The 230686-nt window shown below is 32.6% G+C and carries 213 protein-coding genes, 1 tRNA gene, 1 other RNA gene and 1 pseudogene (2 of these 216 only partly in view); 109 read left to right on the top strand and 107 right to left on the bottom strand.

What is annotated here, in order from left to right; translation table 11 throughout:
• The 4 genes from lptB to HM981_RS07280 form a co-directional block, all read right to left on the bottom strand.
• A protein-coding gene (lptB, locus tag HM981_RS07295) for an LPS export ABC transporter ATP-binding protein (RefSeq protein WP_179337996.1) crosses the window boundary here: on the bottom strand, positions 1-662 show its 5' portion. 79 nt of this gene lie to the left of the window's left edge; only the first 662 of its 741 coding nucleotides appear in the window; its start codon is at positions 660-662; its stop codon lies beyond the left edge, outside the window.
• An 85-nt stretch (positions 663-747) separates the two neighbouring features.
• Positions 748-1110, bottom strand: coding sequence for a carboxymuconolactone decarboxylase family protein (locus HM981_RS07290; protein WP_179337994.1), 363 nt, complete (start codon positions 1108-1110; stop codon positions 748-750).
• Positions 1111-1113: 3 nt separating this feature from the next.
• Positions 1114-1962, bottom strand: coding sequence for a twin-arginine translocase subunit TatC (gene tatC / locus HM981_RS07285; RefSeq protein WP_179337992.1), 849 nt, complete (start codon positions 1960-1962; stop codon positions 1114-1116).
• Entirely contained in the window at positions 1962-2927 is a 966-nt protein-coding gene (locus HM981_RS07280) for a KpsF/GutQ family sugar-phosphate isomerase (protein WP_179337990.1), read from the bottom strand. The genes tatC and HM981_RS07280 overlap by 1 nt, the downstream gene beginning before the upstream one ends.
• Before the next feature lie 88 nt (positions 2928-3015).
• Here HM981_RS07280 and HM981_RS07275 point away from each other — a divergent pair, with 88 nt between their 5' ends.
• Positions 3016-5217 carry a RecQ family ATP-dependent DNA helicase gene (locus HM981_RS07275; protein WP_179337988.1) on the top strand — a complete coding sequence of 734 codons (2202 nt, stop codon included), beginning with the start codon at positions 3016-3018 and terminating at the stop codon, positions 5215-5217.
• A 17-nt stretch (positions 5218-5234) separates the two neighbouring features.
• Entirely contained in the window at positions 5235-5576 is a 342-nt protein-coding gene (locus HM981_RS07270; RefSeq protein WP_179337986.1) for a hypothetical protein, read from the top strand.
• A gap of 9 nt (positions 5577-5585) precedes the next feature.
• Here the strand turns inward: HM981_RS07270 and HM981_RS07265 are convergent, their stop codons facing one another.
• The gene (locus HM981_RS07265; RefSeq protein WP_179337984.1) at positions 5586-6035 is read right to left on the bottom strand and encodes a hypothetical protein; all 450 of its coding nucleotides are present in this window, start codon (positions 6033-6035) and stop codon (positions 5586-5588) included.
• Positions 6036-6178: 143 nt separating this feature from the next.
• On the opposite strand from HM981_RS07265, the gene HM981_RS07260 reads away from it, so the two are divergent.
• Both HM981_RS07260 and HM981_RS07255 read left to right on the top strand, forming a co-directional pair.
• A complete protein-coding gene (locus HM981_RS07260; RefSeq protein ID WP_179337982.1) occupies positions 6179-7111 on the top strand; it encodes a peptidylprolyl isomerase in 933 nt (310 codons plus the stop codon).
• 188 nt (positions 7112-7299) lie between these two features.
• Positions 7300-7737, top strand: a complete 438-nt coding sequence (locus HM981_RS07255; protein ID WP_179337980.1) for a hypothetical protein — start codon at positions 7300-7302, stop codon at positions 7735-7737.
• Between the two features lie 128 nt (positions 7738-7865).
• On the opposite strand, the gene HM981_RS07250 is transcribed toward HM981_RS07255, so the two are convergent.
• From HM981_RS07250 to recF, 5 genes are all read right to left on the bottom strand, one after another.
• The gene (locus tag HM981_RS07250) at positions 7866-8222 is read right to left on the bottom strand and encodes a hypothetical protein (protein ID WP_179337978.1); all 357 of its coding nucleotides are present in this window, start codon (positions 8220-8222) and stop codon (positions 7866-7868) included.
• Positions 8222-10633 (bottom strand): penicillin acylase family protein, encoded by a 2412-nt coding sequence (locus HM981_RS07245; RefSeq protein ID WP_179337976.1) that lies wholly within the window; start codon positions 10631-10633, stop codon positions 8222-8224. Before HM981_RS07245 ends, HM981_RS07250 begins: the two co-directional genes overlap by 1 nt.
• 195 nt (positions 10634-10828) lie before the next feature.
• Positions 10829-11125: a DUF721 domain-containing protein gene (locus HM981_RS07240; RefSeq protein WP_179337974.1), complete on the bottom strand. Its 297-nt coding sequence runs from the start codon at positions 11123-11125 to the stop codon at positions 10829-10831.
• A 32-nt stretch (positions 11126-11157) separates the two neighbouring features.
• Positions 11158-11655: a lipocalin family protein gene (locus HM981_RS07235; RefSeq protein ID WP_246286176.1), complete on the bottom strand. Its 498-nt coding sequence runs from the start codon at positions 11653-11655 to the stop codon at positions 11158-11160.
• 3 nt (positions 11656-11658) lie between these two features.
• Positions 11659-12738 (bottom strand): DNA replication/repair protein RecF, encoded by a 1080-nt coding sequence (recF, locus tag HM981_RS07230; RefSeq protein WP_179337972.1) that lies wholly within the window; start codon positions 12736-12738, stop codon positions 11659-11661.
• Positions 12739-12878: 140 nt separating this feature from the next.
• On the opposite strand from recF, the gene HM981_RS07225 reads away from it, so the two are divergent.
• From HM981_RS07225 to HM981_RS07195, 7 genes are all read left to right on the top strand, one after another.
• Positions 12879-13643, top strand: coding sequence for a tetratricopeptide repeat protein (locus HM981_RS07225; RefSeq protein WP_179337970.1), 765 nt, complete (start codon positions 12879-12881; stop codon positions 13641-13643).
• A 3-nt stretch (positions 13644-13646) separates the two neighbouring features.
• Positions 13647-14153: a 6,7-dimethyl-8-ribityllumazine synthase gene (ribH, locus tag HM981_RS07220; protein WP_179337968.1), complete on the top strand. Its 507-nt coding sequence runs from the start codon at positions 13647-13649 to the stop codon at positions 14151-14153.
• 413 nt (positions 14154-14566) lie between these two features.
• Positions 14567-14851 (top strand): riboflavin synthase subunit beta, encoded by a 285-nt coding sequence (locus tag HM981_RS07215; RefSeq protein ID WP_179337967.1) that lies wholly within the window; start codon positions 14567-14569, stop codon positions 14849-14851.
• Complete coding sequence (gene mutL / locus HM981_RS07210) at positions 14851-16710, top strand: DNA mismatch repair endonuclease MutL (RefSeq protein WP_179337964.1); 1860 nt, start codon at positions 14851-14853, stop codon at positions 16708-16710. The genes HM981_RS07215 and mutL overlap by 1 nt, the downstream gene beginning before the upstream one ends.
• A gap of 89 nt (positions 16711-16799) precedes the next feature.
• Positions 16800-17552: a rhomboid family intramembrane serine protease gene (locus HM981_RS07205; RefSeq protein WP_179337962.1), complete on the top strand. Its 753-nt coding sequence runs from the start codon at positions 16800-16802 to the stop codon at positions 17550-17552.
• Positions 17553-17554: 2 nt separating this feature from the next.
• A complete protein-coding gene (locus HM981_RS07200; protein WP_179337960.1) occupies positions 17555-18430 on the top strand; it encodes a rhomboid family intramembrane serine protease in 876 nt (291 codons plus the stop codon).
• A gap of 206 nt (positions 18431-18636) precedes the next feature.
• A complete protein-coding gene (locus HM981_RS07195) occupies positions 18637-19458 on the top strand; it encodes an endonuclease/exonuclease/phosphatase family protein (protein WP_246286175.1) in 822 nt (273 codons plus the stop codon).
• Between the two features lie 6 nt (positions 19459-19464).
• Here the strand turns inward: HM981_RS07195 and HM981_RS07190 are convergent, their stop codons facing one another.
• From HM981_RS07190 to HM981_RS07120, 15 genes are all read right to left on the bottom strand, one after another.
• The gene (locus tag HM981_RS07190) at positions 19465-19773 is read right to left on the bottom strand and encodes a DUF6122 family protein (protein WP_179337957.1); all 309 of its coding nucleotides are present in this window, start codon (positions 19771-19773) and stop codon (positions 19465-19467) included.
• Between the two features lie 59 nt (positions 19774-19832).
• Entirely contained in the window at positions 19833-20444 is a 612-nt protein-coding gene (locus HM981_RS07185) for a WbqC family protein (RefSeq protein WP_179337955.1), read from the bottom strand.
• Between the two features lie 3 nt (positions 20445-20447).
• Positions 20448-22052, bottom strand: coding sequence for a signal peptidase I (lepB, locus tag HM981_RS07180; RefSeq protein WP_179337953.1), 1605 nt, complete (start codon positions 22050-22052; stop codon positions 20448-20450).
• A 62-nt stretch (positions 22053-22114) separates the two neighbouring features.
• Complete coding sequence (gene dapB / locus HM981_RS07175) at positions 22115-22816, bottom strand: 4-hydroxy-tetrahydrodipicolinate reductase (protein WP_179337951.1); 702 nt, start codon at positions 22814-22816, stop codon at positions 22115-22117.
• Positions 22817-22908: 92 nt separating this feature from the next.
• On the bottom strand, positions 22909-23496 hold the full coding sequence (locus HM981_RS07170; protein WP_179337949.1) for a DUF5683 domain-containing protein: 588 nt from the start codon (positions 23494-23496) through the stop codon (positions 22909-22911).
• Complete coding sequence (locus HM981_RS07165) at positions 23486-24388, bottom strand: ParB/RepB/Spo0J family partition protein (protein ID WP_179337948.1); 903 nt, start codon at positions 24386-24388, stop codon at positions 23486-23488. The genes HM981_RS07170 and HM981_RS07165 overlap by 11 nt, the downstream gene beginning before the upstream one ends.
• Entirely contained in the window at positions 24388-25155 is a 768-nt protein-coding gene (locus HM981_RS07160) for a ParA family protein (protein WP_179337946.1), read from the bottom strand. Before HM981_RS07160 ends, HM981_RS07165 begins: the two co-directional genes overlap by 1 nt.
• A 295-nt stretch (positions 25156-25450) precedes the next feature.
• Positions 25451-28294 (bottom strand): M16 family metallopeptidase, encoded by a 2844-nt coding sequence (locus HM981_RS07155; protein ID WP_179337944.1) that lies wholly within the window; start codon positions 28292-28294, stop codon positions 25451-25453.
• A gap of 101 nt (positions 28295-28395) precedes the next feature.
• The gene (locus tag HM981_RS07150) at positions 28396-29334 is read right to left on the bottom strand and encodes an alpha/beta hydrolase (protein ID WP_179337942.1); all 939 of its coding nucleotides are present in this window, start codon (positions 29332-29334) and stop codon (positions 28396-28398) included.
• 39 nt (positions 29335-29373) lie between these two features.
• Positions 29374-31503, bottom strand: coding sequence for a methylmalonyl-CoA mutase (gene scpA / locus HM981_RS07145; RefSeq protein ID WP_179337940.1), 2130 nt, complete (start codon positions 31501-31503; stop codon positions 29374-29376).
• Between the two features lie 54 nt (positions 31504-31557).
• Positions 31558-32952: a methylmalonyl-CoA mutase subunit beta gene (locus HM981_RS07140; RefSeq protein WP_179337938.1), complete on the bottom strand. Its 1395-nt coding sequence runs from the start codon at positions 32950-32952 to the stop codon at positions 31558-31560.
• Entirely contained in the window at positions 32945-33271 is a 327-nt protein-coding gene (locus HM981_RS07135) for an FtsB family cell division protein (RefSeq protein ID WP_179337936.1), read from the bottom strand. Before HM981_RS07135 ends, HM981_RS07140 begins: the two co-directional genes overlap by 8 nt.
• Positions 33271-33876 carry a uridine kinase gene (udk, locus tag HM981_RS07130; protein ID WP_179337934.1) on the bottom strand — a complete coding sequence of 202 codons (606 nt, stop codon included), beginning with the start codon at positions 33874-33876 and terminating at the stop codon, positions 33271-33273. Before udk ends, HM981_RS07135 begins: the two co-directional genes overlap by 1 nt.
• A gap of 58 nt (positions 33877-33934) precedes the next feature.
• Positions 33935-34378: a c-type cytochrome gene (locus HM981_RS07125; protein ID WP_179337932.1), complete on the bottom strand. Its 444-nt coding sequence runs from the start codon at positions 34376-34378 to the stop codon at positions 33935-33937.
• On the bottom strand, positions 34375-35475 hold the full coding sequence (locus tag HM981_RS07120; RefSeq protein ID WP_179337931.1) for a PQQ-dependent sugar dehydrogenase: 1101 nt from the start codon (positions 35473-35475) through the stop codon (positions 34375-34377). Before HM981_RS07120 ends, HM981_RS07125 begins: the two co-directional genes overlap by 4 nt.
• A 104-nt stretch (positions 35476-35579) precedes the next feature.
• Between HM981_RS07120 and HM981_RS07115 the strand changes: the two genes are divergently transcribed.
• Positions 35580-35654, top strand: a tRNA-Pro gene (locus HM981_RS07115).
• Positions 35655-35886: 232 nt separating this feature from the next.
• On the opposite strand, the gene HM981_RS07110 is transcribed toward HM981_RS07115, so the two are convergent.
• The 5 genes from HM981_RS07110 to HM981_RS07090 all read right to left on the bottom strand — a co-directional run bounded on the left by HM981_RS07110 (position 35887) and on the right by HM981_RS07090 (position 40570).
• Positions 35887-36369 (bottom strand): DUF4625 domain-containing protein, encoded by a 483-nt coding sequence (locus HM981_RS07110; protein ID WP_179337929.1) that lies wholly within the window; start codon positions 36367-36369, stop codon positions 35887-35889.
• Between the two features lie 57 nt (positions 36370-36426).
• Entirely contained in the window at positions 36427-37236 is an 810-nt protein-coding gene (locus HM981_RS07105) for a DUF4625 domain-containing protein (protein ID WP_246286173.1), read from the bottom strand.
• A gap of 25 nt (positions 37237-37261) precedes the next feature.
• Positions 37262-39631: a TonB-dependent receptor gene (locus HM981_RS07100; protein ID WP_179337927.1), complete on the bottom strand. Its 2370-nt coding sequence runs from the start codon at positions 39629-39631 to the stop codon at positions 37262-37264.
• Between the two features lie 188 nt (positions 39632-39819).
• On the bottom strand, positions 39820-40113 hold the full coding sequence (locus tag HM981_RS07095) for a hypothetical protein (protein ID WP_179337925.1): 294 nt from the start codon (positions 40111-40113) through the stop codon (positions 39820-39822).
• Between the two features lie 67 nt (positions 40114-40180).
• The gene (locus HM981_RS07090; RefSeq protein WP_179337923.1) at positions 40181-40570 is read right to left on the bottom strand and encodes a MerC domain-containing protein; all 390 of its coding nucleotides are present in this window, start codon (positions 40568-40570) and stop codon (positions 40181-40183) included.
• A 135-nt stretch (positions 40571-40705) separates the two neighbouring features.
• Here HM981_RS07090 and HM981_RS07085 point away from each other — a divergent pair, with 135 nt between their 5' ends.
• Positions 40706-41080, top strand: a complete 375-nt coding sequence (locus tag HM981_RS07085) for a Fur family transcriptional regulator (RefSeq protein WP_173586784.1) — start codon at positions 40706-40708, stop codon at positions 41078-41080.
• On the opposite strand, the gene HM981_RS07080 is transcribed toward HM981_RS07085, so the two are convergent.
• From HM981_RS07080 to HM981_RS07055, 6 genes are all read right to left on the bottom strand, one after another.
• Positions 41077-42102 carry a cytochrome-c peroxidase gene (locus tag HM981_RS07080; RefSeq protein WP_179337921.1) on the bottom strand — a complete coding sequence of 342 codons (1026 nt, stop codon included), beginning with the start codon at positions 42100-42102 and terminating at the stop codon, positions 41077-41079. The two genes, HM981_RS07085 and HM981_RS07080, sit on opposite strands and share 4 nt — an antisense overlap.
• A gap of 79 nt (positions 42103-42181) precedes the next feature.
• The gene (locus tag HM981_RS07075; RefSeq protein WP_179337919.1) at positions 42182-43048 is read right to left on the bottom strand and encodes an MbnP family protein; all 867 of its coding nucleotides are present in this window, start codon (positions 43046-43048) and stop codon (positions 42182-42184) included.
• A gap of 58 nt (positions 43049-43106) precedes the next feature.
• Positions 43107-43475 carry a hypothetical protein gene (locus HM981_RS07070; protein ID WP_179337917.1) on the bottom strand — a complete coding sequence of 123 codons (369 nt, stop codon included), beginning with the start codon at positions 43473-43475 and terminating at the stop codon, positions 43107-43109.
• A gap of 5 nt (positions 43476-43480) precedes the next feature.
• Positions 43481-45469 (bottom strand): TonB-dependent receptor plug domain-containing protein, encoded by a 1989-nt coding sequence (locus HM981_RS07065; protein WP_179337915.1) that lies wholly within the window; start codon positions 45467-45469, stop codon positions 43481-43483.
• 2 nt (positions 45470-45471) lie between these two features.
• Positions 45472-46395: a hypothetical protein gene (locus tag HM981_RS07060; RefSeq protein ID WP_179337913.1), complete on the bottom strand. Its 924-nt coding sequence runs from the start codon at positions 46393-46395 to the stop codon at positions 45472-45474.
• A 308-nt stretch (positions 46396-46703) separates the two neighbouring features.
• Positions 46704-47069, bottom strand: a complete 366-nt coding sequence (locus HM981_RS07055) for a hypothetical protein (RefSeq protein ID WP_179337911.1) — start codon at positions 47067-47069, stop codon at positions 46704-46706.
• A gap of 170 nt (positions 47070-47239) precedes the next feature.
• Here HM981_RS07055 and HM981_RS07050 point away from each other — a divergent pair, with 170 nt between their 5' ends.
• Entirely contained in the window at positions 47240-48211 is a 972-nt protein-coding gene (locus tag HM981_RS07050) for a bile acid:sodium symporter family protein (protein WP_179337909.1), read from the top strand.
• A gap of 18 nt (positions 48212-48229) precedes the next feature.
• Here the strand turns inward: HM981_RS07050 and HM981_RS07045 are convergent, their stop codons facing one another.
• Positions 48230-48382, bottom strand: a complete 153-nt coding sequence (locus tag HM981_RS07045) for a hypothetical protein (RefSeq protein WP_179337907.1) — start codon at positions 48380-48382, stop codon at positions 48230-48232.
• Positions 48383-48394: 12 nt separating this feature from the next.
• Positions 48395-49759: an NAD-dependent succinate-semialdehyde dehydrogenase gene (locus HM981_RS07040; RefSeq protein WP_179337905.1), complete on the bottom strand. Its 1365-nt coding sequence runs from the start codon at positions 49757-49759 to the stop codon at positions 48395-48397.
• 194 nt (positions 49760-49953) lie between these two features.
• Here HM981_RS07040 and HM981_RS07035 point away from each other — a divergent pair, with 194 nt between their 5' ends.
• Genes HM981_RS07035 through HM981_RS07025 form a run of 3 tightly spaced genes read left to right on the top strand, consistent with a single transcriptional unit; the run spans position 49954 to position 50845 of the window.
• Positions 49954-50286, top strand: a complete 333-nt coding sequence (locus HM981_RS07035; protein ID WP_179337903.1) for a YtxH domain-containing protein — start codon at positions 49954-49956, stop codon at positions 50284-50286.
• A gap of 3 nt (positions 50287-50289) precedes the next feature.
• Complete coding sequence (locus HM981_RS07030; RefSeq protein ID WP_179337901.1) at positions 50290-50637, top strand: hypothetical protein; 348 nt, start codon at positions 50290-50292, stop codon at positions 50635-50637.
• A gap of 1 nt (position 50638) precedes the next feature.
• Positions 50639-50845, top strand: coding sequence for a DUF6327 family protein (locus tag HM981_RS07025; RefSeq protein WP_179337899.1), 207 nt, complete (start codon positions 50639-50641; stop codon positions 50843-50845).
• Position 50846: 1 nt separating this feature from the next.
• Here HM981_RS07025 and HM981_RS07020 read toward each other — a convergent pair whose 3' ends face one another.
• On the bottom strand, positions 50847-51878 hold the full coding sequence (locus tag HM981_RS07020) for a helix-turn-helix domain-containing protein (RefSeq protein WP_179337897.1): 1032 nt from the start codon (positions 51876-51878) through the stop codon (positions 50847-50849).
• Between the two features lie 320 nt (positions 51879-52198).
• Between HM981_RS07020 and HM981_RS07015 the strand changes: the two genes are divergently transcribed.
• Both HM981_RS07015 and HM981_RS07010 read left to right on the top strand, forming a co-directional pair.
• Complete coding sequence (locus tag HM981_RS07015; protein ID WP_179337895.1) at positions 52199-52633, top strand: hemerythrin domain-containing protein; 435 nt, start codon at positions 52199-52201, stop codon at positions 52631-52633.
• Between the two features lie 203 nt (positions 52634-52836).
• Positions 52837-52998 (top strand): DUF1328 family protein, encoded by a 162-nt coding sequence (locus HM981_RS07010; protein ID WP_179337893.1) that lies wholly within the window; start codon positions 52837-52839, stop codon positions 52996-52998.
• A gap of 106 nt (positions 52999-53104) precedes the next feature.
• On the opposite strand, the gene HM981_RS07005 is transcribed toward HM981_RS07010, so the two are convergent.
• On the bottom strand, positions 53105-53584 hold the full coding sequence (locus tag HM981_RS07005) for a hypothetical protein (protein WP_179337892.1): 480 nt from the start codon (positions 53582-53584) through the stop codon (positions 53105-53107).
• Positions 53585-53790: 206 nt separating this feature from the next.
• Between HM981_RS07005 and trxB the strand changes: the two genes are divergently transcribed.
• From trxB to HM981_RS06985, 4 genes are all read left to right on the top strand, one after another.
• Positions 53791-54774: a thioredoxin-disulfide reductase gene (gene trxB / locus HM981_RS07000; RefSeq protein ID WP_179337891.1), complete on the top strand. Its 984-nt coding sequence runs from the start codon at positions 53791-53793 to the stop codon at positions 54772-54774.
• Positions 54775-54949: 175 nt separating this feature from the next.
• On the top strand, positions 54950-55540 hold the full coding sequence (locus HM981_RS06995; RefSeq protein ID WP_179337890.1) for a YceI family protein: 591 nt from the start codon (positions 54950-54952) through the stop codon (positions 55538-55540).
• Between the two features lie 36 nt (positions 55541-55576).
• On the top strand, positions 55577-56854 hold the full coding sequence (locus tag HM981_RS06990) for a hypothetical protein (RefSeq protein WP_179337889.1): 1278 nt from the start codon (positions 55577-55579) through the stop codon (positions 56852-56854).
• A gap of 72 nt (positions 56855-56926) precedes the next feature.
• Positions 56927-57529, top strand: coding sequence for a YceI family protein (locus HM981_RS06985; RefSeq protein ID WP_179337888.1), 603 nt, complete (start codon positions 56927-56929; stop codon positions 57527-57529).
• Here the strand turns inward: HM981_RS06985 and HM981_RS06980 are convergent.
• The 5 genes from HM981_RS06980 to HM981_RS06960 form a co-directional block, all read right to left on the bottom strand.
• Positions 57526-58362 (bottom strand): GIN domain-containing protein, encoded by an 837-nt coding sequence (locus HM981_RS06980; protein ID WP_218846329.1) that lies wholly within the window; start codon positions 58360-58362, stop codon positions 57526-57528. The two genes, HM981_RS06985 and HM981_RS06980, sit on opposite strands and share 4 nt — an antisense overlap.
• Before the next feature lie 246 nt (positions 58363-58608).
• Positions 58609-59337, bottom strand: coding sequence for a head GIN domain-containing protein (locus tag HM981_RS06975; RefSeq protein ID WP_179337887.1), 729 nt, complete (start codon positions 59335-59337; stop codon positions 58609-58611).
• 101 nt (positions 59338-59438) lie between these two features.
• On the bottom strand, positions 59439-61247 hold the full coding sequence (locus HM981_RS06970) for a PspC domain-containing protein (RefSeq protein WP_179337886.1): 1809 nt from the start codon (positions 61245-61247) through the stop codon (positions 59439-59441).
• On the bottom strand, positions 61244-61585 hold the full coding sequence (locus HM981_RS06965) for a PadR family transcriptional regulator (RefSeq protein ID WP_179337885.1): 342 nt from the start codon (positions 61583-61585) through the stop codon (positions 61244-61246). Before HM981_RS06965 ends, HM981_RS06970 begins: the two co-directional genes overlap by 4 nt.
• Before the next feature lie 93 nt (positions 61586-61678).
• Positions 61679-62125 (bottom strand): DUF4870 domain-containing protein, encoded by a 447-nt coding sequence (locus HM981_RS06960; protein WP_179337884.1) that lies wholly within the window; start codon positions 62123-62125, stop codon positions 61679-61681.
• A 147-nt stretch (positions 62126-62272) separates the two neighbouring features.
• Between HM981_RS06960 and HM981_RS06955 the strand changes: the two genes are divergently transcribed.
• From HM981_RS06955 to HM981_RS06945, 3 genes are all read left to right on the top strand, one after another.
• On the top strand, positions 62273-62728 hold the full coding sequence (locus tag HM981_RS06955; RefSeq protein ID WP_179337883.1) for a DUF4442 domain-containing protein: 456 nt from the start codon (positions 62273-62275) through the stop codon (positions 62726-62728).
• Between the two features lie 154 nt (positions 62729-62882).
• On the top strand, positions 62883-63680 hold the full coding sequence (locus HM981_RS06950) for a TIGR00266 family protein (RefSeq protein WP_179337882.1): 798 nt from the start codon (positions 62883-62885) through the stop codon (positions 63678-63680).
• A gap of 323 nt (positions 63681-64003) precedes the next feature.
• Positions 64004-64204, top strand: a complete 201-nt coding sequence (locus HM981_RS06945; protein WP_179337881.1) for a hypothetical protein — start codon at positions 64004-64006, stop codon at positions 64202-64204.
• Between the two features lie 128 nt (positions 64205-64332).
• Here HM981_RS06945 and HM981_RS06940 read toward each other — a convergent pair whose 3' ends face one another.
• Together HM981_RS06940 and HM981_RS06935 are read right to left on the bottom strand one after the other, a co-directional pair.
• Positions 64333-66048 carry a T9SS type A sorting domain-containing protein gene (locus HM981_RS06940; protein ID WP_179337880.1) on the bottom strand — a complete coding sequence of 572 codons (1716 nt, stop codon included), beginning with the start codon at positions 66046-66048 and terminating at the stop codon, positions 64333-64335.
• A 321-nt stretch (positions 66049-66369) separates the two neighbouring features.
• Positions 66370-67308: a LysR substrate-binding domain-containing protein gene (locus HM981_RS06935; RefSeq protein ID WP_179337879.1), complete on the bottom strand. Its 939-nt coding sequence runs from the start codon at positions 67306-67308 to the stop codon at positions 66370-66372.
• Between the two features lie 102 nt (positions 67309-67410).
• Here HM981_RS06935 and HM981_RS06930 point away from each other — a divergent pair, with 102 nt between their 5' ends.
• On the top strand, positions 67411-67890 hold the full coding sequence (locus HM981_RS06930) for a Dps family protein (RefSeq protein ID WP_179337878.1): 480 nt from the start codon (positions 67411-67413) through the stop codon (positions 67888-67890).
• A gap of 75 nt (positions 67891-67965) precedes the next feature.
• Here the strand turns inward: HM981_RS06930 and HM981_RS06925 are convergent, their stop codons facing one another.
• The 7 genes from HM981_RS06925 to HM981_RS06895 all read right to left on the bottom strand — a co-directional run bounded on the left by HM981_RS06925 (position 67966) and on the right by HM981_RS06895 (position 74799).
• A complete protein-coding gene (locus HM981_RS06925; protein WP_317167169.1) occupies positions 67966-68385 on the bottom strand; it encodes a DUF2141 domain-containing protein in 420 nt (139 codons plus the stop codon).
• 158 nt (positions 68386-68543) lie between these two features.
• A complete protein-coding gene (locus HM981_RS06920; RefSeq protein ID WP_179337877.1) occupies positions 68544-69875 on the bottom strand; it encodes a DUF58 domain-containing protein in 1332 nt (443 codons plus the stop codon).
• Positions 69876-69967: 92 nt separating this feature from the next.
• Positions 69968-70966, bottom strand: coding sequence for an AAA family ATPase (locus HM981_RS06915; RefSeq protein ID WP_179337876.1), 999 nt, complete (start codon positions 70964-70966; stop codon positions 69968-69970).
• The gene (locus tag HM981_RS06910; protein ID WP_246286171.1) at positions 70945-72102 is read right to left on the bottom strand and encodes a DUF4350 domain-containing protein; all 1158 of its coding nucleotides are present in this window, start codon (positions 72100-72102) and stop codon (positions 70945-70947) included. Before HM981_RS06910 ends, HM981_RS06915 begins: the two co-directional genes overlap by 22 nt.
• A gap of 61 nt (positions 72103-72163) precedes the next feature.
• Complete coding sequence (locus tag HM981_RS06905; protein WP_179337874.1) at positions 72164-72901, bottom strand: DUF4129 domain-containing protein; 738 nt, start codon at positions 72899-72901, stop codon at positions 72164-72166.
• On the bottom strand, positions 72902-73789 hold the full coding sequence (locus tag HM981_RS06900) for a hypothetical protein (protein ID WP_179337873.1): 888 nt from the start codon (positions 73787-73789) through the stop codon (positions 72902-72904).
• A gap of 2 nt (positions 73790-73791) precedes the next feature.
• Positions 73792-74799, bottom strand: a complete 1008-nt coding sequence (locus HM981_RS06895; RefSeq protein WP_179337872.1) for a stage II sporulation protein M — start codon at positions 74797-74799, stop codon at positions 73792-73794.
• A gap of 35 nt (positions 74800-74834) precedes the next feature.
• Between HM981_RS06895 and HM981_RS06890 the strand changes: the two genes are divergently transcribed.
• On the top strand, positions 74835-75551 hold the full coding sequence (locus HM981_RS06890; protein WP_179337871.1) for an RDD family protein: 717 nt from the start codon (positions 74835-74837) through the stop codon (positions 75549-75551).
• A gap of 143 nt (positions 75552-75694) precedes the next feature.
• Positions 75695-76306 (top strand): trimeric intracellular cation channel family protein, encoded by a 612-nt coding sequence (locus tag HM981_RS06885; protein ID WP_179337870.1) that lies wholly within the window; start codon positions 75695-75697, stop codon positions 76304-76306.
• Between the two features lie 361 nt (positions 76307-76667).
• Here the strand turns inward: HM981_RS06885 and HM981_RS06880 are convergent, their stop codons facing one another.
• From HM981_RS06880 to HM981_RS06845, 8 genes are all read right to left on the bottom strand, one after another.
• Positions 76668-77120, bottom strand: a complete 453-nt coding sequence (locus tag HM981_RS06880; RefSeq protein ID WP_179337869.1) for a DUF1569 domain-containing protein — start codon at positions 77118-77120, stop codon at positions 76668-76670.
• Positions 77121-77268: 148 nt separating this feature from the next.
• On the bottom strand, positions 77269-78711 hold the full coding sequence (locus HM981_RS06875; protein WP_179338345.1) for a TolC family protein: 1443 nt from the start codon (positions 78709-78711) through the stop codon (positions 77269-77271).
• Positions 78704-81952, bottom strand: coding sequence for an efflux RND transporter permease subunit (locus HM981_RS06870; protein WP_179337868.1), 3249 nt, complete (start codon positions 81950-81952; stop codon positions 78704-78706). Before HM981_RS06870 ends, HM981_RS06875 begins: the two co-directional genes overlap by 8 nt.
• A 23-nt stretch (positions 81953-81975) precedes the next feature.
• Positions 81976-83058 (bottom strand): efflux RND transporter periplasmic adaptor subunit, encoded by a 1083-nt coding sequence (locus HM981_RS06865; protein ID WP_179338344.1) that lies wholly within the window; start codon positions 83056-83058, stop codon positions 81976-81978.
• 137 nt (positions 83059-83195) lie between these two features.
• Positions 83196-83624 (bottom strand): hypothetical protein, encoded by a 429-nt coding sequence (locus HM981_RS06860; RefSeq protein ID WP_179337867.1) that lies wholly within the window; start codon positions 83622-83624, stop codon positions 83196-83198.
• A 152-nt stretch (positions 83625-83776) separates the two neighbouring features.
• Positions 83777-84205 (bottom strand): DUF4268 domain-containing protein, encoded by a 429-nt coding sequence (locus HM981_RS06855; protein WP_179337866.1) that lies wholly within the window; start codon positions 84203-84205, stop codon positions 83777-83779.
• A complete protein-coding gene (locus HM981_RS06850; protein WP_179337865.1) occupies positions 84205-84879 on the bottom strand; it encodes a ZIP family metal transporter in 675 nt (224 codons plus the stop codon). The genes HM981_RS06855 and HM981_RS06850 overlap by 1 nt, the downstream gene beginning before the upstream one ends.
• A gap of 7 nt (positions 84880-84886) precedes the next feature.
• Entirely contained in the window at positions 84887-85618 is a 732-nt protein-coding gene (locus tag HM981_RS06845) for a class I SAM-dependent methyltransferase (RefSeq protein ID WP_179337864.1), read from the bottom strand.
• 215 nt (positions 85619-85833) lie between these two features.
• Between HM981_RS06845 and HM981_RS06840 the strand changes: the two genes are divergently transcribed.
• Complete coding sequence (locus HM981_RS06840) at positions 85834-86994, top strand: THUMP domain-containing class I SAM-dependent RNA methyltransferase (RefSeq protein WP_179337863.1); 1161 nt, start codon at positions 85834-85836, stop codon at positions 86992-86994.
• Between the two features lie 4 nt (positions 86995-86998).
• Here the strand turns inward: HM981_RS06840 and HM981_RS06835 are convergent, their stop codons facing one another.
• The 10 genes from HM981_RS06835 to HM981_RS06790 form a co-directional block, all read right to left on the bottom strand.
• Complete coding sequence (locus tag HM981_RS06835; RefSeq protein WP_179337862.1) at positions 86999-87475, bottom strand: hypothetical protein; 477 nt, start codon at positions 87473-87475, stop codon at positions 86999-87001.
• 73 nt (positions 87476-87548) lie between these two features.
• Complete coding sequence (locus tag HM981_RS06830) at positions 87549-88979, bottom strand: hypothetical protein (protein ID WP_179337861.1); 1431 nt, start codon at positions 88977-88979, stop codon at positions 87549-87551.
• 186 nt (positions 88980-89165) lie between these two features.
• Complete coding sequence (locus HM981_RS06825; protein WP_179337860.1) at positions 89166-91577, bottom strand: alpha-ketoacid dehydrogenase subunit alpha/beta; 2412 nt, start codon at positions 91575-91577, stop codon at positions 89166-89168.
• Between the two features lie 153 nt (positions 91578-91730).
• Positions 91731-94571: a gluzincin family metallopeptidase gene (locus HM981_RS06820; RefSeq protein WP_179337859.1), complete on the bottom strand. Its 2841-nt coding sequence runs from the start codon at positions 94569-94571 to the stop codon at positions 91731-91733.
• Entirely contained in the window at positions 94568-95761 is a 1194-nt protein-coding gene (locus tag HM981_RS06815) for a hypothetical protein (protein WP_179337858.1), read from the bottom strand. Before HM981_RS06815 ends, HM981_RS06820 begins: the two co-directional genes overlap by 4 nt.
• Before the next feature lie 266 nt (positions 95762-96027).
• The gene (locus tag HM981_RS06810; protein ID WP_179337857.1) at positions 96028-96714 is read right to left on the bottom strand and encodes an LOG family protein; all 687 of its coding nucleotides are present in this window, start codon (positions 96712-96714) and stop codon (positions 96028-96030) included.
• A 172-nt stretch (positions 96715-96886) separates the two neighbouring features.
• A complete protein-coding gene (locus HM981_RS06805) occupies positions 96887-97054 on the bottom strand; it encodes a lmo0937 family membrane protein (protein WP_179337856.1) in 168 nt (55 codons plus the stop codon).
• 124 nt (positions 97055-97178) lie between these two features.
• Positions 97179-100007: an excinuclease ABC subunit UvrA gene (gene uvrA / locus HM981_RS06800; RefSeq protein WP_179337855.1), complete on the bottom strand. Its 2829-nt coding sequence runs from the start codon at positions 100005-100007 to the stop codon at positions 97179-97181.
• 126 nt (positions 100008-100133) lie between these two features.
• On the bottom strand, positions 100134-103013 hold the full coding sequence (locus HM981_RS06795) for an AsmA family protein (RefSeq protein ID WP_179337854.1): 2880 nt from the start codon (positions 103011-103013) through the stop codon (positions 100134-100136).
• A gap of 98 nt (positions 103014-103111) precedes the next feature.
• Positions 103112-103999 carry a phospholipase A gene (locus HM981_RS06790; protein ID WP_218846327.1) on the bottom strand — a complete coding sequence of 296 codons (888 nt, stop codon included), beginning with the start codon at positions 103997-103999 and terminating at the stop codon, positions 103112-103114.
• A gap of 219 nt (positions 104000-104218) precedes the next feature.
• Here HM981_RS06790 and HM981_RS06785 point away from each other — a divergent pair, with 219 nt between their 5' ends.
• Positions 104219-104833: a fumarylacetoacetate hydrolase family protein gene (locus HM981_RS06785; protein WP_179337853.1), complete on the top strand. Its 615-nt coding sequence runs from the start codon at positions 104219-104221 to the stop codon at positions 104831-104833.
• A gap of 186 nt (positions 104834-105019) precedes the next feature.
• Here HM981_RS06785 and HM981_RS06780 read toward each other — a convergent pair whose 3' ends face one another.
• Positions 105020-105169: a hypothetical protein gene (locus tag HM981_RS06780; RefSeq protein ID WP_246286167.1), complete on the bottom strand. Its 150-nt coding sequence runs from the start codon at positions 105167-105169 to the stop codon at positions 105020-105022.
• Positions 105170-105312: 143 nt separating this feature from the next.
• Between HM981_RS06780 and HM981_RS06775 the strand changes: the two genes are divergently transcribed.
• The 4 genes from HM981_RS06775 to HM981_RS17575 all read left to right on the top strand — a co-directional run bounded on the left by HM981_RS06775 (position 105313) and on the right by HM981_RS17575 (position 107685).
• Positions 105313-105741 (top strand): DUF2452 domain-containing protein, encoded by a 429-nt coding sequence (locus HM981_RS06775; protein ID WP_179337851.1) that lies wholly within the window; start codon positions 105313-105315, stop codon positions 105739-105741.
• A gap of 170 nt (positions 105742-105911) precedes the next feature.
• A complete protein-coding gene (locus HM981_RS06770; protein ID WP_179337850.1) occupies positions 105912-106058 on the top strand; it encodes a hypothetical protein in 147 nt (48 codons plus the stop codon).
• 404 nt (positions 106059-106462) lie between these two features.
• A complete protein-coding gene (locus HM981_RS06765; RefSeq protein WP_179337849.1) occupies positions 106463-107224 on the top strand; it encodes an NYN domain-containing protein in 762 nt (253 codons plus the stop codon).
• A 134-nt stretch (positions 107225-107358) separates the two neighbouring features.
• Complete coding sequence (locus tag HM981_RS17575; RefSeq protein ID WP_179338342.1) at positions 107359-107685, top strand: T9SS type A sorting domain-containing protein; 327 nt, start codon at positions 107359-107361, stop codon at positions 107683-107685.
• A 175-nt stretch (positions 107686-107860) separates the two neighbouring features.
• Here HM981_RS17575 and HM981_RS06755 read toward each other — a convergent pair whose 3' ends face one another.
• The 3 genes from HM981_RS06755 to HM981_RS06745 form a co-directional block, all read right to left on the bottom strand.
• Complete coding sequence (locus HM981_RS06755; RefSeq protein WP_179337848.1) at positions 107861-108211, bottom strand: hypothetical protein; 351 nt, start codon at positions 108209-108211, stop codon at positions 107861-107863.
• Between the two features lie 301 nt (positions 108212-108512).
• Positions 108513-109244 (bottom strand): hypothetical protein, encoded by a 732-nt coding sequence (locus HM981_RS06750; protein ID WP_179337847.1) that lies wholly within the window; start codon positions 109242-109244, stop codon positions 108513-108515.
• Between the two features lie 92 nt (positions 109245-109336).
• Positions 109337-109939 (bottom strand): acyl carrier protein phosphodiesterase, encoded by a 603-nt coding sequence (locus tag HM981_RS06745; RefSeq protein WP_179337846.1) that lies wholly within the window; start codon positions 109937-109939, stop codon positions 109337-109339.
• Between the two features lie 228 nt (positions 109940-110167).
• On the opposite strand from HM981_RS06745, the gene glmM reads away from it, so the two are divergent.
• Together glmM and HM981_RS06735 are read left to right on the top strand one after the other, a co-directional pair.
• Complete coding sequence (gene glmM, locus HM981_RS06740; RefSeq protein WP_179337845.1) at positions 110168-111556, top strand: phosphoglucosamine mutase; 1389 nt, start codon at positions 110168-110170, stop codon at positions 111554-111556.
• 95 nt (positions 111557-111651) lie between these two features.
• Positions 111652-113154 carry an aminotransferase class V-fold PLP-dependent enzyme gene (locus HM981_RS06735; protein WP_179337844.1) on the top strand — a complete coding sequence of 501 codons (1503 nt, stop codon included), beginning with the start codon at positions 111652-111654 and terminating at the stop codon, positions 113152-113154.
• Between the two features lie 68 nt (positions 113155-113222).
• Here HM981_RS06735 and HM981_RS06730 read toward each other — a convergent pair whose 3' ends face one another.
• Positions 113223-114113, bottom strand: a complete 891-nt coding sequence (locus tag HM981_RS06730; RefSeq protein WP_179337843.1) for a lysophospholipid acyltransferase family protein — start codon at positions 114111-114113, stop codon at positions 113223-113225.
• Between the two features lie 61 nt (positions 114114-114174).
• Between HM981_RS06730 and HM981_RS06725 the strand changes: the two genes are divergently transcribed.
• Positions 114175-114834, top strand: coding sequence for a rhomboid family intramembrane serine protease (locus HM981_RS06725; protein ID WP_179337842.1), 660 nt, complete (start codon positions 114175-114177; stop codon positions 114832-114834).
• Between the two features lie 12 nt (positions 114835-114846).
• Here HM981_RS06725 and HM981_RS06720 read toward each other — a convergent pair whose 3' ends face one another.
• The gene (locus HM981_RS06720; RefSeq protein WP_179337841.1) at positions 114847-116001 is read right to left on the bottom strand and encodes a TlpA disulfide reductase family protein; all 1155 of its coding nucleotides are present in this window, start codon (positions 115999-116001) and stop codon (positions 114847-114849) included.
• A 167-nt stretch (positions 116002-116168) separates the two neighbouring features.
• Here HM981_RS06720 and mnmE point away from each other — a divergent pair, with 167 nt between their 5' ends.
• Positions 116169-117575: a tRNA uridine-5-carboxymethylaminomethyl(34) synthesis GTPase MnmE gene (gene mnmE / locus HM981_RS06715; protein WP_179337840.1), complete on the top strand. Its 1407-nt coding sequence runs from the start codon at positions 116169-116171 to the stop codon at positions 117573-117575.
• Positions 117576-117619: 44 nt separating this feature from the next.
• Here the strand turns inward: mnmE and HM981_RS06710 are convergent, their stop codons facing one another.
• A complete protein-coding gene (locus tag HM981_RS06710) occupies positions 117620-118108 on the bottom strand; it encodes a YqiA/YcfP family alpha/beta fold hydrolase (RefSeq protein ID WP_179337839.1) in 489 nt (162 codons plus the stop codon).
• A gap of 810 nt (positions 118109-118918) precedes the next feature.
• Here HM981_RS06710 and HM981_RS06705 point away from each other — a divergent pair.
• The 9 genes from HM981_RS06705 to HM981_RS06650 all read left to right on the top strand — a co-directional run bounded on the left by HM981_RS06705 (position 118919) and on the right by HM981_RS06650 (position 132636).
• Positions 118919-121963, top strand: a complete 3045-nt coding sequence (locus HM981_RS06705; protein ID WP_179337838.1) for a PAS domain S-box protein — start codon at positions 118919-118921, stop codon at positions 121961-121963.
• A gap of 82 nt (positions 121964-122045) precedes the next feature.
• Positions 122046-122426, top strand: a complete 381-nt coding sequence (locus HM981_RS06700) for a response regulator (protein ID WP_179337837.1) — start codon at positions 122046-122048, stop codon at positions 122424-122426.
• Positions 122423-126901, top strand: coding sequence for a PAS domain S-box protein (locus HM981_RS17485; protein ID WP_246286165.1), 4479 nt, complete (start codon positions 122423-122425; stop codon positions 126899-126901). Before HM981_RS06700 ends, HM981_RS17485 begins: the two co-directional genes overlap by 4 nt.
• Positions 126902-127086: 185 nt before the next feature.
• Entirely contained in the window at positions 127087-127509 is a 423-nt protein-coding gene (locus HM981_RS06675) for a phosphatidylinositol phosphate kinase family protein (protein WP_179337836.1), read from the top strand.
• 11 nt (positions 127510-127520) lie between these two features.
• The gene (locus HM981_RS06670) at positions 127521-127937 is read left to right on the top strand and encodes a DUF7793 family protein (RefSeq protein ID WP_179337835.1); all 417 of its coding nucleotides are present in this window, start codon (positions 127521-127523) and stop codon (positions 127935-127937) included.
• 158 nt (positions 127938-128095) lie between these two features.
• Positions 128096-129160, top strand: a complete 1065-nt coding sequence (locus tag HM981_RS06665) for a hypothetical protein (protein ID WP_179337834.1) — start codon at positions 128096-128098, stop codon at positions 129158-129160.
• Positions 129157-130203 carry an endonuclease gene (locus HM981_RS06660; protein WP_179337833.1) on the top strand — a complete coding sequence of 349 codons (1047 nt, stop codon included), beginning with the start codon at positions 129157-129159 and terminating at the stop codon, positions 130201-130203. The genes HM981_RS06665 and HM981_RS06660 overlap by 4 nt, the downstream gene beginning before the upstream one ends.
• A gap of 353 nt (positions 130204-130556) precedes the next feature.
• Positions 130557-131501, top strand: coding sequence for a sterol desaturase family protein (locus HM981_RS06655; RefSeq protein WP_179337832.1), 945 nt, complete (start codon positions 130557-130559; stop codon positions 131499-131501).
• Between the two features lie 271 nt (positions 131502-131772).
• Entirely contained in the window at positions 131773-132636 is an 864-nt protein-coding gene (locus tag HM981_RS06650) for a phospholipase A (RefSeq protein ID WP_246286163.1), read from the top strand.
• 32 nt (positions 132637-132668) lie between these two features.
• Here HM981_RS06650 and HM981_RS06645 read toward each other — a convergent pair whose 3' ends face one another.
• On the bottom strand, positions 132669-133667 hold the full coding sequence (locus HM981_RS06645) for a metal-dependent hydrolase (protein ID WP_179338339.1): 999 nt from the start codon (positions 133665-133667) through the stop codon (positions 132669-132671).
• Between the two features lie 415 nt (positions 133668-134082).
• On the opposite strand from HM981_RS06645, the gene HM981_RS06640 reads away from it, so the two are divergent.
• The 10 genes from HM981_RS06640 to HM981_RS06595 all read left to right on the top strand — a co-directional run bounded on the left by HM981_RS06640 (position 134083) and on the right by HM981_RS06595 (position 151746).
• Positions 134083-134898: a hypothetical protein gene (locus HM981_RS06640; protein WP_179337831.1), complete on the top strand. Its 816-nt coding sequence runs from the start codon at positions 134083-134085 to the stop codon at positions 134896-134898.
• Between the two features lie 16 nt (positions 134899-134914).
• On the top strand, positions 134915-135766 hold the full coding sequence (locus HM981_RS06635; protein ID WP_179337830.1) for a class I SAM-dependent methyltransferase: 852 nt from the start codon (positions 134915-134917) through the stop codon (positions 135764-135766).
• Between the two features lie 651 nt (positions 135767-136417).
• A complete protein-coding gene (locus HM981_RS06630; RefSeq protein ID WP_179337829.1) occupies positions 136418-136855 on the top strand; it encodes a GNAT family N-acetyltransferase in 438 nt (145 codons plus the stop codon).
• 92 nt (positions 136856-136947) lie between these two features.
• Positions 136948-138027: an alanine racemase gene (locus HM981_RS06625; protein WP_179337828.1), complete on the top strand. Its 1080-nt coding sequence runs from the start codon at positions 136948-136950 to the stop codon at positions 138025-138027.
• A 323-nt stretch (positions 138028-138350) separates the two neighbouring features.
• Positions 138351-145025 (top strand): polyketide synthase, encoded by a 6675-nt coding sequence (locus tag HM981_RS06620; RefSeq protein ID WP_179337827.1) that lies wholly within the window; start codon positions 138351-138353, stop codon positions 145023-145025.
• A gap of 52 nt (positions 145026-145077) precedes the next feature.
• The gene (locus HM981_RS06615) at positions 145078-149073 is read left to right on the top strand and encodes a non-ribosomal peptide synthetase (RefSeq protein WP_179337826.1); all 3996 of its coding nucleotides are present in this window, start codon (positions 145078-145080) and stop codon (positions 149071-149073) included.
• The gene (locus tag HM981_RS06610) at positions 149066-149836 is read left to right on the top strand and encodes a 4'-phosphopantetheinyl transferase family protein (RefSeq protein ID WP_179337825.1); all 771 of its coding nucleotides are present in this window, start codon (positions 149066-149068) and stop codon (positions 149834-149836) included. Before HM981_RS06615 ends, HM981_RS06610 begins: the two co-directional genes overlap by 8 nt.
• A gap of 289 nt (positions 149837-150125) precedes the next feature.
• Complete coding sequence (locus HM981_RS06605; protein WP_179337824.1) at positions 150126-151139, top strand: c-type heme family protein; 1014 nt, start codon at positions 150126-150128, stop codon at positions 151137-151139.
• A gap of 13 nt (positions 151140-151152) precedes the next feature.
• A complete protein-coding gene (gene trxA / locus HM981_RS06600) occupies positions 151153-151446 on the top strand; it encodes a thioredoxin (RefSeq protein WP_179337823.1) in 294 nt (97 codons plus the stop codon).
• A gap of 102 nt (positions 151447-151548) precedes the next feature.
• Entirely contained in the window at positions 151549-151746 is a 198-nt protein-coding gene (locus tag HM981_RS06595; RefSeq protein ID WP_179337822.1) for a hypothetical protein, read from the top strand.
• Between the two features lie 267 nt (positions 151747-152013).
• Here HM981_RS06595 and HM981_RS06590 read toward each other — a convergent pair whose 3' ends face one another.
• Positions 152014-152220 (bottom strand): hypothetical protein, encoded by a 207-nt coding sequence (locus HM981_RS06590; protein WP_179337821.1) that lies wholly within the window; start codon positions 152218-152220, stop codon positions 152014-152016.
• 191 nt (positions 152221-152411) lie between these two features.
• On the opposite strand from HM981_RS06590, the gene HM981_RS06585 reads away from it, so the two are divergent.
• The 18 genes and pseudogenes from HM981_RS06585 to HM981_RS06500 all read left to right on the top strand — a co-directional run bounded on the left by HM981_RS06585 (position 152412) and on the right by HM981_RS06500 (position 169525).
• A complete protein-coding gene (locus HM981_RS06585) occupies positions 152412-153137 on the top strand; it encodes a peroxiredoxin (RefSeq protein WP_179337820.1) in 726 nt (241 codons plus the stop codon).
• Positions 153138-153318: 181 nt separating this feature from the next.
• Positions 153319-154668 carry an MBL fold metallo-hydrolase gene (locus HM981_RS06580; protein WP_179337819.1) on the top strand — a complete coding sequence of 450 codons (1350 nt, stop codon included), beginning with the start codon at positions 153319-153321 and terminating at the stop codon, positions 154666-154668.
• Between the two features lie 14 nt (positions 154669-154682).
• Positions 154683-155138 (top strand): methyltransferase family protein, encoded by a 456-nt coding sequence (locus HM981_RS06575; RefSeq protein WP_179337818.1) that lies wholly within the window; start codon positions 154683-154685, stop codon positions 155136-155138.
• 9 nt (positions 155139-155147) lie between these two features.
• Positions 155148-155756 (top strand): class I SAM-dependent methyltransferase, encoded by a 609-nt coding sequence (locus HM981_RS06570; RefSeq protein WP_179337817.1) that lies wholly within the window; start codon positions 155148-155150, stop codon positions 155754-155756.
• 67 nt (positions 155757-155823) lie between these two features.
• Positions 155824-157160, top strand: a pseudogene (locus tag HM981_RS06565) (cytochrome ubiquinol oxidase subunit I).
• Positions 157161-157162: 2 nt separating this feature from the next.
• On the top strand, positions 157163-158236 hold the full coding sequence (cydB, locus tag HM981_RS06560) for a cytochrome d ubiquinol oxidase subunit II (RefSeq protein WP_179337816.1): 1074 nt from the start codon (positions 157163-157165) through the stop codon (positions 158234-158236).
• 15 nt (positions 158237-158251) lie between these two features.
• Positions 158252-158548 (top strand): hypothetical protein, encoded by a 297-nt coding sequence (locus tag HM981_RS06555; protein ID WP_179337815.1) that lies wholly within the window; start codon positions 158252-158254, stop codon positions 158546-158548.
• A gap of 78 nt (positions 158549-158626) precedes the next feature.
• Complete coding sequence (locus HM981_RS06550) at positions 158627-159241, top strand: TetR/AcrR family transcriptional regulator (RefSeq protein WP_179337814.1); 615 nt, start codon at positions 158627-158629, stop codon at positions 159239-159241.
• A gap of 1 nt (position 159242) precedes the next feature.
• On the top strand, positions 159243-160493 hold the full coding sequence (locus HM981_RS06545; protein ID WP_179337813.1) for a TolC family protein: 1251 nt from the start codon (positions 159243-159245) through the stop codon (positions 160491-160493).
• 45 nt (positions 160494-160538) lie between these two features.
• A complete protein-coding gene (locus HM981_RS06540; RefSeq protein WP_179337812.1) occupies positions 160539-161435 on the top strand; it encodes an HlyD family secretion protein in 897 nt (298 codons plus the stop codon).
• Entirely contained in the window at positions 161432-162334 is a 903-nt protein-coding gene (locus HM981_RS06535) for an ABC transporter ATP-binding protein (RefSeq protein ID WP_179337811.1), read from the top strand. The genes HM981_RS06540 and HM981_RS06535 overlap by 4 nt, the downstream gene beginning before the upstream one ends.
• 70 nt (positions 162335-162404) lie before the next feature.
• Entirely contained in the window at positions 162405-163133 is a 729-nt protein-coding gene (locus tag HM981_RS06530) for an ABC transporter ATP-binding protein (RefSeq protein ID WP_179337810.1), read from the top strand.
• Between the two features lie 106 nt (positions 163134-163239).
• Positions 163240-163626, top strand: a complete 387-nt coding sequence (locus HM981_RS06525; protein WP_179337809.1) for a GxxExxY protein — start codon at positions 163240-163242, stop codon at positions 163624-163626.
• A 172-nt stretch (positions 163627-163798) separates the two neighbouring features.
• Positions 163799-164905 (top strand): ABC transporter permease, encoded by a 1107-nt coding sequence (locus HM981_RS06520; protein ID WP_179337808.1) that lies wholly within the window; start codon positions 163799-163801, stop codon positions 164903-164905.
• A gap of 200 nt (positions 164906-165105) precedes the next feature.
• On the top strand, positions 165106-166227 hold the full coding sequence (locus HM981_RS06515; protein ID WP_179337807.1) for an ABC transporter permease: 1122 nt from the start codon (positions 165106-165108) through the stop codon (positions 166225-166227).
• Between the two features lie 68 nt (positions 166228-166295).
• On the top strand, positions 166296-167366 hold the full coding sequence (locus HM981_RS06510) for a hypothetical protein (protein ID WP_179337806.1): 1071 nt from the start codon (positions 166296-166298) through the stop codon (positions 167364-167366).
• Positions 167363-167905, top strand: coding sequence for a T9SS type A sorting domain-containing protein (locus tag HM981_RS06505; protein WP_179337805.1), 543 nt, complete (start codon positions 167363-167365; stop codon positions 167903-167905). The genes HM981_RS06510 and HM981_RS06505 overlap by 4 nt, the downstream gene beginning before the upstream one ends.
• Before the next feature lie 162 nt (positions 167906-168067).
• The gene (locus HM981_RS06500; protein ID WP_179337804.1) at positions 168068-169525 is read left to right on the top strand and encodes an NAD(P)/FAD-dependent oxidoreductase; all 1458 of its coding nucleotides are present in this window, start codon (positions 168068-168070) and stop codon (positions 169523-169525) included.
• A gap of 255 nt (positions 169526-169780) precedes the next feature.
• Here the strand turns inward: HM981_RS06500 and pncA are convergent, their stop codons facing one another.
• Both pncA and HM981_RS06490 read right to left on the bottom strand, forming a co-directional pair.
• Entirely contained in the window at positions 169781-170389 is a 609-nt protein-coding gene (gene pncA, locus HM981_RS06495) for a bifunctional nicotinamidase/pyrazinamidase (RefSeq protein ID WP_179337803.1), read from the bottom strand.
• Positions 170390-170427: 38 nt separating this feature from the next.
• Positions 170428-171825 (bottom strand): nicotinate phosphoribosyltransferase, encoded by a 1398-nt coding sequence (locus HM981_RS06490; protein ID WP_179337802.1) that lies wholly within the window; start codon positions 171823-171825, stop codon positions 170428-170430.
• Positions 171826-172123: 298 nt separating this feature from the next.
• Here HM981_RS06490 and HM981_RS06485 point away from each other — a divergent pair, with 298 nt between their 5' ends.
• From HM981_RS06485 to HM981_RS06445, 9 genes are all read left to right on the top strand, one after another.
• Positions 172124-172264, top strand: a complete 141-nt coding sequence (locus HM981_RS06485; protein ID WP_179337801.1) for a hypothetical protein — start codon at positions 172124-172126, stop codon at positions 172262-172264.
• Positions 172265-172268: 4 nt separating this feature from the next.
• The gene (locus tag HM981_RS06480) at positions 172269-172739 is read left to right on the top strand and encodes a cytochrome C (protein WP_179337800.1); all 471 of its coding nucleotides are present in this window, start codon (positions 172269-172271) and stop codon (positions 172737-172739) included.
• Between the two features lie 254 nt (positions 172740-172993).
• Positions 172994-173470 carry a DUF4405 domain-containing protein gene (locus HM981_RS06475; RefSeq protein WP_179337799.1) on the top strand — a complete coding sequence of 159 codons (477 nt, stop codon included), beginning with the start codon at positions 172994-172996 and terminating at the stop codon, positions 173468-173470.
• 6 nt (positions 173471-173476) lie between these two features.
• A complete protein-coding gene (locus HM981_RS06470; protein WP_179337798.1) occupies positions 173477-174784 on the top strand; it encodes a TolC family protein in 1308 nt (435 codons plus the stop codon).
• Between the two features lie 54 nt (positions 174785-174838).
• Positions 174839-175915, top strand: a complete 1077-nt coding sequence (locus tag HM981_RS06465) for an efflux RND transporter periplasmic adaptor subunit (RefSeq protein ID WP_179337797.1) — start codon at positions 174839-174841, stop codon at positions 175913-175915.
• A gap of 187 nt (positions 175916-176102) precedes the next feature.
• Positions 176103-179297: an efflux RND transporter permease subunit gene (locus tag HM981_RS06460; RefSeq protein WP_179337796.1), complete on the top strand. Its 3195-nt coding sequence runs from the start codon at positions 176103-176105 to the stop codon at positions 179295-179297.
• Positions 179298-179388: 91 nt separating this feature from the next.
• Entirely contained in the window at positions 179389-179694 is a 306-nt protein-coding gene (locus tag HM981_RS06455) for a hypothetical protein (RefSeq protein ID WP_179337795.1), read from the top strand.
• Between the two features lie 18 nt (positions 179695-179712).
• Positions 179713-179922 carry a YgaP family membrane protein gene (locus tag HM981_RS06450; RefSeq protein WP_179337794.1) on the top strand — a complete coding sequence of 70 codons (210 nt, stop codon included), beginning with the start codon at positions 179713-179715 and terminating at the stop codon, positions 179920-179922.
• 63 nt (positions 179923-179985) lie between these two features.
• Positions 179986-180348, top strand: coding sequence for a DUF4870 domain-containing protein (locus tag HM981_RS06445; RefSeq protein ID WP_179337793.1), 363 nt, complete (start codon positions 179986-179988; stop codon positions 180346-180348).
• Between the two features lie 172 nt (positions 180349-180520).
• Here the strand turns inward: HM981_RS06445 and dnaN are convergent, their stop codons facing one another.
• The 6 genes from dnaN to HM981_RS06415 form a co-directional block, all read right to left on the bottom strand.
• Entirely contained in the window at positions 180521-181639 is a 1119-nt protein-coding gene (gene dnaN, locus HM981_RS06440; protein ID WP_179337792.1) for a DNA polymerase III subunit beta, read from the bottom strand.
• A 263-nt stretch (positions 181640-181902) separates the two neighbouring features.
• Positions 181903-183573, bottom strand: a complete 1671-nt coding sequence (gene gldG / locus HM981_RS06435) for a gliding motility-associated ABC transporter substrate-binding protein GldG (RefSeq protein ID WP_179337791.1) — start codon at positions 183571-183573, stop codon at positions 181903-181905.
• The gene (locus tag HM981_RS06430) at positions 183560-184057 is read right to left on the bottom strand and encodes a hypothetical protein (RefSeq protein WP_179337790.1); all 498 of its coding nucleotides are present in this window, start codon (positions 184055-184057) and stop codon (positions 183560-183562) included. The genes gldG and HM981_RS06430 overlap by 14 nt, the downstream gene beginning before the upstream one ends.
• A 4-nt stretch (positions 184058-184061) precedes the next feature.
• Positions 184062-184781 (bottom strand): gliding motility-associated ABC transporter permease subunit GldF, encoded by a 720-nt coding sequence (gldF, locus tag HM981_RS06425; RefSeq protein WP_179337789.1) that lies wholly within the window; start codon positions 184779-184781, stop codon positions 184062-184064.
• Positions 184782-184839: 58 nt separating this feature from the next.
• A complete protein-coding gene (locus HM981_RS06420; RefSeq protein ID WP_179337788.1) occupies positions 184840-185136 on the bottom strand; it encodes a putative quinol monooxygenase in 297 nt (98 codons plus the stop codon).
• 3 nt (positions 185137-185139) lie between these two features.
• Positions 185140-185976: an SAM hydrolase/SAM-dependent halogenase family protein gene (locus tag HM981_RS06415; RefSeq protein WP_179337787.1), complete on the bottom strand. Its 837-nt coding sequence runs from the start codon at positions 185974-185976 to the stop codon at positions 185140-185142.
• A gap of 185 nt (positions 185977-186161) precedes the next feature.
• On the opposite strand from HM981_RS06415, the gene HM981_RS06410 reads away from it, so the two are divergent.
• Entirely contained in the window at positions 186162-187115 is a 954-nt protein-coding gene (locus tag HM981_RS06410) for a PhoH family protein (RefSeq protein WP_179337786.1), read from the top strand.
• Positions 187116-187344: 229 nt separating this feature from the next.
• The gene (locus HM981_RS06405; RefSeq protein WP_179337785.1) at positions 187345-188292 is read left to right on the top strand and encodes a phosphoribosylaminoimidazolesuccinocarboxamide synthase; all 948 of its coding nucleotides are present in this window, start codon (positions 187345-187347) and stop codon (positions 188290-188292) included.
• A 132-nt stretch (positions 188293-188424) separates the two neighbouring features.
• Here the strand turns inward: HM981_RS06405 and HM981_RS06400 are convergent, their stop codons facing one another.
• The 5 genes from HM981_RS06400 to HM981_RS06380 all read right to left on the bottom strand — a co-directional run bounded on the left by HM981_RS06400 (position 188425) and on the right by HM981_RS06380 (position 193130).
• Positions 188425-188952, bottom strand: a complete 528-nt coding sequence (locus HM981_RS06400; RefSeq protein WP_179337784.1) for a DinB family protein — start codon at positions 188950-188952, stop codon at positions 188425-188427.
• 87 nt (positions 188953-189039) lie between these two features.
• Complete coding sequence (locus HM981_RS06395) at positions 189040-189798, bottom strand: DUF6048 family protein (RefSeq protein WP_246286161.1); 759 nt, start codon at positions 189796-189798, stop codon at positions 189040-189042.
• Complete coding sequence (locus HM981_RS06390; RefSeq protein WP_179337783.1) at positions 189764-190366, bottom strand: DUF6452 family protein; 603 nt, start codon at positions 190364-190366, stop codon at positions 189764-189766. Before HM981_RS06390 ends, HM981_RS06395 begins: the two co-directional genes overlap by 35 nt.
• Positions 190367-191821 (bottom strand): 23S rRNA (uracil(1939)-C(5))-methyltransferase RlmD, encoded by a 1455-nt coding sequence (rlmD, locus tag HM981_RS06385; RefSeq protein ID WP_179337782.1) that lies wholly within the window; start codon positions 191819-191821, stop codon positions 190367-190369.
• 142 nt (positions 191822-191963) lie between these two features.
• Complete coding sequence (locus tag HM981_RS06380; RefSeq protein WP_179337781.1) at positions 191964-193130, bottom strand: mechanosensitive ion channel; 1167 nt, start codon at positions 193128-193130, stop codon at positions 191964-191966.
• A 415-nt stretch (positions 193131-193545) separates the two neighbouring features.
• Between HM981_RS06380 and rocD the strand changes: the two genes are divergently transcribed.
• Entirely contained in the window at positions 193546-194826 is a 1281-nt protein-coding gene (gene rocD, locus HM981_RS06375) for an ornithine--oxo-acid transaminase (RefSeq protein WP_179337780.1), read from the top strand.
• 74 nt (positions 194827-194900) lie between these two features.
• On the opposite strand, the gene HM981_RS06370 is transcribed toward rocD, so the two are convergent.
• Entirely contained in the window at positions 194901-195236 is a 336-nt protein-coding gene (locus tag HM981_RS06370) for a CCC motif membrane protein (protein WP_179337779.1), read from the bottom strand.
• Positions 195237-195249: 13 nt separating this feature from the next.
• Entirely contained in the window at positions 195250-195465 is a 216-nt protein-coding gene (locus HM981_RS06365; protein WP_394351704.1) for a DUF2752 domain-containing protein, read from the bottom strand.
• Positions 195466-195642: 177 nt separating this feature from the next.
• Between HM981_RS06365 and HM981_RS06360 the strand changes: the two genes are divergently transcribed.
• Together HM981_RS06360 and HM981_RS06355 are read left to right on the top strand one after the other, a co-directional pair.
• Positions 195643-195858: a hypothetical protein gene (locus tag HM981_RS06360; protein ID WP_179337778.1), complete on the top strand. Its 216-nt coding sequence runs from the start codon at positions 195643-195645 to the stop codon at positions 195856-195858.
• The gene (locus HM981_RS06355; protein ID WP_179337777.1) at positions 195848-196405 is read left to right on the top strand and encodes a Smr/MutS family protein; all 558 of its coding nucleotides are present in this window, start codon (positions 195848-195850) and stop codon (positions 196403-196405) included. Before HM981_RS06360 ends, HM981_RS06355 begins: the two co-directional genes overlap by 11 nt.
• A gap of 4 nt (positions 196406-196409) precedes the next feature.
• Here the strand turns inward: HM981_RS06355 and HM981_RS06350 are convergent, their stop codons facing one another.
• Positions 196410-197381 (bottom strand): hypothetical protein, encoded by a 972-nt coding sequence (locus HM981_RS06350; RefSeq protein ID WP_179337776.1) that lies wholly within the window; start codon positions 197379-197381, stop codon positions 196410-196412.
• A 168-nt stretch (positions 197382-197549) separates the two neighbouring features.
• Here HM981_RS06350 and HM981_RS06345 point away from each other — a divergent pair, with 168 nt between their 5' ends.
• Positions 197550-198701: a cysteine desulfurase family protein gene (locus HM981_RS06345; protein ID WP_179337775.1), complete on the top strand. Its 1152-nt coding sequence runs from the start codon at positions 197550-197552 to the stop codon at positions 198699-198701.
• 36 nt (positions 198702-198737) lie between these two features.
• On the opposite strand, the gene HM981_RS06340 is transcribed toward HM981_RS06345, so the two are convergent.
• The 3 genes from HM981_RS06340 to HM981_RS06330 all read right to left on the bottom strand — a co-directional run bounded on the left by HM981_RS06340 (position 198738) and on the right by HM981_RS06330 (position 205004).
• Complete coding sequence (locus HM981_RS06340; RefSeq protein WP_179337774.1) at positions 198738-200555, bottom strand: T9SS type A sorting domain-containing protein; 1818 nt, start codon at positions 200553-200555, stop codon at positions 198738-198740.
• 137 nt (positions 200556-200692) lie between these two features.
• Positions 200693-203161, bottom strand: a complete 2469-nt coding sequence (locus HM981_RS06335; RefSeq protein WP_179337773.1) for a TonB-dependent receptor — start codon at positions 203159-203161, stop codon at positions 200693-200695.
• A 154-nt stretch (positions 203162-203315) separates the two neighbouring features.
• A complete protein-coding gene (locus HM981_RS06330) occupies positions 203316-205004 on the bottom strand; it encodes a M23 family metallopeptidase (RefSeq protein WP_179337772.1) in 1689 nt (562 codons plus the stop codon).
• 182 nt (positions 205005-205186) lie between these two features.
• On the opposite strand from HM981_RS06330, the gene HM981_RS06325 reads away from it, so the two are divergent.
• The 4 genes from HM981_RS06325 to rny all read left to right on the top strand — a co-directional run bounded on the left by HM981_RS06325 (position 205187) and on the right by rny (position 207606).
• Positions 205187-205477: a hypothetical protein gene (locus HM981_RS06325; RefSeq protein WP_179337771.1), complete on the top strand. Its 291-nt coding sequence runs from the start codon at positions 205187-205189 to the stop codon at positions 205475-205477.
• A gap of 20 nt (positions 205478-205497) precedes the next feature.
• A complete protein-coding gene (locus HM981_RS06320; protein ID WP_179337770.1) occupies positions 205498-205785 on the top strand; it encodes a cell division protein ZapA in 288 nt (95 codons plus the stop codon).
• A gap of 59 nt (positions 205786-205844) precedes the next feature.
• Positions 205845-205975, top strand: a non-coding RNA gene (gene ssrS, locus HM981_RS06315) — 6S RNA.
• A gap of 56 nt (positions 205976-206031) precedes the next feature.
• Positions 206032-207606 carry a ribonuclease Y gene (rny, locus tag HM981_RS06310; protein ID WP_179337769.1) on the top strand — a complete coding sequence of 525 codons (1575 nt, stop codon included), beginning with the start codon at positions 206032-206034 and terminating at the stop codon, positions 207604-207606.
• A gap of 40 nt (positions 207607-207646) precedes the next feature.
• Here the strand turns inward: rny and HM981_RS06305 are convergent, their stop codons facing one another.
• The 3 genes from HM981_RS06305 to HM981_RS06295 all read right to left on the bottom strand — a co-directional run bounded on the left by HM981_RS06305 (position 207647) and on the right by HM981_RS06295 (position 210272).
• Entirely contained in the window at positions 207647-208828 is a 1182-nt protein-coding gene (locus tag HM981_RS06305) for a sensor histidine kinase (protein WP_179337768.1), read from the bottom strand.
• A gap of 69 nt (positions 208829-208897) precedes the next feature.
• The gene (gene xerA / locus HM981_RS06300; RefSeq protein ID WP_179337767.1) at positions 208898-209806 is read right to left on the bottom strand and encodes a site-specific tyrosine recombinase/integron integrase; all 909 of its coding nucleotides are present in this window, start codon (positions 209804-209806) and stop codon (positions 208898-208900) included.
• Positions 209807-209903: 97 nt separating this feature from the next.
• Complete coding sequence (locus HM981_RS06295; RefSeq protein WP_179337766.1) at positions 209904-210272, bottom strand: TM2 domain-containing protein; 369 nt, start codon at positions 210270-210272, stop codon at positions 209904-209906.
• Between the two features lie 41 nt (positions 210273-210313).
• Here HM981_RS06295 and HM981_RS06290 point away from each other — a divergent pair, with 41 nt between their 5' ends.
• The 5 genes from HM981_RS06290 to HM981_RS06270 all read left to right on the top strand — a co-directional run bounded on the left by HM981_RS06290 (position 210314) and on the right by HM981_RS06270 (position 214027).
• Complete coding sequence (locus HM981_RS06290) at positions 210314-211195, top strand: hypothetical protein (RefSeq protein ID WP_179337765.1); 882 nt, start codon at positions 210314-210316, stop codon at positions 211193-211195.
• A gap of 405 nt (positions 211196-211600) precedes the next feature.
• Positions 211601-212227, top strand: a complete 627-nt coding sequence (locus tag HM981_RS06285; RefSeq protein WP_179337764.1) for an outer membrane beta-barrel protein — start codon at positions 211601-211603, stop codon at positions 212225-212227.
• Between the two features lie 80 nt (positions 212228-212307).
• The gene (gene aroQ, locus HM981_RS06280; RefSeq protein ID WP_179337763.1) at positions 212308-212730 is read left to right on the top strand and encodes a type II 3-dehydroquinate dehydratase; all 423 of its coding nucleotides are present in this window, start codon (positions 212308-212310) and stop codon (positions 212728-212730) included.
• A gap of 3 nt (positions 212731-212733) precedes the next feature.
• Positions 212734-213210, top strand: coding sequence for an outer membrane beta-barrel protein (locus HM981_RS06275; RefSeq protein WP_179337762.1), 477 nt, complete (start codon positions 212734-212736; stop codon positions 213208-213210).
• Between the two features lie 181 nt (positions 213211-213391).
• The gene (locus tag HM981_RS06270; protein WP_179337761.1) at positions 213392-214027 is read left to right on the top strand and encodes a porin family protein; all 636 of its coding nucleotides are present in this window, start codon (positions 213392-213394) and stop codon (positions 214025-214027) included.
• Between the two features lie 185 nt (positions 214028-214212).
• Here the strand turns inward: HM981_RS06270 and HM981_RS06265 are convergent, their stop codons facing one another.
• The 4 genes from HM981_RS06265 to msrB all read right to left on the bottom strand — a co-directional run bounded on the left by HM981_RS06265 (position 214213) and on the right by msrB (position 218163).
• A complete protein-coding gene (locus HM981_RS06265; protein WP_179337760.1) occupies positions 214213-215310 on the bottom strand; it encodes an acyltransferase family protein in 1098 nt (365 codons plus the stop codon).
• Positions 215311-215423: 113 nt separating this feature from the next.
• On the bottom strand, positions 215424-216800 hold the full coding sequence (gene lpdA / locus HM981_RS06260) for a dihydrolipoyl dehydrogenase (protein WP_179337759.1): 1377 nt from the start codon (positions 216798-216800) through the stop codon (positions 215424-215426).
• 154 nt (positions 216801-216954) lie between these two features.
• Complete coding sequence (locus HM981_RS06255; RefSeq protein WP_179337758.1) at positions 216955-217509, bottom strand: DUF1572 family protein; 555 nt, start codon at positions 217507-217509, stop codon at positions 216955-216957.
• Positions 217510-217677: 168 nt separating this feature from the next.
• Positions 217678-218163, bottom strand: a complete 486-nt coding sequence (msrB, locus tag HM981_RS06250) for a peptide-methionine (R)-S-oxide reductase MsrB (protein ID WP_179337757.1) — start codon at positions 218161-218163, stop codon at positions 217678-217680.
• Between the two features lie 265 nt (positions 218164-218428).
• Here msrB and glgA point away from each other — a divergent pair, with 265 nt between their 5' ends.
• The 9 genes from glgA to HM981_RS06205 all read left to right on the top strand — a co-directional run.
• Entirely contained in the window at positions 218429-219640 is a 1212-nt protein-coding gene (glgA, locus tag HM981_RS06245) for a glycogen synthase (RefSeq protein WP_179337756.1), read from the top strand.
• Entirely contained in the window at positions 219637-220905 is a 1269-nt protein-coding gene (locus HM981_RS06240; protein ID WP_179337755.1) for a glucose-1-phosphate adenylyltransferase, read from the top strand. Before glgA ends, HM981_RS06240 begins: the two co-directional genes overlap by 4 nt.
• A 114-nt stretch (positions 220906-221019) precedes the next feature.
• The gene (locus HM981_RS06235; RefSeq protein ID WP_179337754.1) at positions 221020-222957 is read left to right on the top strand and encodes an alpha-1,4-glucan--maltose-1-phosphate maltosyltransferase; all 1938 of its coding nucleotides are present in this window, start codon (positions 221020-221022) and stop codon (positions 222955-222957) included.
• Between the two features lie 13 nt (positions 222958-222970).
• Positions 222971-224590 carry a maltokinase N-terminal cap-like domain-containing protein gene (locus HM981_RS06230; protein WP_179337753.1) on the top strand — a complete coding sequence of 540 codons (1620 nt, stop codon included), beginning with the start codon at positions 222971-222973 and terminating at the stop codon, positions 224588-224590.
• Positions 224591-224593: 3 nt separating this feature from the next.
• Positions 224594-226633 (top strand): 1,4-alpha-glucan branching protein GlgB, encoded by a 2040-nt coding sequence (glgB, locus tag HM981_RS06225; protein WP_179337752.1) that lies wholly within the window; start codon positions 224594-224596, stop codon positions 226631-226633.
• 95 nt (positions 226634-226728) lie between these two features.
• A complete protein-coding gene (locus HM981_RS06220; RefSeq protein ID WP_179337751.1) occupies positions 226729-227139 on the top strand; it encodes a hypothetical protein in 411 nt (136 codons plus the stop codon).
• 93 nt (positions 227140-227232) lie between these two features.
• On the top strand, positions 227233-227640 hold the full coding sequence (locus HM981_RS06215; protein ID WP_179337750.1) for a hypothetical protein: 408 nt from the start codon (positions 227233-227235) through the stop codon (positions 227638-227640).
• Positions 227637-228491, top strand: coding sequence for a hypothetical protein (locus HM981_RS06210; protein ID WP_179337749.1), 855 nt, complete (start codon positions 227637-227639; stop codon positions 228489-228491). The genes HM981_RS06215 and HM981_RS06210 overlap by 4 nt, the downstream gene beginning before the upstream one ends.
• A 206-nt stretch (positions 228492-228697) precedes the next feature.
• Positions 228698-230686 carry the 5' portion of a glycoside hydrolase family 31 protein gene (locus HM981_RS06205; protein WP_179337748.1) on the top strand. It continues 429 nt past the right edge of the window, so 1989 of the gene's 2418 nt are visible here — the first part of the coding sequence; its start codon is at positions 228698-228700; its stop codon lies beyond the right edge, outside the window.

Below are 230686 nucleotides of genomic sequence, written 5' to 3'. Positions count from 1 at the left end.
TCTTCAGGTTTTCCAGCTTTTAAAATTGTTCCTTCAAACATTAAATAGGTTCTATCTGTAATTGCTAAAGTTTCTTGAACGTTGTGGTCTGTAATAAGAATACCAATATTCTTTTTGGTTAATTTAGCAATAATACGCTGAATATCTTCTACAGCAACGGGATCTACACCTGCAAATGGTTCATCTAATAAAATAAAATTAGGATCTGTTGCTAAGGCTCTTGCTATTTCGGTTCTACGGCGTTCTCCTCCAGATAATAAATCTCCACGACTTTTTCTAATGTGACCCAGACCAAACTCTTCAATAAGTGATTCCATTTTATTGAGTTGCTCTTTCTTACTTAATTTAGTAAGCTGTAAAACACTAAGAATATTATCTTCGATACTTAATTTTCTAAAAACAGACGGTTCTTGAGCCAAATAACCAATACCGTTTTGAGCACGTTTGTACATTGGGTATTTAGTAATGTTAGTATCATCTAAAAAAATGTTTCCACCGTTAGGTTTAATAATACCAACAATCATGTAAAACGATGTGGTTTTACCAGCACCATTAGGACCCAATAAACCAACAATCTCTCCTTGGTTAACTTCTAATGAGACATCTTTTACTACTTTTCGTCCACCGTAGGACTTCATTAAATGTTCTGCTCGTAACTTCATATATCGTCTAATAACGCTAAATTTAACAAAATCATATACATTCTATTCTGTTTAGCAATCATTTATTAAAAGTTTAACCTTGTAATTATAAGTCTGGATTTGTATTGTGCTCTTCTATAGCATCCCAATATTCATGTGCGCGACGCAAATGCGGAATCACAATAGTACCACCAACTAGAGTAGCAATACCAAGAGCTTCACTTATTTCTTCTTTAGTTATACCTTCGTTATAAGAGGCTTCTAAATGGTATTTAACACAATCATCGCAACGTAAAACCGTTGAAGCCACTAAGCCTAAAAGTTCTTTCGTTTTTTTGTCTAAAGCTCCTGCTTGAAAAGCGTTAGTATCGAGATTAAAAATACGCTTAACCACTTTATTATTATCAGCTAAAATTTTACCATTCATTTTAACGCGATAATCATTAAATTCTTTTACACTATCAGACATAATTTAGGACTTGTTTGTTGATTTTTTATTTTCCCTTGTAGTTTTTCGAGTCTGATTTCTAACCACAACGGCAGAAATATAAATACTCACTTGGTACAATAATAGTATAGGTATAGCTACAATAACCTGACTCGCAATATCTGGTGGTGTAATAATCGCAGATAAAATAAGAACGATAACTAAGGCGAATTTTCTATACTTTTTAAGAAATTGAGGAGTTACTAAGCCTACTTTGGTTAGAAAGTAAACGATGATAGGTAATTCAAACACGAAGCCAGAAGCAATTGAAGACGTTCGGACAAGTGCAATAACATCACTAATATCAAATTCATTTAAAATTTGATCACTAATCTGATAATTAGCCAAGAAATTTAAGGATAATGGTGTTACTATATAATAGCCAAACAACACACCTATAAAGAATAATAATGATGCAATAATAATGAAACCTCTAGAGTTTTTGCGTTCACTAGCTTTTAATCCAGGACTTATAAAACTCCATAATTGATAAAGAACATATGGAAAAGATATTATAAAACCAGCATAAATAGACGTCCATATATGTGCCGAAAACTGACCAGCAACCGTTCTGTTCTGAATTATAAATGGAAATTCTTGTGCACAAAATGTGGTGTCAGACATGCCTAAAAATTGCGACATTTTACAAAGACCTTCGTAAGTTGGGAAGGTCATATGTGTTGGGCCAAAAATGATAACATCAAAAATAAATCTCTTAAAAATAAAGGCTAAAGTGGCTGCGATTGCAATACTAATTGTTGCTCTAACTAAATGCCATCTTAATACTTCGAGATGATCTAAAAAAGACATCTCATCCAATTGCTTATTTGCCATTATATTATACCTTCTTTTATTAAATCGTGAAGATGAACCACTCCAGAATATTTACCATCATGCTCTACTAATAATTGAGAAATACCAAACTCTTCCATAAGTTCTTTTGCCTCAACAGCCATGGCTTCTTCAGAAATACGTCTAGGGTTTTTACTCATGATGTCTTTTGCTTTCAAACTCATAAAGTCGTCACTTTTACTTAGCATACGCCTTAAATCCCCATCTGTAATAATACCTACAATTTGGTCATTATCCACAACAGCAGTAACTCCTAACATCTTTTCCGTAATTTCTACAATAACTTCTTTTAAAGATGTTTCTAAAGCAACTTGAGGTTTCTGGTTTTGAGAAGATAAATCATTCACTCGTAAATAAAGTCGCTTACCAAGCGCACCTCCTGGATGATATTTTGCAAAATCTTTGCTCGAAAACCCACGTAATTCTAATAAACAAACCGCCAAAGCATCTCCCATAACTAATTGTGCCGTGGTACTTGTTGTTGGTGCTAAATTATTAGGACACGCTTCATGAGTTACAAAAGTGTTCAAAATAAAATCGGCTTGTTGCCCTAAAAACGATTCTATATTACCCGTTATAGCAATCATTTTATTATTTGCATTCTTAATAAGTGGTACTAAAACTTTTATTTCTGGTGTATTTCCGCTTTTAGAAATGCATATTACAACATCGTCTTCAAGCATTAATCCAAGGTCTCCATGGATGGCATCTGCGGCATGCATAAAAACTGCAGGAGTACCTGTAGAATTTAAAGTGGCAACGATTTTGTTAGCAATAATGGCACTTTTGCCTATTCCTGTGATTATAACACGACCTTTAGAATTGTAAATTAATTCTACGGCATCAGCAAAATCATCAGTAAGTAATTCCGATAAATGAGCTATCGCTTTACTTTCTAATTTTATGGTAGATGTAGCAGTTTTTAAAATTGATTGCTTACTGTTCAAAACTTATTTTTTATTAGGTTTTCTAGGTATAAAGATTTTGTTATCTTTAAACTTGTTGCAAATGTATATAAAATACCAATAGGGATTAATGAGTATTGCAGAAATTGACTTACACTCCGCATTAAAAAAGCACTTTGGATTTTCAGAATTCAAGGGGCTTCAAGAAGAAGTAATAAAGAACGTCGTAGCTGGTAATAACACTTTTGTTATTATGCCAACTGGTGGTGGAAAATCTTTATGTTATCAACTACCAGCTTTAATTAAAGAAGGTACTGCTATTGTAGTATCTCCACTTATTGCTTTGATGAAAAATCAAGTAGATGCCATAAGAGCCGTATCCGATTACGAAGGTGTTGCACACGTTTTAAATTCTTCTTTAAATAAAACAGAAGTAAAACGTGTTAAAGATGATATTACTAATGGTGTTACAAAACTATTATATGTAGCTCCTGAATCTTTAACTAAAGAAGAATATGTAGACTTTCTAAGAACAGTCAAAATTTCCTTTATGGCTGTAGATGAAGCCCATTGTATCAGTGAATGGGGACATGACTTTAGACCAGAGTACAGAAATCTTAAAACGATTATAAAACGTATAGGAGACGATATTCCTATTGTTGGATTAACAGCAACAGCAACTCCAAAAGTTCAGGAAGATATCCTGAAAAGTTTGGGAATGCCAAAAGCAGTGACATTTAAGGATTCTTTTAATAGACCTAATCTATATTATGAAGTACGCCCAAAAACTAAAAATGTAGATGCAGATATTATTCGTTTTGTAAAACAGAACGATGGAAAATCAGGTATTATATATTGTTTAAGTAGAAAACGTGTGGAGTCTTTAGCACAAGTCCTTCAAGTAAATGGTATAAAAGCAGTGCCTTATCATGCAGGTTTAGATGCGAAAACCCGAGTAAAACATCAAGATATGTTCTTAATGGAAGATACAGATGTTGTGGTGGCAACTATTGCCTTTGGTATGGGAATAGATAAACCCGATGTGCGATTTGTAATTCATCATGACATTCCTAAAAGTATAGAAAGTTATTACCAAGAAACGGGTCGTGCGGGTCGAGATGGAGGAGAAGGGCATTGTTTAGCCTATTATGCTTATAAAGATATAGAGAAGCTTGAGAAGTTTATGGCAGGAAAGCCTGTAGCAGAGCAAGAAATTGGTCATGCTTTACTTCAAGAGGTCGTTGCTTTTTCTGAAACTTCTGTATCTAGACGTAAATTTATTCTTCATTATTTTGGAGAAGAATTTGACAACGAAACTGGTGATGGTGGCGATATGGATGATAATGTTAGGCATCCTAAAAAACAAGTTGAAGCGCAAGAGGATGTTAAAATTCTTTTAGAAACAGTTAGAAAGACGAATGAAAAATATAAAGCAAAAGATTTAGTACAAGTACTTGTAGGAAACTCTAATGCACTGATTTCGTCACATAAAACAGACTTACAAGACCACTTTGGAGTAGGTAAAGACAAAGATCCGAGATATTGGATGGCGTTAATCCGTCAAGTTCTAGTTGCACGTTACTTAAAGAAGGATATTGAAACTTACGGAGTTTTAAGATTAAGTGACAGTGGTGCAGATTTTATAAGTAAACCATCATCTTTTATGATGGCAGAAGATCATGTTTTTGATGAGGATTCTAACGATAGTATTATAACCAATGCTAAAGGAGGAGGCGCCGTTGCAGATGAAAAATTAATGGGAATGCTTAAAGATTTGCGTAAACGCAATGCTAAAAAACTTGGTGTCCCTCCATTTGTAATTTTTCAAGACCCTTCATTAGAAGATATGTCTTTAAAATATCCTGTTTCTATTGAAGAATTATCTAATGTACATGGAGTAGGTGAAAGTAAAGCTAAAAAATATGGTAAAGATTTTATTGGATTAATCGCAGACTATGTAGAGGATAACGATATTTTACGACCAGAGGATATGATTGTAAAATCTACAGGAACAAACTCTGCCATAAAATTATACATCATTCAAAATGTAGATAGAAAATTACCTTTAACTGATATTGCTTCTTCTAAAGGCATGGAGATGCCAGCCTTTATAAAGGAAATGGAATCTATTGTGTTTTCAGGTACGAAGCTAAATATTAATTATTGGATAGATGATCTTTTGGATGAAGACCAACAAGAAGAAATACATGATTACTTTATGGAGTCTGAAAGTGATAAAATAGACGAAGCTATCGAAGAATTTGATGGAGACTATGATGACGAAGAGTTGCGTTTATATCGAATTAAATTTATGAGTGAAGTAGCGAATTAGTATTTATAAACAGTCAATTGAGTTTATTTATAATAGTTCTGTTAATTATATTATTGCCTTTTTATATTTGGGTAATAGGATTCATAAATGCCGCGTTTTTTATTCCGTTTTTTAAAGCAGATGAAGCTAATGATTTTTTAGAAGCTTATGGCTATGAGTTTGTAAAGTTTGAGGAAATAAAAAATGACGGTCGTTACAGATTAGAGGAAAACTTTTTCAATAAATGGTATTCCTCTAAGACGTATTATGAGATTACTGCAGTGTCTATTTTAGATCATTCAGAGAAAAAAATTAGACTAATTCTAAAGAAAACATATATTCCATTGCTTTCTAAGCGAACGTTATATTTTTTTGAATAGTTGCAGAATTTATTCCTCTTCATCAGAAGCATCAATAATATTATACTTGCTAAATAATAGATCGTGTTTCTTCACTTTAATTTGAACACTTTTAAGTGTCGCACTCTCTAATAATTTCACATCACTTTCTTCAATTTGAAAATCAATCTTAGTAATATGTCTTCCTTTTATATCTGAGCTATCAGATTCAAATTCGGGCATATCAGATTCTAATTTTAATTTAAAATTATCACCATTAAAGAAAAGTTGTGCTCCATTTTTAGATTTCACATTGAGCTCACCCACAATAACAGTTTGGAAAAAGTGGTAACCACCTAATTCATTTAAACCAGCAAAAAGCACATTGGTTTCAGAAACACCATAAGGTTTGTTTTCAACATCAGTAATAATAGCCTCAACAGAGTCGCCAGATTTATTCCCTGAAGTTTTTGAGCCAAAGAGTTTTGATAAAAATGCCATGTAATTTTTTTTCAAAACTAACCTTATTAATTTAAAACTCAAATTTTTTAATTTCAGTAAGTGGTTAATAATAAACACTTCGTTTCAATTTTAACTTCAATGGAACTTTCTTATCTTTGCACCTTCAAACAAAAGAAAACACAATGCAAGACGGTTTATACGCAAAATTTAACACCTCAAAAGGTGAAATATTAGTAAACTTAGAGTTCGAGAAAACTCCGGGAACAGTTGGTAACTTCGTAGCTTTAGCAGAAGGAAATCTAGAAAATTCGGTGAAGCCTCAAGGTACTCCTTATTATAATGGATTAAAATTTCATAGAGTTATTCCAGATTTTATGATCCAAGGTGGTTGTCCACAAGGTACAGGAACTGGAGATCCTGGATACAAATTTGACGATGAATTTCATCCTGATTTAAAACATGACGGTCCTGGTGTATTAGCTATGGCAAATTCTGGTCCTGGATCTAATGGAAGTCAGTTTTACATTACACACATTGCAACAGATTGGTTAGATAATAAGCACACTGTCTTTGGAAAAGTTGTAAAAGGACAAGATATTGTAGATGCTATTGCTCAAGGTGATACTATTGAAAGTTTAGAAATAGTAAGACAGGGTGATGCTGCAGAAAAATTTAATGCTGTTGAAGCTTTTAGAACATTCGAAGGATCTCGTGAAAAGCGTATCGCTGCAGAACGTGATGCTGCAAGAGCAGAATTAGATAAATTAGCTGTTGGTTTTGAAGAAACTGCCTCTGGTTTACGTTACCAAATTATCCAAAAAGGTGAAGGTAAAAAAGCAGAAAAAGGAAATACAGTATCAGTACACTACAAAGGTCAATTGGCAGACGGAACTGTTTTTGATTCGTCTTACAAAAGAAATTCTCCTTTAGATTTTCAAGTTGGAGTAGGTCAAGTAATTTCTGGATGGGATGAAGGTATTTGTTTACTTAACGTTGGTGATAAAGCACGTTTAGTTATACCTAGCGATTTAGGATACGGATCTGCAGGTGCAGGTGGCGTAATCCCGCCAAATGCAACACTGATATTTGATGTTGAATTAATGGATGTAAAATAATTAGACCACTCAATTTTAATACAATAGTAAAAGAAAGTCTCACTTAATTGTGGGATTTTTTTTTGCTTTATATTTTTAGAATATTATTTTTATTTAGAATCTTTCTATTCTTTTAAGTTATGATAATTGTCATGAGATAATTTGTTAATATTTTATTACTTTGTAATACAATTGATTAAACCTACTTAATGCTTAGTATAAAAAACACCGAATTAAATAATGAAGTGCTCAAAGAAATAAATTACAGTTTTGGTAATATTTTTATATTTGATGGTTTTGTTGTTTCAGAAATAAATGAAGGTGTTAGTTTTTCATGGGAAGAGCACGCTAAAAAAATTACTGAGGATGTCTCTGAATTTGCAAAGTCTAAAGGAGATGACTTGGTATTGATATCGCATCGAATTCATTCTTATTCTGTAAAACCTACAGGTTGGCTTCAGTTTTTTAGAAGTCGGTTAAACTTAAAAGGTTATTGTATTGTTTGTTATACTGGTGCAGGTTTAGCAAATACAGTTATTGAAAAACTCTTTTTTAAGAAGAGAATAAGACACTTTTCTACTATTGAAAGTGCTGTGCAATGGGCAACTAGTTTCGAGTTAGTTGAGGTTGAAGGTGAGCTAAATTAAAAATATGAATTTATAGCTACTGCACATTATTTTTAATATTATTAGGTAATTACACTTCCCTTAATTATTCAACTTATGTATTTTTACTCCTGTAACTATGATCTTTTGATCATAAAAGAAAGGTGATTTTAAGCTTTCTTAAGCGCAACACTTAATTGCTTTCCAAAGATAGCTGTAATACCAGCAGCCAAACCACCAACAATGGCACTCACTAACATTAATACATAAGGATTGCCACTTAAAGGTAGAAGCACAGCAATACGTTTGGCTAAAGTAAAATCGTTTGCACTACTTAAAAAATAACTAAGTACAAACCAAAATATAACAATAGCTAAAAAAGGAACAAAAAATACTGCTGCTTTTTTTAGCGAAATAAATAATGATGTGGCTAAAGCGGCAGTCATCACAGACCACCAAGGTAGAAATAATGAGAGTACATATGCTAAAACAATTGTGGCTATAAAATTGATGATATTTTTAGTCATTACTTACTTGGTGTTAAGATTTGTGTTCCAATAATAGCTTCGGTTGCAGTATTGCTTTGTAAAAAATTAAGCTCGTGGTATTCGCTTGCAGCCCAATCATCTATGAAATTATCGTAATATTTACTTCCAGGATTTCCAGATTGTCCTCCGGGATAAATACCTAAAGCTGTTGGAGGTGAAGTCATTTCTACAATCATTCGCCAAGAAGGACCCCAGTTTTCTGATGTCGCATTCACAATATTTTTTCCTCCTCCAATAGGAATATCAAACCGAGAAAAAGCAGGTAAGGCTTGTAATAAATGGCCTGCATATGTAGCTTTATAGTTCACCCAATTAAGGTTGCCATTTGTTGTTTTCCATGCGTTCAGTTTTAGAACTGCTTTACTAAAACTCAACTTAAATAAATCTTTTGCGGTTTCTTTTTCGGGTGTGTCAATGATATCCATAAAATCATCGTCGCCATTATTTTTCAAAAGATAGATGGTTTGATATGTGAAAGGTGCATCAATAGCTGTGTCTTTAACATCAAATTCATCCCAAACCAAATCATATAAAATACCATACCAAGCGCTCCATAAACTTGGACCAATTTCTTCCATATCATTATTGTATTGCCATGCTTTAGCGATGTTGTAAAGTTCTTTTTCCTCAGAGGTTAAGTTAGAAATATCCATAGTTTCTAACATATATGGCATTAATTCTGATGCTTTAAGGTTAAAATTGTTATTATGTAAATCCTTAAAATCTTGAACGCTAAATTTCTCTTTAGAATTAAAGAATTCATTTATTACGCGGTTTCTGTAAGTTTCATAACCATCATTAAATACGTAGTACGGATAAGCTTCGTCAACCGGAGTTTGATTTGCAGAACTTACAAAACCACGTTCAGGGTTTAAAGTATGTGCATTATAAGCTTGTGGAATAAAACTTTGCCAATCGTTTTCAGATTTGCTGCCATCCATTACAAATTTTCCTTGACCTTCCCATTTATTAGGAAACAAGCCTTGAATCCATATGGCAATATCTCCTTCAGTTGAGGCAAACACAAAATTTTGAGCAGGTGCTACCCAATTCTTTAACGCTGCAGTATAATCATTGTAATTTTTGGCTTTATTCATTTCGGTAAATGTTTTTTGACCATTACCAGGAATATGACCTGTCCATTGCATGGCATAACCTGCTAATTCTTGATCCGACTTAAAGTTTTTGTCGTAAACAACAGGACCATGATGTGTATAAAGCACCGAATCTATATATGTTTCTTTACCTTTTATTTTTATCTCTTCAATTCTTATGGATACATTTTTCCATTGGTTATCAAATTTATATTGCGTTCTATCAGTATTAAATTCAACTTTATACCAGTCAATCACATCTCTTGTGGCATTTGTTTCTCCCCAAGAAATATGTTGGTTAAAACCAGAAATAACGGCTAAAGCTCCAGGTAAGGTGGCGCCAAATGCATTATGATTTGGTGTACTTAATTGCATTACAAACCAAATAGAAGGTAAGTTGAGTCCTAAATGCGGATCGTTTGCAAGAATAGGATGTCCTGAGGTTGATTTTTCACCAGAAACAGCCCAGTTATTACTGCCATAATTAGGGTCTGGTTTATCGATAGTTTCAGAAATAGAATCTAAAACGGGCTGACTATTTGGTGTTGGAGTTTGTGGTACATCAATATAACTCCAATCGTTATTTTTTGGGATGATTGGATCTGTAATATCGAAGAAATCGGGAAATAATAAATCGAAACGGTCTTTTCCAAATAAACGTAAAGCATTGGTGTTTTCTATGTCTTCGTCACCACCAGCTAACATTTTGGTCATATACATTAATAGTAAGGCTGTTTTTTTAATGGTCCATGCTTCGGGTTTATAGTCTAGTAATTTATACTCAACAGGATAATCTTTAGGATCTAATTGATTAATATAACTGTTAACACCATCTGCGTAAGCTTGAGCAATAGCCGTTGTTTCTTTATCTTCAGACATTTTTTTAACGGTTTGTTCTGCTCCATAACCCATGCCTCGACGGCGTTCTTGTCTGTCGTAACTTAAGGCTGCTTCTCCTATAATTTCAGAAAGTCGTCCTGCTGCTGCAAAAGTCTGAAATTCCATTTGCCAAAGTCTGTGCTTTGCAGTGATGTAGCCTTGTGCTCGATAAAGATCTAAATCGTTTTGAGCAAATACATGCGGAATTAACTCTGCATCATAATGAACTGTAACTTTGTCTTTTAATCCTGGAATTGTGATATCTCCTTTAATTGATTCGTCAGTTTCATTTTGCCAGACGCCAGAATAAGGATTTAAAAATTTTCCGATTGGAGGAATAGATCCAAATTTGGTGTTAAGAGCGTAGAAAATACCTACAGTTAGTATAAAGGATAGTATCAGTTTGAAATACTTCATAAAGTAGAATTATAAGATGTCTTAAAAATACCGAATTATATGTGGAAGTTGAAAACGAATGTCACTAATTCTTTGCATCTTTCGGTGTTATCAAGAAAAATTCACAGATGTAAAAATAAAGAATACCTTAAAAATAAAGCATTAAAATGGTATTTTAGGACTAAATACTGAGTAAAACAACGAATTTTATAAAAACTACCGCAGCACTAATTTTTTTACCACTTCTTTTCTAAGCGATTCATTTAGCATTTTTATAATTTTTTCTATACCATAACTTAATTCTTCACGCAGTACACTAGAGCTAAGTTGTACATAAAGGGTGTCGTGTTTTAACTCAATAGCAGTGGTATAATTATTCACGCCATTTCCCATTAAATTTGCCCAAGCTTCTCTAACATCTACTTTATCTAAGCCAGATTGTAGATTGTTTTTTTGTACAAATTCTTTTAAAATATCTTGTATAGGTTGATTGTCGTTATTTCGTTTTGCCATGGTAGTTGCCGCTAAAACGGTATTTTTTTAAATTATTCTAAATCAATTTTTATTGATGTATAGCGTTTGTAAAGATAAATGTTATCGCTCTCATTAATAATACGAAGTTGATTTTCTGTAGCCTCTAAAACAGTTTCTTTCCAATTTGCGTATGGTGTAGAATAGTAGATGTTTAACTGGTTATCTTCAATTTTTAATTCAAGCGCTTCAGCATCTCCAGTTGAAAAATAGGTGTCGTTAAGACCTGGTTTTAGTTTTTTTCTAAAGCCTTTTAAGCTATCATTTATACCTATATAATCTACGATTTCATTGATTTTGTATTCTTTTTTACTGCCATCTGCCATAGTTACTTCTTCAATTTCCCAATAACCGTCTAAATGTTTAATGTAGGTTTCAGGATTCTTAGAGCAGCTCACCATACTAAATAGTAATAAAGCGAAAATAACCGATTTTAACTTTGAAAGATGACCACGACTGCCAGAAAAAGGGAGTCTTGCAATACTATTATTATTTATATATGTTGTTTTCATGTCTTATAATTTGAAAATCTTATACGATTGATGAATTTGTTTAATCACATCTTCAGTACGCTCGGCGTGTGTGTCGCTAATAAAAATTTGTCCAAAATGTTCATCATCAACCAAATTAATAATCTGCGAGACTCTATTTTCATCTAATTTATCAAAAATATCATCCAAGAGTAAAATAGGAGACACTCCGCTTTGCTGTTTTATAAAATCGAATTGTGCCAATTTTAAAGCCACTAAAAATGATTTTTGCTGACCTTGACTACCAAATTTTTTAATTGGGAAGTTGTCAATCAGAAACACTAAATCATCTTTGTGTGTACCAACAGTAGTATATTGTATGGCTTTGTCTTTGTTAATAGTCTTCTTTAATAAATCTATCAATTCATTATCAAACAAATCACTTTTATATTGTAAGTCTATAACTTCTTTGCTCTGGCTTATAGCTTCATAACGTGCTTTAAAAATAGGAATAAAAGCCTTTAAAAAAGCATCCCGTTTTTTAAATATATCACTGCCATACGTGTGAAGTTGCTCGTTATATATCGCTAATGTATCTGCATTAAACGTATTGTTTAGGGCAAAATACTTTAATAAAGCATTACGTTGCGTCAATACTTTATTGTAACTAATTAATTCAGTTAAATAAGTTTTGTCACTTTGTGAGATTACACTGTCTATAAATTTACGACGTGTATCACTACCTTCAATAATTAAATCACGATCTGCTGGCGAAATAATAACTAAAGGAATAAAGCCAATATGCTCACTAAACTTTTCGTAAGCTTTACTGTTTCGTTTAATAACTTTTTTCTGTCCACGCTTTAGAGAGACGATTATCTTTTCAGCACGCTCATTTTTAGTAAAATTACCATCAACAACAAAGAATTCGGCATTATGATTTATATTTTGAACAGCAATAGGATTAAAGTAACTTTTACCGAATGCTAAATGATAAATAGCATCAAGTGCATTTGTTTTTCCAATACCATTGGCACCAACAAAACAATTGATTTTGACGTCGAAATCGAAAACCTGACTTTCAAAATTTTTATAATTAACTAAAGATAGCGTATTTAGATTCATGGAAATATAACGTTATGCCCGATTTTACTGATGTAGCCAAGCATTATGGTCTGTTATTTAATAATTCAAAAATAACAAATAAATAGGCTTTTAAATCCCAATAAAAATTTTATTTTTGCGCACGCACAAAATGACAATTTATGGCAACGTATAAGAAAAGAGGCTACAAACCTAAGACAGTAAAAGAGAAGGAAGAGGTTTTTGAAGAAGAATCAACAACAGCAGAAGTGTTTAACACTTTAGATGAAGGTGCTTCCAGAACTGAAGAATGGGCTGTTAAGAATCAAAAATATATTTTAGGTATTGTTGGAGCTATCGCTTTACTAGTATTATGTTATTTAGGATATAACAAATTAGTATCAGAACCTAAGGAGAAAGATGCTATGAACGAAATGTACACAGCTAAAAAGTATTTTGATGATGCTGTTAGTGGTGTGTCTTCAGATTCACTTTACAAAATGTCCTTAGATGGTGGTGAAGGTAAATATGGTATGTTAGATATTATTAACGAGTATGGTGGAAGTCCAGCTGCCAATTTAGCCAATTATTATGCTGGTATGGCATACTTAAACTTAAGAGACTACCAAAATGCTGTAACGTATTTAAGTGATTTTTCTAGTGATGACAAAATGTTGAATCCTATCGCTAAAGGTGGTATTGGTGATGCATTTGTTCAATTAGAACAAAAATCTGATGCTTTAGAGTATTATGAAAAAGCATTTAAGGCTAACGTTAATACTTTTACAACTCCATTATACTTAATGAAAGCAGCACGTGTTGCTATTGAATTAGGAGAGAATGATAAAGCTTTAGGATATTTAAAGCGTATTAAATCTGAGTTTTCTACTTCAACTGAAGCAGCAGCAGCAGATATATTAATAGGAAAAGTAGAAGCAAGCTTATAATACATGGCAACTGCAAATCATAATTTATCGGAATACGATAAAACAACAATCCCAAGCGCGAAAGATTTTCGGTTTGGGATTGTTGTTTCAGAATGGAATGACATTATTACTAACGGTTTATGGCAAGGTGCTTTTGATGCGCTTATAGATTGTGGTGCAATTAAGGAGAATATTGTGCGTTGGAATGTTCCTGGTGCTTTTGAGTTAACCTACGGAGCCGCTAGAATGAGCAAAAGTATTTATGCAGATTCTGGAATGTTAGATGCCATTATTGTTATTGGTTGTGTAATTCAAGGAGAAACAAAACATTTTGATTTTGTTTGCGAAGGCGTTACTCAAGGTATTAAAGACCTTAATGTAAAAGGAGATATTCCTGTTATATTTTGTGTGCTTACAGATAATAATCAGCAACAATCCCTTGATCGCTCAGGCGGAATACACGGTAATAAAGGAACTGAAGCGGCTATCGCTGCTATAAAAATGGCTGCTTTACGTAAAGATTCTGAGTAAATCAGAAATTATAAAATACATTTAAAATAATCCACATCAATTAAACTATTGATGTGGATTATTTAATTTTACAGAAGTATATGGCATACTGCCATGCAACTCTTGGCATCCTTTTTGTTAATAATTTTAAGGAATTCTTAAGTGTTGTTTCCTTGTATTTTCAGTACTTTTGAGATAAATCACAAGTCATTTGTTTCAACAAAGAAAAAATAAACGTTTTACATATAAACCTCGACTTCAGGATTCCGATACAACAAAGTCGAAAGACGACTTCAAAGCAAAATGGAATGATGTTAAAGGCAATGATAAACGGAAAGGTAAAATGCTTTCTTCGTTACCAGCTTTAATGATCTTGCTCGTTTTGATTTTTGTTTTAATTTATGTCCTAGAAGGATATATAAAATAAGGATGTTATGGGATTAATGAAATTGAAAAAAAACAAAAAGTATAATTACAAGCCGCAATATTATAAAGGCGATGGTAGCCCTTTTGAGGTTAAACATAAGTTTGACGACCAAAGAACAACGGTAAATCCTGCTAAAGGAATCAAAGGGAAATTTAATGCGGCTATTGACGATTATAGACACAATCATGATGATAGTGTTAATAAACGTGTCTTTATTATAGTAGCAGTATTAGTGTTATTATTTTTATTCATCATTGGTTTCGACCTGTCTATTTTCTTGCCCAAAAGCTAATGTCAGATATTATTCAACTTTTACCAGACCATGTTGCTAATCAAATTGCAGCAGGTGAGGTCGTTCAGCGTCCTGCTTCAGTAGTTAAAGAACTATTGGAAAATGCTATAGATGCAAATGCTTCGGAGATTAAACTTATTATTAAAGATGCTGGCAAAACGCTAGTCCAAGTTATTGATAACGGCAAAGGGATGAGCGTTACAGATGCTAGACTTAGTTTTGAGCGTCATGCCACTTCAAAAATTAAAGCTGCTGAAGATTTATTTCAACTAAATACCAAAGGTTTTAGAGGAGAAGCTTTAGCAAGTATTGCGGCAATTGCTCATGTTGAGCTAAAAACAAAACAAGACGAAGAAGATTTAGGAACCTCGATTATTATTGCAGGTAGCGAAATTAAATCGCAAGAGGTTTCTGTGACACCAACAGGTACTTCAGTTTCGGTAAAGAATTTGTTTTTTAATATTCCTGCAAGACGAAATTTTTTAAAGTCAGACACAGTAGAGTTAAGACACATCACAGATGAGTTTCATCGTGTCGCTTTAGCACATCCTAATATTGCATTTGCATTTTATCACAATGGAAGTGATATGTTTAATGTGCCTCAGGAAAACTACAGACAACGTGTAGTTCATATTTTTGGAACTAAAACGAATGAAAAATTAGTACCAGTTGAAGAAGAAACAGAAGTTTTAAAAATTTCAGGATTTGTTGGTAAACCTGAATTTTCTAAGAAAACAAAATCAGAACAATTCTTTTTTGTGAATCAACGTTTTATAAAGAGTCCTTATTTGAATCATGCTATTAAATCGGCATTTGAAGGCTTATTGAAAGATGGTTATCATCCAAGTTATTTTCTGAATCTTACTGTCGATCCAAAATCTATAGATATCAATATTCATCCAACAAAAACCGAAATTAAGTTTGATGATGAGCACACGCTATATGCCATTCTGCGTTCAGCTGTAAAACATAGTTTAGGACAATTTAATATTGCTCCGGTTTTAGATTTTGAACATCAGAGCAGTTTAAATACGCCTTATGATTATAGAGATAAAAAAGCATCCACTCCAGCTATTGAAGTAGATCGCAGTTTTAATCCTTTTTCAGATGATTCGCCTGCAAGACAAAAAACAACGAGTCATAATACAGGATTTAAATCTGCACCGACAGAATCTTGGGAAAGTTTGTATGTAGGTTTAGAATCTAAAGGTAATAACTCACAATCCGATTTTAGTCAAGTCACCTTTGAAAGTGAATCTAAAAACGAATCTATTTTTAGTGATTCTTCTATCGAAACTAAAAAAAGTACTTTTCAATTACAGCAAAAGTATATTGTAAGCACTTTAAAATCTGGTATGTTGGTTATTGATCAGAATAGAGCACACCAACGTATTTTGTACGAGAATTTTTTAAGACATATAACAATAAAGGAAGCAACAAGTCAGCAATTATTGTTTCCTTTACAATTGCATTATACACCCAACGAAACAATTATTATAGAAGATTTAAAAGCAGATTTAGAACACACGGGTTTTGTGTTTTCTGAGTTAAGTGCAAAAGAAATCACGATTACAGGAGTACCAGTAGGAGTTCCAGAAAGTGAGGTGTCTATTATATTTGAGCAATTAATTAGTGATGTAGAGAATGATGTGCCAGATGCTAATTTTAGTACAGCAGATTTACTAGCAAAATCAATGGCAAAGAGTTTAGCTATCAAAAATGGGCAATCTTTAAATAGTACAGAACAAGAACACATGGTAAATAGTTTATTTGCCTGCAAGGAACCAAATGTATCACCAACCAATAGACCAACGTTTATTACGATGGCAGTAGATGATATTGAGAAAAAATTTATGTAGCATATGAAATGAGCCATAATAAAACTTCATTTTTACAGAGGGGACTAATGGCGAATTACATGTGACAAAAAAAATAATAATAGAAACACATGAGACAAGGCATAACAGATGCGGTTAAGCATTTATTGATTATAAATGTGGTAATGTTCATTGGGACTTTAACCATTGGTAATGGAGAAGCCTTTTATCAGTGGTTTGCGCTTTATTTTCCTCAGAATCCAAATTTTCAACCTTGGCAGATTTTAACGCATATGTTTATGCATGGAAATTTCATGCATATTGCCTTTAATATGTTTGCCTTATGGATGTTTGGTACTGCAGTTGAACAGATTTTTGGATGGAAGAAATTTGTAATATTCTATTTGTTATCAGGTTTTGGAGCCGCTTTAATACAACTTGCGTTTTTATATTTTCAGTACAATACAGGGTTAACAACGTTAATAGATTCTGGTGTTTCGCAGGCAGAAGTCGTTAGTGTTTTAAGTGAGGGTAAATACAGTACCGCTTGGTTACCAATTTTAGGTGATCATTTTGATAGCTTTGTTGGAGCATTTAATGGAACTATGGTTGGTGCATCTGGCGCTATTATGGGAGTTTTAGTTGCTTTTGGAATGCTATTTCCTGAAAATAAATTAATGCTTATTTTCTTACCAATACCAATTAAAGCAAAATATTTTATTCCAGCGATTATTGCTTTAGACTTATTCTCTGGTTTAACAGGGCAATCAATTTTTAGCCCAAGTAATACGGCTTATATGGCTCACGTCGGTGGCGCACTTACAGGATTCCTTTTAATGTATTTCTGGAAGAAAAATGAAAAGGATAAATACCGTTGGAATTAATTATGAGTACAATTCAAGATTTAAAATATAAGTTTAGTAATCTCGATGTTTTTGGTAAAATCATTGCCATTAATGTGGTGGTGTTTATTATTGGTTTAATATTTCAATCCTTATTACGAATTGATGTATTTAACTATTTTGAATTACCATCAGGGATCATGGATTTTATAGTGCAACCATGGTCATTAATTACCTATGGTTTTTTGCACAATGGCTTATTGCATTTGGTATTTAATATGTTGTTTCTGTATTACTTATCGCGATTGATAACAAATTTGTTTCGTCAAAAAATGGTTCTTAATATTTATTTCTTAGGAATTATTTGTGGTGGATTAGCCTATTTAGGCTATACAAATCTTACACCAGATTCTTTTTTTAAAGGAAATGGAGTATTGGTAGGCGCTTCTGCAGGAGTTAGTGCATTATTGCTTTTTGTTGCAGCCTATATGCCCAATACCGAAATTAGACTGTTCAATTCCTTTAATGTAAAATGGAAACATGTTGCTATGGTTATTGTAGGCTTAGATTTGTTTAGAATGTTTTTTGGAATAAATCAAGGTGGTTATGTGGCACATTTTGGTGGTTATCTTTTAGGTTACTTTTATGCAACCCAATTATTAAAGGGGTCAGATATAGGAACCGGTTTTGAGCGTACTATGGATCGTGTTGTTAGTTGGTTTAAACCAAAATCGAATCTTAAAACGGTTCATAGAAAAACGGCCAAAAAAACAGCAACATCCAGTAAGACTAAAACAACGTCTAATGCGTTAAATAAACAGAAGGAGATAGACGCCATTCTCGATAAAATCAGTAAAAGTGGTTATGAGAGTTTAACTTCAGATGAGAAAGCATTTCTTTTTAACGCAGGTAAAGACTAATACAATTGAAAGGACTAGGATTCGGTAGTAAAATTATGTTTGTAATCAATTCTTTGATTGCATTTTTATTGCTTGTCTCTTATTTATTACCCTATATTTCTCCCAAGGATTTTGCGTCATTATCAGTATTAAGTCTCGGTATGCCTTTGCTTATTTTATTTAACTTAATCTTTTTTATTTATTGGTTGCTTCGTGTAAAAAAGCAAATGGTTTTATCTTTAATTGTATTGTTGTTAGGATGGAATCATATTAATGCAATGTATCGGTTTTCGTCTTCATCACAGATTGAAGATGATGCCAACTTATCAGTAATGTCTTATAACGTTCGGTTTTTTAATAGATTTGGATGGTTACCAAAAGAGACAATTAAAGAAGATATCTTAAAGTTTATAGACAACGAAGATCCAGATGTATTGTGTCTTCAAGAATATAGAACAGGAGACCCAATTTCCTTAAAAGGTTATTCTAACTTTAATGCCACACCAATAAAAGGTGTAAAAGGAGGACAAACCATTTTTTCTAAATTTCCTATCATAAACTCAGGTTCACTAGAATTTCCAGATACGTACAACAATGCTATTTTTATAGATATAGTTAAACAGAAGGATACAATTAGAGTTTATACGCTGCATCTGCAGTCTTCAGGTATTGAAACTGATGTCGAAAAATTAAAAAATGAAACCTCGAGTCATTTATTTAAACAAGTAGGTTCAACATTTAAAGCACAACAAGATCAAGTTGAATTGTTTTTAGCACATAAAGCCAAGTCTCATTATAAAACAATTGTTACAGGCGATTTTAATAATACAGCCTATTCTTACATTTATAGAAAGGTAAAAGGTGAAGATTTAAAAGATACATTTGAAGAAGCAGGTAATGGTTTCGGTAGAACTTACGATTTTAAATTCTTCCCAATGCGTATTGATTTTATTTTGGCCGATAAGGATTTTACAGTCAATGAATTTAAAACGTTTGATGTTAAACTCTCAGATCACTATCCTATAAAAGCCAATTTAAAATTGAATTAATACTATTTACATTAACCAGCAATCTGCTGTATCTGCAATAATGTGAATCGTTAATCCTAAACCAATAAGTCGCGTCTTTTTAGGAATTAATAACAATACATAACATACAATAGCAAAATAGGAGTGAAGCGGATGAAAATTGATGCTGCAACGGTTGGGATCAAAAATAGGATTTGCCAATAAGTGATCTAAATCTATGAGCATGCCTAAAATCATAATTCCATAAGCTTTTAGCCAATAGGATTTAAAAAACAGAACAGCAATAATGAGCGGAAGCCCAAAGTGTATGCCATAATGTACAAATGATTGAAGCATGATCGTTTTAATTGTTTGGGCTTAACAGTTTCAAGTCCTTTATGAAGGTGTTTTTAAGCTTATAGAGCTTGTCTTTTTAAGTACAACTCTGAATTGGGACCTTCATTAAATAATAAATCTAAAATACTCAGATTAGGGATAAAACCATGTTTCTCAGTAAAAACTTGAGTGTAAGGTTGAAGTGTTTGTACTTCAGCATTTCGTTTTACTAAAGTTCTGAAGTCTACTTTTTCTGATGGTATTTTTTCAAAAGTAGACGTGTGTTTTGGTACTTTATGAAGTAGAAGACACTCAGCAAGTAAATCGAAACATTTTAAATTAAAATCTAAGATATAATCAAACTGATTTTTAAAAAGAGGCATTAAGTCATCAATATAAAACTCAAAAAAAGGAGACATACTATATGCAGAGAGCAATGACTTTAAATAATGTTGTTGCCATTGTTCTTCGTTAGCAATTTTAACATCTTTATAAAGTTGTCTGTTTTTTTGAGTATAACTCACCGGAACAGTTAATGCTAATTTACCATTGGCACCATAAATTTCGGTTCGGTTTCTGTACGATTGCTTTTGGTAATTGTCAGAGACTTCAAAATATACGGAATCAGCATTTACAACAGCACAAAAGTGTGCAATGTTCGGAAAAGCGGTTGGATAAATGAGACTGTTCAAAACTTACTGCTTAGCTTTCTTCTTTTTTCTCCATTTATTGAAAAACGTAATCCCTAAAACAAGAATAATAAATGGAATTAAAAAAGAGGTACGTTCGTTTCCACCACTTACAGTCGTAAAAATTCTATCCCAACGGAAACTCCAATTCTTTACACCATCATTTATACCATCGATACTCATCCAGATAAATACAGGTTTTCCAAAGATATGATCGTTAGGTACAAATCCCCAATAGCGACTATCAATAGAATTGTGTCTGTTATCTCCCATCATCCAATAATAATCCTGTTTAAAGGTGTAAGATGTTGCAGGTTGATCGTCAATAAAAACCTGATTACCTCGTGTTATAACTTTATGACCTTCGTATTCTCCAATTGCTCGTTTATATAACGAAATATTTTCAGTAGTTAAATTAACTGTTGCGCCAGCTTTAGGGATCCAAAGTGGTCCAAAGTTATCAACGTTCCAATTGTAGTTAGGATCTCTAGGGAAGATATCGTCTCTTTCGCCTGGAGTTCTTTTAACGGGAACAATTGAAGCCACTTCAGGGTGCACTCTTAGTTGTTCTACAGCTTCATCTGTTGCTGCAGGTATTCCATAAGAACCTTCTGTAGATCCATAGCGTAAACCGTCTGTAATATCATATTTTTTTAATATATCGTATATTCTTGCAGGTTGTAAATCGCGCTTAAAAGTAATGTCGTAAGAGAATTGAAGATGTGATCTTGGTGGTAGTTTATTTTGTTTCCCATTTATAAAAACATAACCATTTCTAATTTCTAATGTATCTCCAGCAACACCAACACAACGTTTAACTAAGTTTGTTTTTTTGTCTATTGGTTTGTAGTAATTACGATCAGGATTAAAATCGTTCATATTAAGCAATGTATCTGCTGGCTGATTAAAGACAACGATATCATTACGTTCAACATTTTCAAACCCTGGTAATCTTAAAAACGGAAGTTGTAATTTATTAATCCAAGAGGTTTTTCGCTCTTCAAAATTATCGTCATATAAATACGATTTTTTACCTATTACAGGAATGGTGTCATGTACCATTGGAGCACCAACGGTTGTCATAGGCACTCTTGGACCATAATGTAATTTACTAACAATAAGAAAGTCTCCGACCAATAATGATTTTTCTAATGAAGACGAAGGGATCACAAATGGCTGAAAGAAATAGGTGTGTACAATAGTAGCAGCTACAATTGCGAATAGGATAGAGGTTATCCATTCTCCTGATGATGTTTTTGGTGTTAGTTTTCTGTTTTCTATGTAGCTTACATCTGCGGCATAATTTAGATAGTATAAATAAAAACCTAAAGTAACGATGCATAAAAGCGCATCTAGTTTACTGTCTTTTCCAAATGAGCGCGCTGTTTCTATCCAAACAGCAGGAATCATAACAAGATTTACTATAGGTAAGAACATTAAAATTACCCACCACCAAGGACGAGAAATAATTTTTAGTAAAATGACAGCATTGTAAACAGGAACAAAGGCTTCCCAAGCTTGTCTGCCTGCTTTAACGTAAAGTTTCCATGTGCCTAAGCCATGGATAATTTGTAAAATGAGTAAAAAGATAAACCACTGTGTCCAGCTCATAACAATATATTTTGTCTGTATAGGTTGAAAATTATTCTAATTGGTTACAATAAGTTGGCAAATTAACCAATGTTTAACACATCTTTCATACTAAAAATGCCTTTTTTATTTTTAATCCATTCTGCGGCTATTACAGCTCCCATTGCAAAACCTTGTCTACTATGTGCTGTATGTTTAATACTTATAGCATCTATTTCAGAATTATAAGTAATCTCGTGGGTGCCAGGAATCCCTTCAATACGCTTAGCTTCGATATGTATTTCTTTAGGTTCTGCAGTATCTAAAGTCCAATTCTTATAGTCGGTGTGCTCAATTATTTGTTCAGCCAATGTAATTGCCGTTCCGCTAGGTGCATCTAATTTTTGCGTATGATGAATTTCTTCGATTTCTGTAGTGTATTCAGAAAAGCCAGACATTAACTCACTTAGTTTTTTGTTGAGTTCAAAAAATATATTAACACCTAAACTAAAGTTTGAAGCATAAAGAAACGTTCCGTTTTTGGTATTACAATAGTCAATGATTTCATTGTAATTGTCTAGCCAACCTGTTGTTCCGGAAATCACAGGAATTCCCGCATCTAAAGCCTTTTTTATGTTAGTAACTGCAGCAGATGGAATGCTAAAATCTATAGCAACGTCTGCATCCGAAAAATCGAAATTAGAGGTTGTGTCTGATACTTTTAGTACAATAGTATGACTACGATTCACAGCAATAGCCTCTATACTTTTCCCCATTCTGCCATAACCTAGTAAAGCTATTTTCATGTGTATATTTTTATTGTTTTTTAATAGTCACAGGCTGTTCGCTATTCATCATTGTTATTGCGTGATAAAATTTTGAACTTGCTCGTTTTATATTAAAATTTAAAATTAAGCGTTAAACCTAAGTCAGATGTGTTTTCCATCTCATTGTATTGATAATGTGGACTTAAGCTAAGATTCTCATCAACATTAAACTGAAGTAGGTGAGCGTCTATATTAGCATCAATAATGTTAAGTGCGTACAACCCAAAGGTTACCAATAATGATATTTCTTTATTTCTACTAAACTGTTCTTGCGCTCTAATAAGTCCGTCGTCTGAAATTAATCCATAAAATTCATCATCTGTAAAACCAGCTAATCGATTTTTGTAGGCATCTCTATAACGATTGTACTGCGTATCGTTTCTGGTATAGAAATAAACACCTGTACCTATGGCTCCCAAAACTATGGGGATTTTCCAATATTTTTTATTGTAAGCTTGGCCTAAACCTGGAAGTATAGCAGAATAAAACGCTGCTTTTGCAGGTCTTAAGGGATCAATTTCTTTTTTTACTAATGTTTCATTAGCAATAATGGGACTTTGATCGATGGCAATACTTGTACTATCTTTTTCTTTTTGGGAAAATGAAAACAGGACTGAAAACAAGCACAGTAAAAGACAATAGTATCCTTTATTTGTCACGTTTCACTAATTTTTTAATTCGGTTGAAGTCTTCTTCAGAATGAAATGGGATGGTTATTTTACCACTTCCGTTTTTAGCGATTCTAACATCAATTTTGTGACCAAAGTATTCTGAAAATTCTTTGACGCCTTTTTTGATATGTTTAGGCACCTCTGGTAGAATTTCTTCAACGGTATTAGGTTCACTAGAATTTAAATCTTTCACCAACTTTTCAGTGGCTCTAACGGATAACCTATTCGTAATTATTTTTTCGTAAATCTCTAATTGATCAACTTGGCTTTCAATATTAACCATCGCTCTTCCGTGCCCCATACTTATAAAACCATCACGTATGCCAGTTTGAATAATTGGATCTAATTTTAATAAGCGTAAATAATTTGCAATCGTAGATCTTTTTTTACCAACACGCTCACTCATTTGTTCTTGCGTTAATTGTATCTCGTCAATTAAACGTTGGTAAGATAATGCAACTTCTATAGGATCTAAATCTTGACGTTGAATATTCTCAACTAAAGCCATTTCTAACGACTCTTGGTCATTAGCGATTCTAATATATGCAGGAATAGCTTCTAAGCCAATTAATTTTGACGCTCTAAAACGACGTTCTCCAGATACCAATTGGTATTTGTTAAAGGCTAATTTTCGAACTGTTATAGGTTGAATAACTCCCAATTCTCTAATAGAAGAGGCGAGTTCTCTTAAGGTTTCTTCGTTAAAATTGGTTCTTGGTTGAAATGGATTGACCTCAATACTTTCAAGATCAAGTTCTACAATATTACCAACCACTTTATCTGCATTTCTATCTTCTGTAGAATTGATATCGTTTTCAGGGTCTTTTAAAAGAGCCGAAAGTCCGCGTCCTAATGCTTGTTTTTTAGTTGCTTTCGCCATTATAATTCATTTTTCTTAATCAGCTCCTTAGCTAAGCTTAAATAATTAGCAGCACCTTTACTGCTTACGTCGTAATTAATAATACTCTCACCAAAACTTGGTGCTTCGCCTAAACGTACGTTACGTTGTATTATAGTGTCAAAAACCATATTACTAAAGTGCTTTTGTACCTCTTCTACTACTTGGTTAGACAAACGTAAACGCGAATCAAACATGGTTAATAGTAAGCCTTCAATATCTAACGTTTCATTATGTATTTTTTGTACACTTTTAATAGTATTTAACAGTTTCCCTAAACCTTCTAATGCAAAATATTCGCATTGAATAGGGATAATTACAGAATCTGCAGCCGTTAAAGCATTCAGTGTTAGTAAGCCTAAAGATGGCGCGCAATCAATTAAAATATAATCGTATTCTAATTTTAAGTCATCTATAGCTTTTTTAAGCATGTACTCCCGTTCAGCTTTATCAACGAGCTCAATTTCTATAGCAACCAGATCAATGTGTGCAGGTAATACATCTACATTAGGTGCATTTGAAGACACAATTGCATCTTTTGCAGAAGCGGTATGTTCTATAACTTGATATGAGCCTATTTCAACCGTATCTACATTAATTCCTAAACCAGAACTTGCATTTGCTTGCGGATCTGCATCTATAAGTAGAACCTTCTTCTCAAGAACACCTAAAGAAGCGGCTAGATTTACTGAGGTTGTTGTTTTACCAACACCTCCTTTTTGATTTGCTATTGCAATGATTTTACCCATTTATTGATTTGGTTTATTATAAACACATATTTATTATGGTTTTTTAAAGCCTGTAAAGTAGCGCTTTAAGGTTGCGTGTTTAGCTGTTGTTCTGCTGAAACTCAAAAAAAAGCTTTCGCCAAAAAAGCAAAAGCTACGCTTTCGGGTATTAAAAAATACCACAATAAATTCATTGTAAAAATACGATTATTTACGACTATAAAAAATTGAAGTTGTTAACACTTATATAAAAAAAGACAGCCTTCAAAATGCTATTGAGAAGACTGTATTTTATATAATGATAATGAGATGTGTTTTATTTCTCTGGGTTATGAATACCAGTGATATGGCCTTGTGTTAAATATTTCTTGGCTGCTTTGTGCAGATCGTCAACCGTTAAGCTATTTACTCCTTCTTCGAATTCTAGGATTTCATGAGCGTCTTTTTTCAGATAATCTGCATTTTTTAGTTGCCCTAACCAAAATCTATTGGTTTTTAGATCTTCTTTGTAGTCTAAAATCTGTGCTTTTTTTACTTTTTCTAAATCTTTTTCTGTAGGACCATCAGTTACAAGCAGGTCTACTTCTTTTTGTGTTGCTATTATTAACTTATCAACATTTTCTGGTCCACATGGGAAACTTATATTAAATCGATACCAATCATAAGGCATCTTACTAATACTAGCATTTGCACCAGCTCCATAAACGCCTCCTTCTTCTTCACGAAGTTTTTCTATAAGCTTAATCGTTAAAACTTCAGCTAAGCTAGTAAGGGCATGAGCTTCTTTTGCGTTATACTCTGTTGGTCCATGATAAGTCATTCTTACTGCACTTTTTTGATCTTCACCTTTTTCTATGATTTTTTTATGCGAACCAGTTAGTGGTCTAAAGTCGCTTACACTGTAGGTTTCGTTACTTCCTGTACCAGGTAGACTAGCTAAATAAGTTTCACAATAGTCTACCAATTTTTTTTCGTCAATATTGCCAACAAAGTAGAAGTGGAAATCTCCAGCGTCTGCAAAACGTTCTTTGTATTTTTCATAAGCTAAATTATAATCGGCATTATCCATATCTTCTGCTGTAGGAAACCCTGTGTATCTTGGGTTTTTTCCATAAACAAACTCAGAGAATTTATTTTGAAAGTAGAATTGTGGACTCGATAAAAGATTGCCTAAGAAGGCCTTTTGTTTATCTGCATAGCTTTTAAACGCTTTTTCATCTTTATTTAAAGCTGTAAAGTGAAGATTTGTGAGTTGAAATAAGGTTTCTAGATCTTTTGGTGTTGTATTTCCGGATAAGCCTTCGCTGTAAGTGCCTATTGATAATCTAACATTGGCAATTTTACCAGACATCATTTTTCCTAATTCAACTTTATTAAAGCCATTGATTCCTGCTTCTGTTAATCCGCGATTTGCATTAATAGTAGCTTTATAGTCTTCATCAGAATAAAGCGATGTACCTCCGTAGCTAAAAGCATCAAATAGAATTTCATCATTTTTAAAATCTGTGACTTTGTAAGTTACTGTAGCTCCATTGCTCAGTAGCAAGGTTGTTGTACCAAGAACATCATCGTTTTTGTATTCTTTTATGCTTCCTTTTGTTGGCATTTTTGTCATTAGTGAAGATGCAACTACTTTGTCATCATAAGGTTTTAGTTCCATTTTCTTTACAGAGTCGAGCAATGCTAATACTTCTGATTCTTTAACTTTTTCTAAACCTTCTTTTTCTGGTCCAGTAAGTATAACAACACGGTTATCTTCTTTTATGTAAGAGTTTATAAGTGCGTTTACTTCGGCTAAAGTTATGGTTGGTAATTGCGAATTCATAAAATCGAATTGCCAATCCATGCTAGGAATCGGTTGTTGTTCTAGAAAATTATTGATGTAGCGTCCTACAATTCTTTCGGATTCCATTTTATCCTTGTCTTTGTGTGCTTTTTCCATTCTAGCAACGAGGTCTTTTTTTGCGCGATTAAACTCGCCTTCAAAAAAACCATGCTTACGTACACGCTCGTTTTCAACTAAAAGTGTTTTTAAAGCATTTAACTGTCCTTCTGGACTTGTCATTGCAAAGGATTGAAATGCGTTTTTAGTACGAGCATAAGTGCCACCATAATAAGAATAGCCGTAAACAAATGGTGGGTTGTCACCGTTTCTAATTTCGTCTAAACGATTATTAATCATCTGAGCAAAGAGGTTTTCGATCATAGATTTTCTGCGGTCTGCAGCAGTAATATCCGGTTTAGAATTAATCCTGTCTTTAAACATAACTTGTACGTTAGAAAAAGGAGCTTCTTTGTCAGATTCAATAGCTACAAAGGTTTCTTTGTGGTTTGGCAAATCAAAAGTAGGTCTAGGTCTTGGTTTTTTAGGATTTTTAATGTGTTCAAAATGTGATTTTATTTTTGCTTCGAGCGTGGCAACATCAATATCTCCAACGGCAATAACAGCCATTAAATCGGGTCTGTACCAGTCGTTGTAAAAGCGTTTTAAACTTTCATATTTAAAAGTTTCTAGGTTTTCTTTTGTTCCAATAGGTAGTCGTTCTGCGTATTTTGAACCATACATTACTTTTGGTAAGTATTTTTGCATCATACGCTCATCAGCACCTTTTCCTAAACGGTATTCTTCTAGAACAACACCGCGTTCGTTATCAATTTCTTCATCTGTTAATAGAGCATTGTGCGCCCAATCTTCAATTATTTGAAAGCCTTGCTCTAATTTTTCAGGATCGTCACTTGGAATAGGTAGAATATAAACTGTTTGATCAAAGCTAGTGTATGCATTTAGGTGAGCTCCAAATTTCACTCCAATACCTTGTAGGTAATCTACTAATTCGTTTTTCTTGAAGTTTTTTGTGCCATTAAAACACATGTGCTCCATGAAATGCGCAAGGCCTAATTGGTCTTCATCTTCTAGAATTGATCCAGCGTTAATTACAAGTCTCAACTCGACTTTATTTTCTGGTTTGGGATTGTTTTGAATGTAATAGGTGAGTCCGTTGCTTAGTTTTCCTGTTTTTACATTCGGATCAGTAGGAATTGGATTCGTAGAATTGTAATTTACTTTCGAATCTGTCTGTGTAGTAGCCATTTGGGCATTTAATGGGAATGCGATGGTTAAACACAAGACTAGTAATGTGCCAAAAATTGATTTTCTCATTGATTGATGGATTAAATGGATTAATGTTTTATAAGAATATGCTTCTAATTTAAACATAAAATCTTGATAATTAAAGAGAAGGCTTATTTTTAACTAATTACTTAGTTGGTTTTTAGGGCGTGTTTGTTAAGAAATTCTAAGACGTAATTAAAATAATTTTCTCCACCTATTTCCCAAATATCAGAGTGACCAGCAGATTCTATTTTTAAGAATTTTTTATCCTTGCTTTTAATGTTAGTAAAGTTGGCTTTGCCTTCTTCTATAGGGATTGGGAGGTCTTGTGCGCCATGTACAACAAGAATGGGTTGTGTGATCTCTTTACTATATTTTAAAGGGTTGGCTTCGTCTGGATCGAAATCTGCAATGGTAGCGGCTCTATTGGTTATGTAGTTGCTTAAAGGGTTAATGCTAAATCCTAAATGACGTTGAAAAAAATGTTGAATATTAGTTTTTAGGTCTGTATACGAGCTTTCTGCTATTCCGTATTTTACGCGTTTGTCTAATCCCATGGTTTGTAGTGTGAATGCTCCTCCAATAGATTGTCCCCAAAGTCCTATATTGTCTAAGTCTTCTACATTAATTAGTTCTGTAATTAAGGCTTGAATATCTTTAGTTTCTTTGGCTCCAAAAGTAGTGAATTGACCTTCGCTTTCTCCAAAACCTCTAGAGTCTAGTGCGACTGAGTTAAATCCGTTTAAAGATAGAAACTCACTTAAATCATGAAAATGCTCTTTGGTATTGCTGCTGCCATGCAATAATATGATGGTGCCTTTAGTATCTGCTAAATTAGAATAGGTTAATAAGGCAGAAAGTTTAAGGTTGTCGAATGTTGTAATCGTTATTTTTTTACGTTTAAATTGAGGGTTTTGATGTTTTTTAGGTATTGTATTTATTACTTTTTTTGTTTTAAACGATTCTAAAATGGGATTTCTTACTTCTGTTATGAATCGAGGGAATATAAAATGCACACTAAGTAGTCCAATAATTATTGACGCAAGGATGATGCGTTTTGAAATTTTGGTCAAACTTTTTCTTGTCATTAATACATCGTATTTAATTGCCTTACTTTAGAATAGGTGTTATTCTTCGTTAATTAAAATTTCTAAAATATGTATCGCAGCTTCGCTTATTTTGGTACCTGGACCAAAAATAGCAACGGCTCCAGCATCCAATAAATATTGGTAGTCTTGCTTAGGAATTACACCTCCAATGATCACCATAATATCTTCACGACCATAGTTTTTCAGTGCTTGTACAACTTGAGGTAGTAATGTTTTATGTCCTGCTGCTAAGGAGGATACTCCTAAAATATGAACATCATTCTCTATAGCTTGTTTTGCGGCTTCTTTTGGGGTTTGAAAAAGTGGACCAATATCGACATCGAAGCCTACATCTGCGTAACTTGTGGCGATTACCTTTGCTCCTCGGTCATGACCATCTTGTCCCATTTTTGCAATCATTATTCGAGGTCTTCGGCCGTCTTGTTCTGCAAATTGATTCGCTAATTCTTTTGCTTTTTGAAAGCTTTCGTCGTCTTTTATTTCTTTACTATAGACTCCGGAAAAGGATTTTATTTGTGCTTTATATCTACCAAATTCAGCTTCTAGAGCATCGCTTATTTCTCCTAAAGTCGCACGTTTTCTAGCTGCATCTACTGCTAAAGCTAGTAAGTTTCCTTCGCTTGTTTTTGCTGATTGTGTTAGTTTTAGTAATGCCTCATTGATATCTTCACTGTTACGACTCGTTTTTATGGAGTCTAAGCGTTTAATTTGTTGTAATCTAACTGTTTGGTTGTCTACTTCTAAAGTGGAAATAGGATCTTCTTGCTCTAAGCGGTATTTGTTAACTCCAACAATTACATCTTGATTAGAGTCAATTCGGGCTTGTTTACGAGCTGCAGCTTCTTCAATTCTTAATTTTGGGATACCAGCTTCAATAGCTTTAGTCATGCCACCTAATTCTTCAACTTCTTGTATGAGCTTCCAAGCTTCTTGAGTGATATCGTTTGTTAGTTTTTCTACATAATAACTTCCTGCCCAGGGATCTACTGTTTTTGTAATGTGTGTTTCTTCTTGTAAATAGATTTGTGTGTTTCTGGCAATACGTGCAGAGAAGTCGGTAGGTAAAGCAATCGCTTCATCAAGTGCATTGGTGTGTAAACTTTGAGTACCACCAAAGGCTGCAGCAGAAGCTTCAACGCAGGTTCTGGCGACATTATTAAAGGGGTCTTGTTCTGTTAAACTCCAGCCAGAGGTTTGGCAATGTGTTCTTAAGGCTAATGATTTTTGATTTTTTGGGTTGAATTGCTTTACTAATTTTGCCCATAGCATTCGTGCCGCTCGCATTTTGGCAATTTCCATAAAATGATTCATTCCAATGGCCCAAAAGAAGGAAAGTCGAGGAGCAAAGGTGTCAATATCCATACCTGCAGCTAGACCTTTTCTAATGTATTCAAGTCCATCGGCTAAGGTGTATGCTAACTCTATATCGCAAGTGGCTCCGGCTTCTTGCATATGATATCCAGAAATACTAATACTATTGAATTTTGGCATATTATTACTCGTGTATTCAAATATATCTGAGATAATTTTCATGGATGGAGTAGGAGGGTAAATGTAGGTATTTCGTACCATGAACTCTTTCAGGATGTCGTTTTGAATCGTTCCTGAAAGTTGTTCTGGCTTTACTCCTTGCTCTTCAGCTGCTACAATATAAAACGCCATGATGGGTAATACAGCTCCGTTCATAGTCATTGAAACCGACATTTTATCGAGCGGAATTTGATTGAAGAGAATTTTCATGTCTTCAACAGAGTCAATAGCGACTCCGGCTTTGCCTACATCTCCGGTTACGCGTTCGTGATCAGAATCATAACCTCTGTGTGTGGCTAAATCAAAAGCGACTGATAATCCTTTTTGTCCTGCTGCAAGATTTCGTCTGTAAAATGCATTGCTTTCTTCTGCTGTAGAAAAGCCTGCATATTGTCTAATGGTCCATGGTCTACGAACATACATTGTAGAATATGGTCCTCTGAGATTTGGAGCGATTCCTGCAACAAAATTTAGGTGCTCTAAATGGGTAATATCGTCTTTTGAGTAGGTTGATTTTATATGGATTTTTTCAGCTGTTAAGAACTCTTTTTCTTCCTTGTTTGTTGTGTTCTGAGTTGGCTTATTTAGTGTTATGTGTTGAAGGTTTTTTCTTGACATGAGTATTCGTTTTTGTAATTAAAAACACATCATAGGTTTTAGCTATAGTGGGTTTTACTCTGTATTCAATCGTTTGACTTCCAGTTTTTCAGATAGTCTCTTCTCAATAATGGGTTCAATTAGTGTTTTTCTCTTTTTGATTTTTAAGAAAGGACTAATTTCTAAATTATTTTTCATTTTATCTGCTTCGTTAGGATGCTTGTTTGTTCCTAGTAAGACTAAATTTCCGTTGTCAAAATCAGCTTGCTCTTTAGCTGAGCTCTCTTTGATTTTTCTTTGGATTGTACCTTCTTTTAGTTGATTTAAAAAGCCACCATTTGCTTCAATACCTTTAAATAGATCTAGTGCTTTTTCAGCAAGTTGTTCTGTTAAGCTTTCAATATAATAAGCTCCATCTGCAGGGTTATTTACTTTGTCTAAATAGCTTTCATTCTTTAAAACTAAGAGTTGATTTCTGGCAATACGATCTCCAAATTCGTTTGGATTATGAAAAAGTGAATCATAAGATAAGTTGCAAATTGTGTCTGCTCCTCCTAAAATAGCACTCATACATTCTGTTGTGGTACGGAGCATATTAACGTTATAATCGTAAATTGTTTTATTACGCTTACTTGGTGTTGCTAATATTCTGCACTTGGTGTTTACATCGTATTCAGAAGCTAGTGTAAACCACAATTGGCGTAGCGCTCTTGCTTTTGCTATCTCGAAGAAGTAGTTTGGCCCTATTGAAACATTAAAGGTCATTAAAAGCGATTCTTTAGCTTTGCTATCAATGATGTTGTCTAGTTTGTTTAGGTACTCGTTGCTATGTGCTAAGCCATAAGCTAATTGCTGTATCATGGTTGCACCAGCGTTTTGATATAAGTCTAAATTGATACTGACCTGATTCGTCGTTTTTAAAATGGCTTCAAATTGCGAATAATCTGCTTTTAGGTTGCTATACCAGTTTCCTGTTTTAGCTAGATGGCCAATAATATCTGTGTGTATGTATATGCGAGATTCTTTTTTTGACTGTGTAGTTATAGGTAGAGTAGTCTTAATTGCGCCTTGAACGTAGTCTTTTGAGAGGAATTGGCATTTAATATCTATAGCAATTGTTTCTAAATCAATATCTTGAATTAGGTGTACTATAGAAATAGCGTCTTGTTTAATATTGAATATGATGCTTTCTGCACCACGATTAATGGCATCTAAAGCCTTTATGTTAGCCGTTTTGGCATTAGTGACATCTATGGCTTGGCATATTTTCCAATTTTTGGCTTTACTATCTGATATATCTGGTAATGTTTTAAATTCATCTGCATGGTAAAATGGTTTTACATGGATGTCTTCATTCGTTTTCCAAATTAATGTATCGTTATAGTCGGCACCCTTGAGGTCTACTTGTATTTTTTGTTTCCATGCTTTAGACGAAACGGCTTCAAAGTCTTTGAATAATGATTCACTCATCTTTTGTTTGTTTGGAGATACTGTCTTCGTATTCAATAATGAATATATCTTCGTTAGGCTTTTTCATGTAATAGGTTTCTCTCGCTGTCCGCTCAACCCCTTCATCTGTGCTGAGTTCTTTAATGGCTTTATTGTCTTTAGCCATTTCATTTTTGTAGTGTTCTTTTTGGTACTCTAATTCGTCAATATCGTTATTTAGTTCATGATGGAAAAGCCATGAATGCGCATCAAAAAATAACATCCAAACCACGAAAAATATCAAAACAATGACATAGATGTTTTTAAATGGTTTGAGATATTTAGTGTTGAATTTAGACATTACAGACGCTCGTTAATTATAGTTTTAACAATATCTACAGCTACAGTGTTGTATTTATTGTTTGGTATAATAATATCTGCATATTCTTTCATAGGCTCTATAAATTGCTGATGCATGGGTTTAAGCGTCGATTGGTATCTTTGAAGCACTTCGTTTATATCTCTGCCGCGTTCTGTAATATCACGTTTTAAACGTCTAATTAAACGCTCGTCAGAATCTGCATGAACAAATATTTTAATATCGAAAAGCTCTCGGATTTCAGGATGAGATAGTATCAAGATACCTTCAACAATCATTACTTTTCTAGGTTTTGTAACAATAACATCGCCTGTTCTATTGTGTTTTACAAAAGAGTACACAGGTTGGTTAATGGATTTTCCTTCTTTTAAATCTTTAAGGTGTTCTTCTAATAATTCAAAATCGATAGATCTTGGGTGATCAAAATTAATTTTAACACGTTGTTCAAAATTTAAATGTGTTGTGTCTTTGTAATATGAATCTTGGGAGAGTACACCAACTTCTCCTTCTGGTAATTCTTTTAAAATGGTATTAACAACTGTTGTTTTTCCGCAGCCTGTACCACCTGCAATTCCTATAATAAGCATATTTAGTTTTCGTTTGTTTTAGTGGTGCAAATTTAATTATTTAAGTAGAAAGGTACATTTATAATTCGGAAACTTTCTCAGGTGTAAGGAAGTTGTCAATAGAATTTTCCCAACTGTTATTGATATAGTTCATGACATCTGCAACTTCGTCGTCTGAAAGTCCTAGTGGTGGCATTGTATTTCTGTAGGTTGTTCCGTTGACAATTATTTTGCTTGACATACCATATTTTACTGCTTTGATACTCTCGTTTTGATTTTCCCTTAAATAATCTGAATCCGTTAAAGGCGGAAAAGCTTTGGGTACACCTTTGCCATTTGGTAGGTGACAGACAGCACACATGTCGCTGTAAACAGCTTCTCCTCGTTTTATGCTTAACTTAAGTTGAGATTGGTCTTTGGTAAATGTGTTTTCGCTCTGTGCCGTGAGATCTGATTTTTTAGTTTTTGAATTGCATGATAAAATGGTTACTAAAGTGATTAAGGTGATAAGTGTTTGTTTCATTTTCTAATCAATTTTACAATTCCTAAATTTTCTATTCCAACGTAAATATAACCATCAGGACCTTGCTCTACGCATCTTACGCGACCTAATCCGTTGAGTAATCGTTCTTCTTTTATAACTTTATTGTCTTTTAAAGTGCACAGATCTAAATATTGAAATTTTAAAGATCCAACGAGAAGATTGCCATTCCAATTGCCATATTTATTACTGTTTATAAAAGCCATTCCGCTGGGAGCAATTGATGGATCCCAATAATGCAAAGGCTCTTCCATACCATCCTTTTTTGTGAGATCTGTAAATGATGTGCCGCTGTAATTGACTCCATAACTAATAATTGGCCAACCGTAATTTTTCCCTTTTTTAATAATATTAATTTCATCTCCACCTTTTGGTCCGTGCTCATGTGTCCAAATGTCTTTTGTGTTTGGATGAAGCGTCATGCCCTGTGGATTTCTATGACCATAAGAATAAATGGCTGTTTTAGCGTTGGCTTTATTTACAAATGGATTATCTTCTGGAATAGAGCCATCGTCATTAAGGCGGTAAATTTTCCCACCGTCTCTGGTAATATCTTGAGGATTTTCGTCTCTATTTCCGCGTTCTCCAATGGAAAAGAATAGATAACCATTTTCGTCGAAAACTAATCGCGACCCAAAATGTTGCCCTTTTGTGGTATTTGGAGTGGCCTTGTATAATAATTGTAATTCAGTTAGGCTATTATTTTTGATTTTAGCTCTAGAGATTGCTGTGTTTCCACCAGAATCGTTTCCTTTAGGTGAAGCGTAAGAAAAATAAATCCATCCATTAGTCTTGTAATTGGGATGTAAAACAATATCTAACAAACCTCCTTGGCCTCGAACATAAATTTCTGGCAATCCTGAAATGTTTGTCTTTTTGCCATCTTTAAAATGAATAAGGTTGCCAGATTTCTCTGTAATTAACATGGATTCATCTGGTAGAAAGGTAAAACCCCATGGGATATCAAGATCTGAAACAATAATTTCGTGAGTATTTTCTGTATTTGTTGGATTCTTATCTTGGGCACAAGCTATTGTACTACTAATGATTAGAGTCAAAACGATGCTTCTTAAATTCATAATATAATTATTTAAAAAAGAATTAGTTTTTAAAGTTAGACAAATGTTGTTGGATTCTAAAGAAAAAGTATATATTTGCAGTCCGAAATCGGGAAACCAAAATTCGGGGTGTAGCGTAGCCCGGTTATCGCGCCACGTTTGGGACGTGGAGGCCGCAGGTTCGAATCCTGCCACCCCGACTTAATAAAAAGAGCTCAGCATATGCTGAGCTCTTTTTTTGTTTAATTTTTTTTCAATTCAGCTTACCTCTGAATTTTGAAATCTTTTTATGCTTGTCGCATATAGTTTTTTTGGAAGATAAGTTATGGTCTTAAAAAAAAACAGTGCAAGTTTGTGATATCTTGCACTGCCAATAATCATTAAAAGTCTAACTCAATTTTAATGTTTTTTAAGGTTCTTGGATTGAATTATCTATTCAATAATCTTTATATCAATAGAGGTTCTACTTTGCCAACCAGTTACGTCTGTTACGGAATAAGCACAATGGTAATCTCCGGTGTCAATATCATTAGGAATAGTTATGCTGATATCAATTTCATAAGTGGTTAATCCTTCTTCAATATTAAAATTCTCCATATATATGAAAGGATTTACAGCTACTTTTATAGGTTCTAAATCACATGTTTCACCTTGGTCATCGTGCGTGTGATGGTCAAAATTATGGTGAAGATCTAAACTGTAAGAAGCTAACGCTCTGTTGTCTGTTACTTGTGCTTTAAAAGTGTAAGTTTCCCCTTTTACGAGTTGTTCGCATGCCTGTGGAAAACCTTCTGTGTAGTTAATCGTAATTGTTGGTTTTTCTTCATCTATATTAATGCTATCATCACTAGAACACGATGTAATTAGTAACATTATAGAAAATACGAAGTAAAAATAAGTTGATGTTAATTTCATTTTATAGAGTATTAAACCGCATAGCATATTTAGTATACTATGCGGTATAATAATGTATTAAGACGCTGTAATATCTATGTGTGTTTCGTAAGATTTTGTGTTTCCATCTTCATCCTCAACAGTAAAAGTAACATGATATTCTCCTGCAGGTGCAGTTGCTGGTACATCAATATGCTCATGGAATTCAACGTCTGTTAGGTCATGGTAACCTTCTGAAAATACAATTTCTTCATCCCATTCTATTTCACCATCACCAACAGGAAGATCATGAGCGTGAATATCTACCGTTATATTATGGATGCCGTTTAAAGCACTTATCATAAATTCAGCATGAAAATCAGCGCCTTTAGCAGCCGTAGTATCTACAGAGTAATCACTTAATGTAATGTGATCTAAAATTTCTAAATGACCTTCAATTTCAGTGCTATTCCCTAACTCATCTATTACAGTTAATTCAATATGATATTCACCAGCTGGTATATCTGTTGGTACATCTACATGTTCGTGGAAGGTTGGGTTTATTACTAGGTAACTAGCATCTTTGTATTCTTGGAAAAAATCCCACTCAACTTCACCATCTGCAAGCGTTAAATCGTGTGCATGGATAGAAAGCGTAATGCTGCTAACTACGGCTTCAGCATTAATTTCTGCTTCTAAATGAATGTCAGAGCCTTTAAAGGCAACTTGGTCTGTTGAGTGTACGCTGCCTTCGCCGTATTCAAAGCCAGTTATTTCTGGTGCATTTAAGCTAGATGATTCGCTGTCATCATCACTGCTACATGAGTTTAAAAGGATTCCGAAAAAAGCGATAATTGCTAGAAATTTAAAATTTGATTTCATGATGTTTGTTTTAATGTTTGTTTTCATGGTTGTTAATTTATTATTGATTGTTTTAAAAGGTTTGTGTTAATGCAATTGAAATATTTCTTCCAGCTTCTGGCACATCGATTAAGCGGTAAAAGCTAGTATGATCGTAATATTTAGTATCGAAAACATTATTGAGCTTAAACTTTACATCTAATGGACGTTTTGTTTTAAAGAGCTCAATTTGTGTTAAAAGCGACATGTTTAAGACTTGATAACCATCCGTTTTTTCTTCTGGCGGAACAATTTCATTTTGTTTTGCTGTAATTCTATAATCTGCTATAAGTTGCGGTTGTTTAAAAAAAAGAAAATCTTTAAATTGGTAATTAGCAGAAAATAATCCTGATAATGGTGGTGAAAACGGAATGGTAAAGCCTTCTTTAGGACCACTAGTTTGTCTTGAGTAGACATATTCTGCAGAAGCATTTAATTGAAGATTGTTGATTATGTTGGTGCTTGCTCTTAATTCTCCTCCAGCTCTAAATACTTTGTTTTGAGTATACTCATAAATTTGTAATGTCTCGTAATAGTTAGACGTTGGATTTAAATAAATAAAGTTTTCGAAAAAATTGACAAAAGGGCTGATACCAAAGCTGTAGTTTTTTGTAGTATGATCTATGTCAATATCTAATTGATAAGATTCTTCAGGATCTAAATCTAGATTTCCTTTTTCATAACGGTACATGTGGTAATTAACACCATCAGAAGCTAATTCATTAGCTAATGGCATTCTAAAACTTTTGCCAATATTTATTTTGAAAGTTGTGTTTTTAACAAGGTAACTTAAACCTAAAGAAGCACTGATGTTTCCAAAATTCAGAGTTTTATCTTGTGCTCTTTGTAAATACACATACGATGTAGAACCGTTGGCATTGTTGATGGTTGACGGATACCAATCAAAATAAGATTTACTATTTATTTGTCCATAATCATAACGTACACCAGCTAAAAGGTGTAAGTCAGAATTGATTTCGAATTGATCAAAAGCAAAAGAACCAATGGTAAAACGGTTATATTCAGGGATTAAAAATCCCCATCCACCAATCGTATTGTTTTGATATTCTAGGTTTATACCAGCAACAATATCGTGTTGTTCATTAGGTTTAAAAGCGTCTTTAATATTTAGAGAAAATGTGTTTTTATTAAAACTTCGCTCTTTGCTATTAGAAGGTGTTGGCATGAAACCATGCGGTACAGGTTCTGAATGTTCTTCTCTAATATTATTTTGAAAGCCTAAATCAGCATGAATAGTGTGTTTGTCTAAAGCTAATGAGGTGTTATTTGTAATTTTAAAATGGTTAACTTTATGATAGGGAAGGTCAATATCTCTGTTAGAGCTATCATAGTCTATGCTAGATGTTCTAACTTCTAAACCATGTGCATTGGCAAAAAAACCGTTTTTAGCGTTAACATTACTAATCGTCGTTTCTGAGGTGAATTTATCAGTGACATAACCGAGACTTATACTAGCGTTAGCTTCTCGTCCAGCTGTATTACGTAAATTATTATCGTATAACTCAAAGATATAACTCTCGTAATTTATTTTATCTGTGGGTACTTTGTAGTCGCCATAATCTCTGTATGTAATACGTCCACGATAAAACCATTTTTCTTTTCTTGCTTGGATTCCTGCTGAAATTCCTAATAAATCATTATTACTTTCACCTAATACATTTACTTCACCACTAAAAGAATTAATAAGGGGTACTTTATTGGGTTGAATATCTACAACACCAGCAATAGCATCTGATCCGTAAACTAATGAAGCAGGTCCTTTTACAATTTGTATATTTTCAATTCCATATTGATCAATTTCTAACCCATGATCATTTCCCCATTGCTGTGCTTCGTGTTTTATACCATTTTGAACCACAGCAACTCTGTTAAAGCCTAAACCTCTAATCACAGGTTTAGATTGTCCAGAGCCAATTTTAATAGTACTGACACCTGGAATTTTACTAAGCGTTTGCATCAGGCTATTCTCTCTGTTATTAGAAAGAAATTCTTTAGTTACTAGCTGTGAAACTACAGGTGATTCATTACGTTCTCTTTTTTTTGTTTTTCCATTAATTTCAATTTTATCAAGCGCAGTGGTAGATTCTTCTAATAAAATTTTATGTGTTTCTTGATCGTTTCCTACGTTAACAGTTATAGTCTTAGAAGTAAAACCTAAATGCGATATGGTGAAAGTATAGTCGCCTTCAGAAACATTTTTTAAAGTAAAAATCCCTGTAGATGACGACGTAGAAAATGAACCTTTGCCAATAATATTAGCACCTTCAATAGGTTGTAAAGTTTTTGCGTTTGCTACAATTCCTTTTATTTGAAAAGAATCTTGCGCAAACAATATTGAGCTAAAGCTAAAGCATAGCCATAAACTCAGTGTTCTGTAAAACATAATGAAATACTATAAAATTTAATTAACTGTTCTTAAGATTGAACTTTAACAAAGCCTATATTTATTCGTATTAAATAGTTGCATCAATTACAATAATTTATAAAATCAACGTTGTTGAAATCTATAATGTAGCTTGAAGCGTTAAGTAGTTAAACGAAACTTATTTTAATAAAAAAGTATAGGATAATTTATAGTGAATAGGGTGGAGGCCGACCAAATAATTGGTTAGAAGCAATGGTATTAGAAGTTACAAAAGAGAAATGCTTTATTGTACTTCTATTAATGATTAGCTCGGTATTTTCAATTGAAAATTCTTGAGGCTCTAGTATAAAAGCAGGCGTTAAATTATGAATTGTTGCATTATCACAAACTGCACAATGTACAGCATCATCTTTATCATCTTCATGCGTTAATGCATGAAGTCCTAACAACTTAATGGATAGAAAAAGAATAATAAAGAAATATGTGATGCTGTTTTTCATTTAAGACTAGAAATATTTAAGGTTTTTGAGTTTATTACAATGGTTTAAAATGTGCTAAAGTTGTGATTTACTGTTTTTGTTTCGCTATTCTTCTTAATAAATTCCAATTAATATAATGCGCAAAAGCGATTAAAGTAGCGCCAATAGCGGTATTGCTAACTTCCCATAAATCCGTTAAGTGAAGTCTACTTATTGCTAAAAGTAAAAAACCTAATAAAGCGACTTTTAAAGGTTTAGTTTTATGGTGGGTGTTTTTATAACTAGGCCAAAGTGAAGTGAATATAAATACAAGACCTAGGCAAATAAAGGTCCACTCAATCATTGGGTTATTTAAAAAATATAAACTGCTAAAAGATGAAAACGAAAGCAATATTGGCAGAAAAGCACAATGAATAGCACAAACTAATGAGCTTGTCATTGCTATAATATCTAGAGGGTTGTTTTTTGTTCTGCTCACGTTCTTCAATTTTATTTGACTTATATTGATTTATTAAAGCGATTTTGTCGCATTAGTAAGTTTTGCAAATATATTATTTATTTATAATATTGCAATGTTGTTGCAATAAATTATTGCAAATAAATCGCATTAATAATGAAAAGAAGAAATACGCCTAGTAAAGAAGCCGTTTTAAGTGTTATAACTAAGGCAGGGAAAGCGATGAGTCAAGATGCGATTGAGGAAGAAATTGCTATTGATATCAATAGGGCAACCATCTATCGTGTTTTAAATCGATTTTGTGACGATGGTGTGCTTCATAAAGTCATGGCGGAAGATGGTAAGCAGTATTTTGCTTTGTGTGAAACTTATGACACCAAAGCCGCAACACATCAACATTTTCATTTTAAATGTACAAAATGTGATACCGTAGAGTGTCTTCCTAATCAGGTTAATTTTTCTATTCCAGATGGTTATTTGGTTGAAAGTGTAAATTGTGTTTTAACTGGGGTTTGTAAGAATTGTTCTTAATTATCAAGATTTACAAATTCAGAATCACTTAAAGTCTTCATAAAAGCTATTAGATCTATTTTTTCTTGTGCGGTAAGTGGAATTCTATTGTCATTATCTTTTAAAATAGGATCAAGATTATCGGCTTCTAAAACACCATTATTTAAATAATCGAGTACGTCTTCTAAGGTTGCAAATTGCCCAAAACTGCCGTAAGGTGATGTATATTCAATATTTCTTAAACTCGGTACACGGAAACTCATGTAATCTTCAGTACTTCCTGTAATTCTTGCTCGTCCTGCTTCTTCAGTGTCTGGGTTTATAGGAAATCCGATATTTCTATAGGTTTGATCCGTAAATAATTCTGTACTATGACAGCTGATACATTTTTCTTGAAAAACGGCAAATCCTTGAGCTTCACTTTCTGTGAATGTTTCACCTTCATTTCGTTTTACTTTATCGTATTTACTGTTTGTTGAAATAAGTGTGTATTCATATTGAGCTATACTGTTATAAATTCCATCTGCAGTAATTCCTTCACCATTAAAGGCATTCTTAAATAATTCAATATAAGATTCATCATTTTCAATTTTACCAATAACTTCTAAAATAGAAGAGTCCATTTCTTCATGTGTAATAATAGGGACTAATGGTTGATCTTCGAGTTGAAGCTTATTGCCATCCCAATTATAAACTTGCATAAAAGCCATGTTTTGAACTGGTGGTGCATTACGAAGTCCTATTCGTCCTTCAATACCTATACCTTTTGGATTATGATCTGCAAAGGCACTTTCTTGTATATGGCAACTAGAGCAAGAAATTGTATTATCTGTACTTAAACGTACATCGGTAAATAGTTTTTTACCTAACTCTACACCAAATTCGGTAGGTATATTGGTGTAAAATGAACTGTTTAGTTCAGGGAAATCACTAGGAATATTTAATGATACCTCAGGATTGTTATAAGAAACAAGCAATGAATCATCATTGCTACACGAAGACAATAACAGTACAATAAATAAGGTTCTTAATAGGTTTTTCATTTGTAAGATATATGATGAAGAATAGTTAAAAAAGAGTCGGCTTGAGTTTTTCATCAAAACCGACTCATAAAATATAGATTTAGTTTTCTACAGAAGTAATAGAAAACATTCCTGTTGTATCAGTTGTTCCGTTGCCTCCAATATTCTCTACAAACTTCATCATTTCAGTAGCTGTATGAGCACTAGGTGTAGCGTTATTAGTAATATCTTCAGTAGTAACTAATGTTATAGTATAGTTTTCTCCACTTAATAAATAATCAAAATTAGCGTTAATAGCAATTGTTGGTGCACTATTACCAACAGTAGCTGTAGTAGGAAGACTTAATGTGATATCTCTATAAGCATCAACACCTTGTGTGTAATTACCTTCTTCTCCTTCTAAAGTACTTCCAGAATGGAAAGACAATTCTTTATTATCGGTATCGTAGAAACCTTCAATTTTAGTAAAACGGTATCCTGTTCCCCATTCCCAATGCATTTGTGTTTCATTAGATCCTGCGTTATCATAAAATTCAGGGAAACTAACTTGGTCTAAATCATTTAAATCAGATTTTACACCTAAACCAAACTTTATTTCAGTGTAATCTCCAACTGGGATATCACTTAATACATAGCTTAGTGTTTCAGTATTTGCTTGGTTTATTACTGTTGCACCATTGTCTAAATCATTTACATTATAAGGAATTTCGGTTCCATCAGCTTTTATAAGACGAATGTTACTTACAACATATTTTAATTCAGAAAAATGGTGAACTTGTCCCATTTCAGAAGTGTTTTCTGTGGCATCTGCAGAAGTTGCATCTCCAAGAACAATTGTTGTATTGTTAAACGTGTTTGTAAATTCTAATGTCACATTGTTTGCAACGGCATTGTTATCATCACTACTACATGACATAAAACCGACTAATACTGCTGCTGATAAAATATAATTTTTAAGATTTTTCATTTTTGAAATTTTGTATTTATTGATATGCGTGTTTTTATTTTTAGTATGCTACAAAAAACTAAACATATATGGGTGGTGGAACTAAAATTTCTAAATAAGGTTCTTTGTGTTGGGTTTCTTGGTAAATGACTAATTCTTTTTTCTTGGTGATTTTTTTTATGTCTATATGATATTCGTAATTTGGATTGAGAACCAAATCAAAATTCTTTGTGTTAATTATTTTTTCGGAATCTTTATGTTCTGTTTTTTGTAATTCTTTATGTAAATAACACTTTCCGTTACATTGTAATTCGGGTTTATCTTGGTTAACACAGAATTGTTTGGCGATAATTTTTTGGTTGAGTTTAAAGTGCACCATAACGACTGCGCGTTGTGAAATCACAAGCAGAAACAGAAACGTTATAAGTAAACTAAAAACTCTTTTCATCTATTTTAGAAATTGAATTTTAAAGAAGTGAAAATATTACGACCCATACGTGGAATGTTTCCCCAATCTGCATACGTACTGTAATATTCATTTAATACATTCTCTGCACCAACTTGAACTACCGTTTTATAATCTTTAATTTTGAAGGTGTAATCTGCAGATAGATTCCATATAGTGTATGATGGCGTTTGGTCTTCTCCGTATTCTGGACTGTAATGAATTTGTTCTAAATCGCCATTAATAGACGTTTGAAAACTAAGTTTGTTATACTGATAGTGTAATGAGGTTTGATAACTTAATGGTCTAATGAATGGCAAATTGTTTTCATTCTCATCTTTTCCTCTCGCGTAGGTTAAAGTCCCTTTCCAATGTAAATTATCTAAAATTGAATAGCTTCCATTTAATGAAAAATTAAATAAGGTTGAATAATCTAAAGAGGTATAACCTTTTACACCAATTGATTGATAATTCATTGGACTTCCTAAACTTAAAATACGACCAATAATGTAGTTTTCAATGTAGAAGTAATTTACATTGGCTTGTAAGCTAAATTTATCATTAGCGTAGCCAGCACTTGCATTTCCTTCGTATGATATTTCATTTTCTAGATCCGGATTTCCAATATAATCGTAACGATCAAAACTATTATAGATGTAATAGCCATAACCTTCAGAAACTGATGGCGCTCGGTGTCCGTAACCACCTCCTACAGAAAAATTGAAATTATCAATGTTTAACTGATAGCCTGCGTGTAAACTAGGCAGTATTCTTGTTTTTTCTTGTGGTGTTCCTGGGTGAAAAATCCAGTTGAATTCCACATATTTAGAATGGTTATAATTGACACCTAAAGAACCACCAAAATTCAGTAAACTTTGATCCGAGATTTCCCAAGCGTTGTTTATAGATAAACCTGCAAATGTCGTTGTAACTCCAGGCCAACTGTAAGCAAACATGGTACGTTCACTTCGGTCTTGTGGATACATGCGCATTTCTGCAATAGAGTAATTGTTATAAGCATTCAGTTGAATTTCTGAACTAAAACGATTTTTTTTAATGTTAGCTTTAGATAACAAACCGTAAGTTGTACTCCAACCTGGCATATCCATATGAACCAAATTTTCAGGACGTGTGGTATCATCCATATAATGCTCAATAGCATTAAAATAGATTTTGGTATCTAAGGCTTTAAATAGTCCATTTTCAAATAATTGCTTATACGTTGCTGAGGTAATTAAGGCACGTGATAACCATAAATCCATTGGCAATGCAGGATAACCAACATCATTGGCTTGGTCATAAATTGCTTCTACTTTTAAAGAAGATAATTCACTGGTTTTATAAGCTAATCCTAATGACGCGTTGAATTTTGTAAATTGAGAGTGATTAACTTCATCGTTATTTCCATCACTATAATTTTCTGCTTTTCTGTAGGCCAAACTTCCATCGGCTACAAATTTATTACTAGAATAAGAAGCATTTGCTAAGTTAAAAAACTGCTTGTTATTAATCTCAAAACCAGTTTGGTAGGCACCTTTCCATTTTTTAGTCAAACTAAAAGGCGTGCTCCTTCGTTTTAAATCGATGCTTCCGGCAACAGTAGCACCATGCATATTACCTTCTTGTCCAGATTTTATATCAATAGCGGCTAAATTATTGCTTTCTACATAAGAGGTTATGGGATCCATTTTGTCGGTACACGCACCAAAAACATGCATGCCATCAATGGTAATGGTAGAACGTTCAGAACTCATGTTATTTAATAACGGTTCCCAAGCATAAGCGCCACGTTTTATAAAACTAATATTATCTGATGATGCTAAAAATTCATCAACTGAAACGGCCATTTTCATTTCGGTTTCAATCTTCTTTTTAATAACAGTAATGAGTTCAACTTCATCTAACGCTATAATGCTGTCTTTCTTTTTATTAGTGTCTTGTGCATTGACAAAAATATTAGAAAGTAAAAGTGTAAATATGATTAGTAATCGCTTCATTCTTAAAATAATATATCGATATGTAATTCACTTCTTGCACCTTCAATACCTGGTGTAAATTCAGTAGAAACTTCAGTTCCTTTAATGATTTCACCATATTGATTTTGCATTCTAAAGTTTAAAGTCCAGTTACCTGTCATTGTATAATTCACCACACCATAATATAAACCATCATCTTGTTGTGTGAGGTCTTCATTATTTAAAGATGAATGATTTCCCATAGAAGGTTCTGGCATTCTTGGGTCCAACAATAAGGTGTAATCAGTAACTTCTGTATATGAAAATTGAGTGGGATCAGGGAAAGTTCCGGCCTCATTTGTGGGCTGATTGTATTTATAAATACCTGCAACTAATTCGTTTTCTGCTATTGCAGGTTTCTGTGGTGCAACTAAAGCTATAAAATATTGTTCGCCATCATCTGCAGTAAAGGACGTCATGTTTAAATTCATGTTAGTTTGCTCTTCAACTGTAATAGCTTGTGTTACATAATGTGTTTCTTCATTATCAGTAAAAGTGATGTAAAGTTCCCAGTTTTCAGAATCATTACTTTCTTCAGTGAATACGGCATATCCTAAATAATAATCGTCAGCAGTATTGTAATCTAAGTTGTATTGATGTGGACAAGATGTGCTATTTCCACTATAATTAGTTATAAGTGGTAAAAATGTAACATCAGAGGTGTTTACATTTTCGTTTGTATCAGTATTAGTGATATTTAAACGGATTTCGTTATAACCTTTATAGAATGTTCCGTTTAATGCCACTATATTAATTAAATATTGATCTTTTGTGATGGAAACAACCTCTTCGTAATCAATGTATTCTGTAACTACGGTGTTTATTTCATCTTCGTAATCTGTTTTGTCTAAGGTACATGCGGTAACTGCAAATAGCATTGCAGTCATAAAAAAAGAAATCTTTTTCATAACTAATAAAGTGTTTTATTTAAAACTCTTGAAATTATAGTTGCGACTATTGATGTCTAAAATATTATTAGACATATTAGTTTTAAGGTCAATACAATGATTGTACAACCAAGCGTAACTATGGGAAATAAGGATAGAAACCTCGTGTATAGAGAACGGTGTGCAATGCTTTTGATGTGGCTATTTTATACCACATTTTAAGAGGAATGAATTATTCCTTATTAAAATAATAGATAGCATCATTTGGCGAAATGAAAAATCATTTTGCTAAATACAAGTTCTTAAAAAAAAGAGTCTCTATGTTGAAACTATACTAGTGGTGGATGAAAAATAGAATCTGTAAAATGGAATTTATAAATTCTGTTGTATGAAGTAACTATTTTAGAATTTTGTTCTTTAATAAAAGAAACAAGAGGAATTTTATAGGCATCATGAAAAAACACAACTTGGTGTTCTGAAGATGATGAGTGATTTTTGTCTTTACTATTTTCTGAATCGGAAGCTTTGGCCAATCCTTGCATTAAATGACATTTACCATTACAAGCCAATTCGGGCTTGTCTTTATTAACGCAAAGTTCGTTTTTAATATAGTCATAGAAAGCAGCGTACTCCACAAAGGGAATGGTAGGCTTCAAAAGCATAAATAATGCTAGAAAGAGAGTTGCTGTCTTCACAATGTAAAGGTCTTCTTTTTTTTAAAATTTTCCTAATTTTTTAAATCTGTTATTTTTAAAAATAAAACGTTTAAGGTTGAAAAGAATTAAGATAACGCACTTGTCTATTAAGTGATTATTTGATATTATTTTAGCGTTTTAAACTAAGACATTAGAGTCTATACCTAAATATGAAGATCGATAAATTTGTATTATCCATAATAGTTGTAATAATTATAGCTTATTTTTTTCCAGAATGGGGAATCGAGAATAGTAAAATTCCTACAAACACGATTAGTGCCATAGGAATCTCACTTATTTTCTTTTTTTATGGCTTAAAATTGAGTCCAACACAATTAAGAGCAGGGCTCAAAAACTGGAAATTGCACCTTTTAGTTCAAGGTTCTACATTTTTAATGTTTCCACTATTAGTCTTAATTCTAAGACCATTTATTCAAAATGAAGAACAAGAAACCATCTGGCTAGCTTTCTTTTTCTTAGCAGCGTTACCATCAACAGTATCTTCATCTGTTGTCATGGTATCTATGGCAAAAGGAAATATACCAGCTGCAATTTTTAATGCAAGTATTTCTGGAATTATTGGAATTGCACTGACGCCGCTTTGGATGGGCTTATTCATAGACAACTCTCAAACCGATTTTGATTTTACTGAAATTTACCTAAAATTAATAATTCAGATTATTTTACCTGTAATTTTTGGACTTTTATTACAACGCTTTTTTGGGGAATTTGCGCGTAAGCATAGTAGTAAGCTAACCTTATTTGATAAATCTATTATCTTGTTAATTATCTACAAAAGTTTTGCAGAATCTTTTTATAACAACATTTTTAGTGCTGTCTCACTTTTAGACTTGCTTTATCTCTTTATAGGTGTCGTTGTATTGTTTGGACTTGCTTTTTGGTTGACTGGTTTTATTGCTCGGAAATTACACATGAACAAAGAAGACCAAATTACAGCACAGTTTTGCGGAACTAAAAAATCGTTAGTTCATGGTACCGTTTTCTCTAAAATAATATTTGGTAACATGGCAACTATAGGTATTATGTTGTTGCCTTTAATGTTGTTTCATGCGACGCAAATATTGGTTATTAGCGTGGTAGCTTCTAAGCGAGCAAGTGATAAACAAATAGAAATTGAGTAAATCTGTTGTTCTAATTTATTAATACCATTCAAAGTGTATTCCAGACGCTACAACAGCACCTACCAAAATAATAAGTACTAGGATAATAAATTTGGCTCCAAATTTAGTTTTGGCATCTTTTTGTAAGATATAATCTCTTCTTTCTTCATCTTCTTCTTTTACAAATTTCATATTTTTTGGTTTTTATTTATTAATGTAAACTGTTTTTTTATTTATAAATGCTAACATACCTTCTTTAGATAATTCACGACCGTAACCTGAAATTTTTGTGCCTCCAAATGGTAATCGTTGATCTGATTTTACCATTTCGTTTATAAAAAAGGCTCCATCTTCAATCTCTAAAGTTCGTTTTGACGCAGATTTATAATCTGTTGTAAATACCATGGTGCCTAACCCAAATTTAGAGTTGGCTGCCATTTTATAAGCGTCATCTTCAGAATCTACTTTAATTATAGCGGCAATTGGTCCAAATGTTTCTTCTGTGAAAACAGGCATGTCTTTAGTAATATTGGTGAGTATGGTGGGTTGGTAATAAGAACCATCTCGTTTGTTTCCATGAATTAATTTTGCTCCTAGATCTAAGGATTTTTGAACTTGTTCTTCTAAAATATCAGCTAGATCTTCACGTGCAAGACAAGATATGGTTGTGTTTCTGTTGGTGGGATCTCCATATTTTAGTTCTTCAACTTTAGAGGTGAATTTTTCTACGAATTTTTCATATATAGCATCCACAACTATAAAACGTTTTGCAGCAATACAACTTTGACCAGAATTTTGCATTCTAGCTTTTACTATTGTAGATATGTGTTTGTCTAAATCGGCATCTTTTAAAATGATACAAGCGTTGTTTCCTCCTAACTCTAAAAGTGATGGTTTTAAATTTTTTCCAGCGAGTTCTGCTATTTTTCGACCAGCTTTTTCACTCCCTGTTAAGGATACTGCTTTTATAATATCGTTGGCCATAAGTTTTTCAATTTCGTCATGATTGGTCACTAATGTTTGAAAGCAACCTTGATCGAATCCTGCATCAATGAATAATTTTTCAATAGCAAGAGCGCATCCTGTAACATTAGAGGCATGCTTTAATAAGGCCACATTACCAGCCGCCAATGTAGGGATAGCAAACCTGAATACTTGCCAAAACGGGTAATTCCATGGCATAATGGCTAGTATGCAACCCATTGGGTCGTAGCTTATAAAGCTTTCTTTGGCATCGGTTTTAATAACATCGTCTCGTAAAAATTGTTCCGTATTTATAGCGTAGAAATTAATAAGACCTATACATTTTTCTATTTCGGCTTCACTTTCAGTAATCGGTTTTCCCATTTCTGATGTCATTAGAAGACTTAATTTAGATTTGTTTTTTGAAACTTCATCAGCTAGTTTGTTAAGTAGCTGCATACGTTTCTTTATTTCAACGTGTCTCCAAGTCTTAAATGTTTTGTCTGCTAATTCTAATTTATTTTTTAAAACAGCCTCAGAATCCATACTATAAGTATCTAATGGATTGCCATTATACGGATTGTATGTTTTTATTATTGATTTCATAATTTTTGAACTTTCCCAAAAATAAAGGAAATGGACGTTTTTGGTTAATGCGATAACTTAAATTTTTAACGCTAATAGTAAAATAGCATTACAGCTAATAATGCTAGGTAAAGAGTTAAGTTAAGCTTAGCAATGCGCCTACCTTTGTATCATAGCAACGTGCTATACTTTTAATTAACTTAAAAAAAAATATCATGAGTAATAACGGAAATACAGTATTAGGAATATTAGCAGGAACAGCAGTAGGAGCAGTCTTAGGAATATTATTTGCACCAGAAAAAGGGAGTGTAACGAGACAGAGAATAGCAGATGAAGCTGCAACGAAGAGAGATTTAATGGCTGAGAAAGCTGTTGAGTTAAGAGACACACTGGGAAGTACTATATCTGCACAAAAGGATAACTTAGATCATCAAGTTGAGGCCATCGTGTCTAACGCAAGTTATAAGGCAGAAGATGTTATTACAACTTTAGAGGCTAGATTAAAAGATTTGAAGGCTAAAAATAAAAATTTACAGAAAAAAGCATAATCCATGAGTGTATTTGAAGATATAAATAACACAACGGATAGAGCTTCTCAAATTGGTGAGCGTTACATTAAATCGTCTCACCAATACTTTAGATTAAAAGTTTTTCAGCAGCTAACACTTTCGTTAAGTATGATGACTAAGGTTTTAATCATTGGAAGTTTAATGTTCGCAGGTCTCGTTTTCTTATCTATAGCAGGTGCTATAGAATTAGGAAATGCGGTGAATAGCTATGCTCTTGGATGTTTATTGGTAGGTTTAATTTACATAGCGCTTGGGATTATAATGTATCTTCTTAGGTCTAAATTTAATTCTTTTGTAATTAAAAAAGTGGGAACTAATTTTTTCAATTAATATGAAAACATATACAAATTTTAAGGAAATAGATAACGATCTAAAGCTCTACAAGTTGGAACGCGATATTGCATGGGAGGAACTCAAACTTGTAAAAGGTGAGTTTAAAGAAGATTTACAACCATTAAATTGGATAAGTTCAGCTTTAAAACTAACTGGAAAATACAGCTTTATAGCGATTATTAAAAAATGGTTGTTTGGTAAGTAAGTTAGTTGACTATAATTTTGGCTACAATTTGTTTTTTGAATTCGCTTGGTGATATACTATATTTTTCTTTAAATATTTTAGAGAAATAGCTTCGACTTGTAAAACCTATTGAATATACAATTTGAGAGATATTCAAGTCGCTATTTTTTATAAAGAATCTAGCTTTTTCTAATCTAACATGACGTATAAATTCTGTAACCGTACGTTTATAAAGAAATTTAAATCCATCTTGAAGCTTAGCTTGTGATAATCCAAAGTCGATAGATAATTGATCTAACGAATACTGTTTTGAAGGCTCTTTTTGTATAATATCACAAATCTTCTTTATGGTTTTTAATTCTTGTTTTGTAAGTGAATTAGGTAACTTTTTACCAACCGTTTGTCTTTCGTGTTGTTGTATGTGTAAAGAAAGGATTTCGTAGACTTTGGCTTCAATTTTTAAAATACGCAACATACCTTTAGACTTTACCTGTCTTATAGTCTTTACATCATCTGCCATTTTTAAATTTAATTCGCCAAAATGAGCATATCTATTTTCATGATCTGTATCTACAAAAACTTCATATAATTTTTTATTAAGTGAAGCTACATTTGTAGTCCTCTTTTTCATGAATTCTTTACGTACAATCTGAATTATATTTATTTGTAGTTTCTGATTTTTAGGAAAGTGCATGTAATTAATACCTTCCGATTTATTCGTAAAAATTACAGACTGAAATTGTTCTGTTTTGTGTTCATGATTTTGCACTCCAAAACGATGTAAAAAATAACCCTGTAGGTTATAAATAAAACGTATTGGGTTAAATTGTTCTCCTTCAGTTTTTAAAATGAATTCTTTGTAAAATATGATATCAAAATCAAGCAGATTTACTCCCCAATCAAAAGGAATATAGGTGATTTTACCACGAGCATTTGCATTATCAATCGTCATTGTGTATTCTCCCCAACGTTCGTCTATGGTTCCATCAAGATGTTCGCTTATTTGAGTAAGGATATCTCTAGTGTTTGAAGGGTTTATTTCAATTTCAATCATATAAATCTACTTGTTTATAAAACTCAATGGGTTTAAATCTACGTAACTTATTTCACTTAATCACTTATCGCAATGGTTTGTGCATCACGCTTAAACTGAATAAAACATTATACCGGAAACACATGTAAACAGAGTAAACGATAATATTAGAGTGTAAAAATAGTTCTTTAACAATTGATATTTCTTAAAAATTTACAAATAAGCGTGAATAGGGTAATCATTTTTTATATCAGTTAATTTTTAACTCAATTGAGCAAAAACACACGAGCCTGTAATTATACCTTTATAAAGTACAATAAAAACATTTAATAAACACAATTATGAACATATACGAAGCCATTAGAAACGATCATGACATACAAAGAAATCTTTTAAATCAGTTAGTGGAGACTTCTGGAGATACTAAAAAACGTACATCATTATTTAAGGAGCTACGTAAAGAATTATCACTGCACGCTAATGCAGAAGAACGTCATTTCTACAAACCTTTAATTCCTACAGATATGATGCAAGAAGATGCTAGACATGGTATCGCAGAACATCACGAAATAGATGAGCTTGTAGAACAATTAGAAGACACTGAAATGGATTCTTCAGCGTGGTTAAAAATAGCTAAGGATTTAAAGCATAAAGTAGAACATCATTTAGAAGATGAAGAACACTCCTTTTTTCAATTATCCGGAAAAGTCTTCAGTGCTAAAGAAAAAGAAGATTTGGCTATAAAGTATAATGCGTATATGAAAGAACACAGATAATAAAGGTATTGGTTTGTTAAGTAGTGATTAAAGCGAATTCTCGGTTAAGGAGTTCGCTTTTTTTATGTAATAAAAAGATCTATTTAGTAGTAATGCGGTTAAAATCAGTAGTGTATGAGCAAATGGGTGTCAGTGATAATCGTGATCTTTGTAATAGAAGTTAGAGATACTAACTATTAATTATTAACTAAAAACCAAAATATATGTTACGTTGGACAATCACATTCGTTATAATAGCAATAATCGCAGCCATTTTAGGATTTGGAGGCATAGCAGGAGCTGCTGCTGGAATCGCAAAAATAATCTTCTTTATATTTATAGTGCTTTTTGTACTATCACTATTAAAAGGGGTTGTTAAGAAATAATTTAGCTGACAATAAATCCATATAATTATATAAATACCCTTGAGGACGTTAGGTTCTTGAGGGTATTTTTCTGTCTTAAACGATATTTTACTGCAACGATGTAGAGTTATTCTACACGGACATAATTTTCAGAATAAATACGGTTACCATCTTCATCTAATTCAATTTGTTGAAAACTATCGGGTTGTAATTTAAGTTGAAACTTAAACTCTTGTTGTTCCTTTATAACTTCGTTCATAAAAGCAGAACCAAAATCTAAAACTTCAGTTAAACTCCCTTCATCATAACTATAAGAACCATATCCAAAAAACTCTATAGAGTCCGTTTTTAAAAGCTTGCACCACATTACTTTATGGTCTGAATACATTTTAACCTGCCTAGCAATAGTATGGTTAGAAAACGAATCTACCACCACATTATCTTTATAGTTATAGAACCCTTTAAGTTCCCAAGTGCCATTGAGACTCATAGGTTTTTCTTTCATTTCCGTTTCTAGATCTTTATTTTTTACATCATTTTCTGGTTGGTCCTTACATGAATTTAAAAGTAACACTATCATGCACAAGGTTAAAATTTTAGATTTCATAATATGTTGTGTTTTATGGTTAAACTGCTATAAATTAATGAATTAAATTAACAAATAGCCTCTATTCTTAGTATTTATAGGAATGATATAAGCTGTTAATAACTTCTATGTAAGGTTTTGACTAAAAAACCTACTTTTGTTTTAGCGTATTTGGACTTGTTTTTAGGAATAAGTTTGGGTAGATTTTAAGAATTAAATTACAAGATATGTCAGATACAATAGAAAAAGTAAAGTGTTTAATTATAGGATCTGGACCAGCAGGTTACACAGCTGCAATTTATGCGTCTAGAGCTAATATGTTTCCTGTTTTATATCAAGGAGAGCAGCCTGGTGGACAATTAACCACAACCAATGATGTTGAGAATTTTCCTGGCTATCCAGAAGGAATTACAGGACCTGATATGATGGTTCAGTTACAAAAACAAGCAGAACGTTTTGGGACTGATATACGTCACGGTTGGATTACTAAAGTAGATTTTTCTGGAGATGTTCATAAAGCTTGGGTAAATGAAGAAAAAGAAATTCACGCAGATACTATTATTATTTCAACAGGTGCCTCTGCAAAATATTTAAACTTACCTTCTGAGCAAAAATATTTAAAACTAGGAGGTGGAGTTTCTGCCTGTGCTGTTTGTGATGGGTTCTTTTACAGAAATCAAGATGTAGTGATTGTTGGAGCGGGAGATTCTGCTTGTGAAGAAGCACATTACTTATCTAAATTATGTAAGAAAGTAACTATGTTGGTAAGACGAGACGAGTTTAGAGCGTCTAAGATTATGGCTAAACGTGTTAAGAATACAGAGAACATCGAAATCTTATTCAATACAGAAACTGATGAGGTATTAGGAGATGGACAAGTGGTTACAGGTGTTCGTGTAACTAACAATAAAACAAACGAAAAGCATGATATTGAAGCTACAGGTTTCTTTGTTGCTATAGGTCATAAACCTAATACAGATATCTTTAAAGGCTATTTAGACTTAGATGAAACAGGTTATATTATCAATGCTATACCAGGAACAAGTAAAACCAATGTAGAAGGTGTATTTGTAAGTGGTGATGCTGCAGATCATGTCTATAGACAAGCGATTACTGCTGCAGGTACAGGTTGTATGGCAGCCTTAGATGCAGAGCGTTATTTAGCAGCTATGGATTCTGATTTTGAAGTAGCAACGTCTAGTTATAACTAAATAATTTAGTACATATTTATAGGAAGCCGAAGTTCAATACTTCGGCTTTTTTGTGTTTTATAGATTGTTATAGCTTCTAAGTTTTTACTGTTTTAAGTTTTTATTAAGAAATGACTTTTGTCATAATTTAAACTGCTTTTTATGTCAATCTTTGAGGAAACATAAAAATTGAACCATGAAGCATTCAACTAAATTTCGAGTATTTTTTCTTACAGTTTTTATAAGTAGTCTATTTTCTTTTCAGGTTGCTTTATCTCAAAATTACATTTTAAATAATTCATCTTCAGTATTAGAAGTTAATGGTACATCGTCTTTACATGATTGGACTTTAGAAACAGAAAAGCAATCAGGTAATGTAGTGCTATCTAATGCTGAAACGTTAGAGATTAGTAATCTTGATTTTTCTGTTGAAGCAGAAAGTCTTAAAAGTGGAAAGTCTTCAATGGATAAAAACACTTATAAAGCGTTAAAGACAGACGATCATAAAACAATGGACTTTAGCCTTAGTGCTGTTAAACAAGTAAAAAAAATAACGGATAATTCTTTTAAAGTGTTTACGACTGGTAAAATGACTATTTCTGGTGTTACAAAAACAATTTCTCTTGATATGACAGTTAAACTAGAAGAAGGTAAACTTTTACTTGAAGGTGAAAAATCATTTAAAATGACTGATTTTGGAGTAGATCCACCTACAGCATTATTAGGAACTATTAAAACAGGAAATGAGATTACAATTGTATTCAAAACCGTATTCGACAAAAATTAAATACAACAATAGAACATCAACCTTAAATAATTAATTATGAAATCAGTATTAAAAATCGCAACATTTATCATTGCTATAACAATGGTACAATCAATATCTGCACAGAAAAAAAACCTAAGAGACTTTGATAATTATAGGCAACCAGATCAAAGAGGTGTTAATGTTTTTGAAGCAAAGAAAGACACGGTTACTTCTTTTGATGAATTATACGTTAGAATTGGAGGTTCTTTTGCGCTTCAGTATCAAGCATTAGATAATGAGAATTCAGGAGTCACACCTTTATCAGAAGTAGGTAGTAACTTTAATTTGGCAACGGCTAATTTAGATTTAGATGTCGCTCTTTACGATGGTGTAAGCATGCACTTAAGAACGTATTTATCTTCTAGACACCACCATGAACCATACGTTAAAGGTGGTTATTTCAAAATTGATAAATTAGATTTTGTTAGTAAAGGGTTTATGGAAGATCTTATGAAGCATACCACAATTAAGATTGGACATATGGAGAACAATTATGGTGATGCACACTTTAGAAGAAGTGATAATGCTCAAGCTATTCACAATCCATTTGTTGGAAACCTAATAATGGATTCGTTTACAACAGAAGTTGGTGCAGAAGTTTATTATACAACAGATATGGGACTTTTTGGAATGATTGGATTTTCTAATGGTAAATTAAACCAAAGTACTACTATGGCTGATGGATCTACAGGAGGAGCAGCGTTTTTAGCTAAATTAGGTTATGACAAGCAAATTTCAGAAGATTTAAGATTTAGATTAACAGGATCTTTATATAATACAGGATATGCACAAAATGTATATTTATACTCAGCAGATAGAGCGGGTTCTAGATATTATAACATAATGCAAGATGCTACAGCAACTAGTGATAACTTTAGATCTGGACGTTTTGATCCTGGTTTCAAAAATCAAATTACTGCTATTATGATTAACCCATTTGTAAAGTATGGTGGTTTAGAGTTCTTTGGTACTGTTGAGTTATCTTCTGGGAAAGCATTAAGTGAGACAGATAGAAGAAATGCAGATCAGTATGCAGGAGAGGTAATCTACAGATTTGGTGAAACTGAAAACGTGTTTTTAGGAGCACGTTACAATACGGTTAGTGCTGAATTAGCAAGTGGAGATGATGTAAGTGTAAATAGATTTCAATTAGGTGCAGGTTGGTTTTTAACCAAAAATGTATTAATGAAAGCGGAATATGTAACACAGGAATATAAGGATTACCCAACAGGAAACCTTCTAGAAGATGGTAAGTTTGATGGCCTTATACTTGAAGCTGTAATTAGTTTCTAAATAGTTTGTTCAAAAAAGGCTTTTGTCAATTAAGATAAAGGCCTTATTTTTATATCATTATGTTTTTAAATTATGGTACTTAAAACACTGTCATTTATCATTATATTTTTTTTAGGATCTGCTATTACTAGTTCAGAATGGAGAGAACCTATAACTAAGGAGTCAACTGTGTTTTTGGCTTCAGAAAGTTATTTGAAAATTAAAGGAAAAACTAATGTAAGCAAGTTTGAGTGTCACTTTGATATGAATACTATTTCAGAGGCCATTAGTATTAAATATAAGGATCATGATGAAACCATAAAATTTGATGATACACAATTAATACTTCCTAATGTAGAGTTTAACTGTGGAGGTAAGATTATTAATAAAGACTTTAATAATTTACTTAATACAGATCAATTTCCTGAAATAATTTTAAAATTAAAGGAGATTTCTAAGTCTCAATTAGCGGATGACTTAGTTACCGCAACTGTAGAAATTAATATCAGTAATGTTATAAAAACGTATACTATTCCTATATCTATAACTAGTAATCAAGGTTTACATGCATCAGGTCGTATGCCTTTAGATATAAATGATTTTAATCTAACAGCACCAACAAAAATGTTAGGTATGGTTAAAGTTTTACCTGAAATTGAGATTCAGTTTTCGCTTAAGATTTTAGGATTTAATTAGCGTTTCTTTTTCTGTAATTTAGCAGTATCTTCAAACTTAGTAATTGTTATAGCAGGACTTCCAAAAAGGTAAATTTCACTATCACCAGAAATTGCAATAGTAATATTATCTATTGCAGAGATGGTTAAATCACTGGTGTCTTCTAAATTAACATCTGTAGTTTTAACGTCAAATTTTGAACCATTAAAATTGGCAGATGTATCCATTTTAATTACTGAGCTATTTGCAGAGCCTTCAATAACAGCATCTGCACGTGTGTATAAATCAAAGTCTGCAACTTTACTTATAATTAAAGCATCTAATTTACTATTGTCGCTTAATTCAATTTTGGTGCTATCTGCTTTTAAATTTAATCGCGTTTTAGATTTACCTGAACTTTTATAATTGAAATTTTTAGCATTAATATTTAAATAGGCTCTTGAGTTGTCTGAAGTAATTAGAGAAACATCACCAAGCTCCATTGAAGTCAATGATCTAATTTCACCATCTCCTTTAGTTTCAATATTACTAAGATTATCACCATAATTTACGGTTATGTTTAATTTCTTTTTAGAGGTGATTCTCGTTGTTTCTGTAAAAGTTAGGATACCATCTACTACGTTAAATTGTATAATTTCGTGTAAATTATCATCGGCTTCTACATTTACAGATGGCTCACTATTATAAACGATTTCGATTGAAAAATCTCCATCCACTACAATCGAATGAAAATCATCAAGGTACGTTTGCTTTATCGTTACATTTCTATCGCCTTTAACTTTGTCAGCAGATTGAGCGGTTACAGCTGTTATAGCAGTAATTATTAAAATAAGTGTGAGTAATAATTTTTTCATATTCTAGATTTTACCGTCTTTATATAAGACACCAAAGCATAATATAAGTCACTTTTTTTAAGTTTTAAGATCCTTATGATTTTATGATTGTCAATATTAATGATTTCTGTTTAATATTGGTCAATTAAAAGATAATATACTAAGATACGCAAAAACCATCCCAAACTTCAAATGAAATTTAGGATGGCTTATAATTGATTGATTTAAAGTTTGTTATTGATTTAAAATTAATGGTTATATAACATTTTATTGTTGTTTTACACGACCAGCAGAAGTATCTGATTTAGATATTTTTTCTGGATTTCCAGAATACCTTATATCACCACCACTTGTAGCCTTAGCGGTTAACGCTTTAGAGGTATTAACAGAAATGTCTGCTCCGCTTGTAGCTCTTACGTTAGATGTTTCTGCCTGTAATTTAGAGGCATTAATGTCACTTCCGCTTGTTGCAGATGCTATAAAGGTTTTGGTAGTTCCGCTCAATTTTATATCACTGCCACTTGTAGAAGTACAATCTAAAGTTTCGGTTTTTACATCTAACTTGATATCTGCTCCACTTGTAGACGTGAGTTCTAAATTAGAAACCTCAATGGTATTTTCAGAATATACATCACTACCACTTGTTGCTTTTATAGCTGAAATGGTTTTAACACTCAACATTACTTTTTTTGAAGACGCACGTCTTATATTCTCTGTAGAATAAATTTTTAAAACACCATCCGCTACTTCAGTCTTAATAAGATCTTGAAGATTTTCGTCAGCTTCAACGATTAATGTTGTTTCATCAGATTGTGTAATGTAAAGGTCTAGTCCTTGGCTAATTTTTATTTCATCGAAGTTATTCTTTATAGGTCTATCTTCGGTTATAACATTTCCGTTGCCATCTTTACTTGAATTAAAATTCTTAGAAAAGCTGCAGGATAGCATTAATAAACTAATAATACTGGTAACTATAATTCTTGATAATGTGCTCATGGTTTCTGTTAGTTTTTTGATTGATGAATTGTTTTTTATAAATTTAAGTTGATTACGCTTAGTTCTAAATTATAATAGGATGAGTTGTAGATTACTTATCTTCAATTGTCTTTGACTTCAATTTTCACACCATCCTCGTCATTAATTTTAATGCTCACATTTGGTGTTTCTTCTTCAGACGACTTCTCATTCGTTATATCTTCAATGATTTCCGTTGCTTCTTCAGTAAATTCTGCTATTTCTTCTTCAATGTCTTCAACACAATCCAAACATTCTACATCATCTTCAATAACTTTAAGGTAATGCTCTTCCTGTCCTGTTTTTAAAATATCATTAACATAGCTATTGTTTTGATGAAATTTGTGAGTGTTTTCATCGGCATAGAATACAGTCCCTTCTGGCAAGAACACTATTACTTCAATGTTTTGATTACTAAATTTATTGATAACGTCTGTTGTTAGGTAAGCGTCTAAGCGTAGTTCATTATCTACAAAGGTGTAGTTGTAATTAATATTTTGTGCACGCTCTCTTGCCAAATCGTAGTTACTACCACTTGCAAAGCCTTTAATTTTAATGCTTGCCACAGAATCTGTAGTAGACTTAATTATTAACCTAATATCTGTATTAGAAATAACATTAGTGTTGTTTTCATTTCGACCTATTTTATACTCATGGTAATATTTATGTATATATTTATTATAGTCATCATGGCCTATCATTTTTATAGTTAAAGTATCGCTAGAAACGATATTTAAAGTCTCTTCAACTTGTGTGATATTAGTGTCATAAGCATGTTCAGTAGCTTGTTTTACTCCGGTGACTACTAAGCCAATAATTGCCATTAACCACAGACCTAATAAAGAAAATTTTGCAACGTTACCAATAGATTTTAGATTGTTTACTAATATTTTAAGTCCTAAGTAGAATACAAAAAAGAATGGGATACCAACAGCAAAAAAGATGAGCATAGACATTAACCAAATAGGAAGGTTAGCAGCATTGGAAGCGTCAATTAAATCCATACCAGGAAAGTGGATAGCATCAGTAATACCTACAGTAAAAAAGGCAATAATTAATGCTATTAAAGTACTAATCCCAACAACAATTAAGATAATGCCAATAAACTTAGCAATCACTTTTAGGAAAAATAGGATAATAGAACCTATACCATCAAAAAACTTTTGTGAGCTCGATTTTAGTTTACTTCCTTGTTTTTGAAAATCGACACCTTTTACAGTTTCAGAGATATTATCAGATACATGATCAAAACCTTCTTTTAGTTTGTCTCCATGTTTTTTTAAATCTACATTTTTTACGGTTTCTGAAACGGTATCAATACCATCTTTAATTTTTTTTTCAATGTTAGTAATGTTTACAGGATCGCCAGTCATAGTTAGCTTTTCTGCTGTAGTTTTTGCTTCAGGGATTAAAGCCCAAAGTAAAATATAAAGTAAAACACCTGTACCAGCACTAAAAAATAATATTACCCAGATTAATCTAATCCATAAGGCATCGATGCCAAAATAATGTCCAACACCAGCAGCAACACCACCAATATATGAGTTGTCTGTGTCTCTGAAGAAACGTCTTGTTGAGGTAGATTTTTGTTTCGGCCTTTGTTGAGGTTCATCTTCAAAAATTTCGTCATCGACCAAATAATCTTCAGGTTGTCCCATAATGGTAATTACATCGTCTACCAACTTAACACCAACGACTTGTTTTTCATTTTGTATACGTTCTGCAAACAATTCGGCAATACGAGCTTCAATGTCTGATATAATTTCTGAACGTCCTTGAGAATCTGTAAATGAACGTTTTATAGCCTCAAGATAGCGTTGTAGTTTTAGGTATGCATCTTCGTCTATATGGAAGAATATACCTGCTAAATTTATATTGACTGTTTTATTCATTTTTTTGGTGTTTTTGAGTTGGTTACTAGGTTAACGGCATTTTGTAAGTCACTCCAAGTGGAGTTTAGTTCATTTAAAAACAGTTTCCCTGTTTCTGTAAGTCCATAATATTTTCGTGGTGGTCCAGAAGTAGACTCTTCCCAACGGTAATTAAGCAATCCTGCGTTTTTAAGTCTTGTTAATAGTGGATATATGGTACCTTCTACAACAAGCATTTTTGCATCTTTTAGTGTGCCTAGAATTTCGGCAACGTATGCATCTTCATCTTTTAAGATAGATAATATGCAATATTCTAGAACACCTTTGCGCATTTGTGCTTTTGTGTTTTCTATTTTCATACTCGATGTGTCTTTAATTCGATTAAACTGTTCATTTTTTGATTGATTTGATTATTGATGAATATTTTAATTGCTGAAAAAAGTCAGCGGTAATTACTTTAAGAAATTAATGGTAAATGGATACTTATAAACATGTCCATCTCGTGCAGACAAACTTGCTTTAACAATAAGCGCCAATTCTATAATAAAAGCAATGATTGCTAAGGCACCTAAACCACCTCCAATGTAAAGTAGAGGAGAAGGCTCGCCAATGTTAATATGAAAATTGTTGAAACCATGAAAATCTAAAACATCCATACCTCTAAGTACTTTAAATATAAAAAAGGGAACACTTATAGTCCCTATAATTATAGCATAGAGCAAAATACTAATCTGGAAATTTATGGCTTGCTTACCATGCTGATCTATAAAATCTGATTTGTTCTTATTTGCGGCCCATAATACAATTGGACCAATGAAGTTTCCAAAAGGAATTATAAATCTTGAAAAGGTAGACAGATGAATGAATGTCGCTAAATTTTTATGATGGTTATCTAACATAATTTAAAAGTATATAATAGTTGCTTATACAAATATATGTCTTTAAAAAGGTATTATGTTACGCATAGTACTGTAAATTAACATTTCTTTAACATTAGTTAGGTTTGTAATTTTCACTTATTTTAGTAGAAATTATAACCTTACTTGATGAATATATCTCCTTCTAAACTTAATAAGTTCTTAATGTTTAAGCTACCTGCAGCGTATTTTACAGGTGTGCGAACTAAATCATTAAATGATACTACTTGTATAGTAACGGTTAAACATCGTTGGGCAAATCAAAACCCTTTTAATTCTATGTTTTGGGCAGTGCAAGGCATGGCTGCAGAGTTAACAACAGGTGCTTTAGTCATGAAAAAGATTAGAGAAAGCGGAAAGAAAGTCTCTATGTTGGTAGCCTCAAATAATGCTTCATTTACAAAAAAAGCCACAGGACGGATTACGTTTACATGTAACGAAGGCAATAAAATTGATGAAGCAATTACTAACGCTATAGAAACAGGAGAAGGACAAACCGTTTGGTTAAATTCAAAAGGAGTTAATGCAGATGGAGTAGAAGTTTCTGCGTTTAATTTTGAATGGACACTTAAAATGAAATCCTAAAGTAGTTTAACTTTAGAAATAAAGCGTGTTGCGTGTTAAGTTGGTACTATTAATTAGTAAGTGTTGGACGTTGTTATTTTTATAATTATGTAACAAATTATCAAATTGACCAACTTATAAATAAACAGTTCAACATTAAAAACAATTAATCATTATGACAGCACACGAAATAGATTATCGCATTTACGGAGAAGAAATGCAATATGTAGAAATAGAATTAGATCCGCAAGAAGGTGTAGTTGCAGAATCCGGAAGCTTTATGATGATGGATGATGGTATTAAAATGGATACTATCTTTGGTGACGGTTCACAAAAAGATACAGGTTTCCTAGGGAAAATATTAGGCGCAGGAAAACGTATTCTTACAGGAGAGAGCTTATTTATGACCGCTTTTTACAATGATCTTACAGGTAAACGAAATGTGTCGTTTGCATCTCCTTATCCAGGGAAAATAATTCCAATAGACTTAACCGAATTTGGAGGGAAATTTATCTGTCAGAAAGATGCATTTCTATGTGCAGCAAAAGGGGTTAGTATAGGTGTTGAGTTTTCTAAAAAATTAGGTCGAGGCCTTTTTGGTGGAGAAGGCTTTATCATGCAAAAACTAGAAGGAGATGGTATGGCATTTGTTCATGCTGGAGGAACAACAGCAGTAAAAACCTTAGAAGCAGGAGAAGTTTTGCGCGTAGACACAGGTTGTATCATTGGTTTTACTCAAGGAATAGATTATGACATTGAGTTTATTGGTGGTATAAAAAATTCAATTTTTGGTGGTGAAGGACTATTCTTTGCAAAGCTTCAAGGTCCTGGAAAAGTCTATATACAATCGTTGCCATTTAGTAGATTAGCAGGACGTGTTTTGGCATCTATACCAAAAGGAGGAAAGTCTAAAGGTGAAGGTAGTATTCTTGGTGGTTTAGGCGATTTGTTAGATGGTGATAATCGTTTTTAGATTTTCTGAATAAAGTTTTCAATCAAAATATAAATTACCGAAGTAATAGGAATACTCTGAAATTTGTAAAACAATAGGCTTATATATTTCGGTGTTTTATTTTTCAATTATCTGAATATCAGATTTTTATTTTTTAAGTGTTGCTGTTTAAAAGAATAGGTTTTTTATTCAGAGTTAGTCTAATTTTTAACATAATAAGCTGTTAAACTTTAAGCTTACTAAATATGAGTTCGGTTTTTTTACTATCTTTAAATCAGAATTGAAACAACAGCCTATAGATAAAAATTACTTTTTGTTAACCTAAAAACCAAAAAAAAATAACTATGGCGCGAGCAATGTACGAGTACACTAAGGTGGTACTCAACAAAGTCAGTTTTGATGCGACATTATTCTGTAAGGAAGTGCAAAAAGCAGTAAGACGCTTGTTGCCTCACGAACTTGAAGAGCTAAGAATTTATATTCAGTCTTTAATAAGTCAGAATCCAGAATTAGATCAATGTTTAATTTATTTAAAAGCATCATAAAATAAAACGTCCCGATAATTATCGGGACGTTTTTTTATTCTTAAATAGGAATAGACTAAAACCTTTGTATGGTCATTATATAGGTAAAAAGAAGCTACCATAACTAATTATTATGATAGCGACTTAATTTATTTAAGAATCAATTTTTGTGTTATTTTCTGGCTGTCATTGAAAACATTAATGATGTATATCCCTGTATTTATCCTAGAAACATCTATGGTATTTGTGCTGCTAGATAAATCTAATGTTTGATTTGAAACCAATCGACCTTGTGTATCATACAATTGAGCTGTAGTATCAGTTGTTAAAACACCTTTTATAATAATTTGATTAGGGGTTACTAAATTAATAATTTTCAAACTATTCAATTCATTATCTTTTATAGATAACGCAGCAGATGTGTATCTAAGGTAAAAACGTCCTGTACCAGTAATATTAGTATTAGCTGTAAAAACATAATCACTTGTGTTAAGTAAAGTAAATGAATTATTCATAGTATCTTCTAAATAGATATCTATTTCATCTGGCATATCACTTTCAATAATGCTAAATGTTACTTCCTGGCCTTGTACAGCATTAACACCCAAAGGAACAATAATGTCGTTCATGGCATTAGAATTTAATGATTGTACAGCAAATTTTGTACCCGAATTATTGTCTACTAAATGAGAATAAATAGATAATTCAGGAGGGTTATCATTATATAAAGCAGTATCATAACCTGCATCAAAATCTTGTGTTGCATTACTATTGAAGTAAAAATCGGTATTGAAGTTAGCATCACTAGAAGCTAAATTTAGTTTTATATGACCATAATGTGGTGTAGATGTTCTGCCTAAAATAAAATCATCAGAAGAACCTGACGTACGCATGGCTTTAGTAAAATCAATAAGTCCACCACCAGCTTTGGCTCTTACAAAAAAGGCTTGACCAGGAGCAATTAATTCTGTTATTGCAGGAGAATCAATTGTTGCTTGGTTCCACACGGTCCACCCGTTTGACGCATCTCCATCGTATCCATAAATAGCTTGGTAAGATCCGGTTTCAATTTGTGATTTATTTATTGAGAAAAAAGTATCAAAATCTATATAAGAAGGATATGGGTTCCCAATTAAATTCCAAGCATTACCAGCTGCAGCGTCTGAAATAGGTATATCCAATACATCATCAGTTCTAATAATACCTGTAAATTTTAAAGCACTTCCGTCTGTTGTTGCAGCTCTATAACCTTTTCCTGCTTCAATTAATGTTGTAGCATTAGAGAGTATATTATAATTTTGATAAGCTCCTGCAGATGTCGTATAAGGAGCGAAAGCTCTTATAAATCCTGACTCGGCTAAATTTGGATTTAACGTTGCAAAATCAGGAAAAAGTTCACCCGAAATCGGTGCAGAAATTAAATCATTTGTTCCTACTATAGCTGTATATCTATGGTATATAACGGCTCCAAGAATAGTACCATCAGATATTAAACTAGAATATTTTTGAGACGTAGAATTCAAGTTTAATGTTACTATATTAAGAGTAACACCAGAGTCTATGACTAAAGTTGCACCTGGTTTTACTGTTAGGGTATTACATATGGCATTTGCCGTGATGTTTACAATACCAGACTCTATTATAATATCATCAACAGAGGTTAATAAACCAAAAGGATTAGTTGGAAGCCATGCTCCTGCATCGTATGTGTAAATTACAGATGTTACATCTGCTCTTGCGCTAGATGTACTCGAATTTGACGTTTCAATTTTTTTATTTGAATTTAAAGTTGAATTTTCTGCTTTTGATAGATTGAAAACAGATAGGAAGGTTAAGAAAAGTAAAGTTGAGGTAAAGTTTTTCATTTTATAGGTTTTAGATCAGTGAGGTATTTTGATTTTACAAACTTATAAAATATTGACAAGCAATCGTTTAAATGTTGATTTAATCGGTTGAAAAACACAACTTTTCGATAACGGTTGATTTTTCAACGATGAAATGTGTGTTTTGTCCGATGAAGGTTGTTTTTGTTAAGTGTTCTATTTCAATACTTTAAATAAATGCTTCAAAGAGGGGAATGATGCTTTTTTTAGTGTAATAAAAAAAAGCTAATGGATATATCCCATTAGCTTTTTTTACAGTATCAGAATTATTTTTTCTACTACTTTTAAATCGAAAAGGAATTTTTATTTCGCTTTAGGACTAATAATTTCTACATTCTGAAAAGCTATTGCTCCGCGAATAATACCAGAAACCACATCATGCAAGGCATTAATGATTTGCATTTTTAATTCACTTTTATGATATATAATACTGACTTCACGTGCAGGAGAAGGTTCTTTAAAGTGTCTTAAATTAGGACTTAGTTTTTCTTTGATATCTAAAGTGTGCAGATATGGAAGAAGTGTCATTCCTAAGCCTTCATTAGATAATTTTATTAAGGTTTCTATACTGCCACTTTCCAATTGAAAGTTTTCATCTATCTGATCTTTAAAAGTTTTACAGAGGTTAATGACACCATCTCTGAAACAATGTCCATCTTCTAGTAGCAACATATCGTCAATATTTAAGTCTGAAACCTCAATGGTTTTCTTGTCTTTTAATCGATGATTTTCAGGAATGTATGCGACAAAAGGTTCGTAATATAAAACGCGTTCTTTTATATTATCACTTTCTAAAGGAGTTGCTGCAATTGCGGCATCTAAATGACCATCACTAAGTCTAGTTAAAATTTCTTCAGTGGTTAATTCTTCAATCTTTAATTTAACTTTTGGATATTTCTTAATAAAACTCTTCAGAAACATCGGTAAAAGCGTAGGCATAATGGTTGGGATTATTCCTAAGCGAAACTCACCTCCAATAAATCCTTTTTGCTGATCGACGATATCTTGAATTCTATCGGCTTCATTAACAATATTTCTTGCTTGATACACAATTTTACGTCCAACTTCAGTTAACTCTATGGGTTTTTTACTTCGGTCAAAAATAATAATATCCAATTCGTCTTCTAGCTTCTGAATCTGAGTACTTAAAGTAGGTTGTGTAACAAAGCATTTCTCTGCTGCTTTGGTAAAATTCTTATGTTCTGCTATGGCTAAAGCGTACTTTAATTGTGTAATTGTCATAGGTATTCATTTAAGCTATAAAAGTATAAAAAGTATTCATGTAAACTATGACAAATAATACTTATTTCATCCGTAAATTTGAATAACTAAAAAATCAATATTATGACATTAAATAGCATAGGTTTAGACACCATAAAAACAAAAGAATTAGCAAACGATTTAAATCAATTATTAGCTAATTTTCAATTGTACTATCAAAACTTAAGAGGTATTCACTGGAATATAAAAGGACGTGGTTTTTTTGATCTTCATGTTAAGTTTGAAGAATTATATACAGATGCAAATCTTAAAGTAGATGAAATTGCAGAACGTATTTTAACTTTAGGAGAAACTCCGTTACATACGTTTGAAGATTATACCAAAGCCGCAAAAGTTCCTGTTGGAAAAAATATATCTAAAGATGAAAAAGCAGTAGAGTTAATTGTAGATTCTTTAGGCCAATTACTAAAAATGGAACGTGCTATATTAGAAGCTGCAGGAGATGCGAATGATGAAGGTACAAATTCTATGATGAGCGATTTTATTACTGAACAAGAAAAAACAGTTTGGATGATGAAAGCTTGGTTAGGTGAGACTGTATAAGAAGACCAAAGATTTTATATGAAAAAACCTTCAGATTTATTCTGAAGGTTTTTTGTTTTATAACGGGTTACTTTATTAGAATCTAATATTTAATTCTAAATCTTTATCTGCAACTGTAAATTTAGCATCTTCGTAATTTGGTGGTCCAAAAGCCATAGAATTATTAGACATTCCGTAAGATTCTAATGGCATTCCGTTTTCCATAAAATCCATTTTTTTATTTTCATTTTCATCGTGGAAAGCTATAATTGCATAATCTCCAGGTTTAACATTTTTAAAAGTGATGGTTATTTTTCCGTCTTTTATTTCAGATATACCATTCTGAACTCCGTTGCCTTTCATAAAAGTATCTGCTGTATGTAGCGACATTTGTACGTTTCCTTTATCACTTTTTACATTGTCTATAGTTACCGTAATGGTTGTTTTAGAGTCTTGTGAAAAGCTAAATAATGTTGTTAATGCGAGTGCGAATGTTAAAAGTAATTTTTTCATCATGTAAGATTTAATAGTTAGTAAAATGGTGTACTTCTTTGTTGATGATTCAAATATCACGGAAAAGCTTCAGTTTAAATAATTGTAAATACTGAATTGTGATTTAAGTAGGATGAGTTGTGTTTTAGTTGAGAGTTGTGCGTTTAAAAATGCACTATTCACTACAAAAGTCCACGCGCTTTAATCTCCAAATATTTATTGATGGTATTAATGGTTAGATTCTCTGGTGCCGTTAGTATAGATTGAATACCATGTTTTTGAAGTTCTTTTACCATCAATCGTTTTTCGAAAGCAAATTTTTCGGCAATAGTTTTGTGGTAAATAGATTGTAGGTCTTCTGCATTTTCTTTAAGAATAGTATCTAGTTCAGTGTTTTCAAACAGAACCACAACAAGCATGTGCTTTTTAGAAATGGCTTGCAAGTATGGCATCTGACGCTTTAAGCCACTAATATGTTCAAAATTGGTATAAAGAAGCAATAAGCTTCTGTGTGTTACTTTACGCTTTAATTGCGCGTAGAGAAGCCCAAAATCACTATCTGTAAATTGCGTATCTATATTATATAAGGTTTCTAAAATACGGTTGAGATAGGTGAGTTTTTGAATTGCAGGTAAAAAACTTTCAATCTTTTTTGAGAATGAAATCATACCTACTTTATCATGCTTCTTTAAAGCGACATTACTAAAAGCTAACGTAGAATTAATCGCATAATCCAAGAGTTTTAAACCATTGAAAGGCATTTTCATTATTCTGCCAGTATCAATAATAGAGTAGATGGGTTGCGATTTTTCATCTTGATACTGATTCACCATTAACTGTCCGCGTTTCGCTGTCGCTTTCCAATTTACGGTTCTAAAATCATCACCATTAACGTATTCTTTTATTTGTTCAAATTCTGAAGTATTACCAATTCGTCTAATTTTTTTAAGACCAATTTCTGTCAATGCGTTGCTAATGGCAAGAAAATCGTATTTCTGCATTTGAATAATGGAAGGATAAACCATTACCATTTGCTGATTCTGAAACTGATATCGGCGTTTTACAATTTTAAGAATAGAAGACACAAAAACATTAAGGTGTCCAAAATAGTATTCACCACGATCTACAGGTCTTACAATATAATCAAAGTCGTGATTTTGATTCGGGTTTAAAGATGTTTGGTAAAGAAAATCGCGTTTTTGAAATTGTACAGGTAATTCATCAATAACATCAATATACGTTTTGAAACCGTATTTGTTAGTGATTGTAATTGGTACAGGGTTATTATCGCTGTTCGAAAATTTATCGGGTAAAATTCGTCGCGCTTGTATTGCATTTTGTGGTTGATAGAGTAGAAGTAGATCGATTAGTAACAAGACAACGATACTAATAGTTATCATCCAAGCTATAGCATATAAAACGGAAATCCAATAAGATAAAAGAAAGCATACCGAAGCCACAGCTATATAAATATAGAGTTGTTTGTGTATGTATAATGATTTTAGAAATTTCATACTTGCTTACTGCTTACTGCTTACTGCTTACTGCTTACTGCTTACTGCTTACTGCTTACTGCTTACTGCTTACTGATTACTGAAAACGGAAACTATCTCGGTACTTCAACCGACTGTACTATCATTTCAATGACATTTTCAGTAGTCATACCTTCCATTTCACGCTCCGGCGTTAAAATAATACGATGATTTAATACCGGATTTAATGCTTTTTTTACATCTTCAGGAATTACAAAGTCACGAGCGCTTATCGCCGCAAATGCTTTTGCAGTATTTAAAATAGCAATTGATGCTCTTGGCGAACCACCAAGATATAAATGCGGATGATTTCGAGTTTTAGAAACCACTTCGGCAATATATTTTATAATCTTTTCTTCAACAAGAATAGATTGTGTTTTGCTTTTGTAGTCTTCTAATGATGCGGTATCCAAAATCGCATTAATTAATGTTTGTGGTTTCTCACCTTTGCGTTCATGATGAGAGGCTATAATTTTAATTTCGTCTTCTAAAGAAGGATAACCAACTTTTATTTTAAAGATAAAACGATCTAATTGTGCTTCTGGTAACGCATATGTTCCTTCTTGCTCAATAGGATTTTGAGTCGCTAAAACCATAAATGGATTATCAAATTTATAAGTAGTCCCATCAATAGTTGCTTGTCGCTCTTCCATGGTTTCAAACAAAGCCGCTTGCGTTTTTGCAGGAGCTCTATTAATTTCATCAATTAAAACAATATTAGAGAAAATAGGACCTTTTTTAAATTCAAATTCCGACTCCTTCATATTTAGAATAGAAGTTCCTAAAACATCACTAGGCATTAAATCTGGAGTGAATTGAATTCTGCTAAAATCCGTTTTCAAAACCTTAGCAAACAATTTTGCGGTTACTGTTTTTGCAATTCCTGGTACACCTTCAATTAAAACATGTCCATCTGCTAATAAAGCTACGATTAGTAATTCTACAAAATTATCTTGTCCAATAATAACTTTACGTAATTCACTTTTAATACTTTCTACGGCATTTTTTAAATCTTCAAGTTGAATTCTATTATCAAAATTTAAGTCGTCGTTTACGATGTCGTTTTCTTCCATTGATTATGGGATTTAAATTGTTCTATTAAGGTGTTTAGTCTTTCTAATTCTATGCTGTTGATTTCTGTTTTTTGATCTAAAGTTGAAATAACGTTAAATAGAATTTGGGTGTCTTCAACGGTATTATTGCTTCGAGCAGCTAAGTTTTTAATGAAACTAGTATTAATTTCTGCTGTTGACAGATGCAATGTGTTTCTTATATACTCAAAGAAGTGATGTACTTTATGTTGCGAAATATCTTTATGTTTTCCGCTTTCATAATACATATTAGCAATAGTTCTTGTAAAATCTACAGTCTGATTTTGTAAAGGTGAAATAATTGGTATCGCACGTTGTTTTCGTTTGCCTTCAAAAATAATATAGATTAAGGCACCAATAAGCATCAAGTAATAAGCCCATTTTAATGACACTGTGTTTAAAAGCATGTACATTGGAGAGGTGTAAAATGTCTTTCCTGTTTTATAATAAGTATCTAAATAAATGGGGTTTGATGTGTCTATGTAAGATAAAAGTCCTGCTGTATAATCCTGATTTGGAGATTGCAACATAAAGTAATTAGTAAATGCCTGAGGAAACGTACTTAGAATAATTTCTCCATTGCCAAATGGTTGTTTAATACTACTAATCAAAGTGTCTTCAACGGGTTTGTTTTCGCCTCTGTAAGTATCAATTAATCCAATAACGGTTGTTTTTAACGTATCGATTTTGTTGAAATGATAAAAGGTTGTAGACCTATCGTATTTGTAAGATTTGGTAGCGTCTAATTTGGGATTTACAAGTTGTACTTGATATTCGTTATCAAAATTATCAATGGTGTTAACAGATGTTGTGCTTAAATTTAAAGTGTCTAATAATTTTTCTTCGAAATTTACAGCAGCAAGCATAAGTGTATTTCCATTAGAGACCCAATCTAATAAACTATTAAGTTCTTCGTTACCAAAAGCAACACCGTCATTATAGAAAACATAAGTGCCTTTAAAATCATTATTCTGTAAGTATTCAAAAGGCGGACGATCTACAGTCGTAACAGAATCTGCAACACGTTTTAATTGCGCGTTAAAAACATACGTTCCAAATGGAATTTTATGATGCGTAGCATAAGATGGAAACCAATTTATAGCCTTTGGTTTACTCATCTCTAGAGCAACAATTGCCAGCATAACTAAGGCAACAAGTATAATGTATATTTTACCTCTTTTAGTCAATGCTTTGTATTGTTTTATTTAAGTTTTCGAAAGGGATTTTTAATGCTTCAAACTTTACAACATCTACGTTAAACTCACCATACCATACGTAATCGTAGATTCTTGTGATGTTTTTAAAATCGACTTTTAAATGATTTATAGTAATCTCTTTAATATAATCTTCATTTGTTTTTTGCGGTTGCCAAGAAATACGATCTCCTTCTGTTAGATGTTTTAAAGATAACAGGTAATAATAACGAATAGCTAATCTGAAATTCTTTTGATCAATAGCATCTTTTATTAAAGCAGGAATATCTTCATTTTTAATAATTTGTTCTTCTTCTGTAAATAAAATAGAGCCTTGTTGTTTTGCTTTCGTAATAAGGTTGTTAGAATTTACTTTTAAGAAAAACCGGACTAATAAGAAAATTAAAAAGGCTAATAATAAATAGGGTAAGATTCTAAATATAAAATATATAAATCCTGAAGCTGTACCAACACCGAAGATGGATTCCCAGAATTTTCTAAGTATATTTTGAAACCAGCTATAGGCTTTATCTAAAAAATTATCTTCGGCTACAGCCTCTTTATAATTAAAGTCGTCGTTTGCTTTATAGGTCTCTAAATCATCTTCAGAAATATGTTGTTTTTCAATAGTTGTATCATCAAACTTTACAGAAGGCGTGTTTTGTTGCGCAATAGAAAATTGCCCAACAAAAACACATAGAAGTAAAAGTCTAAATACTAGCATTTAATCTTCGGTTTTTCCAATTTCGCTAATTCGATCGTAGGTGCCAGTGAAATTTGTTTTTTCATGTAAATGAAAATAAATAACAGCTCCTGCAACCATCATTATAGTATTTAGTAAAAATTGAAAGAAGGTGTTTAGCACATTTAAAACGATAACAACAGGATCTGCTGAAAAGGTATTTAAATTGGCTGGATCAATTTCACCTGAAAAAATACCTGTACTAATTAAAGCATATATAATAGATGGTATTGAAAAGACTAAGCCAAGTAAATAATAGATAATTCCTAAAACTAAAAAAGCACCAAAGGCGGTCCAAAAATCTGAATTCACTAACGTGAAACTTTGACCAAAGGCATCTGAAGTTGATCGTTTAGGTTCAAAAACATAAACACTAAATACAATAGCCATAGGTACCATAGCATAAAGGACTGGTAAAAAGCAAAGCATCATGGCAATAATTAATGTGACACCTTTTAAAAAACTAAGTCCAAAAAATGACCAGAACGATTGATAAACATTCGTTTTAATTTCAGAGCTGTCTACTTCTCCTTTATGATCTACATAAGATTTAATATAGAAAAGTACTGTAGAGGCCGTTAAAATATACGCAGCAATGGCCGAAATAAAATAACACGCAACAGCAATTATAGTCACTATGGCACTAGATGAATTTATACTAGGTTCATCTAAGCCTGTAAAGTTAAAAAGATCTCCAGCAACATAATTATAAGCGGCAAGAGAAAGCATAAAAATAACAATTGCTGGCCCTGCAATATTAAAAATAGTTTTTACAAAGGGTTTAAATTCATTTCTTATAAATCCAAAAGTATCGGTTAATATAGCGCTAAAATCACGCTGTTTTCTGAATTCTATGTAGGCTTTGTTCATTTTTAATCTGTTGATTTATTGGTTAGTGCTATGGTGTTTTTTAGTTCTGTATGTTGTTTTAATCTTTTATTTAATTGAATAGGGTAAATAACGTAGTAAAATAGGATAAGCGCAAGAGAACTTGTAATAATTACTATGGCTAGCCAATCTGGCATTTCAGTATGTCTGGTTACAAAACCTTCTAAAAATCCTGCTAGAATAAAAAATGGAATAGTACTCATTAAAATCTTTAAGCCATTAATAACTCCGCGTTTAAAAGCTTCTAGTCGTGGCAAAGTGCCTGTAAACAACATGCCATTTCCCATAACAAGACCAGCACAACCAGCAATTATAATTACAGATATCTCAATGGTACCATGGATCCAAATGGTACGAGCAGACTCCCATAGTAAGCCTTGTTCATAAAAGAAATATTGAAAACTGCCTAGCATAATGCCATTTTGCATCATAATATATAAAGTTCCTAGGCCTAATAAAATACCATAGCCAAAAGCAAGAAGTGCTACTTTTATGTTGTTAAGTGTAATACCTAAAAACATATTAAATTCACCTTGTTTTTTGTAAACAGCCATTGGGTCGCCTTTTTCTATGTTTTCAAGGGTCATATTAACGTAACCATCACCAAGAAAAGATCTTACAAAATCACCTTCATTAGCGGCAGAAAATGCTCCAACAGTTACAAAAAGGGTAAAGGTTAAGAAGGTAATTAAGAGTTCCCGATGATGCTGATAAAAGAGCGTAGGGAATTCCGTTTTAAAAAATGAAATAAGTCTGTTTTTGGGTTCTTTTTTAGTCTTATAAATACTTTGATGCGCATTAGATGCGAGTTGATTAAGGTAACGCTCTGTATTACTATTCGCATAAAATGTTTTGGCATAACTTAAATGATCTGTGACTTCAATATAAAGGTCAGAAAGTAAATCGGGATCTATTTGCGTTTTATTTGTAAGAATGTTTTCAAATTCTAACCATTTGTCTTTATTTTGCTTTACAAAAGCTGCTTCACGCATTATATTCCCTTTTAGACTTTCAAAGTAAAGAAAATATGGATGAATTTCAAATAGAAACTGCCCAAAATGTAGGGATTAATCAAAATGTTGCCAGTATTGGAGACAGAATGCTTGGTTATCTTATAGATAGCGCCATTATTCTTTTATATACGATCTGTGTTATACTCCTTTTAACGACCTTAAATTTGGATATGGGAGATTCATGGGCAATCTATCTACTTGTGTCTTTACCAGCGTTTCTATATTATGTGTTGTTAGAAACATTTACAAACGGTAAAACTGTAGGGAAAATGCTTATGAAAACTAGAGTTGTAAAGCTAGACGGCTCTAAACCTAGTTTTTCTAATTATTTTGTACGTTGGATTTTAAGAATTATAGATGTCGCTTTAACTTCTGGAGGTGTTGCTGCTTTTACTATTTTAATTAAAGGAAATGGACAGCGTATCGGTGATATTGCTGCTGGTACTACTGTAATTAGTGAAAAACAACTCTTAACTATTCATGATACACTTATTAAAGATATCCCTTTAGATTATGTACCAACATATAGTCAGGTTACCATGTTAAATGATAGTGATATGCAAACGATTAAAAATCTATATGACGATGCTATTAGAAATGGAAATCATAACATCATTGTAAATTTGCACCATCGCTTATTAAAAATAATGACGATAGAAACTAGCGAGAAGCCCGTAGATTTTGTTGCTAAAGTGATTAAGGATTATAATTATTACACTCAAAACATGTAAGCAGAGAATCAATTTTCGTTTTTTCGACAATTGTATGAATTGCTTATACTGAGCGAGGCTGAAGTATTTAATCTATAACTGCGATTATGAATTGGATGCTGCATCAAGTGCAAAATGATAACCCCAAAACCATTAAATAACCTATGTTTTTTCAAATCTTAGATATATTAGGAACCATCGCTTTCTCTATTTCTGGAGCATTAATAGCCATGAACAAACGTATGGATCCATTTGGTGTGCTCATTATTGCTTTTGTCACAGCAACAGGAGGTGGAACATTACGAGATGTTATGATTGGTATTGAACCTGTTTCTTGGATGAAAAATATGACCTTTGTTTATGTTATTATTGCTTCTGCAACCTTTGCTGTAATCTTTAGAAAACGCATTAATTACCTTCGTAAATCATTGTTTTTATTCGATACTATTGGCATTGCACTTTACACTATTGTTGGCGTAGAAATAGGTATTGTTGCTGGTTTACATCCCTTAATTTGTATTGCTTTAGGTACAATGACAGCTTGCTTTGGTGGTGTATTACGAGATATCTTATGTAATGAAATTCCCGTGGTTTTTAGGAAAGAAATTTATGCTACAGCTTGTATTTTGGGAGGTCTTACCTATTTTATATTATTACGTTTTTTTGAAGATAAAAACGTTTTGTATCTCATTGCAGGTTTAGTCGTTATAACGGTAAGGTTAATTGCAGTTAAATTTAAAATTAGCTTGCCTAGTTTGTATAAAAAGGAAGGGTAAATACAATGATTTTTAAATTAGCTTAAAATTATTTATGTCGTAGATAGATTGTTTTTTATGCTGAGTTCCTGTGATCTTTTTTAGTTAGATATTTTAGAATAAAATCTATTAAACAATTTTAAAATTCCCTAAAATTATAGAAATAAGTCGGAGTCTGAGGCCAATTGCTATAAATGCACCTTTGATGAAATCAGTTAATTATTTAAATTGAGACAATATTTGAGAAGTTGTAATAACAAACATTCTAATAGATATTAGAATTAATGGTTTTCTTCTCGTTATTTTTTATCTTATTATTTTAAAACAAGGTGTATCAACTATTTATATTGTTTTAAATAGATTAAAAGCAGTTACTCTTTGGTTACACTCCAAATTGTGACAAATGGTGATCAAGGTGTTTGTAAAACATATTGTTCCATTCTGTTTTTGATAATTTCCCGAAAGAATGACTTTCTTTCTGGTCAAAATAATCACCTCCTAAGTCTTGTGTTTTTTGAATGTAAGAGGTTAAACGGTCTTGTTCTGTAGTGAATTCTTTTTGGCTTGTTATTAAGAATTCTGAAGCGGTACGACCATTTTTTTTATAGGGCTTGTCGCTAACGACTATGCTTTTTACAAATGTTTTAAGCATCCATTTTTTGAAGCCTTTTGGTTTTGGGTGCACGTTTTCATAGAGAAACTCATAAGTAACATTGCAATGTGCTAACATTTGATCAACAGACATTTTGCCCCATTGTGGTTTCGTGGTTGTTTGAAGTTGATTAATGCGGTTAATAACTTCTTCGGTAACTTGTTTGTCGAAAATATTTTTCATGTTTTTTTGAAATTCAAATTATAGATATGATAAATGTAATCATTATTATATTCGGTTAATGTTAAGAAACAATCAAACTAATTTGAATAAATAAAAAAGCCATTCTGCAATTGTGCAAAATGGCTTTCAGATTCAGGGCACTCTTCAACTAATTCCATCCACCACCTAAGGCTTGGTAAACTTTTACGTTCGCCAAGAATTGGTCTCTTTTGGTTTCAATAATTTCAATTTTAGAATCTAAAGCTTCTCTTTGTGTGAGTAGCACTTCTGTGTATTCTGCTCTTGCAGATTTAAAAAGCTGAATAGACAACTCAATGGCTTCTGTCATGGCTTCTACTTGTTTGGCTTTTAAATCATAATTTTCTTTTAAATTATTAATATTAGAAAGCTCATTAGCCACTTCCATGTAACCATTTAAAATGGCCTTTTCATATTCGAAAATCGCTTGCAATTGTCGGCTGTTGGCATTGCTGTATTCTGCTTTAATGGCATTTCTGTTTATTAAAGGACTTACCATATCGCCAACTAACGAATACAAAACCGATTCTGGTGTGCTGGTTAAATACTTTGTTTTAAAAGCTTGCAATCCAACACCTGCTTGTATACCAATAGAAGGATAAAAATTAGCTTTGGCTATTTTAACATTTAACTTGGAAGCTGCTAATTCATATTCTGCTTGTTTAATATCTGGTCTATTAGCCAAAAGCTGTGACGGAATACCGGCTTGAATAGCATCAATAGGACTCCCAATAAAATCATCAGAATCTCTATCGATGGTCTGCGGATAGCGACCTAAAAGAAAATTGATTTTATTCTCAGTTTCTACGATGCTTTGACGGATTTCAAACTTATTACTTTGGTTTTTATAAACCTCAGCTTCAAAACGTCTAACAGCTAACTGTGTTGCTCTAGCAGCTTGTTTTTGTAGTTTTACCATTTTTAAAGCGTTTTTCTGAATATCTAAATTCTGCTCTATAATGTTTAACTGATTATCTAAAGCTAAAAGTTCGTAATACGAATTTGCAATCTCCGATACAATGTTGGTCACCATGAAATTCTTACCCTCGATAGTACTTAGATATTCTAAAACGGCCGCTTTTTTACCGTTACGTAGTTTTTTCCAAACATCGAGTTCCCATGAAACATCTAGGCCTACAGAAAAATCAGTTAAAGGCTCAGGAAATTCTTCGCCTTCACGAATATCTAAATTATGTTCTACAGCACCATCTCTAGTGTATTCTCCAACTTTTTCAACTTCAGCTCCAGCATATACATTTACAAAAGGTAAATATTCTCCTTTTCTAACCTTGACTTCATTATTAGCCATCGAAATTTTCTGTAGCATAATATTAAGCTCTTGATTATTTGCTAAAGCCGTATCAATTAAAGCGACCAATTTTTGATCAGAGAAAAACGTTTTCCATTGTACATTGGCTGTATTAGTGGAATCTGAAGTTTCATTTGTATACTGTTCAGGTACGGCTTTGTTTTCTTCTCTTATGGCCTTTTGCATTGGTACACAAGAGAAGAGTAGTAGCAAAGCGAACACACCAAATAGTTGCGATTTTCTTATCTTTTTTAAATTATTCATCATTTTTCTTTTTACCTAATTTTTTGAAAAGTTTAGTAAGCTTGCTGATTTTTTCAGCATTAGCAGCACTTTGATTTTTAGTTTCACTAACACGCATCATTTCTTCTGAAATAGGCTCACTAGCTTCATCTTTAATCAGTGTTTTGCCTTCTGCCATTTTAGCAAAAATGTAATACAAACCGGGAATAATTAAAACACCTCCAAGTGTACCAATTAACATACCACCTAAAGCCGAGCTACCAATAGTTTTATTAGCAATAGCACCTGCACCTGAAGCTATGATTAACGGAATTAATCCTGCTATAAAAGCAAACGATGTCATTAAAATTGGTCTAAACCTGGCCTTAGAACCTTCAATTGCAGCTTCTAAAATAGTAGCACCTTGCCTCTGTTTTTGTACCGCAAATTCTATAATTAACACGGCATTTTTACCGAGTAAACCAACTAGCATGATCACACCAATCTGCGCATAAACATCGTTGGCTAATCCCATTCCTTTTAACATTATAAACGATCCAAAAACACCAATTGGTAAGGATAAAATAACAGCTAAAGGCAATAAGAAACTTTCGTATTGTGCAGCAAGTACAAAGTATACAAAGATGAGTACTACTAAGAAGATGTAAATAGATTCGTTACCTCTTTGGGCTTCATCAAAACTTAAACCTTCCCAAGCAATATCATAACCTTTAGGTAATTGTGTTGCAGCAACTTCTTTTATCGCTTTAATAGCATCATCACTAGTAAAACCTGGTGCAGGCAATCCTCTAATTGAAGCTGAGTTGTAAAGGTTGTAACGCGTAATTTCGTTTGGACCTAATTTCTTTTCAATACTCATAAAAGCAGAATATGGTACCATTTCACCTTCTTCATTTTTTACAAATAACTTCTCAAGATCTGTTGGTAAACGTCTGTATTCTGGTGCAGCTTGCGTGTACACTTTAAAGAAACGACCAAAACGAATAAATCCTTGCTCATATGTACTTCCAATTAAAATGTTGAGGTTTTCCATGGCTTTACCAATAGTAACCCCTTTTTGCATGGCAATTTTATTGTTTATTTTCAATTCGTATTGCGGATAATTTGCCGAGAAGAATGTAAATAAACCTGTGAGTTCTTCACGTTCAGATAAAGCTTCCATGAATTCATTATTCACGCTCTCAAAATGATGATAATCTGTAGAGTTTGTTTTGTCTAACAATCGCATGGCAAATCCTCCAGAAGATCCAAATCCTGGTACTGCAGGTGGTTCAAAATACTCTATGATTGCTCCTAAATCTTTGGTTTTCTCTTCAAGCTCTTCCATGATTTCATGAACAGAATGCTCGCGATCAGACCAAGATTTAAGGTTAATTAAACAAGTACCAGCGTTAGAACCACGACCTTCAGTCATAATCTCATAACCCGCTAAAGAAGAAACGGACTGTACACCTTCAGTATCTTCGCATATTTGTTGAAGTTTCTTAGCTACTTCATTGGTACGCTCTAGAGTGGCACCAGGTGGTGTTTGAATAATGGCATAGATCATTCCTTGATCTTCATTAGGAATAAATCCGGCTGGCAATACTTCATTTGTAAAGAAAATACCAGCACAGAATGCCGCTAATATTCCGAAAGTGATGAAGCGTCTTGCTACTATTTTATTTAAAATTGTAACGTAACCACCTGTTAGTTTATCGAAACCTCCGTTAAACCAATCAATAAATTTATCTAATGGAGACGTGCGTTTTTTACCATGGTTATTTTTTAACAACATGGCACAAAGTACAGGTGTTAATGTCAATGCTACAATGGCTGAAATAACGATGGCACCAGCCATAGTGATTGAGAATTGGCGGTAGAAAACACCAACAGGACCTGTCATAAACGAAATTGGAATAAATACAGAAACCATAACCAAAGTAATAGCAACAATAGCACCTCCAATTTCACCTAAAACTTCAGAAGAGGCTTTATATGGTGTAAGGTTTTCTTCGTGCATTTTTACATGGACGGCTTCTACGACCACAATGGCATTATCCACCACAATACCAATAGCCAATACTAAGGCAAAAAGTGTAATAAGATTAATGGATAACCCAAACATTTGCATCACAAAAAAGGCGCCAATTAAGGACACAGGAACGGCAATAATAGGAATTAATGTGGAACGCCAATCTCCTAAAAATAAGAATACCACAATGGCAACAAGAATAAAAGCATCTCTTAAAGTGTGTATAACTTGATCGATTGAAGCATCTAAGAAATTAGAAACATCATAACTAATTTGAAAATCAACTCCTGGTGGTAAATCGACTTCTAGTTCATCTAATTTTTCCTTTACAGCATCAATAACATCGCTACCATTACTACCAAAGGTTTGTTTTAAAACAATAGAGGCTGAAGGCTTTCCGTCTAGGTTAGAGTAGATGTCAAAAAATTCACTTCCTAACTTAACATCAGCAATATCGGCAAGGGTTACAATTTGGCCTTCTTTGTTGGCTTTAATAATAATTTCTTCATATTGTTCTGGTTCATTGTATCTGTTTTGATAGGTTAATACATATTCTAGAGATTGAGCAGTTTGCCCAGAACTACGACCTAAACGACCAGGTCTCGCCAAAATACTTTGATCTTCCATGGCTTCTAAGACTTCTTCTGCAGAAATATTGTAAGCACGCATTCGGTCTGGTTTTAACCATACACGCATCGCATATTTTCGACTTCCTAAAATCTGAGCACTTGCAATACCATTGATACGTTGTATTTCTGGAATTATCTTAGTGTAAGCATAGTTGTACAAAAACTTTTCGTCGTTATCTTTATTTTCACTCGATAGGTTAACGTACATTAACATACTTGGCTGAACAGGTGTAATAATAACCCCTTCACGTTGTACCAATTCTGGTAACAAAGGCATCACCTGATCGACTCTAGTTTTTACCCTAACGACGGCTTCATTAGGATCGGTTCCTGGTTCAAAAATGACACGTAATGTTCCTTCACCAGCACTTGTAGCATCAGAAGCAATGTAACGCATATCTTGCACACCATTAATCGCAGTTTCTAGAGGAATTAATGTTGAATTTACCAACACATCTGCACTAGAACCTGGATAAGCGATAAAAATATTGACCGTTGTAGGTGCAATTTGTGGGAATTGAGATATAGGTAATTGCTTTATCGCAAGGCCACCTATAAATATAATGATCACCGAAATGACAATGGCCAAGACGGGTCTTTTTATAAATTTTTTAAACATGATGTTTGTAGATTAAATGAGATTTACTCTGCGTAAAGCGCTAGGTTAGATAATACTGTAGTAGGATCTACCAGCTTAGTATGAATCTTTTCTTGGTCTTTTACCATTCTAATACCTTCAAGTAATATGGTATCGTTTTCTGATAAGCCTTTATCTACAATGAATAAATGAGGTAACTCTGCCCCAATGGTTAGTTCTCTTTGGTGAACCACGTTATCTTTATCTACCACAAAAACATAAGTTTTATCTAAGATTTCAAACGTAGCTTTTTGTGGTACAATTACAACATCTTTGTAAGGCACACTCATTAAAATACTTCCGGTTTCACCATGTCTTAAAATGCCATCCGGATTTGGGAAAGTCGCTCTAAAAGCAATGTTTCCGGTTTCACTATCAAATTCTCCTTCAATAGTTTCTACGATACCTTTCTGATTAAAACGCTTATTATTCGCCATTAAAAGCGCAACGTTTTTGTTGTTCTGTTTAGCATCACTCATAATGTAATCTAGATATTCAGCTTCAGGAACATTGAAATAAACCCACATTTTGCTGTTGTCAGATAATGTTGTAAGTAATTCTCCTTCATCTAAAAGACTTCCTTCTCTTGCTTCTAGATGATCCATGATACCATCAAAAGGGGCTTTTATGCTTGTAAAACCTAAGTGTGTTTGTGCTAAAGACACTTCAGCATTGGCTTTGTTTAAATTTGCTTTCGCCATTGCCAACTCATTTGGAGAAACCACATCACCATCGGCTAATAACTGCGTGTTGTTGAGTTCAATTTCCGCAACGTTAGATTCTGCTTTTGCTTTTTGTAATTCGGCTTGGTAAATGTTTGGCATAATCTGGAACATGCGTTGCCCTTTGGTAACGTGTTGTCCTTCGTCTACATAAATATTTTTTAAGTAGCCACGTTCTAAAGCTCGTAATTCAATATGCCTGATAGAATGGATTTGGCTCACATAATCCTTTGTAATAGAAGTGTCTTTTTTTACGGGATTGGTAACCAAAAAGGTTACGACTTCATGTTTTTCTTCTTTGTGTTCTTCACAGCTAGCTAAACATAAAAGCATAACTAATCCTGTGAAAACGGTTGTTTTCTTAATGATATTCACGTGTTTAAATATTTTATAAAATGATATAATAATGGAATCAAACCAAAGTAGGAATGATGTTTTTTAGAGTTTTTCTGAAGCTCTAAATTATAAACAGACGTATTGAAGTAAGGTCTGTTATTGTATTATCAGATTATAAAAACTTGGAATTGTATATGAAGCCTAAGACTAGGTTCATTAATAGCGCTTTGAGGGCTATAATTATTGTTTTGAAGATCAGAAGTGTTCTCAAAAAGCTTTGCGTAAATTAAAAGAATCTCTAAATAATCTTTAAAAGAAGCTTTATATCTAGAGGATAATTCGTCTTCTTCTCCTTCGCTAATTTCAATAACATCAAAAAGTAAATCTTTATCAGTCTCTTTAGTTAGCGCACTATAATTAGCAGTTGCATTGCTATAACTATCTGTGCTTTCTATTGAAACCTTTGATGCATTAAAATTAGAAAATGCAACATCTTCCGTAATAGAACTTATAACGCTATTGGCTTGTAAACTAGCAAATGCATTTAGTACTAAAACAAAAAATAAAGATAGATATGTTTTGAAAGCGGTTTTCATTTCAGTGGACAAAACTATACTAATAGATTAATATTACCAACAAGAGAAGGTTTAAAATTTTCTTAAAAGCAATAACCGAACGTTTTAAATCTTGACTTAAGACGATGGAATTAAACTTTTTTTGTTCTAAAAAATCAACGAAAAAGAGTGTTCTAGTCTTTTATGATATCTTGATACTCGTCATAAAAGGCTTCAAATAAAGTCATGTTTTTATTAAAGAATTCCATCACGTCTCTCCAAGTCTTTTTATTGTGGATAGATACTTTTTGTTCTAGAGGCAAGTAAATACGTGATATTTCTTTACCATTATCTAGAAAATATTCTTCATCGTAAATAGCATCAGGTAAGTATTCGCTATGTAGAATGCCTTTTAAAGCGGTTAACTTCTCCCAACAATTAATACGGTTTTCGAGATCGTCTTCTAAATCTAATGCGATTAAAGCAGACTTAGTATCAAAGTGAAATTTAAAAGCAACGCCTTTAATCTTTGTATCGTACAATAACCATTTTCTTGGAAATGATTTTCCGAAGCTGGTCCAGAATTCTTGTCGTAGTAAGCGTGATTCTTCTTTTGAAAACATTATATAAAATAAGCGATTAAAATACCTAAACAAATAGCTACTAACTTGGATAAGTTGAATTTATGACCTTCTCCAGATTCAAACAAAATAGTTGTAGAAATATGTAAAAATATACCAATAACAAAAGCATTAATAATATCTACAGAATTAGCCATAACAGTAGAGTTATTAGAAATAAAAGTACCCAAAGGTGTCATCGAAGCAAACACAACCAAGAAGATTACAATTTGTAATTTACTGTAACTAGATTGAAGTAAAAATGTGGTGATTAATATGGCAATGGGAATTTTATGAATAAGCACTCCATACACCATGTCATTATGCTGGTGAATAGGAAAACCCTCTAAAAAACTATGAATACATAAACTTATAAAAAGTAGCCAAGGAAAATCGGTATCGTCTTTATGAATGTGTACATGACCATGTTCTGCTCCTTTAGAGAAAAATTCTAAAATAATCTGAAGTAAAATTCCACACATAATGTACAAACCTGTTTGTTTGGCATCTAGGTGGTGGTAAACTTCTGGCAACAAATCAAAAAGAGTTAGTGCTAATAAAAAAGCACCACTAAAAGACAAAAGCAATTTGGTGTAAATTGACTTTCGTTTTTTTGTTAACATTGCAATAGCAATACCAATTATAACAGCTAGTAATGGTAATAAATAACTATTCATGCATAAATTACTTGAAAATCATAATTAAGCGTTCAGATGTTTTAGAATGGTATTTATGTAACTTAAAATCTCCAAAAACATCTAATAAATGAACTCCAGCTTTTTCAAAAAGCGTTTCAAAATCCTGTAAAGTAAACGCTTTAACACGTTCCTGAAATTCAAAATGTTGTCCATCGGCATCAAAACTAATGTCTTTAATAATGTAACCATCTTTAAAAGAACGCTTTTGAAGGAAGTCAATTCCGTCAACAGTTTTTACATCTTCAGGGACTAAATTTTCAATAATGTAGTTCACATTCATAAAATCGATAACACCAAACCCATAATCATTTAATTCGGCTTGGATTGATTTTATAGTTTCAAGATTACAATTTTCATCTTCAAAATAACCAAAACTCGTAAAGAGGTTAAAAACCGCATCAAATGTATCTGGGTACGGTTTGCTCATATCATGAACATTAAACTTTAAAGTTTCGTTTTCAAATTGCTTAGCATGCGCAATACTTTGCTCAGACAAATCGACTCCAGTGACATTATAGCCTAAAGAATTTAAGTATACAGAATGCCTGCCTTTTCCGCAGGCTAAATCTAGTATTTTACCATGCTCTGGTAAATTAAGATAGTCGGTAAGATTGTCCATAAACCCTTGGGCTTCTGTATAATCTCGGTCTTTATATAAAATATGGTAGTAAGGTGTGTCAAACCAAGATGCATACCATTGTTCAGTAGATTTACTCATAACGTTAAATGTCCTGCAAAAATACTGTATTTTTGCAACGAACTCATGTTGACTTTTAGTTTTAAACCGAAAAGTTTAACTTTTGGACTGTAATAAAGTTTTTTTCATCATCCTAGCATGGCTAAGATTCTATAAAAGATAAAAATTAGAGCACAAAATGAAAATTTTAGTGGTAATAGAAAGGTTAATTTGGGTTTATTAATTAATAGCAACTGATGGACAATAATTATAAGATGTTAGCCAAAACATTATTTGGCTTCGAAGATTTATTAGCAAACGAACTAACAAAACTTGGTGCTACGCAAGTAGAGAAAGGAGTGCGAAATGTAAGTTTTGTTGGTGACAAAGGCTTTATGTATAAGGCTAATCTTGGTCTTAGAACTGCGATTAAAATCCTAAAACCTATTCATTCTTTTAGAGTTACAAAAGAGGATGACCTTTACAAAAACGTAAAGAGTATGAAGTGGGAAACCTATATGAAAGCAACAGGCTCTTTGGCTGTAGATGCTACTGTACACAATAGTGTGTTTACGCATTCGCTTTATACGGCTTTAAAAACAAAGGATGCTATTGTAGATCGTTTTAGAGATTTAGAAGGTGTACGTCCAGATGTTGATCTTCGTTTCCCTGATTTAAAAATTAATGTGCATATAGATCGTCAGGTTTGTACAATTTCTTTAGATACATCTGGTGAATCTTTACACAGAAGAGGTTATAAATCTGCAACCAACATTGCACCAATAAATGAAGTTTTAGCTGCTGGTTTAATTATGATGACAGGATGGGACGGACAAAGTGATTTTATGGATCCTATGTGTGGTAGTGGAACTATGTTAGCAGAAGCTGCGATGATAGCTTGTAATATTCCGCCAAATTTAATGCGAAAAGAGTTTGCGTTTGAACGTTGGGAAGATTGGGATGTAGAGTTGTTTGAAACCATTGAAGATTCACTCTTAAAGAAAACCCGAGATTTTCATTATAAAATAACCGGTTATGATAAGTCACCTTCAGCTGTAGCTAAAGCGATAGAGAATATTAAAAATGCGCATTTAGATGAATTTATTCATATCCAGCATGAAGATTTCTTTAAAACTCAAAAATCCGGAAACGATAAACTTCATATGGTTTTTAACCCTCCTTATGGTGAACGTTTAGAAAATTTGAATGTTGAAGAATTTTATGGAGATATTGGTACGACTTTAAAACATGGTTATCCAAATACCAATGCTTGGTTAATTACGTCTAATCTCGAAGCATTAAAATTTGTAGGACTAAGACCTTCTCGTAAAATTAAAGTTTATAACGCAAAACTGGAAGCGAGATTAGTGAAGTACGAAATGTATGAAGGAAGTAAAAAAACGAAGAAGAATCTTTAAAAATCTAGCGTTCTAATGCTTCTAATTGTAAATTATAATCATACTGCAAATCCTCATGTAAAACGGCAACTTTTTTCTTAATTGAAAGGACTTGTCGTTCATACAAATTGCTTAATGTAATGTTTTTATGAATAGATGGTTTTAAGTCATTCATTTGCTCGCAAAAATAGAGCAGGAGTTCTACTTCAGTTGTTTTCTTAAGTGAGTACCTGCTATACACACGAATCTGTCTTAGAATTTTCCTGATCGTCTTTTTCATATAGAAATAACTATCAGAGTTAATACCTTCAAACAATTCATCTAAAGTTAATTTTACACTTTCAATATAGCCATCCTCGTCATGAGATTCAAATAACAAATAGGTGAGCAGTGCCTTATTTTCTTTTTTGAATTTCCCCAATCGCAAGCATAACTCTAGCAACTCTTCTTGAGACAAGTGTTTTAATTCTTTTTTAATGGTAACGATAGATTCAATCTTCATGTTATAAAATTAGTGCTAAAAAATAAGGAAGACAAAAATGCCTTCCTTAAATTGTTATAATAGGTGTGAATGTTTATTTTTTACAATACTCATCTACAATTTGTTTTAAGTTATCTATGTTGCTTAAATCAAACTCTCCATTATTAATATCATTTGCTAATGTTTTACAACCTGCAGTAAACTTGGCTAGTTTTTCAGAGATTTTATCATTGTTTCGACTATCAATCATAAAACCAGCTTTCTGATCTGTAAATTTTAAAACATAAGTACCTTCTTCTCCCGGTTTAGATAATACCATGTGTCCATTATTCTCATAAATGATTTCGTAGAAATAAGAATTATCAAACCCTAAGTTAGTAGCATTAGATATTTTTTTAAGAGCGTTTCCTTTGGTTTTTATTCCCATAAAGCACTTTTCAGTACCGTCATCATTAGCACAAAACGTAACATTGTCTTTAGCGGCGAATTTTTTAATACGATCTCTATTCTTTTCATTTTTGTATTTAACGCTTACAAATTTTCCGTATTTATCAATAGCATCGAGATCGTAGATACCACTTTCTTGTTGTGATTGATCTAGTTCTAATTTTTCGAAAACCGCAAATACAGTACCTTGGTATACTTTACCATCTTTATCGGTTATTTTACCTGCAACACCATAAAGGTTAATGCTTTGTGCTTTAGCAACATTAACGCGTTCGTTATGTAGTTTATTTTTATAAGCTTTAGCTTCATGACCCAAGTGATAACCGCGACCTAATAATTCTTCAACAAAAATTTGTGCAAACGATCTTGAGAAACGACCTGTCATCATTGTTTTAGAACCATAATCAAATTTAAAAGTTTCGTCAGTATAAGTTGTTGCATCCACATCGGTACATGTAGAGCAACCTTTAGCTGTACCAACAGTGATGCGGTCTAAATCTTGTACAGTGTAAGTATTGTTAGAGAAATAAGCACGACCTACAATAGTGGTTCCTGTAGAGCCACCAAATAAAATAGTACCATCATCTTTTACAAAAGGATTATATTTCCCAACGGTCTTCTCACGTTCAGCAGCATCTGTTTTTGCCGCAACTACAGCTTTAGCATATTTATCGCTTAACACTTCGCGCTCTATAGCAAAGAATTCATCAACTTTGGCCATGTCTATACCATTCGTTGTAATGAGTTCGTATTTTTCGCTTAGTAATTTAATAACAAGTTTTGTTACACTGAATGACGTCATTAAAACTTCATAAGGAATTTCTGTTTTTGTACCATCTGCTGAAGTCATTTCTAACCATTGAAATCCTTCAAGGTTAGACGCAGACATGCCTTTAAAAACAACATCAAATGCTTTTTCTCCTTTTAAAGTTGAAAATTTATAGTGATCTCTGGTATCATCATCAATTTTGGCAACCGTTGTACCATCAAAAGTTACAAGGCCTTTTTTTACCTTTATTTTTTGACCAAAACTTAATAAGGGAAGCGAAATAAGCAAGGCTAGAATAATTTTTTTCATGATTTGTTATTTTAAATTAGGGCTGTTATTACTATCTATTCTGAATGAAATCAACGTGCGAAAATACAATAATTAAATTATTGAAATTTTCATTGAATAATACAGGAGACTGAATAGAAGGAGTAAAAAACGCTTTCCAATAAAAAGGAAAGCGTTATACTAATATTTAATATGTTTGATTGAAAATTATCTCAACTTAGGATAATCTGTTGGGTTAGATTCATGCATAACGTCATAAATAGCTTCAAAAATATCCTCTTCAGATGGTTTTGAAAAATAATCTCCATCAGTACCATAAGCAGGTCTATGTGGTTTTGCGGCTAAAGTTATAGGTGTGCTATCTAAATGTTGAAATGCATGTTGCGTATTTAATATCTCGTTTAGTATATAAGCTGAAGCTCCACCTTTAACATCTTCATCAATAACCATGACACGATTTGTCTTAGCAATACTCTTAACAATATCATGATTTAAATCGAATGGTAATAACGACTGCACATCAATAATTTCTGCATCGATACCTACTTGCACCAATTGTTTTGCTGCTTTCTCTACAATACGTAACGTAGAGCCATAAGACACTAGTGTTATGTCTTCACCTTCTCTAACAGTTTCTACAACTCCTAAAGGTGTTTTAAATTCACCAATATTGTTGGGTAATTTTTCTTTCAGGCGGTAACCATTTAAACATTCTACCACTAAGGCAGGTTCATCACTTTCTAATAAGGTATTGTAAAATCCTGCTGCTTTAGTCATGTTTCTTGGGACTAATACATGGATACCTCTAATTAAATTTAAGACTCCTCCAAGTTGTGATCCAGAATGCCAAATGCCTTCTAGTCGGTGTCCTCGTGTTCTTATAATTAATGGTGCTTTTTGGCGACCTTTGGTTCTGTATTGAACCGTTGCCAAATCGTCACTCATGATTTGAAGCGCGTACATTATGTAATCTAAATACTGAATTTCGGCAATAGGTTTTAAACCTCGCATAGCCATTCCAATACCTTGACCAATTATAGTTGCTTCTCTAATTCCTGTATCTGAAACTCTTAATTCTCCGTATTTTTCTTGAAGACCTTCTAAACCTTGATTAACATCACCAATATAACCAGCATCTTCACCAAAAATTAAAGCTTCTGGATAATTGTTGAAAATAGCATCAAAGTTTTCTCTTAAAACCACACGACCATCAACTTCTTCCGCATCAGAGTCGTAAGTGGGAACAATTTCAGTATTGTTTAATGCACTTTGTTCCGATTCGCTATAGAGATGCGAACTGTATTTGGGTTGAATTGTTTTAATATAATTAGTGACCCATTGTTGTAATATTGTTTTTTCAGAAGATGTTTCTGCAACAACAAAACGCAGCGATCTTCTAGTGGCAGAAAGAATGTTTCGTCTTAAAGGCTCGTCAAAACCTTCTAATTCATTTTTTAATTTATTAATAAACGCACCATTAGGACTAGAAGTCGCAAGGTTGTCTAATAAACGAAGAGCTTCTTTACTTTCTGCAATAATAGGGTCTATAAATGCAGACCAAGCGGCTTTTTTACCAGCTCTTACTTCTTTTTTAATTTTTCGTTCTACAAGGATTAATTCGTCGTCTGTTGCAATATTATTCTCAACAATCCATTTACGCATTTGCACATTACAATCGTATTCGGCTTCCCATGCTAAACGCTCTTGATTTTTATAACGTTCATGAGATCCAGAAGTAGAATGTCCTTGTGGCTGGGTTAGTTCTTGGACGTGTATCATCACAGGAACATGCTCCATTCTCGATATTTTAGCAGCACGTTGGTAAGTATCCATTAATTCCGGATAGTTCCAACCATCTACTCTAAAAATTTCGTAACCTTTTTCGTCTTCGTTACGTTGAAATCCTTTTAGTATTTCAGAAATATTTTCTTTTGTAGTTTGATGTCTTGCATGTACTGAGATGCCGTAATTATCATCCCAAATACTAATTACCATTGGGACTTGTAAAACACCTGCTGCATTTATGGTTTCAAAAAATAAACCTTCACTTGTACTTGCGTTTCCTATAGTTCCCCAAGCAATTTCGTTTCCTGCTTTAGAAAAATTGGTTGTGTCTATACCTTTAACTTGTCGGTATATTTTAGAAGCTTGTGCAAGCCCTAAAAGTCTTGGCATCTGACCAGCTGTAGGAGAGATGTCTGCACTAGAATTTTTTTGTTCGGTGAGATTTTTCCAATTGCCTTTTTCATCTAAACTATGGGTTGCAAAATGCCCTCCCATTTGTCGTCCGGCAGACATGGGTTCATCCTTGAGATCTGTATTGGCATACAAGCCTGCGAAGAATTGTTCAATGGTTAATTCTCCAATAGCCATCATAAAAGTTTGATCTCTATAATAACCCGATCTAAAATCGCCATCTCTAAAGGCTTTTGCCCAAGCTATTTGTGGGATTTCTTTTCCATCACCAAAAATACCAAACTTTGCTTTACCTGTTAAAACTTCCCGACGACCAAGTAAACTACATTCACGACTAGTTACAGCAATTTTGTAATCATTTAAAACCTCAATTTTAAAATCGTTAAATGTTATCTCTGTTTTGGTGTTAGGATCCGTCTTCATATAGGCATGTTTGTGTCTTGCGAAAGTACGAAAAATTAAAATTTTATGCAACAGCATAAGGAGTTATAATGCTGTGATATTCTTACTAAAAATAGTTAATATCTGATAATACTTCAAATAAATTAAAAATATTAACTTTTCAATAAGAATTCTCTAATACCATTTACGTCTAAAAAGACCCAGAAGAACTTGTGGGTCTACAGTAAACATAAAACGAATGCTTTGGTCATAATTGGGTTGTCCTATTTCCCAACCAAGATTAGAATATATAGGAAAGTAAATTTCAAAATAGTCTTCTACAAGGTTTAAACGTATGCCAGAATCGTATACAAACTTGGCGTTATTAAATTTATTTTTCACCAAACCAGCATCACCATAAGCTTGTATGTATCTCCAGATAGAAGTACTAAAATTAGCTGTTGTTATCCATTGATTAGCAAAAGGGGTTGCTAATTTAGATTTAAAACCACCTTCGGCAGTGATCAATTGCTGACTAAAAATACCTGAGTCTTCTGAGCGTCCTAAATAACTATAATCAAATAGGTAATCTGTTGGTCTATCGAGAGCAAAACTAAAATAGTTAGATAATGGATCTGAATTGTTATCTAAGAAAAAACCAGCAAAAAATCTAAAGTTGATATTTCGGTTGCCTTGAGTTAATTTTCTAAACTCATAGTTTAATGAGATTTTGCTAAACTTATCTGCAATTTGAATGTCTGTATTTAATTTAGAATAATTGATAATTCCAGGATTGTAATGGGTATACCTTAAGTTAAAGACTCCGTAATCTGGCTCATCCAATTCTACGATAGCATCGTCTCCAAGCTCTCTAGAAATACTAACATACCGCGCTGTAATTTGATCGGTTTGGTTAGATCTAAAATTAGAATCGTCTCTAAAGCTAAATGACACAGAAGGTCTTATCCTTGTAAAGAAGGCATCACTAGCAAACGATTGATATCCTGCAGCAATACCATAGGTAATATCATAAAGGTTTTTATTTTCAATATTATGGGTGTAAAATATAGAAGTAGAACCTGTAAGTGCTCTCGATTTTGTAGCATATTGTGGTGAGAAACGATAATTTAATCGTTTTCTCAATATGGTTTTATTGTAAACCTTGGTACCTAAGGTTAAGCCATCATAGATATTATTAAACTCAACCAAAGGCATAAAGAAGATTTGATTGTAATTAGGATCTTCAATATCTTTAAATAATCGAAATTGTAAAGGTTTGTTGTTTAAAAAACTACCGTTTACAGCTTTGTAATTATCACGTTGATTGTATTCTGGGATCACATTGTCATAATCAAGAACAAACTTATCTGTACTATCCTTTGGGAAGGTTATGGTTTTGGTGCCTTGTATGTTTTCTACCCATAATTTTCCAATAACCGAATCATTCTTCATCTTAAAAAGCGAGATAGGCATGGTGTTGTCTCTCTTATTTTTTATCGTAAGTTTTAAGGAATCGTCTAAGGTTTCTATGTCTGTAATCTTAAAGTCTATTTTCTTTCTAGAGCCAATATAATCGGTGAAAAACCATTGAACATCTTTGGATGTTTTAGAGCTTACAAACGTTTCAAAATCTTTTGTAGAGACCGTTTTAAGTTTATGTTGTTCTAAAAACTCCGTGATAATATTTGATAAATTAATATCGTCAGTAAATTGGTCCAGGTAGTTTAAGCCAACTCCAGCTTTATACTTTCCGGCAATATTGGTATTGAATTTGGTTAAGGAATCTTTAGAAGTGGTTAATGGCTGATCTCGATTCTTTCTAGCAATTTCCATGGAGTAGAGAAAGTACTGAAAATTAAAGTCTAAATCTGCAGCATGAAAAGCGCGTATACCCCAAACATCTGCCAAGGTACCTAAGAGTTTCATTTCAGGATAATTTTCCTCTACATATGTAATTAAATAGTAGATCTGAAGCCCTTCACTTAACCAATGCTCTTTTCTTGGATTAAGTAGTAGTGTATTATCAATATACTTTTTTAATGCGGTTTTAACAAGTTTCAATTCATATTGAAAATCACTTGGAAAAGGTCTAAAAAAGGAAGGTAATTGGTTAAGGCCATACAAGGGATTCTTATTGTAGTCTATCGAAGAGACCAACAATTGTTTATGCGGATACGCTCCCAGATGTTGGGTTAAGAATCGGGTAATTTTATCGGTTAAAATAGCTTTAGCAGGTTCTGGTAAACCTTTTTCATTGAGATCAGAAATTAAAATAAAATCGTCAGTTTGTATAAAGTTATAACTAGGGAATTTATGAAGCGATAGATATGTATTAACACGATCTTTTCCTCTGAGTACAGTCGTTTGCATGTGCTGCTCCGTGTCTACAGAAGTTGCATTAAAATCGAGCTCCGAAGTCACTTTGTAATTTCGAGGATAGGTAATGTGTAACGTAACGTCTGATTTTGGAACAAATAAATCATCCAAATTTTTATTGCTATAATACTGCCATGAACCGTTGTATACAGCAGGAGTTATATACCAATATTTTAAGTCAAAATCATTGGCCTTAGTTACTCCATAATCTGTAAAAGTCGCATCTGGTATTAATAATGTATACTCGAGTTGAGTAGTGTAAGCGTCTCCAGGTTGTAATGGATTTTCTAATACCACTTGTATAACATCAGGATGGTCTTTTAAGCGGTTGTAATCTAAAGCAATTTGATTCTCATTTTTAATAGAGGTTATGACGGTATAGCCACGTTGCTCATTTTTTGCTAAATGGAATTTTGTGCTAAACTCTTCTTCAAAACGTTTGGCTAATGGAGTTGTTTTTGTAGAATAGCTATGGTTCCAATCATTAAGGTAAATAGTGTCTAAAACGTGATCACTTTCATTTTGATAAACAATAGTTTGAGCGATAGTAATTGTTTTGGTCTCTACCTGAACAGTGGCATTAATATCCATCGCGTTTTGAGCTGCAAGACTGAAACTGATAACACATATTATAAACGCTATAAGTGAAGTTTTATTCAATTTGAAATAATGAATTTAATCGGGTTAGAGTAATGTGTTGGTACAGATAAATAGAACATTCCAGTAGGTAAATCGGAAACATTAAAGTATTGCTTGGTATCAGAAGTCATTTGAAATGTTTTTATTTTTTGCCCCAAATTATTATAAATAACAATAGGCTGATTAAACAATAAGGCGTTGTCAATATTTAATACCAGCGTACTAGTTACAACCGTCTCTTCGAGATGTATACCAGATGAAACTTTAAAGTCATCGACACTTAAAAAGTCAGAGGCAATCTCTAAAGATAGTGTAACGGGAAGGTGATCACTAAAATTGTGCAATGCATTTCTTAATGTATACGAAAATTCAGAGCTTGTGGTTCCACATTCCGACGCATTAATAGATTTATTCCAACAAGATGCTAATCCATTATTCCCAAAAGCTTTATAAGAATCAGGGATATAAGTAATATTCGCGGTACTTAACAGGTTTTCTGAGGTTAGTAAAAAATCAAAGCGATCATCAAAACCACCATTAGCACCTCCTAATCCGGTTTCGGTACGTGTAGATTGAGTAAAGACGTCTATATAATCAAGATTGTTATTCCAACTACCTATGCGGTTTGCAGGGTCTGTAAACGTAATGTGATTATTGGTACTAATAAGTTCTTGAAACGCATCTTCACTAGATCGATATAGGTTTAAATCTCCTCCTAATAACACATTAACGTCTGCAGGCAAAGTGTCTAGATAGGTTTCTAAATCTAAGACCATCTCATAACGTTTTTGTGCATTGTAAGTCCCGCTAGAAGCTTTTAAATGACAAACAACAACATAGAGTTCTATAGGGTTTGTAACTTTATCTACAGTATTTAATAGCAAACGATAAACATTAAAATCTCTAAATTGAGAGGGAACAATAATTTGTTCTTCTAAACTAAATTTTGTGCTATCGAAATAGATGAGGTTTTGTAAATCATTTTGATCTCCAAAGGCATCGTCCGAAGTATTGGTTACAAAGGTTGCCATTTCAAAATTAGAATTAATAACAGCTTTGGTAGTGTCTAAAATAGTATTCGCTCCTGTACTATTATTAAGTTCACAAACTAAGAATAGATCAGGTTGATAATCACCTAGGATATACGACAAATCATTAATACGATTAGGTACGGCATCCTCTAATGGATAATTCAGTAAATTATAAAACATCACTTTAATGTTTTCTTGAGCAGAGACATTAGAAAAAGTGAAAAGGAAAAGGAGTATAAAAACTAAGAATTTTTTTTTCAGAGTAAAGAATGAAAAACTAAGATGCATTAGAGAGGTGATAAATGTTTGCAATGGGCTGTAAATGATCAATTCATTAATTTTTAACTGACTCTTGTGCCGTAGTTGGAGCTATCCAGCTTGAGTAGAATTTAAATGCAGCAAAAAACAGTAGTGTTTTGCTGCATTTAAAAAGTTTAAATTCAATGTTAGAAATTAGGACTAAGATCGTATTCTTTATAGAAGTCGTTAAGGATCTCTATAACTTCATCTCCTGAATCTACAAGGTGAATAAGGTCTAAATCTTTTTCGCTAATATTACCAGCATCTAAAAGTGTTGTTTTTACCCAATCCATAAGACCTCCCCAAAATTCTGTTCCAACTAAAATAATAGGAAACGATTCTATTTTGTGAGTCTGAATTAAAGTAATCGCTTCAAACAATTCATCAAGGGTACCAAAACCACCAGGCATGACTACAAAACCTTGAGAGTATTTTACAAACATCACCTTTCTTACAAAGAAGTAATCAAAATCTAAGCTTTTATCAGAATCTATATAAGGATTATCGTGTTGCTCAAATGGCAACTCAATGTTTAAACCAACAGAAGTTCCTCCAGCAATATGGGCACCTTTATTCCCAGCTTCCATGATACCTGGTCCACCACCTGTGATAACACCATAACCTTGATCTACAATTTTAGAGGCTACTTCTTCAGTTAATTTATAATATTTATGATCTGGCTTTGTGCGTGCCGATCCAAAAATAGAAACACAAGGCCCTATTTTACTTAGTTTTTCATAACCGTTTACAAATTCTCCAACAATCTTAAAAATCGCCCAAGAGTCATTCGTTTTTATTTCGTTCCAGCCTTTGCTACTGCTTTCTTTTTGCATATGATTAAATATATTTTAGTTATAAACACTATAAAAGCCATACATAAATATGGCTTTGTCTTAAAAAATAAGACTTCCAAAGTTAAGTTAAATTGATTGAAATAGCCGTTTTATTAATAAAAAAAAGCGTGTAGAAATTAATCTACACGCTTAGAATTTTTGTTTGTTTTTATTACAAGGGTTTTCTACCTGATATAATATTGTATAATATAATAATTACTGCGATTACCAATAAGAGGTGAATTAAGCTACTAGAACCTAGTCCATCAACGATTCCTAATAATCCTAATAACCATACGATTATTGCTATTACAGCGACGAGCCAAAGAATACTTTTCATAATGTGTTGGGTTTAATTGTTAGTGTTAATCGAAATTAAACAATAAAAACAACGCATGAACAAATCATGATTATATGAGCTAATAATAAATGTAAATCGGTTAGTGTTGGCCCTAAACGAGGTATTATGACAATTCTTTCTTTAAAAATTTGGCAGTGTAACTCTTCTTGTCTTTTACCAAATGCTCTGGTGTGCCTTTAGCAACTAACTGACCTCCTCCTTTTCCTCCTTCGTAACCAATATCAATAATGTAATCTACCGTTTTAATCACATCAAGATTGTGTTCTATGATTAAAACCGTATTGCCTTTATCGGCCAATTTATTAAGCACTTTCATAAGGACTCTAATATCTTCAAAATGTAAACCTGTGGTAGGTTCATCTAAAATATAAAAGGTATTTCCTGTATCGCGTTTACTTAATTCTGAAGCTAATTTTATACGTTGGGCTTCTCCTCCAGATAGCGTTGTACTTTGCTGACCTAAGGTAATATAACCTAAACCAACATCTTTGATGGTTTTTAGTTTCCTATGAATTTTAGGAATGTTTTCAAAGAAACTCACGGCTTCTTCAATCGTCATATTTAGCACATCACTAATAGATTTTCCTTTATAACGAATCTCTAAAGTTTCTCGATTAAAACGTTTGCCTTGGCAGGTTTCACATTCTACATAAACATCAGGAAGAAAATTCATTTCAATCACACGTAATCCTCCTCCTTGGCAGGTTTCACAGCGCCCTCCTTTAACGTTAAAACTAAAACGTCCTGGTTTATAACCACGAATCATAGCTTCAGGGATTTTAGAAAACAGACTGCGTATTTCATCAAAAGTCTTGGTGTAAGTGGCAGGATTACTTCGTGGTGTTCGTCCAATTGGCGATTGGTTAATATCAATCACCTTATCTAAATTCTCTAAACCTTTAATACTTTTATAAGGCATTGGTTTTTTGACTCCATTAAAATAAAAGGCATTAAGAATAGGATATAGGGTTTCGTTAATTAAGGTCGATTTACCACTTCCGGAAACTCCAGTAACACCAATCATTTTACCTAAAGGAAACTCTACATCTACATTCTTTAAATTGTTCCCAGTACAACCTTTTAGTACTAGTTTTTTACCATTACCTTTTCGTCGTTCTTTTGGGATTTCAATTTCGCGTTCTCCATTAAGATAGGCAGCGGTTAAGGTGTTTTGCTTTAGCAATTCTTGAGGAGTACCTTCACTAATAATTTCGCCTCCATACTTACCTGCAAAAGGACCGATATCAATAACATGATCGGCACGTTCTATCATATCCTTATCATGTTCTACAACAATTACAGAATTACCAACGTCTCTTAATGAAATTAAGGAGTTAATCAGTTTCTCATTATCGCGCTGGTGCAAACCAATACTGGGCTCATCTAAAATATAAAGAACACCAACTAATTGCGAACCAATTTGAGTCGCCAATCGTATACGCTGAGCTTCTCCTCCAGAAAGCGATTTAGAACTTCGGTTCAAGCTGAGATAAGTTAAGCCTACATCTAATAGGAATTGAACACGACTTCGTATTTCCTTAATGATTTCTGCAGAAATTTGCTGCTGCTTAGTTGATAAACGGTCCAATAAACCTTCTAACCAAGCTCCTAATTCTACAACATCCATGTTAACTAAGTCAGCTATACTTTTACCATCTACTTTAAAATAAAGAGATTCTTTGCGTAATCGCGAACCTTCACAAACAGGACAAGCCACCTTGTCCATATACTCTTTGGCCCAACGGACTAAAGAGGTCGAGTTAGAGTGGTATTGACTTTCAATAAAATTAGCAACACCTTCAAAATCAATTTTATAATCTCTAGTTACTCCTAAGAGTTTACTTTCTACAGTAAATTTATCTTTGCCACCATGTAAAATGATGTGTTTGGCCTCTTCAGGAATCGTGGACCAAGCATCATTTAATGAAAACTCAAATCGTTGCGCTATAGTTTCAAACTGCTTAAAAATCCAACTTTTCTTTTGTGGACCATGAGGTGCTAAGGCTCCATTTTTTATAGATAGAGTCGCATCCGGAACTAATTTAGTATCATTAACCACATACAATTCTCCAATACCATTACAATTTTGACAAGCTCCTTTTGGTGAGTTGAAAGAAAAATTATTAGGCTCAGGATTCGGATAAGAAATGCCAGAGGATGGACACATTAAATTCCGACTAAAATAACGCGGTTCATTAGTGTCATGCTCAATAACCATTAACACATCTTCTCCATGATACATGGCTGTGTCAATAGATTCCATTAAGCGTTTCTCATCGTTTTCGGTATCATCAATTTTTAAGCGATCAATAACAATTTCAATATCGTGGGTTTTGTAACGGTCCAGTTTCATGCCCTTTTCAATATCTACAATGTCGCCATCAGTGCGGACTTTAACGAAACCTTGTTTGGCAATTTGTTCAAACAACTCACGATAATGCCCTTTACGAGAGCGAATAACAGGAGATAAAATATTAATGCGTTTGCCTTTGTAAGAGGCTAAAATAAGGTCTTTAATCTGAGCATCGTTATAGCTAATCATCTGCTCTCCAGTATTAAAACTGTAAGCATCAGCAGCTCTAGCATATAATAAACGCAGGAAATCATAAATCTCAGTAATAGTACCAACCGTAGAACGTGGCGATTTACTCGTTGTTTTTTGCTCTATGGCAATTACAGGAGATAAGCCATCAATTTTATCTACATCAGGACGTTCTAAACTGCCCAAAAACTGACGTGCATAAGCTGAAAACGTTTCAATATAACGGCGTTGGCCTTCGGCATAAATCGTATCAAAAGCTAAAGATGATTTTCCACTTCCAGACAGCCCAGTAATCACCACGAGCTTATCTCTTGGAATGGAAACGTCAATGTTTTTAAGGTTGTGAACGCGTGCTCCTTGTACTTCAATAGAATCGTTAAATTGGCTCATATGTGGTATAAATCCTTCGATTGTTTTTTAGAAGTTGCAAAGGTACAAATTTTACAGTCATCCAAAGTGAAGCATAGGTATCACAAATACAATGAAATCATCAACATACTTAAATAGGATACAGCGTTAGTGTTTTGTTTGTAATGAATCTGCTGTAACCTGTTTAATGTCATCTTGTAGCTTGTTTATTGCCTGCTTTGATGTGGTGCTTCTAATGGAATCTTTTTGTGTACTTAAGCGATTAAGTTCATCTTGAGAATAGCTGTCTTCTGAAGTATCTTCAGTAGCAAGATCTTTCGGTTTCTTGCCAAGTTTTACATCAAAATCGTCACTATTGCCTTCAATAACAACAGGAATACCAATAAGGCCTAAAGGAGGTAAGCCAATACGCATTTTAAGACTTAGGTCTCCATCGAAGGTGGTTTGCCCTTCGGCTCTTAATCTAAATGGGCTGACTTTAAACTTAAAGCGTTCGATTTCTAAGACGTTATTGTTCACGGTAGACTTTATAGTAATTTCAGATATCTTAGGATTATTTAAGGCCTCAAATCCTGATTTCTCAGAGACTTTCCCTAAAAGTTTATAGCCATCAAACTTAACGTTATGGACTTTTAAAGTGCCTTGGCCTTTTAAACTTGGCATGGCAGGTGTCATGTTAGCATCTAATGTGCCTGTAAGGCTGTAATCTATAGAGGCGATGCCTGAGGCTTGCGCTGCAGCTGGTGCTAATTCTTTAAACAAAGACATGCTGTTGTAACCTTTTTCTATGTTTAGGTGATCAGCTTTCAAATCTATAGAAAATAAGGCGTCCTTGGTTGATGTCGGTTGGTAAAAGCCATCGAGTTGTGCTGTGCCATCGACCATTTCTAACTGACTATCTTTTAAGAAAAGTCCTTGATCTTTTAGTCCTAAATGACCATTAAGTGCTGTAATAGTTAAGCTATTATATTGTAGCGTGTCTATTTTAATTTGAAGGGCTAAATCTAAGTCTTTTGGAACTTGCATCACACCACTTACAACGTTTTCAACAGTATGGGGAACACTTAGACTATCAGATGGAGAGGTTAAAACGTCTTGTGTTGGGAAAAATTCGGTAATGTCAATTTTAGGAGATTTTAGTTCAAGATCTCCTCGCAATACTCCTTTAGAATGTAAAGCGTAATCGATATAATTGGTAAAGTAACCGTCCATAACAACAGCAGAAGATTGGTGTTGTACACTCAGGTTAGAAAAGGCCATTTGGTCATTTAAGAATAAAAACCGCCCTTCTTTTACAACAACAGGATAAGGTAATAGGCTAGTTTTAAGTTCTATATTTTTAAGATCTAGTGTGCCACTATTACGGGTTACAGCTTGCGGATGATTAAGCTGTCCGTTTAAGTTTAAATCAGCGTTTAATTGCCCATTCGAAATTAAAAAAGGCAATGCAATCACTTGGTTAAGGGAGGTGAAATCTATAGCGCCTTGGCCTTTAATATGATATTCTGGTTCGTCAAAATTCTTAAAAAAAGCTTCGCTCGTAAACAGATTACCTAGAAAACTAAAGTTGAGGGCATTAATGGTTAAAATCGACTCAGCATAGGTGCCACCTTCGTTTATAATAATAGCATCTAACGCTATGTCTTTAATAGGTTCTGCATGTCCTGAGGTTTGCAAAGCGCCATGAGATAATGTAAAAAGCCCTTTGGTTTTAGGAAGTTTAGAGGTCAAAGGGGCATAAACTCCATCTATGGTAAGGTCTGTGGCTAATACTCCTTGAAACGCAAGGTCGGGGAGTTGTAGGGTTTGATTCAGTATGTCAAGGTTGAGATTAGATTTTAAATGGGACTTGATATAAAGCGAATCGGCTGTACCTTCAGCTATCATAGAGCCTTTAGTAATTTCATTATTTAGCTCGAAATCTAAACGATCCAGGTTAAGGTGTAGGGCTTCAGAATTAAAATCACCTTGAAACGCAACATTCAAATGTTCTATAGCGTCTTGGGCATCGTTATGGCGAATAGTACCATCAGTAATCGCGACCTTAATGTCTGTTCGTTCTAGTTTAGAGGAGTCAGGAACTGTACCTGAATATCCTGTTATATGTAATGAAGCATCGACATCTCCTTTCAGTGTTACCGATTGCGACCATGTTGTATATTTTGGAGGCAAAGCACTAACCACCTTTTCAAGAGTGCCGTTTTCAGTATTAAATAACAAGTCGTAAGCCAAGCCATCTTCAAAAAGAGACAATGCTCCATGAAAGTTAATCTTAAGGTCATTAAGGGCTATGGTGTTTTCATCGAGTTCAATAGATAAGTTTTCGGTATCATAAATGGTAAAGGATTTAACCTTCAGCTTTTTTCCATTAAGGTATTTAATACCATCAAAATCAATAGCGACACTAGTAATATCCAGATTAGAACCAAGGGCTAATTTACCATCGTCTAGTCCACCACGGCCATTATAATCGAGTCCTTTGGTAACTACAGAAACACCTAGTGCATCATCTCTATAAAGTACAGTGGTGTTTTTTATTTTAACGCGTCTAAGGTCAATATTAAAACGAGAAGCTGTCGTGTCTTTTGCAGTAACAACGGAGTCGGTAGTCTTATAGACGTCATAATTGGTTCTGCCAAATTGATCTTTAATAAGGGTAATATGGCCATCGGTTAAAAACGTACCGTTAATAACAACGTCATCAGAAAAAATAAGTTTAAAGACATTAACGCCAAACCCAAGTTCTTTGGCTGTAAGTAAAGAATCGGTTTCAAAAGGGATAGCACTGGTTAAATTCACATCTTTAAAAGAAAACGTGAGTGAGGGGAAATGATTAAAGAATGATATTTCAGAATCCTTAAATTGTAATTCGCTGTCTAAATTGGCATTAATGCCTTTTTTGATTTCATTAGAAATAACATCATTAAAAATTGATGGAACAGCGAGTAAGCTTAAAAGGAGTAATGTGAGAATACCAAATCCCCATTTTAAAACCTTACGAAATTTATGATGAATTGTTTGAGCCATGTAAACACGAGTTATTAACCGCCAAAAATAATATTATTTTCAACGTGTCATGTGGCGCAAAAGTTAATTATAACGCCTGTTCTGTTAAAGTATAACAACTACCAATGAGAAAACGAGACTCCTAAACCCGCGGTATTTTGATAATGGTTGTAATCAATCAGAGTTTCTCCATAACCCGTAAACAACTGGGCATGTAGGTTTAAGTTGTCATTAATAGGGTAGAGGTAGTTAAACTGAAGACTGCCATGATTATCATTAAACGAAAAAGAATTTGTAGCAATAGCATAGAACGTATGCTGTTTTAGCTTGTAAGTCGCCGTAATACTGCCATTACCAATATAGCTCGTAATCAATGGGTTTTCGTCATCATCATCGGGCAGCCGAATCCAAGGAGTAATAGAGATCATCAGGTTGTTACGTTCCATAGCCATATTAAAAATAACACGATTCCAACTTCGCGACCGTGGTAAATCTCTACCATTAGACTGGTGGTTCAAGCTTACACTGGCCATTTTAATCGTAAAGCCTGCAAATGTTAAGTTTAAGGGATAGGTAAATATAAGTTCGGGTTCATAATTTAATTCTCTAAAAGCACGAGAGATATCCGTATTGTAAACTTGCCAATGAGCAATTTGTGTATAGCCTACCCATAAATCTCCTTTACCAAATAATAAAGATTCGGCCAATTTGGTCTTAAAACTAAGTTGAAATTTGGCTTCTAAGCTATTATAATCCACGGCATCGGTTACGGTATAATCTGGATTTTCACTGTAAGGCAATCGGTTAGGACTATCAGACCATCGGGCTGCTGCAACATAGATAGGTTTGTAAGCCGTAATTTTAAAAGTACCTTGCTTTTGGTCTTTATCCAAATCCCAAAGTGTGGCTATCGAGGTCAGTTCTGTCGGAGTTTGTATAAGTTCTTGGGCTTGGACGTCAAAACAAACCAATATAACCAAAAGGACAAGAGACAGCGGTTTAATCATAAAAGAGTATTTAAGGGAACCCTGCAAATCTATTTTTTAAATTCTAATTAATGCAGGTATGCGTTTCTTTTTTAAGAAAAGCACTAGTAGTTAGTTGTTTTTAAGGTGAATAAGGTAAGCTTATAATGAAAACACCACAGCATAGCCTAAAAAATAATCACCATGAAATATGAAGACTTATCTGCTTTCCATACCTTTACTTTAAATTAAAATACAACCATGAAAATAATAGGTATAGGTAAAAATTACGTGGAGCACGCTTCAGAAATTAGCGCAGCAAACACAGGGAATCAGACCATATTTACAAAACCAGAATCAACGTTGGTAACAGGTAATAAGGACATTGTATTTCCTAAAATAACCAATCAGTTAGTGTACGAAGTAGAGCTCGTAGCCAAAATAGGAAAACAGGGTAAAGATATCGCCTTAGAGGATGCTAACGCGTACATTTCCGAAATCGGAGTAGGTATAGATTACACGGCGGCAGATGTTTTAGCAGCAAGCAGAGAAAAGAAAGGACCTTGGGCTTTGGCTAAAGGATTCGATGGTGCGTCACCAATCTCTAGTTTTAAGCCAGTATCCGAATTTAAGGATTTAAGCGCTATTAATTTCGATTTAAAAATCAACGGAGAACAAAAACAAGTAGGCCATACCAGTTTAATGATCTACACTTTTGCAGAAATTATTGCTTATGTATCCTCGTTTATGACGTTAGAAGAGGGCGATCTTATTTTTACAGGGACTCCGGCTATCGGTAAAGGAACTAATGTAAAAGGCGATCATTTACAAGCTTCTATTGAAGGTGAGCTACTTTTAGATTTTAAATTGGTGTAAACCAAAGTGTTCATTAAGTCGTCATTGCAATCTGTTTCTTCTATTTCAAATAGAAACAAAAGAGACGCAATGACGGTTCAATTTAGAACTTATTCATTACTATCAATCTTGTTGTAAGCGCGAATAGTGAGCACGGCCCATACAATAATGCATACCGAGACAAAGATCGAGAATGATAAAATGATTTCATTTGCCTCCATTCAAAATCTGTTTTATAAATATGACTAATCCTAGTAGTGTTGGTGCCCATAGTCCTATAAAGATAGCATGAAGCTCATCTCCTCTTAAAAACAAATATTCGGCAACCACAATAATCAAAGCACAGAGTGCTAACATAAAAAAGTTTAAGGGACCTATTTTTTTTGCAAAATTCATTTGAGGTTAATTAAATAATATTCATAAATTTAATAAAAAATTAGGTATTATTTCTCTTAAAGTGCCTTTCAGGAGTTTTATCTTTGTAAAAAGCCTGTTAAGAGATGTCTAAAGCCAAGAAACCAGATCAGATTGTATTTAATGAAGAGACCCAACGTTATGATGCGGCACTAAAACCTTACGCTACCAATGTAGGTGCACCAGCTATAAAGGTCACAGACAATTCATCTTGGAAAACCAGAAACATCAATAAAGCCAACAAACAAATTAAAGCCAGATATTTAGAGCTTAAAGCGGAGTACGATAAAATGATGGCAGAGCTAGAATACAATACCTTAGTTTATAACGCACGCTACACCTTCGAGCCGCTCATTGGAGAAACCTACCACCTGTATCGCGATAAAAAACAGGAGCCTTTCTTATCCATCATCGCTCCGTCAGATTGTAACTTCGATCATATCGGAAGCTTTTTGTTGAATAGCGAATTAATATGGAAAAAGGTGAATAATGAAACAGGAGTTCAGTCATCTTAATGTGGTGTTTTAGTTTTTTGTGTCCTCAATAAAAAATCACAATTTTACCATAATACAAACTAAATGTTAAGGTAATGCTAAATCTATGGTTTTATGTGTTTTATGCTATTTTGAAACATCTAAAATTAGTATTTCAGTCGTATATTTAATAATAAGAAATACAATACGCTATGAAACTACTACAAGAATTTAAAAACCGACTACAAAAGAACCAATTAGAGCAACAAGAAGAAAACTTTAACGATGAATTTTATAATGATCAAACGTTAGATACAAATACTGAGTCGAATGATGATGATATGTTTTTGTTTATATAGAATAAAGTAATGTTATACAAAGTAGTATTCCCAAGGGACTAATTATTAATATAGTATAATGGTGTTGTTTTTTTTCTTTAAGGTGTTATGCTTGTCTAATGTCTTAAATTGACAATAATAACAAAAATAAACTCCAAGAAAACACCATAGCATAAAACCATTGCTTATATTTAGAGTAATTAATCTTTAAACTACTAAGTCATGGCAAAATCGAAAGACTCACAGAAGAACGTGAAAAAAGAAGCGGCATTAACACCGAAAGAAAAAAAAGCAGCAAAATTGGCTAAAAAAGCAAGTCGAACATAATAACTGAAATAACGCGTAATAAAACCATTCCCTAAGGAGTGGTTTTTTGCGTTAAAGTAAGTACCTTTAGGTATCATTAACACATACGATTAAAACACATGGATTTAAAACTAGCCGTACTTATAGATGGAGACAACATACCATCAGCATACGTAAAGGAAATGATGGAAGAAATTGCTAAATATGGCAATCCAACCATTAAACGTATTTATGGAGACTGGACCAAGCCACATCTTAACAAGTGGAAAAATTTACTCCTAGAGAATGCCATAACACCAATTCAGCAATACGCCTATACAGTTGGAAAGAACGCTACAGATTCCGCAATGATTATTGATGCTATGGATATCCTATATTCAGAGAAAGTCAATGGCTTTTGTCTGGTCTCTAGCGATAGCGATTTCACAAGATTAGCAACACGTTTGCGCGAAGCGGGAATGGCCGTTTATGGTATAGGTGAAAAGAAAACACCAAACCCCTTTATTGTAGCTTGCGATAAATTTATCTATATCGAGATCCTTAAAAACCAAAGTGAAGACCGTCCATCAGAATCAAACACAGCACCAACATCACCCAAAAGTGATTACGATACCATTACACAAAAGGAAATTAACTTCATAGCAGCCACAATTAATGATGTGGCAGATGATGACGGCTGGGCATTTTTAGGAGATGTAGGAAGCCTATTGCAGAAAAAACAACCCAATTTCGATTCACGAAACTATGGCTTTCAAAAACTAACCCCTTTAATTAACGCCATTCCTTCTTTCGAAATAGAACGTCGGGAAGATTCTAGAGGACGCTCAAAACTCATTTATGTAAAGCTGAAGGAAGAACAACCAAAGCGCAAAAAGAAGTAATTAGTACAAAGTAATCCGTTCAAAATAAATACTTAACGATTCAATAAAGTAATTGTAGCAGTGTTTCGCATACATTGACATCAAATAAAATGCAACAGCATGTGTTTTAGATGATGCAATTATATTAGGGTGTTATATTTAATTTTTTTGGTAAAGGTGTTGAGCCAAGTTATGGTCAGGCTTTAGATTTTACTTTAAATTTAGAGACACTAAGTGTAAGTGATTTTGATCGTAATGCTTTAGCTATATATCCTAATCCAACAACAGATGTTTTAAACATCAATTACAGATCTAATTTAACAGGTGTAACAGTTTACAATGGTATTGGACAAGAAGTATTATGTAGAAATACAGAAGTATCTCAACTACAACTAGACCTATCTAAATTGACTTCAGGAATCTATATCGTAAAATTAGCTTCAGAAGAAGGACAACATAGTTTTAGAGTTGTAAAAGAATAAAGAAGTGGAGTAGAGTTGTATAGTAAGCCTAAAACTAAAGCGTTGATTTTAATGCTACGATCTGTTTTTCATTAATCTATAGAAAGAACAAGACCAGTACAAATTAAGAAAAAACCTTAGTCTATAAGTTATAGACTAAGGTTTTTTTAGGTTTACAAGTAAAGTCAATCTTAACTTATTTTAGCACTGCAAGTTCTCCTGCATCGATGGCTTTTTCATAATTGGCTTCAACTGCATTTAAGAACCCAAAGAATTTAGAACCGTCTTTTTTCTTTAAAGTTACAGACGTAGATCCATTGTTTTTTGTAGTTACTTGGTCTATAATCACAGCGTTATTGTAAACAGACTTGTAGCCTGTCACGACGCCTCTTTTTATTAAAATATTTACTCTAGGAAAATCAATGTGTTTAAAGCTTTCTGTAGAAGGGGTTTTAACGCTTAAAACATCACCAACTTTTGGGTCGTTACTGGCAAAAGCTGTTAAAAATAGACTAAAGCATAAAAGAGTAAAAAATAGTTTTTTCATAATTAATTACGTTTAAATTGTTGATTTTATCAAAAATAACAAGATTTCCAGTCCTGATTAAGCACTTTTGGTAATTCTTAACAATTTTGAAAGACATGAATTTATGAAAGCAATACATCGTATTTTAACCCTAGTTTTAAAGGTAAGAATAGAGTGGGTTGGTGGAGCATAATAAGTGTAAAAGGAAGCGTCTATAGAGCTGTAATTGCATTTATAAAATACGTCTATTTAAGGAGTAATTCAGATGTATAAACGCAAAGATGCCTATATTGATGATTATCAGTATAAAGTAGTACTTATGTTATAATTTTAGACCAGTAACAGCATCCATCTCAATACCTAAAAACAAAAACTTATGAAAAGTGGGTAGCTGTGCACCACTTTCAGTAATTAGCCAGTTTTCCCAAGTGGCTTCTAAACCTTTAATAGGTAAAATATCGACCCACATTTGGAAACTTTTCGGTTTCCCTTCAGCATCTAGATGCCATAAATAAGAATCGCCTGGTGTAGATCCACCTGAAGTGTAGGTTACTAAAAGGGCATCTTTATTATTTTTTGTAGTGACTATTCTGCGTTCTACACCAGCATCAAATACTTTATAAGGAGCTACTAACCAAAAGGAATCATTATTAAAATAACCTTCTGCTTTAATAATATAGTCGTTTTTTTCAATACCATTGTAGTCTTGTTTGGCTACAAATACTTTAGAATTGTCACGGTTCTTTAAGTCCAAAATCACTGTAATTTGATCCCAACTAACTTCACAATTATTATCCGATTTATACCATTTGTAATGATGTCTGCCTTTAAAAGTCCACTCTAAATAATCAGTGTTTAAATAAGCTTCTTCATTGAGTGCTTTGAGCATTTTAGTAGCTAATTGATTAGCTGCGTTTCCTTGCTGTCCTGTTGGTAGATCTTCATTGTATTTTAAATACATAAAGCCAAAGAGCAGGAGCGTTGGTAGCGTAAAGAAAATGATGATACCTCCTATTATTTTTAATATCTTTTTTAGTTTGGATGGTTTTGCCATAACAAGGTTTGTAAGGTGATGAGTGAAGCGTTTAAATTATAAGTTGACGCGCAATGTATATAGTATTAATATGCAAAAATACATGTGAAACTTCAAAGCTGATATTGTTTTTCTATTTTTATACGCATTTCAGTGCTAAAGGCTATTAATTCTTTAAAGAATAATGTGAAATCTTCTTCAAATGCTTCATAATAGTCTTGAAGTTCTTTTGTGGCTTCATTCATTTTAGAACGTCCTTTTGTTCTTTTATTCATACCATTTAATACGAGTTGTATACCATCTATAGTAGCATAACTTAATAACCAATTCCCTTCAATCATAATTGGAGTGAATTTTTGGAAACGTTCTGGTAGAATATCAATATGTCTGTTTAGGCTCTCATAAAAATCATCTATATAATTGGCAAAAGGAACCTCAGAATAATCTTGCCAGTTTTTAGCTAAAAAATGATCGTAGAAAATATCTACAATGACTCCACTGTAATGGCTGTAATTTTTGTGTAAACGTTTGGTGCTTCGTCTTACAATAGGATGCGCATCTGTAAACGTGTCAATCTCTCTGTGTAATTGAATCCCAGCTTGCATAGCTTTAGGGAACCGCGTATAATCTTTTCCTCTAACACCATCACCTGCAAAATTGCCAATGGTTAAAAGTTCGTTATCACTAGAAAGGTAAATATGGGCTAAGAAATTCATGAGTCCAATTTACAAATTCATAATCAACTCAACTTAATATTTTAAATATTACTTCAATGTTTTTGAATGAAACAAAATTGTGTATTTGTTTTAATTCTGATTTTTATTGAGTTAAAACAAACGATTGTAAGTTAAAGTAGATTTTTTTCGGTAAAAAGGCAAAAGTCAAGATGAGTTAAAGTTCTAAGTAAGATTAAGATATTATATTTGCTCAAAATAGAAAAACACATGACATTAATAAAATCAATTTCAGGAATCAGAGGAACTATTGGTGGATCAGTAGACGACAACTTAACACCTATAGATGCGGTTAAATTTGCAGCAGCTTATGGGACATGGTTAAAACAACAGAGAGACAAGGATAATTATATTGTGGTTGTTGGGCGTGATGCAAGGATATCTGGAGAAATGATTCAGAATTTAGTGATGAATACTTTAGTTGGTCTTGGAATTCATGTGATTGATTTAGGTTTGTCTACAACACCAACCGTAGAAATTGCTGTGCCTTTAGAACATGCTGATGGTGGTATTATTTTAACAGCGAGTCATAATCCAAAACAATGGAACGCCTTAAAGCTTTTAAATGCGAAAGGTGAATTTTTAAATGGTGAAGAAGGTCAGAAAATATTGGAAATAGCGGAAACTAACAGCATGAATTTTGCTGAGGTAGACGACTTAGGAAAAATAACAATTAACGATGCCTATATTGATATTCATATTGATGAGGTTTTAGACTTAGAATTAGTCAATGTAAAAGCTATAAAAGACGCTAATTTTAAAGTGGTTGTAGATGGTGTGAATTCTACAGGAGGTATTGCTATTCCATTATTATTAGAACGCTTAGGTGTAGAAGCTGTAAAATTATACTGTGACCCAACAGGTCATTTTCCACATAATCCAGAACCGCTTAAAGAGCATTTAGGCGATTTAGCAGACGCTGTTGTAAAAGCACATGCAGATTTCGGAATCGTAGTAGATCCAGATGTAGATCGTTTGGCTTTTATGGATGAAACAGGTGAAATGTTTGGAGAAGAATACACATTAGTGGCTTGTACAGATTACGTGTTAAGTAAAACTCCAGGAAACACCGTAAGTAATATGAGTTCTACAAGAGCGTTACGCGATGTTACAGAAAAGCATGGAGGAACTTACGAGGCAAGTGCTGTAGGTGAAGTGAATGTGGTGACTTTAATGAAGAAAAACAACGTTGTGATTGGAGGTGAAGGAAATGGTGGAATTATCTACCCAGAGTCTCATTATGGACGTGATGCCTTAGTTGGTGTGGCTTTATTTTTAAGTTTATTAGCTGAAAAGCAAATGAAAGTAAGTGAATTAAGAGCGTCTTACCCAAGTTATTTTATGAGTAAGAAAAAGATTCAATTAACACCAGGTTTAGATGTTGACGGTATTTTATCTACAATGGAAGCTAATTATAGTCATGAAAAATTAACAACAATAGATGGTGTGAAAATTGATTTTGCAGATAGTTGGGTACATTTGCGTAAGAGTAATACAGAGCCAATTATTAGAATTTATACTGAAGCACCCTCACAAGAAGCAGCAGATAATTTAGCTGATAGAATTATTGGAGAGATTAAAGCTATTGCTAATATTTAGTAGCTTTAATCGTGATTGCTTTAATTTTTTTTGGCTGCGCTCAATAGAACAGTATATGACATTTAACAGATGTATATATTAAATAATATTTACCTATGATTTCTGAAACTAGTACAACTGAACATACCGACTTAGAAGCTTATTTCAAGCAATTCAGACAGCATATTATTGGTCAGGATCAAACCTTTGTGTCACCTTATGGTGAACAGAGAATTATTTACACCGATTGGACAGCTTCGGGGCGTTTATATAGACCAATAGAGGAAAAATTAATGAATGAATTTGGCCCTTTTGTAGCCAATACGCATACAGAAACTACTGTTTCAGGTACAGCAATGACCAAAGCTTATCACAAGGCCAAACATATTATTAAAGATCATGTAAATGCTAATGACGACGATATCTTAATTTGTTCCGGTAACGGAATGACTGGTGTTGTTAATAAGTTTCAACGTATTTTAGGAGTAAAGATTCCCGAGAATATCAAAGACTATACAAATATTCCTGATGAAATGCGACCAGTGGTTTTTATTTCGCACATGGAACATCATTCTAATCAAACAACATGGTTAGAAACGATAGCAAAGGTTGAAGTGGTGCCTCCTAATGAAGAGGGTTTATTTTGTCTAAAAAACTTAGAAGCATTATTACATCAATACAAAGATTGCACGATTAAAATAGCATCTGTGGTTGGAGGTTCTAATGTTACAGGAATTCAGATTCCACATCATGATGTGGCTAAATTAATGCATCAGCATGGAGGAGTTTGCTTCGTAGATTTTGCATGTTCTGCTCCTTATGTAGCTATTAATATGCATCCAAATGATAGTGAAGAACAGTTAGATGCTATTTTCTTTTCACCACATAAATTTTTAGGAGGACCAGGAACTTCTGGTGTTTTGGTTTTCAACAAGAAATTATATAAAAACATGGTGCCAGATTGTCCTGGAGGAGGAACTGTTAGTTGGACGAATCCTTGGGGAGAACATAAGTATATCGATAATATTGAAGATAGGGAAGATGGTGGAACGCCAGGTTTTCTGCAAGTTATAAAAACAGCACTTTCAATTCGTTTAAAAGAACAAATGGGAGTTGCAAATATGTTGAAGCGCGAACATGAATTGGTTCACGTTATATTTGAAAAGTTAGGCGATATTTCTAATATCAATATTTTAGCTAGTCAGCATAAAGATAGACTAGGTGTAATTTCGTTTTATATAGACGATTTACATTTTAATTTGGCTGTAAAATTATTGAATGATAAATTTGGAATACAAACTAGAGGAGGTTGCAGTTGCGCAGGCACTTACGGACATTTCTTGTTGCATGTAGATCAAAAAATGTCTCACGAATTAACCAATGAGATTTCTATAGGAGATTTGGTACGTAAACCAGGTTGGATACGTATGTCTATACATCCAACAACGACAAATGCTGAAATTAAATTTGTTTGTGATGGTATAATTGACTTAGCCAAAAACCATAATGATTGGTCAAAAGATTATGAATACTCTAAGTGTAATAATGAATTTGTACACAAATCTTTAATAAGTAAACCTTGTAATGCTATTAATGTAGATGCTTGGTTTGATATGTAGTTTATCATTGCGTAAATTAATCCGCTTTCATTTACGTTAAGATTCCTTTTTGCAAAAAAATAAATTGATTAAAGAAACTCAGCAGGAACCTTGTCTCTATGCTTCCAACGTTTATGTGTCCAAAGATAATATTGAGGTGCTTCTAAAATTTGTTCTTCAAGTAATTTGAAAAAGATATCTGTGATTTCGTAATTTTTAAAATCTTTTGGGTTTTCGGTAATGGTTGTAAATGTAGTTTCGTAATAGCCACGTTTAATTCGTTTTACACTAAAAAACACCACTGCCATATCTAATTTTTTAGCTAAAATTTCAGCACCAACATACATCGGAACTTTGATGCCCATAAATTCATTCCAATGGAATGCTTTATGTGCTTTTGGTGATTGATCTGATACAAATCCGTTTATGGTAAGTTCTCCTTTTTTCTTGCTCTCTAAAAGTACTTTAAATGTTTCTTTTGTAGTTATTAAATGCGAATTGTATTTAGCTCTAATTCGTTTTACTAATTTATCAAAATGTTTATTTGCTAAACGTTTATAAACGGCATAGCCTTTAAGTTTTACATGTCTTTGTAAAATAAAAATCCATTCCCAACTCCCATAATGCCCACACATTAGAGTAATACTTTTTTGTTTTTGTTCTAAATCATTAAGGAGTTCTACGTTCGTAAACTTAAAGCGTTTGTTCATTTGCGCTTCAGTAATAGTCAAGGATTTTATGGCTTCAACCATCATATCACAAAAATGATGATAAAATTTTCCTGTAATTTCAGAAATCTCTTTTTCAGTTTTTTCAGGGAATACTAACCTTAGGTTTTCTTTTACTACAGATGTTCTGTAACCAAAAATCTTATACATAAAAATGTAAATCACATCAGAAAAAGCATAAAGCAATCTAAATGGTAAGATAGATATAATCCAAAGAATAGGGTAAACTAAGATATAAGCAATAAGTTGCATTAAACTATGTTAGGGTTGAAGTACAAATATATATTATATTTGATTTATAGGATTAGAGTTTATGGACAATTTAGGTATTAGTATTGTTACCATCGTGGTTATGGCAATTAATGTTATTATATCCTTTAAAGGATTTGATGATCGTGGTTTTTTCGAAAAATATAAGTTTAACGTTGGTAGTATAAAACGAGGTGAGCAAATTAGAATGTTAAGTTCTGGTTTTTTACATGCAGATATTACACATTTGTTATTCAACATGTTTACGCTTTACTTTTTTGCAGACGCTGTAATATATAAGCTCGGCTCATTTAATTTTATCGTGATTTATTTCACTAGTTTAATTTTTGGGAATTTACTATCTCTATATTTTCATAAAGATGAAAATTGGTATAGTGCCATTGGAGCTAGTGGAGCCGTAACAGGGATTTTGTACGCAGCCATACTTCTACGACCAGATATGAGTCTATATATGTATTTTATACCCATTCCAATTCCTGGTTATGTATTTGGAATTGGCTATTTACTGTATTCTATTTACGGTATGAAAAATAGAATTGGTAATATAGGTCATGATGCACACTTTGGAGGAGCTATAGGCGGTTACGTGGTGACTTTAATATTAATGCCAAGCCTATTTACAACCAACCTAGGCTATGTTGGTTTGTTAGCAATACCAATTATTATACTCTTTGTGTTATATAAAACAGGTAAGTTGAAATAGAATAGTTCTAGTTTAGTTTTGTATTAATTCTTTTATTTTTAGTTCTAAAGCTTTTCCTCTTAGGTTTTTGGCAACAATTATCCCGTCCTTGTCAAGGATGTAAGTTGCAGGTATAGAGGTGATATTGTAAAGTTGTGCAATAGGATCGTTAAAATACTGTAAGCTTGATACATGTGTCCAAGTTAAGTTGTCCTTTTCAATGGCATCTATCCAAGCTTGTTTTGGGTTTTTTTGAGTACGAGATCCATCTAAGGATACGCTAATTATTTCTAAACCTTGATCGTGATATTGGTTGTAGACTTTAACAACATTTGGGTTTTCTCTTCGGCAAGGAGCACACCAAGCAGCCCAAAAATCTATAATAGTTACTTTGCCTTTAATATCATTAAGACTAACCTTATTGTTTGTATGAGTAATCCCTTCGAAACTTGGTGCTACTTTACCAATTTTTAATTGCGTATTTTTTTTACTTATGGCTATTAAATTATCTAAATCATTTTTTATTTTGAAGCCTTTAGGAGATGCTTTTATTTCAGTGTTAAGATTTTTAAAAGCATCAAAATACGGTTCTAAATTACTTTTGTTCTTATGCATTTCTTGTTCAATTACAGATAAGCTGTAATAGCTGTCTCTATTGGCATTTATAAAACCAATAGGGAATTCTTTTAATCTTTTTTCAGAAGCTTTAAAAAGTGTTGTGATGGAGTCGCTTTTAGATTTATTATTTTCAAGACTTCTGTATCTTAATTGGCGTCTTAAATCTTTCGTTTCGTCCATAGCTGCTAAAATTCCTTCTTGATAGCTTTTATAAGCTTTTTGTGAAGCAGAGCCTGAAATGTTAGATTTTAACATGTCAGATTTATTAATATCGATATCAATAACACTATTCTCAAGCATAAGGTTGAGGTTTCCCATAACACCATTTATTGTAATTATAGACAGCGTTGGAGTTTCTATTTTACCTGTAAAAGTGAACTTCTCATTTAAAACAATGGCTGTATCAATGACTCTTTCTATTCCTTTTTCATTCTTCAACTTTAAATAACTTCTAACCCCATTATAGACGTTTTTTGCATTCACATTAATAATGTAATCCGTTCTTTTTGGTTCTTCCTTACATCCCAAAAGTAAAAGGCCAATGACAGAGAAGATGATTAAGTTTTTCATAGTAATGTTAAGTATCTATTATTTTTAATTGAATGTGAGAATACAAATATAAAAACTAAGGTTTAAAATCTAGTATATAAATGATTTCAATGGAAGTTGCATCAGTTCTATTGTAATATTTTAAAGAATCCCATAATTTACAATACTTTTGTACCAAATAATTGAACATGCATAACGATACCATAGTAGCATTAGCAACACCGTCTGGAAGCGGTGCCATTGCAGTTATACGCTTATCAGGAAAGGAAGCGATAACTATAGCTTCAAAATGTTTTAAATCGGTTTCAAATAAAGATTTATCAAAGCAAGCGACGCACACCATTCATTTAGGGCATATTATAGATGATAAACGCACTGTAGATGAAGTTTTATTATCGGTTTTTAAAGATCCTAATTCTTATACTGGTGAAAATGTGGTAGAGATCTCATGTCATGGTTCGTCATACATTCAACAAGAAATTATTCAGTTGTTTTTAAGACAAGGTTGCAGAATGGCAACAGCTGGTGAATTTACTTTGCGTGCTTTTTTAAATGGCAAGTTAGATTTGAGTCAGGCGGAAGCTGTAGCAGATTTAATTTCTAGTGATAACGAAGCCTCTCATCAAATTGCGATGCAACAAATGCGTGGTGGCTTCTCTTCTGAAATTGCTAAGCTTCGTGAAGAGTTAATGAATTTCGCATCGTTGATAGAATTAGAATTAGACTTTGCAGAGGAAGATGTAGAGTTTGCAGATCGGACACAATTTAAGCAGTTGATAGAGCGTATCACTTTTGTATTGAAACGTTTGATTGATTCTTTTGCTGTTGGAAACGTTATTAAAAACGGAATTCCAGTAGCTATTGTTGGTGAGCCCAATGTAGGGAAGTCCACGTTGTTGAACGCTTTACTGAATGAAGATCGTGCGATTGTTTCTGAAATTGCAGGTACGACAAGAGATACTATTGAAGACGAAATCTCTATAGGAGGTATTGGTTTTCGGTTTATAGATACGGCAGGTATTCGTGAAACCGAAGATATTGTTGAAAGCATTGGTATTAAAAAAACGTTTGAAAAGATAGAACAAGCCCAAGTGGTGATGTTTTTAGTTAGTAGTGCACAATTGGCTGTAGATGCAGACGCTATTAAAACCATTACGATTGAAATTGAAAAGGTAAAGAACAAGTTTCCTCAAAAACAGTTGTTGGTTATTTTGAATAAAATAGATCAGATTACCGATTCGGAATTGGCTGATATTAGAACGGCTTTACAATCTAAAGCGACCCAGGTTATTCCTATTTCGGCAAAATCTGGTTTTGGAGTGGAACAACTTACCAATAAGCTTCTCGATTTAATAAATACCGGAGCCCTTCGAAATAATGAAACGATTGTGACTAATTCGCGTCATTATGATGCGTTGTTAAAAGCTTTTGAAGAAGTACAAAAAGTAAAAGATGGTTTAGAAACAGGTCTTTCTGGAGATTTGTTAGCTATTGATATTCGTCAGGCCTTATATCACTTTGGAGAGATTACGGGTGAGATTACCAATGATGATTTGTTGGGTAATATTTTTGCTAATTTCTGTATCGGGAAGTAGACGCTGTGCTTAGATGTTTGTCTTTCTATTGTTTATAGTCAAAATTATAACTGCTTAAAAAACAGTTGTATTTCTTCCTTAAAGACTTCTAAAGGAATGCGATGTGCTAGCTGGTTATGGATGTGTATTTTGTATTCTGGATGGTCCATTACCGTTTCAGCTAGAAAATTAAGCGTTTGTTTGGGGTTTACCACATCATCTAGTGTTCCTATTACTATTTGCTTAAAACTGCTTGTGTTGTTATTTATTTCAGGGATGATTTGCGTGACTGATCTCTCAGCTAAGGCCGGATTAAATAATAGGGCAGGGCATTGCATTATGTTTGAGACGTAATAGCCTGCAAAACCACCCATACTACTTCCGATGATTACGGTAATTCCTTGTGTTTTAAAGGCTGCGCTTATACTCGCAATGGCATGTGCATCTGATTGGTAATCTATGGCTGGTGCAAACACTTCTCCATAGGGTTCTAATAGTGCTCTTTTTTCAGGGCTTAAACTTCCATTTAAACCATGTATGTATAGGATTTTCATTATGATGTAAGGTCTTATATTATTTAAAATGTATGTGGTAAGATACTTTATTTTGTAGATATACATGGCATATGCTATTGGAAAGGGATTAAGGCTATAGACTGGGATTTCAATTCTGTTTATTAGGTATATTGATAGTTCATTGGCTTCTATGATGCTATAAGCTTGTTTGAAGCATGTTATAACCACGGCATAACCACGCTATAACCTGTATTATGGTTTTGTGTATGTTATTGATTGTTAGTTGTTTAAGTCGATTTGTGGTGTTTTGGTACAACAGACCGGAATTATCCCGTTAATAGGGCCTTAAAATGGTATTAATTTTTATTATTTTAATGGTAAGGCAATTGCACGAAAAGCGGGTGATGGGTTTACTAGAAAAGCGATAAAAACCAAGGCTAGTTTGCAATGTGTGCTTGACAATGCTACTGATTTTGGGCATTGTTCTGCGGTTATTAAAGCGTTTAGATCTGCTTTGGTTATAGAAGCCCTCCAGGTTTAACTTGTTCTTTTTATATATGAAATGTGTTATAATTCATTGCATTATAGTTTATAACTAAAAAATCTTTTGTTTTCCTTTTGTGTCTATAAATAACAGTATTTGTACTTCTCATGTACCTCGTGTATTCTTGAATCTCTTTGTTTACTGGCGTTTTTGATTTCTTTATCGCAAAATAACCACATATACTTTGCAGGTATTTTTCCATGGTTTATTTACCACTATTAAAGGCTTAGATTTAGAGTAAATCATTTTTTATAGATATTATTTCTAATATTCACTTAACTTGTAAGTGCTATAATTAGTCTGACATGAATATCTACTTTACTGTATTATTACAATTTTTATTTATCACATCGAGTATACTTATCTTATTTAAATATAGAAAGCGACTTGGTTTAGCACCGCTTTATCTTTTCTTGGGCGCCGTACAATATTTACAAACATTTTCTGGTAGGATATTGAGTTTCTTGGTCTTTGATGCTATACCAGTTTATCCAGGATCTGCCATTATTTTTAGTTCTGTTCTGTTTGCGGTCTTATTAATTTATATAAAAGAAGGAGTCTCTAGTGCAAGAGCGCTTATTTTAGGAATCGTTATTTCAAATTTTCTTTTGTTGGCGCTATTTGGTATAACTTATGAGCAAGGGCTTGCCATAGAACCTATGAGTGACTCAGAGCCAGTACCTATTTTTCTTTTGAATTACAAATGCTTTATGACTAGTACCATTTTATTGTTGCTAGATTTTATTTGGATGGTTATTATTTATCAGTTTTTAATTTCAAAAAAGAGAACCTTAAATTTATTCTTAATCATTTTTCTATCGTTGTTTATTGTACTGTCGATAGATTCAGTTGCCTATAATTTACTTCTTAATCATGATGCTGTAGATTTTAATCACGTATTATTAGGTCATATTTTTGGGAAGTCTATAACCGCTTTACTCTTTACATCTATTTTGTATGCTTATTTAAAACATGAAGATTCTGATGTCAATAGCTCTAGTTTTATAGCAAGTCAAGATCGCGATGTTTTTTCAATCTTAAAATACAGAACTAAATATTTAGATCTAAAGATTGAAAAACAACAATCTGAAGATGAATTAACGGCTCAGTTAACGGCATCTTTAAATAATATTTCGGATGGTTTTATTTCTCTAGATACCAATTGGTGTTATACTTTTATTAATAAAAAAGCAGCAGATCTTTTAGGTAAATCGCCCGAAGATTTAATAGGGAAGCATATTTGGACTGAATTCCCAGAAGGTGAAAATCTTTCATTTGGCAAGGCTTATAAGAAAGCGGCAGAAACTCAAGAAACAATATCTTTTGAGGATTATTATGAGCCTTTTGATAAGTGGTTTAAAAATAGTATTTATCCTTCTGTAGATGGCTTAACAATTTACTTTTCAGATATTACAGCTGTAAAAGTGGCAGACGCTAATAATCAAATGTTACTTTCATTAATAGAAACTAGTGATGATTTTATTGGGCTTGCCACTTTAAAAGGTAAGCCTATATACTTAAATACCAATGGACGAAAATTGGTGGATTTTGAAACCGATTTAAGTAGTGTAAATGAAATTACAGATTTTTTTCCTGACGATTATAGAGATGTTGTAATAAACGAACATATTCTAAATATTTTTAAAAATAATAAGTGGTGCGGTGAAACTTATTTTAAAAATTTTAAAACGGGAGGTTTAATACCTGTAGACATGTCTGGGTTTTTAATAAAAGAAACTGGAACAAATACACCAATTGCGTTAGGAATTATAGCTAAAGATATTACGCAACGTAAAGAAGATGAAGAAAAACTAAAAAACAGCGAGCAATTATTTAGACGTTTATCTGCAAATGCACCTGCGGCAATTTATCAGGCAGATAGTGATGGTATTTGTAATTATGTTAATGAAGAATGGTTAAAATATTCTGGGCAAACTTTTAAGGAAGCGATTGGTACTGGTTGGACCAAAGCGATCCATCCTGAAGATAGACATACCGTTATTGATGCGTGGCAGAACTCTATTGATACTAATGAAGATTTTAAAATAGATTTTAGATTACTCAATGAAAAGGGTGAAATTACATGGCTTTCTGCTAAATCTGTTGGTTTGTTAGATGAGAATAACGTTTTATACGCTTATATAGGGATACTAATAGATATTACCGATCGTAAAAAAGCAGAAGAACAACTTATTAAAAGTGAAAAATATCTTGAAAATATTTTAAATAATATAGGAGATCCTGTTTTTGTTAAGGATGAGCAAAGTTGTATGTTATTAGTGAATGATGCATTTTGTAAGCTATTTAACCTTACTAGAGAAGCTATCATTGGATATTCACTTGAAGAAAGTGTATCAGCATCTGAACGCGACGCATTTTTGAAAATTGATAAAGAGGTACTTGTATCTGGAATTGACAATGTTAATGAAGAAACAATGACTCTTAATGACAATGAAACACGTATTATTTCTACTAAGAAAACGCGATTTGTGGATAGTAGTAATGTTAAATTTCTGATTGGAGTGATACGAGATATAACCGATCGTAAAAATGCAGAAATAGAATTAGAAGAATACAGAAACAATCTGGAAAAATTAGTAGTAACAAGGACCGCTGAATTAGAAAAAGAAAAAGTAAAAGCGCAATCTGCAGATCTAATGAAATCGGCTTTTTTAGCCACTATGTCTCATGAGTTAAGAACACCTATGAATTCTATAATTGGCTTTACAGGTATTCTATTAAAAGAATTGGCAGGACCATTAAATGATGAGCAAAAAAAGCAACTCTCTATGGTTAAAAATAGTGGAGCACATTTACTGAGTTTAATAAATGATGTTTTAGATATTTCTAAAATAGAAGCTGGTAAGCTAAAAGTATCATATCATCCATTTGATTATCTAGCCTCGTTAGAACATACTATTGCTTTTTTATTACCTCAGGCTTCAAAAAAAGGATTAACTATAAAAACAGAGATAGCAGATTTAGATATTAAGTTGGTAAGCGACAAGCGCCGTGTTGAGCAAGTTTTATTAAACTTAATTTCTAACGCCATAAAATTTTCAGAAACAGGGACAATTTATGTAAAGGTTAATGTAGAAGATAACATGCTTATAACACAAGTTGTAGATCAAGGAATTGGTATAAGTAGAAAAGATATCGTTAAATTATTTATGCCATTTATTCAATTAGAAGGAGGTCTTAGTAGAAAGCATGAAGGCACAGGTCTTGGATTAGCGATTAGTAAAAGTATAATAGAAAAATTAGGAGGAACAATACACGTGGAGAGTGATTCTGATAAAGGAAGTAATTTTATATTTAAGTTGCCATTAGAGTCTGCTTTTTCCAAATAATAATATATTTTTATGAAATGTAATTTCTAGCTTATAATTTGCTTAACTAATTGATGATTAATTTTTTACAAGAAACTACAATATGAAGCCTACTATATTAATAATTGAAGATAACGAGCAAAATATGTATATGCTATCTTACCTGTTAACTAGTGATAGTTATAATGTATTGAAGGCTTATAATGGAGTAGATGGGTTAAAATTAGCACATGATCATCATCCCGGAATTATTTTAATAGACATACAATTGCCAGATATGGATGGTTATGAGATCTGTAGCAAATTAAGAAATAATGGCTTGCCAAAGCATACCGTTATGATTGCAGTAACATCTTACGCTTTAGGAGGTGATAAGGAAAAGGCTCTAGAGGCTGGTGCCAATGGTTATATAGAAAAACCTATTAATCCCGATACTTTTGTTAATCAAATGGAAGCGATTTATAAAAAGCGAATTAAAATATGAAAACCATATTAATTGTAGATGATACTTTTGAAAATCTATACCTACTAAAAGTTATACTAGAACAGGCTAATTATACTGTTATAGAAGCTAAAGATGGTAAGGAAGGGTTAGATAAATTAAACAAAAACAGGGTAGACTTAATTATTTCGGACATATTAATGCCTGTTATGGATGGTTATATGTTTTGTAGGGCTTGTAAGAATAATAAATTATTTAAGGATATTCCTTTTGTTTTTTACACCTCTACTTATATTGAAGACTCCGATGAAGATTTCGCATTAAATTTAGGAGCCGTCAAGTTTTTAATTAAGCCCATTGATCCTACTGAATTAGTATTGGCAATTGAAAACATATTTCTAGAGCATAAAGAGCAATTAAAACCTACTAAACCAAAGAAATTTACAGAAGAAGAGGTTTTAAAACTTTACAGCAAGCGTTTAATTGGTAAGTTGGAACAAAAAACGTTGCATTTAGAAAATGAAGTTATAGAGCGGGAGAAAACAGAACAGTTATTAATTAAAACGAATGAAATATTAGATTTATTTACTGTAAACACCCCTTTAAATAAAATTTTTGATCAGTTACTTTTAAATTTTGAATCTGTTCATCCAGATTATTATGGCTCAATTAGCTTGGTAGACGACTCAGGAAGTCATCTCATTTTAGAATCGGCACCATCATTACCTAAACCGTACGCTTTATCCATTAATAATTTACCCATATTAGATAATTCAGGTTCTTGTCCTACTGCCGCGTTTACTAAAAATCCCGTTATAGTTTCAGATATAAGTAAAGAAAAGTCTTGGGATGAATATAAAGATATTGCTTTAAAACATGGATTTAAATCATGTTGGTCTGTTCCTATTTTGTCAAAAGATAATACTGTTTTAGGCACCTTTGCAATTTATAGTAACTCTGTAAGATTGCCCTCTTTAGACGAGATTAGAGAGGTTAATTTCGCTGTAAGCTTAGCCAATATCGCATTAGAGAAGTCTAGGATAGTTTCAGAAATTAAAAAGAAAGATGAGTCTTATAAGGCCTTAATAGACCAAGCAAGTGATGCTATTCTTACATACTCATTAGATGGCACCATACATGAATTTAATAAAGCAACGTATCAAATTTTAGGCTATACTTTTGAAGAGTTTTCTGAATTCAAAATTCAAGATATTATTATTGGCGATTTTATCACACAGCCAGATACATACGAACGAATAGTAAATGGCGAATCTGTTTTTTTTGAGCGTCAGTTTAGGTCTAAAAATAATGTCGTGGTAGATATGGAAATATCAGCAAAAAGGCAAAAAGATGATAAAATTTTATCCATTGGTCGTAACATCACAGAGCGCAAAAAAGCAGAATTAAAACTTCAAGAAAGCGAATTTCATTTAAAGCAATCTCAAATAGTTGCTAATATTGGGTCTTACAATGTAGATTTAAGGACAATGACTTGGGAAAGCACTTTAATGCTCGATGAGATTTTAGGGATTGATGAGACCTATGAAAAAACAGTAGAAAACTGGAGCAATCGTATTCATCCTGATGAAAGGCAGGAGGCGTTAGATCATTTTGAGGATTGTATGCAAACCAATAAAAAGTTTAATCAAGAATATAGGGTTGTAAAGTTAAATACAAATGAGGAAATTTGGGTACATGGCATTGGTGAAATAATTTTAGATAGTGATTGCAAGCCTATTAAATTAATAGGTACTATTCAAGATATTACCCCTCGTAAACACTCAGAAATAATACTTAAAGAAAGTCAAAAGTCACTTTTAATAGCTCAAGAACTTGCTAAAATTGGAAGTTTTGATTTAAAAATAGAAAGTTTAGTAGGCGATACTTCAATTACATTTAAGACTATAATTGGGGTAGATAGTGATACTGTTGTAGATTTTGATTTATGGAAGACCATAGTACATCCAGACGATAGATCTCTCATTAAAAATAATGTTTTTGAAAGTCTAAACCGAAAGCAAATATTTAATTTAGAATATAGAATTATAACTAAAAATGATAAGCAATTAAAATGGATTCATGGCATAGGAGAAACGGTCTATTCTGATGGAAAAGCCACCAATTTTGTTGGTACTATTCAAGATATTACAGCGCGTAAAAAAATTGAATTAGATTTGGAAATAGCTAATAAGTTTTCTTTAAGTCTTTTAAAGTCAATGCATGAAGGCTTAGTTGCAATAAACTTAGAATCAGAAATAATTAGTGTAAACCCTTCTTTTTGTAAAATGACAGGTTTTACAGAAAATGAATTAATTGGTGTTAAGCGTCCGTATCCATTTTCTCCACCGGAGATGAGAGAAGCTAATAATGAGCGTTACAAATTATTAGTACAAAATAAAAACAAAAAGGATTATGAAAACACATATATGCGTAAAAACGGAGAGCGTTTTCCTGTGCATGTATTGCTTTCAAGTATTTATGATGAAAACGGAGTAAGGACTGCAAATTTTGCTACCATTGAAGATATTACGGAGCGAAAAAAAGCAGAAGTAAACTTACAGCTCTCAAAAGCGTTTAATGACAAGCTGGTTATGGCTATGCAAGAAGGCTTAATTATAGTAGACCCAAAAGGTGAAATTACATTGGTTAATGATTCCTTTTGTACTATTCTAGGCTATTCTAGAGAAGAGTTATTGGGCCTTAATTTACCTTATCCATTTGCTAAGATTGAAGATCTTGATAAGATATTAGAATTTAATAAAAAAATAGCAGAAGGAGACGGAGAGTCATTTCAATTTGAGTTCATAAGAAAAAATGGTGAAAAGTTTTTAGCTTCATTTTTGGCTGGAAATATTAAAGATGATAACGGAGAAGTCATTGCTTTATTTGGTACGATGAAGGATGTTTCTAAGGCAGAGAGAGCAAAAGCGATCTTAAAATATAATGCTAAAAAATCATTAGAGCGAAAAAATGTTATTATTGAATTGGCTAGTCTCGTTGGTACAGATTATAAAGAAGCGTTAAATAAAATAACAGAACTCTCTGCAAAAACGTTACATATAGAAAGAGGAAGTATTTTAAAGTTTAATAAAGCAAAGACAGAAATGCTTTGTGAAAAATTATATATTAAAGCAATTGATTCTTATGAAAGTGGGCAAGTATTTTATAGAAAAGAAAATGAAAAGTATTTTAATGAATTAATACATAATAATATCGTTGCAGCTTCAGATGTCTATAGTCATGATATCTACGATGGTTTTGTTGAGGATCATTTTAGACCATTAAATATAAAATCTAAACTCAGCATTCCGATTCAAGGAATAGATGAAGTTTATGGTATTTTATGTTTTGAACAAGTAGGTAATGAACATATTTGGAGTACAGAAGAAGAAGAGTTTGCAACATCTATAGCTAATCTTGTTTCTTTAATGATTCAGAGTGCAGAGCGTAAACTCGCGGAAGTATCATCATTATTAGCTAATAGTCAACTTACAATTGCCAATAATAAATTAAATAATTTACGAAATCAATTAGAGCAAGAAAATGTCTATTTAAGAAATGAGTTAGATTTAGTATTTAACTATGAGGACATGGTTTATGGCAGTGCTGAGTTTAGTAATGTATTAACAGAATTAGAAAAGGTTGCGCCAACAAAAGCTACCGTATTGTTGCTCGGTGAATCTGGGACAGGGAAGGAGTTATTGGCTCGAGCTGTCCATAATATAAGTACGCGTAATAAGAAACCCTTAATTAAGGTTAATTGCGCAGCAATACCTAGAGAACTTTTAGAGAGTGAATTATTTGGTCATAAAAAAGGATCGTTCACAGGAGCATTTAATGATAAAATAGGAAAGTTTGAATTAGCAGACAATGGTACTTTGTTTTTGGATGAAATAGGGGAATTACCTTTAGATATGCAACCAAAGATTTTAAGATTTTTGCAAGAAGGAGAAATTGAAGTTGTTGGAGGTGCTGGAACAAAAAAATTAGATGTGAGAGTTATAGCCGCAACCAATAGAAATCTAAAAGAAGAGATTGATAAAAAACGTTTTAGAGAAGATTTGTATTTTAGGCTAAATGTATTCCCTATCAATGTACCAGCGCTTCGTGAGCGAAAAGATGACATTCCATTATTGGTAGAGCACTTTGTAGATAAGTTTAATAAAAATTATGGTAAGAATATTAAATACATCGCTGAAGAGGCTATGGTTAAACTTAAAAACTATGATTGGCCAGGTAATATTAGAGAATTAGAGAATTTAATAGAGCGTGCGTCTATTTTATCCATAGATGAAACGTTGGTTATTCCAGGATTTGAATCCTCTGGCCAGACTATAAACCCAATAAATAATAAAGATTTATCGTTAGATATTGTACAGCGCGAGCATATTTTAATGGTATTAGAGCAATGTAATTGGAAAATAAGTGGGCCAAGTGGTGCGGCTAAGTTGTTAAATATCAAACCTAGTACGCTACGAGATCGAATGAAAAAATTGGATTTAAAAAAACCTGAATAAAATGACGGTATTCCGTCAGTCATAAATAACTCAAATTATAAGTCACGGTTTACCGTGACTTTTCTTATTTACAGGTTTTCTTCTAAAAATAGTCAAGTATCTGATTTTTAGTCATTTATATTTTATTTGGTATTGGTTGTTTCTTTTGGCATACCAATTGAAAATAGATTCTCAAATGATTAGCTATGAGAGATATAATTCAATTTGAAGGTATTAAACTTAAGATAGATCACGATGTAATTCACTGTAAGCTTAAGCCTGATTTTTTTAAAAGTTACAGTACTTCTAAATGTGAAGAGACTTTATTTAATGCTATTTCTGTTTTATTTGATAGGGAATACAAAGAATACAGACCTATTCTATTAGATTTAAAACAAATTAATAGCACTGACGCTGTAGAGATATTTATGCTTATATCTAATAGTGCTTTAATAAACTCATTAGTCCTTACGCGCGCTTTTCTTGTCCGTACTACGAGCTTAAAGTTGTTTTTAGCATTAAACAATATCGTTGGTAATCGCGTAGTACCCAATAAAATTTATACAGACTTTAATGTCGCACTTGATTATTGTCAAACGAATTACAAGGTTTTTAATAATGCAAGTTAATAAACACTAACATGAGTAAAATTATTGGCTTTAATAATGCTATATTTTGGACAGATGATACTGGGATTCTGTATTGTGAATTCAGTAATAATGATCCAAATGTTAAGTTGGAATTAACCAATATTAAACTGTACATCAAAGCGATTATAACTTTATGTGAAGGTAAACCTATGCCGTTTCTCATAGACTTAAAAGAAACTCAAGGTACGTTTTCTATTGCTGCTGCTAAATTATTGGCTCATAACCCAGAGTTAGTAAAACTGAGAATTTCAGAATCCTATGTAATTAATTCACCAGGAATGAAACTATTGCTTTCTTTTTATAAACGTTTGTATAGTCGTATTACTCCATTTGCAGTATTCAATGATTTAGAGTTGGCAGAGGAATATTGTATAGACGCTAAAAACGAGTTTTATAATCGTAATTAATTACTAATACGTTTTAAACATTAATAGCATTATAGGTTTTTTCTTATGAATTGACTGATTTCAACTTTTTAAGTGAGCGTATTTATCTGATATTTAGGCTTTAGTGCGTTTTTTGGTTTTTAAATATTATATTTGAAAAAACATACACCATATAAATTTTGAATAAATCACTATTACTTTTCATCCTAATAGCATTTTCATATCATGCTTTTTCTCAAGTAGGAATTGGAACTGAAACACCAGATGATTCTGCTATTTTAGATCTGTCTTCTACAACACAAGGGTTTCTTTTACCTCGTATGAATGAAGAGCAGCGTGATGCTATTTCTAACCCAGCAACGGGATTACTTATTTACCTTATTGAGGGCACGCAACAATGTTTACAAGTCTATAATGGAACAGAATGGGAAACTATTTATTGTCCAACAACGAACACTGTACCAACAGCGACTGGTGTTTCAATTAGTGGCGCATTAACTGTAGGTGTAGAATTAACAGCGACTTATTCGTATCAAGATGCCGAGTCAGATATTGAGGATATTTCATTATTTCAATGGTATCGTGCAGATGATGCTTCTGGTACAAACGAAATTGCAATAGCAAGTGCCACAACTTTAAATTATACATTAACTAGTACTGACGATGCAAAGTATATCAGTTTTGGAGTAACACCAATTGCTGCTACTGGTGCTATAGCGGGTTTAGAAGTAAAAACGAGTTATACAGGACCTGTTGGGACAGCAAGTGCAACCAATGATGCTAGAATTAATGAATTTCATTACGATAATGCAAGTACTGATGTAAATGAATTTGTAGAAATTAGAATAACAGGAGATTTAGCCAGCCAGCCTGCAGATTTGTCTCTATATACAATTTCTTTATATAATGGTAACGGAGGTACTAATTACCATCCAGAAACTTTAAATAATTTAACAAGGACATGTGACGCCTCAAATTGCTATTACGTGTATGAACCAAGTGATATTCAAAATGGTGGTCCAGATGGTATAGCGCTTAGTGGTCCTTTAGGATTGATTGAATTGTTGAGTTATGAAGGTACATTTACTGCAACCGACGGAATTGCATCTGGAGTATTAAGTACTGATGTAGGTGTTAGCGAAACTGGCTCAGCTGATGCCAATGGTGCTATTGAACGATCTTTAGCTGGTGCTTGGAGTTTAAGCGCGAGTTCAAATACTAAAGGAGCAGAAAATAGTTTATGAGAAAAGTAGCACTTCTTTTAGTACTGTTTTTAGTCACTAACTTTACTTTTAGTCAAGTAGGTATTGGAACAGAAACACCCGATGATTCGGCAATATTGCATTTAGAGAGTACAGCTCTTGGGTTTCTTCCGCCACGTATGAGTTCTGCTCAACGTGATGCCATTTTAGTAACCAGTAATTCCAAAGGTCTTTTAATTTATAATACAGATTCTAATACACTTAATATTTTTGATGGTCTATCTTGGCATGTCATTTCACCTCTACCAACGACACCTGTTACCAACCAAATTTGCGATACTGCATCTACTTATGCTGAGTTTTTGACCTGTATTCAAACCAATTATACACCAGATCAAACTTTGGGTTATAATGATGCTAGAGATATTTTATATGGTGTCGTTGATGTTAACCCTTCAACTCAAGAATTAAAAGGTATTTATTCAGATTATACTATTCTAATGGATTATTCTACAGATGCAGATGCGTCTAGTCATGCCTTTAATTTAGATATTAACGCAGAGCATGTTTATCCTCAAAGTATGGGAGCTTCAAATGAACCTGCTAGAAGTGATATGTTTAATTTGTTTCCGTCGCGAGTTGCGGTAAATTCCGATAGAGGAAGCTGTGTATTTAATGATATTGAAGATAGTGATACTGAATCATGGTATTACCTTACTCAAGAATTAAGTACAATACCAGGATCAAATATTGATTTTTACTCAGAAATAGATGAAGATGGAACATATCCATTATTGGTTACAGGACAGCAATGTACAATTGAGCCAAGAGAAAGCAAAAAAGGAGATATTGCTAGAGTTGTGTTTTATTTTTATGCTATATATAATGCAACAAATATCAATTCTTACACTTCTTATGCTAATGATGATTTTTTCAATTATATGAAAACAACATTACTAACCTGGCATATAAACGATCCTGTAGATCAAATAGAAATAGATAGAAATACTGCCATTCAATCTTACCAAGGAAATAGTAATCCGTTTGTGTTAGATACAACCTTAGCTGGGAGAATGTTTAATTAAGTTTGTGGTAAGCTTATTAATTAATACTGATAAGACAGGAGGTTATATGCTTTTGTCTTTTTTTATTTTTAGGTTAGTTTAATAGCTTAGAATGTATGGTGTTAGTAACCAACGGTAGTTCAAAATCGCGCCATATTAATAATAGTAGCTATTGGTTTCAACTAAATTTTAAAATATTCTAGTTTTAAATACTCCTATTTTAGGTCATGTTGCTGTATATTCACAAAATATTTTTAGTATTAAAATTTTTTTTATTTATTACCGTTATTGGTTATTACTAAAATCATTTATAAATTATAGTCTACAGATCATAATTGCATATTTACCAAATACTTTTTTTAAATTAATAATAAATGGATTTCACTAACCCCTTAGTTTACGGTGTTCCTTGTTTTTTAGGCCTTATAGCATTAGAGCTTTCTTATAGTAAAATTTTAGACAATAAAGAGCTTTACAAATGGAGAGACTTGATATCTAGTGTGTCTCTTGGTCTAGGGTCTGCAGTAATTGCAGCATTGATAAAGACGGTATCTATAGTCGTTATTTTTAAGTTTACTTACGATCTTTTTAATCCTTTAGTTGATGGTGTTCGTACTAATATTATGGGTTGGGAATCTTTTGGTTACGTTTGGTATATTTGGGTGATTTGTATGCTTTTAGATGATTTTACGTATTACTGGTTTCACCGACAAAACCATATGGTTCGTTTTTTTTGGGCAGCACATATAGTGCATCATTCTTCAGATAATTTTAACTTAGGAACAGCTGTTCGTAATGGTTGGTTTACTATTTTTTACAAACCATTCTTTTACGTATGGATTGTAATCATTGGTTTTCCACCAGAGATGCTTGTAGTGTGTTTAGGTATTGAAGCGTTATGGCAATTTCAGCTGCACACCACGTATATTAAGAAAATGGGATTTATAGAAAAAATCTTAAATACACATACGATGCACCAAGTCCATCATGCTAGAAATATCGAGTATATGGACAAAAATCATGGTGGTTTTCTTAATATTTTTGATCGTATTTTTGGAACTTGGAAAGAACTTGACGAAACTATACCAATAGAATACGGTGTTTCAACACCTCCAAATTCTTACAATATATATGTTATTCTTACGCACGAGTATAAAAATATTTGGGAGGATATGAAAAAAACGAATAACTGGTATTATAAGCTTAAGTACATTTTTGCTCCTCCCGGATGGAGCCATGATGGAAGTACATTGACCATAAAACAAATGCGTCGTGAAATGGCTAAAGAGGCTCAAAAAGAGCAAATTAAAACAACTTAAATTTTAATTTTATTGAAACGAAATCTTCGTTTTTAGAATACTTATTTCAATTAGAACATTACACTTTAATCGAGGAGGAATTTTATTAAAGAGCGTTTTGGTTGGATATATTGAACTATAGCACAATTATGTAATTATTTTGAGTAAGATTCTAGTCTTCTTTTCTTTTGGACTAGTGAAGATGTGATATGGGTTAACGATGACTATAAATTTTCTGCATTTTTGTGGCATACATTAAAGTATAGCCAACTAAACATTTTTGCATTCAATTATGATGACACTTAAATCCAACCATTTACAAACTACCATACTGTCAATTATTTTAGTATTATTCGCAGCAGCATCATTAAATGGGCAGGCGTACAAAAAACAAGAATTAAAAGATTCTTTGGCTCAAAGACCTTATTTTTCTATACATAAAGACAATTATTTTATAACAGGTGTTCCTACAAATAAAACGATTGGTAGATCTACTGCAGATGCAAAATACCAAGTGAGTTTTAAACAGATTCTTACGCGAAGCAGATTGCCATTAGATACTTATTTATACATGACATATACCCAAAAATCTTTTTGGAACATCTACGAAGAATCATTCCCTTTTAATGATATTAATTTTAATCCATCCATAGCTGTAGGTAAAGTGTTTTATGATAAAGAAGACCGATTAAAAGGTTTAGGTTCTGTATCTTTTGAGCATGAGTCTAATGGAAGAGACAGTATCGCTTCTAGAAGTTGGAATAGAATAAGTTTAGAATATACCACCACAGTTTATAAAAATACCATTGCTAGCTTTAAGGCATGGATCCCCTTTGGATATAAGGAAGGTAATCCAGATCTTTTAGAATATGTAGGTTTGGGTCAGGTTAATGTATCACACACTTTTAAACCAGATAAATTAATTTTTGATTTACGATTACGAAAAGGTCTTAATCTTGATGGTAAAGGATCTGCTAGAGCGCGTATCTATTTTAATCCTTTTGATAATAACATATCTAACCAATATCTAATGTTGGAGTGGTATGTTGGACAAGCAGAAGGGTTACTTAATTATGAGCAATCTCAAAGTATGATACGTATAGGTTATGTTATAAGAACTAATGAATTTAAATGGTTTAGAGGTAAGAATCAATAATAACAGAAATGTATTTTATCTTTAGTTGAAGGTTAATTTCCTTTTAATCTCAACCATAAATCACCGATTAACTTTTTACCATCGCGTTGTGTCTTTTCTTGTTCTATAAAGTTTACGTTTCCGTTGGCATCAATGTCAATTAAGTATTTAAACACGAAGTTTTGAGACTGAGGTTCCATGCTCAATACTCCAAAACGCAAATCATTATAATATAATTTATTGTCAGATTTTGTAATGGTATACCAGCCTTCAGAAATTGCTATCATTCGTTTTACCTTTTCATTATTAATAAGATCTCCTAATAATTCATGATGTTTAGGGTAGGTTTCGAAGGTGATGGGTTGCGTATCAAAAAACGAATATGTGCCTAGTAAATACGTGTCTTCTGTTTCTATATTCGCATTCCATAAAATAGTATTTAGAGCAGATGGTCTCGTGTCTATTTGCTTGTAATTTATATTTTGTACTACTAATTCGTTTTCAAATTGTGTTAAGGCTAAATCCTTTAAAACAAAGGTGAGAGCTAAATACGCTGTACTTAATGTTAGTCCAATACCATTATACAAGCGTCGTTTTTCTGAAGTTCGCTTTTGAAACATGGTAAGAATTAAAAACACCAAGAAGGGTAATGTATATAGCGGATCAATAACAAAAATGGTTTTAAAGGCTAATCTTAAATCTAGTGGCCAAAAGAATTGTGTTCCCCATGTGGTATGTGCATCTAGCATTGGGTGTGTTATTAAGGTCCAAAAAAACAACCATGACCAACCTTTAAAATCTTTATATTTTTCGTAACGTGAAACGATCCAACCAAAAATTGGAGCAAAAATCACTGAAAACAGAATAGAGTGTGTAAATCCACGATGAATAGCCAAAGCAGAAACTGTATCTGTAAAGTATGACGCAACAACATCTAAGTCTGGAATTGTGCCAGCTATAGCGCCATACAACATAGCCTTGTTACCTACTTTTTTTCCTAAAACAGCTTCGCCTATCGCAGCGCCTAAAACAATTTGTGTGAGTGAATCCATAATATGCAGCAAAAATAAGGCTTCATAGATTAATTCACTCAAATGAAAATATTAAAGTATTTATTTTTTATTGAGAATGTTAGTTTTACATTATCAGCATGTTATGTGGTGTTTTAGAAGGAATTATTTGTTGTTTGTGAAATTTTTAACCGCTAAACTTAGATATTCGTTATTTGTAGAATAAAAGCTAATGATGTTATTTTTTTTAATAGACTTGTAGTGCGCTTAGTAATTTAAATAGAAGTAGTTGATTTTGTTTCATTCAACGATTTGGTTTTTAGTGACTTAGTGATTTGTGGTTTCCATTTTATAACACATTAGATTCGATAGAAACATAATTTTAAATCAAATAATAATCTATCAAATTAAGTTGTAAAATTTCATATTAAAAGAACATGTTTTTTAATTTAAAGGGATGAAAGAGTTTATAAAAAATTACGAAATTTGGATATTTTTAGTGCTTGGACCATTCTCCAACCTCTTTTTCGTTAAAGCTAGAATAGAAGGTCTCATTTCTAGTTCTGTATATAACACGGGTCGATTTTGTATTCTATTGTTTATATTAATTTGCATATTAAAATATACGAGAGGCAATAAGGGAATAAAAGATTTATTTAAACCTATGCTCAATTGGAAAGTTCATCCAAAATGGTATCTGTTGTGTTTCGTTTTTCCAACAACAATTGCTTTGATTACATTGGTGTTAAAAGCATTTTACAACGACGTTGAATATTCTACATTTATTGTTTTTAGTAAGACTAGCTTAAGAGGCTATGTTGCTAATTTAGTATGGGCTTTCCTAGGAGAGGTTGTTTGGGTTAGTTATTGTATTCGTGAATTATCAAAAATCGTAAAACCTTTCTATGCCAGTCAGATTATTGCTGTTTTTTGGACTTTATGGTTTATACCTATAATTCTCCTTGGAGAGGGGATTTATCCGGAAATTCCAATTTTGCCTGCATTAATATTTTTTATGGGAATAGCAGGAATGTGTGCTTTTGTTTATAAGCATACTAAAAGCGGTATCTGCGTACTTTTTTTGCAATCTATGGTGAATTTAACCGCAATATCATTACCAATGATGCCAACTTATGGAGGCGCTCCAACATACACAGCCTTTGCTACCCTCTATTTTTTAACGATGTTAGGAATCTGGGGTTTAGAATATATAGTGGTAAAAAATAAGAATCAAGGACAAGAATTAAGAATTAATTCAGAAGTTGAACTCTGAAAAAAAAATAATATCCATGAGTATTACATCTAAATTGATAGGGAGAACAGCGAATGTCTTAGGTAATGTACTTATAATTCTAAGACCAAAAATAGCGCATCAATTATCAGAAAACAGAATAGCGCTAATACACAAGAATAAAAATAATTTAAGTTTACAAGAAAAACTGATACGCTACGCACTTATACAAAAACTTGAAAAAACACAAGACCATAATAAAATTGCTGAGTTAAATCGAGATTATTGGGCGCATAAATCAACAGAAATTATAAAAGAACTAGAAGATGGCTTTAAAACCGATTTTTTACCTAATTGTACGTTTATTTTTGATTTATTAAAAAAAGAAATATCAAATCACCCGGATCAATTTAAAGTACTTGTGGAAATTGGCACGGGTAACGGAGATGTATTAAATTATCTCAGTTCAGAATTCCCGGAAATTAATAGCTTCATAGGTATAGACTTAAGTGTTGAGCAAACAGAAATAAATCGTCAAAAATATACTGCCAATAAAAAGTTAGATTTTGTCTCTGCAGATGCAGTAGACTGGGTTAAAGAACATGGTGTTAGCAATACTATATTTGTGACGTCTAGAGGGGTTTTAGAATATTTTGAACAGCAACAATTACAAGAATTTTTAAAGAAAATAAACCAATTAGGTAAAACAATCTTTGTTGCTATAGAGCCTAATGGTGAAAACCATAATTTAGAAACAACTCATGATTCTCAGATTTATGGGTTGGAGCCTTCATTTTCTCATAACTATCCTTATCTTTTTGAAAAAGCAGGTTTTAATTTATGGCACTTTTCACAAAAACCTTGGTTTGAAGCAACTAATATTCAGACGTTTATAGGTGCTAAAAACTGAAATTTATTATAAATTTTAAGATTATTGTATTTTTATATGTAGTCTAATTGGTTTATGGCCTTCAAGTTATCGATTTTTTAGGGTTTGTAAAGAAATAATGAAATATTAAATAATTCTTCTATTATATTTAGACTTTAATTTAATATTTCGTGTTTATTTGACTAATAAAAATCTTTAAATTTAAATGAAAACGCTCCAAAACAACTTATAAGACCAACATTTTATATTAAACAAAAAACAAATACTTTATTTTAAAAAAACTCTTAATAATCTTGTGAAAAAAATTGATTAAAATTAAATCCGAAAAAAAATAGGTATAGAATTTATAAACCAGAAATTTATATTTCGAAATTTTTAGTTAAACCCAAGCATACAAGTTTAAGAGATTACTCCCTAATTTTCTCATAATTCCCTAAAGGCCTTTTTAGGATTAAGCATTTTGCTTTTGGCATCTCTGTTAAAAGACAGAGGATATGCCAAATAGTATTTAAACCTTTATTAGGGCAAAAAAATATTAACCATGTAATCGAGATACATTAAAGTAAAGTCTCAGTATGCCTCCTAAAACAGTGCGTAAAAGTAAAGAAACCCACATTTGGAGGTTAAAAAGAATATAAGGATAGTAAACTATTCATACCTAATAATTGAAAAATGAAGACTACCACATACGATGCTTTTAATAAAATGACCATTTTAGAAAAAGAAAAAGTCGCAAATTTTATCTTTACGCATTTAGAAAAATACGGGGATCCTATAAGTGCCATAAAGAAAGCTATAGACTATGCTGTAAAAGATCGTCCAAGTTTAGGTGGTCATGTATTTATAATGGAAGAAGAGGATAAAATTGTTGGTGCCGTTGTTATTAATAAAACAGGAATGGATGAGTATATACCAGAGAATATTTTGGTTTACATTGCGACTCATAAAAATCACAGGAGAAAAGGCTTCGGAAAAAAATTAATGGAGTATGCTATTAGTAATTGTGAAGGCAGTATCGCATTACACTGTGAAAAAGATAATCCAGCAAAAATGCTTTACGAAAAGTTGGGCTTTACCAATAAGTATTTAGAAATGCGACTAGAAAAATAAAGCGACTTAAAATTACGATCTAAGGAGCTAGTTTAATTGATGTTTTTAGTGCTTTTATAATTTTTAAATCTACTGAAAAGAAACAAATTGCAATGGCAGAGTTAATTATACATTCAGAAAAGATAAAAGAAAATCTTAAGTATTTAAGTCATTATTTTGAAACTCATAACATCGCGTGGAGTTTAATTACTAAATTATTTTCTGGAGACAAAACTTTTCTTAAAACCATATTAACAGAAGATATTATAGAAAAGATTCCTTCGGTTGGAGATTCTAGATTGATGAGTTTACGAAACATTAGAGAGGTATATCCTAATGTAAAAACAATTTACATCAACCCCTCTGTAGCAGAACATGCCGATGATGTGGTAACCTATGCAGATATTTCTTTAAACACATCCATTACTACAATTGAAGCTTTAAATGTGGCTGCGAAGAAAAAAAATGTCATCCATAAAATCATTATTATGGTAGAACTAGGTGACCTACGAGAAGGCATAAATAATGAAGATATCTTAGCGTTTTATAAAAGTGTTTTTAACCTCTCTCATATCGAAGTTTTGGGTATTGGCTCAAATTTAGGGTGTTTGTTTGGAGTAGAACCAACACCTGAAAACCTGATGCAATTGTCGCTTAGTAAAGCCCTTATCTCGGAAAAGTTTAAAACAGACTTAAAATTTTTATCAGGTGGCACATCCATTACACTTCCTCTCATAGAAAATAATTTAATGCCAAAAGAGATCAATCACTTTAGAGTAGGTGAAGCGGCTTTTTTAGGTATTTGTCCTTTAGATGGCAAACAATTTAAAGAGCTAAATACAGATACGTTTGAGTTGCATGCAAATATTATAGAACTTCAAGTAAAGAATGTAGTGCCTGGCGGAATTATAAGTGCTGCTCATTCAATTGACACAATTCATAATAACGAAAAAAATAATAGTGTTAGATCTTACAAAGCTATTTTAGATTTCGGATTATTAGATGTGAGTAAAAGTGATATTGAAGCTGAAAATAGTTTTCTATATGTAGGAGCAACTTCAGATATGTTTGTTATTGATTTAGGTGAAAACAAAGAAAAATATAAGCTTGGTGATAAAATAAAATTTAAACTCAACTATATGGCGGTTGTTAGGTTGCTGAATTCTAAATTTATAGATAAGGTTTATGTCTAAGTTGTTTTATAAAACCAAGGCAGATTTTAATTAATAAGGCAATCAGTTTATTAGTTATAAGAGTTTAGAGTATTACGCTATTAACTGCTGATTATGTTTATGTTATAGTCAATTTTTTAGAATTATTTTGGTTTAATTTTATAGGAATTAAAAGCAGTTGTTATTAATCCGAAAAAAGTGTTGTACGACTAAAAATTTTTAGCTAACTGAAAATTAGTATTAGCTTAGCCATTCCCTAATTAAGCCCTCTATTTTAATTATAATTGATATTAAAAAGTTAAACCAATAGCTGTTTAAGTCTATAAAAGATAGAATTTTATATTATGGAATTAAGGAAAGAAGAGATAATTGCATCAATAAGGAAGTTTAATAATACCTCCTCTGAATTCCCTAGTAATAAAACAATTGCAGACTTGTTTATTGAGCAAGCGCAATCCACTCCGGATAATTTTGCCGTTATATATGGAAATGAGAAATTAAGTTTTAAAGAGCTTGATGCTATTTCTAACCAATTTGCCAACTTTTTAATAGCTAATCATAATATAAATCTAACAGACTTTGTTGGTTTAATGATTGAGCGAAGTGAGTGGATTATAATAAGCATCATTAGCATACTTAAAGCAGGTGCAACCTATGTGCCTATAGATATTGATTCTCCGCAAGTAAGAAAAGAATTTATTGTAAACGATTGTAAATGTAAATTCACAATTGATGCTGCTGTTATTAAAGATTTTATCAATTCACGAAAAGAATATAGTGATAAGCCGCTCACAAATATAGATTCAAAATCTAGTGATTTGGCTTATGTCATGTACACTTCTGGTACCACAGGGAATCCAAAAGGCGTAATGATTAAAAACATATCGGTTGTTAGTCTTATTCTTGGTGAAACTCAAAATTATGGTTTAGATAGTACAGATAAAATATTACAATTTTCTAACTATTTTTTTGATGCCTCAATAGAGCAAATATTTTTAGCCTTATTTAATGGTGCCACAACGGTAATTGTAGATAAGCAAACCATAAAAGATCATGCCATTGCAGAGTTTATAAAGAAACATTCCATAACACATTTAAATAGCACTCCAAGTTATCTCGAAACCATTGAAGGTTTATCTGAAATAAAATCACTCAGAAGAATTGTAGCAGGTGGTGAAACATGCTCACTAACATTAGCTCAAAAATTAAGCACGATATGTGATTTCTATAATGCCTATGGTCTAACAGAAACGACTGTAACTTCGATGTTATATAAATATTCTTCAGAAGATGATCATGATACGGTACTAACAATAGGAAAGCCTATACAAAATACAAAAGTTTATATTTTATCTAAAGATATGGAGATACTGCCTGTAGGAACTGCAGGTGATATGTACATGTCAGGTGTTGGTTTGGCTAAAGGTTATTTAAACTTACCAGAACTCACTACCAAAAGCTTTATTGAAAACCCATTTGAGCAGAATAGCCTAATGTATAAAACAGGAGATTTGGCAAAATGGCTTCCTGGTGGAAACATAGAATTTATTGGAAGAAAAGACGACCAAGTAAAAATTAGTGGTTATCGCTTAGAACTTGGAGAAGTTGAAGCGGCTATTAATACTCTTCCAAATATTAAACGTGCTACTGTTATTTCTAGTAATCACACAGGAGAAGCAAGATTAGTAGCGTATATAGAATCTGAGAATAACACAAAAGATTCTAATAATGTACGTCATCAACTTTCCGAAATTCTTCCGGAATATATGATTCCGTCACTTATTATGTGGTTGGACCATTTTCCTATGACCACAAATGGTAAAGTAGATAAAAAGAATCTGCCAGTTCCAGAATATCAAAGAGCTCTTAATGCACCACTTTTAAGAAAACCGAAAACTAAAATAGAGAAAGCTATTACAAAAATTTGGAGTAAAGCTTTGCATATACCTCAAATTGGTATCGATGATAACTTTTTTGAAATGGGAGGTAATTCACTCTTAACTCAAAAAGTAGCTGTTTTAATAGCCGAAAACCTGAACGTAAAAATACCAGTAACAAAGATTTATCAATATCCTACAATTTCTGGATTAGCTCAGTTTTTAGAACTCGACCAAAATAAATCTACATTTGCCCATTCAAAGCGGAAAAATAAGCGGCAATCCAATAGTGACATAGCTATTATTGGAATGGCAGGACGTTTTCCTGGTGCTTCTTCAATTAACGAGTTATGGGAGGTTCTAAGCGAAGGAAAAGAAACGATTTCATTTTTTACACCAGAAGAATTAGATAAAAGCCTACCAGAAGAATTACGTAATAACCCATTGTATGTTGGAGCAAGAGGTATTGTGCCTTCAGCAAAAACATTCGATGCTAAGTTTTTTGGACTCAACCCAAAACTTGCATCTGCTATGGATCCTCAGCAACGATTATTTCTAGAGATATCTTGGGAGGCATTAGAACAGTCTGGATATTTGCCAAATCTTTACGACGGTAAAATTGGTGTATTTGCAGGCGTTTATATTAATACGTATTTCCTTAATAATGTATTTCCTAACAAAGAATTGATGAGTCAAATCGGGGAAGTACAAGCCAATACAACTAATGATAAAGACTACATTGCAACACGTACAGCATATCATTTAAATTTAAAAGGACCTGCTGTAAGTGTACATTCAGCATGTTCAACTTCTTCACTAGCAATGGCTCAAGCCGTTGAGTCTATTCGTAATGGGCAATGCGATGTTGCTTTAGCAGGAGGCTCTAGTGTAACGTCACCAATGTATAGCGGTCATTTATATCAAGAAGGCTCGATGTTAAGTTCTAATGGTCAGTGTCGGTCTTTTGATGCCAATGGTACAGGAACTATGTTTTGTGATGGTGCTGGAGTTGTACTTCTTAAAAGTTTAGAAGATGCAAAACGGGATGGTGACATAATTCATGGAGTTATAAAAGGAATAGGTGTTAATAATGATGGAAGTGATAAAGGGAGTTTTACAGCACCAAGTGTAGAAGGGCAAGCAGGAGCCATAAACAGTGCGCTATTAGATGCTGATGTTAAACCTTCTCAAGTCAGTTATATAGAAGCCCATGGAACCGCGACTCCTTTAGGTGATCCCATTGAGGTAGAAGGGCTTTGTTTGGCTTTTGGAGAACAAGAATCTAATGGCTATTGTGCCATAGGTTCTATTAAAAGTAATATTGGTCACCTTACTGCAGCAGCAGGAGTTGCTGGATTAATTAAGACGACTTTAGCAATGAAGCATCGTCAAATTCCTGCTTCTTTAGGATTTGAAAAACCTAATCCCTCTATTGATTTTGAAAACAGTCCATTTTTTGTAAATAATAAATTAAGAGCCTGGGAATCTGAATCTCCGCGAATTGCTGGAGTCAGCTCTTTTGGTGTTGGTGGTACCAACGTACATATTGTTTTAGAAGAATATATAGCCGAAGAGAAAATAACAGATTCGGGTAGACCGTTGCAATTACTAACGTGGTCAGCTAAATCAGAAAATAGTCAAGATGGATATCAAAAGGCATTAGGTGATTATGTGAAAACGAATCCAGAAATAGCACTTGCTGATATAGCATATTCTTTAAATGAAACAAGAGATGTCTTTCAACATCGCAGTTTTGCTATAGCAGGTAATGATGCTATTGAAGCTAGTAATTTGTTGAGTTCCGAGGATTCTAAAGCGATAAAAAGCAACACACTAAAGGTTATTCCTAGCGAAGTAGCATTTTTATTCCCTGGACAAGGTTCACAATATCTCCAAATGGGAAAAGCCCTTTATAACGGTGAAACTGTTTTTAGAGATGCTGTAGATGATTGTGCAGAATTGCTAAAAGCCGATTTAAAATTAGACATAAGGAAAATTATATATCCAGAACTAAACAGTAATGATGCTGAGTTACAATTAAAAGATACCAAGTTTACGCAGCCTGCATTATTTGTTGTAGAATACGCACTTTCTCAACTTTGGATGAGTTGGGGAATTAAACCGACATTACTTTGTGGACACAGTATAGGTGAATTTGTTGCAGCACATTTAGCAGGTGTTTTTACATTAGAAGATGCGTTGCATTTAATAACCGTTCGTGGGAAACTTGTTAGTGAGTTACCCGGAGGAAGTATGTTATCGGTACGTACAAATATTGAAAACCTTGAAGGATTAATACCAAAAACATTATCTATTGCAGCTATAAATTCTGATAGGTTGATTGTGCTTTCAGGTCCAGATAAAGATGTTGAAGATTTTGCAAATATCTTAAATGATAAAGGGATTGCAAATATGCTTTTATCAACAAGTCATGCTTTTCACTCTACCATGATGGATCCTGTTTTGGGAGCTTTTGAAGATGAGGTGAAAAAAGTAACTTTAAATGTCCCTCGCTTACCAATAGTTTCAACCGTAACTGGAGATTGGCTTACAGATGCAGAAGCCAAAAGTACGAGCTATTGGACCAACCATTTAAGAGCAGCGGTAAACTTTTCTGGAGCCATGGAAACGGTTTTAGGATTAGAAGATCCAGTGCTATTAGAGACAGGTCCTGGCAGAGCCCTTACAACGTTATCAATGCAAAAGAAAGGCTTAAAATCAGTAGCATCTATAGCCAGTTTATCTATTCCTAAGGAGAGAGAAAATGCTTACCATACCGTATTATCTGCGTTAGGAGATTTATGGTTAAATGGTATAGAGCCCAATTGGAAATCTTTTTATGAAGGTCAGCGTAGACAGAAAGTTGAGTTACCATCTTATGTGTTTGATAGAAAACCTTGTTGGCTAGATCCTCCACGTATTGAAACAACGATAAATACTTTAGTAGATGCTGATTTAGTAAGAGGTAAAGTTGAAGAAAATATCACTATTGACACCGCGTCTAATATAAATACTCAGATCATGAGAAAGTCTATACTTCTTAAAAAAATAGCCGATATAATCGAAGATAATTCTGGATTGGAAATTGATGCCAATGAATCAGATCAAAGTTTTTTAGAGCTAGGACTAGATTCACTTGTTCTAACGCAAATGGCTATTACGTGTAAAAATGAATTTAATGTTCCTGTAACTTTTAGACAACTTAATGATCAGTTTGGGACTCCAAATTTATTAGCAGAACATTTAGATCAGATATTGCCTGCAGAAGCTTACGCTCCAGAAGTCACTGTTAACCCTGTGGCTACAGCACCTGTGCAGCAAACAGCAGCGAACCCTATTCAAAATTCATATGCTGTACCACAAGCAGGACAAAACCCAGCGCTAAATCTTATAGCTCAACAATTACAACTTCTAGGGCAACAACTTCAATTATTGCAAGGGAATGAAATTAATATGGAGCCAAGTGCACCAGTTGTTTCAAATGTACCAAGTACACCTCATATTAAGACTCAGAGTAGAGCCAATTCTGTTTCTCCATTACTTTCAACAAACGATAGTAGAACCGAAGAAGAAAAGAAAGAACACCAAAAACCTTTTGGTGCCTCTCCCAAAATTGATAAATTATCTACAGGGTTAAGTAGCGATCAAAATTTGTTTTTAAAGAACTTAATAACAAGTTATAATGCTAAAACAGCTAAGAGCAAAGCTTATGCACAACAGCATCGTCCAAAAATGGCAGATCCTAGAGTCGTTTCTGGTTTTAAGCCTTTGACGAAAGAACTTGTATATCCTTTGGTTATTGAGAAATCTTCAGGTAATAAACTTTGGGATTTGGATGGTAATGAATACATGGATATTCTAAACGGATTTGGTGCCTGTTTATTTGGTCATCAACCCGACTTTATAAAAGAAGCATTGCACCACCAAATAGAACAAGGTTTTGAAGTCGGTCCACAACATCCATTAGCAGGTGAGGTTTGTGAAATGCTTTGTGAGTTTACAGGTCTAGATCGTGCTGCATTGTGTAATACGGGTTCGGAAGCTGTGTTAGGTGCCATGCGTATTGCAAGAACAGTTACAGGACGTTCACTTATTGTCGCTTTTTCACGTTCTTATCATGGTATTAATGATGAGGTTATTGTTAGAGGATCAAAAAAATTAAGAACATTTCCTGCAGCTCCGGGTATTCTTCCAGAGGCCGTTCAGAACATGTTAATTTTAGACTATGGTACTGAAGAAAGTTTAGCTATTATTAAAGAGCTCGCACACGAAATCGCAGCGGTATTAGTAGAACCCGTGCAGAGTCGCCGACCAGAATTTCAACCTATCGAATTTTTAAAAGAAGTAAGAGAAATTACTAAAGCTTCTGAATCAGTACTTATTTTCGATGAAATTATTACAGGATTTAGAATGCATCTTGGAGGTGCTCAAGCTTTGTTTGGCATAAAGGCAGATGTTGCAACTTACGGAAAAGTTATTGGTGGTGGTATGTCTATCGGAGCTATTCTTGGCGAAAGAAAGTTTATGGATGCCCTTGATGGTGGCTTTTGGCAATATGGAGACGATTCTTTCCCGGAAGTAGGCGTTACTTATTTTGCAGGGACATTTGTACGTCACCCTTTAGCATTAGCAGCAGCAAGAGCCTCGTTAAATCATTTTAAAAATAAAGGAGCAGCACTTCAAGATGGTTTAGCATCATTAACAGAGCGTTTAGCGACCGAGCTTAATGCATATTTTAAAAATAATAGCCTTCCTATTCAGATAACGTATTATCGTTCGTTATGGAGAACAACATTTTTAGAAGAAATTCCGTATTCTGAATTATTCTTTGTCTTAATGAGAGAGAAAGGATTTCATATTTGGGATGGTTTTCCGTGCTATATGACTGAAGCGTTTACAGACGATGATATTGATTATTTAATTAAGAATTTTGTTAAGAGTATAGAAGAATTGGCAGCGGTCGGGATCTTTAGCTCAGTACCAAATACAAATGCTTATGAAGCTATTAAAACGGTATCGACTAAAGAATTAAATACACCACCAGTTCCCAATGCACGTTTAGGTCTCGATGATGAAGGTAATCCAGCATGGTTTGTTAATGATGAGAAAAAGAAAGGTGAATTCCTTCGAATAGATTTATAAGAAATAAAATTTAAATTACTTTAAGTAACATGATCCAACCCGTTTTATAAAAATGATTTTACAACCAACCGAAACAAGTAAAAAAGTACCTTTCAATCCTTTTGATGGACCAAAAATTGAAAAGGTAATTTTCTGTACACAGTCACAAGCAGAAATCTGGATTGGTTGTAAATTAGGAGGTGAGGATGCTAATCGATCTTATAACGAGTCTGTTTCTTTGGTATTAAAAGGTGATTTGGATAAAACAGCATTGGAAGATGCTATAAAACAACTCGTAAAAAGACATGAGTCCTTACGTGCTATCTTTAGTACAGATGGACGCTTTATGAGTATACTTGAGGAGGTACCTATTCCTTTAGATTATACTAATATTTCTCAACTTACAGATTTAGAAAAAAAGCATGAAATTGCACAGTACATTTTAGCAGATGCTAATATGACTTTTGATTTGCTTAAAGGCCCATTATTAAAAACAGGATTAATAAGAATTAGTGAAACGGAGCATCAATTGGTACTTACAGCACATCATATTATATGTGATGGTTGGTCTACAGGTATAATGATGGAAGAACTTGGGGCATTGTACTCTTCAAAAGTTTCTAAAGAAAATATTGATATTCCTAAACCGATAACCTATAGTGATTATGCCGACGAACATCAGGCATTTTTAACTAGTGAAGAATTTCGGAAAACAGAAAATTTCTGGATAAGTCAGTATCAATCTAATGTACCGCAATTAGATTTGCCAACAGATTTTCCAAGACCAAAATTAAGAAGCTATAAAAGTGACCGTCTTGATTTTCCTGTAAATAGTGATTTATTAGCTAAATTTAAGAAAATAGGCATACGTGCTGGTTGTAGTTTTGTAACATCATTAATGACTGCATTTGAGGTTTTTTTATGCAAGCAAACAGGTCAGAATGATATAGTTTTAGGTTTGCCTGCTGCCGGACAAGCCATTACGGGAAAAACACAATTAGTTGGTCATTGTGTTAACCTATTACCATTACGAAGTAAAATAGACTTAGATAAGACCTTTAGTGAGTATTTAAAAGTCCGTAAACTGTCGTTATTTGATGCTTTTGATCATCAACAACTTAGCTTTGGTCAGTTACTTCAAAAACTAGCAATTGCTAGAGATCCATCTCGTGTTCCTTTAGTTCCTGTTGTTTTTAATATTGATATGGGAATGAGTAATCTCGTTTCATTTAAAGACTTGTCTTTTAAATTGAGATGTAATCCCAGAACTTATGAGACTTTTGAAATATTTTTAAACGCAAGTGGTTCTGAAGATGATTTTATATTAGAGTGGCAGTATAATTCTTTATTATTTAAGCCCGAAACGATAAAACAAATGATGACTTCTTTTGAAGAGGTTTTGGATATTATCGTAAATGATTCAAGTGCTACTATTGGTGAGATTGTAAAGGTAGATGCTTCTGACTATGCAGAGTTAAATAATAATGATGCATCTTATCCGCAATTGCCATTGCATGAATTATTAATTAAACAAGCACAAAACACCCCTTTAAAACAGGCATTAAAATTTGGTGATTCAGAAATTACTTATGGTGATTTAGAAAAACAAGTGCACCAAGTTGCACATTATTTAAAAATGCAAGGAGTAGAAAAGGGAGATTGTGTTGCAGTTCTATTACCACGTTCTATTGAATTAATTATAACATTAATTGCCATTATGGAATGCGGTGCGGCTTATCTGCCATTGGATCCAAACTACCCAAGCAAAAGGTTGGAGTTTATGTTAGAGGATTCTGAAGCTAAATATATAATTACAACAGAAACATTTTCTTTACCAATACAATTAGACACCAAACGCATATATCTAAAGGATATATTTTCCGATTTATCTAAGCTTCCTAGTACTCCATTAACTGAAAAAATAGACAACAATCAAATCGTTTATTTACTTTATACTTCAGGTTCAACAGGTAAGCCTAAAGGGGTAACAATAACGCATAAAAACTTGGTGAATCTGTTATACAGTGTATTAGATAAACCAGGTATAGAAGAGACAGACGTGCTCATTTCTATTACCACAGTTTCCTTTGATATCGCAATGGTTGAGTTGTTTGCTCCGCTCTTAAAAGGAGCTAAATTGGTGCTAACCAAAGAAGAAACAGCTAAGGATACCAATTTATTATTAAATGTCATTAAAAATGAGGCTATAACCGTCATGCAAGCAACACCAGCAACATGGCAGATGCTCCTCTATTCTGGTTGGGATGAACCCTTACCAATTAAGGCGATATCTACAGGAGAAGCGTTACCAATGGCATTGGCAAAACAACTGTTAAGCAGGGTCAGTGAGCTTTGGAACATGTATGGGCCAACAGAAACGACTATATGGTCTGCAATGAAACAAATTTCCAAAGAAGATGATTTTGTTACTATAGGACGTCCAATGGCCAATACACAACTTTATATTGTAAATGAGGAACATAGATTAGTTAAACCGGGTTCTGTTGGAGAGTTATGCATTGGAGGCGATGGTGTTGCAAAAGGGTATTGGAAACGAGAAGATTTAACCACAGAAAAATTTATAACCAATCAGTTTGAAACAGATTCAAATACTGTAATATATAGAACTGGAGATCTTGCGAAACTTTTGCCATCGGGAGATGTGCAATGTTTAGGGCGTATTGATCATCAAGTTAAAATTAGAGGACATCGTATTGAGCTTGGAGAAATAGAAGAAGCTATTAATACTTTAGACAAAGTTAAAGCTTCAGTAGTATTGGTAAATGAAGAACAACTTGAAGCTTATGTGATATTAAATCAAAATGAAGAGGTATCTAATGATATTATTGATAATTGGAAAAATCTTTTAAGAGAAGAGCTTCCAAAGTATATGGTTCCTTTAGATTTTCATTTTGTAAAAGATTTTCCACTTACGTTAAATGGTAAAATAGATCGAAATGCCTTAAAAAATAAAGTTTCTAAAACCAAGACTTCAGTGGAGTATACAGCTCCTAGAAACGAAAATGAAAAAATTGTAGCAACTATTTGGGAAGACTGTTTAAAATTAACGAACATTGATATATTCAGTGACTTTTTTGAAATAGGTGGTCATTCACTTATTGCTGTTAAGGTAATGTCGGTTTTAGAAGAGAAATTAGACAAACGTTTTCCATTGTCGGCACTAATTACGCATCCTACAATAGAAGAATTAGCAAAATACATTACAAAAGATAAAGAGTCAGTATCTTGGAATTGTTTAGTACCTATAAAACCTAATGGTACAAAAACACCACTTTATATGATTCATGGAGCAGAGCATAATGTATTATTTGTTAATACTATTGCAAAGCATGTAGATCCTAATCAACCTGTTTATGGTCTGCAAGCCAAAGGGCTCAACGGAGAAGACACACCATTTGATACTATTGAGGATACTGCTGCTCATTATATTTCAGAAATAAAAAAAACAAACCCTAATGGTCCTTATAATATTGGTGGTTATTCTTTTGGTGGTATTGTAGCTTTTGAAATGGCTAAACAATTAAAAGCTCAGAACAACCTAGTAAATCCAATAATTTTATTGGATAGTTATGTGTTTCCAAACTATTACTGCGAAAGCCCTATGAGCAAAAAATATGCACGCATTAAATATAAGATAGAAAAGATCATTTTTATGACTAGGAAGATGTTGAGTAGTAAAGCCAATTTTACGAGTAGAGTTAGCTTAGTTAAAAAATCAGTAAACAATTCCTATTTAAGATTAAAATTAGGTAAAGAAAAACAGCATAATTTATTACATAGTTGGCCGCTTCAATTAGACCAGATGCTCGCTGCAGCTATCAGTAAATATCACATAAAACCCTTAGACATAGAGGTTCATTTATTAAAAGTTGAGGAGGATGATATTTTTTATGCTCACGATCCTAAATTTTTAGGTTGGGATATATTAGCAAATAGAGGAATAAGTAGACACATCATACCAGGTAACCATTTAAATATGTTTTTAGATCCAAATGATAAAAAATTAGCTAATACCATTCAGACTATATTAGATCGTAGTGATGAGTAAATCTAGTTACAACGTTCGTTGTGGTCAATTAGATATAAAATCAAATTTAGTTTCTAAACACCCCAACTTAAAACTCTTTAGAATTAAATTGTCCGATTTCGTTCAGATGATTCCTAATTTGGTAGAATTTTTGTCTTCAGATGAGGTTGAACGAGCAGACCGATATCATTTCTTAAAAGACAAAAACCGATTTATAATTTGTAGAGGGTTATTAAGATTCTTGTTGTCTAATCAATTAGAAATAACACCTTCTAAAATTGAATTTAAAAAGGATAAGAATAAAAAACCTTATTTATCACACCAAAAACCTATTCATTTTAACGTATCCCATTCAGAGAATTATGCATTAATTGCTATTGGTGATGTGTCCGTAGGAGTAGACGTTGAATATGTGAGTAAGGATTTCGATTTTACAGATATTTTAAATCATGTTTTTAGTGATAGCGAAAAATATACCATTAAAAACTCTTCGAATAAAAGAAGGACTTTTTATAATCTTTGGACTCGTAAAGAAGCCTTTGTTAAAGCTACAGGTAAAGGGATTTCGGATTGTTTTGCTCAAATTCCCTCTTTAGACGACTACCATTTAATATCTCAAGAGTTGTTAGGCGATTATCAAAAAATAGATGTTTCTGGTTTTGATTTAGATGAAGACTACGTCGCAGCTTTGGCTTTTGATGCTGAACGTTTAACTCCCGATCATATTTCTATCTACAGTTTACCAACAACTTATGATGAATTATTACAGTTTCAGACCTCTTAAGTAAAGCCTAAAAGCCATTAATGAACCTTTGTAAGGTCTTTTTTTTTGGAATTTCGTTTTTGAAACATTGTCTAAACTAAGAGCACCAAAATGGCAGAGTATAAAAGAATCTTGTTATCTACTTTTTTATATAAAAAACTTGTTCAACGACTTCACTTATAGTAATTTGTGTGAGTGAATCTATATTTGTTGTAAACATACATTCTAAATAACATTCTATCTTTTGAGTGTAACATTAGTTACGAAGTAAAAAATAAATCTATTGTATTTTTATTCAAATATATTTCAGATGAAAAATAGCATAGGATTACTCGTTTTATTGATCACTTTAGTAAGCTGCAATTCTGGTAAAAAGAATAATGATACTTATGGTAGTGTTGATAAATCAAGTGAAACAGAGCATTCTGGTAAAAAGTTAATGGAGGCTAATTGTTACGTGTGTCATAATCCTACTGCAACTGAAGCCGATAGAATTGGTCCTCCAATGATTGCCATTAAAAAGCATTATATTGATAGTGAGATAAGTAAAGAAGATTTTATTGCTTCAATGCAAGCTTGGATTAAAAACCCAAATGCCAAAGATGCTAAATTGTATGGAGCTGTAAAACGATTTGGTGTGATGCCTAAACAAGCATTTGCAGAGAAAACTATAGAACAGATTGCAGATTATATGTATGATTTTGAAATTGAGCAACCAGAATGGTTTGAAGATCACTTCAATGAAGAACGAGGTAAAGGCATGGGAAATGGTAAGGGTATGGGAAATGGTCAAGGTAAAAAGCATGGTATGCAACAAGCCCAAACTAATTTTGAAGACTTGTCTTATGGTGAGAGAGGTTTAAAATATGCTTTAACAACAAAAGCGGTTTTAGGTAAAAATTTAATGGGAACCATTCAGAAAAAGGGAGTGTTAGAAGCATTAGCTTTTTGTAATGTACAAGCATATCCTTTAACAGATAGTATGGCTGTTGCCCACAATGCTCAAATTAAACGAGTAACAGATAAACCAAGAAACCCAAATAATAAAGCTAATTCAGAAGAATTACAGTATATTAATACTTATAAAAAAATAGTTGCAAATAATGAAGAACCAAAACCAATAGTAAAAGAATTAGATACTAGTGTAATGGTTTATTATCCAATTACGACAAACACAATGTGTCTTCAATGCCACGGAAAACCTAATGAAACTTTAGAGAATACAACATTAACACGAATTAAGAGTCTATATCCATTAGATAAAGCGATAGGTTATGATGTTAATGAAGTTAGAGGTATTTGGAGTATTACTTTTAATAAATAAAATCAAGTCAGGTATGAGCAAATTTTTAGAAATAATAAATCAAGATAAACCCGTTTTAGTTGATTTTTTCGCAGATTGGTGTGGACCATGTAAAATGTTAGGACCAATTTTAAAACAAGTAAAGGACGAATTGGAGGATAAAGTTTCTATTATAAAAATTAATGTGGACAAAAATCAAGCTTTAGCTTCAAAATATCAAGTGCGTGGTGTTCCTACGATGTTGTTATTTAAAAATGGAAAACAGGTTTGGAGGCAATCTGGTGTGCTTCAGAAAAACGAAATTATTACTGTTATAAATTCAAATTAAAACCGAGATTAGAGTAAGTTATCATTTAACTGACAAATGTCATATTTGATTATAAATCCAAATATTATATTTACACTCTTAGAAACACTAACACTAAATATTATGATTTCACAGAGCATCGGATTATACAGCTGGAGTAACGGAGTAGTAATGATTGCTATTTTTGCTGTAGTATGTATTACATTGGTAGGTATATTAATTAATTTTTTAATGGGTGGTAAACCCAAAGAAGAATCTGATAATATTGATGCATCTAGCGGCTTTGAAGAAAAACAAGATAGCACTGAGAGTGCCAATTAAAAACTGATTATAAACAACAGAAAAGGGGATAGCTAATTATTAGTTATCCTTTTTTTTTTGAACTCGTTTAACGTTTTCTGTTTAAAAGGGAAGATTAAACGAGTTTATAATTTAATTAAAATTTTCGATTGTAAAACGACTGAAAAATTTCTACCAGGTTCTGTAATTGATGTGCTTCCAAAATTGGTTTGGTTTGTAAATGAAAAGTTGAGGCGATTATTATAAGCCTTATCTAATGTATAAATCTTTTATAATATTGAAGTTGTACTAAACGAACCAATGAGTTGCCGTTACTTTCATTAATTGGCATTTCCCATTACAATGCATTTCGGGTTTGTCTTTGTTCTCACATAGATTTTCTACAAATCCTATTGGATCTAATTCGTAATATGCATAAGTCAATGAAGCTTTTGTACTATTGAAAATAATCAATAATAAAAAGAATAGTACAAAAACGTATTGAAAAATCTTCATATATAAATATAGAATAGCTCTTTAATTTACAGACTGATCTTAATCATTGGCTTTAATTGGTATAAAAACTAATTTTAATGTCAAATATCAAAGTTCACGATAAAAAAGCCTTGAGAAGGTAACTTTAGTTACATAGTTAAAAACTATTACAATGTACATTTGTTATAAATTAATTAAATACTTTTAAAATTATGAATACTACAGAATCAATAAAAGAAGAGCAATCATTTGCAATGCCAAGAATTGGTGATAAAGCACCAGAATTTACAGCGGTAACAACACAAGGAGATATTAATTACCCGTCAGATTACAAAGGTAAATGGTCAATATTATTTAGTCATCCTGCAGATTTCACACCAGTTTGTACCTCTGAGTTTATGACTTTTGCGCATTTAGAAGAAAAATTTGCAAAAGCAAATTGTAGTCTTATTGGCTTATCTATTGATGGTCTTTACAGCCATATTGCTTGGTTAAGAACTATTAAGGACAAGATTGAGTTTAAAGGCATGAAAAACATAGAGGTTAAGTTTCCTCTAATTGAAGATATTTCTATGGACGTTGCCAAAAAATATGGAATGATTCAGCCAGGAGAAAGCAAAACACAAGCTGTTAGAGCGGTCTTTTTTGTAGACCCTAACGAAACCGTTAGAGCTATCATTTATTACCCATTAAGCTTAGGACGTAACTTCGATGAGTTATACAGAGCCTTAATCGCTATGCAAACTTCAGACAAATTTAATGTTGCAACACCTGCTGATTGGAATCCAGGTGACGATGTAATTGTATCGCCTGCAGGTTCTTGTGGTGTAGCAGAAGAACGTATGAGTTCTACAGAAGACTTAGATTGTAAAGATTGGTTCTTCTGTACTAAAAAGTTAGATAAAAATTTAGTTTTAAACGAGATCCTTGAAAAGTAAAATACAGATTAGGTTAGGGAAAAAGCCTCAATTTGAGGCTTTTTTTAAATTAAAGCATTTAGGATTTTTAGATACTTTAAGTTATATTTATATGAAACGATATTTTATAGAAATAGAACAATCATAATTAAAGAAAACGATTTAAAGTTGAAATTCTAAAGCATAAAAAAATAGAATTATTATGAAAGTTATACAATTTGAAGACAAACCATTAGCACATTATTCTTACGCAATTATTAGTGGTAATGAAATGGCCTTAGTGGATCCAGCGAGAGACCCTAAACCTTATTATCAATTGGCAGAAAAGCATAATGTAAAAATTAAAGCCGTTTTTGAAACTCATCCACATGCCGATTTTGTGAGCAGTCATTTACAGATACATAAAGAAACTGGTGCAACAATTTATGTGAGCAAATTAGTAGGCGCCAACTATCCTCACCAAGCTTTTGATGATGGTAATTCTATAACTATAGGAAAGTCGACGTTTTCTGCTATTAATTCACCTGGTCACTCACCAGATAGTATAACCATAATTGCAGTAGATGAAAATAATCATCATGCTATGTTTTCTGGAGATACCTTATTTATTGGTGATGTTGGACGACCAGATTTAAGAGAAAAAGCAGGTAACATGAAGGCAAAAAGAGAAGAATTAGCGGAAAGTATGTATCATACAATCCAAAATAAGTTTAATCATTTACCAGATACCACAATAGTTTATCCAGCTCATGGTGCAGGTTCATTGTGTGGTAAAAATATGAGTACCGATTCTCAAAGTACATTAGGTAGAGAAAGAAAAGAAAATTGGGCATTTAAAAAGCTATCAGAAGCACAATTTATTAACCATATTTTAAAAGATCAACCCTTTATTCCATCGTATTTTGGATTTAATGTAGATATAAATAAAAATGGTGCCGAAAACGTTCAAAGTAGTATTGCCAAACCAACATTTCAATTTAAAGTAGATAACTCTGATTTTGGAAACACTGTGGTTGTTGACGTAAGAAATAAAGACGATTTCAATAAAAATCATTTGCCTAATAGTATCAATATAATTGCAGAAACGGACGATGATAAATTTGAAACTTGGTTAGGTTCTATAGTAAAGCCAGAAGAATCTTTTTACTTGGTAATACAATCTATAGATAATCGCGAAACAATGTTAAAACGTGTTGCCAAAATCGGTTACGAAAAACAACTAAAAGGTTTGATAACGTTAGATGCAGTTACTTTTGAAAAATCGAAAGAACTTAATATAGGTGAATTCAAAAACCATTTAGATAAATATACCATAGTTGATATTAGAAATAAAAGTGAAGTAGAAGCAGGTCAGGTTTTTGATTCCGCGATTTCTATTCCTTTAAATGAATTACGAGATAGTAAAAATGAAATCCCAACAGATAAACCAATAGTAGTACATTGTGCAGGTGGTTACAGAAGTGCAGCAGGCCGAAGTATAATTTCTAATCTTATAGAAAAAATACCTGTTTATGATTTAGGAGATGATGTCACAAAATTTAAAAAACAATAAGAAGAACTTATAATTTGAATATATCAGGAAAACCAACTATAAAGGACTACACATTTGTAAGTATTCAGGTTGTACTATTTTTAGTATATGTTTTACCGGTTGAATTGCTCGTTTTAAATGTTGCCGAATGGTTGAGGTATTCTGGTTTAGTTGTGGCAATTTTAGGTCTCGTTATAGGGATTATTGCGTTGTTGCAAATAAACACTAAGATTTCACCATTCCCAACACCAGTATTAAAAAGTGAACTCATAATAAATGGTGCTTTTTCAATTTCAAGACATCCTATTTATATGAGTATTTTAGCAATAACATTGGGATATGCTGTATTTGAAGCCTCTCTATTTAAATTTATAATATTCTTATTGTTATGGCTTCTTTTTTATTTTAAATCTAAATATGAAGAACAATTATTAGCAGATAAATTTCCGCAATATTCAAACTATCAACAAAAAACAAGACGATTTATTTAAGACTAAACTATGAAGAACAGTCCAGCAGATTTTTGGAACGAGCGTTTTGGTAGAGAAGAATTTATTTATGGCACAGAGCCAAATCAATTTTTTAAAGAGCAATTGCAAAATTTAGAAATAGGAACGTTGCTTTTACCTGCGGAAGGTGAAGGTCGTAATGCTGTATATGCAGCCACTCAAGGTTGGGAAGTCTCTGCATTTGATGTTAGTGAACAGGGAAGAGAAAAAGCAATGCTTTTAGTTAAGCAGCACAAGGTTAATATCAACTATGAAATTGCAAGTGTATTAGATTATACAAGCCCTAAACAATTTGATGTCATTGCATTTTGCTACACTCATTTTCCAATAGATATCCGTAAAAGAGCGCATAAACAAATGTTACAACTATTAAAAAAAGGCGGAACCATTATTTTTGAAGGCTTTGCAAAAGCGCAATTAGGAAATAGTTCTGGTGGTCCTAAAAATAAAGAAATGTTGTTTTCTATAGACGAAATTAAGCAGGAATTTAAAGGATTAGATTTTAAAATTTTAGAAGAAAAAACAATAGAACTCTCAGAAGGCGAATTTCATAAAGGAAAGGCAGAAGTTATTCGATTTGTAGGTGTTAAAAACGAATAAATTGTAACTATTGTAACACAATAAACCTTTCAAAATCGATAACTTTGAATTATCCAAAATAAGATATATGGAAGACATGATTTTTTACGATAGGTTGCAGTTCGCATTTACTATCACTTTCCACTACATATTTCCACAATTAACCATGGGATTATCTTTATTGATTGTCTTTTTTAAGTGGAAATACCTCAGAAATAACATCGAGAAATATAATAATGCAGCAAAGTTTTTTATGAAAATATTTGCTATCAACTTTACAATGGGAGTTGTTACAGGGATTCCAATGGAGTTTCAATTTGGCACCAATTGGGCAAAGTTTTCTGAGTTAACAGGCGGAATTATAGGTCAGACTCTAGCCATGGAAGGCATGTTCTCATTCTTTTTAGAATCTTCATTTTTAGCCCTATTTATTTTTGGTGAGAAATTGATGGGACAAAAACTTCATTTCTTAACTGGGTTCCTGGTGTTTTTAGGGTCTTGGGCAAGTGGTTGGTTTATTTTAGCCACAAATGCTTGGATGCAACATCCTGTTGGTTATGAGATTTTAGACAATGGTAAATTTGTTTTAGAAAACTTCTCAGCACTTTTTAGTAACCCTTGGTTGTTACCAGCTTTTTTACATAATCAATTAGCTTCGGTAGTTACATCTTCTTTCGTTGTAGCAAGTATTGGTGCTTTTTATATTTTAAGAGATAAACATAGTGAATATGGAAGACTGTTTCTAAAAACAGGTGTTATTTTCGGGTTGGTTTCTAGTGTTTTAGTTGCTTTTCCAACAGGAGATTGGAATGCTAAAAATGTGGCTAAACATCAACCAGGTGCTTTCGCAGCAATGGAAGGTATTTTTGAAACAGAACATGCAGGAGCAGAAATTGTTTTGATTGGTCAACCTAATATGGTCGATAAAAAATTAGATAACAAAATCGCAGTTCCTAATATATTGAGCTTTCTAACGTATCAAGAATGGGATAGACAAATTCCTGGTATGGATCAGTTTGAGGAGGATGAATTGCCAGATAACATTCCTGCATTATACTATTCTTATCATATAATGGTTGGTTTGGGCACCATTTTTATAGGTGTTATGGCTTTAGCGCTTTTCTTTTTATGGCGAAAAAAACTATATACTATAAAACCATTACTTTGGACAATTTTGTTTTTGGTGCCATTTCCATATATAGCAAATCTCACAGGTTGGTACACAGCAGAATTAGGCAGACAACCGTATTTAGTTTACGGTTTACTGAGAACAAGTGATGGTATTTCGCCTACAGTATCTTCTGGTAATACCTTATTTACTTTGCTTGGTTTTGTTTTGTTGCTTTATATATGCTATTAGGCCTTTTATTTTTAGTCTTAGTTGGTAAAACTATTAACCAAGGTCCAACACCTCAAAAACATTAATTATGGAATTATTTTGGTACATAGCAATAGGTATTGTTTTAGCAGTGTTTTTTGTTTTAGATGGTTACGATTTTGGAGCAGGAATCATTCATTTATTCTTTGCTAAGGAAGAAAAGGACAAAGAAGTCATTACAAAATCAGCTGGTCTATTTTGGGATTCTAATGAAGTTTGGTTAGTGGCTGCAGGAGGTATGCTTTTTATGGCGTTCCCTACATTTTATGCGTCTGTGTTTAGTGGGTTTTATTTACCATTAATAATCGTTTTATGGCTTATTGTTTTTAGAGCGATTGGTTTAGAATTTAGAGGACAATTTAAATATCAAATGTGGAAAGATATTTGGGATAAATCCTTTGGTGTTTCTAGTTTATTATTGGCTTTGTTTTTCGGCATCGCGTTAGGTAATATCGTTAGAGGTGTAAACTTAGGAAGTGTTGAAAATGGAGTCTCTGCTCACGAAGGTCATTATTTTTTCTTACCATTATGGGATAGTAGTTTTAGTCCATTAACAGAACATCCAGGTGTTATAGATTGGTTTACAATTATTATAGGCTTAATTGCTGTGGTAACGCTTGCAATTCATGGTGCCAATTGGATAATTCTAAAAACAAACTCATCTATAAACAATAAGCTTAAAGGTGTGATTTTTAAATTAAATATAGCACTCGCAGTTCTTACTGTTTTTTCTTTAATTGTTTGGCAATATGTGAATCCTAATTCTTTAGATAATTTTAGTGAAAAACCCTATTTAATGGTGTTTCCGGTGATTTATTTAACAGGATTGATTGGGCTCTTTTTTATTAAAAAAATCAAAAAAGATAGTCATGCTTTTGCGTTATCATCTCTATTAATTATTGGCGGAATTGCATCATCGCTGGCATCTTTATTTCCTGTAATATTGCCATCAGTTAATGATGTGCACGAGCATCTTACCATTTACAACACGTCTGCGTCAGAATATGGTTTATCTGTGGCTTTAACTTGGGGAATTATTGGGTTTGCTTTAATTGTTGTTTACTTTATTATACAAAAAAGATTGATGAGCGGAAAAATTGATAATATGGATTATGGACATTAGAATATTCATACGATCATGACAGGTACATTAATTTCATTAATCAGTATTGTAATTGGAATAATTTCTGCTAATATATTCGGTAAGTTTTATGAAAACTACACTTTCGGTTTTAAGGGGAATACCTTGATTGGTGTCTTTGGAAGTGTGTTATTAATTAAAACGTTTGGACGATTAGGTTTTGACCCATGGTCTATTATGAATGATGGTGATTTTGACGCTTTTCGTTTAGCAATCAATTTGTTAGTGTCTGCATTAGGTGGAGTTTTAGGACTTCTGCTCGCAAAAAAGATATATTTGAAGTTGAATAAGTAATTAAAAATAATCGAACAGATTGATGTTCGATTATTTTTTGTAAATTTGTTAACCAGTTGGTTAAACCATTTAGTTAATATGAAAAAAACAAAAGACGAAAATACAGAAGTCCAAATATTAGACGCAGCAAAAAATGTATTTCAATCTAAGGGAATGGATGGAGCACGTATGCAAGAAATTGCAGATAAGGCAGGCATTAACAAAGCCATGCTTCATTATTATTACAGAAATAAACAGTTGTTGTTTGAAGCCGTTTTCAATAATGCCTTTTCATTATTGGCACCGCAATTAAATGCAGTTTTAAATGATGATTCATCAATAGAAAAGAAAATAAGAAACTTCACGTCTAACTATATCGCTTTTATGGATAAGCATCCTTATTTACCAGCATTCGTAATACAAGAGTTGAATAGAAATCCGGAGTTTATTTTAAAAATGAAAAACAATCTAGGGTTTCCAAATATTGAAAAATTTAAAATACAAGTTAACCAAGAAGTCAAAGACGGAATTCTTAAACCAATTAGTGCAGAGCAATTATTTATGAATGTTATGGCACTAAATGTATTTCCATTTGTAGCCAAACCTTTGCTTATGGCATTTACAAATACAGATGATGAAGCATACAATGGACTCATAGAAAAACGAAAAACTGAAGTTGCAGACTTTATTATAAATTCTATAAAGAACGTTTAAAATGAAACAGTTATTAATAGTTTTAGCAATGGTATTTACACTTTTAAGTTCAGCACAGCAAAGCTTAACTTTAGAGGAGTGTTATAGTTTGGTTACAGAAAATTATCCGTTAGCAAAGCAATCTGCGCTTTTTGAATCGCAAAACAAGCTAGATAAAGAAGCGATTTCAACATTAAAATTACCACAGTTAAATTTTGATGCGCAAGCTACATATCAATCTGATGTCATTGAGTTTCCATTGGCAATGTCTGGAATTGAACCTTTAAATAAAGACCAGTACAGAGCCACATTATCGGTAAATCAATTGATTTATAATGGAGGAATAACAGATGCGACATTAAACCTAAAATCGGCACAGTTAAAAACGAAACAGAAACAAGTTGAAGTCAGTTTATATCAATTAAAACAGCAAATTAATCAACTCTATTTTTCTATTTTACTTTCTCAAGAATCTCAATTGTTATTAACTGCAAAAAAAGAACAATTAGAAGCCAAACTAAAAGAAGTGCAATCAGGCATTAAATATGGAGTGGTTTTACCAACGTCAGATAAAGTTTTGGAAACCGAATTATTAAAAATAAATCAACAATTTAAAGAGCTTCAAAGCAATAAAGGAACACTCATTCAGTCCCTTTCTAGTTTAATTAGTCAGCCTATAAACGCTTCTATAGTATTAAAAAAGCCTTTAATAGAAACTGAAATTAAAACCGAATTAAAAAGACCAGAACTAGATTTATTTCAACTTAAAAAAGAAGAAATTGAAAATTCAGAAAGTCTTTTATCTAAGCAAAATGCACCAAAACTATTAGGCTTTGCAACAGGTGGTTATGGTAATCCTGGTTTAAATATGCTCGATAATTCGTTTCAAGCATTTTATACTACTGGTATCAAATTAAACTGGAATGTATTCGATTGGAATGCCAACAAAAAGCAACGTCAATCTTTAGCTATCAATAAAGAAATTGTAGATAATGAAACTGAGATTTTCAAGCTAAATACAAACATTGAATTAAATGAACAACAAAACGAAATAGAGAAAATTGAAAGTTTTATCAACTCAGACTTAGAGATTATTAGCCTTAGAAAAGAAGTGCTTAAATCTGCAGATTCGCAACTTAAAAATGGTGTAATAACATCATCGGCTTACATTACAGAACTCACTAATTTATACGAAGACGAAAACACCTTAATTAAACATAGAATTCAATTACAACTCGCAAAAGCAAATTACAACATCATTAAAGGACAATAAAATCTGCGAATATTTGTGGAATTTGCGGGATAAAATAAGAGAAAAATGAAATACTATAAACACATATTAGCAACAACCATTATTGCAACAAGTCTATTTTCTTGCGGAAATGATAACGTAAAAGCAGATGGCTACGGAAACTTCGAAGCCACCGAAATTACCATTTCAGCAGAAAACAATGGGAAACTAATGCAGTTTAATCTAGAGGAAGGTGATATACTTCAAAAAGCTCAATTTATTGGGTATATAGATACCATACCGTTGTCATTTAAACGCGAACAATTAGAAGTATCTAAAGCAGTAATCAGTTCAAAATCAAAAGGAGTTTTATCTCAAATAAGTGTGTTAAATTCAAGATTAAGAACAGCGAACACTAATAAAACAAGAGCTCAAAACTTAATAAAAGATAATGCAGGTACACAAAAACAATTAGATGATGTTTCTGGTGAAATTGATGTGATTAAAAATCAAATTAGAAGTGTTGAAATTCAAAATGCACCTGTCGTTAATGAACTTAAATCAATTGATGTACAGTTAAAACAAATTGATGACCAGATTGAGAAAAGCAAAATTATTAATCCAACTCACGGAACAGTTTTAACCAAATACGCAGAACCAAATGAGATTACTGCATTTGGAAAACCGCTCTACAAAATTGCTGATTTAACAACAATGCAACTGCGAGTTTATATTAGTGAAACACAATTAGCCAATTTAAAAATAGGGCAGGAAGTAACCGTGAAAATAGACGACGCAGACACCATGAAGTCTTATAAAGGTAAGATTAGTTGGATAGCGTCCGAAGCAGAATTTACGCCAAAAATTATTCAAACTAAAGAAGAACGAGTAGCATTAGTTTACGCTGTAAAAGTCGATGTTAAAAATGATGGAAGCCTAAAAATTGGAATGCCTGCCGAACTATGGCTAAATAATGCAGAATGAGTATCACAGTTTCAAACATATCAAAATCTTATAAAAGCGTAAAAGCTTTAGAGAACATCTCTTTTAATGTGAAAGAAGGCGAACTCTTTGGGTTAATTGGTCCTGATGGTGCCGGAAAGACAACATTGTTTAGAATTTTAACAACGCTCTTAATTGCTAATGAAGGTTCTGCAACGGTTGCTGGTTTTGATGTGGTTTCAGACTATAAAAAAATCAGAAATAGTGTGGGCTATATGCCAGGGAAATTTTCTCTGTATCAAGATTTAACAGTAGAAGAAAATCTAAACTTTTTCGCAACGATATTTGGCACAACCATCGAAGAGAACTACGATTTAATAAAGGAAATCTATGTTCAATTAGAGCCTTTTAAAGATAGAAGAGCAGGGAAGTTATCTGGAGGAATGAAACAAAAACTCGCTTTATGTTGTGCCTTAATCCACAAACCAAAGGTGTTGTTTTTAGATGAGCCAACCACAGGAGTAGACCCAGTTTCTAGAAAAGAATTTTGGGAAATGCTAAAGCGATTACAACAAAAAAACATCACCATTTTAGTATCTACGCCATATATGGATGAAGCTGCTTTGTGTGATAGAATTGCTTTAATTCAAGATGGTGAAATCTTGCAGATTGATACACCACAGGAGATTGTAAAACATTACCCGAAACAAATTTATAACGTCCGTGCTAATAATATGTATCAACTTATTAGCGCTTTAAATGCCTATGAGTTTAACCATAGCGTTTATCCTTTTGGTGAGTTTGTGCATTACACAGATAAGAGAACGGATTTTAATCCCGAAGATTTAAAAGTGTATTTAGAAGCTAAAAATTTATCAAACATTCATATTGATAAAACAGTAGCAACCATTGAAGATACCTTTATGGAATTAGCGAAATAGATGTCTGTTCGAGCGCAGTCGAGAACTATTAATACATCTCGACTGTGCTCGATGAGATAAAGTAAAACAAATGAAAAATAGCAACGTCATACAAGTAGACCAATTAACCAAAATGTTTGGAGATTTTACAGCCGTAAATGCTATAACTTTTAATGTTGAAAAAGGCGAAATTTTCGGATTCTTAGGTGCAAATGGAGCAGGAAAAACAACTGCTATGAAAATGCTGATTGGGATTTCGAAACCAACATCGGGAAAAGCTAATGTTGCAGGTTTCGATGTGTTTACTAATGCAGAGAACATCAAGAAAAATATTGGTTACATGAGTCAGAAATTTGCGCTGTATGACGATTTAACAGTTAAAGAAAACATCACATTCTTTGGAGGCATTTATGGATTAACAAGAAAACGAATCAAAGAAAAAGCATCAATATTAATTGAAGAGTTAGGCTTAGAAGAAGTTGCTAATAAACTGGTTGGTGCTTTACCATTAGGATGGAAACAAAAACTATCTTTTTCAGTAGCCTTACTTCACGACCCAAAAATTGTGTTTTTAGATGAACCAACAGGAGGCGTAGACCCAATTACAAGACGTCAATTTTGGGAAATGATTTATAAAGCAGCTAACCAAGGCACAACTGTTTTTGTTACCACACATTACATGGATGAAGCCGAATATTGCGACCGAGTTTCCATTATGGTAAACGGAAAAATTGAAGCTTTAGATACACCAAAGAAATTAAAAGAACAGTTTAATGTAGATAATATGAATGATGTGTTTTTAAAACTAGCTCGTGGGTAAATAGGTTCCTGAGGATTTCAATTATTTAGGCAGAAGAGTAACTAAAAAAATCTGCGAGTATTTGCGAAATCTGCGGGAGAATTATAGAAAAGTAAAACAAATAATTATGGCAGAAAAAACAGAAAACGAAATATCCTACCTAATCAGAGGAGCAATTTTTAAAGTCTACAATGAATTAGGTCCAGGTTTATTAGAATCAGTTTATGAAACTGTTTTAAGCTATGAATTAGAAAAAGAAGGATTAAATGTTAGAAGGCAAGTTACTTTACCAATATTTTATGATAGTATTGAATTAGAATCAGGCTTTAGGTTAGATTTATTAATAGATAATAAAGTCATAATAGAAATTAAATCAGTTGAAACTTTAGCAAAAGTGCATCATAAACAAGTTTTAACTTATTTAAAGATGTCAGAATTAAAGCTAGGAATTTTAGTGAATTTCAATGTTGATGATATTCCAAAAGGAATTTTTAGAAAAGTAAACGGATTATAAAAAAAAATAGTATCACGCAGATTTCGCTGATTTACGCAGAAAAAGTACTCGTAATCATAATAAAAAGAAATCTGCGAGTATCTGCGTAATATGCGAGAAACAAATAAAGATAATCTACCAGAGATAATAAGTATTAATAATTAAAAGATTCTTGCTTTCGCAGGAATAAAGCATGAAAAGATTCATAGGTTTCATAAAAAAAGAATTCTACCACATTTTTAGAGATAGACGCTCATTGTTTATCCTTTTCGGCATGCCAATTGCCCAAATAATGCTCTTCGGTTTTGCCATTACCAATGAAATCAATAATGTAGATATTGCCATTTTAGACCATTCAAAAGATACTACAACCGAAGAAATAATAAATAAAATTTCAGCTTCAAAATATTTCAGTATTAATCAATTTATTGAAAGGGAATCTGATATTGAAACGATTTTCAAAAAAGGAAAAGTAAAAGCCGTTTTAAATTTTGAGAAAGATTTCAGTAAAAACTTAATCAAAGATAATAAAGCCACAGTCCAAATTATTACTGATGCAACAGACCCAAATACAGCAAATACCATAAGTAATTATGTAAATGCTATTCTTCAACAATATCAAAAAGAATTGAACAAAGACATCACCATTACTTATCAAATTATACCACAAACACGTATGGTTTATAATCCAGAATTAAAAAGTGTGTACATGTTTGTTCCTGGTGTTATGACTATTATTTTAATGCTAGTTTCTGCTATGATGACGTCTATTTCCATTACAAGAGAAAAGGAATTAGGCACTATGGAAATCCTTTTAGTATCACCAATAAAGCCAATTCAAGTCATTATTGGTAAAGTGTTTCCTTATATTTTTCTCTCTATTATAAATGCAATAGTAATAGTAGTTTTAAGCATATTCATATTTAAAATGCCAGTTCAAGGCAGCTTGTTTTTGTTAGGTTTTGAAAGCGTTTTATTTATCATAACATCTTTAGCTTTAGGGATTTTAATTTCAACGATTTCTGCAACGCAACAAACAGCAATGATGATTTCTTTAATGGGATTAATGCTACCTGTAATATTATTGTCAGGTTTTATTTTTCCAATATCAAGTATGCCTTTACCATTGCAAGTCATTAGTAATATCATACCTGCAAAATGGTTCATTATCATTATAAAAGGAATAATGCTTAAAGGCGTTGGCATTCAATTTATTTGGAAAGAGACCTTGATTTTAGTCGGAATGACCATCTTTTTTATAGGATTAAGTGTGAAGAAATATAAAATTAGGTTGGAGTGAGAAAGCATTTAATCTTTCAATAAGTAATGGATAGAAAAAGATGAAATATTAAAAAAAAGAAAACACCCCTAAAGTCCCCTCAAGGGGACAATTCACTCAGTTGAATCGGACGATTGTCCCCTTGAGGGGACTTTAGGGGTGTAAAAAAAAATGAGTTAAGCAATTTAATAAAACACATTCCTGTCTACGCAGGAAGTAATATGAAAACAATTCTATACATCATACAAAAGGAGTTCAAGCAAATCTTTAGAAATAAAGGCATGCTTCCTATTATCTTTGTTTTGCCAATATTACAGCTCGTTATTTTATCTAATGCAGCAACGTTTGAAGTCAGAAACATCAAATTCGCTTATATTGATAATGACCATACACCAACATCTAGAGCCTTAGTCGAAAAATTTAATGCCTCAACCTATTTTGAAGTATTAACAGATTTCCCATCACAAGCAGAAGCTAGTTCAGCGATGTTGAAAGGAGAGGTCGATGTACTTCTAAATATTCCACAATATTTTGAACGCGATTTACAAAAGGAAAAACATAATAATTTAGGAGTCACAATAAATGCCATTGATGGAGCAGCAGCAGGTGTAGAAAATGTATATGTCACACAAATTGTACAACGTTTTAATCAAAACATAAAGGTTGATTTGTTACAAATTTCAGACCAGCAAATTCAACCAATAAATATCGAAACGATTCCTTTATTTTGGTATAACGAAACTCTTAATTATAAAACCTTTATGGTTCCAGGAATCTTAGTTTTACTAGTAACTATGATTACTTTATTCTTATCTGGAATGAATGTCGTACGCGAAAAAGAAATAGGTACGTTAGAGCAAATCAACGTTACACCAATTAAAAAAAGCCAGTTTATTATTGGAAAGCTTTTTCCATTTTGGGTCATAGGAATGGGTTTATTAACCGTTGGCTTAATTTTGGCGAAAGTCATTTTTAATGTTCCAATGCTTGGGAGTTTACCGCTTATGTATTTATATACTTCAATTTATATTTTAGTTATTTTAGGTATTGGTCTATTCATTTCCAATTTTACAGATACGCAACAACAAGCTATGTTTATTGCGTGGTTTTTTACCGTTATTTTTATTTTAATGAGTGGTTTATTTACACCAATAGAGAGTATGCCAAAATGGGCACAAACACTTACGGAATTTAACCCAATACGATATTTTGTAGAAGTGATGCGTATGGTAATGCTAAAAGGTTCTGGTTTTAACGATATTCTTCCTCAGTTATTAAAAACGGCACTTTATGCTTTTATAATGAATGGATTAGCCGTTTGGAGTTATAAGAAGACCAATTAATCTAGTGTAACAATAGATACAGTATTTGTTTTTTGTTAGTCCTACCTTTAATGCTCAACCCTCTAATTATGAAATACAAGGTTTTAGTATTCGTTCTCTCTTTTTTGACAAGTATAAATTTATTTGCACAAGACCAATTTACGGTTCAAATAGAACCATTAACTATTACAGGTGCGCCAAACGTGCATTCTTTTTCATGGGGAAAAACTTCAGATGGAAAATGGATAGTCATAGGAGGACGGATTGATGGTTTACATCAACGACAGCCCTTTGCCGCTTTTCAGGAAAATGATAACAACAAAAGTGTGTATGTTATAGATGCAGTAGCAAACCAAACTTGGAGTACATCTATTGATGTGCTACCTACTTCTCTTTTTGAACAATTACAATCTACAAATCAAGAGTTTGTTCAAAGAGGAAACACATTATACAGCATTGGTGGTTATGGTTATAGTGCCACACAAAATGACCATATAACTTATGATAAATTAACCGCTATTGATGTCGATGGGTTAGCAAATGCTGTTATTAATAACGCAAGTATTGTTTCTTTTTTTAGACAAATCTCAAATTCTAATTTAGCCGTTACAGGAGGACATTTGGGTTTATTAAATGATGTGTTTTATTTGTGCGGAGGACAGTATTTTGAAGGAAGATATAATCCACAAGGACCAAATAATGGACCAGGATTCATTCAAAATTATACAGATGAAATACGAACTTTTGAAATCAGTGATGATGGAACAAACCTTTCAATCGTAAACTACTCTGCACAAAACGACACTAATAATTTACACCGAAGAGATTATAACATGGCACCTCAAATATTTCCTGATGGAACACCAGGATTCACTATGTTTAGTGGTGTTTTTCAACATACGGCAAATTTACCATGGTTAAATTGTGTAGACATAACAGCTTCAGGATATGCTGTTAATAATGCATTCAATCAATATTTAAGTCAATATCATAGTGCTAAAGTACCAATTTATGATACTTCAAATAACGTAATGCATACTTTGTTTTTTGGTGGAATGAGCCAATACAAATTAGATGTTAACAATAATCTTATTCAAGATGATAATGTACCTTTTGTAAAAACGATTAGTAAAGTGTCTAGATTTAGCGATGGCCTATGACAGAAAGTAGTTTGGGTATAGAAATGCCAACATTTTTGGGTTCTGGCTCAGAGTTTATTCCACTAAATAATGACTTAAATTACCTAACAAACGAAATAGTAGATATTAATAATTTACAAGATGGAGTAACTCATGTTGGTTATGTTTTTGGCGGAATTGAAAGCACTCAAGAGAATATATTTTTCATAAATGACGGTACGCAGAGTAGTGTAAGTAATTTGGCTTTTAAGGTCTTTATTAATAAATCAACTTTAAGTGTAAATGAAGTAGCGCTTAATCCTAATAATATTTACAATATTAAAATTTACCCAAACCCTTCTAATGGTATTTTTTCTATTGAAGTATTCATTCCAAACACTGATCAGAACACTTTAGAAGTTTATAATCTCTTAGGTGAAAATGTGAAATCAATACCGATTGAAAAATCTATTGGTTTAAAGGAGATATCCCTAGACTTAACTAATATGGCTTCTGGCGAATACATTTTAGTAGTCAAGAATAAGCAACATACATTAGAGAAAAAAATTATAAAGCTTTAATTAATTACGTCATAGTGTAACAATAGTTACGGTTAGTTTTATTTGAAAATATGACCTTTATACTCTAGTTAAAGTTATTAATTAGTCCAAAGGTCAAAATGACCTAAATCATTTCATAAGCTTAATTATTCAACTAATTTCATATCACTAAATTATAAGAAAATGTCTAAAATTGTCATTCTTGGAGCCGGAATTTCTGGTCACGTTGCAGCAACTCATTTACGTAGAAAATTATCAAAAAAGCACGAGGTTGTTGTAGTATCACCTAATAGTAATTACCAGTGGGTTCCTTCTAATATTTGGGTTGGAATTGGAAGAATGAAATCAGAAAAAATTTATTTTCCATTAGCGCCATTATATAAAAAGAAAGGAATTGGTTATAAACAAGCTAAAGCAATTTCGTTTCATCCTGAAGGCGATAGTACAGAAGCAAAACCTTATGTTTTATCAGAATATGTAGTAGGAGATGAAAAAGGAAAACAAGAAAAAATAACTTATGATTATTTAATCAATTCCACAGGACCAAAACTTAATTTTGAAGCCACTGAAGGTTTAATTCCTGGAAAAAACAAAGCTTATTCTGTTTGTACATATACGCATGCAGACCATGCTTGGGAAGGTTTGAAAACGGTTATTGAGCAAATGAAAGCTGGTAAAAAAGCTAAAATATTAATTGGTACAGGTCATGCAAAATCTACTTGCCAAGGAGCTGCTTTTGAATATATCTTAAATGTAGAACAAGAATTACGCAAGCATAATGTACGTGATATGGCTGAAGTTACTTGGATTTCTAACGAATACCAATTAGGAGATTTTGGAATGGATGGTATGTTAATGAGTTATGGAAGTTTAACGATGAAATCTCATGAAATGATTGAGATGATTTTTGAAGACAGAGACATAAAATGGATTTTAGGTGCTGGAGTCAATAAGATTGAAGATGGAGTAGCACATTACGAAAATCTTGAAGGTGAACATAAATCAGAATCTTATGATTTTGCAATGTTAATTCCGTCGTTTTCAGGTCATGGTTTTAAAGCTTATGATAAAAACGATAATGATATTACAGAGAAGTTGTTTAAAGGATTTATGTTAGTTGATGCAGATTATACATCAAAACCCTACGAAGAATGGTCGGTTAGAGATTGGCCAGAAACCTATCAAAATCCAAGTTATAAAAACATTTTTGCACCAGGTATTGCATTTGCGCCACCACATTCAATATCTAAGCCAAGAAAAAGTAAAAATGGAACTGATATTACACCTGCACCACCAAGAACAGGTATGCCTTCTGGTATAACCGCGAAATTAGTAGCAGATAATATTATAGATTCCATAAAGAATGGAAAAGAGTCATTAAGCCACAAAGGTTCTATGGGAAATATGGGAGCTGCTTGTATTGCTTCTGCAGGATTTGGATTACTTGATGGTAGTGGAGTTAGCATTACCACATTTCCAATTGTTCCAGATTATGAAAAGTATCCTAAAACACAAGGTCGTCAACTTGGTAAAACTTTTGGAGAAATTGGTTTGGCAGGTCACTGGCTAAAATTAGCCTTGCACTATGCTTTTATTTATAAAGCTAAAATGAGACCATTTTGGTGGTTGATTCCTGAATAAGGTTTTTAAAAATTAGTGAAGTCACAGAAATAAAACCTTGAAAATTTAAATATTATGACACAAAGAATATCAAAATATCAAAGATTTAAAATGATGAATCCTATCATTCAATTTTTTAAATTTATTTATTTAAGCATAAAAATAATGTTAGTTGTGGCTGGTGGACATGGAGGCACAAGAAAAGTAAGCTAAAATGATAGTTACAAATTAGAACTGAATTAACATAAATTACTCATCTATTTAATAGCCCTAAAACTATTGAATAGATGCTGATGTTATCATCTTAATTCCCATTGCAATCATTTCTTTCTTAAGCTTTTCAAATTCTATATTATCCAATGCTTTAGAAGCATCTTCAATTAAAAAGCAATCAAATCCTTCTTTGAAAGCATCCATAATAGAAAAGTAAACACAGATATCTGCTGCTAAGCCACATAGATAAAGCTCTGTGGTTCCTTTTTCTTTTAAATAACCAGCTAATCCGGTTGATTTTAAATGGCCATTGTCATAAAAAGCGCTGTAACTATCAATGGTTTTATCTGTTCCTTTTCTAAAAATAGCTTCAAATTTCTTAGTTTTTAAATCCGGATGAAATTCTGCACCTTTTGTGCCTTGCACGCAATGGTTTGGCCATAATGTTTGTGGTTTTTTATGAATTTCAATAACATCAAAATTAGATTTCCCTTCATGATTACTAGCAAAACTTATGTGGTCTTTAGGATGCCAATCTTGTGTGCCAATTACTAAATCAAATTTATCTTGAATCTTATTAATTACTGGCACAATTTGATTACCATTGGGTACAGGAAGAGAACCGTTGGGTATAAAATCGTTCTGTACATCTATGATCAATAGCGTTTTCATAAGTAGAATTTAATTTTGAATTATTTTGTTAAGTTAGTCTAGAATTTATGTTTTTTAATTAATAAGTCACGTTCTTTCTTAAGTGCTGAACTAAGTCCAATTTTATAAATATGCGGATTCTGAAAACGTTTATATTCATTAGGAAGTTGTTCTAAACGCGATTGAGAATATTTGGAAATTTCTGTAACCGAGCGCGATGGAAGTATTCTTTTTCCGTCTTTCATTACGGGTTCAAGCAACGGTTCATGTTTAAAAGAATTAAGGTCTAAACTTTTAGTTGTATCAAAAGGATGTTCCATAAGTGCAACTTTATCTTCAGCAGAAAGTGTTATAGCATCAGCACCGTAAAACATGTCATTTTCATCTAGCATACGGTAAACTTGCTTTTTAAAAGGAAGCGAGATTTTAATAATATTTTCAGAAAGTTTAATTCTTGGTGTGTCGTTATATTCTGCTAATTTATAAACACCATCTAGTGCAGCATCTGGTTTTCCTGTAACTAAGTTTGTACCAACACCAAAAATATCAATAGATGCGCCTTGTTCTTTCAAACTTTTTATTACATATTCATCCAGTTGGTTAGACGCTACAATTTTTACATAACTCAAATTGGCATCATCTAATATAGCACGTGTTTTTTTAGATAAATAAGCTAAATCACCACTGTCTAAACGAACACCTAACAGAGAATCGCCTCTTTTTTCCATTTCTTTGGCTACCGTAATGGCATTTGGCAATCCACTTTTAAGGGTATTATAAGTATCAATTAAGAGGACGCAATTTTCTGGTCGCATTTTAGCGAAATCTCTAAAAGCGTCTAATTCTTCGTCATAACTTTGAATAAAAGAATGCGCCATAGTACCGGAGGAAGGAATGTTATAATCCTCGGCAGCTTTAACATTACTTGTACTGTCAAAACCACCAATAGCAGCAGCTCTAGAGGCATAATAGCCACCTGTAGCATGTGCACGACGTAAACCCATATCTAATAATATACCATCTTTAGCACTGAATTTTATTCGGCTTGCTTTTGTTGCGATTAAGGTTTGAAAATTGAGAATGTTCAATAAAAGTGTCTCAATAATCTGTGCTTCAATAATATTAGCTTCCACCTGCAAGATTGGTCTGTTGGGAAACACAACATCACCCTCTTTACTTGAATAAATATTTCCTTTAAAACGAAAATTCTTTAAATACTCTAAAAAATCACTTTCAAATCCTTTTTCTTTTAAATATGAAATATCTGTTGCTGAGAACTCTAGAGTTTCAAGAATATCCAAAACATCTTCTAATCCTGCAAAAATGGAATAACCACTTTTAAACGGATTGTGTCGAAAATAATAATCAAAGACCGCTCGTCCATTGGGTTTTGTGCCAAAATAAACTTGAGCCATTGTAATTTGATAGAGGTCTGTATAAGCAGCTGTAATATTCATGAGAATTTGGATTATATTCTTCCAAGATATCCAAAAATAAAAAGATACCTTGTTTAGAATTTTAAAAAAATAAAGCCAATAAATTTAAGGATATTTTGCCACTCAAAGAACGAAGACGCAAGAAAGATTACGTTTGTTAATTAAAAAAAATCAGATTTAATTAGAATTCACTTTTACTGAGTAACATTAGTTACTAAGTGTTATTATATGTTGATTTATTTTTGTTAAGTAAAATGGTGTTTTGTTCGATTTTAATAGAAATATAAGAGTTGATATCCATAATTACAAGAGTATCGTTATGACACAAAGAATTTCAAAATATCAAAGATTTAAAATGATGAATCCTATCATTCAGTTTTTCAAGTTTATTTATTTAAGTATAAAAATAATGCTTGTAGTTGCTGGAGGACATGGAGGTACAAGAGAAAATGTTAAATAGAGATATGAGGAAATTATTAATTGTAATCATTGGTTTAAGTTTTTTTAGTTTTCATTCTTGTCAAAACGAATCAGAAAAAGAGACACCAAAAAAGGTAGAAACTATAGTTATGCAACCCACAACTATTGATGATGGTCGTGTTTCGCTTAACTTAAATGAGATGCAGAAAAATCATCAACTTTCTAACATGAGAAGTCATTTGGAAGCGGTTCAAGAAATCACATTATTACTTTCACAAGATGATTACGATAAAGCTTCTGAATTAGCATATACAAAATTAGGTTCTACAACAGAAATGAAATTAATGTGCGCATCCTTTGGAGATAAAGGATTTGAAAATTTAGGATTAGAATTTCATAAAAGTGCTGATATAATGAGTGAAGTTTTCAAAAAAAGAAATAAAGATAATTCCCTTACTGCTTTATCAAATACATTAAACTATTGTGTGCAATGCCATGCAACGTATAAGCAGTAATATATAAGTTAACTGATGTGGTTGTCAGTTTTTTTGGTTGGTTAGTAAAAAGGCACTTATAAAGATTTATAAGTGCCTTTTTCATTCGTAATAATTTTTTATATAACTATTGAATAATAGAAATATAGTTAAAGGTAAATGTGTTGTTATTTTGCTGAAGACATGTAGTTTATATTCCTTAACCTGATGAAAGTCATTGTAGCATTTCTTTCTAATAGATACTTTTAATTACACATTAAAAAAGTATAGATACAATGAAAAAGTCTGTCAAAGCCATGCGAAAATCTACTTGGAGTTTTATACTAAATGCAACCATGACTTTATGTATGTCTGCTATTATTGGTATTGGTTTTTTAATTAAGTACACACTTTTATCTGGTCAAGACCGAAAGGAAGTTTATGGACAAAACGTAGAATTGTATTTTCTTAATATGAATAGGCATCAATGGGGAACAATTCATCTGTACTTAAGTTTTGTGCTCATTGGCTTATTAATAATGCATGTTTTTCTGCACTGGAAAGTCGTCACAGCCGTTTACAAAAAGATTATTAAAGTGCAATTCACTAAGAGAATAGTAGCCTTAAGTTTCGCAATAATATGCGCTTTTTTAGTCCTTATCCCATTTTTTATTATTCCAAAAGTAGAGCCTATTAAAAAAGGAAACGGACGCCAAGTAACATTGGTTACAGACTTCAATAATTCATTAAACTATTTTTGCCTTGTAAATTAATGATTGATGAAAAAACATATTTATATACCACTATTATTTTTAGCTTTTACATTGTCTGTGAAGGCCCAGGATGTAGTATCAATTACAAAAACTGAAGTATTAACTAAAGTTTCAGAAAACAATACAAGTATTAAGATTTCTGAGGAAGATTTTAATCAGGCCAAAGCAGATTTTAGACAAACCAATGCGGTGTTTTTGCCAAACATAACGGCTAGTCATACTGCAATGGCAACTACAAATCCGTTAATGGCATTTGGTTCTAAATTGAATCAAGAAATATTAACAGCAAATGATTTCAGTCCTGCGTTATTAAACGACCCGTCTCAGATTGAAAACTATGCTACAAAATTCGAAATTCAGCAACCATTAATCAATGTAGATGGTATGTTTCAACGAAAAGCGGCTAAATCTAAAATGGAAGCGATGTCTTTAAAGACGGAACGTACACAAGATTATTTAGCGTTTGAGGTTGAAAAAGCCTACATGCAATTACAGTTGGCTTATAAAGCAGTAGATGTTTTAGAAACCGCTTTAGAAGCTGCAAATGCCAATAAACAATTAGCAGATAATAGTTTTAAACAAGGGTATTTACAACGCGCAGATGTGTTGAATGTTGAAGTACGAGTGACTGAGGTAAAGAATCAATTACAATCCGCAAAAAGTAATGTGCAAAATGCCTCAAATTATTTATCATTTTTAATGAATGATGACACCTATGTGATTTATACACCAACAGATGAATTAGAGGTAACTACGACAACAATAGAGGATAAGTCAATTTCTGAAAACCGTTCAGATATTAAAGCGATGGAATTAGCCTCTAATGCTTATGAAGCAATGAACAAGGCTGATAAAATGGCATTCTTACCAAGATTAAATGCATTTGGAAGTTACGAATTGTACGACGACCAAATTTTTCAAGCAGATGCTAGTGGTTATTTATTTGGCGCACAATTAAGTTGGGATATTTTTCAAGGGTCTAAACGTTTTGGGAAAGCACAAAAAAGTAAATCTGAATTCGAAAAATCAAAACTAGAATACAAGCAATATGTATCTCAAAGTAATTTAGAATTAAACAAAGCGAAACGTGCTTTTATAGATGCTGAAAACAAACTGCAATTAAACACTTTAGCTTTAGAACAATCTGAAGAATCTTTAAGAATTAGAACAAATAGATTTAAAGAAGGCTTAGAAAAAACGTCTGATTTATTAATAGCTGAAACACAATATGCTCAAAAGCAATTAGAGTATTACCAAACTATTTTCGAATACAATTACGCACAAGCTTATTTACAATTTTTAACTAAAGAATAATTTTTCCTGCGAGGTTTCTAAAACCTTGTAGGTATCAACATAAAAACAATCAAAATGAAAAAAACATATACAATCCTAACATTTTCTTTAGCCTTGTTATTTGCGAGTTGCGGAAGTGAAGATAAAAAACCAGTTGAAGATAATTCACAAGCAATTACAGTGAAAACGAGTCAGGTGGAAGCTAATACAAATAGTCCATTTTTGGCTGTAAGTGGAAAAATTCAGGCTGTAAATAGTGCGGATTTAAGCACAAGAATGATGGGTTACGTTAATAAAGTTCATGTTAATGTTGGAGATAAAGTACGTAAAGGACAATTATTGGTGTCTATTAATAATGCCGATTTACAAGCTAAACGTGCACAAGTAAATGCCGGAATCACAGAAGCAACAGCTGCTTTTAATAACGCACAAAAAGATTACAACCGTTTTAAAAACTTGTTTGCAGAGAATAGTGCATCACAGAAAGAGATGGATGATATGACGGCAAATTTTGAAATGGCAAAAGCACGTTTAGAGTCTGCCAATCAAATGAAAAACGAAATCAACGCACAATTTACATACAGTAATATTACAGCACCATTTAGTGGAACTATTACAAGCAAAAATGTAGAAGCTGGTAATATGGCAAATCCAGGAGCACCATTAATAAGTATTGAAACACCAGGACATTTTGAAGTGATGGCAATGGTACCAGAATCTGAAATTTCAGAAATTAAAAAAGGGACTACGGTTGATGTTTTGGTAAAATCTATTAACCAAACCATTAAAGGAAAGGTGACTGAAGTTAGTACATCTGCAAAAAATACTGGAGGTCAATATTTAGTGAAAATAAATTTGGATAAAACAGATGCGAAAATCTTATCTGGCATGTTTACAACAGTTCAATTTCCTGTAGAACGTAAAGCTAAATCAGAAATGGTTTTAGTACCGACAGAAGCTATTATAACTAACGGTCAGTTATCTGGTGTGTATACGGTAAGCCAAAGTAATACAGCCATGTTACGTTGGTTGCGTTTAGGAAGAACTTTTGGAGACCAAGTAGAAGTTTTATCTGGTTTAAATGCAGACGAAGCTTATATCGTTTCAGCTGAAGGAAAACTTTACAATGGAGTTAAAATTTCAATTCAATAACTAAAAAGCTGCGTTAAGGATAGCAATGGAAATCCTTTTTACGTCAGTTCGAGTGAATTTGTCTGAGCAAATTTGTATCGAGAACAAGTAAAAAGATTGTAATGTATAGCCTGACTTTTTGCGATCCTGTAAGGTTTTTAAAACCTGACAGGTATGAGTAAAAAGTAACGCCAAAATAAAATATAAAATGAAAGAAGGAATCGCAGGAAAAATCGCCAAAGTCTTTATGCAATCTAAGTTAACCGTGTTGTTAATGATTGTATTTATGGTGGTTGGTGTATATAGTTCGTTTTTAATTCCACGAGAGGAAGAGCCGCAAATTGACGTGCCAATGGCAGATATTTTTGTAGGTTATCCTGGAGCAAGTCCTACGGAAGTAGAATCGCGAGTGATTAAGCCATTAGAGCAATTAATTTCTAATATTAAAGGTGTAGAATACGTGTATTCTACGTCTATGAAAGAACAAGGCGTGGTGATTGTTCAGTTCTATGTTGGCGAAGATATTGAGCGTTCGTTTGTAAAAATGTACAACGAAATCAATAAACACATGGACCAAATGCCAGCTGGTGTTACGTTTCCATTAGTAAAAACTAGAGCGATTGACGATGTACCAATGTTAGGTTTAACGTTGTGGAGTGAGAATTATGATGATTTCCAATTAAACCAAATGGCTCAGGAATTAGAAGCCGAAATTAAAAAGGTAAATGACGTTGCGATTACACATAAAATAGGCGGAAGAGAGCGTCAGTTACGTGTGGTTTTAGATAAGGATAAATTGGCAGCAAGTGGATTAGACTTCTTGTCGGTTTCTGAAATGATTAAGGCCAATAACAGTCAATTAAGTGCTGGAAGTTTTGATAAAAGTGATACGGAATTTTTGGTGAATACTGGAAAGTTTCTAGAATCGGTTACTGATGTTGAAAACTTGGTAGTTGGTGTACAACAAAATCAGCCCATTTATTTAAAGCAAGTCGCTAAGATTATTGATGGCCCAGAAGTGCCTCAAAATTACGTGAGTTTAGGTTTTGGAAAAGGAGGCGAAAAATCAGCTGAATATAAATCTGAATATCCTGCAGTTACTATTTCTGTTGCTAAACGAAAAGGTGCAGATGCGATGAAAATTGCGGAAGTCATTATTGAAAAAGTAGACCATTTACGTAGTACTTTAATTCCCGATGATGTTCACGTAGAAATTACAAGAAACTACGGAGAAACAGCGTCTCATAAAGTGTCAGAATTATTGTTGCACCTTATCGGTTCAATCTTCGCAGTAACCATTGTAGTAATGTTAGCTATGGGTTGGCGAGGAGGATTAGTCGTGTTTTTATCAGTGCCAATTACGTTTGCGTTAACGTTGTTGAGTTACTATATGATGGATTACACGCTAAACCGAATCACGCTTTTCGCATTGGTATTTGTAACAGGAATCGTCGTCGATGATTCCATTATTATTGCCGAAAATATGCATAGGCATTTTAAAATGAAGCGTTTGCCATTTAAACAAGCGGCTTTATATGCGATTAATGAAGTTGGTAATCCAACTATTTTGGCAACCTTTACAGTAATCGCTTCGGTATTACCAATGGCATTTGTTTCTGGTTTAATGGGACCATATATGGCACCAATGCCAATTGGAGCGTCTATTGCCATGATTCTGTCATTATTTGTAGCCTTAACCATTACACCTTATTTGGGTTATATTTTCTTGAGAGAAAAGGATAAAAAAGGAGCAGAAGAGAAGCCTGAAAAAGCGGTTGAAGACACACTTATTTATAGAATTTACAACAAGTTTGAAAGACCACTTTTAGAAAGTAAAGGCAAACGTTGGTTGTTTTTATTAGGAACGTTTGCTGTATTAATGGGAACCATGGTTCTGTTTTTTACCAATTCGGTAGCTGTAAAAATGTTGCCTTTTGATAATAAGAATGAATTTCAAGTAGTAATTGACATGCCTGAAGGGACAACGCTAGAAAGAACAGGAGTTGTAGCTCAAGAGATTTCTCAATATTTATCTAACAGACCAGAGGTTGTCAATTATCAAAACTATGTTGGGACGTCTGCGCCAATTACTTTTAACGGTTTAGTACGTCATTACGATTTACGTGGTGGAAGTAACATGGCAGATATTCAGGTGAATTTATTGGCTAAAGAAGAGCGTTCTGCTCAAAGTCATGATATCGCCAAATTAATGCGTCCAGATATTCAGAAAATTGCAGCAAAATATAATGCAAATGTGAAGTTGGTAGAAGTGCCACCAGGACCACCAGTAATGTCAACTATTGTTGCCGAAGTTTATGGACCTGATTATGAAGAGCAAATAAAGGTTGCAAACCACGTTCAAGACATATTAAAAAACACAGATGATGTGGTTGATATTGATTGGATGGTTGAAGGTGACCAAACCGAATATCAGTTTGATATCAATAAAGAGAAAGCGATGTTATATGGTGTTGCACCACAACAGATTGCTTACACTATGAATATGGCATTGTCTAATAGAGCAATTACAAACCTATATGATGAAGATGCTGTAAACCAAATTGGTTTAGTATTGGCTTTAGATGAAAAAGAAAAATCTACGATTACTGATATTTCGCAATTAAAGGTGAAATCTAAAATGGGGAATATGGTACCAATTTCTGATTTGGTTGATATATCTCAAAATATGGCAGCAAAAAGTATTTACCATAAAAATCAAAAACGGGTGGTTTATGTGATGGCTGATATGGCTGGCGAATTAGAGAGTCCTGCATATGCTATTTTAGGAATGGAAGAAAAATTGAAAGAGATTCCATTACCACAAGGCTTTGAGATTAATGAAATGTACTTAGGTCAGCCAGAGTTTGAAGATAACTATACTGTGAAATGGGATGGTGAATGGCAAATTACTTTAGAAGTCTTTAGAGATTTAGGTATTGCCTTTTTAGGAGCCATCATCTTAATATATATCTTAATAGTAGGATGGTTTCAAAACTTTAAAGCACCAATTGTGATGATGGTTGCAATTCCATTATCCTTAATCGGAATTATTCTGGGACATTGGCTGATGGGAGCATTCTTTACTGCAACTTCTTTTATTGGTATGATTGCTTTAGCAGGAATCATGGTGAGAAACTCAGTATTACTGATTGACTTTATCAACTTAAGAACAGCAGAAGGCATACCATTAAAACAAGCTTGTATTGAAGCTGGAGCCGTAAGAACAACACCAATTTTATTAACAGCAGGAACGGTTGTTATTGGAGCGTTTGTGATTCTGTTTGACCCAATTTTTCAAGGTTTAGCAATTTCATTAATGGGAGGAACTATTGTGTCTACAGTTTTAACATTATTGGTTGTGCCATTAGTGTATTACATGATAGAGAAGAAGAATTTTAAATAATTTGTCTGGTCGAGCGCAGTCGAGACCTGTTGCTTTGAGAATTTTAAATAGTTCTCGACTGCGCTCGAACGGACAAGAAAAATAGAAACAAATGAAATTAGTCATAGTTACAGCAGTAGAGCAGTATCAAAATGAGGTTTTGAAACTTTTCAAAAAAGCAGATATAGAAAACTTTAGTAGTTCTGAAATTGATGGTCACAAAAATGGTTCATCTTTATTAATGGCTTCCAATTGGTTTCCTGCAGAAAAAGGAGGAAACGAATCTAGTATGTTCTTTTCATTCACCGATGAAGAGCGTATTGATGCTTTGTTCGAAGTTATAAAAGAATTTAATGAAAATTTAGAAACTAACAATCCTATAAAAGCGATAGTAGTTCCTATTGAAAGATTTATATAAACTAAAAAATTAATTAAAATGTTAAATACATATTTTAGAGTTATTGTTGGTGTCATGGTATTATTAAGCGTTGTACTTTCTGTATACGTAAGTCCAAATTGGATGTGGTTTACTGTATTTATTGGTGTTAACTTAATTCAATCTGCTTTTACAAAATGGTGCTTATTAGAAACTATTTTGGTGAAATTGGGTATTAAGAAAGAGGGTGGAAGTTGTTCGTCATGTTAATTTAACTGTCAATTTGTAACAAATGGAATTCATTTGCGTCATATAAGTGTAAAATCAGCAATCATGGAATCAAATTATTACACACTTAAACGTACAGACAATCAGTTATTAGTCATTACACACTTGTCACAATTATTAACTTATGCCACTGGTTTTGGTGGAATTATTGCTCCATTAGTTCTTTGGGCAACGCAAAAGGATAAAGTAGAGGGTATGGATGCACACGGAAAAGCTATTTTGAATTTTCAATTAAGCCTAATAGTGTATTCTTTAATAAGTGTTCCACTTATTTTTGCATTTGGGTTAGGAATTTTAATCATTGTATTAATTGCAATTTTAGCATTTGTAATGCCAATTGTAAATGCTATAAAAGCTAGTAATGGAGAATTACCAAGCTATCCAATGTCTTTTAATTTTATTAGTTAGGGATTTTAGGTATTGGAGATGAAAAGGCTCACTATTAAGTGAGCCTTTTCTATTTTTACAAACTCAGTAACGTTAATCTCTAATCAAAAAATATTGCATAAAAAAAGCTCATCATCCGATGAGCTTTTTAAATTTTATATGTAGTCTCTTATTTATGAGAGTCTGCTTTGTATTAACTATTAAGCATCACTGGCATAACAAGCATTGTTACATGCTCACCTTCATCTAAACCATCAATAGGTGTTAAGATTCCGGCTCTGTTTGGTAAACTCATTTCTAACTGTACGTTATCTGAGCTTAAGTTATTAATCATTTCCGTTAAGAAACGTGAATTAAAACCAATTTGCATATCGTCTCCTTGGTAATCACACGTTAAACGTTCTTCGGCTTTGTTTGAGTAATCGATATCTTCAGCAGAGATGTTTAATTCTGCACCAGCAATTTTCAAACGAATTTGATGTGTTGTTTTGTTAGAGAAAATACTAACACGACGCACAGAGTTTAAAAACAGGGTTCTATCAATTACTAATTTATTCGGATTTTCTTTAGGAATTACCGCTTCATAGTTAGGATATTTTCCATCGATTAATCGGCAAATTAATACGGAATTTTCAAAAGTAAACTTGGCGTTAGATTCATTGTATTCTACTAAAACGTCATCATCACTTCCTGCTAAAATTCCTTTTAAAAGTGTTAAAGGTTTTTTAGGCATAATGAATTCTGCTGTTTCAGTTGCGCTAACATCGTTTCTAGTATATTTAACTAATTTGTGAGCATCTGTGGCTACAAAGGTTAAATTTTCTTGAGAAAACTGAAAAAACACACCACTCATTACAGGTCTTAAATCATCATTTCCAGCGGCAAAAATTGTTTTACTAATTGCTGTCGCTAAGATATCTCCGATAATAGTTGTTGTACTTGCATCTTCAATAGAAACCGCATTTGGGAATTCTGCACCATCAGCATAAGCTAATGCATATTTACCATGATTAGAGCTTATTTCAACAGTGTTGTTTTCTTCAACAACAAAAGTTAAAGGTTGTTCTGGAAACGTTTTTAACGTGTCTAATAGTAGTCTTGCAGGTAATGCAATACTCCCTTCAGAATCACTTTCAACATCTATAGTTGCAGACATCGTCGTTTCTAAATCACTAGCCGAAATTGTTAATTTTGATAGGCTTAGTTCAAATAAGAAATTATCTAAAATAGGTAGTGTATTACTGTTATTAATAACACCTCCTAAGACTTGGAGTTGTTTTAATAAATAGGTGCTTGAAACAATGAATTTCATATTGAATATATGTGTTTAATACTTTTATAGTTGTCTCACAAAGATATCTTAATAGAAGGGTTTTATAAAACAAACTTATTAACAAATTGGGCCTAAGAATGCACAATTTTGATAATAAAATAGGATAAAGAATAGAATAAAATTAAAAAGACAAGAATTAGCAAAAAGTATTACACTTTTCGCATTTTTAATTTGCCTAAATTTATAAAATTTCTGTTGTTAAAATAGACGATATTAACTGTATTGTCTTGTGTAATAGAACTCTAAGAAGCGTATTTTCGTTTTCTTAAATAGTTAAACACAAACCCAAACAAAGCTAAAAGGATGAGTGGCAAAGCAATATTAATAAATTGCCATGTACCTTTGCTGTCTTTTACTTTTTCTGCATCTAAGAATCCGACGTTAATTTCTTTGGCTCTTATGTTTATAAGTCCATTATCTTCTAATAGGTAATTAACCGTATTAAGCAGGAATTCTTTATTTCCAAATGATTTTCCTGTGAGTTGGTCAAAGCCTAATTCTTGTGGCCTATTTTTAATAACGTTATTTTTTATGATGTCTCCATCTGAAATCACTACCATCTTAGTGGCTTTACTTTTAGATTGGAAATTAGTCACCTTAAAAGGTAAAATACGTTGATCATAAACCGATGAAAATTCACCTTCTAAAAGAACAGCTAAATTTTGAGAACCTAGATTGTAGCTTTCCTCATTTGGTGAGTTAGTTACATTTGCTAATGATATTGTGGTTGGTGCTCCTTCAAGTTTTGATTTAGGTGAACTTTGTAATAAAATTGATTTTTTGATGTTGTTTTTTAAAGTGTCAATCGGACTCGCAAAATCAAATTTCACTAAGTTTAAGTTCTTTGTTATAGGATGGTCTGGATTCGATGCTGCCAAAGGTGAATACTGCCATTGAATGGGTTGCATTTGTGCCTGACTACCTTCTCCAATCGCTAACATAATTGGTGCCGAATAAAGATCCTTTACTAAAGTAGGATTGACGCGAACTCCATATTTAAAGAAAAAATCATTTAAATGTAAGTCCCGCATAATGGAAACTCCAGTACCAGAATCGTTATACAAACTGTCTTTATCCATAACCACGGATTCCGTAAGCCAAAGACTTTTGCCGCCTGACATGGTGTATTGGTCTAAAACTAATTTTTCGTTTTCTGAAAATGCAATACTCGGTTTAGCAACCACAATTAAATCATAGTCGTTTAGCTTATCTAAAGTGCCTTGCGGATTAGTAGACACACTATCTAAAGTAAAAGGTGCAATATTGTAATAAGGCTTAATTGTAGTTAAGAAATCGGCCATATAAATATCACCTAATTCACCATTACCTTTTAAAATTGCAATCTTTTTAGCCTTAGCATTAACGAGTTTACTAAAGCCATCTGCAAAGGCGTATTCTAAAGATTGTACAGAATTATTAATTTGCTCTTGTAAACCTTGTGTAAGACTTCGTTTTAAAAGTGGGATTTTTACGCGTTTATCTTTGTAGCTCGCATAAGCCCAAGGAAAAATGATATCTTGAGTTACTTTTCCTGTGCTGTTATCCGTATTTATATAAGGTTCTAAACCTTGTTTTGTTAACTCTTCAATGTATTGCTGACGCGTGGTTTCGTCTTCAATTGGATTAATATAATTAATTACAATCTGATTGGTTTCCAATTGAAATTCATCAACAATTTGTTTTACTTCGGTTTGAAGTAATCTGAATTCTGAAGGGAAATCTCCTTCTAAAAATACATCTATAATTAAAGGGGAATCTAAATTACTAACCAAAGATTTTGAAGCTTCAGAAAGTGTATAGCGATGATCTTTAGTAAGGTCAAAACGCTGATAAATCGAGCTTGAAATCGCATTCACGATAATGAGTCCAACAACAATAGCGACAATATATAGTATAGATTTATTTTTTTTCATTCCCGAATGTTATTGCTTCTTGATAAGGTGTTATAGAAATAACTTTATCATCTTTAAACGTAATCTCTACGCATTCTCTTTCGTCTGTAAGGGCTCCGGGTTCAATTCCAAGTCCATAATTCCATTTGTTAGTATCGTGTGCTTTCTTAGCATCATCCCAAGATAACCATTCTTCTTTTCCTAGAAGTGTTGTGATTTTTTCTTTCGAAGCTCCTATTAATAGATCAGATTCAATGGTATTATCAATCATTTCATAACGTAAAGAAGGCTTTTCAGCCCAAGCCTCACTATCAAAATATTTTTGATGATGGTAACTACTAATTATATTTAGAAAAGGATAAAACAAAAAGAAAAAGGCAAAAGGTGTCAATACCAAACTGATTAATGCAGATAGCCATTTTCGTTTATCTACAGTGTTTAAAAACAAAAACAACAGTACAAAAACAAGAATTAAAAACAGGACTAATAAAGGAGTTATGATCATGCTATTAGTTTTGGATTCTCAATTTAGTAAATAATAAAAAGGCTAAAGAAATTGTTACAAAATAGACCAAATCTCTGGTGTCAATTACACCACGACTCATACTGTTGTAATGTGCAGACATGCCTAAGTTTTCCATATAAACAAGGTTATCAAAAATGTTGTAGTTTGAAAGCCCTTCAAAACCAAAATAGAAAAAGAAACAGATAAAAACTGCAATGATAAATGCTACAATCTGATTATCGGAAAGCGTAGAGGCAAACACACCAATGGCAGTGTAAGCACCAATTAAAAACAAAAGTCCAAAATAAGAACCAATAGTACTTCCCATATCAAGACCCTCTTCTGCATGTCCTAACTGAGATATGGTATAAACGTATAATAAAGTTGGAACTAAAGCCATTAAAATTAAAACAAAAGCACCAAAATATTTCCCTAATACAATTTGAAAATGTGAAATAGGTTTAGTAACCAATAACTCTAAAGTCCCTTGTTTCTTTTCATCGCTAAAACTTCGCATGGTTACAGCAGGAACTAAAAAAATAAGAATCCAAGGTGCTAATAAAAAGAACGATGATAAACTAGCTAGTCCATTATCTAAAATATTGAATTCACCTTTAAAAACCCAAAGGAATAAACCGTTAAGTAATAAAAACACACCAATAACCAAATAGCCAATTGGTGAAGCGAAGAAGGTATTTATTTCTTTTTTTAGTATTGCTAACATAGATTAGTGTTCAGTATTCAGTTTGGTTTGCGTTTTTATGAGATTTCGAAATTCTTCTTTATTTTAAACTCTCTAATTTATCTACGCTCCAAGCCTCAGGTTTCGCATTAAACATCGGCTTTGTTTTTTTCCAAACGCCTTTAAATAAATCAGAATGTCTATAATTGTTTAAATCGGTTTCAGAATTCCAATAGCTATAGGTAAAAAAGATATTGGTTGTGTTTTTATCTCTATAGAGTTCTAGAAAATTACAACCTTCAAAATTTCTAATCTTTTCTTTAACCGTTTCAAAATTAGCCAAGAATTCTTCAATATTCGTTGGGTCAAAGCTCATTTTTACAATTCTTACTAACAAAGCTTAAGGTTTTAAGAAGTTAACGGTTACAGTATCCATCGTTTTTAATCCCATTAAAGTAGAAGCACCACCAACAGTTGTGCAATTACTTTTATAAACGGCAATTTCTAAATAGCCAGAAGAATTAAAAACCACTAAGCCTTTTCCTTCAATATTTCGTTTAGACTCTTCAATATCAAAATTTATAATATCGCTAAACTTATTATGAATTTTATCAAACTTATGGTTACGCGCAAAAACTTCATAAGCTCTCGTTTTCTGAACCGTTTCAAAAAATTTGCGTTTTATATTCGTGACCACATTTCCGTAATTATCAATGTAAATTACACTACCAATAATTTGGTTTTGATCATCGTTAATAAAAGGTATTAAATTTTTAATGGGTTTAATAGTGTTAATAACTTTTCCTATCACATCCAAAGTTCCTCCACGTGCAATATGGCAAGCTACTTTTACAAAAATATCTAATACAGGGAAATTAGTTTCTACTCTATCATGTATGTTAATTTCAACAATTTTCTCTGCCGAGATTTCAGCACATATCATACTCATTATGCCATTGTTAGCACATATAAAGTAATGGTCGTCTAATTTTACTGCAATATGCTTGTTTTCAGGACTTAACTCAGAATCTATTCCTATTAAATGAATCGTTCCTTTAGGAAAACTACTATACGCATTCTGAATAATATAAGCCGCTTCAGAGATATTAAAAGGCGACACAGAATGAGAGATATCTACAATTTTAATCTCATCAAGCTCGCTATGAATAGCTCCTTTTATGGCTCCAGCAAAGTGATCTTTTTCTCCAAAATCAGTCGTTAAAGTGATTATCGCCATGGATTGATTGTTGATATTTTTTTAAGAATTGTGGTTGTAAAATTATTAGCTTTGTGTGTACACACGTTGTATCACAAAATTAAGAAAAGAAAACAGATTAACAGACCAAATGAATTTTAAAATATATCATAAGTGTTTTGAATTATTTTAAGGTTTATATGGTGTAATTTAAAAAAAGCGCGCTTTTGAATGAACTAATCCTAGAACTAGAAGAAATTACTCCAAAAGAATTCTTTGGTGCACAAAATGCTAATATCGAATTACTTAAAAAGTATTTTCCAAAACTTAAAATTGTTGCTAGAGGCAATAAAATTAAAGCATATGGAGACGAAGACTTACTCGAAGAGTTTGATCGTAGAATGACCATGTTAATTAAGCATTTTTCAAAGTATAACAAGTTAGACGAAAACGTAATTGAACGCGTCTTAACAAGTCAAAGTAGCGACGATTATAACACATCGGCAAAAAGCGGAGACGTTTTAGTGCATGGAGCAGGAGGTAAACTCATAAAAGCACAAACTGCAAATCAGCGAAAGCTAGTAGAAAGTATGCGTAAAAACGATATGGTTTTTGCAATTGGCCCAGCCGGAACAGGAAAAACCTATGTCAGTGTTGCATTAGCAGTACAAGCCTTAAAAAATAAAGAAGTAAAGCGTATAATATTAACACGTCCTGCCGTAGAAGCTGGTGAGAATCTTGGTTTTTTACCAGGAGATTTAAAAGAGAAATTAGATCCGTATATGCAACCGTTGTACGATGCCTTGCGCGATATGTTTCCTGCAGAAAAGTTAGACAGTTACATAGAAAAAGGAGTCATTCAAATCGCACCTTTGGCCTTTATGCGCGGACGTACTTTAGATAATGCATTCGTGATTTTAGACGAAGGTCAGAACACCACACATGCACAAATGAAGATGTTTTTAACGCGTATGGGTAAAAACGCTAAGTTTATGCTAACTGGAGATCCTGGTCAAGTAGATTTGCCTCGTCGTTCGGTTTCCGGATTAAAAGAAGCTCTTTTAGTCTTAAAAAATGTAGAAGGTATTGGTATGGTTTATCTCGACGATAAAGACGTTATTCGTCATCAATTAGTAAAGAAAGTCATCGCCGCATATAAGAGTATAGAAAACAGAGAATAATATTATAAATTTTATTAGAAGCTATTTCCAGCTTTCCGCTATATCTTTTTATTTAATGATTTCTTCTCACTTTCGCTTCGCTCAGTGATCAACAAACCACCAAATGAAAAGGATGCCGCTGCAATCTGGGCTAGGGCTTAACATCACTTATATTATCATTATATAATGAATTTCATAATTCGGAACTAACAAACAATTAAACAGTAAACAACACAACGCCTACACGACAATGAACAATACCATTACAGAAACCAATTTCAATTTCCCAAAACAAAAAAGTTTTTATAAAGGAAAAGTAAGAGCAGTATACAACATTAACGATGAGCAATTGGTAATGGTTGCTACAGATCGCTTAAGTGCTTTTGATGTGGTGATGCCAAAAGGTATTCCGTATAAAGGGCAAATATTAAACCAGATAGCGACCAAGATGATGAAAGAAACCGAAGATTTGGTACCTAATTGGTTGGTAGCAACACCAGATCCCAATGTCGCTGTTGGTTATTTGTGTGAACCTTTTAAAGTAGAAATGGTTATACGCGGTTATATGTCTGGCCATGCAGCAAGAGAATATAAAGCAGGTAAACGCATACTTTGTGGTGTGGCAATGCCAGAAGGTTTAAAAGAAAACGACAAATTCCCAGAGCCAATTATTACACCTGCAACAAAAGCAGAAATGGGAGATCATGATGAGGATATTTCTAGAGAAGACATTCTTAAAAAAGGAATTGTTTCAGAAGAAGACTATATTATTCTTGAAGATTATACGAGAAAATTATTTCAACGCGGAACTGAAATTGCTGCCGCTCGTGGTTTAATTTTAGTAGATACTAAATACGAATTTGGTAAAACAAAAGACGGAAAAATTGTATTAATAGATGAGATTCATACACCAGATTCGTCACGTTATTTTTACGCAGATGGTTATCAAGAACGTCAAGATAGTGGAGAATCGCAAAAGCAATTGTCTAAAGAGTTTGTGAGACAATGGTTAATAGCTAATGATTTTCAAGGCCTAGAAGGACAAACGGTTCCTGAAATGAGTGATGACTATATTCAATCTGTAAGCGACCGTTACATTGAGTTGTACGAAAACATAACAGGAGATACCTTTGTAAAAGCAGATTTATCTGATATTCAAAACAGAATTGAAGCCAATGTTTTAGAGTATTTAGGCTAATTATTAATAGAAGTAATTATAAAAAAGACGTAAAAAAAATATTGTTTTTACGTCTTTTTTATGCGATAAACAGAAACTAATGGTCAAAGTAAATTAATTGTAGTTTTATATAAGCTATTTAAAATGAGAGAATTAAAGCAAGTTTGATTTCATAGTACTTGTATGATGCTCAACATGATAAGCCGTCCACATAATAATTTCTCTAACAGGCATTTTCCCCATTAAAGGATGCGGTAAAATCACAGTATCTAAATTTTTATCGCTAATACGTCTCGTTTTATACTGAAGTTTTTTTTCTTCAGTTTGTAATCTGTTTATAAGATATTGCTTGTCTATAAGTGCAGGGATCTTCATGTTTTGAGATCCTTTAAAGGTTGTGCCTTTTACATCGAGTAAACGTTCATGATAACGTTTTACAATAGCATCGTATGTTCTAACAGGTCGGTTTGCTTTTCCAAACTTTAAACGCAGTAAAAATTTAGGCATGCTTAAAGCATTGTTAAGTGGAATGATACTTTGTAATAAATGAAGCGTTTGTTGGCCTGTGGTCCATTTTCCTTTAGGTCCTTGAGTCCAAGCCTCGTCTGGTTGGTTTTCTAACCAAGTAATTAATTCAGCGTGTTTAGTTTCAATTAAATCTGCAATAGCATCTTTATCCATAGGAAAGAATTTGATAAAGAAAAGGTAGGCAATTTTATTGAATAGTTTATAAAGACTCACTTATTTTTAACGACGAATAACTAAAAATTATTCTTCAACTTCTTTCTCTTGAATTATAACTTTATCTTTCTTAAAAATAGGAACTAAATACGAAAGGTTCACGCCAAAACCACCACCAACACGGCTACTGTCGTACGTTCTATTATAACCTGGAATATAAAGGTTTTCGTAATTACTAGGTTCTTTTTCTGTAAGAAGAACTTTAAGTTGAAGATTAAATCCAGCAAAGAAATTATTAAATATTTCTGCTTTTAAGCCAATTTGTAACTCTGTCCAAAGTGCCGTTAAATCATTAAATTCTTGACCTTCAGCAACGTCAAAACGGTCTCCCCAATATTGGTTATTAATATCATAAACCGTATAATTGTTTAATGTTTGGTTAAATGTACTTGCACCAACACGGATTCCTGCAAAAATCATGTTCTCCATGTCAAGCCAGTTTTTGTAGAAATTCATATCTAAACCAACTTTAAAGTAACTACCCTTTGTAGTGTTGTTTAAAACTTCATTTTCTAGAACACGTTCTTCATTTCCAATTTCTCCAGCAATATAGATACGTTTGGTAAGACGATAATCTCCCATAATTTCAAATCCAGAGTAATCATCATCAAAAAACGTGCGTGCTAATTTACTAACATCGGCACCTAACCTAAGGCCATATTTTTGTTTAAAAACTAAGGTATCCTTTACTGTTTTTTTCTTGTCCTGTGCAAAAGCCACTGTAGAAAACAACAGCAGTAATATTACGCCTCTAATGATAGATACGTACATGTGTTGTGTTTTCATCTTTTATACTTTGTTGTGTGGTTTCTTCGATTTCTATATTAGCAATCCATTGATCAGTATCTGTCTCTCTTAAAACCCCTAAACTGTTGAAATAGCTAGAGTAACCGCAAGCTCTCGAGATATAAACAAACTCTGTGTTGTATGTGATTTCTATGATGTCTATATTAGAATTGGTTAAAGGATCTTCATCTTCAATTCTTAGATTCGTGTCTTTTTCTAAAACATAACGCACTGTTATTGGTGGTTGACCTTCAGGTCCAACAAGAAGAGGTAATGCTATTTTATTATTGTTTACATTAAAAACATAGGCGTCTTCATCATCATATTCCTTAATGATTTTGTCAGATTCTTCAATAGGTTCTGTTGTAACTCCATCCTCATCTGTAAAAATGCCTTCACGATAAACCGTAATTCTAGAAACATTTAATAATTCCTCAGTATCAGAAGCGTCATAGAATTCTATAATTAGTCTTGGAGTCGTTTCTGTAGCTGCAGAACAGATATCATCACGTTCACAATTAATTAACGCAATGGCTATAACTAGAATTAAGAATTTTAAGTTTTTCATTTACTTTTTCTCAAATAATACAACCGTTTCAATATGTGCTGTGTGCGGAAATTGATCTACCAAACTTAATTTATTGATGGTGTAACCCGCTTCCATTAATTGCTCAGTGTCTCTTGCTTGGGTTGCAGGATTACAAGATACATAAACCAAACGTTCTGCATTTAGGTTTATTATTTTTTTAAGGGTTTTAGGAGCAATTCCTGCTCTTGCAGGATCTAAGATGATAGTTCTTATTTTATTGGTGTATTCTGGATGTTCGGCTAAGAATTTACCAACATCTGCAGCATAAAATTTAAGCCCTTCAATATTATTACGTTTGGCATTCTCTTTGGCATCTTCAATGGCAGCTGCAACAATATCTACACCTACAATTTTAGTGTTTTCAGATTTATTGGCAATAATTTGACCAATAGTTCCTGTTCCGCAAAATAAATCAAGAACAACCGTATTGTCAACAGCTTCTTTGTTTTCTAAAGCATAATCGACCACTTTAGTGTATAATTTTTCAGCACATTTTGGGTTGGTTTGAAAAAAGCTCTTCATGCTAATTTCAAAATTTAAGCCTAATAATTCTTCTACAATTTTATCATCACCATAAACAAGAGAAATACTTCCTGTTGTGGCAATAGTTCTATCTCCAGTTTCATCATTAATGGTGTGTAATAAACCAGCAACGCGATCACCAAATAATCCAACCAAATAATTAGCAAATTTATCTAAATCAAATTCAGGTAAATCATAAGAAGTGGTAACTAAATTAAATAAGAGCTGATTGGTTTTAAACGATTTTCTGACCACAAAATATCTAAAGAAACCTTCCCTTTTTGGTGGATGCCAAGGTGCTAATCCGGTTTCTACACAATAGGCTTTAATGTCTTTTAATTGGTTTTCAAATTCGGCATCAAATAAACCAGAATCTTTCTTTAGGTCATCTCCACACCACCAAGTTCCACGTTTTTTAAATCCTAAAGTAAATTCATCTACATCAGTTTTTAAGTCGTGGTCATAACCAATGGCAGAAAAGCCATACTCCATTTTATTTCTATAATGAAAGGTGTTAGGTGAGGTTACAAATTCATCAAACTTATCTTCAATATCATCAACTTTACCAATACGTTTAAATAATTGTAGAGTACTTTCCTTTTTGTATTGATGTTGTTTTTCAATGGGTAAATTAATATAAGGTGCACCAGGAATAGTTTGGTAAGGCATATCAATTTCATCTTCCGATGGCTTTAAAACCTCAAAAAGTTTACCTTCAGCATACTTTTTACTGGTTTTTTTTATTTGAGTTTTTACCAACTGACCAGGTAATGTATTAGGAACGAAAACAACAAATTCGCCATGTTCATTTCTTATACGACCAATACCTTTACCACCAAAGGCATAATCTTCGATTAAAATATCAATGATTTCACCGCGTCTTACAAATTTATTCCGTTCTCTTTTTGGCATTTCTTATAATAATTAAGTAGCAAAGATAGGTGCATTTTTGCGAATAGTAAAGTTGAAAATGATGCTATTATTTCTGAGTTTATCACAAATAAAAAACGGCCTAGATTTCTCTAAGCCGCTTTAATTAATTAAGGGTGAAAAATTAGTTCTTATTAAATTTTTCTAAGATTTTTCCCATTTGTTTTCCTGCAGCTTCACGACCACCTAAACCGAAAGATAAAACCACTGTAAGTGCTACTGTTCCTAATGATATACCGAAAGCTAGATTTACAATTTCATCTGCAATTCCCATAGAACCTAAACCAATAGCTAAGAATATAGCAATGATGCTAATTTTTACAATAGAGACTACAAAAGGATTGTTTTTACTATTTAATGCTTTAGTGAATAGATTAGAAATAATTAAACCTAAACCAATAATTACAATTCCGAATAAGATTTTACCTGCATAAGCCAATACAGTATCAATGATTTCTGTGAGTTGTGTGAATTCTAATTTTTCAAAGGCTGTTAACATTCCAAATACAACGATAAGTGCATAAGCAATGTTAGATATTAATTTAGCAACACTTTTAGTTCCAACATATTCAGTCATGTTCATTTTAGAAACTAAACCATCTACATTAAGGCTTTGTAATAATTCTTTTAAAAGTTGAGCCACAAAGCGTCCAACAAAAACAAATATGATGATGATAATTGTAGCTACTAATATTCTCGGAATCGCTTCAAAAAATGAGCTTAACATTGATGTTGCAGGTTCTGAAATGGCTTTCATGTCTAAAATATGAAACGCAGAAATCAATAATGGTATAAATACAAATATGAAAACTACCTTTTTTAGAATTTTTACGACATCAAGGTTTTCAGGAAGCTTAAGTTTTGGTGTGAACTTTTTTATGGTATCACCAGATAATTCTACGAGTTCAGAAACTATTGTTGCTAACATATAGCCAATGTAAGCCACTAAACCAGCACCAATAATATTAGGAATGTAATTTGTAAATCCATTTAATAAGTTTTTTACGGGATCTAATACATCCGTTAAGCCTAATTTGCCTAGAGCTAACATAAAAACAAATATCATTACTAAAAAATAAAGGAGTTTACCAATAAAGGAAGACAACTTTAATGAAGAATTTTTCAGTTTGTCATCAATACCTGTTTTTTTTATCAGTTTTGTGGTCATTCGTTTTACAAAGCCAGCAATAAACCAACCGATAATTAGTATTAAAACGGCTGCAATTACACCAGAGAGGCTTTCTCCAAATGATGCTGTTAAGTTATTAAATAATTCTGTTAAGTAGTCCATGGTTAATTAAAATTGAATAGTTAATATTATATATTTGAGACACTTAATATTTTGAAAAGACACAAAAGAATGTAGAAGCCTACGGATTTGTAGACGGCTATGTCTTGCTAGTAAGTGAGTTTATAGTAGTTTACTAGGAATTTGATTTTTATAAAAAAGAAGTGGAATTAGTAAAATTAGATGTTAAAAAATGAAAACTAATTTATAATTGAAGCTTAATATTTATTAATTTGCACATTCTAGGGATGATTTCTTTCCCACGCTGAATTTTCGTTCTGATAGTTATCGGAATCTTCGAAAGGATAAAGGTAGATAAGGAACTCGCTAAGCGAGATTTAATTATTAATGTTTGCATTGTTTAGCAATGTTAAACGATGCCTTCTAAAGAGGCATAAACCTTAAATTATTTTTAAAAATGGCTGTTTTAGACCAATTAACATCGCAAGAAGCGATAGATTTAGAAAACAAGTATGGTGCACACAATTACCATCCATTACCAGTAGTACTGAGTAAAGGAGAGGGTGTTTTTGTTTGGGATGTAGAAGGTAAAAAGTATTACGATTTTCTTTCAGCATATTCTGCAGTAAACCAAGGACATTGTCATCCAAAAATTGTTGGAGCAATGACTGAGCAAGCAAAAACTTTAACGTTAACCTCAAGAGCATTTTATAATGATGTATTAGGTAAGTTTGAAAAATATGCAACGGAAACGTTTCATTTTGATAAGCTTTTACCAATGAACACAGGAGCAGAAGCTGTAGAAACGGCTTTAAAATTGTGTAGAAAATGGGCTTATGAAGTAAAAGGTATTGATGAGAATGAAGCTGAAATTGTAGTGTGTGAAAATAACTTCCACGGAAGAACAACTACTATTATTTCGTTTAGTAATGATCCTGTAGCGCGTAAAAACTTTGGACCATACACTAATGGATTTATAAAAATTGAATACGATAATTTAGAAGCTTTAGAAACTACTTTAAAGAATAATCCTAATGTTGCAGGTTTCTTAGTAGAACCAATTCAAGGTGAAGCAGGCGTTTACGTGCCAAGTGAAGGTTATTTAGCCAAAGCAAAAGCCTTATGCGAAAAGTTTAATGTATTATTTATTGCAGACGAAGTGCAAACTGGTATTGCAAGAACAGGTCGTTTATTAGCAACTTGTGGTAACTGTAGTTGTGCAGATAAGCATTGTTCTGGTACACCAGAAGTTAAAGCTGATATTTTAATTTTAGGTAAAGCCTTATCTGGAGGAGCATATCCTGTTTCTGCGGTTTTAGCAAATAACGACATCATGGATGTTATAAAACCAGGGAACCATGGTAGTACATTTGGAGGGAATCCGGTTGCTGCAGCTATTGGTATCGCAGCATTAGATGTTATTAAAGACGAAGGATTAGCAAATAATGCACAAGAATTAGGAGAATTGTTTAGAGCAGAATTATCTAAATTTATTGAAACAAGTTCTATTGTAAATGGTGTTCGCGGTAAAGGATTGTTGAATGCGATTTTAATAAATGATACAGAAGATAGTGATACCGCATGGAATATCTGTATGAAATTAAGAGATAACGGTTTGTTAGCAAAACCAACACATGGTAATATTATTCGTTTTGCACCACCTTTAGTAATAACAGAAGTACAATTATTAGATTGTGTGTCTATTATAACAAAGACATTAAAAACATTTGAAGCTTAATAAAGCTTTTAAATAAGCATAAAAAAAGCGATTTTCAATTAAGAAAATCGCTTTTTTATTTATAAAAAATAAGACTATTGAGGTCCCATCATTTCTTGCAGTTTTTGTTGCATTAATTCTTGATCTTGCATAGTATCCCATCCAAAAGTAGTAATTATCCAAACGTAAAATAAAACCATAGCAATACTTAAAACTACACCAATAATTCCCATTATTTTTCCAGCTTTTACATTTCCAAAACCAGAAAAGCTTTCAGGTGATTCTGTGTAAACTTTAGTGGCTTTTCCAGCAAGTACTATTGCTACAATTCCAAAAATTAATCCTGGCAAACCATAACAGCAGCAGCCAATAATTGATAAAATTCCCATTACAAGGACTAAGGTTCCATTAGGGATTTGTTGTTTTTCCATGTTTTATTTGTTTTTAGTTGATTAAAAAGGTCTTTAAAATAAAGCTCGTTACAATAATACTAATATTTAGGATAAATAACCCTAAAATAATCCGATGACCATTCTTAAATTGAAATTTAAGGTGAAATATCAGGAAAGTGAATAGCATAATAAGAGAATATATAGCTGGATACATATAAAAAGCGGCTATAAAATCTCCTTTTAAAATTAATGAGATAGATCTCTGCATACCACAGCCCATACAATCTACATTAAAAGTTTGCTTCCATAAACATGGCAGCATATAATCATCAAGTCCTTTTGCGAATATTAACATGGCGCTAAATTAAGAATTTGCTAAATACTTTAGTAATTACATTAAATAATTTTTCTAATCCTTACTTTTGCTCATATTAAATGATGCGTTATGAATATATCTAGAACCCTAAATTTTATCTGTATTGTGGTTGGTGGCTTAATTGCCTTTTATGCACAAGCACAAGAGGAGCAAAACACTTATATACTACTAGGTGGTATCATGTTACTAATGTTTGGTATTTATAGAACGTCTAGAAATATTCCTAGTAAGTTTGATAAAGAGGAAGAATCTTTTATTAAAACAGATAAAGAAGATGAAATTTAAAGTTGGAGATCATATTGAAACTTTAGATGATAATATTTCAGGTGTTATAACAAAGATTTCAGATAAAACAATAACAATTGAAGATAGTGATGGTTTTAACTTACAGTTTGAAGCTAACGAACTCATGTTGTCGTCCTCAGGAAACTCTCTTGAAAATGCAGTTTACAATACCGATTTTGAAGCTGTAAAAAGAGAAAAGGCTTCTAAAAAACGAAAGTCTGCACCAACAATAAAACCAAAAGAGCGACATGCACCAAAGTTTGAAGTCGATTTACATATTCATCATTTAACAAAATCATCCAAAAGGATGTCTAATTTTGAGATGCTTAATCTACAATTAGATACAGCCAGAGGTCAATTAGAGTTTGCTATGCGTAAACGTATTCCTAAAATTGTATTTATACATGGAGTAGGGGAAGGAGTGCTTCGCCAAGAGTTAGAAACGCTTTTTAGTCGTTATAATAATGTGCGGTTTTATGATGCAGATTATAAAACCTACGGATTAGGTGCTACAGAGGTTAGAATTCTTCAAAATATAGAACCTTAAGTAATCAATCGTAATCTTCTGGATCGAATTCTGGAATAGTAAAGGTTAATGTTCCTAGATCAATATTTGATGTTCTAAAAATTGTTAAATCAGTATTTTCAATGGTAAAGGTCATTGTCACTGTTCTAGTATATACATTTTCAAAGGCGTCGTAATCTTCGTTAGTATCTGGTATATATGCTATAGCTTCTTCACTGTTAAGGTAAAGTTGTACAAGAACTCCGTTTACAGTTACTCTATCGTCGTTAGGGCCATTTTCTCCATTAGCATCTTCATAACGTGTTAAAATTCCGTCACCATCGTCATCAGGATCCAAATAATCAGGAAGATCATCACTGTTTGTTGGATGATCTGCATCAGTGTTTAAAGGGTTAGTTAAAGGATCTCCATCTCCATCTTCATCCAATTCGTCTAGTTCATCTTCTGTTAATACATTATCTCCATCATCATCTATGTCTAAATAATTAGGAATACCATCTCCATCAGTATCTAAAGAATCGATATAAATACCATCTTCGTTTGGTAATCCTGAAATGCCTTCATCTTCATTAGGTACTCCATCGTTATCATCATCTTCTATGGTCGTAGTAATGTAAACATCACCAGAACCTGCTTCATAGTCTTCTCTTATGGTTAAATCTGAAGGGGAAACAACAGCACAAATATCATCAGAAGTTAACTCTCTATTATAGGTTCTGTAAATAAAACGAATGGTACTCTCATCAATCGTTAATTCTTCAGGAGTTCCTTCTGTAGTTGCAAACGCAAATAGTGCATCATTAGTCGTAGATTTCGGAAAAATTAAAAGCAGTGCTTCACTTGGGTCTTCGCGCGTATCATAAACAAGGTGGTAATCTTCAAAATTTTCACATTGCTCTAATTCTTCATCAAAATCCAAATCAATAGTTAGGATATCTCCATCATCACAAGCGACTAAAAAGAGTAAACAAAATAGGATATAAAAACGCTGTAGCATAGATTCAATTTTAAACAAAAATAAAGGATTTGTAAAATTATAACGCTCCATTAACTAAATAATTTTATTTACAATATTTTTGCGGTCAGCCAAATTTAAGTTTTGTTTTAATTCAATGTGTTTTTAGTTGAAAATTCGGAGCTTAATAAATGTAAAGACGAGTTAAAGATGAAGCAAATATATTTAGACAATGCCGCAACAACAGCAATAAGACCAGAAGTTATAGTGCGCATGACGGAAGTCTTACAAGCTAACTATGGCAATGCATCATCTACACATAGTTTTGGACGTTCTTCTAAAGCGCTTTTAGAACAATGCAGAAAAAACATCGCTTCGTATTTTAACATTAATGCATCAGAAATTGTTTTTACTTCTGGTGGTACAGAAGCAGATAATTTAGCATTACGAAGTGCTGTTAGAGATTTGGGAGTTACAGAAATTATTCTTTCTAAAATAGAACATCATGCCGTTTTACATACTGCAGAGCAATTGCAAAAAGAGTATAATGTAGCACTTAAGTTTGTAGATTTAGAAGATTGTGGTTCAATTAATTATTCGCATTTAGAAGCTTTATTAAAATCTAGTGATAAAGCCGTGGTGAGTTTAATGCACATTAATAATGAAATTGGTAATATTTTAGACCTAGAACGTGTTGCTGAACTTTGCAAGATTAATAAGGCGTTGTTTCATACAGATACTGTGCAGTCTATTGGTCATTATAAAATTGATTTAAAAACCATTCCAATAGATTTTTTAGCGGCAAGTGCACATAAGTTTCACGGACCAAAAGGAGTTGGATTTTGTTTTATTAGAAAAGAATCAGGATTAAAACCATTGATTTTTGGTGGTGAGCAGGAACGAGGTTATAGAGCAGGTACAGAATCTATACATAATATTGTTGGTATGGATGAAGCTTTAAAAATAGCTTATCAAACTATTGAAGAAGATAAAAAATACGTTTCAGGCTTAAAGAGTTATTTTATTGAGCAAATAAAAAAACATTTACCTAATGCGAGTTTTAATGGAGGTTGTGAACATGCTGAAAGCACCTATACCTTAGTCAATGTCTGTTTGCCAATTGCACCAGAAAAAGCATCGATGTTACAGTTTCAACTCGATTTAAAAGGAATTGCTTGTTCAAAAGGAAGCGCTTGCCAAAGTGGTAGCAACCAATCATCACACGTGTTATCTGCAATTTTAAATGATGAAAAATTAAAGCAACCTTCAGTCCGTTTTTCTTTCAGTATTTATAATACTAAGGAAGAGTTAGATTATGTGATTAACGTTTTAAGTGAATTTGTTAAGCCAAAAGATGCTTAAAATAAATTCACTCAGTTATTTCTAATTTTATGACTTCTAATTCTTAACAATTATCTTTTGCGATATTGCTTCAGTATTAGAATTAAAAGCGACGTTTACAACATAAACACCATCACTTAAACGTAACGTAGGTAAATTATAGTTGTTTTCTATAGCAGTCAATTGTAATTGAGAGATGCGTTTACCAGTAACATCATAAATTTCTATAGTCTTAATATCTAAGCCGTTTGGATTATTTACAGTAAGCTGATGAAGCGAATTACTTTGATTGATAGTTAATGCGGTTGTGTCAAATTCTTTAACGCTTAACGCCTGAGACATAAAAACAATAGTAAAACGATCGGTATAGTTTCCAGGTTCTATGTTTAAGCTATAATCTAAATTTCTAAGGTTAACATAAGTGTCATTTTCATTGTCATGAATGTAAATACCTTGAGTATCATCAAAATTCTGAATGTCAAATATTCTGAAACGTAAAGGTTGCTGTTGCTCAATATTAACGGCTAACGGAATAGTGAGCGCTTCTTCAAAAGGAAAGGCTTGAGCAGAATATACTTTTTCATCCAACGAAAAATAAGCATCTGAGGCAGAACTTTCTGTACGAATCAATTCTAAACCATAATCGAAACCAGCCGTTGCAGAATCATTGAAATTTAAAACCAATTGTCTTGTGTATTCTGCTTCATCAACAGTGAAATCTACATTGATTCTAAACCTTTTATAATCTTCAGGAACAATAGAAAGGCCGTTCTCTTGATATTGAATACCAGTAACCTCGTTAGTGTTATTATCATTATTGTTTCTGAAAAAAGTACTGTTTCCATCAGATTCTTTAGCGAACGTGCGATGTGAGTTTTTGGTATAGACTGTTGCTGGAGTTCCTGGTGTCCCAGTAATACCTTCAACCATAAATCCTTGTCCTACGGGAATATATCTTCCTGCTAATTTAGAACCAAAAGTTGGTGTTGGTAAAGGAAAGCTATTGTCTTCTTCATCATAAGTCCTAAATTCTGCAGGTGTATCTGTAATCACCGTTCCTGAGGCATTAATTGTAAACGAATAATAACCACCTCTGTAATCTTGCAATACATGTGAACTCACAGCTCCATCTTGCTCCCAATACTGTAATGTGCCAGTAATAGAAGTTTGGTTATCTACATCGTGAATAAAAGCCGCAGCATCTATAGCGCTTGGATAAGGGTTTCCTACTAAAGTATTTAAACCATTAGCAACATCATTACCAATAGTACCATTATTAGGTTTGCCTCTAAAATCGTAAACTTGACTTCCTGTTAATCCCGTCCCATTTCCTTTCATTGTAAAACCAAGACCTGGCTTAATATTTCCGGCAGCACCTGCAAAAACCCAATCGATATATTGTTCTGACGTTTGATAAGTCCACAGCCAACGCTTTGCTATTCCTAGAGGGCTAGATGTCCCATCATAACCAGCAATAAATAAAGCATCTGTACTAGATGTTAGTCCTAAAGGATCACCTGAAGAAGGAATTCCTGTGGCATCATCAATTAAATTAACGCGTGCATCTTCATTCCCAAAAGCGGCAGAATTATTTCCAACAGGTGAGCACCAATAATTATAACTCCATTGATTTACATTTCCTGTTTGATAAATACTGAGTTCTCCAGTACCAGAATTACCAGTAGATCCATTACCTTGAAGTAATTGGGCTTCGTCTCTAAGATATATTTTTGAATTTGCATCGTCAATATTAACATCGTCAGTGACATAAACGTATTGATTTTTTACAAATAGATAAGCATCATTTTGAACACTAAGTTGCGCAAAGGCTATATTACCGCAAAGTAAGACTAAAGAAAAGAGGGATAATTTCATGATTCTTAATTTTAAACTAAAGTTTATAAGAATAACTTAAAGAAACTTAGTTAGTCAAAAATAAGGAAATTAACTTATTTCTTTTTGCTGAATTCACTCAAAAGCATTCTCTTATCGTTTAAAAAGAAGAATATTATCTAAAAACGCGTAGATAATCTGATATTAAAAACACGAGGAGTCAAGTAATTTGGAATAGCATATTGTTGTTTGCTATAAACATCTCTAACCCATGTATTGGTAATAGAGTTTTGATTGTTAAACATGTTGTAAATTTCAAAACCAATAGAAAGTTCTTTCACAGATTTTTTCCATTTTGCTTCGTAGGTTTTCTCAGGGTTTACCAATTGGTAGGAGATCCCTAAATCTGCACGTCTGTAATCTCGTAAACGTATTTGGTAGTTGTATGGATCTGCGTAACTAGGCGAACCTCCTGGAACACCAGTATTATAAACTAAATTTAAATACATTTTTAAGTCTGGCATGTTAGGAACATAATCCTGAAATAATGCTCCAAACTTTAATCGTTGATCTGTAGGCCTTGCAATATAACCACGATTATCAATGTTTTCTTCGGTTTTTAAATATCCAAAACTAAACCAAGATTCTGTTCCTGGTACAAACTCGCCATTAAGTCTTAAGTCTAAACCGTAAGCATATGCTTTGGCATTATTGTCTGCACTATAACGAATTCTAACATTTTCTAAAGTGTACGGATTAACATCAGACATACCTTTATAATAGGCTTCTGTAACTAATTTGAATGGTCTATCCCAAATTTCGAAACTATACTCGTTACCCAAAACAATATGAAATGACTTTTGTGCTTTTACATTAGGTTGCACTGTTCCTGAAGAATCTCTTAACTCTCTATAAAATGGAGGTTGATAATATAAACCAGCTGCAACTCTAAAAAGCATGTCCTTTTCCCAATTAGGTTTAATAGCAAACTGTGCTCTAGGACTAATTACAGTTTGTGTTTTACTATCTATAATGCCATCTCCACTTACATTCCAAGTGTGTGTTCTTACACCTGCATTATAAAATACCTCGTTTCCATTCCAGTCTGTTCGCTTGCTATATTGTACAAAAGCTTGAAGTCTGTTTATTTGTATACGGTTTGTTGCTCTAATATCTTCAAAAGCCACTAATGGTCCAGAAAAAGGCTCATAAGGTTGCGGGTTAGTTTGACTAATAATTGGAGGTCTAATAGAAAAACCTGCAGAATCAATAACTTCATATTCTACTAAACGGTCTCTAATGTCTTCGTTAGTGTATTTTACAGACCATTCTAGAGTGGTTTCATCATCAATTTTATAATCTCCTCTATGTTCAGCATTCACAATAAAAGCATCTAGATCGTTACGAGCATGTGTAAGTTGTCCGCCAATACCTTCACTAAATTCAACTTCTCCTAAATTTTCATCACCAATATTAGTGTTTACTTCTCCTAAACGGTACTGTGCTAATATGTCAAAGTATTCTTGTTCTGTGGTATGATATGCTGAGGCTATAAGTTTAAGTGTGAGATCATCACTAGCAAAATAATTTGCTTTAAAAGCACCAAAAGCAGTTTGGTATTGATCTTTTTCTTGACCTTCATAAAAGACTAAAAGTGCGACAGGATCTTGTAAGGTACCAAAATTAGTTTGTCTGTTTTCAGGTTGAAAGTTGTATTTGTTTGATGAGATGTTTCCTAAGAAATTCAAATGAAATTTACTCGAAAAACGATAGGTTAAATAGGTTTGTGCATCTGCGAAAACAGGTTCTACATTACCTTCGGTCTCAAGACTATTTAATAATAAACTGTTGTCTCTGTAGCGCACCCCTGCAATACCTGAAAACTTTCCATCTTTTGAAACGGTTTCTGCTGTAAGGCTTCCTCCTAATAAACTTAAATCGGCTCTAATTCCAAAACTTACAGGATTACGATATGTAATATCTAAAACAGAAGATAGTTTATCTCCAAATTTTGCCTGAAAACCACCTGCTGAAAAATCAACATTATGAACCATATCTGTATTTACAAAACTTAAACCTTCTTGGTTACCTGAACGAATTAGAAATGGTCTATACACTTCGATCTCATTGACATAAACAAGGTTCTCGTCAAAATTTCCACCACGAACAGAGTATTGTGTACTTAATTCATTAGAAATATTAACACCAGGTAATGTTTTTAAAATATTTTCTACTCCTGGTTGTGCACCTTTAATTGTTCTAATCATTTGTGGAGATATAGAAGTAACACCATCTACAGATTGTCTTGTATTGGTGTTAATAACAACGGTTGCAATTTGTTCTACATCAATAAGCATTACAGGATTATATTCTATTTCTTGACCGTTTTTTAGATTAAATTTCTGTTCAATACGTTTATGAGAAATATGTGTGAATATTACCGTGATTTCAACACCAAAAGGAATTTTAAGTTCGTAAAAACCATTGCTATTGGTAGCAGTTCCTTCTCCTGTACTAGCCTTTATGTTAATGCCTTCTATAGGAGTGTTGCCTTCGTCTAAAATAACACCTCTAATAATTGCAGATTGCGAAAAGGAAAGACTACTAAAAAGTAAACTGAGTAAGATTATAAAATGTAAGCGTTTCAAATGATTTAATTTTTCTTAGTTGGTATGAAATACGATTGTAGGTTTCAATTGTATTTTACTATATGTTTATAATAATAACTTAAAACACGTTCGCCACTAAATTTGTAAATAGGCTTTGTTCTAGAAGTGAAACGGTAATAAATGTAAAATATTTCTATTTTCTGAAAAATGTTGCTTCAAATGTAGAACTATTTCCAACATTATCAGTTACAATTATTTTTAATTCGTTGTTAGTGTCTTTAACAATGTTATCATTAAAATCGTGTATTAAGGTTTTGGTTTTATAGTCATATTCCATTAAAATCCATTTTCCATTTACTGTAGCTCTGTATTTACTAATGCCAGTTAATTCGTCTTCAATTTTTACTTTAAGATAACGGTATTTACTGATCCATTTTTTATTCTGAAAATTAATAGGTTTTATAGTTGGAGGTTCAGTATCCATAGATAAAGCAAAGGTTCCTAAAGATTTACTTCTAGCGGTTAATATGGAACCTTTACGTGTGGTATAAACGTAGTATGGTTTTTTGTAGCTGCCATAAAATCGAGCAATATAAAGTTTGTCTTGGTCTTCTGCTTTGAAATTGCTTAAGTCATAATTGATGTAAAAATTTTTCTGCATGGGAATTTTATCTTCACCCAAGAAAATGGTGTCAGAACTTACTTTGTAATCAATATAACTATCGTCATATAATGTATTCTCATAAAAATTAACCGTAATATTCCCAGAATTTAAAGTCGTTGGTTGGTCGCTAGATACAAGTGTTTTATGAGATGTGTCTACTATAGTATCTAGCTCAAGCGTTTTAAATTTTCCGTTAACAGGAATAACAACCCAAGTCTCGTTTTCGTGGTAATCTCTTATTCTTACTTTATAAACAGAAGAAGTACTGTCTTCAATTTTAACATAACCATTATCGTAAGCGTCTTTATATAAGCTTAATGGATTGTTTTTTTCTATAAAGAGTTTTTGAACTCTAGATTTTTTTCTTTTAAAATATTCATAATCAACAAGACGATTAATGTGTTTTGTTTCATCGAAACTAAAACGTTTAAAATCTATTTCTAAGCTTTTATTGCCATTAAAAAACGTTTGAATATTACTAACACCATTCTTGTTTGGCGCTAAATCTTGTTTATCATTAGAACTTACTCCAAAACCGATATTTCCATATGCTGAAATTTTTTCTACTTCATAATCACCTGTTTTTAGTGGGATTAATCGCAGTTGAACGCGTTCGTTTTTACCATTAATAATGGCATTTTTGTCTTTAGGATATGCAAAGACTGAATTTACATAAGGAGCTTTAGTATCTTTTACCTGCATGCCAAAAAGTAGCGGATTCATTGGCCGTTCTTCATTATCTCTAATTTCAAAATGCAAATGTGGTCCACCAGAACTGCCTGTATTACCTGAAAAGGCAATAATTTCGTCAGGAACAACTAAAAGTTCTTCGCTATGCGGAAACACTTCTACTTCATAGCTTTCTTTATCGTATTGGCATTGTTTTATATACGCTTCTAAACGTTTAGAAAACTTTTGAAGATGACCATAAACGGTTGTGTAACCATTAGGATGTGTTATATAAATGGCTTTTCCGTAGCCAAAATGAGAAATTTTAATTCTACTGATATATCCTTCTGCAGCAGCGTAAACTTTTAAACCCTGTGTTTGTTTTGTTTTAATATCTAAGCCACCATGAAAATGTGTTGACCGTAATTCGCCAAAAGTTCCTGCAAGAACAAGAGGAATATCTAGTGGTTCTCTGAAATAATCTTGAGGATATTCAGACTGACTATGTAATGAAAGGGTTAGTAAAAAGAGGATTAAAAAATGTTTCATATATAGGACTAATACAGCTAAAGTATTAATTTGGTTGCGATTTACAAGTGTTAACAACGTATTATTTTTTTCAATAGTTTAATTCGTTTGAAGTTTTAAGGATTATAAAAAATAAATGTAAAAGAATTGTGTTTTTTTCATTTGGTATGTTAACTTTGTTTTAAATGTATTGAATTGCTTTAATGAGTAAAATAGAAGACATTGTTGATGCGTTAGAGAATAAAATCAGTAAGATTTTGCACAAGCAAGAGGTTTATAAACAAACCAACGCTAAACTCTCTGAACAATTGAAACAGCAACAAGAAAAACTATTGGAGCAGCAAGAAGAAATTGCAGCTTGGGTTGAAAAACATGACACACTCAAAATGGCAAATTCAATGCTTGGTAGTGACGAAAATAAACGAGAAACAAAGCTCAAAATAAATGCACTTATAAGGGATATTGATCATTGTATTGGTCAGCTTTCTGAGTAATGTTGTAAATTGAAATATTAATGCCAGAACAATTAAAAATTAAACTTTCTATTGCGAATAGAGTTTATCCGTTAACGATAAACCCTAGTCAAGAAGAAGGTTTGCGTAAAGCCACAAAAAAAATTGAGGCTATGATTGGGCAATTTGAGCAGAATTATTCTGTAAGAGATAAGCAAGACGTTTTGGCCATGTGTGCCTTGCAATTTGCAGCTCAAGTAGAGCAAAAGTCAATAGATAAAGAGTATGTAAATGAAGAAGTACAAGAGAAGCTAGAAGCTTTAAATGAACTTTTAAATGCGCATATTTAACTCGTACGTTCTTTAAAATACAAAAGGTTACTGCCTACATTTGTTACATTTTTTGATAAACTCAACGATCAATTCTTTAAAAAGGGTGAGTTTAAGTTGTAAAATCGTGCTGTTAGTGCTGAACTCGTTTCAGTATCTTAGACAGATTTTTGATCATCTTGTTAGCCCTAAACTTGTTTTTAAGGAGTTTATACAAAACCGATAACTTATGTAGGCTTTTTTATACACTAAAACTAAATAATAAACATGGACACTACAATTTTATATATTGTTGGAGGAGTAATAGTAGGATTAATACTAGGATATATTATAGCTAAATCTTTAGAAAAAGGAAAGGCTTCAAAAATAATCGCTAATGCAGAAAGCGAATCTAAATCTATTTTAAAACAAGCAAAATTAGATGGAGAATCACTTAAAAAAGATAAAATATTACAGGCTAAAGAAAAATTTATTGAGCTTAAATCAGAACACGAAAAAGTAATTTTGTCTCGCGACAAAAAAATGGCCGAATCTGAAAAACGCATTAGAGATAAGGAATCTCAAATCTCTAATGAACTTAATAAATCTAAAAAATCGAATCAATCTTTAGACAGTAAGATTAAAGATTATGATTTTAGATTAGAATTCCTTGATAAGAAACAAGAAGAAATAGAGAAATCACACAAGAATCAAGTTAAGCAATTGGAGGTTATTTCTTCTCTATCTGCAGAAGAAGCTAAAGAACAGTTAGTGCAATCTCTCAAAGAGGAAGCTAAAACTGATGCAATGGGCTTTATTCAAAATCATATAGAAGAAGCAAAATTAACAGCGCAACAAGAAGCTAAGAAAATTATAATTAATACCATTCAGCGTATTGGTACAGAAGAAGCGGTAGATAACTGTGTTTCTGTATTTAATATTGAATCTGATGATGTTAAAGGTAGAATTATTGGTAGAGAAGGACGAAACATTAGAGCGATTGAGGCAGCAACTGGTGTTGAGATTATTGTAGATGATACTCCAGAAGCAATTATCTTATCGTGTTTTGATTCTGTAAGACGTGAGATTGCGCGTTTATCGTTGCATAAATTAGTAACAGATGGAAGAATACATCCTGCTAGAATTGAAGAAGTTGTTAAGAAGACGGAAAAACAAATTGAGCAAGAAATAATAGAAGTTGGTAAGCGTACGGTTATAGATTTAGGAATTCATGGTTTACATCCTGAATTAATTAAAATGGTAGGTCGTATGAAATACCGTTCGTCTTATGGACAAAATTTATTACAACACTCGCGTGAGGTTGCGAAGCTTTGTGGCGTAATGGCTGCAGAATTAGGATTGAATCCTAAATTAGCAAAACGTGCTGGTTTGTTACATGATATAGGAAAAGTACCATCGTCTGAAACAGATGTAGAAACTCCACACGCTATTTTAGGAATGCAGTGGGCAGAGAAGCATGGTGAAAAACCAGAAGTATGTAATGCTATTGGTGCTCACCACGACGAAATAGAAATGACATCGTTATTATCTCCAATTATTCAGGTGTGTGATGCTATTTCAGGTGCTAGACCAGGTGCAAGACGTCAGGTTTTAGATTCTTACATACAACGTCTAAAAGACTTAGAAGATGTTGCTTTTGGTTTTAGTGGTGTAAATAAAGCTTATGCTATTCAAGCAGGTAGAGAATTACGTGTTATCGTAGAAAGTGAAAAAGTATCTGATGAAAGAGCCGCAAGCTTATCGTTTGAGATATCACAAAAGATTCAAACAGATATGACGTATCCAGGTCAGGTTAAAGTGACTGTGATTAGAGAAACTAGAGCAGTTAATATTGCAAAGTAGATATTAACGTATTAATAGATATAAAAAAAGCACTCTTTAATTAGAGTGCTTTTTGCTTTTTAAAAGTTAATGAGAAGGCTGTACCTTCATTAAGTTTACTTTCTACTTCAATTACTCCGTGTAGAGCTTCTACTTGCGTTTTTGTAATATAAAGACCAATACCTCTAGAGTCTTCTCGGTCAGTCTCGTGAAATGTTTTATACATTTCGAACATTTGTTTATTATACTTATTCATATCAATACCAATACCATTATCAGAGATTAGTATTTTCACTGTGTCTTTTGAATGTATCGATTGAATAATTATTTGAGATTCTTTATTTGGGTCGGAGTATTTTATTCCGTTAGAAATCAGGTTGTAAAAAATACTCTCTAAATAAGATGTATTAGTTAAAAGTACTTCGTCTTTTCTTAAAGCATTGTGTATGGTTACTCCTTTGTTAGAACTATCTAATTTGAGACTTTCTATAACCTTGCTACTGCAATTATATAAACTAACACGCTCGTTAAGTTGATTGGTATGTGCTTTAGATTTTATACTTATAATATCATCTAAATCTACTATGGTAGAAGTTAAAGATTCTGAAATTGTTTTTAAGTGATTAACAAGTTCTACTTTTTCTGTTTCTTTCGTAGCATCATCATAAAACTCAAGAATGTTTTTAAGATTACCAATATGAGTTTTTAGATTGTGAGAAACTATATGTGTAAAATTATGTAAACGTTTATTTTGACTTGTTATTAATTGAAGGTTTTCGTTCAGTTGATTCTCGTGCTTTTTGCTCTTAGTAATATCTGAGTGTGTGCCAATAATGAGTAAGGGTTTATTATTACTGTCTCGTTCAATGACTTTACCTTTATCTAAAATCCATTTGTAGTTTCCATCTTTAGATTGAATGCGATATTCGTTTTCGTAGATATCAACTTCACCTTTTAAATGAGAATTAAACTTATTAAAGTATACTTCTTTATCTTCTGGATGCACTCTATTATCCCAAACTTCAGATTTGTTTTTTAATTCATCATCGTTAAAGCCAAGCATTTTTTTAGACTCTTTTGAATAGTATACTTTATTGGATTTTAAATTCCAGTTCCAAATACCAACATTAGAAATTTCTAAAGCAATCTTATGATTCTGATCGCTCAGTAATTGTGTTGAAATATTGTTTTTTTTATAAGCACCTGACAGGTAATGCTTTAAATTAAGACTAGGGAATTTCATTGTTCAGCTCTTTATTTTAAGACACAGTTTGATGTATTGAGTCACAAAAAAAACGACACTAATTAAGTGTTATTTTCTTGGATGAAATTTGTTTAAAACGTCACTTAAATGAGAGCGGTCAACATGCATGTATATTTCAGTTGTTGTAATACTTTCATGGCCAAGCATCATTTGTATGGCTCTTAGATCTGCTCCGTTCTCTAATAAGTGTGTTGCGAATGAATGTCTAAAAGTGTGTGGTGAAACGTTTTTATGTAATCCAGTTTTTTCTACGAGTTTTTTTATAATTGTAAAAATCATTGCACGTGTTAATTGGCTTCCTTTGTAATTTAAAAAAAGAATGTCTTTAGAGTTGGGTTTCACATCAATGTGGTTTCTAATGGCTATCCAAATATTAATAAATTTTTGAGTGGTTGGTCCAATAGGAACAAAACGTTGTTTGTCTCCTTTACCTGTAACTTTAATAAAGCCTTCTTCAAAAAATAAATCGGATATCTTTAAGTCTATCAATTCACTGACTCTTAGACCACAACTATATAGCGTTTCAATAATTGACCTATTGCGCTCACCTAAATTAACTCCATTATATTGGTAGTTTAAGTCTATGCTATTAATTAGGTCATCAATATCAGAAAGAGATAAAGTGTCTGGTAGTTTTCTACCTATTCTAGGAGATTCAATGAGGTCTAATGGGTTTGTAGTTCTGTAATTTTCAAAAATTAGATAGTCAAAAAAATTACGAAGACCAGAAATTAATCGGGCTTGAGATCTTGGGTTTATAGATTTTGAAATGGTATAAATAAAATCTTTAATAATATTAGTATCTATAGTAATCGGAGATACTTTAATCGAATGGTCATTAAGATATAAGGTGAGTTTTTTTATATCATAACTATAATTTTCAATAGAATTTTTAGACAATCCGCGTTCTATTTGAAGATAATGTGCATAATCTGTTAATGCTTGCTGCCATTTCATGGTCTAAAGATAATACAAATCAGGTAAATACGGATTAAAATAAAAAACGCCTTTCTCATTAAAGAAAGGCGTTATATAATAAGGTGAAAATTTCAGTCTAGAAAAAGTCACTTTGAAAACCACCATCTGTTGGGTAATCTCCAGTAATAATATCTATAAGATCTATAACAGCCCAAACAAAAAGGCCACCAAGAGTAAGAATAAATAAGATATTCCAACCAATTGGGCTACCTAAATACCATCTGTGAGCAGCAAAACCACCAAGAAATATCCATAATAATAAAGCAACACCTTGACTTTTCTGTGACGAAGAAGCTGCAGGTGAAGACATAGGCTCTTCTGAATCTTCAACAGCTACATTTGCAGAAACAGTTGCGGCTGCAGCACGAGAAACAGGAAAAGATGCGTAGCTATTTGAAAAAGCTAAAAAGGTAACAAAAAAGGTAAGTAATAGTTTAAATTTCATATCTAATTGATTTAAGTTTGTTTATCAATATTAAATATTTTATGAAAAAATTCCTACTACTTTCTCTTTTTATTTTTTTAGGTACAATTTATAGTAACGCTCAATCATCAAATGATTATGTTGGTGCCATTAAATTAAATGATACTTCTGTGATAACTTACAGAGTTAATTTTAAAATATTAAAAGGTGTTGTTTCAGGTTATTCTTTAACAGACTTGCATGGAGATCATGAAACAAAATCTACTATAAAGGGCAGTTATGATGAAAATACGAAACTCTTTTCTTTTTATGAAACAGGAGTTATTTATACAAAGTCACCAGTGTCACAGAATGATTTTTGTAATATTTATTTTCAACCTATAAAAGTCGATTTTGCCAAAAACAAAGATATTAAAGGTAAGTTTTATGGTAAATTTAGTGATGGTACTAAATGTATTGATGGAGAAATATTTCTGAATGCTATAGAGAAAGTAGAAAAAAGAATGGCTAAGGTCTCTAAGAAAATAAATAACTCTAAGAAAGTAGCAGATAGTATTAAAGAGAAGTTTAATAATCTTAAAATCCTTGATACTATAAACCTAAATGTTTTAAAGAAAAATGAAATTACATCAGTTTTAACAACATCAAAAACTATTAAATTTCATTTATATGATGGAGGTAAAGTAGATCAGGATGTTATAACGCTTTTAATAGATGGTAAGATTGTTTTATTAAACCATGAAATTTCTGATAAAAAAGAAATTGTCGAAGTTCCTGTTCTAAAAGATAATACACGAATTACAATAATCTCTAAATCAGAAGGAACTATAGGTACGACTACAGCAGTCATAGAAATCGTTGATGCTATTAATACCATAAAAACGGTAACTAGTTTAAATAAGGGAGAGCAAACCGAAATAGATGTGGTAAGAAAATCTAATTGATCAAAACATGGATTAGATTTTCTAATTATGAATTATTACTTTTTCAAGCTATAAAAACAGAAATTTATCGATTTTAGATGCCGTGTTATTAAGTATTGCATTTGGATTATTACCGAATTATTAAGCAAGTAAAAAAGAGAGGCTAAAAAGCCTCTCTTTTTTTGTTAAAACAATGAAGAATTATAATTAATTTGAAGTATTTAATAGTGAATTATTAGAGTTGAATTTTATAGTTTTTTTATTCCGATGTTGACTTTCTCGTTTAGAGCATTTTAGAGAGTTTTTAGGGTTTAAAAACTTAAATTATCGATGAAAAACACTAATTTTTAACATTTAATGGAATTATCCAACAAGGGAAAACTACTACTTTTGCCGACCAAATTAATTTTAAAATAAATACAAATTATGAAAAAATTATTATTTACAGCTGCAGTTGCAGTATTAGGATTTACAAGTGTAAGTGCACAAGAAGAAGTTAAGACTTACAGTTTTGCTGAAGGTGATATCTTCATTGAAGGTATGGTTGGTTTTAGCAATACAAATGACAAAAATACTGAAGACAAAACATCAAACTTTAACATTAGCCCAAAAGTAGGTTATTTCATGAGCGAAGATTTAGCTATTGGTGGTGAACTTTCTTTTCAGTCATTTAAATCTGAAATTGGTGGTGTAGATGCTGCTGATGCTTCTGGTTTCGGTGTAGGTGTTTTTGCACGTTATTACTTTTTAGATTTAGGTGAGCGTTTTAAAACTTTTACTGAATTTGGTGTTGATTATGGTAGCTTAAATGACAAGAGTGGATCAGAAGATGTTAAATTAAACAGTTTTAATGCAGGTTTAGATTTAGGTATTAACTATTTTGTAACTGAAAAAATCGCTTTAACTTTCGGTTTAAAGAATGTATTATCTTTCTCTTCATCTAAATATGATTTTGATGGTGCAGAAGCTGTATCAGAATTTAACTTAGGTTTTGGTGATGTTGCTAACCCATTTGGTGGAACAGCTAACTTCGGTATCTTATTCAAGTTATAAGACTCAAAACAATTTATTATATTAAAAACCGAAGCTAACGCTTCGGTTTTTTTATGCTTATATTTTAATATCTTTACTTTATGAAGCAACTTATTATCATTAATGGACCCAATTTAAATCTTTTAGGTAAACGTGAACCTGAGATTTATGGGCATCAAACGTTTAAAGAGTATTTGGAAGACTTAAAATTAAAATTTCCAGAGGTGTCTATAGATTATTTTCAGTCAAATATTGAAGGCGAACTTATAACTAAACTGCAAGATGTTGGTTTTTCTTATGATGGAATAATTCTTAATGCAGCCGCTTATACTCATACATCTGTTGGTATTGGAGATGCTATTAAAGCCATTACGACTCCTGTTGTAGAGGTGCATATTTCTAATACATTTTCTAGAGAAGAATTTAGGCATCAATCTTATATTTCTCCAAATGCAAAAGGTGTCATTTTAGGTTTTGGGCTTCAGAGCTATGAGTTGGCTATTACTAGTTTTTTAAAGGTTTAAAAAATGAAACAAAGTTGTATCGCTATTTTATTCTTACTATTTAGTTTAAGCGCGTTATCTGCACAAACTGAATATGGAGTTAAAGGTGGACTTAATTTTACCTTTTATCAATTTGAAGAAAGTAATTTCGGTAAAGATACAGATGTACAAATAGGGTATTATTTTGGTGGCTTCGCGAATTTTGAAATAGAAAACGATTTTTATTTACAGCCCGAATTGCTTTATATAGGACTTGGTGATTTTAAATTTTTGAACGCTCCAATTTATTTGAAGTACAATGTTAAAAATAACTTCAATATCCTTGTTGGTCCAAGTATTAATTATTTCTTCGATTTTTTTAATGCCAAACTTAAAATTAGAGCAGATTTAGCTTTGGCTTATAACGTATCTTCAAAACTAGAACTACAAATGAAATACACTATCGGTTTCGAGGAGATTACACCTAATGGCGTATTTTTAGGATTGGGTTACAAATTGTAAAATGAACGCTTTTTTTACATAAGAGTTAACCTTTTAACGAATAGAGTTTAAGTAGCTATTCAATTTTTACGATTGTTTTTCAGGTGAAAATTCAAACTTGTTAAACTGCTGTTAAGCCTTGTTATTGTTGAGTTTTTGATTATTATTATTATTCCTTTAACCTAAATAAATAATGATAATCATGAAGAAATTAATAGTATTTACAGGAGTATTTTTATTGGCATTAACATCAGTTTATGCACAATCAGATTCTAAAGCAATTCAATTAGGAGCAAAGGGAGGAATTAACTTTTCTAAAATAACAGGAGATGATTTCGATGATGTGGATGCGCGTACAAGTTTTAATGCAGGTTTAGTTGCTGAAATTCCACTCTCAGAACGTATTTCTTTTCAACCAGAGCTGTTTTATTCAGGTCAAGGTTTTGATATTGTACAAGGTGAAGATAGACTCTTTAATACCAGTGAAGATATCGAATATCAATTAGACTACATTCAAGTACCGTTATTACTTAAAGTTTATTTAATTAAAGGATTAAGTGTTGAAGCAGGTCCACAATTTGGATTTAAAATTCATGAAGAATTCGATTCTGAACCTAACTCAGATGGTGGAGATTTCGAAATTGATGAAGATGATTCTTATGTAAAAGATTTTGACACAAGTTTAGCAGTAGGTACGTCTTATAAGTTTGATAGCGGTTTTTTTGTAAGCGCGCGTTACACTATGGGATTAACAAACATGTTTAAAGACGATTCACTTTTTGAAAATGTAGATGGTAAAAATGAAGTTGTACAAGTTGGACTAGGATTTATGTTCTAATTCTGCCATCTTAAATAATTGAATAAAAAAGTTCCAGAATTATCTGGAACTTTTTTGTTTTATAACTTAACGTGTTAGAGATAATAAAATAATACTTTTCTGGTTTAATTAAAATAGAATAAGATAAATGGAGTAGGTTACACAACTAACGGATCGTTTTTAAGCTTAGGTTAGAACTTCTAGGTTTATTCCTTTATAACCGGTTTATTTTGTTTCTTTTGCTTGTAAAAGCGCTTTTCAATATGTTTATAAGTGAAAGCAGAATATAAGCACAAGACCACAATTAATAATAGTTCTGATGGTATAATATACGCTTCATGCACCTTTAGTGTTTTTACTAATATCATATTGTAGAATATAATTATTAGTGTGTGATTAAGGTAAATAGAATAGGACCATTGCCCTAATTTTTGAAACAATTGTAATTTTAAAAATTGAGAGATGAGACCTTTTTCCATTGAAAAAATAAATATCAGAAGACCAAATGCAATGTGTACTATAAAAAAGTAATTTTGATAGTAACTCATGTTAGAGACAATGTAGATTACAAAGATTAAAATTAACCCTTCTAAAAGATTCCCTAAAACTATAGAGACCTTATTGAGAAAAGACAATACTGTATCTCTTAAAAGGTATATTATTATCCCAAAATAGAAGCCAATAAAGCCTCTAATAAAGCTGAAATTAAAGTCTATATAGATATTATAGGTGTGGTATTTTAAAACAAAAAATAGATAACCTAAACAGATAATAACTATAGAAATTAGAAATGTGAGTTTCTTTTTTTTTAACCAAACTAGAGATGTAATAATAAACAATAAATAGGTTATCAATTCTGCACTAATAGACCAGTTTTGACCATTCCAATTAAACCCGCAAAAAAGTGGAGTGGAGTTTACTAAAAACAATTGAGGCCAAAAGGAAGCGATAGTATTAGATTCAAAAGGGATTGTACTAAATGTAATATAATCTTGCGCTAAATATTTTATGACTTCTAAGAGTAGTAAAACCAATAGCGTATAAATATGAAGAGGGAGAAGTCGATTAAATCGTTTTAAAATAAAGGACTTACTCATATTAAAATTATATAATTTGTTTTTGTAATTATGATAAATCACAAAACCACTAAGCACAAAAAATAGATCTACAAAAACACCAGAGCCTTTAATAAATGAGTTTTTTGTTAATATAGATAAGTTTGGGGCATGATAAAGAAAAACTAAAAGCGCTGCTAAGCCTCTAAAAGCATCTAGAGTATAAAAACGTTTTGTTGTAGTACTCAAAAATAGTGTTGTTACATGTTTAATTAGTGTAAGCGAATTTAGATAAAACTTTGAATAAAAAAAGACGATTCTAACAGAATCGTCTTTTTTTTACTTATTTAAAATTTTTAGGCTTACAAGTGTATAACCTCATCATAAGCAGCTGCAACAGCTTCCATAACGGCTTCACTCATTGTTGGGTGAGGGTGAATTGCTTTTAACACTTCATGTCCTGTAGTTTCTAACTTACGACCTAAAACAGCTTCGGCAATCATATCAGTAACACCAGCACCAATCATATGGCATCCTAACCATTCGCCATATTTAGCATCAAAAATTACTTTTACAAAACCATCTTTAGCTCCACTAGCACTTGCTTTTCCAGATGCAGAGAATGGAAATTTACCAATCTTAACGTCTAAACCTTTGGCTTTGGCTTGTGCTTCAGTTAATCCAACACTAGCAATTTCAGGTGAACAATAGGTACAACCCGGAACATTTCCATAATCTAAAGCTTCTACATGCTGACCTGCAATTTTTTCTACACAAAGAATACCTTCTGCAGAAGCAACGTGAGCTAAAGCTTGTCCTGGAGTTACATCTCCAATAGCATAATAACCTGGGATATTAGTTTGGTAGAAGTCGTTAACTAAGATTTTATCTCTATCAACAGCAATACCAACATCTTCTAATCCAATGTTTTCAATATTTGATTTAATACCAACGGCAGATAATACAATATCTGCTTCAAGTACTTCTTCTCCTTTTTTAGTTTTTACTGTAGCTTTTACTCCGGTTCCAGTCGTATCTACAGAAGTTACTTCTGAAGATGTCATAATTTTAATTCCAGATTTCTTAAAGCTACGTTCTAATTGTTTAGAAACATCATCATCTTCAACAGGAACAATTTTATCTAAATATTCTACAATAGTAACTTCAGTTCCCATTGAGTTATAGAAATAAGCAAATTCAACACCAATAGCTCCAGAACCAACAATAATCATTTTCTTAGGTTGCTTCTCTAAAGTCATTGCTTGTCTGTAACCAATTACTTTTTTACCATCCTGAGGTAAACTTGGTAACTCACGAGAGCGAGATCCTGTTGCCACAATAATATGGTCAGCAGAATATTCGGTACCATTAACATCTATTTTCTTTCCAGTTTTAAGTGTTCCAAAACCTTCAATAACGTCAATTTTGTTCTTTTTCATTAAAAACTTAACACCATTACTCATGCCATCAGCAACACTACGACTACGTTTAACTACAGCGTCAAAGTCTTTATCAAATTCAGAAACTTTTAATCCGTAATCGTCTGCATGTTTAAGGTATTCAAACACTTGAGCAGATTTTAAAAGGGCTTTTGTTGGAATACAACCCCAATTTAAACACACACCACCAAGACTTTCTTTTTCTACAACTGCAGTTTTAAATCCTAGTTGTGATGCTCTAATTGCAGTTACGTAGCCTCCTGGACCACTACCTAACACTATAATATCGTATTTACTCATGGGTAAGTTTTTTTTGAATTTTTGAAGTTACAAAAATATGAAATTCCAAATACTAAATCGCAAATTCCAAATCAAAATGCCAAATGGAAATTTAGAGCCTTTTATTTTGTTAAACTCTATCTATAAAAAATGCCGTGTTTATAGGCTGTTTTTACTAAAGATCTTCCGTAAAGTGTGTTCTGCTTTTATCTTTTTTAAACTTATCTTTATTATATGTTTTTGATTGCCCTTTTGGTATCGATAGTGATTGCCATTCGTTACCTTTTATCAATTTGCCTAAAAACACAACCTGACCAACATGATAAGCATAATGCATCATCTGTCTGTTTATAGCCTCTGTAACAGTATGACCTTGATTTCGGATGTGGATAATGCGTTCTAAATCGGTTTCGGATAAAGGGCGTATTGCTTCAAACAAAGCATCCCAACCTTTATGCCATGAATTTAGTAAGTCTTCTTTTGTTTTATAGGTATCTATAAATTCTTCATCCCTATTTCTCCATGTTTTCTCTCCATCTTCAATTAAAAAATTAGTCCAGCGACTAAGCATATTACCAACCATGTGCTTTACAATAATAGCAATGGAATTAGAATCTTGAGTGTGTTCTTTTTTTAACTCTTCAATAGAAAGTTGACTAATAGTTTTATCTCCAAGGGATTTGTAGTATTCAAATTGTTTAATGGAACTTGGTAAATAGGAAGATTTCATAGACTACGATTTTACTCAATAAAATTAGCGATATATCATTTAATAAAGTAATAGTTACCATAGTTAGATGTTATATCGCTATTTATAAGTTTGAAATACCTATCGTGAAGTCAATCTTTATATTGAATGATTTCTTCTCGTTTATGTAATATGAAAGGTTTTTTTATATTAACCTTCAGTTGGAACAAATTTTAAAGCCACTCCATTAATACAATGGCGTTTTCCTGTAGTGTCATTTGGTCCATCATTAAAAACGTGACCTAAATGGCCACCGCATGTTGCACAATGTTCTTCGTCTCTTGTGTAACCAATTTTAGTGTCGGTTCCAAAAGCAACATTACCTTCAATTACACGATCAAAACTTGGCCAACCTGTACCAGAATCAAATTTGTGCTCACTTTTAAATAATGGTGTATTACAAGCTGCACAATGGTAAACGCCTTTTGCGTAGGTTTTGTTTAAAGGGCTTGAAAAAGGACGTTCTGTTCCTGCTTTTCGTAAGACGTTGTATTGAGCTGCAGAAAGTTGTTCTTTCCATTCGGCATCTGTTTTAGTAATTTCAAAAGTTACTTTTTGTTTAGTCTCTTTTTTTTGTGCAGTTGAATTGCAACTAAAAAGGAAACAAATCATTAATAAAGGGATTATTTTTTTCATCGTACTATTTTTTTTGTAAAGTTTTGTAATTCAGTTTTTTAACGCGTCAGTAAGTTTTTCGATAAAATAATTCAATAAATAATTTAAAAATTGACTTCTTGCGAAATGTGAAATAAATGATATTAATAATTATTTTTATAGAAATATTATAACATTTAAATTAGCATTTTAATATTTAATTGTAAATTGATGAACGAAATCAAATTAATTGATTTGCACATTGATTTAGTCTCATACCAAGACTATAACTTACAAAATAATCTTAATGAAAGCACTTTTTTTTACACGAGAATTTCCGCCTTACGTTTATGGTGGAGCCGGAGTACATGTTGAATATTTAGCTGGTCAGTTGGCTAAATTAATGGAGGTAGAAGTGAGAGCTTTTGGAGATCAAGATAGTTCTAATAAAAACTTAAGCGTAAAAGGGTTCCCGTTTGATAATGCAGATTTTGATAATGCAGACGATAAATTGAAAGCCATATTTAAAACATTGAGCACAGGATTATTAATGAATTCAGATCCTATAGATGCAGATATTGTACACTGTCATACATGGTACTCACATTTTGCTGGTATCATGGCTAAATTGTGCTATGGAGTGCCTTTGGTAATTACAACACATTCTTTAGAGCCATTACGCCCTTGGAAACGTGAACAATTAGGAAGAGGTTATGATGCTTCGTCTTGGATTGAAAAAACAGCTATTGAAATGGCAGATGTTCTAATTGCAGTTTCTAATGAAACTAAAGAAGACGTTCTTAAATACTTTGATGTTGATGAGAGTAAAATCGAAGTCGTATATAATGGTATTGATTTAAAGGAATATGTGGTAGTCGATGAAACCACTGTTTTAGATACCTACGGCATTGATCAAAATAAGCCATACGTGTTGTTTGTAGGAAGAATTACGCGCCAAAAAGGAATTATCCATTTAGTAAATGCAATTAAGTATATAGATAAAGACACACAAGTGATACTTTGTGCAGGAGCGCCAGACACGCCAGAGATTGGTAAAGAAATGGAAGATGCTGTTAAGGAAGCTTCTAAAACTAGAGATAATATTGTTTGGATAGATAAAATGTTGAATAAAAAAGATGTTATTCAATTATACTCTCATGCAGATGTATTTTGTTGTCCTTCGATATATGAACCTTTCGGGATTATAAATATTGAAGCCATGGCATGTGAAACAGCTGTAGTGGCAAGTGCTGTTGGTGGAATAAAAGAGGTTGTTGTTGAGGGAGAGACCGGATTATTGATTAACTTAGAGCAACAGAAATCGGCACCTTTTGAACCTGTAAATCCAGATCAGTTTTCTAGAGATTTAGCAGCAGGTGTAAACAAAGTGATTAGTGATAAAGAATTACAATATAAAATGGCAAAGAACGGTCGGAAACGTGTTGAAGAGTTTTTTGATTGGACAGCCATTGCAAAACAAACAGAAGCTATATATAAATCTATAATTGAAAAGAAATGATAAATGATAAAGTATTAAGCATTATTCTTGGTGGAGGTCAGGGTTCAAGGTTATATCCTTTAACAGAAAACAGATCTAAGCCAGCAGTACCAATAGCAGGAAAATATAGATTAGTAGATATTCCAATTTCAAATTGTATTAATTCAGACATTAAGAGAATGTTTGTGTTAACGCAGTTTAATTCGGCTTCATTAAATAAACATATTAAAAACACATATCGTTTTAGTTTTTTCAGTTCAGCATTCGTAGATGTTTTGGCAGCAGAACAAACAATGAAAAGTGACAAATGGTTTCAAGGGACTGCAGATGCAGTGCGCCAAAGTATGCACCATTTTTTATCACACGATTTTGAGTACGCTTTAATATTGTCCGGTGATCAGTTATATCAAATGGACTTTAATGAAATGATTGCGGCACATGAAGCAAGCAATGCTGAAATTTCTATTGCAACATATCCTGTAAATGCAAAAGATGCTACATCTTTTGGTATTTTAAAAACTAACGATGAAAACGTTATTACATCATTTATAGAAAAACCAGATGCGTCGTTATTACCAGAATGGACATCTAATGTAAGTGATGAGATGAAAAATAGCGGACGTGATTATTTGGCGTCTATGGGAATCTATATTTTTAATAGAGACCTGTTAATTAAATTGATGGAAGATAATGGAACTGTAGATTTTGGTAAAGAAATTATTCCTAATGCTATCACAAAACACAAAACGCTAAGTTATCAATATGAAGGCTATTGGACAGATATTGGAAATATAGATTCGTTTTTTGAAGCTAATTTAGGTTTAACAGACCCAATACCTCAGTTTAATTTATACGATAATAAACAGCGTATTTATACCAATGCAAGAATTTTACCAACGTCTAAAATTTCTGGTACATTACTAGATAAAACCGTGATTGCAGATGGTTGCATTATTCATGCCGCTAAAATAGAGCGTGCTGTAATTGGTATTAGATCTAGAATAGGAGCAGAATCTACTGTAATTAATTGCTACATGATGGGAAATAGTCATTATGAATCCTTAGATGATGTTCAGGAACACAAAATAAAAACATTTATGGGTATTGGAGAGCGTTGCTTTATTAAAAATGCAATTCTAGATAAGAACTGTAGAATCGGTGATGACGTTAGAATTAATGGCGGAAAAAATCTTAAAGATAAAGAGACCGATAGCTATTTTGTTAAAGACGGGATTGTAGTGGTAAAGAAAGATGCTCACATTCCTTCTGGTACAATTATTCAGTAATTTATTTGTTCTTTTTATTTCAATTTTCATAGTCAGGAATTCCTTTTCTATTCATTAAAAAACGAAGCTAATTTTATTAGCTTTGTTTAGTAATATAAAATTTAACCAACAAAAATGCTAAACCAAAGTCGAGTTGTTATAGATGCAGTAAAACCACAAATTAACTGCGGAGAATTTTTTATAAAACGTGTTGTAAATGAAATCGTAAACGTAGATGCAAATGTTCTTGTAGATGGACATGACGTCATTGCAACTTCAGTTTTATTTAAACATGAAAAATCCAAAAAATGGAATGAGGTTAGAATGCACGAGGTTGGTAACGACGAATGGAAAGCTTCTTTTTCTGTAGAAAAACAAGGTTTTTACACCTATAAAGTTCAAGGTTGGGTAGATTATGCACTTAATTGGCAACATGGTATAGATCGTAAAATTGATGATAACCAACACGTAAAGTCCGAATTATTAGAAGGAATTACATACTTAGAACCTTTATTAAAAAAAGGAACTAAAGAAGAAAAAGACTATTTACAGTATTGTATAGATTGCTTTAAGGACGATAGTAAATATAATGATGCCATAAAAGAAGCGATGAGTTCTCAATTGCATCTCATCTTTACAAAATATCCCGAAAAACTTCTCGCTAACGAATCTAAAGCCCTTCAGGTTTATGTCGATAGAAAGAAGGCAAGATTCAGTACATGGTATGAGTTTTTCCCAAGATCAGCTTCAGAAGTAGAAGGACAACACGGCACCTTTGCAGATTGTGAACGTTTGTTGCCAAGAGTAAAACAAATGGGGTTTGATACGTTGTATTTTCCACCTGTTCATCCTATTGGAGAAGTGAATAGAAAAGGAAAAAATAACACCACCGAAGCTAAAGACGGAGATGCTGGTTCTGCTTGGGGAATTGGATCAAAACATGGAGGTCATAAAGATTTACATCCACAATTAGGATCTGTAGAAGATTTTAAAAAATTAATAAAAGAAGCTAAAAAACAAAATATAGAAATTGCAATGGATTATGCATTGCAAGCTGCACCAGATCATCCTTGGGTAGATTCGCATCCAGATTGGTTTAAATGGAGACCAGATGGCACTGTTCAGTATGCTGAAAATCCACCTAAAAAATACCAAGATATTTTACCTATCTATTGGGAAAGTAAAGATTATAAGAACCTTTGGAAAGAATGTCTAGATACCATGTTGTATTGGGTAGATTGTGGAGTCAATGTGTTTAGAGTAGATAATCCGCATACAAAACCTTATTATTTTTGGAACTGGTTAATTACAGAAGTCAAGAAAAAACATCCAGATGTATTATTCTTAGCTGAAGCTTTTACAAGACCTAAAGTAATGCAACAATTGGCAAAACAAGGTTACACACAATCTTACACTTATTTTACGTGGAGAAATTCTAAGCAAGAGTTTGAAGACTATTTAACAGAATTAACACAGACAGATCAACGCGAATACATGCAACCTAATTTCTGGCCAAACACACCAGATATTAACCCGTATCATTTACAAGGTGCTAATGAAACTAAATACTTGCAACGTTATGCTTTAGCGGCAACACTGAGTTCTAGTATTGGAATTTATGGTCCTGTATTTGAGCAAATGATAGATGATGCTATTCCTGGTAAAGAGGAATATTACATGTCCGAAAAGTTTGAGGTAAAACATTACGATTGGTTTAAGGAGAGTAAATTAACCTTGCTAATTTCAAAAATAAATGCCCTAAGACATGAAAATGAAGCATTACAACAAACCAATAATATTAAATTTTTAAATATTGAGAATGAAAATATTATCGCCTTTTATAAATGGAATGATGATAGAACCAATGAGTTGTTAATTATTATTAGTTTAGATCAGTATTATGCCCAACAAGGAAATGTGCAATTGCCTTTAGATAATTTAGGTATTGCTGTAGGTCATCGTGTTCAAGTTCAAGATTTAATAACAGCGAGCAGTTACAACTGGCATAGCGAATGGAATTATGTGGAGTTACACCCAGCACTTCCATTCCATATATTTAAGATTAATAAATAATTCTGAAACAAGAATGACAAAGACTAACGTGTTAAAATCACCATATAATTTCGATAATAAATGGGAAGAACTTTTAGAGAATAAAGAGTTTTTAAAAATATTTTTGTCTGATGTTCTTGAAAATTATATAGTAAAACAACGTTGGTATGGAGGTAAAGCGAGCCAATTAAAATACATAGAGCTTGCAGAATCGTTTAGAATACAGAAAGACGGTGAGGTTTATTACGGACTTATATTAGAAGTCAATTTTACAGAAGCATTCTATCAGCATTATTTTTTACCAATAGCTTTTGTCTCTGATGAAAATTTTGCAAAAGACGATAGAATATTACCAATAAGTATTCAGAATCAGGAAGGTTTTATCATTGATGCTATAAATTTAGAAGCGTTCAGGAAAGTTGTTTTTGAGCGTATTTTAACTGCTGTTCCCAAAGATAAAACGCGTGTACGTTATCATAAAAGCGAATTATTTAAAGATTGCTGTTATGAGTCGTCGCGTCACATGGGATTAGAGCAAAGCAACACCTCTATTGTTTATAATGAAAAATATGTCTTAAAATTTTTCCGAAGAATTTATGCAGATCGTAATCCAGATTACGAAATGAGTCGTTTTCTTTCCGATAAAAAAGATTTTAAAAATACACCAGCATATTTAGGAAGTGTTCAAATTAAGGACACAGATAATCTTAATATTACCATTGGTTTAATGCAAGAAATGGTAGAGAATCAAGGTGATGCATGGGAATATATGCTCACTGAATTCCATAAAGTATTTTCAAACTTAGAATATAAAAGAATAGACATTTCAAAATTACCTAAAACAGAAGATTTTGGAAGACTACAAATTAAAGATGTACCAGCACAAATTATAGATTGGGTTGGGTTAAATGTTTTTAATAAAATTCAAACGCTAGCCATGAGAACAGCAGAAATGCATATTGCTTTAGGAAGTGAGTTCGAAGATACAGCGTTTACACCATCTCACTTTAATGGTGATTATGAGGTTTGGTTAAAAAACAGATTGCTCTATCAATTTCAAAACAGATTAAATACTATAGAAAATAGTTTAGATAAACTTGATGGTTTGGCCTTAGAATTAGCCAATGAATTCTTAGAAAAAAAGAATGTTATTCGAAAACGTTTTGTAGACTTTGATTGGAGAAAACTAAAAGGAGAACGTATTCGTGTTCATGGAGATTACCATTTAGGTCAAGTTTTGGTTAAAGATGATGATTTTTACATTCTGGATTTTGAAGGAGAACCAGAAAGTACCATTCGAGATCGTAAAGTAAAACAACCACCTTTAAAAGACATCGCAGGTCTGTTTAGATCATTTCATTATGCTATTTATGCAACTATTTTCAATAATATGGATAAGTATAAATATAATCAAGAACATTTATTTGAAGCCGGAGAAATCCTTTACCAATATTTAAAAAATGTTTTTTTAGGAACATATATCACTAAAGTACAAGAGGCAAATCTTAATATAGGTTACAGCCAAGAACGTATTTTTTTACTCAAATATGCAATGCTTGAAAAAGCGGTTTATGAACTAGGTTACGAGCTTAATTCTCGTCCTAAATGGGCTGTAATTCCGTTAAAAGGCATTTCAAATATTATTAATAATTAATTTATGGCAAAAGTAATTGCACACAGTCGTTTTACAGAATTCGACATCAATCTTTTTAAAGCAGGAAAACACTATCGTTTATACGAAAAATTTGGATCTCACATCACTACTATAGATGGAGTAGAAGGAGTGTATTTTGCTGTTTGGGCACCAAGTGCAAAACATGTTTCTGTAGTTGGAGACTTCAATTTTTGGGTCGAAGGAGAGCACCAATTAAATGTACGTTGGGATTCTAGCGGAATTTGGGAAGGCTTTATTCCTGGTGCAGGGAAAGGCAGTGTGTATAAATATAAAATACAAAGCAGTAACAACGATATTAAAACCGAAAAAGCAGATCCTTATGCTAGAAGATCTGAGCACAATCCTAAAACAGCATCAATTGTTTGGGATGAACCTTACACTTGGAAGGATAGTAAATGGATGAAAAAACGTAAAAAGCATAATGCTTTAGACGCACCATTTTCGGTTTATGAAGTCCATTTAGGTTCTTGGAAAAAGAAGGTCGAGGAAGGGCGATTCATGTCATATGTAGAAATGGCAGACGAATTGGTGGCTTATGTCAAGGAGATGAATTTTACGCATGTAGAATTAATGCCTGTGATGGAGTTTCCTTATGATCCATCTTGGGGTTATCAGCTTACAGGTTATTTTGCGCCAACATCTCGATTTGGCTATCCAGAAGAATTCAAATTATTAGTCGATAAATTTCATCAAAACGATATAGGAATTATTCTCGATTGGGTTCCATCTCACTTTCCAGAAGATGCACATGGATTAGGTTTGTTTGATGGAACAGCACTTTATGAACATCCAGACCCCAAAAAAGGCTATCATAACGATTGGAAGAGTTTAATTTTCAATTATGGTAGAAATGAAGTTAAATCCTTTTTAATAAGTAATGCCATTTTTTGGTTGGATCAATACCATGCCGATGGTTTACGTGTTGATGCTGTGGCATCCATGTTATTTTTAGATTACAGTAGAGAAGATGGAGAATGGGATCCAAATATGTATGGTGGCAATGAAAATTTAGAAGCCATGGCGTTTTTAAGAGAAATGAATGAAGCCGTTTATTCTTCTTTTCCAGATGTGCAGACTATTGCAGAAGAATCTACAGCATTTCCAATGGTATCTAAACCCACTTTTATGGGAGGTTTAGGTTTTGGTATGAAATGGATGATGGGTTGGATGCACGATACACTTCAGTATTTTGCCAAAGAGCCAGTTTATAGACAATTTCATCAAAATGACTTAACGTTTTCTATGACTTATGCGTTTACAGAAAACTTTATGTTGCCTTTAAGTCATGATGAAGTGGTTTACGGTAAGAAATCAATCTTAGGAAGAATGCCAGGAGATGAGTGGCAGCGTTTTGCGAATTTAAGACTGCTGTATAGTTATATGTTTACACATCCTGGAACTAAATTATTGTTTCAAGGATGCGAATTTGGGCAAAGTGGCGAATGGAATTTCGAAACTAGTCTCGATTGGCATTTATTAGAATTTGCACCACATAAAGGAGTGCAACAACTTATTAAAGACTTAAATACATTTTATAAAAGTGAACCAGCATTGTCTGAAAAACAATTTTCAGCAGAAGGTTTTGAATGGATAGATTATAGTGATTCTCAAAACTCGGTATTCACATACATTAGAAAAGGAAACGATGAAAAAGACGATCTCATTATTGCGTGTAACATGACACCGATTCCAAAAGAAAACTATAAAATTGGAGTGCCACGAAAAGGAAAATTAAATGAAGTCTTTAATAGTGATTTAAGTCAGTATTTTGGAAGTGGTCAATTTAAAAATAAGGTAAAGACAACAGAATCGGAGGCTTGGCATTTTAGAGATCAATCTGTAAGGATTGATATACCACCATTAGGTATGGTGGCTTTTAAATATGAAAACGTTGATAAACCAAAACCAAAACTTAAGGCCAAAGCAAAACCAAAAGCAAAAGTTGTAACTAAGCCTAAAGCCAAAGTAACAACAAAAGCTAAGACAACAAAAAAGACAAAAGTAAAATCAAAGTCTAAGTAGTTAGAGCGTTTTATTAGAATTCAGACCTGTAATGCTTTTAAAATCTGACAGGTCTTTTTTTTACAAGTTACATATCTTTAATAATTAAATTCTAAATGGGCTACGAGTTAAACATACAAAGAGATGAAGAAAATGGCCTAATAACAAAAGAGGAGTGGATAACTTATATAAACTCTGACCCTGAATTTGAAAGAATTGAAGAATTTTCTGCAAGTTTAGGAAATGATGACATTATAACTGTGCCAACACCAAATGGTGGACTTTGGATAACCAATAAAGGTGAAGTTCCTTTTACATTTTATGAAAAACTAGGATGGATAAGCGTTAAGAATCCTGAACACTGGATGATTGAAAAAATGATTTCAATAGCTAACAACTTAAACGCTGAAGTTCTAGGAGAAGAAGGTGAAAAGTATGATGAGGAATATTTAAAAGATCCTTTTGGTAATCCTTTTAAAAACGACGACTTAAACACAGAAAAGAAATGGTGGCAATTTTGGAAATAAATGATCTTATTTAGTTTAAGTTTTAAAGGATCAAATAATATATAGAGCTTTCAATATTACAATTTCCATACCTTCGCAATACAATTATAACCAATGGCTAATACACCAAAAGAGTTTTTCTTAAAATATGGCATTCCAATTGTTGCAATTGTTGTCATTGCCATTCAGCTCTTATTTGTAAACACGCAAAGTCTTACTAAATGGAAAGGTGGTGGTTATGGTATGTACACAGGAATCCACTATTATTACGATCAAATTTACATTCCAGGGTTGTCTGTAGACTCTATGATTGTTGATAATAATGAAATGAAAACCGTTTTAGGTCGATTAAAGTTAATGCCAAACGATAAAAATCTTAAAATGGCTGCAAAGCTTGTTTTAGAAACCTCTGAAAAGGATAGTATTCACATACAAGTTTGGAAGCCAGAGGTGAATCCAGAAAATTCCAACTATACTAGAGTTTTGATTAATGAAATTCATTTAAAAAAATCAGAACTGTGAAATATTGGTCAGACATAGAAGATAGTTTAAAGGATAACATTGAAAGAGCCATTCAATTACTGCTCTTAGTGCTTGGGATCTATATTCTTATTGTTGCAGAAAAATACCGTGTTGCCAAGCTTCCTGTAATTTTTATAGGCCTCTTAATTTGGTTTTTTTTTCGCAATAAAACAAAACATCCTATAGTCTGGATTGGTTTTTTAATACTTCTTATTATAGATCTTTGTCGTGCTTATTTCTTGGTTGCCAATCATCATTTCATGCTCATTTTTATGGTGATTCCAGTTATCTTTTATGCCTATCATAAGCGAAGTGATATACTTCTAAAAAATATCCAAATGCTCTTGGTAGTTGTGTTAATAGCTTCAGCTGCCCAAAAAATAATGTCTAGCCAATTTATGAGTGGTGATTTTTATTATTATATGTTGAATAGAGGTTCCGTTTTTGGAGTGTTTTTTAATTTCTTTCCTGAAAGCTTAGAGCTAGCAAAAAGCAATAAGGAAAGTGTTTTAGCAATGTCAGAATTAGATCCAAATGGATTAGAAAGTATTGTCTTAAAAGACGTGTTTTCAAATCTTAGCTTTATCAGCGTTATCTTTGCTTGGGTTACTGTTGCTGTAGAATTTATTGTAGCTTTAGCATTGTTATGGAAACCTAGAAGCATTTGGGCGCACCTGCTTTTTGCTGCGATGATTATTGGTATACTCTGCACAAGACTTGAAACAGGTTTTATGGCATTACTAGCGATTTGTGGAATCTTTCTGAGTAATAACATTAAGTTAAGATTATTATATGTTATTATTGTCATGGCTTGTATCACTTTAGTGGTTACAAAACTAGGCTATCATTAGCATCAATTAATAGTACAATCTTCATAAGCTTAAGACAGGAGATTTGATAATCGAATTACTAAAATGACGATAAAAATTATGATACTGATAAAATCCTTGCTCCAAAACACAATTGTTTGTAATTAGATGTAAATACTGTGTTTAAGGTTTTTAATAGTTCAATTTTTTCCGTTTTTTTGTAGATAATTTACAAATGAAATTACACTATGATTGTAAATACAGAATTAGAGAATAAAGGAAATTTATTTCCTTCAAAAATAATAGACTTCAAAAAAGATGTTGATACTTTATATTTTTCAACTGATAACGATGTTATTCTTCAACTAACAGTCGTTAGAGATAGTCTTCTAAGATTTAGATATACCACAGTTGGTAATTTTGATAATGATTTTTCTTATGCTATAACTAAATATGCCAGTATTGGTTATAACAAACTAGAAATTGAAGAAAAAGAAGAGTACTACGAAATTACAACGTCTAAACTACGCTGTGAAATTTTTAAGGCAAATCTAGGTGTACGTATTTTCGATGCAATAGATGGCACACTTATAAACCAAGATGAAGGAGGTTTTCACTGGGAGGAAAGTTATGAGTTTGGTGGTAACATCGTTAAAATGAGTAAGGTTTCTAATGATGGAGAAAGCTATTATGGACTTGGAGATAAACCTAATCATCTTAATCTAAAAGGAAAACGTTACAGTAATTGGGCAACCGATTCATATGCCTACGGAAAAGATACGGATCCATTATATAAAGCCATTCCGTTTTACACAGGTTTACACCATGGTAAAGCTTATGGTATTTTCTTTGATAATACATTTAAGTCTTCCTTCGATTTTGCACAAGAACGTAGAAATGTAACAAGCTTTTGGGCACAAGGAGGTGAGATGAATTATTACTTCTTCTACGGACCTAAAATGAACGATGTTGTAGAGAGTTATACAGATTTAACAGGGAAACCACACCATTTGCCACCACTTTGGGCATTAGGTTTTCACCAATGTAAATGGAGTTACTATCCAGAAGCTAAGGTGAAAGAAATCACTTCAACATTTAGAAAACTTCAAATCCCTTGTGATGCTATTTATTTAGATATCGATTATATGGAAGGGTTTCGTTGTTTCACTTGGAATAAAGACTATTTTCCGGATCCAAAACGTATGGTTAAGGAATTATTAGATGATGGTTTTAAAACCGTTGCTATTATTGATCCAGGAATTAAAATTGATAAAGAGTATTCTGTTTTTAAAGAAGCTTTAGAGAAAGATTACTTCTGTAAACGTGCAGATGGTGATTATATGAAAGGAAAAGTTTGGCCTGGAGAATGTTATTTTCCTGATTATACAAATCCTGAAGTTAGAGATTGGTGGTCTGGTTTGTTTCAAGAACTTATTGAAGATATTGGGGTAAAAGGGGTTTGGAATGACATGAATGAGCCTGCTGTAATGGAAGTGCCAAATAAAACATTCCCAGATGATGTTCGTCATGATTATGACGGAAACCCTTGTAGTCATAGAAAAGCGCATAATATTTATGGGATGCAAATGGCGAGAGCCACATACCAAGGTTTAAAGAAATACTCATATCCAAAACGTCCGTTTGTAATTACACGTTCAGCATATTCTGGTACGCAACGTTATACGTCTACTTGGACAGGAGATAATGTAGCAACTTGGGAGCATTTATGGATTGCCAACATGCAAGCACAACGTATGGCAATGTCTGGTTTCTCTTTTGCTGGTAGTGATATTGGTGGGTTTGCAGAGCAGCCACAAGGCGAATTATTTACACGTTGGATTCAATTAGGTATTTTTCACCCATTTTTTAGAGTACATTCTTCTGGAGATCATGGAGATCAAGAACCTTGGGCTTTCGATGAAGATGTAACAGATATTGTTAGAAAATTCATTGAAATACGTTACCAATTATTACCATATTTATATACTTCATTTTGGAATTATGTAGACCACGGAACACCAATATTAAAATCTTTAGTATTGTATGATCAAGCAGATGTGCAAACACATTACAGAACCGACGAATTTATTTTTGGAGAACAAATATTAGCTTGTCCTGTTTTAGAACCTAACGCCAAAGGAAGACGTATGTATGTCCCTAAAGGTAATTGGTATAATTACTGGACAGATGAAGTTGTTAAAGGTGGTAAAGAAATGTGGGTTGATGCAGATATAGAT

The sequence above is a fragment of the Winogradskyella ludwigii genome (genome assembly GCF_013403985.1).
Taxonomy (GTDB): domain Bacteria; phylum Bacteroidota; class Bacteroidia; order Flavobacteriales; family Flavobacteriaceae; genus Winogradskyella; species Winogradskyella ludwigii.
The sequence above is the reverse complement of the archived record's forward strand: the minus strand, read 5'-3'. Positions and strand labels throughout refer to the sequence as shown.

Excerpts from the sequence above, each read along its gene's own strand:
- trxB (WP_179337891.1), top strand. The coding sequence starts at position 53,791 with ATGTCAGATACAATAGAAAAAGTAAAGTGTTTAATTATAGGATCTGGA.
- HM981_RS06235 (WP_179337754.1), top strand. The coding sequence starts at position 221,020 with ATGCTAAACCAAAGTCGAGTTGTTATAGATGCAGTAAAACCACAAATT.
- HM981_RS07135 (WP_179337936.1), bottom strand. The coding sequence starts at position 33,271 with ATGTCTAAATTCAACACTAAATATCTCAAACCATTTAAAAACATCTAT.
- HM981_RS07205 (WP_179337962.1), top strand. The coding sequence starts at position 16,800 with ATGAGACAAGGCATAACAGATGCGGTTAAGCATTTATTGATTATAAAT.
- HM981_RS06845 (WP_179337864.1), bottom strand. The coding sequence starts at position 85,618 with ATGAGTAAATCTACTGAACAATGGTATGCATCTTGGTTTGACACACCT.
- HM981_RS07080 (WP_179337921.1), bottom strand. The coding sequence starts at position 42,102 with ATGAAAAACCTATTAAGAACCTTATTTATTGTACTGTTATTGTCTTCG.
- HM981_RS06550 (WP_179337814.1), top strand. The coding sequence starts at position 158,627 with ATGAAAAAAACAAAAGACGAAAATACAGAAGTCCAAATATTAGACGCA.
- HM981_RS06515 (WP_179337807.1), top strand. The coding sequence starts at position 165,106 with ATGAAAACAATTCTATACATCATACAAAAGGAGTTCAAGCAAATCTTT.
- HM981_RS06450 (WP_179337794.1), top strand. The coding sequence starts at position 179,713 with ATGTTAAATACATATTTTAGAGTTATTGTTGGTGTCATGGTATTATTA.
- HM981_RS06860 (WP_179337867.1), bottom strand. The coding sequence starts at position 83,624 with ATGAAAACCGCTTTCAAAACATATCTATCTTTATTTTTTGTTTTAGTA.
- HM981_RS06840 (WP_179337863.1), top strand. The coding sequence starts at position 85,834 with ATGGACAATAATTATAAGATGTTAGCCAAAACATTATTTGGCTTCGAA.
- HM981_RS06775 (WP_179337851.1), top strand. The coding sequence starts at position 105,313 with ATGTCTAAAGCCAAGAAACCAGATCAGATTGTATTTAATGAAGAGACC.
- mnmE (WP_179337840.1), top strand. The coding sequence starts at position 116,169 with ATGCATAACGATACCATAGTAGCATTAGCAACACCGTCTGGAAGCGGT.
- HM981_RS06785 (WP_179337853.1), top strand. The coding sequence starts at position 104,219 with ATGAAAATAATAGGTATAGGTAAAAATTACGTGGAGCACGCTTCAGAA.
- HM981_RS06615 (WP_179337826.1), top strand. The coding sequence starts at position 145,078 with ATGATTTTACAACCAACCGAAACAAGTAAAAAAGTACCTTTCAATCCT.
- HM981_RS06815 (WP_179337858.1), bottom strand. The coding sequence starts at position 95,761 with ATGTTTTATAATTTACTGAATTATCCATTAGAGGATGCCGTACCTAAT.
- HM981_RS06850 (WP_179337865.1), bottom strand. The coding sequence starts at position 84,879 with ATGAATAGTTATTTATTACCATTACTAGCTGTTATAATTGGTATTGCT.
- HM981_RS07150 (WP_179337942.1), bottom strand. The coding sequence starts at position 29,334 with ATGACAAGAAAAAGTTTGACCAAAATTTCAAAACGCATCATCCTTGCG.
- HM981_RS06970 (WP_179337886.1), bottom strand. The coding sequence starts at position 61,247 with ATGAATAAAACAGTCAATATAAATTTAGCAGGTATATTCTTCCATATA.
- dnaN (WP_179337792.1), bottom strand. The coding sequence starts at position 181,639 with ATGAAATTCATTGTTTCAAGCACCTATTTATTAAAACAACTCCAAGTC.
- HM981_RS06670 (WP_179337835.1), top strand. The coding sequence starts at position 127,521 with ATGAGTAAAATTATTGGCTTTAATAATGCTATATTTTGGACAGATGAT.
- HM981_RS07120 (WP_179337931.1), bottom strand. The coding sequence starts at position 35,475 with ATGAATTTAAGAAGCATCGTTTTGACTCTAATCATTAGTAGTACAATA.
- xerA (WP_179337767.1), bottom strand. The coding sequence starts at position 209,806 with ATGAAATGGCAGCAAGCATTAACAGATTATGCACATTATCTTCAAATA.
- HM981_RS07215 (WP_179337967.1), top strand. The coding sequence starts at position 14,567 with ATGGGATTAATGAAATTGAAAAAAAACAAAAAGTATAATTACAAGCCG.
- HM981_RS06770 (WP_179337850.1), top strand. The coding sequence starts at position 105,912 with ATGAAACTACTACAAGAATTTAAAAACCGACTACAAAAGAACCAATTA.
- HM981_RS06320 (WP_179337770.1), top strand. The coding sequence starts at position 205,498 with ATGCCAGAACAATTAAAAATTAAACTTTCTATTGCGAATAGAGTTTAT.
- HM981_RS06755 (WP_179337848.1), bottom strand. The coding sequence starts at position 108,211 with ATGAAAAAACTATTTTTTACTCTTTTATGCTTTAGTCTATTTTTAACA.
- mutL (WP_179337964.1), top strand. The coding sequence starts at position 14,851 with ATGTCAGATATTATTCAACTTTTACCAGACCATGTTGCTAATCAAATT.
- udk (WP_179337934.1), bottom strand. The coding sequence starts at position 33,876 with ATGCTTATTATAGGAATTGCAGGTGGTACAGGCTGCGGAAAAACAACA.
- HM981_RS06810 (WP_179337857.1), bottom strand. The coding sequence starts at position 96,714 with ATGCAAAAAGAAAGCAGTAGCAAAGGCTGGAACGAAATAAAAACGAAT.
- HM981_RS07040 (WP_179337905.1), bottom strand. The coding sequence starts at position 49,759 with ATGAAATCAATAATAAAAACATACAATCCGTATAATGGCAATCCATTA.
- trxA (WP_179337823.1), top strand. The coding sequence starts at position 151,153 with ATGAGCAAATTTTTAGAAATAATAAATCAAGATAAACCCGTTTTAGTT.
- HM981_RS07095 (WP_179337925.1), bottom strand. The coding sequence starts at position 40,113 with ATGAAAAACAGCATCACATATTTCTTTATTATTCTTTTTCTATCCATT.
- HM981_RS06215 (WP_179337750.1), top strand. The coding sequence starts at position 227,233 with ATGGCTAATACACCAAAAGAGTTTTTCTTAAAATATGGCATTCCAATT.
- aroQ (WP_179337763.1), top strand. The coding sequence starts at position 212,308 with ATGAAGCAACTTATTATCATTAATGGACCCAATTTAAATCTTTTAGGT.
- HM981_RS06940 (WP_179337880.1), bottom strand. The coding sequence starts at position 66,048 with ATGAAAAACTTTACCTCAACTTTACTTTTCTTAACCTTCCTATCTGTT.
- gldG (WP_179337791.1), bottom strand. The coding sequence starts at position 183,573 with ATGAAAAAAAATAAATCTATACTATATATTGTCGCTATTGTTGTTGGA.
- HM981_RS06790 (WP_218846327.1), bottom strand. The coding sequence starts at position 103,999 with ATGATTAAACCGCTGTCTCTTGTCCTTTTGGTTATATTGGTTTGTTTT.
- HM981_RS06705 (WP_179337838.1), top strand. The coding sequence starts at position 118,919 with ATGAATATCTACTTTACTGTATTATTACAATTTTTATTTATCACATCG.
- HM981_RS07255 (WP_179337980.1), top strand. The coding sequence starts at position 7,300 with ATGCTTAGTATAAAAAACACCGAATTAAATAATGAAGTGCTCAAAGAA.
- HM981_RS06870 (WP_179337868.1), bottom strand. The coding sequence starts at position 81,952 with ATGTTTAAAAAATTTATAAAAAGACCCGTCTTGGCCATTGTCATTTCG.
- HM981_RS06395 (WP_246286161.1), bottom strand. The coding sequence starts at position 189,798 with ATGAAAACACAACACATGTACGTATCTATCATTAGAGGCGTAATATTA.
- glgB (WP_179337752.1), top strand. The coding sequence starts at position 224,594 with ATGGCAAAAGTAATTGCACACAGTCGTTTTACAGAATTCGACATCAAT.
- HM981_RS06965 (WP_179337885.1), bottom strand. The coding sequence starts at position 61,585 with ATGAAAATAGAAAACACAAAAGCACAAATGCGCAAAGGTGTTCTAGAA.
- HM981_RS06630 (WP_179337829.1), top strand. The coding sequence starts at position 136,418 with ATGAAGACTACCACATACGATGCTTTTAATAAAATGACCATTTTAGAA.
- HM981_RS06725 (WP_179337842.1), top strand. The coding sequence starts at position 114,175 with ATGGACAATTTAGGTATTAGTATTGTTACCATCGTGGTTATGGCAATT.
- HM981_RS06270 (WP_179337761.1), top strand. The coding sequence starts at position 213,392 with ATGAAGAAATTAATAGTATTTACAGGAGTATTTTTATTGGCATTAACA.
- HM981_RS07045 (WP_179337907.1), bottom strand. The coding sequence starts at position 48,382 with ATGAAATTTGTAAAAGAAGAAGATGAAGAAAGAAGAGATTATATCTTA.
- HM981_RS07160 (WP_179337946.1), bottom strand. The coding sequence starts at position 25,155 with ATGGGTAAAATCATTGCAATAGCAAATCAAAAAGGAGGTGTTGGTAAA.
- HM981_RS06745 (WP_179337846.1), bottom strand. The coding sequence starts at position 109,939 with ATGAATTTCTTAGCCCATATTTACCTTTCTAGTGATAACGAACTTTTA.
- glmM (WP_179337845.1), top strand. The coding sequence starts at position 110,168 with ATGACATTAATAAAATCAATTTCAGGAATCAGAGGAACTATTGGTGGA.
- HM981_RS06500 (WP_179337804.1), top strand. The coding sequence starts at position 168,068 with ATGTCTAAAATTGTCATTCTTGGAGCCGGAATTTCTGGTCACGTTGCA.
- HM981_RS06390 (WP_179337783.1), bottom strand. The coding sequence starts at position 190,366 with ATGAAAAACTTAAAATTCTTAATTCTAGTTATAGCCATTGCGTTAATT.
- HM981_RS06610 (WP_179337825.1), top strand. The coding sequence starts at position 149,066 with ATGAGTAAATCTAGTTACAACGTTCGTTGTGGTCAATTAGATATAAAA.
- HM981_RS07225 (WP_179337970.1), top strand. The coding sequence starts at position 12,879 with ATGGCAACGTATAAGAAAAGAGGCTACAAACCTAAGACAGTAAAAGAG.
- HM981_RS06620 (WP_179337827.1), top strand. The coding sequence starts at position 138,351 with ATGGAATTAAGGAAAGAAGAGATAATTGCATCAATAAGGAAGTTTAAT.
- HM981_RS06910 (WP_246286171.1), bottom strand. The coding sequence starts at position 72,102 with ATGAGTAAACCAAAGGCTATAAATTGGTTTCCATCTTATGCTACGCAT.
- HM981_RS07195 (WP_246286175.1), top strand. The coding sequence starts at position 18,637 with ATGGTTTTATCTTTAATTGTATTGTTGTTAGGATGGAATCATATTAAT.
- HM981_RS06915 (WP_179337876.1), bottom strand. The coding sequence starts at position 70,966 with ATGGAAGAAAACGACATCGTAAACGACGACTTAAATTTTGATAATAGA.
- rocD (WP_179337780.1), top strand. The coding sequence starts at position 193,546 with ATGGCTGTTTTAGACCAATTAACATCGCAAGAAGCGATAGATTTAGAA.
- HM981_RS06835 (WP_179337862.1), bottom strand. The coding sequence starts at position 87,475 with ATGAAGATTGAATCTATCGTTACCATTAAAAAAGAATTAAAACACTTG.
- HM981_RS07190 (WP_179337957.1), bottom strand. The coding sequence starts at position 19,773 with ATGCTTCAATCATTTGTACATTATGGCATACACTTTGGGCTTCCGCTC.
- HM981_RS06605 (WP_179337824.1), top strand. The coding sequence starts at position 150,126 with ATGAAAAATAGCATAGGATTACTCGTTTTATTGATCACTTTAGTAAGC.
- lpdA (WP_179337759.1), bottom strand. The coding sequence starts at position 216,800 with ATGAGTAAATACGATATTATAGTGTTAGGTAGTGGTCCAGGAGGCTAC.
- HM981_RS06285 (WP_179337764.1), top strand. The coding sequence starts at position 211,601 with ATGAAAAAATTATTATTTACAGCTGCAGTTGCAGTATTAGGATTTACA.
- pncA (WP_179337803.1), bottom strand. The coding sequence starts at position 170,389 with ATGAAAACGCTATTGATCATAGATGTACAGAACGATTTTATACCCAAC.
- HM981_RS06750 (WP_179337847.1), bottom strand. The coding sequence starts at position 109,244 with ATGGCAAAACCATCCAAACTAAAAAAGATATTAAAAATAATAGGAGGT.
- HM981_RS06990 (WP_179337889.1), top strand. The coding sequence starts at position 55,577 with ATGAAATCAGTATTAAAAATCGCAACATTTATCATTGCTATAACAATG.
- HM981_RS06585 (WP_179337820.1), top strand. The coding sequence starts at position 152,412 with ATGAATACTACAGAATCAATAAAAGAAGAGCAATCATTTGCAATGCCA.
- uvrA (WP_179337855.1), bottom strand. The coding sequence starts at position 100,007 with ATGAGCCAATTTAACGATTCTATTGAAGTACAAGGAGCACGCGTTCAC.
- HM981_RS06415 (WP_179337787.1), bottom strand. The coding sequence starts at position 185,976 with ATGGCGATAATCACTTTAACGACTGATTTTGGAGAAAAAGATCACTTT.
- HM981_RS06625 (WP_179337828.1), top strand. The coding sequence starts at position 136,948 with ATGGCAGAGTTAATTATACATTCAGAAAAGATAAAAGAAAATCTTAAG.
- scpA (WP_179337940.1), bottom strand. The coding sequence starts at position 31,503 with ATGTCAAGAAAAAACCTTCAACACATAACACTAAATAAGCCAACTCAG.
- HM981_RS06230 (WP_179337753.1), top strand. The coding sequence starts at position 222,971 with ATGACAAAGACTAACGTGTTAAAATCACCATATAATTTCGATAATAAA.
- HM981_RS06480 (WP_179337800.1), top strand. The coding sequence starts at position 172,269 with ATGAGGAAATTATTAATTGTAATCATTGGTTTAAGTTTTTTTAGTTTT.
- HM981_RS06290 (WP_179337765.1), top strand. The coding sequence starts at position 210,314 with ATGAAAAAATTCCTACTACTTTCTCTTTTTATTTTTTTAGGTACAATT.
- HM981_RS06470 (WP_179337798.1), top strand. The coding sequence starts at position 173,477 with ATGAAAAAACATATTTATATACCACTATTATTTTTAGCTTTTACATTG.
- HM981_RS06710 (WP_179337839.1), bottom strand. The coding sequence starts at position 118,108 with ATGAAAATCCTATACATACATGGTTTAAATGGAAGTTTAAGCCCTGAA.
- HM981_RS07155 (WP_179337944.1), bottom strand. The coding sequence starts at position 28,294 with ATGAGAAAATCAATTTTTGGCACATTACTAGTCTTGTGTTTAACCATC.
- HM981_RS07165 (WP_179337948.1), bottom strand. The coding sequence starts at position 24,388 with ATGGCGAAAGCAACTAAAAAACAAGCATTAGGACGCGGACTTTCGGCT.
- dapB (WP_179337951.1), bottom strand. The coding sequence starts at position 22,816 with ATGAAAATAGCTTTACTAGGTTATGGCAGAATGGGGAAAAGTATAGAG.
- HM981_RS07265 (WP_179337984.1), bottom strand. The coding sequence starts at position 6,035 with ATGGCATTTTTATCAAAACTCTTTGGCTCAAAAACTTCAGGGAATAAA.
- HM981_RS07035 (WP_179337903.1), top strand. The coding sequence starts at position 49,954 with ATGAGTAATAACGGAAATACAGTATTAGGAATATTAGCAGGAACAGCA.
- HM981_RS06240 (WP_179337755.1), top strand. The coding sequence starts at position 219,637 with ATGATAAATGATAAAGTATTAAGCATTATTCTTGGTGGAGGTCAGGGT.
- HM981_RS06330 (WP_179337772.1), bottom strand. The coding sequence starts at position 205,004 with ATGAAACATTTTTTAATCCTCTTTTTACTAACCCTTTCATTACATAGT.
- cydB (WP_179337816.1), top strand. The coding sequence starts at position 157,163 with ATGGAATTATTTTGGTACATAGCAATAGGTATTGTTTTAGCAGTGTTT.
- HM981_RS06765 (WP_179337849.1), top strand. The coding sequence starts at position 106,463 with ATGGATTTAAAACTAGCCGTACTTATAGATGGAGACAACATACCATCA.
- HM981_RS07260 (WP_179337982.1), top strand. The coding sequence starts at position 6,179 with ATGCAAGACGGTTTATACGCAAAATTTAACACCTCAAAAGGTGAAATA.
- HM981_RS06595 (WP_179337822.1), top strand. The coding sequence starts at position 151,549 with ATGATTTCACAGAGCATCGGATTATACAGCTGGAGTAACGGAGTAGTA.
- HM981_RS07030 (WP_179337901.1), top strand. The coding sequence starts at position 50,290 with ATGAGTGTATTTGAAGATATAAATAACACAACGGATAGAGCTTCTCAA.
- HM981_RS06350 (WP_179337776.1), bottom strand. The coding sequence starts at position 197,381 with ATGCTACAGCGTTTTTATATCCTATTTTGTTTACTCTTTTTAGTCGCT.
- HM981_RS06530 (WP_179337810.1), top strand. The coding sequence starts at position 162,405 with ATGAAAAATAGCAACGTCATACAAGTAGACCAATTAACCAAAATGTTT.
- HM981_RS06295 (WP_179337766.1), bottom strand. The coding sequence starts at position 210,272 with ATGAAATTTAAACTATTACTTACCTTTTTTGTTACCTTTTTAGCTTTT.
- HM981_RS06675 (WP_179337836.1), top strand. The coding sequence starts at position 127,087 with ATGAGAGATATAATTCAATTTGAAGGTATTAAACTTAAGATAGATCAC.
- rny (WP_179337769.1), top strand. The coding sequence starts at position 206,032 with ATGGACACTACAATTTTATATATTGTTGGAGGAGTAATAGTAGGATTA.
- HM981_RS07245 (WP_179337976.1), bottom strand. The coding sequence starts at position 10,633 with ATGAAGTATTTCAAACTGATACTATCCTTTATACTAACTGTAGGTATT.
- HM981_RS06510 (WP_179337806.1), top strand. The coding sequence starts at position 166,296 with ATGAAATACAAGGTTTTAGTATTCGTTCTCTCTTTTTTGACAAGTATA.
- HM981_RS06555 (WP_179337815.1), top strand. The coding sequence starts at position 158,252 with ATGACAGGTACATTAATTTCATTAATCAGTATTGTAATTGGAATAATT.
- HM981_RS06520 (WP_179337808.1), top strand. The coding sequence starts at position 163,799 with ATGAAAAGATTCATAGGTTTCATAAAAAAAGAATTCTACCACATTTTT.
- HM981_RS06805 (WP_179337856.1), bottom strand. The coding sequence starts at position 97,054 with ATGAAAAGTATTCTTTGGCTCGTCGCTGTAATAGCAATAATCGTATGG.
- HM981_RS07100 (WP_179337927.1), bottom strand. The coding sequence starts at position 39,631 with ATGTTTTACAGAACACTGAGTTTATGGCTATGCTTTAGCTTTAGCTCA.
- tatC (WP_179337992.1), bottom strand. The coding sequence starts at position 1,962 with ATGGCAAATAAGCAATTGGATGAGATGTCTTTTTTAGATCATCTCGAA.
- HM981_RS06890 (WP_179337871.1), top strand. The coding sequence starts at position 74,835 with ATGGATGAATTTCAAATAGAAACTGCCCAAAATGTAGGGATTAATCAA.
- HM981_RS06580 (WP_179337819.1), top strand. The coding sequence starts at position 153,319 with ATGAAAGTTATACAATTTGAAGACAAACCATTAGCACATTATTCTTAC.
- HM981_RS07200 (WP_179337960.1), top strand. The coding sequence starts at position 17,555 with ATGAGTACAATTCAAGATTTAAAATATAAGTTTAGTAATCTCGATGTT.
- HM981_RS07060 (WP_179337913.1), bottom strand. The coding sequence starts at position 46,395 with ATGAAAAAGATTTCTTTTTTTATGACTGCAATGCTATTTGCAGTTACC.
- HM981_RS07140 (WP_179337938.1), bottom strand. The coding sequence starts at position 32,952 with ATGAGTGAATCATTATTCAAAGACTTTGAAGCCGTTTCGTCTAAAGCA.
- HM981_RS06635 (WP_179337830.1), top strand. The coding sequence starts at position 134,915 with ATGAGTATTACATCTAAATTGATAGGGAGAACAGCGAATGTCTTAGGT.
- HM981_RS07240 (WP_179337974.1), bottom strand. The coding sequence starts at position 11,125 with ATGGCAAAACGAAATAACGACAATCAACCTATACAAGATATTTTAAAA.
- HM981_RS06465 (WP_179337797.1), top strand. The coding sequence starts at position 174,839 with ATGAAAAAAACATATACAATCCTAACATTTTCTTTAGCCTTGTTATTT.
- HM981_RS06305 (WP_179337768.1), bottom strand. The coding sequence starts at position 208,828 with ATGAAATTCCCTAGTCTTAATTTAAAGCATTACCTGTCAGGTGCTTAT.
- HM981_RS06645 (WP_179338339.1), bottom strand. The coding sequence starts at position 133,667 with ATGGATTCACTCACACAAATTGTTTTAGGCGCTGCGATAGGCGAAGCT.
- HM981_RS07005 (WP_179337892.1), bottom strand. The coding sequence starts at position 53,584 with ATGAAATCTAAAATTTTAACCTTGTGCATGATAGTGTTACTTTTAAAT.
- HM981_RS07075 (WP_179337919.1), bottom strand. The coding sequence starts at position 43,048 with ATGAAAAATCTTAAAAATTATATTTTATCAGCAGCAGTATTAGTCGGT.
- HM981_RS06430 (WP_179337790.1), bottom strand. The coding sequence starts at position 184,057 with ATGATCATAACTCCTTTATTAGTCCTGTTTTTAATTCTTGTTTTTGTA.
- HM981_RS06345 (WP_179337775.1), top strand. The coding sequence starts at position 197,550 with ATGAAGCAAATATATTTAGACAATGCCGCAACAACAGCAATAAGACCA.
- HM981_RS06640 (WP_179337831.1), top strand. The coding sequence starts at position 134,083 with ATGAAAGAGTTTATAAAAAATTACGAAATTTGGATATTTTTAGTGCTT.
- HM981_RS07110 (WP_179337929.1), bottom strand. The coding sequence starts at position 36,369 with ATGAAATTAACATCAACTTATTTTTACTTCGTATTTTCTATAATGTTA.
- HM981_RS06975 (WP_179337887.1), bottom strand. The coding sequence starts at position 59,337 with ATGAGCACATTATCAAGAATTATAGTTACCAGTATTATTAGTTTATTA.
- HM981_RS06735 (WP_179337844.1), top strand. The coding sequence starts at position 111,652 with ATGATTTCTGAAACTAGTACAACTGAACATACCGACTTAGAAGCTTAT.
- HM981_RS06885 (WP_179337870.1), top strand. The coding sequence starts at position 75,695 with ATGTTTTTTCAAATCTTAGATATATTAGGAACCATCGCTTTCTCTATT.
- ribH (WP_179337968.1), top strand. The coding sequence starts at position 13,647 with ATGGCAACTGCAAATCATAATTTATCGGAATACGATAAAACAACAATC.
- HM981_RS07070 (WP_179337917.1), bottom strand. The coding sequence starts at position 43,475 with ATGAAAAGAGTTTTTAGTTTACTTATAACGTTTCTGTTTCTGCTTGTG.
- HM981_RS06955 (WP_179337883.1), top strand. The coding sequence starts at position 62,273 with ATGAATATATCTCCTTCTAAACTTAATAAGTTCTTAATGTTTAAGCTA.
- HM981_RS06340 (WP_179337774.1), bottom strand. The coding sequence starts at position 200,555 with ATGAAATTATCCCTCTTTTCTTTAGTCTTACTTTGCGGTAATATAGCC.
- HM981_RS06380 (WP_179337781.1), bottom strand. The coding sequence starts at position 193,130 with ATGGACTACTTAACAGAATTATTTAATAACTTAACAGCATCATTTGGA.
- HM981_RS06830 (WP_179337861.1), bottom strand. The coding sequence starts at position 88,979 with ATGAAAAAAATTATTCTAGCCTTGCTTATTTCGCTTCCCTTATTAAGT.
- HM981_RS06780 (WP_246286167.1), bottom strand. The coding sequence starts at position 105,169 with ATGTTAGCACTCTGTGCTTTGATTATTGTGGTTGCCGAATATTTGTTT.
- HM981_RS06650 (WP_246286163.1), top strand. The coding sequence starts at position 131,773 with ATGATGACACTTAAATCCAACCATTTACAAACTACCATACTGTCAATT.
- HM981_RS06660 (WP_179337833.1), top strand. The coding sequence starts at position 129,157 with ATGAGAAAAGTAGCACTTCTTTTAGTACTGTTTTTAGTCACTAACTTT.
- HM981_RS06255 (WP_179337758.1), bottom strand. The coding sequence starts at position 217,509 with ATGAAATCTTCCTATTTACCAAGTTCCATTAAACAATTTGAATACTAC.
- HM981_RS07020 (WP_179337897.1), bottom strand. The coding sequence starts at position 51,878 with ATGATTGAAATTGAAATAAACCCTTCAAACACTAGAGATATCCTTACT.
- HM981_RS17485 (WP_246286165.1), top strand. The coding sequence starts at position 122,423 with ATGAAAACCATATTAATTGTAGATGATACTTTTGAAAATCTATACCTA.
- HM981_RS07025 (WP_179337899.1), top strand. The coding sequence starts at position 50,639 with ATGAAAACATATACAAATTTTAAGGAAATAGATAACGATCTAAAGCTC.
- gldF (WP_179337789.1), bottom strand. The coding sequence starts at position 184,781 with ATGTTAGCAATACTAAAAAAAGAAATAAATACCTTCTTCGCTTCACCA.
- HM981_RS06925 (WP_317167169.1), bottom strand. The coding sequence starts at position 68,385 with ATGATGAAAAAATTACTTTTAACATTCGCACTCGCATTAACAACATTA.
- rlmD (WP_179337782.1), bottom strand. The coding sequence starts at position 191,821 with ATGCCAAAAAGAGAACGGAATAAATTTGTAAGACGCGGTGAAATCATT.
- HM981_RS07290 (WP_179337994.1), bottom strand. The coding sequence starts at position 1,110 with ATGTCTGATAGTGTAAAAGAATTTAATGATTATCGCGTTAAAATGAAT.
- HM981_RS06365 (WP_394351704.1), bottom strand. The coding sequence starts at position 195,465 with ATGCAGAGATCTATCTCATTAATTTTAAAAGGAGATTTTATAGCCGCT.
- HM981_RS06945 (WP_179337881.1), top strand. The coding sequence starts at position 64,004 with ATGGCGCGAGCAATGTACGAGTACACTAAGGTGGTACTCAACAAAGTC.
- HM981_RS06590 (WP_179337821.1), bottom strand. The coding sequence starts at position 152,220 with ATGAAGATTTTTCAATACGTTTTTGTACTATTCTTTTTATTATTGATT.
- HM981_RS06880 (WP_179337869.1), bottom strand. The coding sequence starts at position 77,120 with ATGAAAAATATTTTCGACAAACAAGTTACCGAAGAAGTTATTAACCGC.
- HM981_RS06275 (WP_179337762.1), top strand. The coding sequence starts at position 212,734 with ATGAAACAAAGTTGTATCGCTATTTTATTCTTACTATTTAGTTTAAGC.
- HM981_RS06935 (WP_179337879.1), bottom strand. The coding sequence starts at position 67,308 with ATGACAATTACACAATTAAAGTACGCTTTAGCCATAGCAGAACATAAG.
- HM981_RS07250 (WP_179337978.1), bottom strand. The coding sequence starts at position 8,222 with ATGACTAAAAATATCATCAATTTTATAGCCACAATTGTTTTAGCATAT.
- HM981_RS06995 (WP_179337890.1), top strand. The coding sequence starts at position 54,950 with ATGAAGCATTCAACTAAATTTCGAGTATTTTTTCTTACAGTTTTTATA.
- HM981_RS07085 (WP_173586784.1), top strand. The coding sequence starts at position 40,706 with ATGAAAAGAAGAAATACGCCTAGTAAAGAAGCCGTTTTAAGTGTTATA.
- HM981_RS06485 (WP_179337801.1), top strand. The coding sequence starts at position 172,124 with ATGACACAAAGAATTTCAAAATATCAAAGATTTAAAATGATGAATCCT.
- HM981_RS07050 (WP_179337909.1), top strand. The coding sequence starts at position 47,240 with ATGAAGATCGATAAATTTGTATTATCCATAATAGTTGTAATAATTATA.
- HM981_RS06455 (WP_179337795.1), top strand. The coding sequence starts at position 179,389 with ATGAAATTAGTCATAGTTACAGCAGTAGAGCAGTATCAAAATGAGGTT.
- HM981_RS06905 (WP_179337874.1), bottom strand. The coding sequence starts at position 72,901 with ATGCTAGTATTTAGACTTTTACTTCTATGTGTTTTTGTTGGGCAATTT.
- HM981_RS07015 (WP_179337895.1), top strand. The coding sequence starts at position 52,199 with ATGAACATATACGAAGCCATTAGAAACGATCATGACATACAAAGAAAT.
- HM981_RS06985 (WP_179337888.1), top strand. The coding sequence starts at position 56,927 with ATGGTACTTAAAACACTGTCATTTATCATTATATTTTTTTTAGGATCT.
- HM981_RS06570 (WP_179337817.1), top strand. The coding sequence starts at position 155,148 with ATGAAGAACAGTCCAGCAGATTTTTGGAACGAGCGTTTTGGTAGAGAA.
- HM981_RS06795 (WP_179337854.1), bottom strand. The coding sequence starts at position 103,013 with ATGGCTCAAACAATTCATCATAAATTTCGTAAGGTTTTAAAATGGGGA.
- HM981_RS06700 (WP_179337837.1), top strand. The coding sequence starts at position 122,046 with ATGAAGCCTACTATATTAATAATTGAAGATAACGAGCAAAATATGTAT.
- HM981_RS06355 (WP_179337777.1), top strand. The coding sequence starts at position 195,848 with ATGAAATTTAAAGTTGGAGATCATATTGAAACTTTAGATGATAATATT.
- HM981_RS06930 (WP_179337878.1), top strand. The coding sequence starts at position 67,411 with ATGACATTAAATAGCATAGGTTTAGACACCATAAAAACAAAAGAATTA.
- HM981_RS06895 (WP_179337872.1), bottom strand. The coding sequence starts at position 74,799 with ATGCGTGAAGCAGCTTTTGTAAAGCAAAATAAAGACAAATGGTTAGAA.
- recF (WP_179337972.1), bottom strand. The coding sequence starts at position 12,738 with ATGAATCTAAATACGCTATCTTTAGTTAATTATAAAAATTTTGAAAGT.
- HM981_RS07010 (WP_179337893.1), top strand. The coding sequence starts at position 52,837 with ATGTTACGTTGGACAATCACATTCGTTATAATAGCAATAATCGCAGCC.
- HM981_RS06900 (WP_179337873.1), bottom strand. The coding sequence starts at position 73,789 with ATGAACAAAGCCTACATAGAATTCAGAAAACAGCGTGATTTTAGCGCT.
- HM981_RS06980 (WP_218846329.1), bottom strand. The coding sequence starts at position 58,362 with ATGAAAAAATTATTACTCACACTTATTTTAATAATTACTGCTATAACA.
- HM981_RS06325 (WP_179337771.1), top strand. The coding sequence starts at position 205,187 with ATGAGTAAAATAGAAGACATTGTTGATGCGTTAGAGAATAAAATCAGT.
- lepB (WP_179337953.1), bottom strand. The coding sequence starts at position 22,052 with ATGAGCTGGACACAGTGGTTTATCTTTTTACTCATTTTACAAATTATC.
- HM981_RS06655 (WP_179337832.1), top strand. The coding sequence starts at position 130,557 with ATGGATTTCACTAACCCCTTAGTTTACGGTGTTCCTTGTTTTTTAGGC.
- HM981_RS06730 (WP_179337843.1), bottom strand. The coding sequence starts at position 114,113 with ATGCAACTTATTGCTTATATCTTAGTTTACCCTATTCTTTGGATTATA.
- HM981_RS06370 (WP_179337779.1), bottom strand. The coding sequence starts at position 195,236 with ATGGAAAAACAACAAATCCCTAATGGAACCTTAGTCCTTGTAATGGGA.
- HM981_RS06720 (WP_179337841.1), bottom strand. The coding sequence starts at position 116,001 with ATGAAAAACTTAATCATCTTCTCTGTCATTGGCCTTTTACTTTTGGGA.
- msrB (WP_179337757.1), bottom strand. The coding sequence starts at position 218,163 with ATGAAAAAAATAATCCCTTTATTAATGATTTGTTTCCTTTTTAGTTGC.
- HM981_RS06525 (WP_179337809.1), top strand. The coding sequence starts at position 163,240 with ATGGCAGAAAAAACAGAAAACGAAATATCCTACCTAATCAGAGGAGCA.
- HM981_RS06540 (WP_179337812.1), top strand. The coding sequence starts at position 160,539 with ATGAAATACTATAAACACATATTAGCAACAACCATTATTGCAACAAGT.
- HM981_RS06855 (WP_179337866.1), bottom strand. The coding sequence starts at position 84,205 with ATGTTTTCAAAAGAAGAATCACGCTTACTACGACAAGAATTCTGGACC.
- HM981_RS06535 (WP_179337811.1), top strand. The coding sequence starts at position 161,432 with ATGAGTATCACAGTTTCAAACATATCAAAATCTTATAAAAGCGTAAAA.
- HM981_RS06490 (WP_179337802.1), bottom strand. The coding sequence starts at position 171,825 with ATGAATATTACAGCTGCTTATACAGACCTCTATCAAATTACAATGGCT.
- HM981_RS07105 (WP_246286173.1), bottom strand. The coding sequence starts at position 37,236 with ATGAAAACAAACATTAAAACAAACATCATGAAATCAAATTTTAAATTT.
- HM981_RS06950 (WP_179337882.1), top strand. The coding sequence starts at position 62,883 with ATGACAGCACACGAAATAGATTATCGCATTTACGGAGAAGAAATGCAA.
- HM981_RS06400 (WP_179337784.1), bottom strand. The coding sequence starts at position 188,952 with ATGGATAAAGATGCTATTGCAGATTTAATTGAAACTAAACACGCTGAA.
- HM981_RS06445 (WP_179337793.1), top strand. The coding sequence starts at position 179,986 with ATGGAATCAAATTATTACACACTTAAACGTACAGACAATCAGTTATTA.
- HM981_RS06475 (WP_179337799.1), top strand. The coding sequence starts at position 172,994 with ATGAAAAAGTCTGTCAAAGCCATGCGAAAATCTACTTGGAGTTTTATA.
- HM981_RS07065 (WP_179337915.1), bottom strand. The coding sequence starts at position 45,469 with ATGAAGCGATTACTAATCATATTTACACTTTTACTTTCTAATATTTTT.
- HM981_RS06545 (WP_179337813.1), top strand. The coding sequence starts at position 159,243 with ATGAAACAGTTATTAATAGTTTTAGCAATGGTATTTACACTTTTAAGT.
- HM981_RS07275 (WP_179337988.1), top strand. The coding sequence starts at position 3,016 with ATGAGTATTGCAGAAATTGACTTACACTCCGCATTAAAAAAGCACTTT.
- HM981_RS06360 (WP_179337778.1), top strand. The coding sequence starts at position 195,643 with ATGAATATATCTAGAACCCTAAATTTTATCTGTATTGTGGTTGGTGGC.
- HM981_RS06960 (WP_179337884.1), bottom strand. The coding sequence starts at position 62,125 with ATGTTAGATAACCATCATAAAAATTTAGCGACATTCATTCATCTGTCT.
- HM981_RS06220 (WP_179337751.1), top strand. The coding sequence starts at position 226,729 with ATGGGCTACGAGTTAAACATACAAAGAGATGAAGAAAATGGCCTAATA.
- HM981_RS06875 (WP_179338345.1), bottom strand. The coding sequence starts at position 78,711 with ATGAATAATTTAAAAAAGATAAGAAAATCGCAACTATTTGGTGTGTTC.
- HM981_RS06460 (WP_179337796.1), top strand. The coding sequence starts at position 176,103 with ATGAAAGAAGGAATCGCAGGAAAAATCGCCAAAGTCTTTATGCAATCT.
- HM981_RS06920 (WP_179337877.1), bottom strand. The coding sequence starts at position 69,875 with ATGAAATTTCTAAAATCATTATACATACACAAACAACTCTATATTTAT.
- HM981_RS06505 (WP_179337805.1), top strand. The coding sequence starts at position 167,363 with ATGACAGAAAGTAGTTTGGGTATAGAAATGCCAACATTTTTGGGTTCT.
- HM981_RS06825 (WP_179337860.1), bottom strand. The coding sequence starts at position 91,577 with ATGAAGACGGATCCTAACACCAAAACAGAGATAACATTTAACGATTTT.
- glgA (WP_179337756.1), top strand. The coding sequence starts at position 218,429 with ATGAAAGCACTTTTTTTTACACGAGAATTTCCGCCTTACGTTTATGGT.
- HM981_RS06405 (WP_179337785.1), top strand. The coding sequence starts at position 187,345 with ATGAACAATACCATTACAGAAACCAATTTCAATTTCCCAAAACAAAAA.
- HM981_RS07235 (WP_246286176.1), bottom strand. The coding sequence starts at position 11,655 with ATGAAAACAACATATATAAATAATAATAGTATTGCAAGACTCCCTTTT.
- HM981_RS07125 (WP_179337932.1), bottom strand. The coding sequence starts at position 34,378 with ATGAAACAAACACTTATCACCTTAATCACTTTAGTAACCATTTTATCA.